The following is a 220,860-nucleotide window of genomic DNA, read 5'->3' as shown; positions in this document are numbered from 1 at the left end:
TCGTGGGCAGCACGATCACCGGGTAGCGGGCGGAGCCGTCGGCGCCGGCCGGGGTGACGACGTTGGCCTTGAGGACGGTGCCGCCCTCGCCCGCGATGTCGACGAACCGGACGGCGGGGGCGGGCTGTTCGGCGACCTCGGCCGCCCGGGCGGCGGGCGCGGGGCCGAGGGCCGCGCCGGCGACGAGGGAGGCCGAGACGGCGAGGGTCAGGGCGGCACGCACGGGCCACTCCTCACTGGTGTCACTGATGGGGGCAGTGAATGGGGGACAGTGAAAGTGACCCGACGGTAACCGTGAACCCTTACCCGAGGTAACTCATCGGTAAGTTACGCGTGGGTAACGATTGCCTCCCGGTAGTCGTCGAGCGCCTCGCCAAAGCGTCCGACGGCCACCAGGAACATGGCCCGGTCGGTCAGGGCCTGGGGGAGGGCCGCGGGTCGGGTGCCGGCGAGGCGGCGGGCGAGGGCGACGCCCTCGTCGAAGAGCGGCCGCAGGGGTTCTTCGATCCGATGGCCGTGCCACTCGGTCGCGAACGACCGGCGAAGCGTCAGCCTGCGGTGCACGGCGTACCGCTCCGGGAGCCGGTGGTCCCCGTCCCCCGCCCCGGCGAGCGCCGCCGCCTCCGCCTCCAGGGCGGGGATGCCGGCGACGTACGCCTCCCGCGTGTCGGGCGACCACTCGTGGCCGGCCGCGCCGAACGGCGGCATCGGCGCGGCCGGGGACGCGGCCGGTTCCGCGGCGCGGCCCGACAGGGTGAAGAGGGTGACCCACCAGTGGAGGATGTTGCTCCAGGACTTCGGCTCGCCGTCCGCCGCGAGCCGGACGAGCAGTTCGAGCGCCTCCCGTCGGGCCGCCCCGGCCTCACCCGGCCGCCCGGCCGCGTCGAGGAGACCGGCGTGGTGGACCAGCTCCCACACCAGGCCCGCAAGCGGGGTGTCGTCCTCCGCGGCCTTGCGCCGTCCCTTCGTCACCGCCAGGGCGAAGGCGTCGACGGCCTCCTCGTGGAGCCCGGCGGCGGACAGCTCCGCCGCCCACGGGTACACCGTCCAGTCCGAGACCTCCGCCGCCTCCGCGGCGACGGCCCCGAGCAGCGCGGCCGCCTCCCGGTGCCGTCCCTCCTCGGCCCGCACCTCGGACAGGCGTCCGCCGCGCCCGGTCTCCGCCAACTCCTCGCACACCGCGCGCCCTTCGGACCGCCGGCCCGCGCCGAACAGCGAGCGCTCGTACGCGCCCAGTGCCCGCTGCGTCAGCTCGGCCCGGGCCGGCACGCCGGCCGGCAGCCGGCGCGCCGCGTCCGCGGCTTCGGCGTGCAGGGCCACCTTCGTCTCCTCGGCCCGGGCCTCGTACCCGAGCAGGATCAGCGCTCCGGCCAGCTTCGGCAGATACGCCAGCGGACTCACCCGCGCCAGTACCCGGTACGCCTCGACCTCCTCCCGTCGAGTCGGCCGGTCGGACCCCAGCAGCAGGACCCGTGCCCGCAGCACCGCGTCCTCGTCGATCTTCCCCGCGTCCGTCATCTTCCCCCTGATCTCCGGATGATTCACGACGGAGATTCTGGGAGCCGGCGGGCAGCCCGGACAAGGTTCGCGAACTGTGCGTTCCGTCCTACGAAAACCGGCCCTGACCTGTCATGATGGTGACGTCTTCACTCCGACGGGAGGGCCGGTGGGCGGCAGCGGCACATCCGAAGTACCGGAAGTTCCCGACGTCCCCGACGTCTTCGATCCCCGCGTCTACGCCGCCGGGATCCCGCACGACCGATTCCGCGCCCTGCGCGACCGTCACCCCGTCGCCCGGCAGGAGGAGTACGAGGTCCTCGGCTGGCCCGCCGGGCCAGGCTTCTGGGCCGTGACGCGGCACGCCGACGTCGTGCGGGTGCTCAAGGACACGGCGGGCTTCTCCTCGCACCTCGGGGCGACCCAGATCCGCGACCCCGACCCGGCCGACCTGCCGTTCATCCGGCGCATGATGCTCAACCAGGACCCTCCGCACCACGGACGGCTGCGCCGGCTCGTCAGCCGCGCCTTCACTCCGGGCCGCATCGAGCGCTTCACCGGCACCGCGCGACTGCGGGCCCGTCAACTGCTCGCCGGCGCACGGGAGTCGGGCCCGGAGGGTGAGGTGGACCTGGTGCGGGCCGTCACCGACGACTACGCGCTGCTCAACCTCACCGACATCCTCGGCGTGCCCGCGGCCGACCGCGGACTGCTGCACGCCTGGACCGAGCGGGTGATCGCCTACCAGGACCCCGACGAACCGCCCGTGCTCGACGCCGATGGACGGCCCGTCAACCCCCGCTCACCGGCCATGCTGGCCGAGATGTTCGCCTACGCGCAGGACCTCGCCGCCCACAAGCGCGCCCACCCCGCCGACGACATCATGACCGTGCTCGCGAACTCCGAACTCCTCGATGCCGAGCTGGAGATGTTCTTCTTCCTGCTGACCGTCGCGGGCAACGACACCGTCCGCAGCGCCGCCCCCGGCGGACTGCTCGCCCTCGCCGGACACCCCGACGAACGGCGCAGGCTCCTGGACGGCGCGGCGGACACCGACACGGCCGTCGGCGAACTCCTGCGCGTCCACCCGCCCGTGCTGCACATCCGGCGCACCGCAGCCCGGGACACCGAACTGGCCGGGGTGCCGATCGCCGCCGGCGACAAGGTCGTCGTCTTCCACGCGTCCGCCAACTTCGACGAGCGCGCCTTCGCCGACCCCTGCCGTCTCGACCTCACCCGTACGCCGAATCCGCACGTCTCCTTCGGCGACGGCCCGCACGTGTGCCTCGGCGCCCACTTCGCCCGGCTCCAACTCCGGCTGCTGCACGAGGAGATGCGCGAGGCCTGCGCGGACCTGGAGACCGCCGGGCCGCCCCGGCGCCTGGTCTCCAACTTCATCAACGGGATCAAGTCGCTGCCGGCGCGGGTGGAGTGGCGGGACTGAGCGGCCGCGCCGTCGCCTGCCGCGTCACGTCGGCGACCAGCTCGACGACATCGGGGCCGTACGCCTGCGAGTTGACCACCTTGAGCAGCAGGACGAAGGTGCCGCCTCGGTAGCGGCGGGCGAGGCGGGCGTGGTGGCGGGCCAGATAGCGGGTGGCCGCCTGGTTGGTGATCGCCCGCTGGCCGCAGAAGAGGAAGACCGGGCGTCCGCCCTCGCCCGCGGTGACCCGCGCGAGCAGCACGTACTCGGTGACGCCCCGCTCCATCGGGTAGCGGTCCTCGCCGATCCTTATCTCGCCGCGCCGCTCCACCGGCTCGGTGGCCGTGCTCATCACAAGCCCCGGCAGCAGGCTGCCGAGATGGGCCGCCATCCGGCGGTTCGAACCGGGCCCGCCGACGCAGAACTCCGTGCGGTCACCGAAGCCGACCTGCGCCAGGTCGTGCTGGACGATCTGCGCGTGCGCCCCGCACTCCTTGACCAGCGCGGCGAGTTCGAGCAGCGCCGACACGTCGAAGCGGTGCACCGCGCCCTCGCTGCCCGCCTCCCGGTTCACCACGAGCAGGCACTCGGAGTGGTCGGGAAGCCCGAAGAACGCCTGCTTCCCGCGGAGTCTGCGGCGCCACAGATACGTACGGGTCAGCCAGCCGATCGAGCCGCTGACGCCGGTGGCCAGGACCCCGAGCACGACGTTGCGCAGGTCTTCGTTCATGGGCGCGCATGCTAGCGGGGAAGCGGCCGGTTGTTCGAGACGCGGTCCTGACGTGACGACGGGGCAGAAGTTACGCTGCGCGGACGGTCCTTGACTGGAGGTACGCATGCGTCGTTCCGCCGTACGGTTCGGGTCGCTCCTGGCCGCCGCCGCGACCTTCCTCTCCGTGGGCGCGGCCGCCCCGCCCACCGAGCGTGCCGCGCCCGCCAAGCAGCCGGTGGCCACCGGCTGGGGCGGCGCCGTCGCCAGCGTCGACGCGGACGCCTCCGCCGCCGGCATCGAGGTGCTCCGCAAGGGCGGCAACGCGGTCGACGCGGCCGTGGCCACGGCCGCCGCGCTCGGCGTCACCGAGCCCTACTCGGCCGGCATCGGCGGAGGCGGCTACTTCGTGTACTACGACGCCACGTCCCGTACGGTGCACACCATCGACGGCCGCGAGACCGCCCCCGCCTCCGCCGACGCGAACCTCTTCGTCGAGAACGGCACGCCCATCCCGTTCGAGGAGGGCCAGACCAGCGGCCGGAGCGTCGGCACGCCCGGCACCCCCGCCACCTGGCGGACCGCGCTCGACGCCTGGGGCAGCAGGCCGCTGCGCCGGCTCCTCGAACCCGCCGAGCGCCTCGCCCGCGACGGCTTCACCGTCGACGCCACCTTCCGCGCCCAGACCGCGGGCAACGAGGCCCGCTTCCGCGACTTCCCGGCCACGTCCGAACTCTTCCTGCCCGGCGGGCAGTTGCCGGCCGTCGGCTCGGTCTTCAAGAACCCCGACCTGGCCCGCACCTACGAGACCCTGGGCCGCGAGGGCGTCGGCGCGCTCTACGAGGGCCCGCTCGCCGACGACATCGTGCACACCGTCCAGCACCCGCCGGTCCGCGCCGGCGCCACCCGCGTGGTCCGCTCCGGCGACCTGACCGGGGCCGACCTCGCCGGATACGAGACGGTCCGGCGCCGGCCGACGAAGGTCTCGTACCGCGGGCTCGACGTCTACTCCATCGCGCCGTCCTCCTCCGGCGGCACCACCGTCGGCGAGGCCCTCAACATCCTGGAGGGCACCGACCTCGCCCACGCCTCCCAGACCCGCTATCTGCACCGCTTCATCGAGGCCAGCCGGATCGCCTTCGCCGACCGGGGCCGCTGGGTCGGCGACCCCGCCTTCGAGGACGTGCCCACCCGCGGCCTGCTCGCGCAGCGGTACGCCGACTCCCGGGCCTGCCTGATCCGCGACGACGCCGCCCTCACCAGCCCGCTCGCACCCGGCGACCCGCGCGAGCCGGCGGCCGGCTGCGCGACCCGCGGCACGGCCGCCCCGACCACGTACGAGGGCGAGAACACCACCCATCTGACGGTGGCCGACAAGTGGGGCAACGTCGTCGCCTACACCCTCACCATCGAGTCCACCGGCGGCAGCGGCATCACCGTCCCCGGCCGCGGCTTCCTGCTCAACAACGAGCTGACCGACTTCTCCTTCGCCCCGGCCAACCCGGCCGTGCACGACCCCAACCTGCCCGGCCCGGGCAAGCGGCCGCGCTCCTCGATCTCCCCGACGATCGTCCTCGACAAGACCGGCCGGCCGGTGCTCGCGCTCGGCTCGCCCGGCGGCGCCACCATCATCACCACCGTCCTGCAGACGCTCACCGGCGTCGTCGACCGCGGCCTGCCGCTCGTCGACGCCATCGCCGCGCCCCGCGCCAGCCAGCGCAACCAGGCCACCACGGAGCTCGAACCGGCGCTGTGGAACAGCCCGTTGAAGGCCGAGCTCGAAGCGCTCGGGCACGGCTTCCGGCAGAACCCGGAGATCGGCGCGGCGACCGGCGTCCAGCGACTGCCGGACGGACGCTGGCTGGCCGCCGCCGAGCCGGTGCGACGCGGCGGCGGCGCGGCGATGGTGGTGAGGCCGGCCTCCTAGAGGCACCCATGGGTGCCTCGGGTTGCCCAAGGGCGCCTCAGAGGTGCCTCGCGGGACCGGCACGGTCACCCAAAGGGTGCCCCAGGGGTCGCTACAGCGCGGTCAGGATGCGCGGGCCGTCGTCCGTGATCGCCACCGTGTGCTCGGCGTGCGCCGCGCGCGAGCCGTCGATCGTGCGGACCGTCCAGCCGTCCCGCGCCGTGTAGTGGTGGTCGCCACCGCCGCCGATCAGCATCGGCTCGATCGCGATCACCATCCCGTGCCGCAGCGGCATGCCCCGGCCCGGGCGTCCCTCGTTGGGGACGTCCGGGCCCTCGTGCATCGTGCGGCCCACGCCGTGCCCGCCGAAGCCGTCCGGGATGCCGTACCCGGCCTTGCGGCAGACCCGGCCGATCGCGTGCGCCACGTCCCCGATCCGCTTGCCGACCCGGGCCGCCGCGATGCCGGCCTCCAGCGCCTCGAACGCCGTGTCGACCAGCCGGGTGTCCTCGGCGCGGGCCCGGCCGACCGTGAAGCTCACGGCCGCGTCGCCGACCCAGCCGTCCAGCACCGCCCCGCAGTCCGCGCTCAGCAGATCGCCGTCGGCGAGCCGGGTGCCGTCCGGGACGCCGTGCACGATCGCGTCGTTCACCGACAGGCACACCACGGCGGGGAAGGGCACCGGCGCCCAGCCCGGGCGGTAGCCCAGGAACGGCGACCCGGCCCCGGCCGCCGCGAGCACCTCCCGCGCCACGCCGTCCAGTTCGGCGAGCGTCACCCCGGGCGCCGCCTTCTCCCGCACGGCCTCCAGGGCCCGGGCCACCACCCGGCCCGCCTCGCGCATCGCCAGCAGGTCCTCGTTCGTCTTGATCTCCACCATGCCAATTACTATACCGGTATAAGAATGGGGTTCCGGTGGACGGGGTCCGTAGAATGGGCCCCATGGTGCGCACCCCCCTGACCCCCGAAGAGCGCGAGCGCGGCGAACGCCTCGGCCTCCTGCTGCGCGAGGCCCGCGGCCCGCGCTCCATGGCCGAGATCGCCGCGGCGGCCGGCCTCTCCGCCGAGACCCTCCGCAAGATCGAGACCGGCCGCGCCCCGACCCCGGCCTTCTTCACCGTGGCGGCACTGGCGGGCGTCCTCGGACTCTCGCTCGACCGGCTGGTGGAGCACTGCGCCCCGGTGGAGACCGCCGCCGCGGCGTGACGGTCTCCGCGTCCCGGGGCGCCGCCTACGCCGACACCGCCAGCTGCACCCGGCTGTGCCGCGGCCGCACCGCCTCGTCGACGACCGCGCGGGCGAGGTCGGCGTGGGCGATCCGGCCCGGTCCGTCGAGCACCGTGCCGACCGCCGTGCGGTAGCCGCCGGTCACCGGCGCCTGCGCGTTCAGGTCGAGCGCCGGCACCACCATCAGCCAGTCCAGGTCCGGGCCCGCCCCGTCCGTGAGCAGCTCGAACTCCTCGACATGGCCCTGCGAGAAGGCCCGGTGCGGCTCGGGGAAGTCCGGCGCGTCCATCATCCGCACGCCCGGCGCGGTCTGAAGCGTCGTGGCGATGCCCACCACGACCAGCCGGCCGACGCCCCCGTCGACGAGCCCGGCCATCAGCGCCTTCGCGGCCGCCGGGAAGAACTCCACGGCCGGGACGTCGAGCCGGACCGAGGCGTTCACCGCCGCCGCGTGGCCCGCCGAGAGCGCCGCCACCGACGTCGGATCGGTGACGTCGCCCCGTACCACCGTGACCGAACCACCCTCCAGATCACGGTACTTGGCCGGATCGCGGACCACGGCCGTCACGCGCAGGCCGCGTGCCGCCGCCTCCGCCACGGTCGCCCGGCCGACCCGCCCGCCGGCGCCGAACACGATGAGGCCGTTCCGGTCGTCCCGCATGTCGTCGTCCCGCATGTCGTCGTCCCGCATGTCGTTGTCGCGCATGTCGTTGTCGGTCATGGGACGGACCGTAGGACGCGGCCACCCGGTTACTTCAACGGTACCGGCGGCCTCTGGGCTAGGTTCGACGCCATGGAGGACCCGACCGAGCCGAACCCGCTGCCGCGCGACCTGTTCCACCACCCCGACTGCTCCACGTCCGCCCGGCCCATCCGCTTCGGCGGCAAGTGGACCGCGCTGGTGCTGCGCTGCCTGGAGGACGGCCGGCCGCGCCGCTTCACCGAGCTGCGCGTCCCGCTCCACTGGATCACCCCGAAGGTGCTCACCGAGACCCTGCGCGCCATGGAACGCGACGGCTTCGTCTCCCGGACCGTGTACGACGAGAACCCGCCCCGCGTCGAGTACGCCCTCACCGGCCTCGGCCGCTCCCTGATCGACCCCCTGGACACCGCCTGCGCGTGGGCCCGCGACCACGCCCCCGAGATCACCGGCGCGCGCCGGTCCTACGACGCGACCGCCGACGAGGGCAGCCCTGTGGCCTAGCAGCGGATGCGGGGCCGGGCGCCCGGCCCCACGGTGGACGCGTGAACCGTCGTCAGAAGCCCGCCCGCCGTCCCGGTGCCTCCCGCACTCTCGCGCCCGCGAAGCCCGCCACCCGCCGCGGTGCCGCCAGCCGTGGTGCCGTCCGCCCGGCCGGGCTCCTCGCCGCCGTGCTCCTGCTCGCCGCCGGCGCGTCCGCGTGCGGCTCGGGATCCGGCGCGCCGAGCGCCGCCGCACCGCCCGCCGGCACCGCGCCCGAGCACTTCACGCACCCGGGCGTGCTCGTCGGCAAGGCCCAGCTGGCGGCCGTGCGCAAGCACGTCGCGGCCGGGCAGGAGCCGTGGAAGACCGCGTACGAGGACATGAGGGCGAGCAAGTACGCCGCGCCCGACTACACCCCGCACCCCGCGAAGACCGTCGCCTGCGCCTCGAACGCCGGCACCGACGCCTGTGTCGCCGAGCGCGAGGACGCCATCGCCGCCTACACCCAGGCCCTGATGTGGCAGATCTCCGGGGACACCGCCTACGCCGACAAGGCCGTCGAGATCATGGACGCCTGGTCGAAGACGGTGAAGCGGCACACCCGTGACGACGCCGACCTCCAGACCGCCTGGTCCGGCTCCTCCTGGGCGCGCGCCGCCGAGCTCGTGCACGCCGGCTACCCGGCCTGGAAGGGGCCGGAGGTGCAGCGCTTCAAGTGGATGCTGCGCAAGGCCTACCTGCCCGACGTCACCGCCAACGTGCCCGACTACAACGGCAACTGGGAGCTGGCGATGACGGACGCCGCCATGGGCATGGCGGTGTTCCTGGAGGACCGGGACCTCTACGCCGACGCGGTACGGCGCTACCGCGCCCGCGTGCCCGCCTACTTCTACCTCGCCTCCGACGGCGCGCTGCCCAAGCCGCCGCCCGGCGGCACCGTCAAGTCGGCCGACCAGCTCGCCACGTACTGGTTCGGCCAGCGCACCTACCGCGACGGCGTCGGCCAGGAGACCTGCCGCAACTTCATGCACATCGGCTACTCCCTCGCCGCCACCGCCCACATCGCCGAGACCGCCTGGCACCAGGGACTCGACCTCTACCGCGAGGAGGCCGACCGGCTCTCCGCCGCACTGGAGTTCCACTCCCGCTACCAGCTCGGCGAGGCCGCCCCGCGCTGGCTGTGCGGCGGGAAGATCACCCGCACCATGGGCCCCGACGTCGAGGTCGCCCTCAACCACCTCCAGGGCCGCATGGGCCGCGCCCTCCCGCAGACCGCCAAGCTCGCCGCGAGCCAGCGGCCCGGCGGCACCGACGACCTCTTCGTGGCCTGGGAGACCCTCACCCACGCCGGCAATCCGACCCCCGCTTAGGGCCTGTCCGGCGGATCAGGGTCGGACAGGCCCTGGACGGCACGGCTAAGCTCGGCGCCCGTGATACCCGAAGAACTGCGGCGCGGCCGCTACGTCAGCCTCACCACCTTCCGCAAGGACGGCACCGGCGTCGCCACTCCCGTCTGGTACGCGGTCGAGGGCGACGCGCTGTACGCCTGGACCCGCAGCGACTCCTGGAAGGTCAAGCGGCTGCGGCGCGACCCGCGCGTCGTGGCCGCCGTCTGCGACGTGCGCGGCAACGTGGCCGAGGGCGCCGTACGGGTCGAGGGCACGGCCCGGCTCGTGACCGGCGAGGAGCTGCGCCGGATCCGCGGGCTGCTCTCCCGCAAGTACACCTGGCAGTACTGGGCCGTCGACTGGCCCGCGACCCTCGCCCGCCTCGGCAAGCGCCCGCACACGGGCATCATCGTGAGCTTCCCGGGCGCCTGACGGAAAACTCTGCGTAGCCGTCCCGTAACACGACTGCGGTCCAATGCCGGTGCACAGGGACCGAGTGGCAGCGGCGCGGGACGGTACGCATGACGGCGCATCAACTACCGACGGAAGTGGTCGCGTTCGCCGGATGGCTGAACGAACTGGTGGGCCGGCTCAGGCCGGGCGAGGGCTGGTACGGGGTGTTCGCCGCCCGCGAGCCCGAGGGCCTGCGCGCCTGCTTCCAGGGCACGGACATCCTGCCCTGGGACATCGCCGAGTCCCTGCTCCGCGACCTCGGTGAGCGCGCCGACGGTCCCCGTGGCGTCCGCGGCAGACAGCTGTACGAGGCCGCCGCCACCGCCCACGACCGCGCACCGGGCGCGGCGGCGACGCTCACCGCCCGCCGCGGGCTGCTGACCCGTGAGGCCGCGCGGGCGGAGTCCCGGCTCCGCGTGCCGGACCTCGACGACACGGAACGCGCGTGGGTCCGCGACGACCTGATCCGGGCACGGGCGAGGATCGCGGACCTGGCGGCGCGCCTGGCGCGCCTCGCCGAGGAGACGAAGGGGCGGGAGACGGGGGCCGCTGCCGGGTCCTGGTTCGCGCCCGGGACCGGGTGGGAGCCCGGGCGCCGTGCTGCGCCCGCGCCCGAGCCCGAGTTCCAGCCCGAGTTCAGGCGCGTGGCTGCGCCCGCGCCGGCGCCGGGACCCGCACCGGGACCCCCACCGATGCCTGAGTCCGATGCCGCGCCCGCACCCGTCCCCGCCCCCGGCTCTCCGGTGGCCCCGCCCGTCCGGCGTCGGCCGCGCGGGGCGCGGTACGCCTGGCTGGAGGCCGAGGCGGAGCCCGTAACGGCACCCGCTCCCGCTTCCGTGCCCGGGCCGCCGGCCGGGGCCGTGGCTCCGCGCGGGGCCCGCTTCGGCGGAGCCGCCGCCCCGCCCGTACCTCAGGGCGCGCAACGCCCCGCGCCCGGCTCCGCCCCGGATTCGCTCCGCGCCGCGGGCAACGCCGTCTACGCCCTGCGGCGGCTGCGCGCCCAGGGGCGCAGCGGCGAGGCGCACGCGTTGCTGTGCGAGGCGCTCGGCGGGCCGGCCGGGTGGCTGCCGGTGCTCGCCGCCGAGCTGTGCGCCGCCGGGCTCGCCGCGGACTGGGGCACGCTGCTGTGGGAGGCGGCCGCGCTGCCGCCCGAGCGGCTCGCCGCCGTCGCCGGGGCGCTCGCCGACGCGGGGCGCGCGCAGGACTGCGAGCAGTTGCTGCGCCAGGGCGTGGCCCGCCCGGTGGAGGAGCTGGCCGGCGCGTGTGCCGCGCTGCGGGCGGCGGGGCGCGAGGCCGAGGCCGGCGCGCTGCTGACCGCGTTCGTCCGCTGCCGTACGCCCGAGGACGCCGCCCGGCTCGCCGCCGCCGGCCCCGCCACGCTCACGCCTGCCCTGCTCGAAGCGGCCCGTGCCGTGTCGCGGGACCGCGAGCGCGATCTGCGGCACGCGCTGCGGGTCGCCGGGCGTGCCTGAGATCTCGTCCGGGTTGGGGAAGAATCGCACTTGAAGCTGCCGCTGCGGCAGCTTCTACGGTGCTGAACAGGGCCGGAACGACCGGCCCGGTGAATCCGTGAGGGAGGCGGCCGATGGCCTGGCCGATCGCGGAGGTGGCCCGGATGTCGGGCGTGACGGCCCGCACCCTGCGCCACTACGACGAGGTGGGCCTGCTGCCGCCGGCCCGGGTCGGGCACAACGGGCGCCGCTGGTACGAGGAGCGGGACCTGCTGCGCCTCCAGCAGATCCTGGTGCTGCGCGCCCTCGGCCTCGGCATCCCGGAGATCGGCAGGGTCCTCGCCGAGCAGGTCGACGAGGTGGAGGCCCTGCGCGGCCACCACCGGCGCCTCGTCGAGGAGCGCGACCGGCTCGACGCGCTGGCCGCCACCGTCTCCCGCACGATCACCGATCTGGAGCAGTCCAGAAAGGACGGCACACCCATGACCGAGATCAACCGCCCGGAGAACCTCTTCGAAGGCGTCCGCCCCGCCGATGTCGCCGAGAGCCTGCGGGACTTCCCGGAGCACGCCGAGCGGGTCGCCGCCCACACGGCGACCCTGACCGCGTCGGACGTCGACGCGGCCCAGCGCGAGCGGACCGCGCAGCTGGTCCGCCTCGCCGAGCTGCTCGCCGCCGGGCACCCGGCCGGCGCGGCGCCCGTCCAGACCGAGATCGCCGCGCAGTACGCGGCCCTGACCGCCCTGCGCACGGTGACCACCGCCGAGTACCGGGCGATGGCCGCCGCCTGCACCGGCAACCCGGCGTGGCAGGCCGCCTACGAGTCCATCGCTCCGGGCCTCGCCGCCTACCAGCGCGCGGCGATGGAGACGTACGCCGACACCCGGCTGAGCTGACCGGAAGAATCCGCGCGGCGGGGCGCCCCGCCGCGCGGACCGGCCCGTACCCGGACGTGTCGTTACGTGTCCGACGTCGACCACTCGGGTATGAAACATGATCGACTCCGCTGCTTCACGGTGGTGGTCTTGCTCCGGGCTGTGACGGGGCTTACGTTCTCCTCCTACGCATCGCGTCTACGTGCGTAGAGGCTCTCTGACGCCGTGCCGAAGGAGCAGCTCATGACCGACGTCGTACGCGCCGCGCTCGTCCAGGCGACCTGGACCGGCGACACCGAATCCATGATCGCCAAGCATGAGGAACACGCCCGCGAGGCGGCCCGGCAAGGGGCGAAGGTCATCGGGTTCCAGGAGGTGTTCAACGCCCCGTACTTCTGCCAGGTGCAGGAGGCCGAGCACTACCGCTGGGCCGAGCCCGTGCCCGACGGGCCCACCGTGAGCAGGATGCGGGAGCTCGCCCGGGAGACCGGGATGGTGATCGTCGTCCCCGTCTTCGAGGTCGAGGGCGCCGGCTTCTACTACAACACCGCCGCCGTCATCGACGCCGACGGCACCTATCTCGGCAAGTACCGCAAGCACCACATCCCGCAGGTCAAGGGCTTCTGGGAGAAGTACTACTTCCGCCCCGGCAACCTCGGCTGGCCCGTCTTCGACACCGCCGTCGGCAAGGTCGGCGTCTACATCTGCTACGACCGCCACTTCCCCGAGGGCTGGCGCCAACTCGGCCTCAACGGAGCCCAGTTGGTCTACAACCCGTCGGCCACCCACCGCGGGCTCTCGTCCTACCTCTGGCAGCTCGAACAGCCCGCGGCGGCCGTCGCCAACGAGTACTTCGTCGCCGCCATCAACCGCGTCGGCATCGAGGAGTACGGCGACAACGACTTCTACGGCACCAGCTACTTCGTCGACCCGCGCGGCCAGTTCGTCGGCGACGTCGCCTCCGACAAGGAGGAGGAACTCGTCGTCCGCGACCTCGACTTCCGGGTCATCGAGGAGGTCCGGCAGCAGTGGGCGTTCTACCGAGACCGCCGACCCGACGCCTACGACGGGCTGGTGCAGCCGTGAGCAGCCTCTACGACCGCCACCGCGCCGTCATCCCCGACTGGGTCGCCCTCTACTACCGCCACCCCATCGAGCTCACCCACGGCGAGGGCCGCCACGTCTGGGACGCCGACGGCAACCGTTACCTCGACTTCTTCGGCGGCATCCTCACCACCATGACCGCCCACGCCCTGCCCGAGGTCACCAAGGCCGTCGCCGAGCAGGCCGGGCGGATCATCCACTCCTCCACCCTCTACCTCAACCGCCCCATGGTGGAGCTCGCCGAACGGATCGCCGCCCTCTCCGGCATCCCCGACGCCCGCGTCTTCTTCACCACCTCCGGCACCGAGGCCAACGACACCGCCCTGCTGCTCGCCACCGCCTACACCGGCTCCAACCAGATCCTGGCGATGCGCAACAGCTACCACGGCCGCTCGTTCTCGACCGTCGGCATCACCGGCAACCGCAGCTGGTCGCCGACGAGCCTCTCCCCGCTGCAGACCCTGTACGTGCACGGCGGCGTCCGCAGCCGCGGCCCGTACGCCGGGCTCAGCGACGAGCGGTTCACCGAGGCGTGCGTCGCCGACCTGGAGGACGTGCTCGGCCAGACCCGCGCGGGCGTCGCCGCGCTCATCGCCGAACCCATCCAGGGCGTCGGCGGCTTCACCTCCCCGCCCGACGGCCTCTACGCCGCCTTCCGCCGGGTCCTCGACCGGCACGGCATCCTGTGGATCGCCGACGAGGTGCAGACCGGCTGGGGCCGCACCGGCGAGCACTTCTGGGGCTGGCAGGCGCACGGCCAGGCCGGACCGCCCGACATCCTCACCTTCGCCAAGGGCATCGGCAACGGCATGTCCATCGGCGGCGTCGTCGCCCGCGCCGAGATCATGAACAGCCTCGACGCCAACTCCATCTCCACCTTCGGCGGTTCGCCCGTCACCATGGCCGCCGGGCTCGCCAACCTCACGTACCTCCTCGACCACGACCTCCAGGGCAACGCCCGCCGGGTCGGCGGCCTGCTCATCGAACGGCTCCGGGCCGCGACCGCCGGCGTCGACGCCGTACGCGAGGTGCGCGGCCGCGGACTGATGATCGGCATCGAGCTCACCGAACCCGGCACCGACCGGGCGAACCCGGACGCCGCGGCCGCCGTCCTGGAGGCCACCCGGCAGAACGGGCTGCTCATCGGCAAGGGCGGCGGCCACAACACCAGCGCCCTGCGCATCGCGCCGCCGCTCTCGCTGTCCATCGCCGAGGCCGAGGAAGGCGCCGCCATCCTCGAACAGGCCCTCAGGAACCTCTAGTCCGCGCTCCGGCGCAGGCCTGCGGCCCAAGCCCCAGGTGTCGAGCCTACGGCCCAAGCCCCAGGGGTCGAGCCTACGGCGCAAGCCCCAGGCCGAGCCCGCGGGCCCAAGCCCCAGGCCGAGCCCGCGGCCCGAGCCTCCAGCCCGGGCCACCGCTTCACGATCCCTCTACCTTCCGGGGAGTAGTCCCGTGAGCACCCGAACCCTCATCCGCGGCGGCCTCGTCATCACCGCCGCCGACGAGACCCACGCCGACGTGCTGATCGAGGACGGGCGGATCGTCGCCCTGGCCGCCCACGGCTCCGACATCGCCGCCGGCTGGACCGCCGACCGCACGATCGACGCCACCGACCGCTATGTCATCCCGGGCGGCGTCGACGCCCACACCCACATGGAACTCCCCTTCGGCGGCACCTTCGCCTCCGACACCTTCGAGACCGGCACCCGCGCCGCCGCCTGGGGCGGCACCACCACCATCGTCGACTTCGCCGTGCAGAGCGTCGGCCACTCCCTCAGGGAAGGACTCGACGCCTGGTACGCCAAGGCCGACGGCAACTGCGCCGTCGACTACGGCTTCCACATGATCCTCTCCGACGTCAACGAGGGCACCCTCAAGGAGATGGACCGGCTCGTCCAGGAGGGCATCTCCTCCTTCAAGCTGTTCATGGCCTATCCGGGGGTCTTCTACAGCGACGACGGGCAGATCCTGCGGGCCATGCAGCGCGGCGCCGCCAACGGCGGGCTGATCATGATGCACGCCGAGAACGGCATCGCCATCGACGTCCTGGTGGAGCAGGCCCTGGCCCGGGGCGAGACCGACCCGCGCTACCACGGCGAGGTCCGCAAGGCGCTCCTGGAGGCGGAGGCCACCCACCGGGCGATCCAGCTCGCGCGGGTGGCGGGCGCGCCGCTGTACGTGGTGCACGTGTCGGCCGAGGAGGCCGTCGACGAGCTCGCGGCCGCCCGCGACAAGGGGCTGCCGGTCTTCGGCGAGACCTGCCCGCAGTACCTGTTCCTGTCCACCGACAACCTCGCCGAACCGGAATTCGAGGGCGCCAAGTACGTCTGCTCCACGCCGCTGCGGCCGAAGGAGCACCAGGCCGCGCTCTGGCGGGGGCTGCGCACCAACGACCTCCAGGTGGTCTCCACCGACCACTGCCCCTTCTGCTTCGTCGGCCAGAAGGAGCTGGGGCGCGGCGACTTCTCGAAGATCCCCAACGGTCTGCCGGGCGTCGAGAACCGCATGGACCTGCTCCACCAGGCGGTCGTCGACGGGCACATCTCACGGCGCCGCTGGATCGAGATCGCCTGCGCCACGCCGGCGCGGATGTTCGGCCTGTACCCGCAGAAGGGCACGATCGCGCCGGGCGCCGACGCCGACGTCGTCATCTACGACCCGCACGCCACCCAGACCCTGTCCGCGGCCACCCACCACATGAACGTCGACTACTCGGCGTACGAGGGGAAGACGGTCACCGGCCAGGTCGAGACCGTGCTCTCGCGCGGCGAACCCGTCGTCGACCAGCGGAAGTTCACCGGCCGCGCCGGCCACGGCAGCTTCGTCCCCCGCTCCACCTGCCAGTACCTGAACTAGGAGAACGACGTTGGACTTCGGACTCGTCCTGCAGACCGACCCGCCCGCCTCGCAGGTCGTCGGCCTGATGCGCCGCGCGGAGCGCAACGGCTTCCGCTACGGCTGGACCTTCGACTCCGCCGTGCTCTGGCAGGAACCCTTCGTCATCTACAGCCAGATCCTCGAACACACGACGAAGCTGCACGTCGGACCCATGGTCACCAACCCGGGCACCCGCACCTGGGAGGTCACCGCCTCCACCTTCGCCACCCTCAACGACATGTTCGGCAACCGGACCGTCTGCGGCATCGGCCGCGGCGACTCCGCCATGCGCGTCGCCGGCCGCAGGCCCAACACCCTGGCCCGCCTCGGCGAGGCCATCGACGTCATCCGCGACCTCGCCGAGGGCCGCGAGGCGACCGTCGACGGCAACCCGATCCGCATCCCGTGGATCAAGGAGGGGAAGCTGCCGGTGTGGATGGCGGCGTACGGGCCCAAGGCGCTCGCGCTCGCCGGACAGAAGGCCGACGGCTTCATCCTCCAGCTCGCCGACCCCTTCCTCACCGAATGGATGGTCAAGGCCGTCCGCCAGGCCGCCACGGACGCCGGCCGCGACCCCGGCGCCCTCACCATCTGCGTCGCCGCCCCCGCGTACGTCACGGCCGACGACTCGCCCGAGGCCCTGGTGCACGCCCGCGACCAGTGCCGCTGGTTCGGCGGCATGGTCGGCAACCACGTCGCCGACCTCGTCGCCAAGTACGGCGAGCACTCCTCGATGATCCCGGACGAACTGACCGCGTACATCAAGGACCGGCAGGGCTACGACTACTCCCACCACGGCCGAGCCGGCAACCCCGACACCGCCTTCGTCCCGGACCAGATCGTCGACCGCTTCTGCCTCCTGGGCCCCGCCGAGGCCCACGTCGCCAAGCTCCGCCACCTGAAGGAGCTCGGCGTCGACCAGTTCGCCGTCTACAACATGCACGACAACCGCGAGGCCACCATCGACGCCTACGGCGCCGAGATCATCCCCGCGCTCACCGCCTGACCCCTCCGCACCTCCACGGGAAGGGCGGCGTCGCCTTCCCCCACGCGCCCGAGATGGCGGGCGCACGGGGAGCGACCGGGTGTGTCCTCACCGCATGACTCCTTCACTCCTGTCCAGGAAGGACTCCGCCGCCATGACCGCCACCACCCCCTCGGACAGACCCGCCGACCCCGCCATATCCGCCCCCGGCACCCCCGGCGCCCCCGGCCGCGTCGAGCTCGCGCCCGGCGCGGCCGGCGCCGACCCCCGCTTCGTCAACGACGACCTGCTCCCCCTCCCCCTCGCCCGGCGGCGCTGGACCACGTACAACTTCGCCGCCCTCTGGGTCGGCATGGCCCACAACATCCCGTCCTGGCTGCTCGCCTCCGGGCTCGTCGCCCTCGGCATGGACTGGCTCCAGGCCGTCCTCACCATCGCGCTCGCCAACGTCATCGTGCTCGTGCCGATGCTGCTCACCGGGCACGCCGGGCCCAAGTACGGCATCCCCTTCCCGGTCCTCGCCCGCGCCTCCTTCGGACTGCGCGGCGCCAACCTGCCGGCGCTCGTGCGGGCCGGGGTGGCCTGCGCCTGGTTCGGCATCCAGACGTGGATCGGCGGCCAGGGCATCTTCGTCCTGCTCGACAAGGTCTTCGGCGGCCACTGGGCCGGGGCCCGGGAGATCGCCGGGCAGCCGTGGACGCTCTGGCTCTGCTTCGGCCTCTTCTGGGTCCTGGAGCTCGCGATCATCCACCGGGGCATGGACGCGCTGCGCCGCTTCGAGAACTGGGCCGCGCCCTTCGTCATCGTCGGCGCCCTGGTGCTCCTCGCCTGGGTCGCGGTCAAGGCCGGCGGCCTCGGCCCCCTCCTCGATCAGCCGTCCAGACTGGGCTGGGGCGACGATTTCTGGCCGGTTTTCTTCCCCGCCCTCATGGGCATGATCGCCTTCTGGGCCACGCTCAGCCTCAACATCCCCGACTTCACCCGCTTCGGTGCCGGACAGCGCGCCCAGGTGTGGGGCCAGACCCTCGGCCTGCCCACCACCATGACGATGTTCGCGCTGCTCTCCGTCCTGGTCACCTCCGGCTCACAGGCCGTCTACGGCGCGCCCGTCTGGGACCCGGTGGCGCTCGCCGCCAGGACCGACAACGTCTTCGGACTGCTCTTCGCCCTGGTCACCGTGCTGGTCGCGACCCTCTCGGTGAACATCGCGGCGAACGTCGTCTCACCCGCGTACGACCTCGCGAACCTCGCTCCCCGGCGCGTCGACTTCCGCCGGGGCGCGCTGATCACCGGCGTCGCCGGAGTCCTCATCATGCCGTGGAAGCTGACCTCCACGCCCGAGCTGTACATCTTCACCTGGCTCGGACTGGTCGGCGGACTGCTCGGCACGGTGGCGGGCATCCTCATCGCCGACTACTGGCTGGTGCGGCGCACCGTCCTCGACCTCGGCGGGCTCTACCGGGCCGACGGGCCCTACTGGTACCGGGGCGGCTGGAACCCGGCCGCCGTGCTGGCCTTCGCGGTCGGCGGCGTCCTCGCCGTCGGCGGCTCCCACTCGGCGCCCGGCACCGGCCCCTTCCCGGCGGACGGGCTGATCCCCTTCCTCAAGCCGCTCGCCGACTACGGCTGGGCGGTCGGCCTCGCCGCCTCACTGCTGCTCTACACCGCCCTGATGGCGGGCCGGACCAGGGCCGCGCGCACGGGCGGGTGACAGCGGGCCGGATTCCCCTTGACTGATCTTTACCCGGTCCTCTCCATGACATAGCCTCGGCGACACGCAGCACAAGCACGCAGCAGCACGCAACAGCAGAAGGCGGTCGTCGATGTCCGGCACGGAATCCTCCGACTACACCCAGCGCCTGGCCCGGCTGGAGAACTCGGGGATCAAGCGACTGCTGCCCACCCAGGCCCCCTACCGCTGGAACCTCAAGCGGCTCGGCCTCGGGCGCGTGCTCGACATCGGCTGCGGCCTCGGCCGCAACCTGCTCAACTGCGGCCCCGACAGCGTCGGCGTCGACCACAACGCCAGCTCCGTCGCCGTCTGCCGCGAGCGCGGCCTCACCGCCTACACCCCCGACGAGCTCGCCGCCGCCCCCGACTGCGGCCCCGGCTCCTTCGACAGCCTGCTCTGCGCCCACGTCCTGGAGCACATGGACGAGTCGCTCGGCAACTCGATCCTGGAGCAGTACCTCCCGCTGGTGAAGCCCGGCGGGAACGTCGTGCTGATCTGCCCCCAGGAAGCCGGCTACAAGACCGACGCCACCCACGTCCGCTTCGTCGACTTCGACGGCCTGCGCGCCCACGCCGAGAAGGTCGGCCTCACCATCGAGCGCACCTACTCCTTCCCCTTCTCCCGCGCGGTCGGCAAGGCGTTCCCCTACAACGAGTTCATCCTCGTCGCCCGCACCCCGGCGGCCTGACCCGCGGGGCCGGTCAGGGCACCCGCGCCGTCCACTCCCGGGACGAGAACTTCCCCGCGGCGAGCTCCTTCGCCGCGGCCAGCTCCTCCTCCGTGACGCGGCCCGGCGTCAGGCCGTAGCGGTCGCGGAAGGAGGCGATCATGCGGGCGATGACGGCCTCGCGGGGGAGGCCGGTCTGGCGCCGCAGCGGGTCGACGCGCTTCTTGGCGCTCTTGGTGCCCTTGTCGGAGAGCTTCTCGCGGCCGATGCGCAGGACCTCGGTCATCTTGTCCGCGTCGATGTCGTAGGCCATCGTCACGTGGTGCAGCACCGCGCCCGCGCCCGCGACCATGCGCTTCTGGGCGGCGCCGGCGATCTTGCCGGCGTCCGTGGCGATGTCGTTGAGCGGCTGGTACCACGCCTTGACGCCCATGTCGCCGAGCGCGCCGAGGACCCAGTCGTCGAGGTAGGCGTAGCTGTCGGTGAAGGACAGGCCCTGGACCAGGGCGTCGGGGACCGACAGGGAGTACGTGATGGTGTTGCCCGGTTCGATGAACATGGCGCCGCCGCCGCTGATCCGGCGCACCACCTCGATGCCGTGCCGTTCGGCCGCCTCCGGGTCGACCTCGTTGCGCAGCGACTGGAAGCTGCCGATGACGACGGCGGGGGAGCCCCACTCCCAGACCCGCAGGGTCGGCGGGCGGCGGCCGGCCGCGACCTCGGCGGTCAGGACCTCGTCGAGGGCCATGTGCAGGGCCGGGGACTGCGGAGGCTCGTGGATCAGCTGCCAGTCGTAGTCGGTCCAGTCGGTGGCGTGCGCGAGCGCCCGGCGCACCGCGACCCCGATGCCCTCCGTGGTCAGGCCGAACATCTCCGTGCCCGGCGGCAGCGCCTGGTCGATCCGGGCCGCGAGACCCGCCGCGTCCGTGTCGGCGGGCGCGCCCTCCAGGGCCCCGTCGATCGCCAGGATCGCCTCGTCCGGTTCCAGGAAGAAGTCGCCCGCGACCCGCACCCGGCGCAGCACGCCGTCCGCCACGTCCAGGTCGACCACGACCAGCTTGCCGCCCGGGACCTTGTACTCGCCGTGCACCGGATCCGCCCTCCCAGCCTGTCAGGGGTGCCCCAGTAAGGGGTGAAGCCGCCCAAAGCGTACTCCGCGGCGGTGCGCCCTCAGGGGGCGAGGAGCGAGCGCGCGGTGTCCGCCACCTCGTCCGGCGGGCTGGGCGCCCGGGTCGTCGTGTGCCGGCCCAGGCCGTGCGGGCCGAGCACCCGCTCCCGGGTGCCCGGCACCGGTGTCACCCGGGCCAGCGTGGCGGCCCCGCCCGGGCCGGTCAGCGCGGTGGTGTGCAGGATCCCGGCGCCGAGGCGGTACACCGACCCGGCGGGCAGGAGCTCCTCGGTCCGCCGGGATATCCGTACCGTCCGGTCCGTGGGCGCGAGCCGGTCCTGGCCGCCCTCGCCCCGCACCTCGAAGAGCCGGAAGCCGTCCGGCTCGTCCTGCGCGCACGGGACCACCTCGACGGTCGTGTTCCGCACGGTGCCGCGGTGCACGTAGCTGACCAGGTCCCAGGCGTGCATGTGGTACGGGGAGGTGGTCAGCGTGCGCCAGTGCGGCCGGGCCGGCCACAGGTGGAGGCGCAGCACCGCCGCGGGCGTGCGGCGCAGCGGCGCGTACAGGAAGCCCAGCGGATGGCGCACCGCCGGCACCACGAGCCGGCCCTCCGCCAGGCCCCGCAGCACAGCCTCGACCAGCGAAGCGAGTGACCCGGGTGGCCCGTGCGGCTCGGGTGACCCGGGCGATCCGAGCGGCCCGAGTGGCCCGTGCGGCTCGGCCGTCTGCCGTGCGAGCAGCTCGTCCAGCTGTCCGGCGATGCGGTCCGGGTCGCCGGTCACGACCGCACTCCGTCGACGTGCCGCGCGTACAGGCCGTCGAGGAAGCCCACGAAGCCCGCCACGTACGCCTCGTGCCCCGCCCGCCACCGGGCCAGGTCCGCGTCGTCCACCGGAGCGCCGGTCACCCCCGCCAGATGCCGCTTCAGGACCTCCTCGTCGTCCGTCGCCGTGAACGTCACCGTCTGCGACGAGATGCCGAACCGGCGGGCCAGATCCAGCTGGAACACCCGGTACACGAACGCGTCCTTGCCGAACCGGATGGTCTCGGGCATCTCCTTCGCCTCGGAGGCGTCGCTGTGGTACCAGGAGATGTACACGGAGTCGTCGAACATCTCGTACCGGTACACCGACGGATCCTCGGTGTAGAGCAGGCTGACCGGGCAGTAGCGCCGGTAGTCGAAGAGCGAGACCACGCTCTGGATCAGCTCCAGGCGCAGCGCCTCCTCCAGCTGCTCCGCCGTCTGGCCGGCGGACGTCGCCCAGCGGCGCCTGTCCGCAGCCCGCCGGGTGATCGAACGGGCGTCGCCCGGGCTGAGCATCGCCACGGTCACCTGGTGCGGGAAGTGCCGCGCGCGGCGCAGCCGGGCGGCCACGTAGCGCGCGCTCGGGCCGCGGAACGCGTAGAAGCCGGTGCGCTCCAGACTGTGCGTCATGTCGATGTTGAAGCGGTCGCCGAAGCCGTCGCCCGGGGTCGGCTCCACCGCCGGATAGACGGCCATGGGCAGGAACTCCTCGCGCCCCTTGGAGAGTTCCGCCGTGACGCTCACGGAGAAGCGGTCGAGCCCCTCTTTGAGGGTCTGGTCCGTGGCCCGCTCCTGGATGCGCTGGCTCAGCAGCGAGAAGAGCACGGCGAAGATGACGCTCGCGACCAGGTTGAGCCCGATCGCGGACAGCACCGCGCGGGCAGTCAGCTGGTCGTCGAACCAGGCCATGCCGAAGCCGACGAGCAGCGCCGCCAGGCACGCCAGCCAGAAGGCGTACGTCACCAGGGACTGCCGCTCCCCGCCCCGCCGCCGGTCCTGTCCCTGCCCCTGTCCCCGAGCCGCCAACGCCGCCCCGCCTCCCCGTAAGGCCGCCGGGCCCTGTGCCCCCGCCCTTGCTGTCTCCCTGCCCCGGCGTGACGCGCGTGGAACCTCCGGCCGGGAGCGGGCGGGGAGCCGAGGGAGCGAGGAGGGGCGGCAGGGGGCGCACACGGCGCCCGGCCTATCCTGGAGGTACTGGTCGCCGGCCGACATGAGGAGTCCTCAGGTGACGTCGATGCTCGATGCCGTGGTCGTGGGGGCGGGACCCAACGGGCTGACCGCCGCCGTCGAACTCGCCCGCCGCGGCTTCTCCGTGGCCGTCTTCGAGGCGAAGGGCACCGTGGGCGGCGGCGCCCGTACCGAGGAGCTGACGCTCCCCGGCTTCCGGCACGACCCCTGCTCCGCCGTGCACCCGCTCGGCATCGGCTCGCCCGTCTTCGGCTCGATGCCCCTGGACCGCTACGGGCTCGAATGGCTGCACCCCGAGCTGCCGATGGCCCACCCCTGGGACGACGGCACCGCGGCCGTCCTCGCCCGCTCCGTCGCCGAGACCGCCGCCTCCTTCGGCCCGCGCGACGCCGGCGCCTACCGGCGGCTCGTCACTCCCTTCGTGCCCCGCTGGGAAAGCCTCGTCCGCGACTTCACGCAGCTGCCGCTCACCGCGCTGCCCCGCGACCCGGTCACCCTCGCCCGCTTCGGGCTGGCCGGACTGCCGCCCTCCACCTGGCTGTTGCGCCGCTTCCGCGACGAGAAGGCGCGCGCCCTGTTCTCCGGGCTCGTCGGTCATGTCATCGCCCCGCTCGACGGCCTCGCCACCGGCGCCGTCGGCCTGGTCTTCGCGCTCGCCGCGCACGCGGTGGGCTGGCCGATGCCCCGCGGCGGCTCGCAGTCGATCTCCGACGCCCTCGCCGCGTACCTGAAGGACCTCGGCGGCGCCGTGCACACCGACTTCGAGGTCAAGCGGCTCGACGACCTGCCGCCGGCCCGCGCCTACGTCTTCGACACCTCGCCCACCGCGCTCGCCCGGATCGCCGGGCTCGGCGCCTACTACGACCACTACCGCTACGGCGCCAGCGCGTTCAAGATCGACTACGCGCTGTCCGGGCCCGTGCCGTGGACCGCCGAGGAGGCCCGCCGGGCCGGCACCGTGCAGATCGGACCCACCATGGGCGACATCGGCACCGCACTGAACCAGGCGTCCTCCGGTATCGCCCCCGCCACCCCGTTCCTCATCACCTCCCAGCCCAGCCTCGTCGATCCCGGCCGCGCCCCCGACGGCAAGCACGTCTTCTGGGCCTACGGCCACGTCCCGAACGGCTGGCGCGGCGACCTCACCGACGCCATCGAGCGGCAGATCGAGCGCTTCGCGCCCGGCTTCCGCGACCTGGTCCTCGCCCGCGCCACCGCCGGCCCGCCCGAACTCGCCGAGCGCAACGCCAACTACGTCGGCGGCGACATCGCCTGCGGCGCCGCCCGCGGCCTCCAGCTGCTGCTGCGCCCCAAGCTCTCCCTGTTCCCCTACGGCACCCCGCACCCGGCCGTCTTCCTCTGCTCCTCCGCCACCCCGCCGGGACCGGGCGTGCACGGGATGTCCGGCCACAACGCGGCCAAGGCCGTCTGGCGGCGGCTGCGCACACCCGGGGCACGCTGACGTACGGGGGCCGGCGGGGGCGACCGCCCGTAAAGCCTGTGCGCGGCCGTGGCGGGCGCGCGAGGATGGAGACATGAGTCCGCAGCCCGCCACCGCTCCCGCCGTCGTCCTCGTCCGCGGCGACATCACCGACCAGGACACCGACGTCATCGTGAACGCCGCCAACTCCTCGCTCCTCGGCGGCGGGGGAGTGGACGGCGCCATCCACCGGCGCGGCGGGCCCGCCATCCTGGACGACTGCCGCAAGCTCCGCGCCGGCCACTACGGACGCGGGCTGCCCACCGGACAGGCCGTCGCCACCACCGCCGGGCGGCTCGCCGCCCGCTGGGTCGTCCACACCGTCGGCCCGGTGCACAGCCGGAACGAGGACCGCTCGGCGCTCCTCGTCTCCTGCTACCGCGAATCCCTGCGCGTCGCCGACGAGTTGGGCGCCGAGACGGTCGCCTTCCCGGCCGTCTCGACGGGCGTCTACGGCTGGCCGATGGACGACGGCGCCCGGATCGCCGTGGAGACGGTCAGGGCAGCGCGTACGTCCTCCGTGCGCGAGGTCCGCTTCGTGCTGTACGACGCGGCCGCGTTCGCCGCCTTCGAGACCGCCCTCGGCTAATAGTGGGCCGGCGTCGAAGCCCTGCGGCGCCCGCGCCCACGCGACTGGTCGGCCGCCGCGTACCGGGAGTGGCTGGGCGGGGCTGGTGGCCGAGCAGCTGCTCGGACACGACCCAGGACGACCTTGATGTCGTTTTCTCGCCAGCCCGGCCCCGGCCGACCGCTCATCCTTGAGACATGCACACCGACACCGAGCGCTGCGTCCGGGCCGTCCAGTCGAAGGACGCCCGCTTCGACGGCGTCTTCTTCACGGCCGTCCGCACCACCCGGATCTACTGCCGGCCCAGCTGCCCGGTCGTGCCGCCCAAGCCCGAGAACATGGAGTTCCACCCGACCGCCGCCTCCTGCCAGCGGGCCGGCTTCCGCGCCTGCAAGCGCTGCCGGCCCGACACCAGCCCCGGCTCGCCCGCCTGGGACGTCCGCGCCGACGCCGTCGCCCGCGCCATGCGGCTCATCCAGGACGGGGTCGTCGACCGCGAGGGCGTCCCCGGGCTCGCCACCCGGCTCGGCTACTCGACCCGGCAGATCGAGCGCCAGCTGCTCGCCGAACTCGGCGCCGGACCGCTCGCCCTCGCCCGCGCCCAGCGGGCCCAGACCGCGCGGCTGCTCATCGAGACCACCCCGCTGCCCATGGCCCGGATCGCCTTCGCCGCCGGTTTCGCCTCGATCCGCACCTTCAACGACACCGTCCGTGAGGTCTTCGCCCTCACCCCCGGCGACCTGCGCGCCCGCGCCGCCCGTACTTCCGCCGCCCCCGCCGCCCCCTCCGGGGCGATCACCCTGCGGTTGCCGTTCCGCGCGCCCCTCAACCCCTCCAACCTCTTCGGCCACCTCGCCGCCACCGCCGTCCCCGGCGTCGAGGAGTGGCGCGACGGCGCCTACAGGAGGACGCTCCGCCTCCCGCACGGTCACGGCATCGTCGCCCTCGCCCCGCGCGCCGACCACGTCCTGTGCCGGCTCTCGCTCACCGACCCGCGCGACCTCACGCTCGCCATCAACCGCTGCCGCCGACTGCTCGACCTCGACGCCGACCCCGTCGCCGTCGACGAACAGCTGCGCGCCGACCCGCTGCTCGCCCCGCTCGTCGACGCGGGCCCCGGCCGGCGGGTGCCGCGGACCGTGGACGCCGCCGAGTTCGCCGTACGGGCGGTGCTCGGCCAGCAGGTGTCCACGGCCGCCGCCCGCACCCACGCGGCCCGGCTCGTCACCGCGCACGGCGTGCCCGTCGAGGACCCGGAGGGCGGCCTCACCCACCTCTTCCCGACCTCCGAGGCGCTCGCCGGCCTCGACCCGGAGACCCTCGCGCTGCCGCGCAGCCGCCGCACCACCCTGCTCACCCTCGTCACGGCCCTCGCCGACGGCAGCCTCTCGCTGGGTCCGGAGAGCGACTGGGACGAGGCCCGCGCCCGGCTCGCCGCGCTGCCCGGATTCGGCCCCTGGACCACCGAGGTCATCGCCATGCGGGCGCTCGGCGACCCCGACGCCTTCCTCCCCGGCGACCTCGGCGTGCGCCGCGCCGCCCAGGGCCTCGGCCTGCCCGCCGCACCCGCGGCGCTCACCGCCCGCGCCGCCCGGTGGCGGCCCTGGCGGGCCTACGCCGTCCAGTACCTCTGGGCCACCGACGCCCACCCGATCAACCACCTCCCCTCGTAAGGAAGTTGCGGCCATGCCCCCCACCGTCCGGCACACGGTCATCGACAGCCCGTACGACGCGCTGACCCTGGTCGCCGTCGACGGCGTCCTCAGTCGCGTCCACATGACCGAGCAGCGCCACCGCCCGTCCGAGGACACCTTCGGCACCCGCGACCCGCGCCCCTTCGTCGAGGCCGTCCGCCAGCTCGACGCCTACTTCGCGGGCGAACTCACCGTGTTCGAGCTGCCGTTGAAGCTGATCGGCACCCCGTTCCAGCTCCGCGTCTGGGAACGGCTCCGGCTCATCCCGTACGGGGAGACCCGGACCTACGGCGAACTCGCCGACGCCCTCGGCAACCCCGCCGCCTCCCGCGCCGTCGGCCTCGCCAACGGCAAGAACCCGGTGAGCATCATCGTCCCCTGCCACCGCGTCATCGGCGCGAGCGGCGACCTCACCGGCTACGGCGGCGGCCTCACCCGCAAGAAGCGCCTGCTCGCCTTCGAATCGGGCGCGGCCGGCCCCGAGCCCCTGTTCTAGGAAATGCCTAGCGGAGCCCGTCGAGCAGCGCCGGCAGCGCCGTGCCGATCGGCTCGCGGACGATCTCGTCCGCGACCGGGTCGTACGGCGTCGGCTCGGCGTTCACGATGATCAGCCGGGCCCCGTGCTCGGCCGCGATCCCGGCCAGCGAGGCCGCCGGCTGCACCTGGAGGCTCGTACCGACCGCGATGAAGACCTCCGTGGCCTTCGCGATCGACATCGCCTGGCCGAGCACCTGAGGATCGAGCCGCTGGCCGAACATGACCGTGGCCGACTTCAGGATCCCGCCGCACTTCAGACACGCCGGGTCGGGCTCGCCGGCCCGCACCCGGTCGAGGGCCTCCTCCATCGGCGAGCGGGCGTGGCACGCCGTGCACACCACCGTCCGCGCGGAGCCGTGCAGTTCGAGCACCTTCCGCTCCGGCACGCCGGCCAGCTGGTGCAGCCCGTCCACGTTCTGCGTGATGACCCGCAGGGCGTTCCCGCTCTTCTCGTACGCGGCGACGGCCTCGTGCGCCGCGTTCGGCCGGGCCCGCAGCACCGGACCGTCCAGGCGCATCCGCCAGGAGCGGCGGCGGATCTCCGGGTCCGCCATGTACGGCCCGTAGGTGACGAGCCGCTCGGCCTCCGGGTCCTTCCGCCAGATCCCGTTCGGCCCCCGGTAGTCGGGGATGCCCGAATCGGTGGAGATGCCGGCACCACTGAGAATCGCGACCATGGTCATACCGCGAGCCTAGGTCGGCCCGCGCGCCTCCGGCGAGCGGATTACCCGCTCAGCGCACCGGCCGGCCGTTCTCCAGCTCCACCGGGCCCGGCCGGCCGCCAGCGCGTCCAGCGCCGCCGCCACCCGCCGGCCCAGACCGGCCAGGAGATAGCGCGGCAGCTCCGCCGGCTCGACCAGCTTCCAGGACAGCAGCTCCTCCTCCTGCAGCCGGATCGCGGTGAACCGCTCGTCGTCCAGCACCCCGCCGTCGAACAGGTACGCCACCAGCGGCGGGCGCCCCGGACCGTGCGACCAGTCCACCGCGAGCAGCGCGCCGAGCTCCACGTCCAGGCCGATCTCCTCGGCGGTCTCGCGGCGGGCGGCCTGGCGCGGGGTCTCGCCGCCGTCCGACTCGATCGTGCCGCCCGGCAGCGCCCAGCCCTCCCGGTAGTTCGGCTCGACCACGAGGACCCGGCCGGCCCCGTCCCGGAAGACGGCGGCGGCACCGGCCAGGACCCGGGGCAGGCTCGCGATGTACGTGGCGTAGTCAGAGGTCGTCATCCCGTCAGCGTAGCCAGCCGCACCGTCCGCTCGGCCAGCTCGCTGATCCTCGCCCGGTCGAAACCGGCTACCGCGCTGCGCACCCGGTCCGCCAGCGGCTCCGACCACTGCGGCGGGATCGCCGCCGCGCCGCACAGCACGCCCGCGACCGAACCGGCCGTCGCCCCGTTGGAGTCGGTGTCCAGGCCGCCGCGCACGGTGAACGCGATCGTGCTCGTGAAGTCCCCGTCCCCGTACAGCAGCCCGGCCGTCAGCACCGCCGCGTTCGGGACCGTGTGGATCCAGCCCAGCGCGCCCGTCTCCTTCGCCAGCTCGGCGAGCGCCTCCGACCACTCGACGCCCGCCTCGTGCAGCGCGATCGTGTGCCGCACGGTCCTGGCCAGCCGGCAGCCCGCCGGGATCCGCTCCAGGGCCGCTTCGAGCGCCGTGCGCGCGTCGGGCGCGGTGAAGGCCGCGGCCACCAGCGCGGCCGCCCACATCGCCCCGTACACCCCGTTGCCGGTGTGCGACAGCACCGCGTCCCGGCGGGCCAGCGACGCGGCCCGGCGCGGATCGCCCGGCGAGGTCCAGCCGTACACGTCCGCCCTGATCAGCGCGCCGATCCACTCCTGGTACGGATTGTCGAAGGTGGCGGTCAGCGGCGGCTTCAGCCCGTTGGCCAGATTGCGGTAGGCCGCCCGCTCCGCCGTGAACGTCTGCAGGTACGGCAGCCGCAGCAGCCACTGCTCACCGACCTGCTCGGTGGTGAAGGAGAAACCGCGGGTCTCCAGGAGGTGCAGGCCCAGGATCGTGTAGTCGATGTCGTCGTCCCGGCAGCTGCCGTGGATCCGCCCGCGCACGCACTGGGGCCACTCCGGCCGCAGCTCGAAGCCGTCCGCGCCGGCGCCCGGCGGCGCGGGCAGGTAGTCGGTGAGCGGCAGCGCGCCGGTCAGCCGCAGATAGGCGTCGATCCGCTCCCGCGTCCAGTGCTCGCCGCTCTCCACCGGCTTGCCGAGCATGTTCCCGGCGATCCGCCCGGTCCAGCCGCCGAGGATCCGGTCGGCGAGTTCGCTGTGCTTGAGCAGGCCCATGCCTGATGTGTACCGAATTCGGGCCCCGGCCGCGCGCCGACGCACCGCCGCCGGGACCGTCCGGCTCACCCCTCGTCGCGGCGGGCCCCCGTCCCCGTGCCCGCCCCGGTGTCCGCCCCCGCGGACGCCGGGCGTTCCCGCTCGCGCTCCTGCTCCCGCTCCGCGACCGCCTCGCCGACCATCGCCCGTACCGCGTCCCGCATCCCGTGCAGCGGATGGTGCCGGGCCGGGCCCGCGCCCGGGTCCGTGCGCAGCTCCTTCCACAGCGCCCAGCACAGGCCCAGCATGACGAGCACGAACGGCAGCGCCACCAGGATCGTCGCCGTCTGCAGGGACTTCAGCCCGCCCGCGACCAGCAGGACGGCGGCCACCGCGGCCATCAGCACGCCCCAGGTCACCACCAGCCAGGTCGGCGGGTGCAGCGCGCCCCGGCTGGTCAGCGAGCCCATCACCAGGGACGCCGAGTCGGCGCTGGTCACGAAGTACGTCATCACGAGCAGCATCGCCAGGTACGAGGTGAGCGTGCCCAGCGGCAGCGCGTCCAGCATCGCGAACAGCGACGCCTCCACCCCGTTGCGCACCGCGCCCGCCATGTCCGCCGCGCCGGTCGAGTCGAGCCGGATCGCGGTGCCGCCCATCACGCAGAACCAGAGCACCGTCGCCCCCGACGGCACCAGCAGCACCCCGATCAGGAACTCGCGGACGGTCCGGCCGCGCGAGATCCGGGCGATGAAGGTGCCCACGAACGGCGCCCAGGACAGCCACCACGCCCAGTAGAAGATCGTCCAGGCGCCCAGCCAGGTCCGGTCCGTGAAGGCGCCGGTGCGGCTCGCCATCGGCAGCAGCTGGTGCAGGTAGCCGCCGAGGGAGGCCGGGATCGTGTCGAGGATGTAGACCGTCGGCCCGAGCAGGAAGACGAACAGCATCATCGCGCCGGCCAGCACGATGTTCAGCGTGGACAGCCACTTCACGCCCTTGTGCAGGCCGGAGAAGGCGGAGAGCACGAAGGCCGCCGACAGCGACACGATGATGATCAGCTGGGTGGCGGTGGAGTTCGCGACGTCCATCGTGATGTTCAGGCCCTCGGCCACCTGCAGCGCGCCGAGACCGAGGCTGGTCGCGGTGCCGAAGACGGTCGCGAAGACGGCGAGCAGGTCGATCGCCTTGCCCGGCCAGGAGCGGGCCCGGCGCTCGCCGAGCAGCGGGACGAAGGCCGCGCTGAGCGTGTTGCCGCGGCCCTTGCGGAAGCCCGCGTAGGCGAGCGCGAGGCCGGCGATGCCGTAGATCGCCCACGGCGTGAGCGTCCAGTGGAAGAACGAGTACTCCAGCGCGGTGCGGGCCGAGGCGCCCGACCGCGGTGGGACACCGCTCGCCGGCGGCGGGGTCAGATAGTGCAGCAGCGGCTCTCCGACCCCGTAGAACATCAGGCCGATGCCCATGCCCGCGCTGAACATCATCGCGATCCACGCCAGGTTCGTGAACTCCGGCTCCGCGTCGTCGGCGCCCAGCCGGATCCGGCCGAACCGGCTCACCGCGATCACCACGCACAGCGCCAGGAAGACGTCGGCGGCCGTCACGAACAGCCAGGCGAAGTTGTCCAGGACCCAGCGCAGGGCCGAGGAGGAGGCGGTGTCGAAGGAGTGCTTGCCGAGCGCCGCCCAGGCCACCACGGCGACGACGGCCGCCATCCCGACGCCGATGACTTTTCCGTCCGGTCGGGGGGATTGTCCGGCGGTTTGTCCCGGGTTTTGATCGATCAATTCGGTGCTCATATCGCACCACTATCGTGCGGAATATCGCGCTATCAGAGGGTGGCACGCCGTCTTCCGGTACGGATAAGGTCGGCCTCGGCGCGACTGCCTGTTCGAAAGCAAGGGATGCAAGGTGACGGACGGAGCAGTAACTGAGGTCGCACGCGTGCTCGTCGCGGCCGACAAGTTCAAGGGCTCGCTCACGGCCGTACAGGTCGCGGAGCGGGTCACAGCAGGTCTGCGACGGGTCGTCCCGGACCTCGACGTGGAGACCCTGCCCGTCGCCGACGGCGGCGACGGCACCGTGGCCGCGGCCGTCGCGGCCGGGTTCGAGCGGCGCGAGGTCACCGTGACCGGGCCGCTCGGCGAGCCCGTCACGGCGGCGTACGCGCTGCGCGGGACCACGGCGGTGGTGGAGATGGCGGAGGCGTCCGGCCTCCAGCTGCTGCCGGCCGGGGTCTTCGCCCCGCTGACCGCCACCACCTACGGCTCCGGCGAGCTGCTGCGCGCGGCGCTCGACGCCGGCGCCACCTCGATCGTCTTCGGCGTGGGCGGCAGCGCCACCACCGACGGCGGCGCGGGCATGCTCGCCGCGCTCGGCGCGGTCTTCCTGGACGCGGCCGGCGAGCCCGTCGGTCCCGGCGGCGGCGCCCTCGCCCGGCTGGCCTCCGCCGACCTGTCCGGCGTCGACCCGCGCCTCGCCTCCGTCGACCTGGTCCTCGCCAGCGACGTGGACAACCCGCTGACCGGCCCCAAGGGCTGCGCGGCCGTCTACGGGCCGCAGAAGGGCGCCACGCAGCAGGACGTCGAGACCCTCGACGCGGCCCTCGCGCACTACGCGCAGGTCCTGGAGCGGTCCATCGGCGCCAAGGCCGCCGAGCTGGCCGCCTCGCCCGGCGCGGGCGGCGCGGGCGGCATCGGCTACGGCGCGCTGCTGGTCGGCGCGAGCTTCCGGCCCGGTATCGAGCTGATGCTGGAGGTCCTCGGCTTCGCCCCGGCCCTGGAGCGCGCCACCCTCGTCATCACCGGCGAGGGCTCGCTCGACGAGCAGACCCTGCACGGCAAGGCCCCGGCGGGCGTCGCCGCGGCGGCCCGCGCGGCCGGCAAGGACGTCGTCGCCGTCTGCGGGCGGCTCGCCCTGGCCCCGGAGAGCCTGGGCGCCGCGGGCATCCGGCGCGCCTACCCGCTCAGCGACCTGGAGCCCGACCCGGCGAAGTCGATCCCGAACGCGGGGCCGCTGCTGGAGCAGGTGGCGGCGAACATCGCACGGGACTTCCTGGCGTAACACAGGAATTCCCGGCGTAACAGGCGCGTGTGAGGCTCGGCCGCATGAACGAACGCAACGAAGCGTCCTCCATGCGCCCGGGCCGCCCGGGCCCGACGCGGATACGACGGCTCACCCCCGAGGAAGTCCGCGAGCGGGCCGCCGACGGGCTCGCCGCGCTCCTGGTGGACGCCGTCGACAGCGGGGCCTCCGTCGGCTTCCTGGCACCCCTGGAGCGCGAGCGGGCCGCCGCCTGGTGGTCGGGTGCGGCGGGGGCCCGGGACGTGTGGGCGGCCCTCGATCCGGCCGGGCGCGTCCTGGGCGCCGTCACGCTCGTCCGCGACGACAAGGCGAACGGGCGGCACCGAGGGGAGATCGCCCGGCTCGTCGTCCACCGTGACGCCCGGGGCCAGGGCCTGGGGCGCCGACTGCTGGCCGCGGCAGAGGCCCATGCCGCCGCCACCGGGCTGAGCCTGCTCGTCCTGGACACCCAGACCGACAGCCCTGCCGAACGGCTCTACCAGGGATGCGGCTGGACGGTCGCCGGCACCATACCGGACTACGCCGCCGATCCGGCCGGCACGCTGTGTGCGACGACCCTGTACTACAAACGGCTGGGCTGAGCCCCGTACACCCAGGTGCCGCACACTTCGGTCCCGGCGCCCTTCGGCCCCGCGCACCCGGGGTCCGTACACGAAAGGGCCCCGGACGCTTCTCGCGTCCGGGGCCCTTCTCGTATCTCGCAGCGCCTATCGCAGCTGTGCCGCCTGCGCCTCGCGCGCCTCGCGGCTCTCGCGGCGGTTGTCGCGGAAGGTGTTCACTCGCCGGGCCGTCGCGAAGAGGGGGATCACGGCGCCCAGGACCACCTGGAGGGCGCAGCCGGCCTGGAGCAGGAACTGCCCGCCCGGGGCGTCGAACGCCCACGCGACCAGCATCGCCATCGCCCCGACGATCCAGCTGAGCATCGCGGCCGCGAGGACACCCCGCGGCTTCGGGTACTCCACGCGGCTCACCATCAGCCACGCCGTGCCGATGATCGCGAGCAGGGTCGGGATGAACGGCAGCTCGAGCAGGATGATCGAGACGACCGTCAGCGCGCCGAAGGGGCTCGGCATGCCCTGGAACATGCCGTCCTTCATCGTCACGCACGAGAAGCGCGCCAGCCGCAGCACCACCGCGAGCAGCACCACGATCGCGGCCACCGCCGAGACCTTCTGGTGCGCGTCGTCCGCGACCATGCCGTAGACGAGCACGAAGTACGCCGGGGCCAGACCGAAGCTGATCAGGTCCGAGAGGTTGTCGAGCTCGGCGCCCATCGGCGAGCTGCGCAGCTTGCGGGCCACGATCCCGTCGAAGAGGTCGAAGATCGCCGCGCCCAGCATCAGGATCACGGCGGTCGCGGCGGAGTGCCGCGCCATGCCGGTCTCCATGCCGCTGCCGGTCAGGTGCGGGATGAGGATGCCGGTGGTGGTGAAGTACACCGCCATGAAGCCACAGGTGGCGTTACCGAGCGTGAGGGCGTCCGCTATGGACAGCCTCAGCGACAGCGGCATCTCCTCGGCCTCGTCGGCGGCCTCCGCCGCCTCGTCGGCGGCCCAGTCGGCCGCCCGTGTGTCGGGATCAATCACGGTCAATGCGAGTCACCCCCGCGGTCGTGGCCTGACCGACCTCGACGGCGACCTCGACACCTTCCGGAAGGTAGATGTCGACCCGCGAACCGAAGCGGATCAGGCCGATCCGGTCACCCTGCTCGACCTTCGTCCCCTGCGGGATGTACGGCACGATCCGCCGCGCCACGGCGCCCGCGATCTGCACCATCTCGATGTCGCCGAGCTCGGTGTCGAAGTGCCAGACAACGCGCTCGTTGTTCTCGCTCTCCTTGTTGAACGCCGGCACGAAGCCACCGGGGACGTGCTCCACGGACGTCACCGTGCCCGCCAGGGGCGCGCGGTTGACGTGGACGTTCAGCGGGCTCATGAAGATGGCGACCCGGGTGCGGCCGTCCTTCCACGGCATGATGCTCTGCACCACACCGTCGGCGGGCGAGATGACCCGGCCCTGAGCGATCTCGCGCTCGGGGTCGCGGAAGAACCACAGCATGCCGGCCGCGAGAGCGGTGGCCGGCACGGCGACGGCACGGGCGCGCTTGGACTTGCCCGCGCGCGCGAGGCTCAGCGCCGCGGTGGCGACGGTCGGCAGAAGCCACGGCGATGCTCCGCGTGCGATGCGTACGCCCTTGAGGCTGTCGCGGTGTGCAGAGGTTTGGCTGTGGGGCATGGATGACCTTCGTAGCGGATGATGCCGCACTGGCAACGGGGGACGGCGGCTTTCCGGCGATGCTATCGGTTGCGAGCCGCAACTGGGCAAGCCAGAAGCCGAGTCGGCGGCCGGAAGACGAACACAGGGTGTGATCTTCTTCGCGGCCAAACCGACTCAAAAGCGACAATCAACCCTGGAATCGGTACTCCTCGAGCAGCCGACGACCAATGATCATTTTCTGGATCTCGGCGGTACCTTCGCCGATCAGCAGCATCGGCGCCTCGCGGTAGAGGCGCTCGATCTCGTACTCCTTGGAGAAGCCGTAGCCGCCGTGAATGCGGAAGGCGTCCTCGACGACCTCCTTGCAGTACTCGGAGGCGAGGTACTTCGCCATCCCTGCTTCGAGGTCGTTTCGTTCCCCAGAGTCCTTTTTGCGTGCTGCGTTCACCATCATGGCATGAGCGGCCTCGACCTTGGTAGCCATTTCGGCCAGCTTGAACTGAATCGCCTGGTGCTGGGCGATCGGCTTGCCGAAAGTGTGACGCTGCTGGGCATACTGGACACCCAGCTCGAAAGCACGCTGCGCGACGCCGCAGCCACGGGCCGCCACGTTCACGCGGCCGACCTCGACACCGTCCATCATTTGGTAAAACCCTCGGCCGGTGACCCCGCCCAGAACCCGATTGGCCGGAATGCGCAGTCCGTCCATGATGAGCTCGGTCGTGTCGACGCCCTTGTAGCCCATCTTGTCGATCTTGCCGGGAATGGTGAGGCCCGGGCGGACCTCTCCGAAGCCGGGCTCCTTCTCGACGAGGAAGGTCGTCATCGACTTGTGCGGGGCGGTGCCCTCGGGGTGGCCTTCGTCACTTCGGACGAGGACCGCGACCAGCGTTGACGTGCCGCCGTTGGTCAGCCACATCTTCTGGCCGTTCAGGACGTACTCGTCGCCGTCCTTGACCGCCTTCGACGTGATCGCCGACACGTCCGAGCCGAGACCCGGCTCCGACATCGAGAACGCGCCGCGCGTCTCGCCGGCCGCCATCCGCGGAAGGAAGTACTCCTTCTGCTCCTGGGTGCCGTGCTGCTTCAGCATGTACGCGACGATGAAGTGCGTGTTGATGATGCCGGACACCGACATCCAGCCGCGCGCGATCTCCTCCACGCACAGCGCGTAGGTGAGCAGCGACTCACCGAGGCCCCCGTACTCCTCGGGGATCATCAGACCGAAGACGCCGAGCTCCTTGAGCCCGTCCACGATCTGCTGCGGGTACTCGTCACGGTGCTCCAGCTCCGTGGCGACCGGGATGATCTCCTTGTCGACGAAGTCGCGGACCGTGGCCAGGATCTCCTGCTGGACGTCGGTCAGACCGTGGGTCTGGGCGAGTCGCGCCATGACTACTTCCCCTGTTCCTTCAGCTCCGGGCGGCCGGGCTGCTCGCCGCCGCGCGCGTCGGTGTACTCGGCGGTCGGGACCATCACCTTGCGGCGGAAGACGCACACCAGCGTCCCGTCCTGCTTGTAGCCCTTGGTCTCGACGTAGACGATGCCGCGGTCGCTCTTCGACTTCGACGGCGTCTTGTCGAGGACCGTGGTCTCGCCGTAGATGGTGTCGCCGTGGAAGGTCGGCGCCACGTGCCGCAGCGACTCGATCTCCAGGTTGGCGATGGCCTTTCCGGAGACGTCCGGCACGGACATGCCGAGCAGCAGCGAGTAGATGTAGTTGCCGACGACGACGTTCTTCTTGAAGTCCGTCGTGTTCTCCGCGTAATTCACGTCCATGTGAAGCGGGTGGTGGTTCATCGTCAGCAGACAGAAAAGATGGTCGTCGTACTCGGTGACCGTCTTTCCGGGCCAGTGCTTGTAGACGGCGCCGATCTCGAACTCTTCGTAGGTGCGGCCGAACTGCATCGGGATCAAGCCTCCGGAATCTCGAACTTCGTGGTGCGCTGCATACCGGCGGCCCGGCCCTTGCCGGAGATGACCAGCGCCATCTTGCGGGAGGCCTCGTCGATCATCTCGTCGCCGAGCATCGCGGAGCCCTTCTTCCCGCCGGCCTCGGACGTGTAGTAGTCGTACGCGTCGAGGATCAGCTCGGCGTGGTCGAAGTCCTCCTGCGAGGGCGAGAAGATCTCGTTCGCGGCGGCGACCTGGTCCGGGTGCAGCACCCACTTGCCGTCGAAGCCGAGGGCGGCGGCGCGCTGCGCGACCGCGCGGTAGCCCTCCTGGTTGCGGATCTGGAGGTACGGGCCGTCGATCGCCTGCAGGTTGTTGGCGCGGGCGGCCATCAGGATGCTCATCAGGATGTGGTGGTAGGCGTCCGCCGGGTAGCCGGGCGGCTGCTCGCCGACGACCAGCGACTTCATGTTGATGGAGGCCATGAAGTCGGCCGGGCCGAAGATGATCGTCTCGACGCGCTGCGACGCCTGGGCGATCGCGTTGACCTGGGTGAGCCCCTGGGCGTTCTCGATCTGCGCCTCGATGCCGATCTTGCCGACCTCGAAGCCCATGGTCTTCTCGATCTGGGTGAGCAGCAGGTCGAGCGCGACGATCTGCTCGGCGTTCTGCACCTTCGGCAGCATGATGCAGTCGAGGTTCTGGCCGGCGCCCTCGACGACGGTGACGACGTCACGGTACGTCCAGTGGGTCGTCCAGTCGTTCACGCGGACCACGCGGGTCTTGCCGGTCCAGTCGCCCTCGTTGAGGAACTTCACGATGGTGTGCCGGGCCTCCGGCTTGGCCAGCGGCGCGCAGGCGTCCTCCAGGTCCAGGAAGACCTGGTCGGCGGCGAGGCCCTGGGCCTTCTCCAGGAAGCGCGGGTTGGAGCCGGGGACCGCCAGGCAGGAACGGCGGGGGCGCAGCCGGTTCACGGGGGAAGCGGGCGTGGTCATGCGGGGACCTCCAGGGGGTCGAGCTGGTTCGCTTTGCGGATCTCGTCGACGATACGGCCGATGATCCCGGTGATACCGAAGTCCTTCGGGGTGAAGACGGCGGCCACACCGGCCGCCCGGAGCTCCTCGGCGTCCGCGTTCGGGATGATCCCGCCGACGACGACCGGGATGTCGGCCGCGCCCGCGTCCTTGAGGCGGTCCAGGACGTCCGGCACGAGCTGGGCGTGCGAGCCGGACAGGATCGACAGGCCGACCGCGTGCACGTCCTCCTCCAGGGCCGCGTCGACGATCTGCTCGGGCGTCAGCCGGATGCCCTGGTAGACCACCTCGAACCCGGCGTCACGGGCGCGTACGGCGATCTGCTCGGCGCCGTTGGAGTGCCCGTCCAGGCCCGGCTTGCCGACCAGGAACCGCAGCTTGCCGACGCCCAGGTCCCGGGCGGTGAGCTCCACCTTGCGGCGCACCTCGGCCAGCGGGGAGCCCGCCTCGGCCGGCACGGCCACCGGAGCGGAGGACACGCCGGTCGGGGCGCGGAACTCGCCGAAGACCTCGCGCAGCGCGCCGGCCCACTCGCCGGTCGTGACGCCCGCGCGGGCGCACTCCAGGGTGGCCTCCATGAGGTTGCCGGTGCCCTTCGCGGCCTCCTTCAGCCGCTCCAGGGCCTTGCACGGCCGCGGGTGGTTGAACGGCGGCTGGTAGCGGGTGTCCCGCCAGGTGCCGAGGGCGCCGACGACCCGGGCCTCGACGGCCGGGTCGACCGTCTGGATCGCGGTGTCCAGGTCGGCGGTGAGCGGGTTCGGCTCGGTCGTCTCGAAGATGTTGACGCCGATGATCTTGTCCTCGCCGGACTCGATCCGGGCCCGCCGCTCGGCGTGCGAGGAGACCAGCTGCGCCTTGAGGTAGCCGGACTCGACGGCCGCCATCGCGCCGCCCATCTCCTGGATCCGGTCGATCTCCGTCATGCACTCGGCGACCAGGGCGTCCACCTTGGCCTCGATGACGTGCGAGCCGGCGAAGATGTCCTCGTACTCCAGCAGGTCGGACTCGTGGGCGAGCACCTGCTGGATGCGCAGCGACCACTGCTGGTCCCAGGGGCGCGGCAGGCCGAGCGCCTCGTTCCAGGCCGGGAGCTGCACGGCGCGGGCGCGGGCGTCCTTGGAGAGGGTGACGGCCAGCATCTCCAGGACGATGCGCTGGACGTTGTTCTCCGGCTGGGCCTCGGTCAGACCGAGCGAGTTGACCTGCACGCCGTAGCGGAATCGGCGCTGCTTGGCGTCCTCGATGCCGTACCGCTCGCGGGTGACGGTGTCCCAGATGCGGCCGAAGGCGCGCATCTTGCACATCTCCTCGATGAAGCGGACGCCGGCGTTCACGAAGAACGAGATGCGGGCGACGACCTCGCCGAACCGCTCCTCGGGGACCTGCCCCGAGTCGCGGACGGCGTCGAGGACGGCGATGGCCGTCGACATGGCGTACGCGATCTCCTGGACCGGCGTGGCCCCGGCCTCCTGCAGGTGGTAGCTGCAGATGTTGATCGGGTTCCACTTGGGCATGTGGTTGACCGTGTACGCGATCATGTCGGTCGTGAGGCGGAGCGACGGGCCGGGCGGGAAGACGTGCGTCCCGCGCGACAGGTACTCCTTCACGATGTCGTTCTGGGTGGTGCCCTGGAGCTTGGTGACGTCCGCACCCTGCTCCTCGGCGACCACCTGGTAGAGCGCCAGCAGCCACATGGCGGTGGCGTTGATGGTCATGGAGGTGTTCATCTGCTCCAGGGGGATGTCCTGGAACAGCCGCCGCATGTCACCGAGGTGCGAGACGGGCACGCCGACCCTGCCGACCTCGCCGCGGGCGAGGACGTGGTCGGGGTCGTAGCCGGTCTGCGTGGGCAGGTCGAACGCGACCGAGAGTCCGGTCTGGCCCTTGGCCAGGTTGCGCCGGTAGAGCTCGTTCGACGCCTCGGCGGTGGAGTGACCGGCGTAGGTCCGCATGAGCCACGGCCGGTCCTTCTGACGCTCTGTCATCTGTGGTCCCTGAGTCGGATGTTAGATGTTGCGGAAGCGGTTGATGCCGTCGATGTGCTTCGCGCGCAGCTCGTGGTCGCGGACGCCGAGGCCCTCCTCGGGCGCGAGGGCGAGCACGCCGACCTTGCCCTGGTGCAGGTTGCGGTGCACGTCGAAGGCGGCCTGGCCGGTCTCCTCCAGGGAGTAGACCTTGGAGAGCGTCGGGTGGATCTTGCCCTTGGCGATCAGGCGGTTGGCCTCCCACGCCTCGCGGTAGTTGGCGAAGTGCGAGCCGATGATCCGCTTCAGCGACATCCACAGGTAGCGGTTGTCGTACTGGTGCATGTAGCCCGAGGTCGAGGCGCAGGTGGTGATGGTGCCGCCCTTGCGGGTGACGTACACGGAGGCGCCGAAGGTCTCGCGGCCCGGGTGCTCGAAGACGATGTCGATGTCCTCGCCGCCGGTCAGCTCACGGATCTTGGAGCCGAAGCGCTTCCACTCGCGCGGGTCCTGGGTGTTCTCGTCCTTCCAGAACTTGTAGCCCTCGGCGTTGCGGTCGATGACCGCCTCGGCGCCCATGGACCGGCAGATGTCGGCCTTCTCGGGGGAGGAGACGACGCAGATCGGGTTGGCGCCGCCGGCCAGGGCGAACTGGGTGGCGTACGAGCCGAGGCCGCCGCTGGCGCCCCAGATCAGGACGTTGTCGCCCTGCTTCATGCCGGCGCCGTTGTTGGAGACCAGCTGGCGGTACGCGGTGGAGTTGACCAGGCCCGGGGCCGCGGCCTCCTCCCAGCTGAGGTGGCCGGGCTTCGGCATCAGCTGGTTGGACTTGACGAGCGCGATCTCGGCGAGGCCGCCGAAGTTGGTCTCGAAGCCCCAGATGCGCTGCTCGGGGTCGAGCATCGTGTCGTTGTGGCCGTCGGAGGACTCCAGCTCGACGCTCAGGCAGTGCGCGACGACCTCGTCGCCGGGCTTCCAGGAGTTGACGCCCGGGCCGGTGCGCAGCACGACGCCCGCGAGGTCGGAGCCGATGACGTGGTACGGCAGGTCGTGGCGCTTGCTGAGCTCCGACAGACGGCCGTAGCGCTCCAGGAAGCCGAAGGTCGAGACGGGCTCGAAGATCGAGGTCCAGACCGAGTTGTAGTTCACGGAGCTGGCCATCACGGCGACCAGGGCCTCGCCCGGGCCGAGCTCGGGCAGGGGCACGTCGTCCAGGTGGAGCGACTTGCGCGGGTCCTTGTCGCGGCTCTCGAGCCCGGCGAACATCTCCTGCTCGTCCTTGTGGACGGTCACGGCGCGGTACGACTCGGGGAGCTTGATGTTGGCGAAGTCGGCCGACGTGGAGTCGGGCGACTGGATCGCGTCCAGGATGTCCTTCACGGGATGCCTCCGGCGGTGCGGCGTCCGGCGAGGACGCGCTGAGGGATACGTCGGGGTTGCTGCTGTGGAGGTGTGCCGTCGGTTCGGCTCGGTGGTGCGGTGGCGGCGCCGGTGGTGTGGCGCGAGGGTGCCTGTGACGCAGGCGTCCGGGCGCACGAGCAGGATCGCTTGTGGGGACAGCCGGCGCACGAGGTGATCTCTGCGCGCCGGCCGCCCGGACACTCTCAACGTATGGCACGCCGTGTCACCTGACAAGGCACTCCGTGCCAACAATTTCACTCAGATGCAATCTGGTGGTCACGGATGAGCGATGATCGATCGAAAATGCCTCTGAACTGGGCATATGCAGCGAGGGCCGCTCCCGGAATCCGGGAGCGGCCCTCGCTGTGAGGCGGCTGTGAGGTCGTTCGGGGTGGTGCTCAGGCCTTCTTGAGCGCCTGCTGGATGGTGCGCATGACCTCGTCCAGGGGTGCGTCCGTCCGGGCGACGGCGACCACCACGTCGCCCCTCGTGGAGGCGGTCGCGGCGACCGGAGCCGGCTCCGGGGCCGCGTCGGCCTGGCCGGTGCCCGCGGGTACCGGCCGGGCGCCTATGCCCGAGCCGAAGGTGTCCCGGACGATCGCGAAGGCGTGGTCGAGCTGCGCCTCCACGTCGCCCTGCCCGCCGGCCCGCAGCCAGCGGCGCAGCACGTGGTTGTGCGCGGTGACCACCGCGGAGGCGGCCACCTCGGCGAGCAGCGGGTCGTCGTTGCCGTCGTGGTGGTCGCGCTCGTCGAAGTGCCCGAGCAGATAACGGGTGAACAGACGCTCGTAGCGGGCCACCGAGGCGATCTCGCGCTCGCGCAGCGTCGGCACCTCACGCGTCAGCCGGTAGCGGGCCACGGAGACCGCGGGCGAGCCCGCGTACATCTTCATGACCTCCTTGATGCCCCGGCACACCGTGTCGAGCGGGTGCTCGTGCGGCGGGGCGGCGTTGAGCACCGCCTCCGCGCGCACCAGGGTGTCGTCGTGGTCCGGGAAGATCGCCTCTTCCTTGGAGCGGAAGTGCCGGAAGAAGGTCCGGCGGGCCACCCCGGCCGCCGCCGCGATCTCGTCGACGGTGGTGGCTTCGTACCCCTTCGTGGCGAAGAGCTCCATGGCCGCGGTGGCCAGTTCCCGGCGCATTTTCAGCCGCTGCGCGGCGGCACGGGTCCCCGCCGCGCTCTCCGGGGCGTCGGACGTGGACGTGGCACGGGGTGTCTTCGCGGCCTTGGACATGTCCCGAACGTACTGCATCGCGCCGGGAGTGTGCCCAGGTGGGGGAGGGGAGCCCGGCCCGGCACCGGTGGTGCCCGACGGGCTGAGCAGCCCTCCCCACCCCCCGTACGGCTCCGGGTGGGGCTCAGCGGCGGGCATATTCGCGGAAGCCGCGGCCCGTCTTGCGGCCGAGGCAGCCCGCGGCCACCAGGTGCTCCAGGAGCGGCGCCGGGGCGAGACCCGGGTCGCGGAACTCGCGGTGCAGCACCTTCTCGATCGCCAGCGAGACGTCCAGGCCGACCACGTCGAGCAGCTCGAACGGGCCCATCGGGTAGCCGCCGCCCAGCTTCATCGCCGCGTCGATGTCGTCCAGCGTGGCGTAGTGCTCCTGGACCATCTTGATCGCGTTGTTGAGGTACGGGAAGAGCAGCGCGTTCACGATGAAGCCGGCCCGGTCGCCGCAGTCCACGCCGTGCTTGCGGATCTTCGCGGTGACCTCGCGGACGGTGGCGTGCACGTCGTCGGCGGTCAGCACCGTACGGACGATCTCCACCAGCTTCATGGCGGGCGCCGGGTTGAAGAAGTGCATGCCGATGACGTCCTGCGGGCGGTTCGTCGCCTTCGCGCAGGCGACGACCGGCAGCGAGGAGGTCGTGGTGGCGAGCACCGCGCCCGGCTTGCAGATCTTGTCCAGGCGGGCGAACAGCTCCTGCTTGACCGCCAGGTCCTCGGCCACCGCCTCGACCGCCAGGTCCACGTCCGCGAAGGCGTCGACCGAGCCGGCCGGGACGATCCGGGCCAGCGTCTCGTCGCGCGCCTCACCGGTCATCCGGCCCTTGTCGACCGAGCGGGCCAGGGACTTGGCGATCCGGGCCTTGGCGGTGTCCGCCTTCTCCTGCGAGCGGGCGGCGAGCACGACCTCGTAACCGGCCTTCGCGAAGACCTCGGCGATGCCGGAGGCCATGGTGCCGGAGCCGGCGACACCGACCGTGCGGACCTCGCGGGTCTCGCCGCCGGCCGCCGCGGCGAGCGGGGTCTGCGCGTCGCGGACCACGGTGGCCGAGCCCGGCGCCTCGTACGTGTAGAAGCCGCGGCCCGCCTTGCGGCCGGTCAGCCCCGCCTCGCTGAGCTGGCCCAGGATCGGCGCCGGGGCGTGCAGCCGGTCGTGCGAGGAGGCGTACATGGCGTCCAGGACGGTACGGGCGGTGTCGATGCCGATCAGGTCGAGCAGCGCCAGCGGGCCCATCGGCAGACCGCAGCCCAGCTGCATGGCCGCGTCGATGTCCTCGCGGGAGGCGTACTTGGCCTCGTACATCGCGGCGGCCTGGTTGAGGTAGCCGAAGAGCAGGCCGTCGGCGACGAAGCCGGGCCGGTCGCCGACCGCGACGGGCTCCTTGCCGAGCTCCTGCGCGAGCCGGGTGACGGCCTCGACGGCGCGCGGGTCGGTGAGGACGGAGGAGACGACCTCGACCAGCTTCATCGCCTGGACGGGCGTGAAGAAGTGCAGGCCGAGCACCCGCTCGGGGTGCGCGGAGTCGGCGGCGAGCCGGGTCACCGAGAGCGCGTTGGTGCCGGTGGCGATGATCGCGTCGGGCCGGACGATCGTGTCGAGGGCCCGGAAGACCTCCTGCTTCGTCTCGTACGACTCGGGCACGACCTCGATGACGAGGTCGGCGCCGGCGGCCGCCTGCAGGTCCGAGTAGGTGCGGAACCGGGCGAGCACGTCCTGTCGCTCCTCCTCGGTGATCCGCTCGCGGGCCACCGCGCGGGCCGTCGAGGCCTCCAGGGCGGAGACGGCCTGGGCGGCCGCGTTCTCGCTGATGTCGATGCCGATGACCTCGCGGCCGGCCCGGGCCAGGACGTCGGCGATGCCGGTGCCCATGGTGCCGAGACCGACGACGGCGATGGTGGAGAGAGGGGTGTCCATCAGGGGACTCCTGAGAGGAAGAGTGACGACTGAAGGCAGGTGCGCGAGCGGCGCGGGTGCGCGGACACGTGCGTGCACGGTGCACGGGTGCGCGAGTGCACGGACCGCGACTGCGCGAAAGAGCAGGCGCAAAGGGCACGCCATGAGGGAAGGCGCGGGAAAAGGGGGCGATGGACTCTGTCCCGGAGTCACATCGAAACTGCCGAACCGAAAGGCTTCACGACGGCTGCGTCACCAGGCCGACGTGATGGTGTGCGGGGGGTGGCCCGCTCACCTGAGATTAACTGCCCGGTAACGAGCGCGCCAGTCCTCGGAAGTTGGGGAATGTGTGATCTGGGTCGCGGATAGTCTTCGGAATATGAATTTCGCTGCGGACCCCGAATTCTGCTCGATGATCGATCGTTTGCGGGAAGAGATCGGGAATGGAGGTGAAGCGGTCCCGGCGGCATTCGAAGAACTCGCCGGGCCCGTCGGTACGGAGGAACTCCACCGGCTCCTCACCGCGCCGGGGCAGCCGCTGTGGGCCCGCGAGATCGCCGCGTTCCGGCTCGGCCTCGCCGGCGACTCCCGTGCCTTCGAGTCCCTGGTGCTCTTCCTCAACCACCGCGACCCCGAGCGCTGCGTCTCCGCCGCCCACGCCCTGACCCGGCTCGGCGACCCGCGCACCGCCCGCGCCGCCGCCGCGCTCGCCACCAACGAACTCCGCGCCGCCTACGCCCTGCTGCCGGTCCGTCTGCTGACCCGGCTCGGCGCCCCCGAGAGCGCCCCCGCCCTCGTCACCGTCCTGCGCCGCCGCCTCGCCGCGGGCGACCCGCACTGGCGCGTCGGCCTCGCTTGCGTCGAGGGCCTGGGCGAACTCGGCGACCCGGCCGCCCGCGAGGTCCTCCGGGCGGCGCTGCCGCACCCGATGTTCGGGGAAGCGGCGCGGGAGGCGCTGGCCGCGCTGGAGGGGCCGGACGCGGTGAGCCTGCGGGTGGTGGGGGCCGGCGACTGGGAGGTGTGGCGGGCGGCCCGGCTCGCGGCGCTCGGCGAGTCGCCGCGGGCCTTCAAGGCCCGGCTCGCGGACTGGGAGAACGGCGGCGAGGCGCGCTGGCGCGAGCGGCTCGCGATGCCGGACGCGTACAACGTCGTCGCGCTGATCGGGAGTGAGGTGGTGGGCGTCGCCGCGGGGATGCCCGGAACCGAGGCCGGCACGTGCGAACTGCGGTCGGTGTGGGTGAGTCCGCGGGTACGGGGCCGTGGCCTCGGCGAACGGCTGATCGCGGCGGTCGAGGAGTGGGCCAGGGCGGCGGGCGCGACGCGGCTGACGCTCGGGGTGCTTCCGGGCAACGCCCCGGCCGCCGCGCTGTACCGGCGGCACGGCTTCGCCGTGGTGGAGGAGGGCGGGGAGGAGGTGGTCATGGCCAAGTCCTTGTGACGGGTGGGGCCTTGCGGCGGGCAGGGCCCTGTGACGGGCGGGTCCTTGTGGCGGCTCGGGCGTGCGGTGGCTTGGGCGTGTGGCGGCCTGGGCGTGTAGCGGCTGGGGCGTGTGGGGCCGGGCCGTGCGGCGGCTCGGGCGTGCAGCGGCTCGGGCGTGTGGGAGCCCGGGCGTTGTGATGTGCGTCCCGTTGGCGACGGGGCGGGTTTCGTTATTGACACTTTTTATTACAGTGGCGCCACCGCTCACTCGTCCCTGTTTTCGCCAAGCGGAGGCGTGACATGCCCCCTGCTACCCCGCCCGCGCTGCCTGCCCTGTCGGTCAGTTCCCACCACGTACGCGCCGTCCTGCTCGCCGCCCGGCGTCACGGCGTCGACCCCGCGCCCCTGCTCGCCCGGTCCGGCCTGCCCGCCGAACTGCCCGCCCGGGTGCCGGCCCGCCGCTTCGGCCGGCTCGTCGGCACGCTCTGGCGCCGCCTCGACGACGAACTCATCGGCTTCGGCGAGGCGCCCAGCCGCTTCGGCACCTTCGCCACGATGGCCGAACTCGTCGTCCACGGCAGCCGCGACCTGCGCGAGGCCCTCCACCGCGCCCAGCGCTTCTACGGACTCCTCCCGGCCGGACCGCGCTTCCAGCTCGTCGAACCAGGCGCGCCCGTGGGCGAGTTCACGGACGAGGCGTGGATCGAGTTCGACGTCTCCGGCTACGACGACCCCCTGCGCTTCGGCGCCGAGACCACCGTCGTCGTCGCCCAGCGCTTCGCCGGCTGGCTCATCGGCCGCCGACTCGGGCTGCGCCGCGTCGAGTTCGGCTACCCCGAACCCCGGCACGCCCACGAGTACGCGCTGCTCTTCCGCGCCCCCTGCGTCTTCGGCGCGCCCCGCACCGCCGCCGTCTTCGACCGGGCCGACCTCGATGCCCCGGTCTGCCGGGACGCGGCGGCCCTGCACGCGCTGCTCCGCCGGATCACCACCGACGTCCTCGTCTGCCGCGACGACCGCGGCACCCGCACGGTCACCACCCGCGTACGACACCTGATCTTCGCCGCCCTCCCCGCCGGACCCGTGCCCCCGCCCGAGGAGATCGCCTACCGCCTGGCCATCAGCCCGCAGACGCTGCGCCGCAGGCTGGCCGCCGAGGGCACCTCGTACCAGCGACTGCGCGACCAGGTGCGACGCGACCACGCCATCGCCGCGCTCACCCGCGGCTCCCTCTCCATCGAAGGCCTCTCCCAGCGCCTCGGCTTCTCCGAACCGAGCGCCTTCCACCGGGCGTTCCGCCGCTGGACCGGGTCGACGCCGAGGGCGTACCAGCGGCAGGGCGATGTGCGGGAGCCGGAGGTAGGGGAGTGCGGGAACGAGGGGGCGGCAGGGGAGCCGGAGGCGGTGGGCGGCCTCACGGCGGCCGTCGGGCGGCCGGCCGCGGCCTCGGCAGGCGTGTCGTCCGGTGTTCCGGCCACCGTCTCGGCCGGTCTCTCGTGCGCCGTTCCGGCCGGCGGCTCGGCTCCCGCGGCGGTCTAGAGCCTGTCCGGCGGATCATGGCCGGGGCCGCGACGCCTGGCACGGCGCCTGGCCGCGTTGCCGACATGCCTGAACAGCTCCGCTATCAAGGCGCACTCCGGCGCCTTGCCATGCACCGCACCAGACGCCGCGACCTGTCCGACCCTGATCCGCCGGACAGGCCCTAGTCGCCGTCGTCGCCGCCCGATCCCTGCCGGCGGCCCGTCCGCAGCGCGCCGCGTGCCAGCTCGCCGGCCGCCAGCGTCGCCATGGACACCCCGCGCACCCAGCGCGGGCCGCCACGCGCGGCCCAGACCACGCAGGCGCAGCCGGCGGCGGCGAGCGCGATCAACCCGGCCAGCACAAAGACGATCACGTGCGTTCCCCTTTCACCCTTCAGTTTCCGGTCCCCGGCTTCCGTGGGCGCGGTCATCCTCTCCGTACCCCGCATGCTGAGCGGTACGGTCACAGCGGACCATGGCCGTCGGCCTTACCGTCCCCGCCATGGAAGCGAACTGCCCGCCCGCCGCCGGTGCCGTCCGGCCGCCGGGCCCCCGAAGATGAACGTCCGACGGGCGGTCCTCGCCGCCCTCGGCGGGCTCGTCCTCCTCTGCCTGCTCGTGGCCGTCGCGGTGACGGCGCTGAGCGTCAAGGTGGAGGGGTCGAGCATGGCACCCACCCTGCATGACGGCGACCGGCTGCTCGCCGTTCCCGGTTCGGCGGGCGAGGTGCACCGGTTCGACGTGGTGCTGCTGCGCTCGCGCCACCAGAACGCCCTGCTGGTGAAGCGGGTGATCGCACTGCCCGGCGACCGGATCGCCATCGTGTCCACCGCCCAGGACCCCTTCCAGGTCCTCCTCCAGGAGCGGGGCCGCGGCCCGGTCTACCGGGTGACGGCGGGCCAGTGGATCGCGCAGGCGCGGCGGACCGGGAACTGCTGCGCCGAGGACGGCACCCGCTCGGCCCGGGCCGCGCTGCGGACAGTCCCGGCCGGGTCCTTCTTCTATCTGGGCGACAATCCCGACCTCTCCGACGACTCCCGCGCCTTCGGCTGGGGCGAGATCGACCGGGTCGAGGGCCGGGTGGGCCTGCGCGGCGCCCTCGTACCGGCCTCGGCGCAACTGGGCGCCCGCCCGGTCCTGGAGGAGAGCCGGGGCACGGTGCCGGGAGCCGGACCCGGGTCCGGGGCGGGGCCCGGGCCCAAGTCCGAGGCGGGAGCTGGGCCCGGGGTGGGTCCGACGTCGGGGCCGGCACCCGGGCCCGGGCCCTGAGTCCTGAGTCCGGTTCAGGAGGTGAGCGTTTCCTTCCCCGTGCTGAGTGCGATGCGCAGGAAGACGTCCGCGATCCGGTCGGCCGACTCCCGTGGTGAGCCGGCCGCCTGGACGATGTGGCTGGCCGTCAGGCGTACGGCGGTGTCGACCGCGAGGCCGCGCGCGACCGGGTCGACGGCCGGCCACGCCTCGGCCACGTACCCGTCCGCCATCGCCGACGCGGTGGTGAAGGCCGTCTGGGAGCGGGTCGTCAGATAGGGGAGCAGTCCGTCGTCACGGGCGCTGGTGAGCATCGCCCTCACCAGCGGGTTGCGGGCGGCGAGGGTGAGGGTGAAGTCGACGGCTGCCGTGACCGCCTCGCGCAGGTCGTCACGGTGTCCGTCGAGCGAGGCCTGGATGCCGACCAGGCAGCGCTCCAACTCCCGCTGGAACAGCGCCTCGCCCACCGCTTCCCTGGACGGGAACTCGGAGTACAGCGTCTGCCGGCTCACGCCCACGGCACCGGCGATGTGTGCCATGCGGAGCTTGTCGAACCCGCGCTCCGCGACGAGTTCGTACGCGGCGTCCAACAGGCGTTCGCGCAGCAGCGTGCGCACCGTCTCCCTGAACCTGGCCATCGGCACAGGGTAGTGGAGAGCAATTTTCCGCTCTCTCTGTCCAGACTGTTGACACATCCTCTAATAGTGTCCAATTCTCGAACAAGTGGCCACGCAGTGTCACGGCCGTGACACACCCCCGTATCCCTCTCCGCGCACCGCGCGGGACGACGGTTGGAGAAGGCACATGTCCGAAGAGACCAGAGAGACCAGAGAGACCGGCGAGATCAGAGCGACCACGGAGACCAGAGGCGTCACCCGCTGGCGCAGATCCGTCTTCCTGGCGCTGCCGGCCACCGTGGCCGTCGCCGGGATGGCGACGGCGATGGTCCAGGGCGCCCTGGCCGCGAACCTGTCGCTGACCAGCGTCCCCTTCACCCTCACCTCGAAGACGATGGCGGCGCCGAGCGGTATCGGCGCGGTCATGCACACCGTCGACGCGGGTGGCGCGAAGGGCGCGGCCGAGGTCGGTATCGCCCAGGCCGGCCTGGACGGGCTTTGCGTCCACGCGACCCAGTCGGTCAACCTGCCGGTCGTCGGCACGCTCGGCACCTGGTCGCTGAACATCTCCTCGCCGGCCGCGGCGACGCCGCTCACCCCGGACCAGCTCGCCGCCGGCCAGGGCCTTCAGGCGCAGAAGCTGATCCTGGACGCCCAGTCCGTGAAGGCCGGCAAGGCCACGCTCAACGCCACCGCCACCACGCCCAACGTGATCGGCGCCGCCGCCGACGGCAACGGCATCAAGGGCACCGGTGTCACCGACGGTTCGGCGGGCCAGTTCGGTCTCGACGCCACCGGCGGCCGCACCACCATCGAGAGCCTGAAGGCCGATGCCAACGGCGCGACCATCGCCGGCGCGATCACCCTGCCGGACCTCGCCATCGACATCGCCTCGGGCAACACGAGCTGCTGAGCAGTTCCCTCCGCACCCCCCACGGGCACCACTCGCACCGCCTGAACCACCGCACCACGGCACGGCCGCACCACGGCACGGCATGGCACCACCGCACGGCACGGCACCACCGCACGACCGGCACGACGGGCCGGGGCGCCGCACGGGACGCGGCGCCCCGCGCCCACCTTGCTACCACACCACCGACCGCTGCGAGGCCCCTCATGACCCGCGATCTGACCCGTGATCCGGCATCCGAGTCCGCTCCCACCGAACCCGCCCCCGCCTCCGGGGCCGTACGGCGGGCCCGGCTCGCCTTCCGGCGCTGGCGGCGCAACCGCCCCTTCTGGGCGGCGGTGTGGACCGGTCTCGGCGGCTTCGTCATCTTCTTCCTGCCGATGGCCCCGCTCGGCAAGATCCTCTCGATCGGCGTCGGCGGCATCGCCGGCATGGCCGGCGGGGTCGTCCTCATGGCCATGGCGCTGCTGATCCTGCTGCTGCCCAGTCAGCGGCACACCGCCGGCGTCCTCGCCGTGATCGCCGGTGTCGCCTCCTTCCCGCTCTCCAACCTCGGCGGCCTGTTCATCGGCATGTTCCTCGCGGTGCTCGGCGGCTCGATGGCCTTCTCCTGGCTGCCGGAGAAGCCCGCGAAGCGCGCCCGGCGTCCGCGCCGCGCCCGCGGCACCGCCGGCCGGCGGGAAGGGAGCGCCGTCGCATGAGCGCGATCCCCAGCCCCCGCAAGGCCGGCCGGGCCCTCGCCCGGTCCGTCGGCGAGTGGAACGCGGCGATGCTCGCCGAGGCCGCCGACGGCACCCGGCGCGGCACCCGGTGGGGCCGCGGCGCCTTCGCCTTCGTCCCGTCCGTGCTCGCCGTCGGCGCGCTCGGCGCCGCCCTGGCACAGGGCGCCCTCGCCGCCAACTTCAGCGTCACCGGCCAGCCCTTCACTCTCACCTCCAACGGCGTCTCCGGCACCGGCTTCGGCGCCATCGTGAACACCCCGCCCGTCGGCCGGCCCGACGGCACCAGCACGGCCACCACCGGCATGGCCCGGGTCGGCTTCGCCCAGGCCGGGCTCGCCGGACTGTGCGGCATCGTCCACCAGTCCATCGCCGGCCTCCCCTACTCCCTTCTCCTGACGGCCGGCCAGCCGGTCACCGCGACCCCGCCCGCCACCTTCTCCACCGACATCGACGCCTCCAACCTCTTCATCCAGGCCACCGAACTGCAGTCCTACGGCCCGACCACGCTGCAGAACGCGGTCATCGGCCAGTCCGCCGAGCAGGTCCTCGTCGACGGCAAACCGCTCACCGGCGCCCAGGCCGGCGGCTTCGGACTCGGCTCCGCCGGCGGCCCCGGCGGCAGCTCCGTCAACCTGCACGGCCTCAACGCCACCGCCTACGACGCCGAGATCGCGGGTGCCCTGGTCCTGCCCCAGCTCGAGATCCGCATCGTCGGCGGAACGGCCACGGCATGCTGAGCGACAGCGTGCGCCGGGCGCGCTCCGGCGCCGTCGCGGCCCACCGGTGGTTCCGGGCGTTCCGGCGCACCCGGCCGTTCTGGGGCGGACTGTGGCTGGTCGTGGGCGGCTGGACCGTCCTCAAGTTCTCGCTCAGCTCGGTGCAGTTGGTCGTCAGCACCGGCTTCGGGGGAGTGGCTGGCTATCTCACCGGCGGCGGCATGATCCTCAGCGGCCTCATCCCGCTCGCCGCGCCCCGGCAGCGCTACACCTTCGGTCTCATCGGTGTCGTCCTCGCCGTCGTCTCGCTCGTCGTGTCCAACCTCGGCGGCTTCCTGGCCGGCATGGCGCTCGGCGTACTCGGCGGCTCGATGATGGTCGGCTGGGGCCCCAAGCGCCCCCGCCGCGCCGCCCGCCGCGCACCCCGCCCCGCCCAGGAGACGCCGTGACGCCCGCGAAGGCCGTGACGCCCGCGAAGGCCGTGACGCCCGTACGGGCCCGCCACCGCGTCCTCGCCGTCGCCGCGGTCCTCCTGGTCGCCGTCGCCACCGCCGTCGTGCCCGGGCGGGCGGGCCAGGCCGCGCCCAACGCCGCGGCGGTCACCCCGCTCGGCGTCCCCTTCCTCCCTTCCCCGTACCCCCTGGACGTACGGATCGACAGCCTGGTCGCCGTCTCCCTGTCCGTGCAGATGGGCGTCGTCATCCGGCTCTCCGACGGCAGCCAGGTGACGACGAACAAGTACACCTTCAGCAAGCTCAAGATCAGCAAGCACATGAGCGTGACCCAGCGCGCCGACGGCCACACCCTCACCATCGACGTGCCGAACGACGGCCAGCTCGGCGGCTACGACAGCGCGGGCAAGGCGGAGACCACCGTCATGTGGGGCACGATCGACAACATCTGCGTGCTCCTCATCGCCTGCCATGTGCAGGAACTGCTCAACTTCTTCGGCCAGATCATCCCCCTCACCTCCGGCGCCACGAACTTCCGCGGCACCATCTACGCGATCCGCACGACGGACGACCACGCCGCGCTCAACTCCACCGACAACCCCGTCCACCTGCCCGGCACGATCACGGTGACCAGCCCATGACCGCCGCACCGGCCCCCGGGGAGGGGCGCACCCACTGGCGCCGGTCGCTGGCCGTCGCCCTCCCCGCGCTGCTCGCGGCCGGCACCCTCGCGGGCGCCATGACGAGCGGCGCGCTCGCCGTCGACCTGCGCATCCAGGACCGCCCGGTCGACTTCACCACCAGCAGCCTCTACGGCACCCAGTACGGCGCCGCCGTCGTCGACCAGACCGTCGTCCACCCCGACGGCACCACCGGCTCGCTGCGGGTGCTCCGCATGGGCTTCGCCGACGGCGTCATCAACGGCCTGTGCCTGAGCCAGCAGCAGCAGATCGCCGGCGTCACCTACACGCTGCTGCTCACGCTCGGCGACTCCAACCCCGGCACCTGGGAGATCCGCACCAAGAACACCGTGCTCGACCTCAGGAGCGCGACCGGCGAGCTCGACATGGACGGCATCGTCGACCTCAACGTCAACGGCGCCGACGTGAAGACCGTCAAGGACGGCACGGGAGCCTATGTCGACAACCCGCTCGACAGCCCCCAGCACCGCTTCGGCATCCAGGCGCGCTACGCCAAGTTCGACTCGATCAACGGCACCGCCCAGGACATGCAGATCCCCGGACTGCTCACCAGCCCCAAGCTGAGCCTGACGGTGAAGCCCGGCACCGTCGCCTGCCCCAGGCCCGCCGCGCCCACCGGCACCCCCGGGACCCCTTAGGGGCGGGTGGAGCCGGCGGCGTCCCGGTCCTCGGGTATCAGCGCGAACGCCTCTATCTCCAGAAGGAGTTCGGGCCGCACCAGCGCGGTCACCTGGACCGCCGAGCTGGCCGGCAGCGGCAGCCCGCCGAACGCGGCGTCGCGGGCCGCGCGGATCGCGGGCAGGTGCGCCATGTCCGTGACGAAGTAGGTCAGCTTCACCACGTCCTCGAAACCCGCCCCGGCCGCGGCCAGGCAGCGACCGACGTTGCCGAAGACCTGCCGCGCCTGCGCCACGGGATCACCGGCGCCGACGACCGCGCCCCCGGCGTCCAGGGCGAGCTGGCCGGACACGGCCACGAACCGGCCGGTGCCCCACACGACATGGCTGTACTGCGGACTGGGCGCGAGCCCCTCGGGGGCGGGCACATGGGTCAGATGCGTACTCATGGCTCACATCCTGAACCACGCCACTGACAATCGGGCCCGCCCCCGGTCGATCTGTGGATAACTTCGCTGCGCCGCCCGGCTGCGGTCAGCGCACCTGGCCGAGGAGTCCGTGCAGCGTCGTTCCCGACACCGGGCCCGCCTCCCGCGCCCCCGCCGCCTTCGTCTTCGCGTTCCCCTTCTCCAGCCCCTTGTCGGACGCCTTCTCCGACCCCTTCTCCGTTCCCTTCGCCGTCGCCTCGGCCTTCGCCGGCACGGGCTCGGGGAGCGTCGCGCAGACCGCGTCCGCCTCCGACCCCTCCGCGCCGCGCGGCACCGTGCCGTCGGCGAGGTACGCGGCGAGGTGACCGTCCATGCAGTCGTTGCCGGCCAGCGTCACGCCGTGGTTGCCGCCGCCCTGCTCGACGACCAGGCTGGAGCCGCGCACCATCTGGTGCAGGGCGACCCCGCCCTCGTACGGTGTGGCGGCGTCGTCCGTCGCCTGGAGGATCAGCATCGGCGGCAGCTGGTCGTTGGTGACGTCCGGCGGGGTCAGCGAGTCGACCGGCCAGAACGCGCACGGCGCGTTGTACCAGGCGTTGTTCCAGGTGGAGAACGGCGCCTTGGCGTGCGCCTGCCAGCTGTCCTTGCGCCACACGCTCCAGTCGCGCGGCCAGCCCGCGTCCCGGCACTGCACGCTCGTGTAGACCGAGTAGCCGTTGTCGGTGGCGGCGTCCGCCTGGCCGTAGTCCTCGTACGCCTGCACCAGCGGCGCGCTGTCCCTGTCGACGACGTACGCGGAGAACGCCGCCGCGAGCCGCGGCCAGTAGCCGTCGTAGTAGCCGCCCGGCAGGAAGGTGTCCTCCAGCTCGCCGGGGCCGACCTTGCCGCCGGCCGGTTCGGTGCGCAGCGCGTCCCGCATCGCGTACCAGGACGCCTCGACCGCCTCCGGGGCCGTGCCGAGCCGGTAGGTGGCGTCGTTGCGGGCCACCCAGGCCATGAAGTCCTTGTGCCGGGCGTCGAAGGCGTAGTCCTGCGCGATGTTGTCCTCGTACCAGACGCCGTGCGGGTTGACGACGGAGTCCAGGGCCATGCGGCGCACCCGCTCGGGATAGAGCCGCGCGTACACGGCCCCGAGGTAGGTGCCGTACGAGTAGCCGAGGTAGCTGAGCTTCGGCGCACCGAGCGCGGCGCGGATGGAGTCCATGTCCCGCGCCGTGGAGACGGTGTCGATGTACGGCAGCACGCCGGCGTACTTGTCGCCGCACGCCTTCGCGAACGCCTGGGCGCGCTCGACGCCCGCCCGCTCGTCGTCGGCGCCGCGCGGCACCGAGTCCGGGCGCACCGGGTCGAAGTGACCGGGGCGGCAGTCCAGCGCGGGTTCGCTCTTGCCGACGCCCCGCGGGTCGAAGCCGATCACGTCGTACTGCGCGGCCACTTTCGCGGGCAGCGCCGCCGCCACGTACCCGGCCATCCCGCGGCCGCTGCCGCCGGGGCCGCCGGGGTTGACCAGGAGCGGGCCCTGGGAGGTCTTCGCGGTGTGCACGACGCGGGTCAGGGCGAGGGAGATGGTCCGCCCGGCCGGGTCGTCGTGGTTGAGCGGCACCCGCAGCGTGCCGCACTGGAGCTTCGGGTACGTCTTGCTGCCGCAGCCGCTCCAGGTGAGCGGCGCGACGGGGCGGGTGGTCGGCTCGGGACCGGTGGCCGCGGCGGCGGAGGCGCCGGGCAGGACGGTGACCGTCCCGGCGACCAGGGCCCCAGCGGCGATCAGCGTTCCTGCGCGTGGGTTCATACGGCGTCCGTGCCCCGCGCACGGCTCGGCGGGACCATTTCCGCGGAGAGTTGACCCGATCGGCGGACGCATTGATATGACGATCCGTCAATGCGGCTGAACGGGTGTGCTCACAGCAGGGTGAGCTGCTCGGCCTGCGCCACGCGCGTGTGGTGGTCCGGTACGGGGATCCGGCGCGGCGAGGCCGCCCGGCCGCCCGGTCCGATGCCGAACTCGGCCGCCAGTTCGTGCACCTGACGGGTGATCCGGCGCTGGTACCAGGTGGGCGCGTAGGCGCCGGCCGCGTACATCCGCTCGTAACGGCCCACGAGCCCGGGGTGATGGCGGTGCAGCCAGGTGAGGAACCACTCGCGGGCGCCGGGCCGCAGGTGCAGCACCAGCGGGGTCACCGAGGTCGCGCCCGCCTCCGCGATGGCCCGGACGGTGGCGCGCAGCTGCTCGGGACGGTCGCCGAGGAACGGGATGACCGGGGCCATCAGCACCCCGACACCGATGCCGTGCCCGGCGAAGGTCCGCACGACGTCCAGGCGCCGCTCGGGGGAGGGCGTGCCCGGCTCCACCGTGCGCCACAGCTCCCGGTCGGTGAAGCCGACGGAGACCGAGACGCCCACCTCCGTGACCTCGGCGGCCTGCCGGATCAGCTCCTGGTCGCGCAGGATCAGCGTGCCCTTGGTGAGGATCGAGAAGGGGTTGGCGTGGTCCCGCAGGGCCTCCAGGATTCCCGGCATCAGCCGGTATCGGCCCTCCGCCCGCTGGTAGCAGTCGACGTTGGTGCCCATCGCGAGGTGCGCGCCCTGCCAGCGGGGCGAGCCGAGCCGGCCGCGCAGCAGCTCCGGGGCGTTCACCTTGACCACGATCTGCGAGTCGAAGCCGATCCCGGTGTCCAGGTCCAGATAGCCGTGGGTCTTCCGCGCGAAGCAGTACACGCACGCGTGCGTGCAGCCGCGATACGGGTTGACCGTCCACTCGAACGGCATGCGGGAGGCGCCGGGCACCCGGTTGACGATCGACCGGGCCCGCACCTCGTGGAAGGTGATGCCGCGGAATTCGGGCGTGTCGAAGGTGCGCGTGACCACCTCGTCGGCGCCGAAGAGCGCGACCTCGGGATTGTCGGTCAGGCGGTCCCAGCGCATGGACGCCTCCTCGGGAGCAGGAACGGGAACGGGAGCGGGCACAGAATAGAACACCTGTTCCCTTGATCGTCGCAACCCGGATTTTGGGCCCCGGCGCCCAGGTGGTTGGCTTGGTCCGTATCCCCCGAGAGCACCACGAGAACAAGCTGGAGGAAGTGCCATGGCGCAGGTCGAGGCCACGACGGAGCGGGTCATCGCCGCCGACGCGGACACCGTGTTCGACGCACTCGCCGACTACAGCGGCACGCGCGCGAAGCTGCTGCCCGAGCACTTCAGCGAGTACGAGGTGCGCGAGGGCGGCGACGGTCAGGGCACCCTCGTCCACTGGAAGCTCCAGGCCACCAGCAAGCGCGTCCGCGACTGCCTCCTGGAGGTCACCGAGCCCACCGAAGGCCAGCTCGTCGAGAAGGACCGCAACTCCTCCATGGTCACCACCTGGACCGTCACCCCGGCCGGCGAGGGCAAGTCCAAGGCCGTCGTCACCACCGTCTGGAACGGCGCCGGCGGCATCGGCGGCTTCTTCGAGAAGACCTTCGCCCCCAAGGGTCTCGGCCGCATCTACGACGCGGTGCTCGCCAAGCTCGCCGCCGAGGTCGAGAAGTAACCCGAGAGGCAACCCCGAGAGGTAACCCCCGGGAAGTAGCCCCGGGAAACCGGACCCGGGAAGTAACGCCCGGTTCAGTCACCGATTCGAGTGGTTTCCCCGCGACCCCCACAAGAGCCCCCGGCGCCTGAGGGGGTCGCGCACCGTCAGGTAAACGCCCTGATGAGCGCCCCAAGTGCGCCGCCCCGCAGGGACGTTCAGCCTCCACCGCCCCACCCGTCCCCAGCCCCGCCCGACTTGCTCCCGCTTCGCGCGCAATGCGAAGAATGGCGCGCGCAGACGCCATGACGAGGGGAGCAGGCCGTGGGTGCGGTCACACTGGTGAAGGAAGGCGAGGGTGGGGCACCCGTCCTCGCGTACGGACCGCCCGGCGCGGAGGCGCCGCCCCCTGAGCCGTCCCGCGGCCCGGCCCCCGAGGCGGCTGCCGCCGCTGCCCTCGACCCGCGCCGCGTCCGGCTCGTCTTCTGCGGACTCATGCTCGCGCTGCTCCTCGCCGCGCTGGAGCAGATGATCGTCGCCACCGCCCTGCCGAAGATCGTCGGCGAACTCCAGGGCCTGGACCGGATGTCGTGGGCGATCACCGCCTATCTGCTCACCGCCACCGTCGGCCTGCCCGTCTACGGGAAGCTCGGCGACCTCCTCGGCCGCAAGGGCGTCTTCCTCTTCGCCATCGTCGTCTTCGTCGTCGGCTCCGGCCTGGCCGGCTGGTCGCACACCATGGACCAGCTCATCGCCTTCCGTGCCCTGCAGGGCGCCGGCGCCGGCGGACTGATGATCGGCGTCCAGGCGATCATCGCCGACATCGTGCCCGCCCGGGAACGCGGCCGCTACATGGGCCTCATCGGCGCCGCGTTCGGCCTCGCCTCCGTCGCAGGACCGCTGCTCGGCGGCTTCTTCACCGACCACGTCTCCTGGCGCTGGTGCTTCTACTTCAACGTGCCCTTCGGCCTCGTCACCCTCGCCGTCGTCGCCACCGTCCTCAAGCTGCCCAAGCCCGCCGCCCGGGCCCGCTTCGACGTCCTCGGCGCGCTGCTCCTCGCCGCCGCGTCCACCTGCCTCGTCCTGCTGACCAGCTGGGGCGGCAGCGAGTACGCGTGGGGCTCGCGGGTCATCGTCGGCCTCGGCTGCGGCGCCGCCGTGGCCGCCGTCCTCTTCCTCGTCGTCGAACGCCTCGCCCCCGAACCGCTCATCCCGCTGCGCCTGTTCCGCGACCCCGTCTTCACCGTCACCGGCCTCGTCGGCGCCGTCGTCGGCATCGCCCTCTTCGGCGCCGCCAGCTATCTGCCGACCTTCCTGCAGATGGTCGAGGGCGCCACCGCCACCGAGTCCGGCCTGATGATGCTCCCGCTGATGGGCGGCATCGTCGTCGCGTCCGTCGTCTCCGGGCAGCTCATCAGCCGCACCGGCCGCTACAAGGTCTACCCGGTCGTCGGCGGCGCCGTCTCGACCGCCGGCATGTGGCTGCTCTCCCGCCTGGACACCGACACCCCGCGCCTCACGCAGAGCCTCTGGCAGGCCGTCCTCGGTCTCGGCATCGGCCTCGTCATGCCGGTCCTGGTGCTCGCCGTGCAGAACTCGGTGCGCCCCGGCGACCTCGGCACCGCCACCAGCGCCCACAACTACTTCCGGCAGATCGGCGGCAGCGTCGGCGCCGCCGTCTTCGGCACCCTCTTCGCCGCCCGCCTCGACGACGCGCTCGCCGACCGGCTGCCCCGGGACGGCTCGGCCGCCGCGCTGCCGCCCGCCGACTCGATCACCCCGCAGGTCGTCCACGCGCTGCCGCCCGCGCTGCGCGACGCCTTCGTCCAGGCGTACGCCACCGCGATGCCCCGGATCTTCCTCTACCTCGTGCCGGTCCTCGCGCTCGGCCTCGTCCTCGCCTTCTTCCTCAAGGAGAAACCGCTGGTGTCCCACCACAGCCCCGCCACCGAGGCCCCCGGCGCGCCGGCGCCCGCCGGCGCCGTCCCGCACGCCCGGTACGACGCCGCCGGCACGGGCAGGACCGCCACCGTCCCGATGTCCGCCGGCGTCCCCGTCTGCGGCACCGTCCAGCACCACGACGGCAGCTGCGTGCCGCGCGCCGCGCTCACCCTCATCGACGTGCAGGGCCGTCAGATCGGGCGCGGCGCGAGCGGCGAGGACGGCCGGTACGCGCTGAGCGTTCCCGGCTCCGGCTCGTACGTCCTGATCGCCGCCGCCGGCGGCCACCAGCCGCAGGCGGTCTCCGTCACCGTGGGCGAGCGCCCGGTCGATCTCGACGTCGTCCTCGGCGGCGCTGGCCGGCTCGCCGGCAGCGTCCTGACCGCCGACGGCACCCCGGTCCGGGACGCGGCCGTCACACTCACCGACGTACGCGGTGAAGTCGTCGCCTCCACCCGCAGCGGCCGCGAGGGCGGTTACGTGATGGGCGAGCTGGTCGCCGGCGAGTACACCCTCGCCGCCAGCGCCCCCGCCTTCCGCCCCGCCGCCCTGCCGGTCAGCGTGCAGGCGTCCCGCGAGACCCGCCAGGACATCGAGCTCGCGGGCGGCGCGGTGCTGCGCGGTACGGTACGCGCGGGTGGCGGGCGGCCCGTCGAGGACGCCCGGGTGACCCTGCTCGACGCGGCCGGCAACGTCGTCGACACCCTCACCACCGGCCCCGACGGCACCTTCCGCTTCGTGGACCTGTCCTCCGGCGAGTACACGGTCATCGCCGCCGGATACCCGCCGGTGGCCACCGTCCTCCAGGTCGCGGGCGGCGGCCGCACGGAACGGGACCTCCAGCTCGGCCACGAGGACTAGACACCGTCCGGCGGATCCCACGGACCGATCAGTCCGTGGGATCCGCCTGCCGGTCTAGGAGGCGTCGGTCGCCTTGCGCAGCGCGCTGATGCAGGCGCCGATCGCCTCCTGGAGGGCTTCCAGGCGCTGGACCATGTCGTCCTCGACGACGTCCTCCTCCAGGACCTCGTCGAGGGTCAGCTCCTCGAACACCTTCGTCGCCTTCTGCAGGCTGTTGTAGAACTTCGCCCGGCGCTCCTGGACCCGCAGCGCCGGGTCCTCCTCGACGGCCTTCACGACCAGCGACTTCACCGTGTCGTACGCCTCGCCGGCCCACTCGCCGGCCTCCTCCGAGTCGTCCAGCTCGTCGATCAGCGACAGATGGCGCTCGGCCTCGGCGCGCAGCTCCGGCGGCGCCTCGACGGTCTGGCCCGCGGGCGTCCGGATCTGGCCGCCCTCGGCGATCTGCCGCACGAAGTCGATCCGGTCGGCCGCCTTCGCCTCCTGCGCCACCGCCTTCTTCAGGCCGCCGGTGCGGGCGATGGCCCGGGCCATCTCGGTCTGCAGGGCCGGGTCCTCCTTCATCCGGTCGAGCAGCGCGTTGCGGGCGGCCTCGGCGGTGCCCGGGTCGGCGAGGATCGCGGCGCGCAGCGCGGTCGGGTTCTCCGCCACCTCGAGCGCCTTCGTCGCCTTGATGCCCTCCGCCTCGGCCGCCGCCGTGATCGCGTGGCCGCGCACCGAGGTGGCGCTGGAGCGCGAGGAATAGTACGAGAGCCAGGCGTCGGCCTCGGGCAGCTCGATGTCCTCGCCGGGGACCAGAGCCTCGAACTGCGGGACCAGGCCGTCGTCCGCGGCCATGTCCCACGCCTTGTAGTAGCGCATGACCCGCTCGGGCGAGCAGCCGGCGAGCTCCGCGAACGCCTTCGCCGACACCTTGTCCGAGCCCTCGGCGGGCTGCCCGCCGGGCCGCACGCTGCGCGCCACCTTCAGCGCGAAGGTCCAGCCGCCGGTCCGCGCGTACACACCGAAGTCGCGGGCGTCGCGGGCTACGGCCTCGGCAACGTCCTGAGCTGCGGGTTCGACCCATTCGCCGGCGTCGAGCACGGGGTCGGCGGGCGTTTCGACGGGGGCGAGGGAGGTGGTCACCGAGAGGTCTCCTGCGAGTCGGGGGCACGGCTGCCGGGGCGGAAATCTGCGCCGGTCAGCCTATACGTACGAGATGAAAGGATTCGCCCCAATCCCCTGGCCGTGGCAGAGCGCCCGATGCGTGCCGGACACCCGCCACTGGTCCACGCCTCCGACACTTTTCCACAGGGGTGGTGGGGTCCGCCGCTCGGCGCGTACGGTGCCTGGCATGAAGATCCTGATCAGCGCCGACATGGAAGGCGCCACCGGTGTGACCTGGCCCGCCGACGTGCTGCCCGGGACCCCGCAGTGGGAGCGGTGCCGCTCGATGTTCACCTCGGACGTGAACGCGGCGGTGCTCGGCTTCTTCGACGGCGGCGCGGACGAGGTCCTGATCAACGAGGCGCACTGGTCCATGCGCAACCTCCTTCTCGAACGGCTCGACGAGCGGGCCGAGATGCTGACGGGCCGCCACAAGTCGCTCTCCATGGTCGAGGGCGTCCAGCACGGCGACGTGGACGGCATCGCCTTCGTCGGCTATCACACCGGGGCCGGCGCCGAGGGCGTCCTCGCGCACACCTACCTCGCCAACTCGATCACCGGCGTCTGGCTCAACGGGGAGCGGGCGAGCGAGGGCCTGCTCAACGCGCATGTCGTCGCCGAGTTCGGCGTCCCCGTCGTACTCGTCACCGGTGACGACCTCACCTGCGAGGACGCCCTCGGCTACGCGCCGGAGGCACTCAAGGTCGCGGTCAAGGACCACGTCTCGCGGTACGCGGCGGTCTGCCGCACCCCCGTCCGCACCGCCGCCGACATCCGCGCCGCGGCCAAGCAGGCGGCCGCGCTCGCGGTGCGGCACGAGCCGGTCCACGGCGGGCCGTTCACCGTGGAGCTGGAGTTCGACGCGGAGCACCTGGCCGCCGCCGCGACGGTGGTCCCCGGCGCCGAGCGGAGTGGCGAACGACGGGTCGCCTACACCAGCGAGACGATGTACGAGGCAATTCGCACGTTCAAGGCGGTCACCACGATCGTGTCCGCCGCCGTGGAGGAGCAGTATGGCTGACGAGAGGGACGGCACGGACCAGGGCCCGGACGCGACGGCACTCGACGAGGTCGTCACCTTCACCTCCGAACTGATCCGGATCGACACCACGAACCGGGGCGGCGGCGACTGCCGCGAGCGCCCCGCCGCCGAATACGCGGCCGAACGACTCGCCGGCGCGGGCCTCGAACCCGTGCTCCTGGAGCGCACCCCCGGCCGCACCAACGTCGTCGCCCGCGTCCCCGGCACCGACCCCACGGCCGACGCGCTGCTCGTCCACGGCCATCTGGACGTCGTCCCCGCCGAGGCCGCCGAGTGGACCGTGCACCCGTTCTCCGGCGAGGTGCGCGACGGGGTGGTGTGGGGGCGCGGCGCCGTCGACATGAAGAACATGGACGCGATGGTGCTCGCCGTCGTCCGCTCCTGGGCCCGCCAGGGCATCCGGCCGCGCCGGGACGTCGTCGTCGCCTACACGGCCGACGAGGAGGCCAGCGCCGAGGACGGCTCCGGTTTCCTCGCCGACCAGCACGCGCCGCTCTTCGAGGGCTGCACCGAGGGCATCAGCGAGTCCGGCGCCTTCAGTTTCCACCCGGACCCCCGCACCACGCTCTACCCGATCGCCGCGGGCGAGCGCGGCACCGCGTGGCTCAAGCTCACCGCCCACGGCAGGACCGGCCACGGCTCCAAGGTCAACACCGACAACGCGGTCACCCGGCTCGCCGAGGCCGTCGCCCGCATCGGCAGGCACGAATGGCCCGTCCGGCTCACCCCGACCGTGCGGGCCGCACTCACCGGCCTCGCCGCCGTGTACGGCATCGACGCCGACGTCAACGCCCGCGACTTCGACACCGAACAGCTCCTGGAGAAGCTGGGCCCGGCCGCCGCCCTGCTGCGGCCCGTCATCCGCAACAGCTCCAACCCGACCATGCTGGACGCCGGCTACAAGGTGAACGTGATCCCGGGCCAGGCCGTCGCCTACGTCGACGGGCGGATGCTGCCCGGCTGCGAGGACGAGTTCACCGAGACGATGGACCGGCTCACCGGACCCGACGTGACGTGGGAGTTCCACCACCGCGAGGTGCCCCTCGAAGCGCCGGTCGACTCACCGACCTTCGCCAAGCTGCGCGCCGCCGTCGAGTGCTTCGACCCCGCGGGGCACGTCGTCCCCTTCACCATGTCCGGCGGCACCGACGCCAAGCAGTTCTCCCGCCTCGGCATCACCGGCTACGGCTTCTCGCCGCTGAAGCTGCCCCCCGGTCTCGACTACGGGGCACTGTTCCACGGCGTCGACGAACGCGTCCCCGTCGACGCCCTGCACTTCGGCGTCCGCGTCCTCGACCACTACCTGAGAACCGCCTGACACCCGGACGGCCCGGCACCCGGACCGCCCGGGAACCCGGCCGCACACCGGCAAACGCACCGGCACGACCCACCACCCGGCCCACACCACGAACCGCACCAGGGGGGATTCCTGATGGCAACCACGGCCACCTACGGCAGCTGGCCGTCACCCATCGGCGCCGCGCTTGCCGCAGCGCACGACGGACGGCCCGACTACGTCGGGTTCGTCGGCGACGAGGTGTGGTGGACGGCCCCGCGTCCGACCGAGGACGGCCGGCGCGCTCTGATGCGCCGCCGCCCCGACGGCACCGAGGAATCGGTGCTGCCCGCCCCGTGGAACGTGCGCAGCCGCGTCATCGAGTACGGCGGTCAGCCCTGGGCCGGCACCGTGCGGGACGACGGCTCGCCGCTCGTCGTCTTCTGCCACCACCCCGACCAGAGGCTCTACGCGTACGAGCCGGACGCCCCGGACGGCGCCGCGCCCCGGCCGCTCACCCCGCTCTCGCCGGTCGGCGGCGGACTGCGCTGGGTGGACCCGGTGCTGCGGCCCGAGCGCGGCGAGGTCTGGTGCGTCCTGGAGGAGTTCACCGGGCCCGGACCGACCGACCTGCGCCGGGTGATCGCCGCCGTCCCGCTGGACGGCTCCGCCGCCGAGGACCGCTCCCGGGTGCGCGAACTCTCCGACGGACACCACCGCTTCGTCACCGGCCCCCGGATCTCGCCCGACGGCCGGCAGGCCGCCTGGATCGGCTGGGACCACCCCCGGATGCCCTGGGACGGCACCGAGGTGCTCCTCGCCGACATCACCGCCGACGGCACCTTCGACCGGCCCCGCACCGTCGCCGGCGGCCCCGAGGAGTCCGTGCCCCAGATCGGCTGGACCCCGGACGGACGGCTCCTCCACCTCAGCGACCGTACCGGCTGGTGGAACCTCTACCGCACAGCGACGGAGGGCGCCGAACCCGTCGCGCTCTGCCCGCGCCCCGAGGAGTTCGGCGGACCGCTGTGGACCGTCGGCCTCAGCTGGTTCCAGCCCCTGGACAGCGGACTGATCGCCGTCGTCCACGGCACGGGCGCCAACGCCCTCGGCATACTCGACCCCGAGAGCGGCGAACTCGTCGACGTGGCGGGCCCCTGGACCGCGTGGGCCGCGACCCTCGCCGTCCACGGCACCCGGGTCGTCGGAGTCGCCGCGAGCCCGCGCAGCTCCGCCGAGGTCGTCGAGCTGGACACCTGCACCGGCCGCGCCCGGGTGACCGGCGCCCCGCACAGCGACCCGGTCGACCCCGCCTACTACCCCGAGCCTCAGGTGCGCACCTTCACCGGCCCCGGAGGCCGGGAGATCCACGCCCACGTCTTCCCGCCGCACCACCCCGAACACGCCGGCCCCGACGACGAACTCCCGCCGTTCGTGATCTGGGCCCACGGCGGCCCCACCGGCCACTCCTCGCTCGTGCTCGACCTGGAGATCGCCTACTTCACCTCCCGGGGCATCGGCGTCGCCGAGGTCAACTACGGCGGCTCCACCGGCTACGGCCGGGAGTACCGCGAGCGGCTGCGCGAACAGTGGGGCGTGGTCGACGTCGAGGACTGCGCCGCCGTGGCCCGCGCCCTCGCCGACGAGGGCACCGCCGATCCGGCCCGGCTCGCCGTCCGCGGCGGCAGCGCGGGCGGCTGGACCACCGCCGCCTCCCTCGTCCACAGCGACGTCTACGCCTGCGGCACCATCGCCTACCCGATCCTGGACCCGGCCGGCTGGGCCACCGACGAGACCCATGACTTCGAGTCCCGCTACATGGACTCGCTGATCGGCCCGGTCGCCGAGGTCCCCGAGCGCTACCGCGAGCGCTCCCCGCTGGAGCACATCGACAAGATCACCGCGCCCTTCGTGCTGCTCCAGGGACTGGACGACCCGATCTGCCCGCCCGCGCAGGCCGACCGCTTCCTCGCCAGGATGGCCGGCCGGGGCGTCCCGCACGCCTACCTCGCCTTCGCGGGCGAGTCGCACGGCTTCCGCAAGGCCGACACCCTGATCCGCGCCCTGGAGGCCGAACTCTCCCTCTACGCCCAGACCTTCGGCGTCGACCGGTCCGACGTCCCCCGCCTGGAGCTGAGGAAATGAGCCCCCGGACGCACCGGACGCACCGGACGCCCCGGGCCGCCCTGGCGCCCAAGGCGCCGGAGCCGCTCGTCCGGCCACCCCGGCTTCGCCCCGGCGCCCGCGTGGCCGTCGTCGCACCCAGCGGCCCGATGCCCGACGACCGGCTCCAGGCCGGCCTCGACATCCTGCGCGGCTGGGACCTCGACCCCGTCGTCGCCCCCCACGTCCTCGACCGGCACCCCACCCACGGCTATCTCGCCGGGACCGACGAGGACCGCGCCCGCGACCTCACCGAGGCGTGGTGCGACCCCACCGTCTCCGCCGTGCTGTGCGCCCGCGGCGGTTACGGCGCCCAGCGCATGGTGGACCTGCTCGACTGGACCGCGATACGGGCCGCGGCCCCCAAGGTCCTCGTCGGCTACAGCGACGTCACCGCCCTCCACGAGGCGTTCGCCGTCCGCCTGGGCCTCGCCACCCTGCACGGCCCCATGGTCGCGGCGGCCGCCTTCCTCAAGGACGCCCGCACCCAGGAGTCGCTGCGCGCCACCCTCTTCGAGCCCGAGTCGGTGCGCGTCCTCCGCCCGGAGAGCGCCACCGCCCTCGTGCCGGGCCGCGCCCACGGTGTCACCCTCGGCGGCTGCGTCAGCCTGCTCGCGGCCGACCTCGGCACTCCGCACGCCCGGCCCTCCGCGAGCGGCGGGCTGCTGCTCCTGGAGGACGTGGGGGAGGAGCCGTACCGTCTGGACCGGATCCTCACCCAGCTCCTCCGCTCCGGCTGGCTGGACGGCGTCGCCGGGATCGGGCTCGGTTCCTGGGAGGAGTGCGGCCCGTACGAGGAGGTGCGTGCCGTGCTCGCCGACCGGCTCGGCGGCCTCGGCGTGCCCGTCCTGGAGCGGATGGGCTTCGGGCACCACGAGAGCGCGCCGACCGTGCCGTTCGGGACACCCGGCGTCCTGGACGCGGAGGCGGGGACGCTGACCCTGGACGTGCCGGCGCTGAGCTGAGGCCTTCCCTCGTGCAGGAGCCGGGAGCGCGACGGGGGCCTTCACTGAATCTCCGTCAACAACCTTTGTCCGGCGCGTTGACGGCTCTTTGACACGTGTCACACCATGGGCGCGCCCTTCTGCCTACCGGTAGGTAGGTGTCTCGTGCGCCCTCGGTGTGGAGGTTCCCGTGTCTCGTACCCGTGCTCGTGCCCGCGTCCGTGCCGGTGCCCGTGTCCGTGCTGGTCTCCTTCCGGGATCGCGCAAGGCTCTCGCGCTCACGGCCGGGGCGATGCTGGCCGCGCCGCTCGCCCTCGCCTCGCCCGCCCCCGCGCAGGGCGCCGAGCCCGGCACGTACAGCTACACCGTCACTCCGCTGCGGTTCACCGTCCAGGCGGGCGGCCGCAGTTGTGTGGTCGACGCCGATCTCTACCGGCCCGAGGGTGTCGACGCGGAGCACCGCGCGCCCGCCGTCGTCGCCACCAACGGCTTCGGCGGCAGCAAGAGCGACGGCACCACCGACGCCATCGGCAAGGCCGTCGCCGCCCGCGGTTACGTCGGACTCGTCTACTCCGGCCTCGGCTTCGGCAGGAGCGGCTGTCTCGTCTCCCTCGACGATCCGCGCATCGACGGCCAGGCCGCCGCCCGGCTCGTCGACTTCCTCGCCGGCACCCGCGCCGCCGACGACGGCACCCGCGCCGACTTCGTCACCCAGGACGGTCCGGGCGACCCGCGCGTCGGCATGATCGGCGGCTCCTACGGCGGCGCCATCCAGCTCGCCACCGCCGCCACCGACCCCCGTCTCGACGCGCTCGTCCCCCTCATCACCTGGAACGACCTCGCCTACTCCCTCGCCCCCAACAACGCCGACCGGGCCACCCCCGGCGTCTTCAAATGGCAGTGGGCGAACGGCTTCTACCTGATGGGCGAGGGCCAGCCGCTGCTCGTGCCCTCCCTCGACCCCAGCCGGATCAACTCCCTCGGCTGTCTGCACTTCGTCACCGACGCCTGCGACACCGTCCGGCTGCTCAACTCCGGCAGCTACCCCCGCGCCGCCACCGACCGGATGCTCGCCTTCGCGCGGAGCGTGTCCCCCGTCTCGTACCTCGACAAGGTCAAGGCGCCGACCCTCATCGTCCAGGGCCAGTCCGACAGCCTCTTCAACCTCAACGAGGCCCGGGACACCTACGAGCAGCTCCGCCGCCAGGGTGTCGAGACCCGGATGATCTGGCAGTCCTGGGGGCACAGCGGCGGACAGCGGCCCGGTGAACTGGACCTCGGCCAGGGGAATCTGGAGGCAAGTTACACCGGCCGGCGCGTGCTCGCCTGGTTCGACCGCCATCTGCGCGGCGACCGCGCCGCCGACGCCGGCCCCGCCCTCGCCTACTACCGCGACTGGCAGACCGGATACGGCACCGCGGCCCGCGTCCCCGCGCTCAGCCAGAAGCTCTACCTCTCCGGCGACGGCAAGCTCGTCGACAACCGCGCCAAGGTCGCCCGCGGCTCGCGCGAGTACGCCAACTGGCTCGTGCCGACCAGCCACTCCGAGTCCTCGCTCGCCGGCCTGATCGGACTGCCCGACCCGCAGCCGTACGACATCGCCGGCACCTACCTCGGCTGGCGCAGCGACCCGCTCACCGCCCCCGCCGACCTCGTCGGCTCCCCGCGCGCCACCCTGAAGGTGATCTCACCGCGCACCGAACGCGTCCAGGACTCAGGCGACGCCGCCGACAAGCTGGTCCTCTTCGCCAAGCTCTACGACGTCGCCCCGGACGGCACGAAGACCCTGGTCAACCGCCTCGTGGCGCCGGTCCGCGTGCCCGACGTCACCCGCCCCTTCACCGTCGAGCTCCCCGGCATCGTCCACCGCTACGAGACGGGCCACCGGCTGGAGTTCGTGATCGCCGGCGGCGACACCGCCTACTCCGGCAACCGGGGCATCAAGCCGGTGACCGTCACCAGCGCTCCCGAGGACACGGGCACGCTGGAACTGCCGCTGGTGAACGGCCGGGTGGACTGACGACGGCGGCGTACGGGGAAGGGGGTCCCGTACGCCGCCGTTGCCTGTCCTGGCGCCTGTCCGGGTGGCTGCCGTCGAATGCCGCCGCCCGCCGGTGCACGCCGGTCGGGCGGGCGGGCGGTCAGGTGGGTCGGGCAGGGGGCCGTCAGGCGGTCGGTCAGGCGGTCGGTCAGGCGGTCGCGAGGGCCGCGTAGCCCGGGCGGATCAGCTCGTCGATCAGGCGCCGGCGCTCCGGGAGCGGGAGGAAGGCAGATTCCAGGGCGGCGATCGTGAACTCCTCGAAGACCTCCGGGCCGTAGCCGAACGTGTCGGCCATGTGCTGGAACTCCTCGCTCATGGTGGTGCCGGAGACCAGGCGGTTGTCCGTGTTGAGCGTGATCCGGAAGCCGAGGCGGCGCAGCTCGTCGATCGGGTGCGAGGCGTAGTCCTTGGCCGCGCCCGTCTGGAGGTTGGAGGTCGGGCAGACCTCCAGGGCGATGCGGTTGTCGCGGACGTACGAGGCCAGGTGGCCCAGGGTGCCGTCCTCGGCGATGTCGTCGGTGATCCGCACGCCGTGGCCGATCCGCTCGGTGCCGCAGACCTGCACGGCCTCGTGGATCGACTCGGCGCCGACGGCCTCGCCCGCGTGGATCGTGAAGTGGCAGTTCTCCCGCTTCAGGTGCTGGAAGGCGGGCAGGTGGCGGGCCGGCGGGTTGCCGATCTCGCCGCCGGCGATGTCGAAGCCCGCCACGCCGTTGTCCCGGTGCGCGACCGTGAGCCGCGCGATCTCCAGCGAGCGGTCGGTGTGGCGCATGCCGGTGAGCAGGGCGCGGACGGTGATCCGGCCGTCGGCGCGGCGCTCGCCCTCGCGGAAGCCGCGGTTCACGGCCTCGACGACCTCGTCGAGGGTCAGCCCGGCCTCCAGGTGCTGCTCGGGGGCGTAGCGGATCTCGGCGTAGACGACCCCGTCGGCGGCCAGGTCCTCGGCGCACTCGGCCGCGACGCGCTCGAGCGCCTCGCGGGTCTGCATCACCGCGCAGGTGTGGGCGAAGGTCTCCAGGTAGCGCTCCAGGGAGCCGGAGTCGGCGGCGTCCCGGAACCAGACCGCCAGCTGGGCCGGGTCCTCGGTGGGCAGCGCGGTGTATCCGCAGGCCCGGGCCAGCTCGATGATCGTGGCGGGGCGCAGGCCGCCGTCGAGGTGGTCGTGGAGGACGGCCTTCGGGGCCCGCCGGATCCAGTCGGCGACGGCGGGGGAGGCAGCGGCGGTGAGGTTGTCAGACAAGTGCATGGCCGGGAAGTGTACGCCACCCGGGGAGGGTGGCGATGTGACGGTGGCGACAGCGGGGGGGTGGAGCGGTGTCCGCCGGGCCGCCGGCGGCCCCGGAAGGGCGCGACCCGCTCAGTTCGACTGGAGCAGCGGCAGCGCGGGCGCGCCCGTCGGCAGCATGTGCTTCGCGGCCAGGACCGGCGTGCCGTCGACCCGGACGACCTGCGTGACGAGCACCGCCGGGGTGTCGGCCGAGCGGCCCAGTTGTTCGCCCCTGCGGCGGCCGAGCAGCGTCGCCGTCACGGCGCTGTGGCCCGCGAGCGGCACGCCCCGCGAGGCTCCGGCGAGTACCGAGAGCATGGAGGCGCGCTCCGGCGCGGCCGTCGTGCGCAGGGCCTCGGCGAAGGCCGGATGGGTCTGCTCGAGTACGCCGTCGGCCGCGGCCCACTCATGGCTCAGTGCCGCCGGGCCGGCCTCGCCGACCAGCAGGGACTCCCAGAACCGCAGCTCGGCGGCGGCCGGGGCGAGCAGGTGCTGGGTGGTGAAGTCGGTGGGCTCCTCGACCGTGCGCAGCAGTGCCCGGACGCGCAGCGGCGCGGCCGCCCCGAGCAGCTCCTCCAGGGCCTGTACGTGCTCGAAGCCGCGCCGCGGCGGGTGCGCGTTGACCGTGCGCCCCACCCCGCGCCGCACCGTGAGCAGCCCGTCCTCCTGGAGCAGCAGCAGGGCCTCGCGCAGGGCCGGGCGGCTCACGCCCAGTTCACCCGCGAGCTTCGGCTCGGAGGGGAGGGTGGAGCCCGGTGGGTAGGTGCCCTCGTGGATGGCGTCAGCGATCCGCTCGTAGAGCGCGACGACCGGGCGTCGTTGCTGTCCGCGCTGTCCGCCGGCTGCCACGGATCCTCCTCGGGCTCGTTCCTGCTGGTACCCGCTCGCATCTGCTGGTACCTGCTCGTACCTGCCTCGTACCTGCTCTTGCGGTGGCTGTACCTTCCTCCGGCCTACCGTAGTCGGCTCACGTTGTCTGACAAGTCACTCGTTCGGTCCCCTCCGCAGGCGCCGGGTGGTGGGAAACGGCCCATCCTGGTGGGACTGACGACCGACGGGACGACGGAGGAGAGGGCCGGCCATGAGTCCCAAGGAGACATCGAGCACCGGCGGCGCCGGGGCCGGTGGAGTCTTCACCCCGGCCCGGATCGCGATGGCGGCCGTCGCGATCCTGACGCTCGTCCTGATCTTCGAGAACACCCGGCAGGTGCGGATCAGGCTGCTGATCCCCGAAGTGTCCATGCCGCTCTACCTCGCGCTGCTCGCCACCACGCTGCTCGGCGGGCTCTGCGGGTACTACCTGGCCGCCCGGAGGCGCAAGTGAGGCAAGTGAGGCAAGCGAGGCAAGTGAGACGTGCGACCGTCCTCGGGGCCGGCGCCCTCCTCGCGCTCGCGGCCGTCGCCGTCAGCTCGGCGGAATCGCTCGTGGAGGAGGACGCCCCCGAGGAGCAGGCGACGCCGGACCTCCTCGGCCAGGGCCTGTGGCGCGTCTTCACCGGCCTGGACCCGCGCACCCGCCTCGACGTCCACGACGTGGCCGGCGGCGACCGGCGCGTGCTGTGGCCCCCGAACTGGCGCGTCTGCACCCAGTACCCGGCACCGGGCACGCCACGGCACGCGCGCGGCCGGGTGGTGGTGGGCGTGGTGAAGAAGGGCGAGACGTGCCCGGAGCGGGTGACGTCGGCGCGACGCTGAGCCGGGAGCCGGGAGCCGGGAGCCGGGAGCCGGGAGCCGGGAGCCGGGAGCCGGATGCCCGATGCCCGGAGCCGGGCTCCTGGAGCTCGCAGCCCGCAGCCCGCAGCCCCGAGCCCCAGACGCGGAGCGGCACGGCGGCCGATCTCATCCGGCCGGGCGGCAGCGCCCTCGCGTCGGTAGGCTGGCGGCATGTCCGGTGATCTTGGAGAGTACGTCGCCGTCGGGGCCCGCGTCGGGCTGCGGCCGTTCACGCCTGGGGACGCGGACGAGTTCATCGCGCGGGCGTGGCAGAGCCGCGAGCTGCACGAGCCGTGGCTGTTCCCGCCGCTGACGGCGGAGACGTACGCGGCGTACGCCGCGCAACTCATCGGCAACCCCGAGCGGGTCGGCCTGCTCGTCTGCGACACCGCCGACGGGTCGATCGCGGGATTCATCAACATCAACAACATCGTCCGCGGCGGCTTCCTCTCCGGAGCACTCGGCTACGGCGCCTTCGCGCACGCAGCCGGGCGCGGGCTGCTCACCGAAGGGCTCGGGCTCGTCCTCGCGCATGCCTTCGGGCCGCTCGGACTGCACCGTCTGGAGGCGAACATCCAACCCGGCAACACCGCCTCCCGCGCGCTCGTGCGGCGGGCCGGCTTCCGGCTCGAAGGGTTCTCGCCCGCGATGCTGTTCATCGACGGCGCTTGGAGGGACCACGAGCGCTGGGCGATCACGTCGGACACCGACCCAAAGCGCTGAGCGTCCCACCAGCCCCCGGCCCCCCCGCAACCTCATCGCCCCGCTCCGTCGCCGACTGCGGCCGCGGCTCAGCGCTTGCGGTTGATCTTCATCGTGTCCAGGTCGGTGACCGAGGACCGCAGGCCCTTGAAGCCGTGCCCCAGCTCCTTCAGGGCCGTCTCCACCCGGTCCTCCGCGATCGCGGCCGCCATCTCCTCGCCGTCCGCCGCGTCCGAGACGACGACCAGGCGGTACGAGAAGTGCTTCAGCGCCCGGTCGTAGGTGAGCGAGCCCTCCTCGGTGAACGTCATCGCCGACATGCCGTGCTCGTCGACCTCGGCGAGCAGCCGCGTGCGGCTCTCCTCCGACAGTCCGTCGAACGTGCCCCGGACGATCACCCGGTAGGTGTGCTGCTCGCTCATTCCCCGCGCCTCTCTCGGTAACGGACCAAGCCTAGGTCGGCGCCCGCGCACCGCAACGGAATTTCTCGGTCAAGCCCTCCGGAGGAGGTTGTCCACCCCCTGGCCAGCGGTGGTTCCGGCGTGTTCCATGGTCGACATGACGACCGTACGACGTGCCGTACTCACTCTGCCCGCGGCGCCGTTGGGCCCGGACAACCCGCTGCCCGCCCTCCGTCTGCTCGCGCGGGCCGGAATCCCCGCGGTCGACGCGCGCGACCGGGCCGCACTGCCCTGCGACATGGCCCGGCAGCTCGGACACGCCCCGCTGCGCACCGTGCTCCCCACCCGGGTGCGCGACGGGTACGGGCGCGAGCGCACCCCCACCGAGCTCGACACGATCGTGATCGAGAACGACCGGCTCCGCGTCACCGTGCTGCCGGGCCTCGGCGGCCGGGTCCACTCGCTCCTCCACAAGCCGACCGGCCGGGAACTCCTCTACCGCAACCCGGTGTTGCAGCCCGCCGCGTTCGCGCTCAACGGCGCCTGGTTCTCCGGCGGCATCGAGTGGAACATCGGCGCCCGCGGCCACGGCACCCTCTCCTGCGCGCCGCTGCACGCGGCGGTCGTCACCGCGCCCGACGGCGGCGAGATGCTCAGGCTCTGGGAGTGGGAGCGGCTGCGCGACCTGCCGTTCCAGGTCGACCTGTGGCTGCCGGACGGCGCAGAGCACCTGCGGGTCGCCGTCCGGATCCGCAACCCGCACGAGCGGACCGTGCCCTGCTCCTGGTGGTCCAACACCGCGGTCCCCGAGGCCGGAAGGATCCTCGCCCCGGCCGAGACGGCCTGGCACCACGGCTACGAACGCGCCCTGCGCCGGGTCCCGGTGCCGCGCACGACGGACGGCGCCGACCGTACGTACCCGCTCGACGCCCCGCACGCGGCCGACTACTTCTACGCGCTGCCGGACGGGCAGCGGCGCTGGATCGCCGCGCTCGGCGAGGACGGCGCCGGGCTCGTGCAGACCTCCACGGACGGGCTGCTCGGCCGCAAGCTGTTCGTGTGGGGGACCGGGCCGGGCGGCCGGCGCTGGCAGGAGTGGCTGACCGAGCCCGGCACGCCCGGCTACGCCGAGATCCAGGCCGGGCTCACCCGCACCCAGTTGGAGCACCTGCCGCTCGAGCCGGGGGAGGAGGTCTCCTGGCTGGAGGTGTACGGGCCGCTGAGCGCCGACCCGGCCGCGGTGCACGGCCCCGACTGGGCGGCGGCGCGCGCGGGCGTCGAGCACGCCCTCGCGGAGGCGCTGCCGCGCGCCGGGGTCGACGCGGCGTACGAGGAGTGGCGGGCGGTCGCCGCCGACGCCGAACCGGGACCGCTGCTCGCGACCGGATCGGGCTGGGGCGCGCTCGAAGTCCTCCGCGGCGGGTACGAGTTGCCGGGCACGCCCTTCCCCGACTCGCTCCTCGGCGAGGAACAGCGGCCCTGGGCCTGCCTGTTGCGTACGGGCGCCCTCCCCGACCCCGAGCCGGGCGCCGCGCTCGGGTCGACCCCGGTCGCCGACCCGTGGCGCGACATGCTGGAGACCGCACCCGCCGACCCCGTCACCGAGTACCACCTCGGCGTCGCGCAGTGGGCGGCGGGCGATCTGGCCCAGGCGGTACGGAGCTGGGAGCGCGGCCTGAAGAACGCGGCCGAGCGCTGGCCCCTCCTCTACTGCCTGGCCGTCGCCGACCGCGAGGACGGGCACAGGGAACGGGCCGCCGAGCGGTACGCGGAGGCGCTCGACGAGCAGTACGGCGGTGACCCGGTCGTCACCGCCGCCCTCGCCCGCGAGGTGATCCCGGCCCTGCTCGACGCCTCCCGCACGGCCGACGCCCGCGCCGTCCTGGACCGCCTCCCGGAAGAGCTCCGCGCCCGCGGCGCCTTCCGTTACCTGGAGGCCCGCGTACTCGTCGCCGAGGGAAGGCCGGACGGGGCCCGCGCCGTCTTCGACGCGGGCTTCGAGGTGGCCGACCTGCGGGAGGGCGCGGAGGAACTGGGCGAGCTGTGGTCGCGCGTCACGGACGAACCACTGCCCGCCGCCTACGAGTTCAGGATGCGCCCGGCCGACGGGTGAGACGAGTGATGCTTGGCGGGCGATCGGGAGTGCCGGTAATCAGGCCCGGCACAGGATCTCGCCGTGCGGGACCATGAACCAGCCGTCGTCCTCCGTGCCCCAGGCGCGCCACGCGTCCGCGATCGAGGCCAGCTCCTCGTGGGTCGCGTGGCCGCCGCCGACGGCCAGTTCCGCGTAGACCGACTGGGTGACGCGGTCGGCCCACAGGCCGCTCCACCAGGCGCGCTCGTCGGGCGAGGCGAAGCACCAGACGCCGGCGGACGAGGTGACGTCGGTGAACCCGGCCTCGTGCGCCCAGGCGCGCAGCCGCCGCCCGGCGTCCGGCTCGCCTCCGTTCGCGCCGGCCACCCGCCGGTACAGGGCCTTCCAGCGGTCCAGGCCGGGGGACTGCGGGAACCAGGTGAACGCGTCGTAGTCGCTGTCCCGCGCGGCCACCACGCCACCCGGGCGGCACACCCGCCGCATCTCGCGCAGCGCCCGCACCGGGTCGCCGACGTGCTGCAGCACCTGATGGGCGTGCACGATGTCGAAGGAGTCGTCGGGGAAGTCCAGCGCGTGGACGTCGGCGACCGCGAACTCCACGTTGTCCAGGCCACGTTCGACTGCGACGGCCCGCGCCTTCTCCAGCACGTCCTTCGCCGAGTCCACCGCCGTCACCCGCCCCGGCGCGACCCGCGCGGCCAGATCGGCCGTGATCGTCCCCGGCCCGCAGCCGACGTCCAGGACGTCCAGGCCGGCGCGCAGTTCCGGGATCAGATAGGCGGCGGAGTTCTCGACCGTGCGCCAGGCGTGGGAGCGCAGGACGGACTCGTGGTGGCCATGGGTGTAGACGGCGGTCTCGTGCGGAGTGGACGACGCTTGGTCGGCGTGCGGCATGGCGGGGCTCCCAAGGACGAGTGGGTGCGGTGCGGTGTGGTGCGGTGTGGTGCGTGCTGATCACGGTACGCCGATCATTCGCATGATGAGACCCCGTTCTCATCATGTGGACGAGTCAGCTGAACGGGCCGCATGTGTAACGGAGTTCGCGCAGCGGCAGGCCGCCCGTCTCCTCGACGGCGGACACGCCGTCAGGGAGCCATCCGGCCGCCTCGTAGAACGCCCGCGCCCGCCCGTTCCCCTCCAGCACCCACAGCGCGGCCTCCCGGAACCCGGCCGCTCCCATCGCCGCGACCGTCGCCCCGAGCAGCGCGCGCCCCACGCCGCGCCCCCACACCTCCGGCGCGGCGTACAGCGCGGAAAGCTCCGCCGTGACCGCCGGGTCCAACTCCCCACCGGGCCACGCCCGGAAGGAGGCGAACGCCCGTACCGTCCCGGCCTCGCTCGTCGCCACGAGCACCGTCGGCGCGTCGGCCGACGACAGGCGGTCGCGCCACACCGCCGCCCGTTCGGCGACGTCGAGGCCGTCGAGATACGCGGCGGGGACCAGGCCGCGGTAGGCGGCCTGCCAGGAGCGGACATGGACGGTCGCGAGGGCGGTGGCGTCGGACGCGCCGGCGATGCGGATCGGCACGGGTGTCATCGATGGCACGGGTGGCACCGCTGGCATGGATGTCATGGGCGGCATAGGTGGCACAGGCGGCACGGGCGGCACGGGTGTCATGTCGCATTGTCGGTGGTGCCGGGGCGTGCGGGCCACGGGTTTCCCGGCGCCGGCGCCCCGGCTACCCGTCGGCCCCGCGCCGCCACTCCCACCTCCGCTCACCGTCCTCGAACGCCTCCGTCGGAGCGAGCCCCGCCGCCCGCGCCACCGCCGCCGACGCGTGGTGCTCGGGATGGACGTGCGCCACCAGGCGCGGCACGCCCTGTGCGCGCAGCCAGTCGGCGAGGGCCACCGCGGCCTCGCGGGCCAGGCCGCGGCCCTGCCACGGGGTGGCGAGGACCCAGGCGATCTCGGCGGCGCCGTCCGTCACCGTGGCCTGGACCGTGCCGACCGCCGCGCCGGTCTCGCGGAGCCGGAGCACCCAGTTGCACCAGGCGGCGGTGCGGGGCTCCGGCGGGCCGGCGAGGAGGCGGGCGTAGCGGGCGCGCAGGGCGGGTTCGGGGAGTGGCGCGCCGCCGATGAAGGCGTGGAGGGCGGGGTCGGCGAGGGCCTCGGCCATCTCGGGGGCGTGGTCGAGCCGCAGCGGCTCCAGATCGAGGCGGGGGCCGCGCAGCGGGGCGGCGGTGAGAAGGTGCGGTTCGGGTGCGGTCATCCGTACAGGCTGCCTCATCGTGCCGACGGTGCCCCGACGCGCCCCGACAGGCCCAGACACGACCTGATGTACCCCGTCATACCGTGATGTGCCTCGACGTGCCTCGATGTGCCCCGACACGGTCCCGGCAGCGATCGCGGAATTCGGACCGAGTCGCGACGACTTGACGGATCTTCACGTGACAGGGGCGTGAACGGCCCGCCGCCGCTCCCGTCCCGCGCCTACCCTGGCCCCCATGACCGCGCCCGCTCGTCGCACCCTGCTCAAGGCGCTCGCCGCCGCGCCCGCCCTCTCCGCGCTCGCAGTGCCCCAGGCCGCAGCCGCCACCGGCATCGTCAAGCCGCTGCCGCCCGAGTACTTCACGCTCCGCGGCACCAACGCCGAAGCGCGTTACGAGTCGTTCGCCGACACCGGCTCGCTCACGCCCAACGCGCGCTTCTTCGTCCGCAACCACACCTCCACCCCCGTCCTCGACGCCACCGGCTGGCGGCTCACCGTCTGGGGCGACGGGCTGCACGGCGGCGGTCCCGTGCACTTCACCCACGGGCAGCTGCGCGACCTGCCCGCCGTCACCCGCACGGCCCTCATCGAGTGCGCCGGCAACGGCCGCAGTCTCTACGCCACCCAGCAGGGCGAGACCGTCACCGGCACGCCCTGGACGCTCGGTGCGGTCGGCGCCGCGCGCTGGCGCGGGGCCAGGCTGTCGGACGTGCTGCGGCTCGCCGGGATCGCCGGCGACGCCGTCGACGTGATGCCGCGCGGCCTCGACGACGAGTACGTCACGGGCGGCGTCAGCCTCGGCCGGGTGCGCCGCCCGCTGCCCGTCGCCAAGGCGCTGGACGACGTGATCCTCGCGTACGAGATGAACGGCGAGCCGCTGCCGTACGACCACGGGCACCCGGTCCGGCTCGTCGTGCCGTCCTGGGTCGGCATCGCGTCCATCAAGTGGCTCGGCGACATCGAGGTGTCCCGCGCCCCGCTCGCCTCGCCGTGGAACACCGAGTACTACCGGATGTTCGGCGAGGCCTACCCGCCCGGCGGCAGCGCCCCGCTCACCCGCCAGACCCTCAAGAGCGCCTACGAGCTGCCGTTCGGCGCCACCCTGGAGACCGGCCGCACGCACCGGCTCACCGGCCGCGCCTGGTCCGCGCTCGCGCCCGTCCGCGAGGTCGACGTGTCCGTCGACGGCGGCGCCCACTGGCGGCCCGCCCGGCTCCTCGACGCTCCGCGCCGGAACGGCTGGGTCCGCTGGACCGCGCCCTGGCACCCGCACCGCCCCGGACCGGCCACCCTGCTCGCACGCGTCACCGACGCGGACGGGAACACCCAGCCCGAGCGGGCCGTGCCCAACACCCAGGGCTACCTCTTCAACGCCGTCGTCCGTCACCCCGTCACCCTCGTCTGACCCCTGCCCGACGCCTCCGGGGCCCGTCCGACGTCCGTCCGGGGCCCGTCCGACGCCCGGTCCGGGTCCCGCCCGGCGCGCGTCCGGGGGCCCGGCCAGGCCGATGCAATGCAGTTGTCTTGGCTGCCGAACCCCGACCGTGGGCCCGGTCACCCGCTGACCAGCGGGAGTGATCCGGACCGGGAGGACGCATCGGTACGGTTCTGAGCATGGTGATCGACAGAGGCCTCCACGAGGTTTCCGGCGCGGACATTCCCGGCGTACTCGACGAGGCCGCCCGCCAGGGCGTTCCTGTGTTCACGCTCTCCACCGCCGGGCGGACCGACCAGGAAGCATTCTTCGGGGCGGTGCGGGAGTCACTTCCCCTGGACCCGCCGCTCGGGCCCCGCATGGTCTGGGACGCCCTCTCGGATTCCCTCTGGGGCGGGCTCCACGAGCTGAAGTCTCCCCGTGCGGTCATCGTCTGGCCCGACGCCCGGCCCGTCGCGGGTGCCGAGGGTGACTTCTGGATCGCGCTGGACGTCCTCCGAGACGTGGCCGAGTCCCTCGCCGAAGACCGATACACCAGCGGAAGGCCGACGCGGGTCTCGGTTTACATCGCCCCGGCCCCGAGCGCTGGAGAAGCGGCGTCGGCGGAGGGCTGAGCGACTGGCTCGCGCGCCCCGTCACTCCGTGAGGCGGTCGCCGCCTGGCCTTCGGGGCCGACTCCGTACGATCCCGGGCGAACAGACACGGGGCCAAGGCCGAAGTGCACGACCAGCCTCGCCGGCAGGAGGCGGCGGCGCCGCTCGGCCCGGTCGTGCTCGGCTATCGCCGCGTCGACCGGTTCAGCGGTGAACACCTTCGTCAGGATCCCGGTCCGCACCCGCTGGCCCGCGCCCCACCCCGTCACACGCGGCGCAACGATCTCCCCGGCTCAAAGGCAACTGCGTCGGCCCGGCCAGGCCCCCGTCCGATCCTCCGAACCTCGCCCGAGGGGCGAATCACCCCGAACCTCCGTATAAAGGCTCTGTGGACCGAAGGGCCCTGACGGCGCTCGGGGCCGGTACGGAGGTTCGGGAGTTCGGGAGGCTCGGGAGGTTCGGGACATGCGGCAGACCGCCCCGGAGGGACGCGGCCCGGTACGGTACGGGCCGCCCGCGCCGGAGCCGGGACTGCCCGTGCTGCCCCGCCTCGCCGCCGTGCTCGCCGCCGCCGCGGACCGCACCGCGCCCGAACCGCCCGGTGGCGGGCCCGTGCTCCGCGAGGCCGCCGCCGGCTACTGGTGGCGGCGCGGCCTGCGCACCCACGCCGAGGACGTCGTCGCCGCGCCCGGCGCCCCGCCCCTGCTGCTCGCCCTGATCGCCGCCCACGGCGGCGACCTGCTGCTGCCCCGGCCGTGCCCGGCCTGGTGGACCCCGCAGGCCCGGCTGCTCGGCCGCCCCGCCTACCACGTGCCCACTCCCGCCGAATGCGGCGGCGTGCCCGACCCGTACGCCCTCCTGGAGACCATCCGCCGGGTCCGCGCCGAGGGCGGCCACCCGCGGCTGCTCCTGCTCTCCGTCGCCGACGACCCGACCGCGACCGTCGCCCCGCCCGAGATCCTCCGCGAGGCGTGCGAGGCCGCCGTCGCCGAGGGCCTGCACATCATCAGCGACGAGACCTGGCGCGACACCCTGCACCGGCCCCAGGACACCGTGCTGCTCAGCCCCGCGGAGATGTGCCCCGACGACGTCACCGTCCTCACCGACCTCGCCGGCGCCCTCACCCCCGCCGCCTGGCCCTGCGCCGTCGCCCGCTTCCCGCCGGCCGCCGCCGCCCGCGCCGACGGCTACGGCGACCCCCGCGCCCGTACGCTCGACATCCTCACCGCGCTCGGCGCCCTCGTGCCCGGCCCGTTCGCACCCGCCGCCGCGCACGCGCTCGACGAACCCGAGGACGTCACCGTACGGGCCCGGCTCACCGCCCACCTGCACGGCCGCGTGGCCGCCGCCGCCCACCGGGCCGTGCTCGCCGCCGGCGCCCTCGCCAGGCCCCCGCAGGCCGGCCGGCACCTCTACGCCGACCTCGGGCCGCTGCGTCCCGGACTCGCCGCCCGTGGCGTCACCGACTCCCTCGAACTCGAGAACCACCTCACCGCGCGGCTCGGCACCCCCGTGCCCGGCGGTCACCGCTTCGGCGACGAACTCGGCGCGCTGCGCGTCAGGTTCGACACCGCGGCCTTCCTGGGAACCACCGTGGAAGAACGGACGGAAGCCCTCACCTTCCCGCGGCCCGAGGAACTGCCGCACGTGGCGGCGGCGTTGGGCCGGTTCGGTGCGTCCCTTGACGAACTCGCCCCCCAGCAGGGCCGGTAGACGGCCGGTCGACGGAACAGACGCGGCAGCGCACGAGACGGAGGCAGCAGAGATGACGGAACAGACGGCCCGGCCGCCCCAGACCCCGCACTCCGCCGGCGCCCCGCACTCCGCCGGTACTCCGCACTCCGCCGGCACCTCGCACCCGACCGCTCCCGCGCCGCCGCCCTCCACGCCCTCCACGCCTTCCACGCCCTCCACGCCCTCCGCGCCTTCCACGCCCTCCCCTTCCCCGCCCTCCGTGCTTCAGCCCCTCGGCCGGCTCCGCCACGACTGGCCCCGCAGCTTCGCCGACCGGCTCACCGCGCCGCTGCCCGGCGTCCGCGCCATGGCCCGGCTCGCCCGTGAGGGCGCCCTCCGCCCCGCGCCGGACGGACTCCGGGACGTCCCGCTGCTCCCCTTCGAGCCCGGCCCGCTGCCCGAGGCCGGCCCGGACACGGTCGCCGTCACCTGGGCCGGACACGCCAGCTGGGTGGTGCGGATCGGCGGCCTCACCGTGCTCACCGACCCCGTCTGGTCCCGCCGCATCCTCGGCACCCCGGCCCGGCTCACCCCGGTCGGCGTCCGCTGGGAGGACCTGCCGCCGGTCGACGCGGTCGTCATCAGCCACAACCACTTCGACCACCTCGACGCGCCCACCCTCAAGCGGCTGCCGCGCCGCACCCCGGTCTTCGTCCCCGCCGGACTCGGCCGCTGGTTCACCCGGCGCCGGTTCAGCCGGGTCACCGAGCTCGACTGGTGGGAGGCGGCCGAACTCGGCGGCGTGCGCTTCGACTTCGTGCCCGCGCACCACTGGTCCAAGCGCACCCTGCTCGACACGTGCCGTTCGCTGTGGGGCGGCTGGGTGCTCGGCGACCGGGCGGGCCGCCGGGTCTACTTCGCGGGCGACACCGGCTACGGCCACTGGTTCGGCGAGATCGGCCGCCGCCACCCCGGCATCGACCTCGCCCTCCTCCCCATCGGCGCCTACGACCCGCGCTGGTGGCTCGGCGACGTCCACGCCGATCCCGAGGAGGCCGTCCGCGCCTGCCAGGACCTCGGGGCTCGCCGGATGGCCCCCATGCACTGGGCGACCTTCGTCCTCTCCGCCGAGCCCGTGCTCGAACCCCTCACCCGCGTCCGCACCGCCTGGGAGAAGGCCGGGCTGGCCCGCGAGGACCTGTGGGACCTGGGCGTCGGCGCGTCACGCGTGCTCGCCGCCTGATCACCTCGGAGAGCCGGCAGGTCCCGAAGAGCCAGTGGATCCAGAGGAGCCAGTGGATCCAGAGGAGCCGGCGGGTCCCGAGGGTCCCGAAGAGTCCGAGGGCCCCGGGTGCTCGTTCCCGGCGGGCGTCTCCTGGTGATCCCGGTGCTCCTGGTGATCCCGGTGCTGTCCGCGCAGCCGCCGCCACACCCCCGGCGCCGCGCTGATCAGCACCGTCAGGCCCACCGCCGCCACCACGCCCTCCCAGGGCTCGGGGAAGAGCGAACCGCCGAGGATGCCGATGAGCTGGTACGTCGCCGCCCACGCCAGACACGCCGGCAGATCACCCCGGGCGAAGCGCCGCAGCGGCATCCCGGCGAGCAGACACGCCAGCATCACCGGGATCCGACCGGCGGGCATCAGCCGGGAGAGGACGAGCACCGGCACCTGGTGGCTCTCCAGGCGCTCCTGCGCATGGGCCAGCCGCTCCGGCGTCACCCGGCCGCGCAGCGACGCCAGCCACCGGGATCCGCCCCGGGACCGCACCCCGCGCTGCCCGAGCCAGTACAGCGCCAGGTCGCCGAGGAAGGCGGCGGAGGAGGCGACCAGGAACACATAGAGCAGGGACAGCGGGTTCGACTGGTGGAAGGCCACCACCGCGGCCGAACTGACGATCGCGCCGGTCGGCACGACCGGCACCAGGGCTCCCAGCGCCACCAGCAGGAAGAGCGACGGATAGCCGACGGCCTGCTGCGTGGACTCCGGCGGCAGCTCGCGCACCGCCGCCACCAGACGGCCGATCACCGTCCGCCACCCGCCCGCGCGGCTCTTCGAACCCTCACCGCGCCACCTCCGGCCGGACCCGCTCGCCGTGCTCCAGCAGGTGCACCGCGACCTTCGGCGCGAGCCGGGCCGCGTGGCGGACGAACTCGTCGCCGGGGGAGTGGAACTCGTGCGGCCGGACCGCGTCCATGCCGATCGGCCAGTACGTGCCGAAGTGCACCGGCACCGCGGCCGCCGGGGACAGCGCGGCGAGTGCCTCGGCGGCGCGGCCCGCGTCCAGGTGGCCGTGGCCGAGGTACGGGCCCCAGCCGCCGACCGGGAGCAGGGCCACGTCCACCGGGCCGACCGCCTCCGCCATGCCGTCGAAGAGCCCGGTGTCGCCGGCGAAGTAGGTGCGGGCCTCGCCCTCCACCACGTACCCGAGCGCGGGCGAGCAGTGCGGGCCGACCGGGAGCCGGCGTCCGTCGTGCCGCGCGGGCACGGCCCGTACCGTCACGCCCTCGACGGTCACCTCCTCGCCCGGCACGATCTCGGTCAGGTTCAGGCCCCGCTCGGCGGGCAGCCGGCGCAGCGCCGGTACGGCGCGCGGGGCGCCGCTCGGCACGATCAGCCGGGTGCCGGGGGCGAGCCGGGCGAGCGAGGGCAGATGCAGGTGGTCGGCGTGCAGATGGGAGACGAGCACGGCCTCGGCGCGGGCGGCCTCGGGCGGTGGCGGCGCGCCGCGGCGGCGGCGCAGATGGGCGAGCCGGGGCGCGAAGAGCGGGTCGGTGAGGAAGCGGACCCCGGAGTCCTCGACCGTGCACGTGGCATGACCCCACCAGGTGACCTCCACCGGCACGCCGCCTTCTCCCCTCGCCGCTGGTCCCGGCCCCGGTTCCCTGCCGGGAAGCCGTGGCCCTTCCGTAACGAGGGTAAATGTCCGGAGCCGCCGGTGTGGCCGGTCTTCACCGGACCGACCCCAGTTGGTATACCGGACCCCTCCTCGGGGCCCGGGGAACGCAGTAGGGTCGGTCCATGGACGACGTTCGGGTGGCGGCGATCGCCAGCCTCACCCCGCTCGAAGAGCTCGACGACGACCCCTTCCTGGTCGACACCCGCACCCAGCACGCCATGTGCGTCCGCTGGGCCTGCGACCAGGGCTACACGGTGACGAGGAAGCTGTTCTGCTACGGCATCAGGCCCGACCACGAGGCCCTCTGGTCGGACGTCGACGAGGGCGCGGTGAACCTCTTCGTCGCACCGAACGAGCGAGTTCTCGCCCGCGCGTTGACGGACGTGCCGCGCTTCTTCGACGAGTGCGCGCGGCGCGGGGTGCGACTGGAGACCGCGGGCTTCATCGAACCCGCGTACGACGCGCCGATGAAGGCCGGGGTGCACCGCAGGCTGTCGATGCCCACCGCCGGTTACGACGGCTCCTGAGCGCCCCGCTCGCCCGCGCGCCCGTCCGTGCGCCCGCCCGCGCGCCCGTCCGTGCCCCCGCCCGCCCGGCTCCTCGGCTGCTCGACTCCGCCCGGCCGCTGCCCTCGCCACCCCGCCACCCGGGCATCTCGCCATCTAGCCATCTCGCTGCCCCGCCGCGCCGTCGGGCGCCCGTTTCCCCTCGTCCATCGCGTCGGAAGTCCCGGACCGTTGTGCCACGCTTGAGGCAGGAAACGGGTGAAAGGCGAACCAGGCGTGGGTGAGAGGCGCGGGGGTCCCGACCGCTGGCGGAGTGCCGGCGGCGCCCTGCTGCGGGTCGTCACGGTGTGGGCGGTGTCCACGCTCACGATGCTCGTCCTGGCCGGCGTGCTGCCCGACTTCCGGCTGCAGTCCGCCTCCGGGGACAGCGTCACCCAGGTCGCTCTCACCGCCGTCTGGGCCGCGGGTGCCTTCGGTGTGCTCTCCGCGCTCGTCTGGCCGCTGATCGTGCGCGCCCTGCTGCTCGTACCGGCCCTGCTGCTGGGCCTGTTGGTGTTCTTCCTCAACGGTTCGCTGCTGCTCCTCGCGCTCCGTCTGATCCCCGAGGGCGGCGGCGCCGCCACGCCCGAGACCGCCGTCGTGGTCGCCGCCGTGATGTCCGCCGTCGCCTCGGCCACCTCCACCGCGCTCGCCGTCCGCGACGACGAGGCGTACCGGCGCCGGCTCTACCGGCTCACCGACCGCAAACGGCCCCGGCTCGCGCGCGCGGGCGCCGAGCCCGCGCCCGGCACGGTCTTCCTCCAACTCGACGGCGTCGGCCACCGGGTGCTCGGCGACGCCGTCGCCGCCGGCCGGATGCCCACGGTCGCCGACTGGCTCGCCGACGGCCACACCCTCACCGCGTGGCGCACCGACTGGTCCAGCCAGACCGGCGCCAGCCAGCTCGGCATCCTGCACGGGTCCAACGAGGACGTGCCCGCCTTCCGCTGGTACGAGAAGGACACCGGCCGGCTCATGGTCTCCAACCGGCCCGCGAGCGCCGCCGAACTCCAGCGCCGCGCCGTGGAGCGGACCGGCGACGGCGGGCTGCTCACCTTCGACGGCGCCTCCCGCGGCAACCTCTTCAGCGGCGGCGCCGACCAGCTCGCGCTCGTCCTGTCGATGGCCGCCCGCCGGGGCCGCCGCAACCGTTCGCGGGCCGGCTACTTCGCGTACTTCTCCGATGCCGCCAACGCCGTCCGCACCGCCGGCTCCTTCGTCGCCGAGGCCGTCCGCGAGGTGGGGCAGGCGCTGCGGGCCCGGCTGCGCCGCGAGTCGCCGCGGGTCTCGCGCGGCGGGCTCTACCCCTTCGTCCGGGCCTTCGCCACGGTCGTCGAGCGGGACGTGGTGGTCGCCGCCGTCATGGGCGACATGCTCGCCGGGCGCAGCGTCGTCTACGCCGACCTGGTCGCCTACGACGAGGTCGCCCACCACTCGGGGCCGCGCGGCCGCGACACCGACCAGGTCCTCGGCCGCCTCGACCGGGCCCTCGCGCTGATCGCCAAGGTCGCCGAGCACGCGCCCCGCCCGTACCGGATCGTCCTCCTGTCCGACCACGGGCAGAGCCCGGGGGAGACCTTCGCTTCGGCGTACGGGCTGACGCTCGGGGAACTCGTCCGGGCCGGCTGCGGTCTGCCCGTGCCGCGCCGGGTGCGCCGCACCCGCCGGGGGCACCCGCGCACGGAGTCCGGCGGCGGCTCGGAGGCCCGGGACGCGGCCCGCGACGCGCTGCGCAGCGCCCTGCACCGGCCACCGGTCGACGAGGCGGGCGAGGCCGGCGCGGAAGGGCAGGAGGCGGCGGCGGTGGCCGCGGCCCGGGCGCCCGAACCGGTCGTCCTCGCCTCCGGCAACCTCGGCCTGGTCTCCTTTCCCGGGGTGCCGCACCGGATGAACCGCGAGGAGATCGACCGGCTCCACCCGGGGCTGCTCCGGACCCTCGCCCTGCACCCGGGGATCGGCTTCCTGCTGGTGGCGAGCGAGGCACACGGCTCGGTGGTGCTCGCCCGCGACGGCGCGCACGACAGCACACCCGAAGGCGGACCCGAGAGCGCGCACGAGAACGACAGCGCGCACGGCGGCGCCGACCTCGTGGAGGTGCCGCTCGCGCGCCTGGCCGACGACGAGGGGCCGCTCGCCGGCTTCGGACCGGGCGCGGCGGACGCGGTGCGGCGCACCGACGGTTTCCCGCACGTCGCCGACATCATGATCAACTCGAGGTACGACCCCGAGGCCGGCACCGTGCACGCCTTCGAGGAGCAGATCGGTTCGCACGGCGGCCTCGGCGGCGAGCAGGGGCGTCCCTTCCTGCTCTGGCCGCGCGGCCTGACGCCGCCGCCGGCGGATCTGGTGGGCGCGGAGCAGGTGCACCAGGTGCTGCGGGGCTGGCTGCGGGAGAGTCAGGGCGGCCCGCAGGTGCCGCTGGAGATTTCCCCGTCGAGCGAGGGTCCGGAAGCATTTCTTCCGGTCGAAGGGCCCGTCACGCGGGACAAAAACAGCTGATTTGGAGCGCCGTCCCGCCATCCGGACGATGGGGGCGTTTGTACGACGAGAGGCGCGCACCACCCCATGAGCACGGCCACCACCGGGACCACCCCCACCCCGACGACCTCCACCCCGGCCCCCGGCGGGGAAGCGCGGGAACCCGAGCGGCCGAAGGCCGGCAAGCACGACCGCCGCTTCGGACTTCCCGTCGCGACCGCCCTGGTCATGGGCAACATCATCGGTGGCGGCATCTTCCTGCTCCCCGCCTCCGTCGCCCCCTTCGGCACCATCAGCCTGGTCGCCTTCGGCGTGCTCACCCTCGGCGCGATCGCCCTCGCGCTCGTCTTCGGTCGGCTCGCCCGCCGTCTCCCGCAGACCGGCGGCCCGTACGTCTACACCCGCGCCGCCTTCGGCGACTTCGCCGGCTTCCTGGCGGCCTGGAGCTACTGGATCACCGCCTGGGTCTCCAACGCGGCCCTCGCCGTCGCGGCCGTCGGCTACCTCGACGTGCTCGTCCCCGTCCACGAGTCGAAGCTCGCCACCATCGCCGCCGCGCTGGCCTTCCAGTGGCTGCCCGGCCTCGCCAACCTGGCCGGCACCCGCTACGTCGGCGCGGTGCAGGTCGTCGCGACCGTGCTGAAGTTCGTGCCGCTGATCCTGGTCGCCGTCGGCGGGCTCTTCTTCTTCGACCCGGCCAACCTCGGACCCTTCCAGGCGAGCGGCGGCAGCCCGTTCGGCGCCGTCTCCGCCTCCGCGGCGATCCTGCTCTTCAGCTACCTGGGCGTCGAGTCCGCCGCCGTCAGCGCCGGCGAGGTCCGCGACCCGCGCCGCAACGTCGGCCGCGCCACCGTCCTCGGCACCCTCGGCGCCGCCGCCGTCTACCTGCTCGGCACCCTGTCCGTCTTCGGCACCGTCCCCCACGACAAGCTCGTCCACTCCGCCGCGCCGTTCTCCGACGCCACGAACATCATGTTCGGCGGCTCCTGGGGCGGCGCCGCCGTCGCCTGCATGGCGATGGTCAGCATCCTCGGCGCGCTCAACGGCTGGACCCTGCTCAGCGCCCAGGCGCCCTACGCGGCCGCCCGCGACGGCCTGTTCCCGAAGGTCTTCACGGTCAAGCGGCGGGGCGTACCCACTGTCGGCGTGATCGTCACCGTCGTCCTCGCCTCCCTCCTGACGGTCTACAACTACACGGCCGGCACCCAGGGCGTCTTCGAGATCCTGGTCCTCGTCACCACCTTCACCGCCACCGTGCCCTACCTGCTCTCCACAGCCGCGCAGATATTCTTCCTGCTCTCCGGGCAGCGCGAGAAGGTCTCCCGCGCCCGCCTCGCCCGCGACGGCTTCCTCGCCCTCGCCGCCTTCGGCTTCTCGCTGTGGCTGGTCGCCGGAGCCGGCTACGCGGCCGTCTACCAGGGCGTGCTCTTCCTCTTCGCCGGCGTCCTCGTGTACGCGGTGATGGCCGCCCGCAAGGGCCGCGCGGCCGAGACCGCCCCCGTCACGGAGGGGTGACCCCGGACGGGGTGACCCCGGATGGAGTGAAATCCGGGCCCGCGAGGTAGGCCCGGCCGTCCGGCTGGGCAGTACGGATCACCGTGAGGCCCCCCGTCCGGTGCGCGCTCGCGGTGCTGCTCGTGCTCGCCGCGCTGCTCGGCGCGGGCGCGGGCGCCGGAGCGGCGGCGGTCGCCGAGGCGGGCCCGCGCGGTGTCAGCGCGGCCGCCGACCCCGGCGCGGAGACCCACGACGCCGCCGAACAGCACCAGGCGACCGCTCCCGTACGCGAGGCGCGGCGTCCCGCTTCCGCCCGGCGGCCCGGTCGCCAGGCGCCGACGACGTCCGCCGCGCCCCGTCCCGTACCGCCCCCGCACCCTGCGCGCACCGACGCTCCCCGGTCGACGGTGATGCGGTGCTGAGAGGCCCCAGGCCTCCGCACCTCATCACCCCTCCACCGCAAGGAGCTTCGCCATGCCCGCAGACCCCTTCGCCGTGCTCAACGCACTGCTGCGCGCGGAGGCCGCGCGCCAGGACCGCCGTAAGGACGCCCGTACCGAGCAGGACCGCGCGACGGAGCCGCCCGTCACACCCGTCAGGTCCGAGGAACGGAAGGGCCGCACGGACTGACCCGCATCTCGACCGGCCGGCCGCCCCGCGCCCCCGGCCGGTCGAGACCTCCGCGGCCCTCAGGCGCCGTCCGCGCCGTCCGCCCCGTCCGCACCGTCCGCGCCGTCCGCGCCGGCCGTGTGCGTCCCGCGGCCGTGCACCGCCACCAGCCCCAGCACCGCCAGCGCGAGGAGCGCGAGCGCGAGGAGCGCGGGGACGCGGGCGACCAGCGGACCGGCGAACAGGCAGAGCACACCGGCCACGAGCAGCGCGGTCGGCCGCGGCCGCGAGGAACGCAGCACGATCGCCGCCGCGCCCAGCAGGAACACCCCGACGCCGCCCGTCAGCGACCAGGCCACCGTGCCGTGCAGCGGCTCGGCGAGCCCGTAGTCGGCGGTGTCCGCGACCTGCTTGAGCACCTTCTTCATGCCGAGCGCGCACAGCACCACGCCCGCGACCAGCGGCAGATGGAGGAAGGTGTACACGTCCCGGCCGAACCGGGTCCGCTCGTCGCCGTCGAGCGCCGCGAGCCGGTGCTCGGCCGGCTCCCCGAACCGCCGGAAGTACAGCGCCCACAGCCCGGCCGCGAGCAGCAGCCCCGCCGCGCACGCCACGAGGACGGCCGGGGTCAGCGGATATCCGGCCATGCCGACGCCCATCGCCACGATCGACTCGCCGAGCGCGATGATCACGATGAGGCCGTAGCGCTCGGAGAAGTGCCCGGGGGAGTTGATCCGCCAGCCGGTCGAGCCGGTCACGTAGATCCCGCCGTAGTCGATGACGACCGCGCCCAGCCACAGCAGCAGCCGCGGCACCCCGTGGGACGCGCAGCCCACGAGCAGCAGCACGAACGGCGGCGCCACGGACAGCAGCGCCGTCCGCCGCAGCGTGCGCCGCAGGGCCGTGTCGCCCGGGCTGGAGATCCAGTACGAGACGAGGTGCAGCACCCGTACGGCGCCGTAGCTGAGCACGAACACCAGCGGCGCCGGCAGCCCGCCCGCCGCGTCCGCGAACACCTGCGGCACCGCGAGCGACACCACGAAGACCACGGCCATCACCGTGACGAGCACCCCGAGCAGCCCGCCCGAGTCGGCCCGCACCACGTTGCCCAGCCACGAGAAGCAGCACCAGCACCACCACAGCAGCGCGAGCACCGTCATCCCGCCGACCACGCGCACCGGCGACGGCGCGCCCGCCATCAGCGACGTGACCTGCGTGATCGCGTACACGAAGACCAGATCGAAGAACAGCTCCGCCGGAGTGACCCGGTGTTCCTGCCCGGTCGCGACCATGTGCGACCGCCCCTTGCCCGCCACGGTGTTTCCCCCTGAGTCCGCTGCTGTGCCGAGGCCGCTGTCATCCGGCCAACCCGGCGCGAACCCTACCGTCGAAGGAACCCCCTCAGGGCCTCATTACCTCTGACGTAATCGACCCGAGTTCCGGCCACCGGCATCCTCGTGAGCACCGGGTCCCGGGCGGCGCACTCCGCCCGGGGCCCGGGCCCCAAGCCGTCAGATACGCCTCCCAGGAGGGTGATCCGCCATGTCCCAGGCCCTGCTCGCCGGTCTCTCCCGCACCACCCAGCCGCAGTCCATGCTGCGCCGCTTCCTCGCCCTCGACGCCGTCGTCACCGGCGGCAACGGCCTCGCCTACCTGGCCGCCGCCGGACCGCTCGGCGAACTCCTCGGCGTCGACCGCGGACTCCTGCTCGAACTGGGCGTCTTCCTCACCGCGTACGCGGCCGGCGTGGCCTGGCTCGCCAGCCGCCCGCAGCCGCCGGTCCTCGGCGTCAGGCTCGTCGTCGACGCCAACCTGCTGTGGGCGGTGCTGAGCGTCGTCGCGCTCGTCGACTGGCTCGCGCCCACCACGGCCGGCGCCGTGTGGACGCTCTTCCAGGCGGTCACCGTCGCCGGCTTCGCCGGGCTCCAGTGGTCCGCGCTGCGGGCCGTCGCCGCCGCTACTCGTTGAGGGACCGCGCGAGGGACTGGAGGTAGGCGACCGTCGCCGGGTCGGCCGGGAGCATCGTCTCGATGGCCAGCTCGGCGACGGTCACGTCCATCGGCGTGTTGAACGTCGAGATCGACGACACGAACGACAGCACGTGCCCGTCGTGCTCGATCCGCAGCGGCAGCGCGAAGTACGGGTACGGCTCCGGGTCCTCCCGGTCGTCCGGGTCCGTGGTCCCCTCCGGCAGCGTGTACGCCGACACCTCCGCGTACAGCGCGCGCAGCGCCTCCGAACGGGCGAGCCCGATCTGACGCTCCATCTGGGCGAGCAGATGCCCGCGCCACTCGCGCAGGTTGCGGATGCGCGGCGCCAGGCCCTCGGGGTGCAGGGTGATCCGCATGGCGTTCAGCGGCGGCGTCAGCAGATGCTCCGGCAGCCCCGCGAGCAGCAGCTGAATGCCCCGGTTGGCCGCCACCACCGTGTACGAGCCGTCCACGACGAGCGCCGGATACGGTTCGTAACCCTGCAGCAGCTGCTCGATGCCCTCGCGCAGCGTCTCCAGCCGCGGATCGTCGAGCGCCGACTCGGCGTAGCGCGGAGCGTAACCGGCCGCGAGGAGAAGGGCGTTGCGGTCCCGCACCGGCACGTCGAGGTGCTCGGCCAGCTTGAGGATCATCTCCTCGCTCGGTCGCGAGCGGCCCGTCTCGATGAAGGAGATGTGCCGCGCGGACGAGTCCGCGCGCAGCGCCAGCTCCAGCTGGCTGAGCCGCCGCTGCTCCCGCCATCCGCGCAGCAGAGGGCCCACACCCGTGTCGGTCGCGACAGTCGTCATGGGCAGACGGTATCCCAGAGGGGGACCCGGGTACGTTCTCCCCGGGACCGCTCCGACACCACCCCGCACGCCCCGCAACGCCCAGCGCGCCTGCCGGCGCACCTCATCGGAGGGAGCACACGTGCCCACTCAGCCCCTGTCGCAGAAGGAGATCGAGGACCGCCTGCGGGAGCTTCCCGGCTGGTCACTCGACGGCGACCGCATCACCCGCCGCTACGAGCTCGCCGACCACTTCGCCGCGACCGCGCTCGTCGTGCACGTCGCCCAGATCCAGCAGGAGCTGAACCACCACAGCGATCTGACGCTCGGTTACAACACGGTCGCCGTGTCCGTGAACACCCACTCGGCCGGCGGGATCACCGAGAAGGACTTCGAACTCGCCGAGCGCGTCGAGGCGGTGGCGCCCGGCCACGGCGCACGCTGAGGCCGAACTACGATTCCCCCATGGGGGAGACCACGATTCTCGACTACGAGGCCGAGGCCGCGCACTACGACGAGACCCGCGGCGGGGTGCCGCGCGCCGCCGCCGCGGCCGAGGCCGTGCTGCGGCTGCTGCCGCCCGGCACCCGCACCCTGCTCGACCTCGCGTGCGGCACCGGCCTCGTCACCGAGCGCCTCACCCGGCCGGGACTCACCGTGTACGGCGCCGACGCCGCCCACGCGATGCTGCGGACCGCCGCGGGACGCCTGCCCGGCAAGGCGGTGCGCGCCGACGCCCGCCGGCTGCCGCTGCCGGACGCGAGCCTCGACGCCGTCAGCGCCGTGTGGCTGCTCCATCTGGTGCCGTTCGCGGCGGAGATCGTCGCCGAGGCGGCCCGGGTGCTGCGCCCCGGCGGCGTCTTCGTCACCACCGTCGACAAGGACGCCGCCCACGACGTCGGCAGCGACATCGACGCCGCGCTCCGCCCGCACCGGGCGTCCGGCGCGGGCTCCGACCGCGCCGACCGCGTCACCGCGTACGCCGCGGCACACGGCCTCGCCCCCGTGCCCGGCACCACCTTCACAGGGTACGGCCAGGGCACCAGCCCGCGCGGCACGGCCGAGAAGCTGCGCGCCGGCCACTACGCCTCCTGGTTCCACGGCACCCCCGCGACCGTGGCGGACCTGGCCGCCTCCCTCGCCGCCCTGCCGGACCAGGACCGGCCCCGCGCCGACCCCGCGTACCGGCTCGCCTGCTACGTCAAGGGCGCGCCGGGGGCGACGGACACCGCGGGCCCCGTGACGTCCGACGGGAACGCGTCCCCGAGGTAGCCCGCCAGGTCCGGGGTCCCGGGGGCGAGCATGTGCCTGATCCAGGCGTCGCGTTCGTGTCCGAACGGCCCCAACTCCCACACGCAGCCTATCCAGTTGCGGACGCCCGGGTCGCTCTTCACGAAGTGCGTCGGGTCCAGGTCCGGGCAGTCCAGGGCCGGTTGGCCGGCCGCGGCGCCCGCGAAGTGCAGCACGCTGTCCCACGTCCAGTTGTACGCGTTCAGGTACGCTCCGGTGTCGCCGCCCCGGTGCAGCACCACGAAGCTCGCGGGCGGCGTGCCGTCCGGCTCCGGGAACAGCTCGGGCAGGACGGCGTAGGCCGCCTTCTCGACCTCGGGCTCGATGCCCGCCGAGCCGAGGGCGGGGACGTGGTAGCGCTTGACGTACCGGCCGGCGATCTCGACGGGCGGCAGGACGATCAGGTTCTTCTCGCGGAAAGCCATGCCTGGACTGTAGGAACACTTCACTGACATCTTGTGTCAGTGAAGTCCAGCCGCCTTCTGACGATCCTGCTGCTGCTCCAGACCCGCGGCCGGATGACCGCCGCCCGGCTCGCCGCGGAACTCGAGGTCTCCGTCCGCACCGTCTACCGGGACGTCGAGGCGCTGCACGCCGCCGGAGTGCCGCTGTACGGGGACGCCGGGCACCGCGGCGGCTACCAGCTGCTCTCCGGCAACCGCTCCCGGCTCACCGACCTGTGCGAGCGCGAGGCCGAGGCGCTGGTCCTCGCCGGACTCCCGGCCGCCGCGGCCGGGCTCGGGCTCGGCGGCCACTTCGCCGACGCCCAGCTGAAGCTGCGGGCCGCCCTGCCGGTGCCGCTGCGCGAGCACGTGGACCGGCTGCGGGCCCGCTTCCACATCGACGCACCCGGCTGGTACGCCGAGGAGGACGCCGGGTCCCCGTTCCTGGAGGCGGTCGCCGACGCCGTCCGCGCCGGGCGGATGCTCGCCGTGCGCTACCGGCGCTGGAAGGAGCCGACCGACGTCGACCGGCGGCTCGCCCCGTACGGCCTGGTGCTCAAGGCCGGCCGTTGGTACCTGGTGGCGGGGACCGAGCGGGACAGCGGGTCCGGGGGCGGGGCCGGGACCGAGTCCGGGGGCGGGTCCGGGAGCGGCGCCGGGCCGCGCACGTACCGGGTCGACCAGATCCTCGGCCTCTCCGTCCTCGACGAAGAGGCCGTCGTCCCCGAGGACTTCGACCTGGCCGCCCACTGGCGGGCGAGCCAGGCCGACTTCCACGCCCGGCTCCACCAGGGCGAGGCCGTCGTCCGGATCTCCCCGCGCGGCGCGGCCCGGCTCACCGGCGCCGCCGCCCGCGCGCTCGCCGAGAACGGCGTCCCCGGGCCCGACGGCTGGACCCGCTGCACCCTGCCCGTCGAGAGCCCCGAGCACGCCCATGACACCCTGCTCGCGCTCGGCGCGGAGGTGGAGGTCCTCGCGCCCGAGGACCTGCGTGAACGGATCGCCGTCACCGTGCGGACCCTGGCCACCCGCTACGCCTGACCCGCGCCCGGCCTACTCCCTGCCGAACGCCCGGGCCGCGTAGAGCGAGAAGTCGCGCGGCTCGCGGCCGAGCACCCGCTTCACGCCGTCGGTGACCGGAGCGTTGTGCCCGTCGAGCAGCGTCGCGAACAGGCCCGCCAGCCAGGCCGCTTCGCCCTCGGGCATCCCGAACTGCGCCAGCATGCCCGCGTATTCCGCCTCGCTCATCGGCACGTAAGCGACCGGACGCCCCGAGACCCGACCGATCTCCGCCGCCACCTCCGCGAAGGTCAGCGCCCGCGGCCCGGTCAGCTCGTGCACCAGACCCGCGTGCCCGTCCTCGACCAGCGTCGCCACGAGCACCTCCGCCAGGTCGTCGGCGTCGATGAACGGCTCCGCCGTGTCGCCCCCGGGAATCGCGATCGTCCCGGCCGCGACGCCCTCCGCGAGCAGACCCTCGTCGAAGTTCTGCGAGAAGAACGAGGCCCGCACGACGGTGAGTTCCGTGCCGGCGGCGGCCTCCCGCAGCGCCTCCTCGGCCGCCACCGCCTCCGGCTCGCCACGGCCCGACAGCAGCGTGAGCCGCCGCACCCCGTGCGCCGCCGCCAGCTCGCCGAAGGTCCGCATCGCCGCCACCGCGCCCGGCGCGGCGAGATCCGGGTAGTAGTTCACACAGGCGGCGTCCGCGCCGGCCAGCGCCGCGGCCCAACTGCCCGCGTCCTCCCAGTCGAAGCGCGTCGCGCCGGACCGCGACCCGGCCCGCACCCGCACGCCCCGCTCCTCCAGAAGCCGCGCCACCCGGCGCCCGGTCTTCCCGGTCGCGCTCGTCACCAGAACCGTCGGCGTGCTGTCCGTCCGGGCGTTGTCCGTCCGGGCGTTGTCCGTCCGCGCGCCGTCCGTCCGGGCGTTGTCCGTCTGCGTGTCGTTCGTGTTCGTCGTCATGGTTCAAGACTCGTGGCGGCGGCGCCCGCATCCCATGCTCCACCGGCTCACCCGCATACGCGTGCGTCTACGCTGGCCGTCATGGACGCACTCGCCGGTCTGCTCGACGGTCCCCGGGCCAGGGGCGCCGCCATCCTGCGCATGGTGATGGCCCCGCCGTGGTCCGTACGGATCGAGGACGGCGCCCCGCTCTGCCTCATGTGCGTGACCGACGGCGAGGCGTGGATCGTGCCCGACAGCGGGCCGCCCGTGCTGCTGCGCCCCGGCGACATCGCCATCGCCCGCGGCCCCGAGCCCTACACCGTCGCCCACACCGCCGACGCCCCGCCCACCGCCGTCATCGGCGCCGGCGGCGTCTGCGCCACCCTCAGCGGCGACCCGCTGGAGGAGTCGATGTGCCTGGGCGTGCGGAGCTGGGGCAACGCCGCAGACGGCGGCACCACCGTCCTCGTCGGCACCTACACACTGGCCGGCGAGGTCGGCCGGCGGCTGCTGGACGCCCTGCCGGGCCTGCTCCATCTGCCCGGCGACGTGTGGAACTGCCCGCTCATGCCCTTCCTCGACGAGGAGATCTCCCGCGAGGACCCCGGCCAGAGCGTCGTCCTCGACCGGGTGCTCGACCTGCTGCTCATCGCCGCCGTCCGCACCTGGTTCTCCCGGCCCGGGGCCGCCGCGCCCGCCTGGTACCGGGCCATGGGCGACCCCGTCGTGGGCCGGACGCTGCGGCTCCTGGAGAACGACCTCGCCCGCCCCTGGACCGTCGCCGGCCTCGCCGACGAGGCGGGCGTCTCCCGGGCCGCGCTCGCCCGCCGCTTCGCCGACCTCGTGGGGGAGCCGCCGATGGCGTACCTCACCGGCCGGCGCATCGCCCGCGCCGCCGAGCTGCTGCGGCGGACGGAATCCACCGTGGAGTCGATCGCCCGCCAGGTCGGCTACAGCAGCGCCTTCGCGCTGAGCGCGGCCTTCAAACGGGTGCACGGGGTCAGCCCGCAGGAGCACCGCGGACGCTGAGCCCCCGCGGGCGCCGGGCACCGATCGCTTGCCGGTTCGGCAAGTTTTCTCGCGCGTACGGCAGCGGCGGCGCAGTCTGTCCCCATGAGCGCACACCACGGGACCCACCAGGGGCACAAGCACGGCCAGGACCAGCAGCCCGGCGACGGGCACGCCAACGGGCACGCCAACGGGCACTCGCACGGCCAAGGTCACGGCCACGGCCACGGGCACTCGCACGGGCAGGGTCACGGCCACGACCACACCGACCTCGACTGGGCCGAGCTGGCCCCGCTGCTCACCCGGCAGGCCGAGACCCAGAGCCCCCTCTACACGGAGGCGGCCGCCTGGCTCGCCACCCTCGCCCCGGCCGGCGGGGTCCGCCGGGTGCTCGACGTCGGCAGCGGCCCCGGCGTCGTCACCGCGCTGCTCGCCGAGGCGTTCCCCGAGGCCGAGGTCGTCGCCGTCGACGCCACCCCGGAACTCCTCACGCTCGCCCGCGAGCGCGCCGACGCCCGCGGCCTCGGCGACCGGGTCGCCACCCTGCGCGCCGAACTCCCCGAGGACTTCGGCACGCTCGGCACCGCCGACCTGATCTGGGCCAGCCAGTCCCTGCACCACATCGGCGACCAGCGGGCCGCCCTCGTCTCCTTCGCCGAACTGCTGAACCCCGGCGGCGTCATCGCCCTCGCCGAGGGCGGCCTGCCCGCCCGCCACCTGCCGTGGAACGCGGGCGTCGGCCGCCCCGGCCTGGAGGCCAGGATCGACGCCGCCCACGCCGACTGGTTCGGCGAGATGCGGGCCGCGCTGCCCGACAGCAAGGAGGAGATCGACGACTGGGCCGCCCTGCTCACCGCCGCCGGCCTGACGCCCAGCGGCACCCGCAGCTTCCTCGTCGACGTCCCGGCGCCGCTGCCGGACGCCGTGCGCGCCCAGATCGTCGCCCACTACACGCGGCTGCGGGAGGGCCTGGCCGAGCGCGTCGCGGACGACGACCGCGCCGCGATCGACCGGCTGCTCGACCCGGCCGACGCGCTCTCCCTGCACCGCCGCCCGGACCTCTTCCTGCTCATGGCCCGTACGGTCCACACGGCGCGGCGGTCCGGCTGAGGACCGCGCGGGCGCTCAGGCGCCCATGTTGAACGCGGCCGGGTCCGGGCCGAGACGGCGGCCCTCGTCCAGCGCGGCGATGCCCTTCAGGTCCTCGGCGTCGAGCTCGAAGTCGAAGACGTCGATGTTCTCCCGGATCCGGGACGGCGTCACCGACTTCGGGATGACGACGTTGCCGATCTGGAGGTGCCAGCGCAGCACCACCTGGGCCGGGGTGCGGCCGTGCTTCTGCGCGATCGCCACGATCGCCGGCACCTCGAGCAGGCCCCGGCCCGAGCCGAGCGGCGACCATGCCTCGGTCTTGATGCCGAGCCGGTCGTGCACCGCGCGGGACTCGGTCTGCTGGAGCTGCGGGTGCAGCTCGATCTGGTTGACGGCCGGCACGACGGAGGTCTCGCCGGTCAGCCGCTCCAGGTGCTCGGGCAGGAAGTTCGACACGCCGATCGCCTTCGCCCGGCCCTCGCCGAGGATCTTCTCGAACGCCTTGTAGGTGTCGACGTACGCGTCCTTCGCCGGCACCGGCCAGTGGATCAGGTACAGGTCCACGTAGTCGAGGCCGAGGCGGGCGAGGGAGGCGTCGAAGGAGCGCAGGGTCGAGTCGTACCCCTGCTCGCTGTTCCACAGCTTGGTGGTGACGAACAGCTCCTCGCGGCGCAGCCCCGAGGAGGCGAGGGCCTTGCCGGTGCCCGTCTCGTTCTCGTACGCGGCGGCCGTGTCGATGGAGCGGTAGCCGGCCTCCAGGGCCGTGCTGACGGCCCGCTCGGCCTCGTCGTCCGCGACCTGCCAGACGCCGAAGCCGAGCTGCGGCATCTGCACGCCGTTGTTGAGGGTGAGGAAAGGCACCTTGTTGTCCGTGCTCACGAGAGGCGGATCCTTACGTCTTCGAGGGTCGTCGGGTACTCCTGTCAGCGTCAACGATCACCGCGGTGATCGCATTCCGCCGGGCAGCGAAGAGACCCGGACGGACCGCCCGCCGTCCCCGTACCCGCGGCCCGTACCGGGACCGGTGCCGGGGCTCGCGGCCCGCAGTCGTGGCCGTCAGCCGTGGCCCGCGCCCGCGGCCTGCACCTGGGGCCCGTGCCCGCAGATCAGCGGCCCGCGGCCGCGCCCGCGGATCAGCGGTACAGCGCCGCGACCTCGTCCGCGTACGCCTGCTCGATCGCCTTCCGCTTCAGTTTCAGGGAGGGGGTCAGCAGCCCGTGCTCCTCGCTGAACGGATGGGCGAGGATCCGGAAGGTGCGGATCGACTCCGCCTGCGACACCCGGGTGTTCGCCGCCACCACCGCGCGCCGGACCTCCGTCTCCAGAGCCGTGTCGTGCACCAGCTCGGCCGGCGGCAGCGGCGGCCGGTTCTGCATCGACAGCCAGTGCTCCACGGCCTCCTGATCGAGCGTCACCAGGGCGGCGACGTACGGCCGGTCGTTGCCGACGACGATGCACTGCGCCACCAGCGGATGCGCCCGCACCCGCTCCTCCAGGCCGGCCGGCGCGACGCTCTTGCCGCCCGAGGTCACCAGGATCTCCTTCTTCCGCCCGGTGATCGTCAGATAGCCGTCCTCGTCGAGCACGCCCAGGTCGCCGGTCGCCAGCCAGCCGTCGTTCAGGACGGCCTGGGTGGCCTGCGCGTTGTTCAGGTAGTTGGAGAAGACGTGGCCGCCGTGCAGCCACACCTCGCCGTCCTCCGCGATGTGCACCGTCGTGCCCGGCACGGGCTGGCCGACCGTGCCGTACTTGGTGCGCTCCGGCGGGTTCGCCGTCGCCGCCGCGGACGACTCCGTCAGGCCGTAGCCCTCGTAGATCGTGACGCCCGCGCCCTCGAAGAACAGGCCGAGCCGCCGGTCCATCCCCGAGCCGCCCGACATCGCGTGCCGCACCCGGCCGCCGAGCGCCTCGCGCACCTTCACGTACACCGTCTTCTCGAAGAACTGGTGCTGCATGCGCAGTCCGGCCGACGGCCCGGGGCCGATCCCGAAGGCCTTGTGCTCCATCGCCTCCGCGTAGCGCACCGCCACCTCCACGGCCTTGTCGAACGGGCCCCGCTTCCCCTGGCCCTCGGCCTTGCGGCGGGCGGCGTCGAAGACCTTCTCGAAGATGTACGGCACGGCGAGCACGAAGCTCGGCCGGAACGCCTGCAGGTCCGGCAGCAGCGCGGCCGCGGCGAGCACCGGCTGGTGCCCGAGCTTCACGCCGCCGCGGATCGCCGCCACCTCCACCATCCGCCCGAAGACGTGCGCCAGCGGCAGGAAGAGCAGCGTGGACGCCTCGTCACCGGGCTTGGAGCGGAAGACCGGCTCCCAGCGGCCGATCACCATGTCCGACTCGAACATCAGGTTCGCGTGCGTGATCACACAGCCCTTCGGGCGGCCCGTGGTCCCCGAGGTGTAGATGATCGTCGCCACCGACTCGGGCGTCACCGCCCGCCGGTGCCGGTGCACCACGTCCTCGTCGATCTCCGCGCCCGCCGCGACCAGCTCGGCCACCGCGCCCTCGCCCGAGTCCAGCTGCCAGAGCCGCTGGAGCCGCGGCAGCCGGTCGATCACCGAACCGATGGTCATCGCGTGGTCCTCGTGCTCCACCACGCACGCCGTCACCTCGGCGTCGAACAGCATCCACAGCACCTGCTCGGCGGACGACGTCGGATAGACCGGCACCGGCTGGGCGCCCAGCGTCCACAGCGCGAAATCGAACAGGGTCCACTCGTAGCGGGTGCGCGACATGATCGCGACCCGGTCGCCGAACCGCACGCCCTGGGCGATCAGCCCCTTCGCCAGCGCCAGGACCTCGTCGCGGAACTGCGCCGACGTGACGTCCTGCCACTGTCCCCCGGCGTCCTTGCGCCCGAGCGCGACGTGCTGCGGCTCCAGCTCGGCCCGGTCGAACACCACGTCCGCAAGACCGCCGACCTGGGGCGCCGCCTCGACGGGCGGCACGGTGAACTCGCGCACTGGCCTGCTCCTTCGCCCGCTCGATCTCGCACTCCGTACGGCGCGGGTGAACCTACCCCACGCCGCAGCCGGGCGGGAGGGCCTTCACCAAGCCGCGACATTGCGCGTCTCGGCAGGTCAGGGACGGGGGAGCGGGCAAGTGAGGGGCCTTGGGGCGCCGTTGCGTGACCGCCGGTAAGCCCTGGTGGGAGTGAATCTCCACGGAATCTGTACGCGCTGATCACGGGGGCGACGCGGGGTCGCCGCAGGTGGACGGGCGTGGCGGGTGAGACGGGAGTGAACAGGAGAGGACGCCGGTCCCGCGCGCCCGCGCCCTAGGTCGCGCCCGCGCCCTATGCCGCGCCCGCGCCCTAGGTCTCGTGCCGCTGTCCGCCGCGCGGGCGCTGGAGGCGGTCGCCGCCCGCCAGGATCGCCGCGGCCAGGGCGTCCGCCGCGTCCTGGGTCGCACCGCGCCGGCGGCCCTTGCGGAGCACGAAGTCGACGGCGCCGAGGTCCGGGAGCCCGGTCCGGGCCGGCAGCTCGACCAGGCCGGGCGGCATCAGGCCGCGGGTGTGGGCCATCACGCCGAGTCCCGCCCGGGCGGCCGCCACGTTGGCGCTCAGGCTCGTGCTCGTGCACGCGATCCGCCACGGCCGGCCCTGCGCCTCCAACGCCTCGAAGGCGCGGGCCCGGCTGATGCCGGGTGGTGGGAAGACGATCAGCGGCACCGGACGGTCCGGGTCGAGCCGCAGCCGGGGCGCGCCGATCCAGACGAGCACGTCCTGCCAGACCAGCTCCTCACCGCCCAGCTCCGGCTGGTCGCCGCGCCGCTTGGCCAGGATGAGGTCGAGCCGGCCCGCCTCCAGCCGGGCCTGGAGCGTGCCCGACAGCTCGACCGTCAGCTCCAGGTCGACCTCGGGGTGCTCGCGCCGGAAGCTCTCCAGGATCTCCGGCAGCCGGGTCGCCACGAAGTCCTCCGATGCGCCGAACCGCAGCCGGCCGCGCAGCCGCGTCCCGGTGAAGAAGGCCGCCGCCCGCTCGTGCGCTTCCAGGATCGAGCGGGCGAAGCCGAGCATGGCCTCGCCGTCCTCGGTCAGCTCCACTCCGTGCGTGTCGCGGACGAAGAGGGGACGGCCGGTCGCCTCCTCCAGGCGCCGCACGTGCTGGCTGACGGTCGACTGGCGCAGCCCCAGCCGCCGGGCGGCCTGCGTGAAGCTCAGGGTCTGCGCGACCGCGAGGAAGGTGCGCAGCTGGGTCGGCTCGTACACACTCCGACGATAGCGCCGTGGGAAAGGGCCGCTGGAGAGGCCCGTTGGAGAGCACCGTTATCGCGGAACGTGATGACAGTCAGTGCGCTGTACGGGATTCCCGATCGCCGGGCGCTCCACGACGATGGACGGATGAGCTCCCGTACGCCGGCCGGCCCGCGCCGGTCCCCGCTGCCGTCCTGGCTGCCGATCGACCCGTACATCCTGGCGCTGCTCGCCACGGTCGGTGTCGCCGCGCTCCTGCCCGCCTCCGGGACGGCGGCGACGGTCGCGAACCACGCCTCGACGGCGGCGGTCGCGCTGCTCTTCTTCCTCTACGGGGTCCGGCTCTCGACCCGCGAGGCGATGGACGGCCTGCGCCACTGGCGCCTCCACGTCACCGTGCTGGCCTGCACCTTCCTGCTCTTCCCGGTGCTCGGTCTGGCGGCGCGGGGGCTGGTGCCGACGGTCCTGACGCCCGACCTCTACAACGGGTTCCTCTTCCTCTGCCTGGTGCCGTCGACGATCCAGTCGTCGATCGCGTTCACCTCGATCGCCCGCGGCAACGTGCCCGCCGCGATCTGCGCCGGCTCCTTCTCCTCCCTCGCCGGCATCGTCCTCACGCCGCTGCTCGCCGCGCTGCTCCTCGGGCACGGCGCGGGCGGCTTCTCGGCCGACTCGATGCTGAAGATCGTGCTCCAGCTGCTCGCGCCGTTCCTGGCCGGGCAGTTCCTGCGCCGCTGGATCGGCGGTTTCGTCGCCCGGCACAAGAAGGTCCTCGGCCAGGTGGACCGGGGCTCGATCCTGCTCGTCGTCTACACCGCGTTCAGCGAGGGCATGACCCGCGGCGTCTGGCACCTGGTGACCCCGGCCCGGCTCGGTCTGCTGCTCGCCGCCGAGGCGGTGCTGCTCGCCGTGATGCTGGCCCTGACCTGGTACGGCGCCCGGCGCCTCGGCTTCGGCCGGGCGGACCGGATCGCCATCCAGTTCGCCGGCTCCAAGAAGAGCCTGGGCGCCGGACTTCCCATGGCCAGCATCCTCTTCGGCCCGCAGGCCTCGCTCGCCGTGCTCCCGCTGATGCTCTTCCACCAGATGCAGCTGATGGTCTGCGCGGTGATCGCACGGCGCCGTGCCCGGGACCCGGAGCCGACGGAGGCGACGGAGGCGACGGAGGCGACGGAGGCGACGGAGGCGACGGGTGCGACTGAGGCGACGGGTGCGACTGAGGTGACGGGCGTGACGGTGGCGACGGGTGTGTCGGTGGCGGCAGGAGGGTCGGACGTGGTGACGGCGTCCGCGGAGCCGATCGCGGCCGATCGGCCGACGGGCGCGGCCTCGGCTGCGTAGGCTCGGCCGGTGGACAAGATCATCGACAAGCGCACCGTGTTCCTGGAGACGGCCGCCCTGCCGTCGGCCCCCGCCCTCCGCCTGCGCCCCTGGGAGGAGGCGGACGCCCCGGGCCTGGTCGAGCCGGGCCGGGACGCCGCCCTGCGCCGCTGGACGAGCATGGCCGTCGACGACGAGGCGGGAGCGGTCGACTGGGTCCGCACGCAGCGGCGCGGCTGGGAGGCGGGCGACCGCTTCGCCTTCGCCGTCCTCGAACCGCCCGAGCAGGGCGGCGCGGCGCGGCTGGTGGGGCACGTCGTCCTCAACGGCGTCGCCCCGGGCGCCTCGTCCGCCTCGGTCGGCTACTGGACCACCGCGCCCGCGCGCGGCCGGGGCGTGGCGCCCCGGGCCCTGCGGGCCCTGACGGCCTGGGCCTTCGCGACCTTCGCCGGGGACGGGCTGACGCGTCTGGAACTCCTGCACCAGGTGGACAACACGGCGTCCTGCCGGGTCGCGGAGAAGTGCGGGTACGAGCTGGGCGCGGTGCTGCCGGCGAGCCCGCCCGCGTACCCCCTTGAGGGGCATGTGCACGTACGGACGCACGGGGCCTGAGCCCGGGCCCTCGGGCCCTTTGCGGGTGCCGGTACGGCGCTCACGGCTTCCGGCGGCCGTTGCGCTCACGGCACGAGGACGACCTTGCCCAGGTTCTCGCGGCGTTCGATGATCGCGTGTGCCTCGGCCGCCCGCTCCAGCGGCACCGTCGCGTGGACGGCCGGCGTGAGGCGCCCGGCGGCGTGCAGCGCCCACAGTTCGTCGCGCCAGGCCGCGTAGTCGGCCGGGCGGGTGCGGAGCAGATGGGCCATCTGGAAGCCGATGACCGACTTGGCGCCGGCGAGCAGGTCGTACGCCTGGACCGTGCCGCCGCCCGAGCTGTACGCGACCAGCCGGCCGCCGGGCGCCAGTGCGGCGACGGCGCGGGGGAGGAGCTCGCCGCCGACCGCGTCGAGGACGACGTCGACCGGCTCGCCCCAGGACTCCTGGTCGTAGCCGACGACCTCGTCCGCGCCGAGTCCGCGCAGGAACGCGGCCTTCTGGGGCGAGCCGGCCGCCGCGACGACCCGGGCCGCGCCGAGCAGCCGGGCGAGGGGGACGGCGAGCTGGCCGACGCCGCTGGCCGCGGCGGTGACCAGGACGGACTCACCGGGCCGCAGCCCTGCCGCGTCCAGGGCGCCGCGGGCGACGAGGCCGCTGCGGACGAGCGAGACGGCGTCGACGGCGCTCGCTCCGTCCGGGACGCGGGAGGCCGTCGCGGTGTGGACCAGGGCGAGGTCGGCGTAGCCGTGGCCGAAGCAGATGCCGGTGATCCGGTCGCCGACGGCGAAGCCGGAGCCGGCGGTGTCCGGGCCGAGCGCCTCGATGGTGCCGGCGACCTCGCCACCGAGCGGCTGGGGCTCGCCGCCGCGGACCCGGCGCACCCCGGGCAGGCTCACGCCGATCGCCTCGACCCGGATGAGGAGTTCGCCGGTGCCGGGCCGCGGGGCGGAGGCCTCCTCGACGAAGAGGACCTCGGGACCACCGCTGACGGTATGGACGACACGACGCACGGGCGACACCTCCGGTGAGCGGGACCGGCACGACTCGTGGGGATTGCTTGCCGACCCATGGGGGATTCGTTGGGGTTCCCAACGATCGAAATTCTAAGGCATCGATCGTTGGGGAGTCCAATGGTTTCTCGTGATCCGGCGTAGACTTCCGGCCATGGCCGCCGACACCCCTCCCGCCCCGCGCGCGATCGCCGACCTCCCGAGCTGGCTCCTCGGCCGCGCCGCCACCCGGGGCCGCGGCCTGGTCGCCGCCGCGCTCGCCGACGAGGGCCTGCGCATGTGGCACCACGCCGTCCTCGCCGCCGTCGCCGAACGCGGCCCCGTCGCCCAGGCCGCCCTCGGCCGCAGCCTCGCCATCGACCCCAAGGACATGGTCGGCATCCTCAACGACCTCCAGGCGGACGCGCTGGTCAGCCGGGCCCCCGACCCCACCGACCGGCGCAAGAACGCCATCACCGTCACCCCCGACGGTCTCGTCCTCCTCGACCGCTGCCGGCGCCTGGCCGCCCGCGCCAACGAGGAACTCCTCGCCCCGCTCGACGCCGACGAGCGCACCCTGTTCCTCGCGCTGCTCCGCCGCATCGCCTTCGACCCGGCGGACCCGGGCGCCGACCCCGGCGCGGATCCCGGCGCCGGCCCGGCCCCCGGCCCGGCCCGCGGCCCCGTTGGCGGGATCACATCCCCGCCCCACCCGGGATGATCATCCGGGCCGATACGGTGCTCCCATGCCCGCACTCGATCCCGGCCGCACCGCGCTCGTCCTCGTCGACCTGATGGAACGCATCGTCGCGCTGCCCCTCGCCCCCCGCCCCGGCACCGACGTCCTCGCCACCGCAGGCCGCCTCGCCGACACGTTCCGCGCCGCCGGCGCGCCCGTCGTCCACATCCGGGTCGAGCGGCCGGGCATCGACAAGCAGCCGCCCGGCAGCGAACTCGTCGCCTCGCTCGTCCACGACGGCGACGACATCGTCGTCAAGCGCACCATCGGCGGCTTCCAGGGCACCGGGCTCCACGAGCTGCTCCGCGAGCACGGCGCCACGACCGTCGTGTTCGGCGGCATCGCCACCAACCTCGGCGTCGAGTCCACCGCCCGCGCCGCCGCCGACCACGGCTACGACCTCGTCTTCGCCGAGGACGCCATGACCGCGCTCACCGCCGACGAGCACCGGGCGTCCGTCCAGTTCGACTTCCCGCGCCTCGGCACCGTCGCCACCGCCGGCGCGATCACCCTCGACGGCGCCCGGGACGGCATGCGGGACGGCGCCGCGTGACCCGGGTGCCGATACGGTACGGGGCCCGCCCCTGCTCCCTGGTCGTCTGCCGCGGCTGCTGCTGCGGCGACGCCCGCAAGAACCCCGGCCAGGACCACGACGGCCAGCTCGCCCGGCTGCGCGCGGCCGCCGCGGCCTCCGGGGGCCGGCTGCTCGTCCGTACCAGCGACTGCCTCGGACCCTGCGCCCAGGCCAACGTCCTGGTCGTGCAGCCGTCCACCGAAGGACGGCGCCGCGGCGGCCGGGCCGCCTGGATCGGCTGGAGCGCCGACGCCGACTGCCTCGACGACGTCCTCGCCTGGACCGAGGCCGGCGGCCCGGGCCTCGCCCCGCCCCCGGCCACCCTCGAACTCCAGATGATCGACCCGCCGAAGAACTAGGCGAAGAACCGCCGACGACCTGGGCGAAGAACCCGCCGAGAGCCGGCCGAATAGCCGAGGTCCCGAGCCGGATCCCTAGCCGGGGACCTGGCCGGCGCTCTCGGCCATGGCGTCCAGATCGATCCGGTGCTCGCCCGCGTACACGTTCATGTCGTGCCCGCGCAGGAAACCGACCAGCGTCAGACCCGTCTCCGCCGCCAGGTCCACCGCCAGCGAGGACGGCGCCGACACCGCCGCGAGCACCGGAACGCCCGCCATCACCGCCTTCTGCGCCAGCTCGAACGAGGCCCGCCCCGACACCAGCAGCACCGCCCGCTCCAGCGGCAGCAGCCCCTCCCGCAGCGCCCGCCCGACCAGCTTGTCCACGGCGTTGTGCCGGCCCACGTCCTCGCGCACGTCGAGCAGCTCGCCGTCCTCCGAGAACAGCGCCGCCGCGTGCAGCCCGCCGGTCCGGTCGAACACCCGCTGCGCCGCCCGCAGCCGCTCCGGCAGCTCCGCGAGCAGCCCCGGCGTCAGTCGCAGCGGCGGGGTGTCGGCGATCGGGAAGCGGGCCGTGGTGCGCACCGCGTCCAGGCTCGCCTTGCCGCACAGGCCGCAGGAGGAGGTCGTGTAGACGTTCCGTTCCAGAGTGATGTCGGGGACGACGACCTCCGGCGCCAGCTTGACGTCCACGACGTTGTACGTGTTCGTGCCGTCGTCCTTGGCGCCCGCGCAGTACACGATGCCGCGCACGTCCGAGGCCGCCGCGAGCACGCCCTCGCTCACCAGGAACCCGGCCGCGAGCGCGAAGTCGTCACCGGGCGTGCGCATGGTGATCGCGATCGGCTTGCCGTTCAGCCGGATCTCCAGCGGCTCCTCCGCCACCAGCGTGTCCGGCCGGGAGTTCACCGCCCCGCCGCGGATGCGCACGACACGCCGTCGCTCGGTGACCCGTCCCATGTGACCGCACTCGATTCTTTCGTGGCGGAACGCCTTCGTTACGCCTTCGATGGTCTGACCGGCCCATTCTCCTCTTGTTCTTCTCCCCTGCCCCTCTTGTCACGGTCGGACAGCCACTCCGGGCGAATATTGGTGGTTTACGTCACCTGTTACCCATCAGTCGCTGGCAAGACTGGGTGGTCCTGCCGCAGGAACGAAACGGCAGCGAACCAACCAGCAAGGGGGCCCCGAGCATGACGGGCACACGAATCGCCGCGCTCGGGCACTACCAGCCCGCGAAGGTGCTCACCAACGCCGACCTGGCCGCCCTCGTCGAGACCAGCGACGAGTGGATCAGCACCCGGGTCGGCATCCGCACCCGGCACGTCGCCGGACCCGAGGAGCCCGTCGACGAACTCGCCGCGCACGCCGCCGGCAAGGCCCTCGCCGCCGCCGGGCTCGGCCCCGGCGACATCGACCTGGTGCTCGTCGCCACGTCCACCGCGATCGACCGTTCGCCGAACACCGCCGCCCGGGTCGCGGCCCGCCTCGGCATGGGCTCGCCCGCGACCATGGACCTCAACGTGGTCTGCGCCGGCTTCACCCACGCCCTGGCCACCGCCGACCACGCGATCCGCGCCGGCGCCGCCCGCCGCGCCCTCGTCATCGGCGCGGACAAGATGACCGACGTCGCCGACTGGACCGACCGCACCACCTGCGTGCTCGTCGGCGACGGCGCGGGCGCCGCGATCGTGGAGGCGACCGAGACCGACACCGGCGCGATCGGCCCCGTCCTGTGGGGCTCGGTCCCCGAGATGGGCCACGCCGTCCGCATCGAGGGCACCCCGCCGCGCTTCGCCCAGGAGGGCCAGGCCGTCTACCGCTGGGCCACCCACAAGCTGCCCGCGCTCGCCCGGCAGGTCTGCGAGCGCTCCGGCATCGCCCCCGAGGAACTGGCCGGGGTCGTCCTCCACCAGGCCAACCTGCGGATCGTCGAGCCGCTCGCCGCGAAGATCGGCGCGGTCAACGCGGTCGTCGCGCGCGACGTCGTCGACTCAGGCAACACCTCCGCCGCCTCCGTCCCGCTCGCCCTGGCCAAGCTCGTCGAACGCGGCGAACTCCCCTCCGGCGCCCCGGTCCTCCTCTTCGGCTTCGGCGGCAACCTCTCCTACGCGGGCCAGGTCGTCCGCGTCCCGTAGCTCCCGGCGCGCCACAGGCCGGCCGTGCCCCGTTCGGCGGAGACCGGTGGCGGGGCGCCCCGGGCGGGCCTAGCTTCGATCGCGGCGAGGGTCGTGTCCCGGCCCCCTGCGGAAACGCTCCGCGCCCGCCCTCGCGTGATCGGGAGGACCACCATGCGCGCGATACGTGCCGCCGCTTCCGCAGCCCTGCTCGCCCCCATGGCCCTCGTCGTGCTCGCCGCGCCCGCCGCCCTCGCGGAGGGGGACGACGGGCCCGGCCTCGGCCCGGTCGGCGGCCTGCCGGAGAACGGCGGCTTCCCGGAGAACAGCGGCTTCCCGAAGAACGACGGCGGCTCCGGGCACGGCATCACCTCCTTCGGCTTCTCCGTCACCCCCCGGACGGTCGCCCCCGGCGGCACCGTCACCCTCAAGTCGGACGGCTGCGAGGTGCCCACGGTCACCGTCACCTCCGGGATCTTCGACACCGTCACCCTGAACGAGGGTCACGAGGGCACCGCCACCGTCGACTTCGACGCCAAGGCCGGCACCCAGTACGAGATCACCTTCGACTGCAAGGGCGAGCGCGGCACCACCACCCTCACCATCGCCGCCGACGGCCACCAGGACGGCGGCCACCAAGACGGCGGCCACCAAGACGGCGGCCACCAGGACGGCGGTCACCAGGACGGCGGAGCCACCGGCGCCCACAAGGGCGTGAAGGCCGGCTTCGGATCGGCCGGGGTCGGCACCACCGAGATGGTCACCGGCGGAGTGCTCATCGCCGGCGCGCTCGGCGCCGCCGTGGTCCTGGCGCGCCGCCGCGAGAACACCGGGTCCTAGGCGACGTCTCGCCGACCAGACAGCTCCTCCGCCCGGGTGTGACGAGGACCGGGGCGGAGGAGCGCCGTTCACGAGGACGTCCACGAGGCCGTTCACGACGTCGACGAGGAGAGGGCGGGACACGCGTGCAGGGGTCGAACGGGCCGGGGCGGCGCGGCGCCTGGGGCGTCGTCGCCGTCGTCCTCCTGGTGGGCGTGCACCTCGTCCGCGGCGGCGCGGGGGAGTGGCGCGCGGACGGGCCGCCGCAGCCGCTGGCCGCCGCCGCGCCGGGGCGGGTCCCGGCGGGTGCCACGGCCGCCCCCGGCCCGCTGCCCGCCTCCCCGCCCGTACGGGTCCGGGTGCCGGCCGTCCGGGTCGACGCGCCCGTGGTCCGGGTGGGCCTGGACGCCGACGGCTGGATCGAGGCGCCGTCCCCGTACGACCGCGAGCTCGCCGGCTGGTTCACCGGCTCCGTCACCCCCGGCGAACGCGGCACCGCGGTCGTCGTCGGCCACGTCGACACCCCCGACGGCCGGGCCGTCTTCTACGACCTCGGCGCGCTCGCCCGCGGACAGCGCGTCGAGATCGCGCGCGCCGACGGGCGCACGGCGGTCTTCACCGTGTACGGCATCGAGGTCGTCCCCAAGGAGGGCTTCCCCGCCCGGCGCGTCTACGGCTCCACCGGCAGCCCGGAACTGCGCCTGATCACCTGCGGCGGCCCGTACTCGCAGGACGGCGGCTACGCGGGCAACGTCGTCGTCTCCGCCCGCCTGACCTCCGTGCTCCCGCGGAGCCCGTCCGCCCCCTAGGGGGCGCCCCCGGCCCGTGCGCCCGGAGTCGTACGCGGAACGGCACCACCGGCGTACGGAACCCGCCGGAAGCGGACTCGACGATGGAACACATGAAGCGCAGCACCCTCACCGCCCTGACCGCCGGCGGCGCCCTCGCCGCCCTCGCCTTCACCGGGCTCGTCGCCGCCCCCGCCGTCTCCGACTGGTGGGACGGCCGCCACGACGAGTACGGCTCGTACGCCACCGGCGCCGCCGCCAAGGCCGACCGGGCCTCCGTCCCGCGCTGGCTGCCCGACGAGGCCGGCTCCGTCGAGTACGCGATGAGGACCACCGGCGGCGACCGCGCCCTGAAGGCCGCCCTGCCGGCCGCCGCCCTCCCCGCGGGCTGCACCGTCCTGACGCCCGACACCCCCCGCCCCGCGCCCGCCCTCACCCCGGACTGGCTCCCGAAGGACGCCCGCGCCAAGGCCACCGCACGCTGCGGCCTCTACTACGCGTACGCGGACGGCCACACCCTGTACGGCTGGCAGGACGACCGGGACTGGATCAAGGACAACAAGGCGGCCTCACCCCACTGACCACGGAAAACGCTGGTGAAAGCCGCCTCGAACCCCTGGTAGAGTTATCCATGTCGCCGCGGGGAACACACCCCGGGACGGCACACCCGGTCCGGGTGGCGGAATGGCAGACGCGCTAGCTTGAGGTGCTAGTGCCCTTTATCGGGCGTGGGGGTTCAAGTCCCCCCTCGGACACCAGCCGGAAGGCCCCTGACGAAAGTCAGGGGCCTTCCGCGTTTCCTCCTACGGGTGGTGCTTGCGCGCCACCACCAGCCGGCACCGCGGGCTCCCGTCCTCCCGCAGGCCCAGCGGCCCGACCGGCAGCAGCTCCACCGCGAAACCCGCGTCCGCGAGCCGCGCGCGCACGTCGGCGAGGCGGAAGGTGCGGTAGTACATGACGAACGGCGGCCGCCACACGGCGTTGCGCAGCCGCATGGCCGCGTCGAAGCCCAGCAGCGTCCAGTAGGGCGCCGAGCCCACGCGCGGCGGGGCCGGGAGCGGGAAGGCGAAGGTGCCGCCGGGGCGCAGGGCGGCGTGGACCTGGGCGAAGAGCGCGCGCTGCTCGGCGGGGCGGAAGTGGCCGAAGGCGCCGAAGCTGACGGCGAGGTCGAAGGCCGGCGCGAAGGGCAGGGCCAGGGCGTCGGCGCGGACCAGGGTGGCGTCCGGGTGGGCGCGGCGGGCCTCGGCGAGCATGCCGGCGCTGAAGTCGACGCCGGTGATCCGGCCCGCGCACACCGAGCGCAGCACGCCGAACCCGGCGCCCGTGCCGCAGCAGACGTCGAGGCCCGAGTCGAAGGGCCCGAGCGGCTCCAGGGTCTCGGCGACCGCCGTGAGCAGCCGGTCCGGGGTGCGGAACGGGGTGGCGTCGAACGTGGCCGCGAGCAGGTCGTAGCCGTGCTCGACCGAGGACAGCGCCTGACGGGTCAGCTCGCGGAGCGTGGGTCCCTCGGGGGAGAACATGTCCCCGACCCTACGGCCCCGGGAGCACGCCGTGTCTCAGAGCGCGCTGCGCACCTGCGGCGGCGGCACGCTCCACGAAGGGGCGGTCCCGGTCAGCTGGCAGATCAGCAGGTAGAGCGGGATCGGCGGGGTGTACGGGGAGCCGCCGTCGGGGTGGTGGATGAGCCGGGGCCCGCGGTCGGGGATCGCGGCGCCGGCGGCGTAGCAGGCGGGCAGCGGCCAGGTCAGGTCCGCGTCGGAGCCGGCCGGGACCAGCCACCACCACCAGTGGCTGTCCGCGTACACACAGCCCTTGGCGGGCAGCCGGGACAGGATGCGGAAGCCGTAGCGGGCGGGCACGCCGACGGCGTCGCAGCCCAGGGTGGCCGGCAGGTCGACGGGGACCCGCAGCCGGGTCTGGCCGACGGGCGCGGGCAGCAGCCGCCTTCCGGCGCCGGCGGAGGATCCGGAGCCGTTCCCGGGGCTCCGGCGGGCGCGCGGGACCAGCAGTGCCGCCATGGACCTCAGCACGGCTCTCCCATGCCGTGCGCGAGTTCCGCCCAGACGACCTGTGCCGTGCCGTGGCCGGTGCGGTCCGCGCCCCACGCGCTGCACAGGGCGTCGACCAGGATGAGCCCGCGGCCGCGCTCCTCCTCGCCGCACTCGCGCATCCGCGGCCCGGCCGGGCCGCCCTCGTCGCGCACGGCTATCCGCAACCGGTCCTGGCCCTCGCGCAGTTCGCACACGACGCGCCCGCTGGCGGTGTGCACGACGGCGTTGGTGACGAGTTCGGAGACGACGAGCGCGACGGTGTCACGTATGTCCGGGCCGCAGCCCCACAGGATGAGCCGTTCCTCGGCGAGCCGGCGGGCGCGGGCCACCGACTCGGTGCGCGCGGGCAGCTCGAAGGCGAAGCGGCGTTCGTCGACGTGAGGGGTGTGGGGCCGTGGGCGCTGGCTCATGACGCGAGGGCTCATGAGACCTGAAGCGTGCGCGTTACCAGAAGCCACGACCGGATCCTCACAACTGTGGGCAGGAGTGCCGTACACATACCGCTATACGCATGCCGGCGTGGCGAATCGCCGGTCGGCATGCGTACTGGTTCACCGGAATACTGTGCTCCCGACTCGGACACTTGGCAAGTGGCACTCTGAAAATTGCAGAGTGCGGTGTTCTCTCTGGCCGGGTTCGTGGCACACTCTCCTCGAAATCAGCGCGTCGGGGAGGTCTTCAGAGTGAGCGAGCCGCGGTCCGCCCCCACGGTGGGACAGGTAGTCCTCGGCAAGCGGCTGCAGGATCTGCGCGAGCGCGCCGGCCTCAAGCGGGAAGAGGCCGCCAAGATCCTGCGGGTGGCTCCGGCCACGATCCGCCGCATGGAGATGGCCGAGGTCGCGCTGAAGATCCCGTACGTACAGCTGCTGCTGAAGGCGTACGGCATCCCGGACTCCGAGACCGAGGGCTTCGTCGCCCTCGCGGAGGAGGCCAACCTCCCCGGCTGGTGGCAGCGGTTCCACGACGTGCTGCCCGGCTGGTTCTCGATGTACGTCAGCCTGGAAGGGGCCGCGAGCCTCATCCGGGCCTACGAACCGCAGTTCGTCCCCGGTCTGCTGCAGACCGCGGACTACGCCCGTGCCATTCTGCTCAGCGGGGCCGTCGGCGGCAGTGATGCCGAGGAGATCGAACGGCATGTAGCCCTCCGCATGGAGCGCCAGTCCCTGCTCACCAGGGAGGACGCGCCCAAGTTCTGGGTGATCATGGACGAGACGGTCTTCCGCCGACCGGTCGGCGACGGGCCCGAAGTGATGCGCGCCCAGCTCGACCGGCTGCTCGAAGCGTCGGAGCTGCCGAACGTCACCCTGCAGATCGCGGATTTCGCGTCCGGACACCACCCCGGCACCTACGGGCCGTTCGTCCTCTTCCGGTTCGCCATGCCCGAACTCCCGGACATGGTCTACAGCGAGTACCTGACCGGCGCCGTCTACCTCGACGCGCGCCCCGAGGTGGCCTCCCACCTCGAGGTCATGGACCGGATGGCGGCCCAGGCCGCGACTGCACAACGCACGAAGGAGATCCTCCGGGACCTCCGCAAGGAGCTGTGAATGGATCGCATATACAACGGCATGCCCGCCGCTGAGCTCGGTGCCGAAGGCTGGCACAAGCCGTGGAGCGGCGGGAACGGGGGCAACTGCGTCGAGGCCATGAAGCTGGCCGACGGCAGAGTCGCCGTGCGACAGTCCGCAGACCCTGAAGGACCCGCGCTCATCTACACCCACGGAGAGATCGCCGCGTTCATCCAGGGGGCGAAATCCGGTCAGGCTGACTTCCTGCTCACCTGACCTCTTCCGTCCCGCCTCTCACATCGCGTAACACTTGCTGTAAGCGCCACCGTTCGACCCGCCGAGGAGAGCCGATGACCCCCCAGGACCCCGTGCACATCGACACCAGCAAGCCGCATCCCGCGCGGATGTACGACTGGTTCCTGGGCGGCAAGGACAACTACCCCGTCGACGAGGAGATGGCCCGCCAGCTCCTCACCGTCGACGCCCGCGGCCGCGACATGGCCCGGGTCAACCGCGCCTTCATGCACCGCGCCATCCGCTGGCTCAGCGCCCACGGCGTCCGCCAGTACCTCGACATCGGCACCGGCATCCCGACCGAGCCCAACCTGCACCAGATCGCGCAGCAGGCCGCGCCGGAGGCCCGCATCGTCTACTGCGACAACGACCCGATCGTGCTCGCGCACGCCGCCGCGCTGCTGCGCTCGACCCCGGACGGGGCCACCGAGTACATCCAGGCGGACGCCCGCGACCCGGAGCTCATCCTCGAAAGGGCCGGGAAGGTCCTTGACTTCGACCAGCCCATCGCCCTGTCGATGCTCGCGCTGCTGCACTTCCTCGGCGACGAGGACGGGGCGCAGGACCTGGTCGCCAAGCTCGTCGACAAGCTCGCCCCGGGCAGCTACCTGGTCCTCTCGCACGTCACCGGGGACTTCGACCCCGAGGGCGCGGCGAAGGCGGCCGCCATGTACAAGGCGCGCGGCCTGACCCTGCGGCCCCGCTCGCGCGACGAGCTGGCCGCGTTCTTCGACGGCCTCGACCTGGTCGAGCCGGGCGTCTCGCTCACCGCCGAGTGGCACCCGGAGCTGGGCGAGCCCGTCGCGGTCCAGGGCGACGACCCGATCCCGGGCTGGGCGGCGGTCGGCCGCAAGCGCTGACCCCGTTCCGTACGGCTTCCGTACCGCCGCAAGGCGAAGGGGCCCCACCGTTCCGACGGCGGGGCCCCTTCGCCGTACCTGCCGCCACGCCCTCACGACATCACGGCCTTACGGCCTTACGGCTTGCGGAGTGTCACCAGGAAGCGCCGCGCCGGGCCGGTGTTCCCCGCCGCGTCCACCGTGCGGTACTCGACCGTGTGGGTGCCGTAGTCGGGCGTCGCGTCGTCCCACGGCACCGCCCTGCTGCGGCCCAGCTTGCCGTAGACGAGGCCGTCGATCACCGTGCCCGACGGCGAGAAGCGGAACGGCGCCGACGCGTCGGCCGGCCAGCCGTAGTACGTGTACCAGCCGTCGCCGTCCACCCGGAACTGGCTCACCACGGCGCCCTCCTGGTCGTCCCGCGCGGTCAGCCGCATCGTGAACTCGCCGTCGTAGACGTACTCGACGTCCCGGCCCGGCCGGCTGACCGTCTCCAGCGGCTTCGACAGCTCGTACGCGGCGGTGGCGGCGGTCGCGTCCACCGTCCACCTCAACTCCCGCCCCGTGCCGGGGATCCGGGCGGTCAGGGCGTGCGAGCCGGGGGAGAGGCCCAGCGAACCCAGATCCAGATCACGGTCGTTGCCCGGGTTCGGCACCGTCCGGCCGTCGAGCGTCCAGCGCACGGCGAGGGTCCGGCGCACCGGGTGCGTGGTGTCGGCGTGGACCACGGACCGCGCGCCGACCGGGGCGGTGGTCGCCGTGTGGCCGGTGAACTCCGGCCGGAGACCGGTGTCCTCGGGCGTGGTCAGCGAGGGGTCCACGGTCCAGGTCACCGTACGGGTCAGGGCGGCCGAGGCGCGCACCGCGGGGTCGCGGACGAACGGCGTCGGGTCGGTGACGGTCGCCGTCAGCGTGTGCGTACGCCCCCCGGCCGGGCCCGGGTCCGCGAGGTCCAGGGCGCGCAGGTCGACCGTACGGGCGCCACGCGTCGTCAGCGGTCGGCCGTCCAGCCGCCATGACACGGCGAGTTCACCGCCCACCGGGTGCAGGGTGTCCACCCACACCGTGCGGTCGGCACCGATCGGCGCCGCGTTCGGGGTGTGCGCCTGGACCAGGTCCACCTTGGCCGAGATCGCCTGCACCATGACCTCGCGCTCCACCTGGTCGAAGGCGTAGCCCAGGGTCTTCATCATGGAGTGCCGGCTCGGCCGCCAGACGCCGCGGGTGCTGTAGAGGCCGCCCTCGTGGCGGCCGATGACCCCGCCCGACTCGCTCGGCTCGCCCAGCCAGCGCCACCACTTGGCCCGCCGCTCCCGCATCTGCTCCTCCGTCAGCAGCGTGTGATGGACGGAGGACGGCTCACCGCCCTCGTACGTGCCGCCCGGGACTCCGCGGCCGTAGTAGTCGTACTCGTCCTGGAGGCCGCCCAGCGAATGGCCGATCTCGTGCGGGGTGATGAGCGCCGACAGCGCGTTGCCGCCCGACGCGGTGGCGTAACTCCCGCCCGCGCCACCGTAGGTGGAGCTGTTGGCGAGCGCCACGATCTGCCGGTTGGCGCGGCCGGTGCCCGGCACCAGGTCCGCGTACCCGGCCGCCTTGCCGCTGTCGACGGTGAGCAGCCGCTGCACGCTGCCCGGATTGCAGCCGCCCCAGAAGCCCATGTCGAGCGCGGTGTCCCGGGCCGGCGCGCCGAGCCCCGGATCGCAGTCCACGCCCGAGTCCTTCGACGGCACCTCCACCGCCCACACGTTGATGTACGAGCGGTAGGACGCGAACGGTTCGACGCTCCACAGCATGCCCAGATGCCGCTCCACGTCCGCCCGGAACTTCGGCAGCTCCGCCGACGTGTACCCGTCGCCCAGCACCACCAGGTTGAACCGCCGCTCCGCCGGCCCCGTGGTCTGGACGGCCACGACGGTGGCACCGCCGGACTCCGCGAGGGCCGGGCTGCCGACGGCCGCGGTGCCCGTGGTCACGAGTCCCGCGGCCAGCAGACAGCCCGCGGCCAGCCGGGCCACCCCGCTGCGGAAGCGCTTGCGTCGCCGGTGAGTCATGGGGCGCGAGCCTAGGCCGCGCCCCCGGCATCGTAAAGATGTTCGTCAGTCGTCCATCTCGGCGAAGTGTCTCAGTGGCGCAAATAGGCAAGGCCCGCGTGCTCGGCCGTGTAGCCGTCGACCAGCCTGCGGGCCACCGCCACCGAGTCGACCAGCGGATGCACGGCGAACGCCTTCACCGCCGTCGCCCGCGAACCGCTCTCCGCCGCCGCCAGCACCTCGCGCTCCACCGCCTTCACCGCCGTCACCAGACCCACCGCGTGATACGGCAGCGGATCCACCGACACCGGATGGGCGCCGGCCGCGTCGACGAAGCACGGCACCTCGATCACGGCGTCCGCGTCGAGCACCGAAAGCGTGTGCCGATTGCGGACGTTGAGGATGAGCGTGGCCCGCTCGTTGCGCGCGATGGCCCGCATCAGGGCGAGCGCCACCTTCTCGTAGCCGCCCGACTCCAGGTCCTCCTCGGCCCGGTCGCCGACCCCGGCCGCCTCCCGGTTGTGCGCCATGTAGGTCGCCTCCCGGTCGGCGAGCGTGCGCTGCCAGGCGGACAGGGCCGGGGAGTCCGGCTTCTCCATCTCCTCGTAGAAACCGGCCTGTTGGTCCAGGAGATAGGCGCCGCGGGTCTTCTCCGCCTCCTGGTAGGCGCGGACCGCCTCACGGTTGAAGTAGTAGTAGTGCAGGTACTCGTTCGGGATCGCGCCGATCGAGCGCAGCCACTCCGTCCCGAAGAGCTTCCCCTCCTCGAACGAGCCGAGCAGCCGCTCGTCCTCGAAGAGCCGCGGCAGTATGTCATGTCCGCCGACCTTCAACCCCCGCAGCCAGCCGAGGTGGTTGAGGCCCACGTAGTCGATCCACGCCTCCCGCGGATCCGCGCCGAGGACCCGCGCCACCCGGCGGCCGAGGCCCACCGGCGAGTCGCAGATGCCGACCACCCGGTCGCCGAGGATCCGCGACATCGCCTCCGTGACCATGCCGGCGGGGTTGGTGAAGTTGATGACCCAGGCGTCCGGGGCGAGTTCGGCGATCCGCCGCGCGATGTGCGTCACGACGGGGAGCGTCCGCAGCCCGTACGCGATACCGCCCGCGCCCACCGTCTCCTGCCCCAGCACCCCCTCGGCCAGCGCGATCCGCTCGTCCGCGGCCCGGCCCGCGAGCCCGCCCACCCGAATGGCCGAGAACACGAAGTCCGCGCCGCGCAGCGCCTCGTCGAGATCCGTCGTCGCGCTCACCACCGGGGCGTCGGCCACCCCCACCGCCTGCTCCGCCAGCACCCGGGCGATCGCCGACAGGCGCCCGGAGTCCAGGTCGAACAGCGTGACATGAGTGACCCGCCCCTCGGCATGGTCGCCGAGCAGGGCGCCGTACACGAGCGGCACCCGGAATCCGCCGCCTCCGAGAATCGTCAGTTTCATGGTCGTACGCTACCGGGATGCACGTACTGAGCAGCAGGATTCTGCTCCGCCCGGCCGACCCCGAACGGTCCCGCCGCTTCTACGGCGAGGCGCTCGGCCTCGCGGTCTACCGCGAGTTCGGCACCGGACCGGAGCGCGGCACCGTCTACTTCCTCGGCGGCGGCTTCCTCGAACTCTCCGGCCGCGCCGCCGCCCCGCCCCCGGTGCCCGAGCTCCGGCTCTGGCTCCAGGTGGCGGACGTGCGCGCGGTGTACGAGGAGCTGCGCGGGAAGGAGGACGTGCGGGTGCTGCGCGAACCGGTCACCGAGCCGTGGGGACTGATCGAGATGTGGCTGGCGGATCCGGACGGCGTGCGGATCGCGGTGGTGGAGGTGCCGGAGGGGCATCCGCTGCGTTACCGGCCGTAGGGACCCCCGGTCGGGCGTTCAAGATCGTTTGTGGGCAGAATGCCGCGTATGGCGATAACGAACATGCCCGAAACGGCCGTGCTCGACGATGCCCCGGCGATCAGCGGCGCGCTGGCCCGGGCCTTCGACGACGACCCGATGATGCGCTGGTTCTTCCCCGAGGACGCCACCCGCGAGGCGACCCTGGGGCGTTACTTCTCCACGATCTTCACCCGGCAGTACGCCCTCAACGGCGTCTGCGAGCGCACGGCGGACGCGGCCGCCTTCTGGGTGCCGGCGGACGCCCAGGACAAGGCCGTGCCCGACGACGCGACCATACGAGAGCTGATCGGCATCCTGGGCGACCGCGCCGGCCTGTTCCGCGAGGCCGTCGAGACCGCCGCCCGGCACACGCCGCAGGAACCGCACTGGTCGCTGGCGCTCATCGGCGCCGACCCCGCCGCCCAGGGCACCGGCCAGGGCGCCGCGCTGCTGCGCTCGGGGCTCGCCAAGGCCGACGCGGCGGGCCTGCCGGTCTACCTGGAGTCCTCGAAGGCCGCCAACCTCCCGGTCTACGAGCACTTCGGCTTCACCGTCCGCGAGGAGTTCGCGCTCCCCGGCGGCGGCCCGGTCCTCTGGTCGATGTGGCGCGACCCGCGCTGACCGGTTGAACCGCACCTCGGCGGGGCGGGTGACCGTCGGCGCGCGACAATGAGCGCATGTCCCGACGCAAGACCCGCCCCGCCCGTACGGCCCGCCCCGCCGCCGCGCCCGCCGTGACCGCCGAGTCGCCCTGTCCCTGCGGACTCGACGCCGCCTACGGCGCGTGCTGCGGCCGCTTCCACACCGGCCCCGCCACCGCCCCGACGGCCGAGCTGCTGATGCGCTCGCGCTACAGCGCCTTCGTCGTCCGCGACGAGGCGTATCTGCTGCGCACGTGGGCGCCCGAGACCCGGCCCGCGGACGTCGACTTCGACCCGGCGATGCGGTGGACCGGTCTGACGATCGAGGAGACCGGCGACGGCACGGCCTTCCACCAGCACGGGACCGTGACCTTCCGGGCCGGCTACACGCACGGCGGCGCGGCGGGCGAACTGTACGAGCGGAGCCGGTTCGCGCGGCACGAGGGGGCGTGGGTGTACGTGGACGGCGAGTTCCTGGACTGAGGCCGGGGCGGGCTGGATCCAGGATTCGATGTCCGGCATCGTGGATCTCGGATCCTGGATCCAACCTCCTGCCGCCTGGATCCGCGATGCCGGATCCTGGATCCCGGACGTCGGATCCCGGACGTCGGATCCTGGATCCCGGACGTCGGATCCCGGATCCTGGATCCCGGACATTGGATCCAGGTCACCGCGCCGCGGTGCCCACCGTCTCCTCCTCCCGTGGCAGCCCCTGTGCCAGGTCCTCCGCGATCAGCTTCTTCGCGATGGCGTCCGTCGCCGCCCGCAGTTCCGGACCGCTGGGGCGGCCGCGTTCCTGCTCGATGCGGTCGGACAGCCAGTCGCCCCAGGCCTTGGTGATGACATCGGCCTCCCGCTTGCCCGCTCCGGTGTGGGACAGCAGATTGCCGTCCCGGGTCAGGAAGCCCTCGTCGACCATCCGGTCGAAGACCGGAAGCAGCACCTCTGGCGGCACCCGGCGGCCGGCCGAGATCAGGCCGAGGCTGGCGTGGCCGACGGTGCGCGTGAAGAGTTCCACCTGCATGACCGCCCACGCGCCCGCCATGTCGAGCCGGGTGTCGGAGGCGTCGACGATCCGCCGTGCGGTGTCGAGGTCGGTGCGCCGGATGATCCGGCCGACGGACAGTTCGAGCAGCTTGGCCGAGTCGCCGGTGGTGGTGGGGGAGGCGAAGCCCTCGCCCATGTCGGTGGACGAGGAGCGGACGGTGTCGCGGAGCGCGACCTGCTTCAGGAAGAGCGCCACCACGAAGCCGACGCCGGCCACCGGCACGGTCCACAGGAAGACGGTGTGCAGGGTGTCCGAGTAGGCCTGCACGATCGGTGCCGCCACCGGGTCGGGCAGCTTGTGCAGGCCGGCCGGGCTCTGCGCGGCCCGGGCCACGCCCGCCGGCGGCAGCCCGAGGCGGGCGCCGATCGCCGAGGCGCGGGCGACGCCCTCGGTGAGGTTGGGCTTGAGGGAGTTGGTGTAGATGGTGCCGAAGACGGCGGTGCCGAAGGAGCTGCCGAGCGTGCGGAAGAAGGTGACGCCCGAGGTGGCGGTGCCGAGGTCGGCGTAGTCGACGGTGTTCTGCACGGCGATGGTGAGGACCTGCATGCACAGGCCGATGCCGGTGCCGAGCACGAACATGTAGAGCGACGCCAGCCAGGTGCTGGTGCTCGGTTCCAGCAGGGACAGCAGATAGAGCCCGAGTCCCATCACCAGACAGCCGACGATCGGGAAGATCCGGTACTGGCCGGTCTTGCTGACCACGTTGCCGCTGAAGATGGAGGCGATGAGCAGGCCGACGACCATCGGCAGGGTGCGGATGCCGGAGATGGTGGCCGAGTCGCCGTCGACGTACTGGAGGTAGGTCGGCAGGAAGGTCATCGCGCCGAGCATGGCGAAGCCGACGACGAAGCTGAGCACCGAGCAGACGGTGAAGACCGGGTTGCGGAACAGCCTCATGGGCAGCATCGGTTCGGCCGCCCGGGTCTCCACCCAGCAGAACAGCCCGAGCGCGACGAACCCGCCGGCGAAGAGGCCGATGATGACGGCCGAGCCCCACGCGTACTGGTTGCCGCCCCAACTCGTCGCCAGGATCAGGGCGCTGGAGCCGATCGCGACGAGCGCGATGCCCAGGTAGTCGATGACGGGGCGGCTCGCGGAGCGCACGGAGGGGATGGAGCGGGCGGCGGCGATGACGACGAGGACGGCGATGGGCACGTTCACGTAGAACGCCCAGCGCCAGCTCAGGTGGTCGGTGAACAGGCCGCCGAGCAGCGGTCCGATGACCGTCGAGACGCCGAACACCGCGCCGATCGCGCCCTGGTACTTGCCGCGTTCGCGCAGCGGGATGACGTCGGCGATCAGCGCCATCGAGGTGACCATGAGGCCGCCGGCGCCGATGCCCTGGAGGCCGCGCCAGACGATCAGCAGCGTCATGTTGGTGGCGAGACCGCACAGGAACGAGCCGGTGATGAAGACGATCGCCGAGATCTGGAAGATCACCTTGCGGCCGAACAGGTCGCCGAACTTGCCGACGAGGACGGTCGCCACGGTCTCCGCGAGCAGGTACGCGGTGACCACCCATGACATGTGCGCGGCACCGCCCAGGTCCGAGACGATCGTCGGCAGGGCGGTGCCGACGATGGTCTGGTCGAGCGCGGCCAGGAGGACGCCGAGCATGATCGTGCCGAAGACGATGTTGCGCTGGCGCCTGTCGAGCACCGGGGGCTCGGCGGCCGGGGGAGCGGGCGCTGCTTCGCTGGTGGTCGTCACTCTCGCAGAGTCACACCGGCGGCGGTGTCCCGCATCCGGAGTACACCCGAACCGGTAAGGGACCCGGACGAGGTCCTCGCCGGATCGTTTTCAGGTCCTCGCGGGGTCCTCGCCGGACCGGTCCCGGATCCTCGCGGGGTCACCGCCCGATCCTGGTCCGGTCCTGGCCGGAAACGGCCGCCAACTCCCCTCCGGAGTCACATTCCCGGGCGCACCGGCAGCTTCGGGTGGTGCTTGGCGAGGATCTTGTTGGCGCGGGCGAGGGCGGCGAGCGCGTGCTCGCGGTCGGCCCGGTCCTCCGCGCACAGCGGCCCGCGGAAGCGGTACACCTCACGCGCCGCGCAGTCGGCGTCGACCTCGGCCTGGAGCACGTGCAGCGGCAGGCAGGACCCGATGAGCGCGGCGACGCTGTCGGGGATCGGCACGGGGACGAGGGGCGAGGGCGAGGCGATCACGGTCGGTCCTTGTGGGGGTCGTGGGGCGGCGAGAGGGTTTCTCTCGTCCATGCTCCTTCCATACGTACCGGATCCCGGTGCCGGTTCGACGACGTCTCCGTCACCGCCGGGCAACAGCCGCGCGGCGGCTTCGGCGAGCCGTGCGGACCGGTTCGTGGGCGCTCCGCGCGTTCCCGCAGGTGCGCGCCGGTACGCCCGTCGGATCGCTCGTCAGTTCACCGAACAAGAAGGCGGGAAAAGGGCGTTGCGGCCCCGGCCGGTGTGGGGCATCTCACGCCCGCCGCCAACTCCCGTTCTCCTGCGCGAGGATCTCGCCGAGGTCGTACGAGACGGGCTCCTCCAACTGGCCGTAGCCGCACGACTCCGGCGCGCGGTCCGGACGCCAGCGCTTGAACTGGGCGGTGTGCCGGAAGCGGTCGCCCTCCATGTGGTCGTAGCCGACCTCGCAGACCCGCTCCGGACGCAGCGCCACCCACGACAGGTCCTTCTTCCCCGACCAGCGGCTCGGCGCGCCCGGCAGCCGGGACGACGCGTGCGCCGACTCGTCGGACCAGGCCGCCCACGGGTGCCCGTCGGGCGGATCCATGCGCAGCGGTTCCAGCTCCTCGATCAGTTGGGCGCGCCGCGCGGCGGTGAAGGCCGCGCACACGCCGACGTGCTGGAGCGTGCCCCGGTCGTCGTACAGGCCGAGCAGCAGCGAGCCGACGACCGGACCGTTCTTGTGGAAGCGATATCCGGCCACGACGACATCGGCCGTGCGCTCGTGCTTGATCTTGTACATCAGGCGTTCGTCCGGCCGGTACGGCAGGTCGAGCGGCTTGGCGATCACGCCGTCCAGGCCCGCGCCCTCGTACTGCTCGAACCAGCGCGCGGCGAGCGCCGCGTCGGTGGTGGCCGGCGCGAGGTGGACGGGGGCGTCGACCCCGTCGAGCGCGCTCTCCAGGGCGGCCCGCCGCTCGGCGAGCGGAGTGTCGAGGAGGGCGTCGTCGCCGAGGGCGAGCAGGTCGAAGGCGATGAAGCGGGCCGGGGTCGTCTCCGCCAGCATCCGCACCCGTGAGTCGGCCGGGTGGATCCGTTCGGTGAGCCGGTCGAAGTCGAGCCGGCCGCCGTGCTCGATGACGATCTCGCCGTCGACGACGCAGCGCTCGGGCAGCCGGGCGAGGAGCGCCTCGACGAGTTCGGGGAAGTAGCGGGTCAGCGGCTTGCCGGTGCGGCTGCCGATGAAGAGCTCCGGGCCGTCGCGGTGCACGATCGCGCGGAAGCCGTCCCACTTGGCCTCGTACTGCATCCCCGGCGGGATCCTCTTGACGGCCTTCGCGAGCATCGGCTTGACGGGCGGCATCACCGGCAGGTCCATGCGGCGATTCTAGGGAGGATTCACTCCATGTGCCCCGATATGCGAGGTGGAGGTGGCCGCCCTAGGCTGACCGCCATGGCAGGCAAGGCGGCAGCGGTGGAGCTCGAGGTCGGCGACCGGACCGTGCGCGTGTCCCACCCGGACAAGGTGTACTTCCCGGAGCCCGGCTACACCAAGCTCGACATGGTCACGTACTACCTGGCCGTCGGCGACGGCATCACCCGCGCCCTGCGCGACCGGCCCACCACCCTGGAGCGCTACCCCGACGGGGTGACCGGCGAGTCGTTCTTCCAGAAGCGCGCCCCCAAGTACCTGCCGGACTGGATCCCGACGGCCCACATCACCTTCCCCAGCGGCCGCTCCGCCGACGAGATGTGCCCCACCGAGCCGGCCGCCGTGCTCTGGGCGGCCAATCTGGGCGCGGTCACCTTCCATCCCTGGCCGGTGCGGCGGGAGGACACCGACCACCCCGACGAGCTGCGCCTCGACCTCGACCCCCAGCCCGGCACCGACTACGGCGACGCCGTCCGCGCCGCCCACGAGCTGCGCGCGGTGCTCGACGAGCACGGGCTGCGCGGCTGGCCGAAGACCTCCGGCGGGCGCGGCCTCCACGTCTTCGTACCGATCCTGCCCAAGTGGACGTTCACGCAGGTCAGACGGGCCGCCATCGCCTGCGGCCGGGAGCTGGAGCGGCGGATGCCGGACCGGGTCACCATCAAGTGGTGGAAGGAGGAGCGCGGCGAGCGGATCTTCGTCGACTACAACCAGACCGCCCGCGACCGCACCATCGCCTCCGCCTACTCCGTGCGCCCCCGCCCGCACGCCCCCGTCTCCGCGCCGCTGCGCTGGGAGGAGATCGACGACGCCGTCCCGCGCGACTTCGACATCCGCACGATGCCGCAGCGGTACGCCGAACTCGGCGACGTGCACGCCGACATGGACGACGAGCGGTTCAGCCTGGAACCGCTCCTCGAACTGGCCCGGCGGGACGAGGCCGAGCACGGCTTGGGCGACCTGCCGTATCCGCCGGAGTACCCGAAGATGCCGGGCGAGCCGAAGCGGGTGCAGCCGAGCCGGGCGAAGAAGGAGTAGCCCGGAGCGGGCCGGCGGCGGTCACGCCTCCGGGGCGCGCCGCTCGCCGGGCGGGAGCAGCAGCACCTCCAGGGCCCGCGCACAGCCCCGCGCCTGGCTCAGGAACCAGTCGAGCCGGGCGTCGGTGAGCACCGCCGGCGCCGCCCGCAGCGCGAGCGCGAACCGGGCGTGTCCGGCCCGGTCGAGGACCGGCACCGCGACCGTGCGCACACCGAGCCCCGTCGCGCCGTCGTCCAGGACGTGGCCCCGCTCCCGTACCCGTCCCCACTCCTCGTCCGGTGCGCCGGCGCGCGGCCAGGCGAGCAGCACCCTGCCCGGGGCCGTCGAGCGCAGCGGCAGCCGCAGCCCCGCCTTCGGGGTGACCGGACCGCCGGCCACGATCACCGCGTACGGGCCGCTGCGCAGCGCGAGGTCGACGGTGGCGCCGGTGCGCGCGGCCAGCTCGCCGAGTTCGGGCGCGGCCAGATGCAGTCCGCGCTGGTGGTACGAGAGCCGGCCGAGCTCCGTCACGGCCGGGCCCAGGCGGTAGCGGGCGGTGCGCGCGTCCTGCTCCAGGAAGCCGGCCGAGAGCAGCGTCCGGGCCAGCCGGTGCGCGGTCGACGTGGGCAGGCCGAGCCGGCGGGCGAGGTCGGAGGCGCTCAGGTCGGGCCCGTTGTCGTGGAAGCAGTGCAGGACGTCCAGGGCCCGGCGGACGGCCTGGGACCCCGCCGGCGCGGTCGCGGTCCCCGCCCCGGGTCCGGCGTCGACGCCGGCCTCGGCTTCGGTGGTCATGTGCGTGGCTCCCCCTCGCTGATCGGCGCGGTCTCGGCGATCGGCCACCACGCTCCCATATGACGGGAGCCGGACAAGCGCGGAAGCGGGACCGGCAACACGGCGTTCACGCGTTCCCGGGGAGGGGCGAGGAGGCGCGGAAAGGGCCCGAGCGGGTACCGTGGGTGGCGGAAACGATACCGCGTGTGCTCGGCGCGCCGCGTTGATCGGACGTTGATGGCGCGTTTAGGGCGGCGGGTCAGGCTGCTGCCATGCAGATCGACACGATGCCCTCCGCCCCGGCCGCCCTCGTCGCTCCCGACCTCTCCTGGCAGGAGAACGCGCTGTGCGCCCAGGCGGGACCGGAGTTCTTCTTCCCGGCGCCCGGCTCCTCGACCCGCGAGGCGAAGATGCTCTGCGGGGCCTGCGAGGGCCGGGTGGCGTGCCTGGAGTACGCGCTCACGCACGACGAGCGGTTCGGGGTGTGGGGCGGGCTCTCCGAGAAGGAGCGGATCCGGCTCAAGCGCCGCCGCGGCTGACGGGGCCGACCCCGTGGAGGCCGTCCCCGTCAGGCCGGAAGTGGACCTTCACACTGGAAGCGGACCGTCACACCGGAGGTGGACCGTCGCACCGGAACCGGACCGTCACGCCGGACCGTCAGCCCGGAAGCGGGCCGTCGCACCGGAAACGGACCGTCAGCCCGCCGCGCGGGACGCCATCCGCGCCTTGCGCGCCGCGAGCCGCTCGTCGAACTTGCTCGCCTCGCTGTCCAGGCCGTTCATGTACAGCCCCAGCTCCTCCTGGGCCTGCAGACCCTCCGGGCCGAGACCGTCGATCTGGAGGACCTTGAGGAAGCGCAGCACCGGCTGGAGCACGTCGTCGTGGTGGATGCGCAGGTTGTAGATCTCGCCGATGGCCATCTGGGCGGCCGCGCGCTCGAAGCCGGGCATGCCGTGACCGGGCATCCGGAAGTTGACGACCACGTCCCGCACGGCCTGCATCGTCAGGTCGGGGGCGAGCTCGAAGGCCGCGCCCAGCAGGTTGCGGTAGAAGACCATGTGCAGGTTCTCGTCGAGCGCGATGCGCGCGAGCATGCGGTCGCAGACCGGGTCGCCGGACTGGTGGCCGGTGTTGCGGTGCGAGATGCGGGTTGCGAGCTCCTGGAAGGCGACGTACGCGACCGAGTGAAGCATCGAGTGCCGGTTGTCCGACTCGAACCCCTCGCTCATGTGTGCCATGCGGAAACGTTCCAGCTCGTCCGGGTCGACCGCGCGCGAGGCCAGCAGGTAGTCGCGCATCACGATCCCGTGCCGGCCCTCCTCGGCGGTCCAGCGGTGCACCCAGGTGCCCCAGGCGCCGTCGCGGCCGAAGAGGCTGGCGATCTCGTGGTGGTAGCTCGGCAGGTTGTCCTCGGTGAGCAGGTTCACCACGAGCGCGATGCGGCCGATGTCGGTGACCTTGGACTGGGAGCGGTCCCAGGCCTCGCCGTCCTCGAAGAACCCGGGGAAGTTCCGGGCGTCCGACCACGGCACGTACTCGTGCGGCATCCAGTCCTTGGTGATTTTCAGGTGCCGGTTGAGCTCCTTCTCGACGACCTCTTCGAGGGCGTAGAGGAGTCGTGCGTCGGTCCACCCGGCGGAACTGGAGAGGTGGGGGGAGGTGAGCGTCACGGGAACTCCTGGGGACGGAGAAGGGCATACGGAACTACCTACGTCTACGTAGGTTACGAGACCGTAGGTTAAGGGCCGGATAAGGGGGTGGCCAAGCCCGTCCCGCCGGGAGAGACCCGGGTCACGCCCCGTCGCGCCCCGTTTGACCTGCTGTGACGGCTCCGGGAGGAGAGGGGCGCGGCCCCCGCCTTGACGGCGGGGACCGCGCAGACGCGCCGCTCTTCACCCCGGATGGCGGTACCGAGAGGCCGGGCGTCGGGCCGCCGTCACTCCACCGTCGGCGCCTCCACGGTCTCCGGGGCCACCTCTGCCTCCGCGTCCTTCCCGGTCTCCGCCGCCTTCCCGGTCCGCTCCGCCGTCCCGGTCTCCTCCCGAGTGGCGAAGTTCCCGGTGCGCGCCGCCTCGGCCGTCGTCGGCCGCAGCTCCCCGTCGAGACGCATCCACCGGGTGATCCCGAGCGATTCCAGGAACGGCACGTCGTGGCTCGCCACGACCAGCGCACCCTCGTACGCTTCGAGCGCCGCCGTCAGGCTCCGCACCGACGCCATGTCCAGGTTGTTGGTCGGCTCGTCGAGCATCAGCAGCTGCGGAGCCGGTTCGGCGAGCAGCAGCGCGGCCAGCGTCGCGCGGAAGCGCTCGCCGCCCGACAGCGTCCCGGCGGCCCGGTCGGCCCGGGCGCCCCGGAACAGGAACCGGGCGAGGCGTGCCCGGATCTCGTTGGCCGTCGCCGCCGGCGCGAACCGCGCCACGTTCTGCACGACGCTCAGCTCGTCGTCGAGCACGTCGAGCCGCTGCGGCAGGAAGCGCAGCGGAACCCGCACCGCCGCCTCGCCCGCCACCGGGGCCAGCTCGCCCGCGATCGTCCGCAGCAGCGTCGTCTTCCCGGCCCCGTTCCGGCCGATCAGCGCCACCCGCTCCGGGCCCCGCAGCTCGAACTCCCCGTCGACCCTCGCCCCGTACGGCAGCTCGAGATCGCGCAGGAGCAGCACGCCACGCCCGGGATGGACGACCGTGCGCGGCAGCTCGATGCGGATCTCGTCGTCGTCCCGCACGGCCTCCACCGCCGCGTCGAGCCGCGAGCGCGCCTCGGCGAGCCGTTCCGTGTGCAGTGCACGGTGCTTGCCCGACGACACCTCGGCGGCGGCCCTGCGGTTGTTGGCGACGATCTTCGGTACGACCTTGTTCTCGTAGCTCTTCTGCCCGAAGCGCTTGCGCCGGGCCAACTTGACCTGGGCGTCGACGAGTTCGCGCTTCTGGCGCTGTACGTCGGCCTCCGCGACCCGCACCATCCGTTCGGCCGCCTCCTGTTCGGCCGCGAGCGCGTCCTGGTAGTCCGACCAGGCGCCGCCGTACCAGGCGACCTCGCCGTCGCGCAGATCGGCGATCTGGTCGACCCGCTCCAGGAGTTCACGGTCGTGGCTCACCACGACGAGCACTCCGGACCAGGCGTCCACCGCCTCGTACAGCCGCCGCCGGGCGACCAGGTCGAGGTTGTTCGTCGGCTCGTCGAGCAGCAGCACGTCGGGCCGGGCGAGCAGCAGCGCTGCGAGCCGGAGCAGCACGGACTCGCCGCCGGAGATCTCGCCGATCGTGCGGTCCAGGCCGATGTGCCCGAGCCCGAGCTGGTCGAGCACGGCGAGCGCCCGCTCCTCCACGTCCCAGTCGTCGCCGACGGCCGTGAAGTGCTCCTCCGCCGTGTCGCCGGACTCGATGGCGTGCAGCGCCGCCCGGGTCGCCTCGATGCCGAGGGCCCGGTCGACCGGCAGCCCGGTGCGCAGCACCAGGTTCTGCGGGAGGTAACCGAGCTCACCGGCGACGCGGACCGAGCCGGCGCCCGGCGTGAGCTCGCCGGCGATCAGCTTGAGCAGGGTCGACTTCCCGGAGCCGTTCAGGCCGACCAGACCGGTGCGGCCGGGGCCGACGGCCAGCCGGAAGTCGTCGAGGACGGGAGTGCCGTCGGGCCAGGAGAAGGACAGATTGGTGCAGGTGATGAAGGTGGGGCGATTCGCCATGGTGGTCTCCCGGTTGCGAAGCGTGGAACAGGGCATCGCGTGAGACACCGGGACGCGGGCGGCAATCCGGAAGCGGAGCGGCCGAGGGGATCAACCCTGGGCGGCTGCGGATCGGAGCGGCGCTCGTACGCCGAGGTCGAGGACGGCACACGCGGCGGCTGGGCGGCACGCGCGGCACGGTGTCTCGAACCTCAGACGAGCAACGGCCTTCTCCGATCGGGTGACAACAGGGCCACCGAGAACGTTACGGAGCGGGGGAGGGGGCCGCAAACGATTTACGGCGGGGGCGTCCGGGAGGGGCGCGGGGAGGCTTCGGGTGCTCCGCGGGGAGGCTACGGGTGCTCTTCGAGGAGCTGGGCCAGGTTCCCGTCCCAGTCGAGGTAGCGGTGCTCACGGCCGCGCGGCACCAGACGCTGCGAGCGCTCCAGGAAACCGCGCAGCTCGGAGGTCCGCACGTGCACCATGGCCACGCCCTCGGGCGCGTGGAACTCGACCACCGTGCGGTCGTAGCCGTACGGCCGCAGCCGCACGTCCCCGACGCCCGCCGGGCCCTCGACGCCCTCCGCCAGCAGCTCGCGCGCGAAGGCCCACGACACCTCGACCCCTTCCAGGGTCGCCGGCGGCGGGAAGGCGATGCTCACGGCGTACGGGTCCTCGCGGTCGTACCGGAGCGTGGCGGCGACCGACTCCATGCGGGGCGCGGACGCGACCAGGCGGGCCTGCACGGACTGCTCGATGACGGTGGACATGGCCCAGCCTCCTGTCGCGCGGCTACGTTCTCGTGGCATCTCCCTGACACAAGGAGAGACGAACCGCGGGGCCGGTTCGTGCACCGCAGGGGTACGTGAGCTGTGTCACCGCGCGCCGGCGCCGGCCGTCCGCGCCGGTCAGCGGGTCTCCGCCCGGTCGAAGTCGCCGCCCGCGCAGGGGCCCGAGTGGTCGCAGTACGGCTGGTTGCCGGAGGATCCGCAGCCGCACAGCACCGCCCGCGTCTCGTGCCGCCCGTCCGCGCCCGGTCCGGCGGACACGAGGAGGTCCCCGCGCATCACGAGCCGTCCGTCGGGCATCCGGCGCACGGTGGCGGGCACGTCCCCGGTCTCGGGAGGCTCGGCGGAGGCGCCCGCCGGGCGGTACTGCAGCGCGCCGGACGGGCAGCGGCGGATCACCTCGGCGACCAGCGCGGGATCGGCCTGGTCCGGCTGCACCCAGGGACGCTGCTCGACGTCGAAGACACCGGGCAGGCCGCGGACGCATTCGGCGGCGTGCAGACAGCGGCGCGGCTCGAAGGTGACGGTGATGCCCTCGCCGTCGTACTCCTTGAGCTTCGGCCTGTCGCCCGGGACGGGGTCGGTCGTGCGGTCCGTCATGCGCACCAGCCTAGGAAGGGCGGGGCCGGAACGCACTCTGGACGGGATCATCGCGGTGGGCTAGCTTCCGGCGCCATGACGTCCATGGGGAAGACGAGACGAATGATGGCGGCGGGACTGGCGGGGGCGGCGCTGGCCACGGCGCTGGCGGTCCCTGCCACGGCGACGGCAGCCACGGCAGCTACGGCAGCGACTGCCGGCGCGGCGGCCACGGCAGCGACGGCCGCCACGACGGCGCACGAGCGGACGCCGGGGGAGTGGCGGCTCACTCAGAGCGGCACGGACGCGCGCTTCCGGGGGCTGGCCGCGGTGAGCCGGTCGGTCGCCTGGGCCGCCGGTTCCAAGGGGACGGTGCTGCGCACCACCGACGGCGGGAAGAGCTGGCGAAACGTCTCTCCGGCCGGGGCCGGGGAGCTGGAGTTCCGTGACGTGGAGGCGTTCGACGCCCGGCGGGCCGTGGTGCTGGCGATCGGCGAGGGCGAGGCGTCCCGGGTCTTTCGCACCGACGACGGCGGCGCGACCTGGACGGAGTCCTTCCGCAACACCGATCCGCGGGCCTTCTACGACTGCATGACCTTCTTCGACCAGCGGCACGGGCTCGCGATGAGCGACCCGGTCGACGGCCGGTACCGCCTCCTGTCCACCCGCGACGGCGGCCGCTCCTGGCAGGTCCTGCCGAGCGACGGCATGCCGCCCGCGCAGCCCGGCGAGGCCGGCTTCGCGGCGAGCGGCCAGTGCCTGGTGTCGGCCGGGCCGCGCGACGTGTGGCTGGCGACCGGCGGCGGCGCGACCGGGCGCGTGCTGCACTCGGCCGACCGCGGCCTGACCTGGACCGCCACCGAGACCACCGTCCCGGCGGGCGAGGGCGCCAAGGGCGTCTTCGGGCTCGCCTTCCGCGACCGCCGGCACGGCATCGCCGTCGGCGGCGACTACCGCGAGGACCAGCCCTCGCCGCGGGCCGCCGCCGTCACCGGCGACGCCGGCCGCACCTGGACCACGTCCGCCACCCCGCCGCCCGCCTACCGCTCCGGCGTCGCCTGGCTCCCGCACACCACGTCCGCCGCCCTCGCCGTCGGCCCCACCGGCACCGACCTCACCACCGACGGCGGCCGCACCTGGCGCACGGTCGACTCCGGCTCGTACGACACGGTCACCTGCACCGACGACGGCGCCTGCTGGGCCTCCGGCGAGAAGGGCCGCATCGCGCGCATGACGTCGCGGTGACCGGCCGGGCGCACGGCGAGGGCCTGTCCGGCGGATCAGGGGCGGACAGGCCCTAGGCGGGCAGCCCGTCCCGGAACGGGGCGAGCCCGTCCGCGGTCTTCGTCGCGTAGAACTGCACGATCCGGTACGCGCACACCCCGGCCACGCTGAACGGGTCGGTCGCCACGAGCCTCTCGATCTCCGCGCGATCGACCCCGCCGGCCAGGATCACCCCGCCCTCCCGCGGCTCCTTCCGGCCGGACGCCAGGAACACGCCGGCGGCGTACTGCGCCTCCAGCCACTCGCGGTGTGCGGGAAGCAGGGCGTCGACCTGCTCGATGGGCGCGTGATAGCTCAACTCAAGTACGAACATGAGCGCCAGGCTAGGCGACGGGTCTCCGCCGCCTTCGGCATAAGGTCCCGATCATGACGATCATCGAGATTCCCGACGGGTGGCCGGCCGACGAGGACGCGGCGCTCGCCGCGCAGGCGGAGCTGCGGCAGCGGCTCGTCCTCGACGAGGAGGGACCCCGGGCCGGGGAGGGGCACGTGACCGGCGTCGACGTCGCCTACGACGACGAGCGGGATCTCGTCGCCGCCGCGGCCGTCGTCCTCGACGCCGGAACCCTGGAGGTGGTGGAGGAGGCGACGGCCGTGGGCCGGGTCTCGTTCCCTTATGTGCCGGGCCTGTTGGCGTTCCGGGAGGTGCCGACCGTACTCGCCGCGCTCGGACGGCTGAGCGCCGGTCCGGGGCTGCTCGTCTGCGACGGGTACGGGATCGCGCATCCGCGCCGCTTCGGCCTCGCGAGCCATCTCGGAGTGCTCACCGGCCTGCCGTCGATCGGCGTCGCCAAGAACCCGTTCACCTTCACGTACGGTCAACCCGGGCCGGAGCGCGGCGCGTTCAGCGAACTCGTCGCCGATGGCGAGAGTGTCGGGCGGGCCCTGCGCACCCGGGCCGGCGTGAAGCCGGTCTTCGTGTCCGTCGGGCACCGGGTGTCCCTCGACCGGGCCTGCGCGCACACCCTGCGGCTGACCCCGCGCTACCGCCTGCCCGAGACCACCCGGCACGCGGACGCGCTGTGCCGGCGGGCGCTCGCCGACGCGCTCGCGGAGAAATGAGCACGCGGGCGCAGTGACGGCTGGGACGGCTGAGTACCCGTACGGATACCGGACCGTTACCAAGGGACGGCAAAGTGGGGGTCATGACATCCCCCGGTACCACGGGTGCCACCCCGATCGGCACCCTGCAGTGCGTCGTCCTGGACTGCCCCGACGTCCTCGAACTGGCGAACTTCTACCAGCACTTGCTCGGCGGCGAGATCAACCAGCCCGACCCCCAGTGGGCCGTCGGCGACGCCTGGGCCACCCTGCACTGCGCCTCGGGAGCCGCCCCGGTCCTCGCCTTCCAGGGCGTGGCCGACCACCGGCCGCCGGTGTGGGGCGCGCCCGAGCAGCAGTTCCACATCGACGTACGGGTCGACGACCTGGAGGCCGCCCACGAGGCGGTGACGGCGCTCGGTGCCTGGCGGCTCGACGAGACGGCGGGGGACGACCGGCCCTGGCGGATCTACGCCGACCCGGCCGGCCACCCGTTCTGTCTCGTACGGCACTGAGCCCGTACGGCACCGAGTTCGTACGACACCGAATCCGTACGGCACCGAATCCGTACGGCACTGAGCCCGTACGGCACCGAGGCGCCCGGAAGGCGCCCGGGCCGCGCTCAGCCCGAGTGCGCCACCCGGAAGCGCAGGCCCGCCGCCCGCAGCCGTTCGAGGAGCGCGTCGCCCATCGCGACCGCCGTCGTGACCTGCCCGGCGGTGGGCGGCAGCGCGTCGAAGGCGAGGCACAGCGCCGACTCGGCGAGCATCTTCGCCGTCTCGTCGTATCCCGGGTCGCCGCCCGAGACCTCCGTGAAGACCCGCCGTCCGCCGCCCTCCCCGACGAACCGGACGGAGAACCAGCTGCGCGCCCGCCGCTCCGCGTCCGGGCCGCGGCCCGGCTCGTAACGCTCCATCAGCCAGCGCCGCACGAAAGGCAGTTGGGCGGCGAGGACGCCCGTGCCGACCACCGCCGAGCCGCCGAGCGCCATCGGCAGGGTCTTCACGGAGGCGTAGTGGCGGTAGCGGAAGTCCGGGCCGTAGCGCGGCAGCGCCCGCGCCGAGCGTGCCACCACCTGCGGGTCGAGCGTCGGCAGCGGCAGCGCCCAGGTGCCCGTCTCGCGGCTGAAGCGCGGCCCGCCGAGCGGGGCGCGGGCCCGCCGGGTCACCAGACGCGGCTCGTGCAGCCGCCGTTCGTGCGCGGCGCGCAGGATCTCCCGGCCGCGCCCGAAGGCCGTGACGGCCGAGGCGAAGGTGCCGCCCGAGAAGACCGCGCCGGCCCGGACGAAGCCGTCGACGCGCAGCGGCACCCCCTCGGGCAGCTGCCGCACCGTGAAGTACACGCCCAGGTCGTGCGGGACCGAGTCGAAGCCGCAGGCGTGCACGAGCCGGGCGCCGGTCTCGCGGGCGCGGGCGTCGTGGCGCACGTACATGCGGTCGACGAACTCCGCCTCGCCGGTCAGATCCAGGTAGTCGGTGCCGGCCTCCGCGCACGCGGCGACCAGCTCCTCCCCGTACCAGACGTAGGGGCCGACCGTGCTGGCCACCACCCGCGCGGATCCTGCGAGTTCGCGCAGCGCGGCCGGGTCGGTGGAGTCCGCGACGACCAGCGGCAGTTCGGCGCAGCGCGGCCAGCGCCTGGCGAGGCGCTCGCGCAGAGCGGTGAGCTTGCCGCGGCTGCGGCCGGCGAGGGCCCAGCGGCAGTGTGCCGGGGCATGCTCGGCCAGATACTCCGCGGTGAGCTCGCCCACGAATCCGGTCGCCCCGAAGAGCACCACGTCGTACGGCCTCACTGCCGCCCCTGTCTCCATCCCGCCCAGCCCCTCCGCATTCGCCCGCGCCGTCCCCCGGCGCGGATGCCGTCGGCGGACTCCAGGGCCTGTCCGGCGGATCACGGCCGGGTCCGCGGGGCCTTGTCCGGCCCGCAGCCGCCGGACAGACCCTAGCGGACGCCCCGGCGCGGGCGACCCGGACGTACCCCCGGGTAATTTCCAAGCGCTTGCTCGGCCCGGGGGCTTGTGCCGAGTGGAACACGTTCCTAGCATCTTCGGTGTTACATCATCACTGTCACACTCACCGCGAACCCCCTGGGGGCCCGATGACGACACCAGGCCGGTCCCGCACCGGACCGCTTTCCGGCGTTCGCGTGGTCGAGCTCGCCGGCATCGGCCCCGGCCCCTTCGCCGCCATGCTCCTCGCCGACCTCGGCGCCGACGTGGTGCGCGTCGACCGCCCAGGCGGCCCGGGCCTCGGCATCGACCCGGCGTTCGACCTCACCAACCGCAACAAGCGCTCCGTCCTCGTCGACCTCAAGGCCGACGGCGGCCCGGACACCGTGCTCGACCTCGTCGCCCGCGCCGACGTCCTCATCGAGGGCTACCGCCCCGGCGTCGCCGAACGCCTCGGCGTCGGCCCCGACGCCTGCCTCGCCCGCAACCCCCGGCTCGTCTACGGCCGGATGACCGGCTGGGGCCAGGACGGACCGCTCGCCCCCACCGCCGGCCACGACATCGGCTACATCGCGATCACCGGCACCCTCGGCATGATCGGCCCCGACCCCGAAGGCCCGCCCAGCATCCCCGCCAACCTGGTCGGCGACTACGCGGGCGGCTCCCTCTACCTCGTCATCGGCGTCCTCGCCGCCCTCCAGCACGCCCGTGCGCACGGCGAGGGCCAGGTCGTCGACGCCGCCATCGTCGACGGCACCGCCCACCTCGCCACCATGATCCACGGCATGCTCGCGGCCGGCGGCTGGCAGGACCGGCGCGGGGTCAACCTGCTCGACGGCGGCTGCCCCTTCTACGGGACGTACGCGACCTCCGACGGCGGCCACATGGCCGTCGGCGCGCTGGAGCAGCAGTTCTACGACGAGTTCGTCCGCCTCCTCGGCATCGAGGACCTCGCCCCCGCGCGCCACGACCTCGCCCGCTGGGGCGAGCTGCGCGCGGCCGTCGCCGACCGCTTCCGCACCCGTACGAGAGACGAGTGGACGGCCGTCTTCGAGGGCACCGACGCCTGTGTGGCCCCCGTGCTCTCGCTGCGCGAGGCGCCCGCCCATCCGCACCTGGCCGCCCGCGGAACCTTCGTCGAGCACGCCGGACTCGTCCAGCCCGCGCCCGCGCCCCGCTTCTCCGCCACCCCCGGCACGGTCCGCACCGGCCCCGCGCTGCCGGGCGCCGACACCGACGAGGTCGCCCGCGACTGGGCCGTACCCGCACTCCACCCTGACGCCCGACACCCCGACGCCCAGCACCCCGATGACGCCAAGGAGCAGCAGGCATGAAGCGCCGGCTCTACACCGCCGACCACGAGGCGTTCCGCGAGACCGTCCGCACCTTCCTCGCCAAGGAGGTGCTGCCGCACTACGAGCAGTGGGAGAAGGACGGCATCGTCTCCCGCGAGGTCTGGCGCGCCGCCGGCCGGCAGGGGCTGCTCGGCCTCGCCGTCGACGAGGAGTACGGCGGCGGCGGCAACCCCGACTTCCGCTACAGCGTCGTGCTCGCCGAGGAGTTCACCCGCGCCGGCACCCCCGGCCTCGCCATCGGCCTGCACAACGACATCATCGGCCCGTACCTCACCTCGCTCGCCACCGAGGAACAGAAGCGGCGCTGGCTGCCCGGATTCTGCAGCGGCGAGATCATCACGGCCATCGCCATGACCGAGCCGGGCGCCGGCTCCGACCTCCAGGGCATCCGCACCACCGCCGAGGACCACGGCGACCACTGGATCCTCAACGGCTCCAAGACCTTCATCTCCAACGGCATCCTCGCCGACCTCGTGGTCGTCGTCGCGAAGACCACCCCCGAGGGCGGCGCCCACGGCCTCTCCCTGCTCGTCGTCGAGCGCGGCGCCGAGGGCTTCGAGCGCGGCCGCAACCTCGACAAGATCGGTCAGAAGTCCCAGGACACCGCCGAACTGTTCTTCAACGACGTCCGCGTCCCCAAGGAGAACCTGCTCGGCGAGCTCGACGGCGCCTTCGTCCACCTGATGACCAACCTCGCGCAGGAGCGGCTCGCCATCGCCGTCGCCGCGATCGCGGGCGCCGAACACCTTCTGGAGCTGACGACCGCCTACGTCAAGGAGCGCGAGGCGTTCGGCCGGCCGCTCGCCCGGCTCCAGCACATCCGCTTCGAGATCGCCGAGATGGCCACCGAGTGCGCCGTCACCCGCAGCTTCCTCGACCGCTGCGTCGAGGAGCACGCCGACCCCGACGGGCCGGGCCTCGACGCCGTCCACGCCTCCATGGCCAAGTGGTGGTCCACCGAACTGCAGAAGCGGGTCGCCGACCGCTGTCTGCAACTGCACGGGGGATACGGCTACATGAGCGAATTCCCGGTCGCCAGGGCCTTCACCGACGGCCGGATCCAGACCATTTACGGCGGGACGACCGAGATCATGAAGGAGATCATCGGCCGCTCCCTGCTCGGCTGACCGCCGGCCCGCCCCTCACCCCGAACAGACTCGCCCGAAAGGCAACACCGTGACCACCGAAGCGTACGTCTACGACGCGATCCGCACCCCGCGCGGCCGCGGCAAGGCCAACGGGGCCCTGCACGGCACCAAGCCGATCGACCTCGTCGTCGGCCTCATCCACGAGATCCAGGCCCGCCAGCCCGGCCTCGACCCGGCCGCCATCGACGACATCGTGCTCGGCGTCGTCGGCCCCGTCGGCGACCAGGGCTCCGTCATCGCCCGGATCGCCGCCATCGCCGCCGGCCTGCCCGACACCGTCGCCGGCGTCCAGGAGAACCGCTTCTGCGCCTCCGGTCTCGAAGCCGTCAACCTCGCCGCCATGAAGGTCCGCTCCGGCTGGGAGGACCTCGTCCTCGCCGGCGGCGTCGAGTCCATGTCCCGGGTGCCGATGGCCTCCGACGGCGGCGCCTGGTTCGCCGACCCGATGACCAACATCGCCACCAACTTCGTGCCCCAGGGCATCGGCGCCGACCTCATCGCCACCATCGAGGGCTTCACCCGCCGCGACGTCGACGAGTACGCCGCCCTCTCCCAGGAGCGCGCCGCCGCGGCCTGGAAGGACGGCCGCTTCGACCGCTCCGTCGTGCCCGTCAAGGACCGCGCCGGGCTCACCGTCCTCGACCACGACGAGCACATGCGCCCCGGCACCACCGCCGACTCGCTGGCCCGCCTCAAGCCCTCCTTCGCCGACATCGGCGAGCTCGGCGGCTTCGACGCGGTGGCGCTGCAGAAGTACCACTGGGTCGAGGAGATCGACCACGTCCACCACGCCGGCAACTCCTCCGGAATCGTCGACGGCGCCTCGCTCGTCGCCATCGGCTCCAAGGAGGTCGGCGAGCGCTACGGGCTCACGCCCCGCGCCCGCATCGTCTCCGCCGCGGTCTCCGGCTCCGAGCCCACCATCATGCTCACCGGCCCCGCCCCCGCCACCCGCAAGGCGCTCGCCAAGGCCGGCCTGACCATCGACGACATCGACCTGGTCGAGATCAACGAGGCGTTCGCCGCCGTCGTGCTCCGCTTCGTCAGGGACATGGGCATCTCCCTCGACAAGGTCAACGTCAACGGCGGCGCCATCGCGCTCGGCCACCCGCTCGGCGCCACCGGCGCGATGATCCTCGGCACCCTCGTCGACGAGCTGGAGCGCCAGGACAAGCGCTACGGCCTCGCCACCCTCTGCGTCGGCGGCGGCATGGGCATCGCCACCATCGTCGAGCGCGTCTGACGTCCCGTCCGAATCCCTCTTACGGAGAAGCAGCAGTCATGAGCGAGAGCACCACCATCCGCTGGGAGCAGGACGAGACCGGCGTCGTCACCCTCGTCCTCGACGACCCCAACCAGTCCGCCAACACCATGAACCAGGCGTTCCGCGCCTCCATCAAGGCGATCGCCGACCGCGCCGTGGCCGAGAAGGACTCCATCCGCGGCATCATCTACACCTCCGCGAAGAAGACCTTCTTCGCCGGCGGCGACCTCAAGGACATGATCAAGGCCGGCCCCGAGGACGCCCGGGCGATCTTCGACACCGCCATCGAGATCAAGGACGCGCTGCGCCGCATCGAGACCCTCGGCAAGCCCGTCGTCGCCGCCGTCAACGGCGCCGCGCTCGGCGGCGGCTACGAGATCGCCCTCGCCTCCCACCACCGCGTCGCCCTCGACGCGCCCGGCTCCAAGATCGGCCTGCCCGAGGTCACCCTCGGCCTGCTGCCCGGTGGCGGCGGCGTCGCCCGCACCGTTCGCCTCATGGGCATCACCGACGCGCTGCTCAAGGTGCTGCTCCAGGGCACCCAGTACAACCCGAAGCGCGCCCTCGACAACGGGCTCGTGCACGAGCTGGCCGCCACCCCGGAGGAGATGCTCGCGAAGGCCCGCGCCTTCATCGACGCCCACCCCGAGTCGGCGCAGCCCTGGGACGTGCCCGGCTACCGGATCCCCGGCGGCACCCCGGCGAACCCGAAGTTCGCCGCCAACCTGCCGGCCTTCCCCGCCAACCTGCGCAAGCAGCTGAACGGCGCCCCCTACCCGGCCCCGCGCAACATCATGGCGGCGGCCGTCGAGGGCTCCCAGGTCGACTTCGAGACCGCGCTCACCATCGAGAGCCGCTACTTCACCGAGCTGGTCGTCGGCCAGACCGCGAAGAACATGATCCAGGCGTTCTTCTTCGACCTCCAGGCCGTCAACTCCGGCGCCAGCCGCCCCAAGGGCGTCGAGCGGCGCGAGGTCACCAAGGTCGCCGTGCTCGGCGCCGGCATGATGGGCGCCGGCATCGCGTACTCCTGCGCCCGCGCCGGCATCCGGGTCGTCCTCAAGGACGTCTCCACCGAGGCCGCCGCCAAGGGCAAGGCGTACTCCGAGAAGCTCTGCGCCAAGGCCGTCGCCAAGGGACGCACCACCCAGGAGAAGGCCGACGCGCTGCTCGCCCTCATCACGCCGACCGGCGACGTGGCCGACCTCGCCGGCTGCGACGCCGTCATCGAGGCGGTCTTCGAGGACACCTCGCTCAAGCACAAGGTGTTCCAGGAGATCCAGCACGTCGTCGAGCCCGACGCGCTGCTCTGCTCCAACACCTCCACGCTCCCCATCACCGTCCTCGCCGAGGGCGTCGAGCGCCAGGCCGACTTCATCGGCCTGCACTTCTTCTCGCCCGTCGACAAGATGCCGCTCGTCGAGATCATCAAGGGCGAGCGGACCGGCGACGAGGCCCTGGCCCGCGCGTTCGACCTGGTGCGCCAGATCAACAAGACGCCGATCGTCGTCAACGACTCGCGCGGCTTCTTCACCTCCCGGGTGATCGGCCACTTCATCAACGAGGGCGTCGCCATGGTCGGCGAGGGCATCGAGCCCGCCTCCGTCGAGCAGGCCGCCGCCCAGGCCGGCTACCCGGCGAAGGTGCTCTCCCTGATGGACGAGCTGACCCTCACCCTGCCGCGCAAGATCCGCAACGAGACGCGCAAGGCGATCGAGGAGGCCGGCGGCACCTGGGTCAGCCACCCGGGCGAGCTCGTCATCGACCGCATGGTCGACGAGTTCGGCCGCCCCGGCCGCAGCGGCGGCGCCGGCTTCTACGAGTACGGCGAGGACGGCAGGCGCGGCAAGCTCTGGCCCGGACTGCGCGAGCACTTCACCAAGCCCGAGGTCGAGGTCCCGTTCCGCGACATGCAGGAGCGGATGCTCTTCGCCGAGGCCCTCGACACCGTCCGGCTGATCGAGGAGGGCGTGCTGACGTCGGTCGCCGACGCCAACATCGGCTCCATCCTCGGCATCGGCTTCCCGGCCTGGACCGGTGGTGTGCTCCAGTACATCAACGGTTACGAGGGCGGCGTCGCCGGCTTCGTGGAGCGGGCCCGCGAGCTGGCGGCGACGTACGGCGAGCGCTTCACCCCGCCGGCGCTCCTGGTGGAGAAGGCGGAGCGCGGCGAGGTCTTCACGGACGCCTGAGGCAGACGCCTGAGGCCAGACTCCTGAGTCAGACGCTTGAGGCGGACACCTGAGTCAGACGCCTGAGGCAGACACCTGAGTCAGACGCCTGGGTCAGCGGCTCCGAAAGGCCGTCCGGAGTTCCTCGCTGAGGGATCGCTGGAAGGCCGTCACGAGGGCCTGGATCACCATCGGCTGCATGTGCGCCGACAGCGACTTCATCGCGGTCAGGTGATCCGGGTCCGCGCCGCTCTCCCGGTACGGGCTCCACACCTGCTCCTGGAACAGCCGGGCCAGCTCCTGCGCGGCGGCCCGGGCGTGCTCCAGGAGCACGGTGCGGGAGGCGAGGATCGTCTCGTGCTCGATCGGCACGTCGAGCAGCTCGACGCCGAGCCGCAGCAGGGAGCCGTCGAGCCGGAAGGCGTCGGGGTCGGCGGTGCGGTCGAGCACGCCCATCGCCGCCAGCCGGTCCACGTCCCGGTCCGCGAGCGGGCGCCCGGCCCGGCGCTCCAGCTCCTGCCGGGTGATCTCCTCGGCGGACTCGGGCGCCCAGGAGGCGACGAGGGCCCGGTGGATCGCCAGGTCCTGCGCGCTGAGGTCCGGCGGCAGCTGCTCCAGATAGCGCTCGATCGCCGCGAGCGTCATCCCCTGCCGCTGCAGCTCCTCGATCAGCGCGAGCCGCGACAGGTGCTCGGGCCCGTACCGCCCGACCCGCCGCGGCCCGATCACGGGCGGCGGCAACAGCCCCCGCGTGCCGTAGAACCGCACGGTCCGCACGGTGACGCCGGCCCGCGCGGCCAGCTCGTCCACGGTGTACACGGGCGCGGTGGCGGCCCACTGCTCGCTTTCCTGCTCCATGGTTCAACAGTATTGCTGTCTCACCAGGTGTGTAAAAGACCGCTGCGCAGCTTGGGCGGGGCGACGACGCCGCTGACAGAATGAAGGCGTGGGCCTGACGTTCTTCGACGACGAGCGGCTGGCACGGGACGTGTACGCGGCGGTGAGCTTCAGCGCCGGCGGTGAGGAAGCCGCTTCGGGCATCTCCCGGCAGCTCGCCCCGATCGTCGCGCACGACGGGCTCTGCCTCCGGGGCACCGATCCCGTCCTGGGCACCGAGCTCTGCTGGTTCAGTTTCTGGCACGGCTACGAGCCCGCCCTCGCCTCGCCCTCCTCACCCACCGCATCGCCGGTCCGGGCCCGCGCGGGCCGGCCGGCACGGCCCGGACGGACAGCGCCGTCGCCGTCGTCGGCGGGCGGTCGCACGACCGCGAGGCGGACCGGATCCTCGCCGCTCACGGGGCCGGATCGGAGCTCTGGCTGAGGCTCGCCGACGCGCGCGGGGCCTGGGGAGAGCTACGGCTGCTGCGTGCCTCGGGCGGGCGTCCGTTCGGCGAGGACGACACCCGACGGGCGTTGCGGCTCGCGCCGGCCCTGCTCGCCGTCCTCCGGCGCTACGGGACGTCCGGCCCGCTCAGTCCGGGCCCGGACGCTCCGGTCCTGCCCGCCGGCGTGGTCGTCATGGGCGCCGACCACAGTGTCAAGGCGGTCAGCCCGCAGGCGAGGGCCTGGGTCGAACAGGCGGTGGCGGGGGCCGAGCCCGCTGTCCCGGCGGGGGTCTCCGACGCCTTCTTCCACGCCCTGTCGCTCGCCGCCCGCGCCCGGGGCGATACCCGGGGTCCCTTGCTCTGCATGCCGCCTGCGCGCTGCGGCCGATGGTTCACCGCCCAGGCCGAGCCGCTCGGCGAGGACGCCGCCGCCGATCTCGCCATCATCCTGCAAGGGGCGGCCGGAGACACGGTCACGCCGTCGTTCTGCGCCTGGTACGGGCTCACGCCCAGGGAACGCGAGGTCGTCGCCGAGCTCCGTGGCGGCGCGCCCGTCAAGCGGATCGCGCGGCGCCTCGGCGTGTCCCCGTACACGGTCAACGACCACCTCAAGGCGGTGTTCCGCAAGACGGGCGCCGAGGGCCGCGACGAACTGGTCGCGGCACTGACCCGCTGAACTGCCCGAACGCCCATGTCCATCCCCAATTTCAGGGATCCTCCGCGGCCCGGCCGCCAGCCACGATGGAGGTCGAGTCGCAGAGGAGTGATCGTATGGGTACGTGGAACGCCGAGTGGTTCACGGTGCCGGGCGCGGCCGTGTTCGACACAGGCAGGCCGATCACGTCGGTGTCTCGCTCCGAGGAGAACGTCGACCTGTTCGTGGTGGGCAACGACAACCGGGTGTGGTCGCAGTTCTGGAGTGCGCAGGCCGGTTGGCACGGGGACTGGTTCCCGGTGCCGGGGCAGGCGGTCTTCGACGGGCAGCCGGTGGCTGCGGTGGCCCGGGACGCGGAGCATCTGGACCTGTTCGTGGTGGGCTACGACAACCGGGTGTGGTCGCAGTTCTGGAGTGCGCAGACCGGTTGGCACGGGGACTGGATGCCGGTGCCGGGGCAGGCGGTCTTCGACGGGCAGCCGGTGGCTGCGGTGGCCCGGGACAAGGACCATCTGGACCTGTTCCTGGTGGGCCACGACAACCGGGTCTGGTCGCAGTACTGGAGCGCCGAGCGGGGCTGGGCCGCCGACTGGGCGCCCGTACCGGGTGCGGCGGTGTTCGACGGGCAGCCGGTGGCTGCGGTGGCCCGGGACGGGGAGCATCTCGATCTGTTCGTGGTGGGCCACGACAACCGGGTCTGGTCGCAGTTCTGGAGTGCGCAGGCCGGGTGGCACGCCGACTGGATGCCGGTGCCGGGCGCGGCCGTGTTCGACCAGCAGCCGGTGGCGGCCCTCAGCCGCGACAGGGATCGCCTCGATCTGTTCCTGTTGGGCAAGGACAACCACGTCTGGACGCAGTTCTGGAGCGCCGACGGGGGCTGGAACACCGACTGGTTCGCGGTGCCCGGTGCGGCCGTCTTCGAGCAGGGCCGGCACATCACCACGGCGTCCCGGGTCCCCGGGCACATCGACCTCTACGTCATGGGGAACGACAGCCACGTCTGGACGACCAACTGGAGCGCGGAGCAGGGCTGGGCCGCCGACTGGTTCCCAGTGCCCGGACAGGCCGTCTTCGACCGGCACCAGCCGGTGACGGCCGTGTCCCGCCGCGGCAACCACCTCGACCTCTTCGTCCTCGGGCTCGACAACCACGTGTGGTCGACGTACTGGCACCACCGCACCCTGCAGTTCCGGCTGCGTTATTTCGTCGAGAAGGAGTCGACCGACGCCGTCCTCCAGGGCGGCGACGACGAGGTGTACGTCTCCGCGCTCGGCGTGGACTCGGCATCGGTCGTGGCACGGCCGGACGGCACGTACGGTGCCGAGGTCGTCAAGGGCGGCGAGATCGGGGACGTGTCCGAGGACGACGTGCGCGACCCCTGGCGCGACCGGCCGCACGTGCTCATGGAGTTCGACATCGACCGGCCCGGACCCTGGCCCCGGTCGTACACGACCACCCTGCTGGTGATCGAGCACGACGACGGCGACCTGAGGAGCGGGTTCGACACCCTGTACGGCGCCTTCGGCGGCCAGATCAGGGACGCCGTCGTCAAGGCCGCGACCACGGCCGGCGCGGTGATCACCGGGGCCGCCGTCGCCGGCGCGATCGGCGCGCTGGCCGGCGCCGCCTTCGACGCGGTGAACGAGAAGATCAGGTCCGGACTGGCGGACGAGTCCTTCACGCCGATCCCGATCACGGTCGGCGTCGACGGCCCGGAGCGCTTCGCGGGGCACCCCGCCATGGAGCGCCCGCTCACTCAGAAGGTGGAGCAGTTCGGCGGGTCCTACGAGATCCTCTACGACTGGCACGTCGCCTGACAGCGCGAGGCCCTGGCACACGAGAAGCCCCGCCGGAACGGCTCCGGCGGGGCTTGCGCCGTATCGTGGGCATGGCAGTCGGCCCGACAGCCGCCGCAGGGGAGAGCCGCCATGACGGAACCGATCAAGCACCCGCTCTTCGCCCGCTGCTACGCGCGCTACGCCGGCCCGGCGCTGCGGAAGGCGGGCATCGACGAACACCGCAGACGGCTCCTGGCCGGGCTGAGCGGCGAGGTCGTCGAGGTGGGCGCGGGCAACGGGCTGAACTTCCCGCAATACCCGCCCGAGGTCACCCGCCTCGTCGCCGTCGAGCCGGAACCGACGCTGCGCGCCCTGGCCGGGCAGCGGGCCGCCCGGGCCCCGGTCCCGGTGGAGACCGTCGCCGCCCGCGCCGAGCGCCTCCCCTTCCCCGACGCGAGCTTCGACGCCGCCGTCGTCTGTCTCGTCCTCTGCTCGGTCGCCGACCCCGGCGCGGCCCTCGCCGAACTCCGCCGCGTCCTGCGCCCCGGCGGACAGCTCCGCTTCCTCGAACACGTCCGCGCCCCCTCGCCCGCACTCCGCCGAGTCCAGCGGGTCCTCGACGCGACCCTCTGGCCCCGCCTGGCGGGCGGCTGCCACACCTCCCGCGACACCGAGTCCGCGATCACCGCCGCCGGCTTCGCCGTCACCGCCGTCGACCGCTTCGACTTCCCGGAGTCCCGCGTCTCCCTGCCGGCGACGCCACACGTCCTCGGCACCGCCGTACGGAGCGGGGAGCGGGGGGCGTTGTCAGTGGCGGCTCCTACGGTGGACCCATGAGCGCGATCGAGTACGTGCAGGGGGACGCCACCGCGCCGCGGGGGAAGGGCGTCAGGATCATCGGCCATGTCTGCAACGACCTGGGCGGGTGGGGAAAGGGCTTCGTGCTCGCCGTCTCGAGGCGGTGGGCGGAGCCGGAGGCGGCCTACCGGCGCTGGCACCGGGAGCGGGCGCGGAACGACTTCGGGCTGGGAGCGGCGCAGTTCGTCCAGGTCGAGCGGTATCTGTGGGTGGCCAACATGGTGGGGCAGCGGGGGATACGGACCGGGCGGAGCAGTGGCGTCCCGGTGCGGTACGAGGCGATCGACGCGGCGCTCGGGCGGCTCGCCGACAAGGCGGTGGAACTCGGGGCGTCCGTGCACCTGCCGCGGATCGGGTGCGGGCTCGCGGGCGGCACGTGGGAGCGGGTCGAGCCGCTGATAGCGGAACGGCTGGTGGCGCGGGGGATTGCGGTGACCGTGTACGACGGCGGGGACGCGGCGGCACGCGGTGGGCGGGCCGGGCGCTAGAGTCGGCCGCCTGTTCGGATCAGGGGCATGACAGGGGGAGGGTTATGCAGACGCAGCTCAGGGAGACGGCCACCGAGCTGGCCGCGGTGCTGTGGCGGGAGCACACCGTGTACCGCGAGCGCGGGGGCGGGGTGGTCATCCGGGGCGAGCACGTGCGGCGCTGGATCAGTCTGGCGCCGACCGGCGGCAGGGACCAGGCGCTCGTCCGGGCCGGCCGCATACTCGACGGCGGGACGACCGCGCCCGCCCGTCTTGAGGCCGTCGTGGACCTGACGGCCGGGACGGCCGAGCTCGCCGCGGTGTGCCGCCGGCTGCTCGCCGAGGCCGCCGCCGACGCGACGCCCTCCGCCGCCGGTCCCCGGCCGCGGTCCGCGCGCCCGCGCGGACGGCGGCACACCGGGTTCGGCTCGTGGGTGGCGCTGGTGTGCGTCGCGGCGGTCGTCGCCCTCTGGGCGTACACCGCCTTCGGCGGCGCCCGCTAGCCCGCGGCCTGGCGTGCGCGGGCCTCGCGCGCGGCCTTACGCGCACGGGCCGTGCGCGCGCGGGTCTTGGCGGCACGGCATTACGCGCGCGAGCCTAGGCGTGCGGCGGCGCCGGAGCCCTCGCGGGCCCCTGCGCCGCCGCCTGCCCGCCGGTCCGCCGGCCGGGCCGGTTTGGCCGGGTCAGTTCGCCGCGTACGCCGTCACCGGGAAGTGGTCGGACAGGTTGGTGTACGTGTAGTCCTTGCCCCAGCTGGAGACCGTCCAGGGCGCGGTCGTCTCGGGCACCACGTTGTTCGTCCAGCCCGCCGGGCGCGGGTGGCCGGCCCGGTAGAGGACGTAGTCGAGGTCCTCGCGCGGGTCGGTCGGGTAGCGGTAGCTCGCGATCGAGTTCGTCTGCGTGTCGAAGGAGTACGGGTGGCCGGTGCGGGCGTCCGCGCCGACCAGGTCCGCGTCGGCCAGCATCGTGCCGTACTCGGCGGACCGCGAGTCCACGTTCATGTCGCCCGCGACGATGATCTCCTCGTTCGCCGGGATGTTCTTGGCGTCGAGGAAGGCGTCGATCGTCTTGAACTGCCGGCTGCGCATCTGCGCCGCCTCGCCCGCCGAGCAGCCCGGGTCGGTGGACTGGGCGTGCGTGCCGACGACGTGCACCTTGGTGCCGTTGACGTCGAGGACCGCGTAGACGAAGCCCTTGTTCGAGTACCAGTCGGCGCCGCAGGCGTCCTTGTAGACGTACTGCTCCTTGCGGACGACCGGCCACTTGCTCAGCAGCGTGACGCCGCCGTCCTCCGGCGTCGTCGAGGAGTACGAGCCGCCCGTGGCGTCCCAGCCCGTCTTCGACCGGCCGACGACCGGCGTCTGGTACGGGTACTCGGCGGCCGCCTTCGCCTTCAGGGCGTCGGACGCGGTGTTGTCGAAGGCCTCCTGGAGCACGACGACGTCGTTGCCCTTGAAGAAGGACGTCGTGGGGATGGTCGCGGCCCGGTAGCCCTGTCCCCAGTTCGGGTACAGGTTCGTCGACATCAGGAAGGTGTTGTAGGTGAGCACCTTCAGGCTCGGCACGGCGGCGGCCGCGTCGGCGCCGGTGGCGGCCGAGGCGGTGGTCGCGGTCGCGGTCAGGGTGGCGGCGGCGAGCGCGACGGAGATGGCTGCACCGGTGGTACGGCGGAGCGCGGCGAGCGACACTGATAACTCCCGTGGGATGGTGGGGGGTTGATCCGGCGCCGCACATCAAATCAGCCGTGGTTACCTTCCGGTAGCCATTGGATGCCGCGAATCTGGCGCGGTTCGCACAAACGCGCCAACTCTCTGGCGACTGCCTGAATTGTGATGTTTGCGATTAGGTAAGATGCGCGCATGACCCTCGCGCAGAACAAGCAGATCTTCCCGACCGACCTGGGCCCCCTGAACCCGGTCTGGGCCGAGCTCATCCTCGGTGCCATCCTCTTCGCCCTCACCTTCCTGATCCTGGCGAAGGCGGTCCTCCCGAAGATCAACCGCACGCTTGCCCAGCGTGAGGACGCCATCGACGGCGGCACCGAGCGCGCCGACGACCTGCGCGCCGAGGCCGTCGCCATCCGCGAGCAGTACGAGGCCGAGCTGGCCGAGGCGCGCCACGACGCCGCCCGCATCCGCTCGCAGGCCACCGAGGAGGGCTCGGCCGCCATCGCCGCCTCCCGCGCCGAGGGCATCGCCGAGCGCGACCGCATCCTGGCCGCCGGCCACGAGCAGATCGCCGCCGAGCGCGAGGCCGCCGAGCGCGAGCTCTCCGCCGACGTCGACGCCTGGGCCCGCTCCCTGGCCGGCCGCATCGTCGGCGAGCCGGTCGGCGCCGAGCGCGCCTGACGCATCCCGCGTACCCGTACGGGGCCGCGCCCCGGGCACTCCTGCCCGGGTCGCGGCCCCGCGTCATGTCCGGCCCCGGGTCCGCCTTGCCCGCCGGACCCGGCCCGGGCAGCCTGAAGGCAAGCAAGCGCACGAGGGGGAGAGCACGTGACGGAGAACGAGCGGACTACCGGCGGACGGGACCCGCGCCCGGGACCGAAGGGCCCCGCCGGCACGGCGCGGGTCGCCGACGGACCGAAGGCCGCCGCGCCCGCCGGCGACCCCTCGCACGGCCCCGTGCCCGGTGACGCCCGGTCTGCGCCCGGTGACGCCCGGCCCGTGCCCGGTGACGCGCGCTCCGCGCCCAGTGACGCCCGGCCCGCGTCCGGTGATGCCCGTCTCGCGTCCGGTGACTCCCGGCCCGCGCCCCGCGACTCCCGCCCTGCGTCCGGTGACGCCCGGCCTGCGCCCGGTGATGTCCGTCTCGCGTCCGGTGACGCCCGACCCGCCCCCGTCGCCGCGTCCGGCCGTCGTCCCGAGCCCGTGCCGCCGCCCGTCGGTGGCGTGCTGTGGAGCGTCGCAGGGGACGTCCGCGCGCTGTTCATGCTGCCCGCCGCGCTCACCATGCAGGTCGCCCACCCCGCCATCGGCGCCGGTGTCGACGACCACTCCGTCTTCCGCACCGACCCGTGGGGGCGGGGCGAGCGGTCGCTGCGGTCGGTCCAGCTGTGGATCTACGGCGGCGAGCGGGCCGCCGAGGAGGGGCGCCGGCTGCGGGCGCTGCACAAGGAGATCCAGGGCAGCGACGCCCACGGCCGCCGCTATCACGCGCTGAACCCCGCCTACTACGCCTGGGTGCACGCCACCGGCTACCCCGTCTACCGCCACGGCCTGCGCTATCTCGCCCGCCCGCTCACCGAGGCGCAGGAGCGGCAGCTGTACGCCGAGTGGCTGCGGGTGGGCCGGGTGCTCGGCATCCACGACCGGGACATGCCGCAGACGATCGAGGAGTTCTGGCCGTACTACCGCCGGGTCCTCGACGAGGAGCTGGAGGCCACCGTCGTCGTGCGCGAGCTGCTCGACGCCGACGCCCCGGTGCCCGCTCCCGACCGCGGCCCGCTGCCCGTGCGCCTCGCCCTGCGGCTGCTCTGGCCGCTGCTGCGCGGGCCGTTCCAGCGCGCCCGCGCGTTCCTCACCGTCGGCCTCATGCCGCCGGACGCCCGCGCCGCCATCGGCCTGGACTGGACCCCGGCCCAGGAGCGCCGGCTGCGCCGCCTCGGCCTGGCCGCACGAGCCGTGGTCCCCCTCCTGCCCGAGCGCCTGCGCTATCTCCCGCTGGCACGGGAGGCCCGCGCCGAGGCCCGTCGGCAGGCCCGCCGGGGCTAGGGGCAGGGCGGGTGGTCCGTCGAGCGGGCTCCACCGTCGCGCCGGCCCGCGAGGCGCGCTGCCCGCCCGCGCCGAGGCACGCGCGCAGGCCCGCCGGGGCTAACCGCGGCCCGGTGACGCCGCCAGCGCCGCCAGGTAGTCGTCGAGCAGCTCCACCTGGCGTTCCGCCGGGAACGCCGCCGGGTCGAGCAGGGACTGGACGACCAGGCCCAGGACGAAGGACTGCGCGCCGGTCGCCAGGCGCGAGGGGTCGCCCGGCGGCAGTTCGCCCAGCTCCTGCGCCGTGGCGACCAGCTCGGCGAGCCGCGCCCGGCTGCGCCCGTACTTCCCCGCGTAGTCGGCGCTCAGCGCCGGGTCGGCGAGCGCCGTGTCCCAGGAGGAGACCCAGATCCGGTTGCTGGCCGTGGCCTCGTCGGTGAGCGGCAGGATGTCGAGCAGTGCGACGCGCACGGCCGCGAGGCCCGGTGTGTCCGAGCGCCGCCTGGGGCGAGCCATGGTGCGCTCGTCGAGCAGGTCCAGGGCGTGCGCGACCAGATCGCGCTTCGCCGGGAAGTAGTGGGTCAGCAGACCGGTGGTGGCGCCGAGCTCGGCCGCGACGGCGCGCAGCGTCAGGCCGCCGAAGCCGTGCGCGGCGAGGACGCGCCAGACCGCCTCGGAGACGTCACGGCGCCGGGCCTCGTGGTCCCCCTTGGTGCGTGGCATGCTGCTACGGTAATAGTCATAACGCTTGTTGTGTGAATGGGGTCCCTGATGTTCTCCCTCCCGCTGCGGGACGACGCCGTCCTCCGGCCGCTCGAAAGCTGGCACGCCGAGGAGTTCGCCGCCCATCTGGACCGGGCGCGCGACCACATCCGGCCGTGGGTCGGCCCGGCCTTCGTCACCACCGACGTCGAGGGCGCCCGGGCCACCCTGGTCCGCTACGGCGAGCGGCAGGCCGCCGACGGCGGACGCCTCTACGGCATCTGGCTCGACGGCACGCTGGTCGGCGGCGTGATGTTCACCGTCTTCGACGCCGACTGGGGAACCTGCGAGGTCGGCTGCTGGCTCGAACCGGCCGGCGAGGGCCACGGCCTGGTCAGTGCCGCCTCCACCGCCCTCCTCGACTGGGCCCTCGTCGAGCGCGGCCTGCACCGTGCCGAATGGCACTGCCGGGCCGACAACGAGCGCAGCGTCGCCGTCGCCCGCCGGCTCGGGATGAGCCTCGAAGGAACGCGTCGCGAGGCGTGGCCGTACGCCGGCGCCCGGTATGACAAGCAGATCTGGGGCATCCTCGCCTCCGAGTGGCGGGCCCGCCGCGCCTGACGCCGCACACGCCGCACTCGGAGCACACGGCCCGCACGCCGCACTCGGAGCACGGACAGGACGGAGCCGCCGTCCCGCCTGGCCAGGGGGACGACGGCTCCGTCGCTCATGGGATGCGCCCGCGCCTCAACGCCTGATCGCAGCGGTGCGCCAGCGCGTCAGCGCTCGTGGATCGTGTTCGTCTCCGCGATCTGCTTCCACGACTTCGGCTGCACCGGCTTCACGGCCTTCAGCCCCTTCGCCGCCGAGGCCGGAGCCGAAGCCGCCAGGCCCGCCTTGGTCGCCGCCGCGGTCCCGGGCTTGACCGGCTGGTACAGCCAGGTGTCGAAGAGGCCCGCGAGCGGCTTGCCGGACACCTTCTCCGCGTACTTCACGAAGTCCGCGACGTGCGCGTTGCCGTACGCGTGCTCCTGCGGCCAGCCCTTGAGGATGGCGAAGAAGGTCGGGTCGCCGACCTCGTCGCGCAGCGCCTGGAGCGCCAGCGCGCCCCGGTCGTAGACGGCGATGTCGAACTGGTTGTCCGCGCCCGGGTCACCCGGCTTGACCGTCCAGAACGGGTCGTCGGCCGCCCGCGTCGCGTACACGTAGTCCGCGAGCTCCTTCGCCGTGCCCTCGCCCTCCTTCTCCGACCACAGCCACTGGCTGTAGCGGGCGAAGCCCTCGTTGATCCAGATGTCCTTCCAGTCGCCGACCGACACGCTGTCGCCGTACCACTGGTGCGCGAGCTCGTGCACGACCACGGACACGTTGGCGCCGTTCGCGAACTGCCGCGGGCTGTAGTACGGGCGGGTCTGCGTCTCCAGGGCGAAGCCGGTGGTCACGTTCGGCACGTAGCCGCCGACCGCGTTGAACGGGTACGGGCCGTAGAGCGACTCCAGCCACTCGGCGACCTCGGTGGTCCGCTCGACCGAGGCGCGCGCCGCGCCGTCGTTGTCGCCGAGCTCCGTGCTGTACGCGTTGAGGACCGGCAGCCCGCTGGCCGTCTTGTCCGTCGTGATGTCGAACTTGCCGACGGCGAGCGTGGCGAGATACGTCGCCTGGGGCTTGTTGGAGCGCCAGTTGAAGCGGGTCCAGCCCAGCTTCGAGGACTGCGACTGCAGCACGCCGTTGCTGATCGCCTGCGTGCCGTCCGGCACCAGCACCGAGACGTCGAAGGTCGCCTTGTCGAGCGGGTGGTCGTTCGACGGGAACCACCAGACGGCCGAGTCCGGCTCGTCCGCCGCGACACCGCCGTCGGGCGTACGGTGCCAGGCCGACCAGCCGCCGATCTTCAGCTCGGACGGCTTGCCCGCGTAACGGACCACGACGGATATGGACTTGTTCTTCTCCAGCGGGACCGCCGGGGTGACCTCCAGCTCGTGGTCGCCGGAGGTGGCGAACTTCGCGACGCGGCCGTTCACGCGGACCTCGCTGACCCGCAGGCCCAGGTCGAGGTTGAAGCGGGACAGGTTCTGCTTGGTGGTGGCGAGGATCGTCGCCGTGCCCTCCAACAGGTCCGTCGCCGGCTGGTACTTCAGACGCAGGTCGTAGTGGGACACGTCGTAGCCGCCGTTGCCGCTGGCGGGGTAGTACGAGTCGCCGATGCCCGGCGCGCCCGGCTGGAAGTCGGCCGCCGATGCCGGGATCGCCAGCAGGAGGGAGGCCGCGAGAGCGCTCGGAACGATGATTCTGCGGTGCACAGGTGCTCCTCAGGTCGTGAAGTCGCAAGAAACGTAAGACGCTTGGTGGGCCGTCGGTCCTCAGCGACCCTATTCAGCCCCGCGACGGGCCGTCACGTCCAGAGCACCTCCTGTCACATGATCGCCATTCGGCCGACATGTACCACCCGTGGCGGTTGTCGCAGCGGGCACTCTTTTGCGGCGGAGCCGCCCGGGGTACCTTCCGCCCCATGCCGATACGTGTGCCGGTACGTGTGCCGTTACCCGCGCTGACGCGTGCGCCGGTGCGTGCGCGGAGCCGCCCCGGGACGTGACCTCCCGGACGGTCCGCCCGTTCAGCACCGTGTCGCCCCGACCGGCGCCCCGCGCCCCCGCGCACCGGCGCCCCGATCCCCGGTGAGGCCCGATGACCCGCATCCCCCGTCACCGCCGGCGCGCGCTCACCGTCGCGGCCGCTGTCGCCGCCCTCGGACTGCCGCTCCTCGCCGCCCCCACCGAGGCCGCGGGCAGCGCGCCCGGGCCGGCTCTCCCGCGCACCGGCTTCGAGACCAGCGACGGCGCCCGCTGGACCAGTGAGGCGGAGGAGACCGCCTTCCTCGCCGCCGTCGGCCGCGCCAGCGCCCGGCTGTCCGTCCGCACCGTCGGCACCACCGCGCAGGGCCGCCCGCTGCGGCTCGCCACCATCGGCACGGGCGCCACGACCGTGCTGCTGATCTGCTCCCAGCACGGCGACGAGCCAGCCGGCCGCGAGACCTGTCTGAGCACCCTGCGCGACCTCGCCTACGCCCAGGACGGCGCGACCCGGCGCTTCCTCGCCCGCACCACGCTCCTCGTCGTGCCCACCGCCAACCCCGACGGCCGCGAGGCGAACACCCGGGGCAACGCCGCCGGCGTCGACATCAACCGCGACCACCTCGCCCTGCGCACCAACGAGACGCGCACCGTCGCCGCCGTCATCCGCGACCGGCGCCCCGAGCTGATCTACGACCTCCACGAGTACGGCGCCACGCCGCCCTACTACGACAAGGACCTGCTCGCCCTCTGGCCGCGCAACCTCAACACCGACCCCCGTGTCCACGCCGAGGCGCGCACCCTGTCCGAGTCGTACGTGCGGCCCGCCGCGGCGCGCGCCGGATACAGCAGCGGCATCTACGGCATCTGGACCGACCCGGTCACCGGCGAGCCGGTCAAGCAGGTCGCCGGCGACGGCCAGGAGCGCATCCTGCGCAACACCGCGGGCGTCAAGCACGCCGTCGGCCTGCTCGTCGAGACCCGCGAGAACGCCCTCGACCCGGCCGAGCAGAACGACCCGGCCCGCAACCACCGCCGCCGCGTCGCCACCCAAATGGCCGCCCTCAAGGGCGCGTTCGGCTATCTCGGCGAACGGGGCGGACCGCTCGCGGCCGCCACCGCGGCGGCCCGCCTGACCGGCTTCGCCGACCGCGGCCCGGTCCTCCTCGGCGGCGCGGACAACGACCCGGCCGAGCCCGCCGAGATCCTCCAGGACCCGCCCTGCGGCTACCGCCTGACTGAGGCTCAGTACGCGGACGTCCGCGACGAGTTGGAGCTGCACGGCGTCGTCGTGCGCAAGGAGGGCGATGGCGTGCTCGTACCGCTGCGGCAGTCGCTGCGGGCGCTCGTGCCGCTGCTGCTCGATCCGCGCGCGGCCTACGGGCTCACCGGCGGAGAGCCTGTGGAGAGGTGTTGAGGACCTGGTGACCACGGCCCGGCCTGGCGGATCCCATGATCGTTCCGGGCTACGGTTACCCATCGGTATTGACCATACCGAACGGGAAACGGGCCGTGACGGCCCGGAACTTGGAGTGACACCATGACGAACGCGACGCCGCTGCGCCGCACCCTGTCGGCTCTCGCCGCCACGACGCTGCTGGCCGGGGGCCTGCTGCTCGGGCAGACCGCGACCGCCCCGACGGCCCAGGCCGCCGGATCCACGGTCACCTGCAACGTCCCGAAGATGCGCCAGGACTCCCACGCCCTGCGCGTCAAGGCCGCCAAGCTGAAGCAGCTCGGCTCCCGCGAGGAGGCCCGCCGCGTCAACGCCCAGGCCGACGCGCTGGACCGCCGGATCAAGGCGTGCGTCGACGCCGACGACAACGCCCAGAAGCCCTTCCCGGGCTGACCGGCACGGCACCCTCGGACGCCCGCCCGGCGGACCTCCCCGGTCCGCGGGGCGGGCGTCCGTCTCGTACGGCGCCTACTGCGGCCCGGGCCCCGGCCGCAGCCCCGGCCGCAGCCCTTAGCCCCCCCGGAAGCCCCCAGCCCCCCCCGGAAGCCCCCAGCCCCCCGGAAGCCCTCAGCCCTCAGCCCTCCAGAATCCCTCAGCCCCCGCAGACCAGCTCCGCCACCCGGTCCGCGCAGCCCCACGCCACCGTGACACCCGCGCCGCCGTGACCGTAGTCGTGGACGAGGAGCCCGCCGCCCGGCAGCGCCTCGGCCTCCAGCCGGACGCCACCGGCCCGCGCCGGGCGGAGCCCGACGCGGTGGCCGAGCACCCGCGCGCCCGCGATCTCCGGGCGGACCCGGGCGCAGCGCGCCACGATCGCGGCCGCCGCCTCGGGGGCCGGGACCAGGCTCTCGTCGGATTCGCGTGCCGTGCCGCCCAGGATCAGCCGGCCCGGCTGCGGGAAGAAGTACGTGGTGTCCGCCGAGCCCCCGTCGGCCGCCGTGAACCAGCTGTCCACTCCCGGGTTCTCCACCAGTACCAGCTGCCCCCGCACCGCCCGCATCCCCGGATCCGGCACCAGCTCCCGCGCGCCGAGCCCGGTGCAGTTCACCACCACCCGCGCGCAGGCCGCGGCCTCCCCGAGGGTGCTCGCCACGCGCCGCTCGACGGCCCCGCCCAGCGACGCCAACCGCCCCTGGAGCCAGGCCAGATGGACCGGCATGTCGACCAGCGGCAGCCGGGCCGCCAGACCCACCTCGTACGGCCCCGGCACCTCCGCCGGCGCCAGCTGCCGCAGCCCCGGCACCCGCTTCGCCCACGCGCCGAGCCCATCGGGCCCCTCCAGCAGCGTGTCGGCGTGCACGCCCGGCACGAGCCGCACGCCCGTCGCGTCCGGATCGCCGGCCAGCTCCTCGTACACCCGCAGCGAGGCGATCGACCAGTCGCCGACCTCCGCCGCCGGCTCGATCCGGTACGGCCACCACAGGGCACCGGCCACCGCCGACGTGGTCTGCGCCACGGCTTCCCGCGACCACACCCGGACCCGCAGCCCCCGCTCCGCGAGCCGGACCGCCGCCGTCAGGCCGATGACCCCGCCGCCCACCACGATCACATCGCTGTCCATGCCCGGGACCGTACCCGCGGGCCGCGCGGCCCGACACGTAGGATTCATCACCTGATGACTGCCACCCTCGTCGCCAAGAACCTCGCCGCCGGCCACGGCGAGCGCTCCCTCTTCTCCGGGCTCGACCTCGTCGTCGCCCCCGGGGACGTCATCGGCCTCGTCGGCGTCAACGGAGCCGGCAAGTCCACGCTCCTGCGCCTGCTCGCCGGCCTCGACACCCCCGAGGACGGCGAACTGCGGCTCTCCCCGCCCACCGCCACCGTCGGCCACCTCCCGCAGGAGCCCGAGCGGCGCGAGGGTGAGACCGTACGGCAGTTCCTGGCCCGGCGCACCGGCGTCGCCGCCGCCCAGGCCGCCATGGACGAGGCCACCCAGGGCCTCGTCGACGGCACGCCCGGCGCCGGCGACGCGTACTCCGTCAGCCTGGAGCGCTGGCTCGACCTCGGCGGCGCCGACCTCGACGAGCGCGCCGAGGAAACCGCCGGCACGCTCGGCCTCACCATCGGCCTCGACCAGCCGATGACTTCGCTCTCCGGCGGCCAGGCAGCCCGCGCCGGCCTCGCCTCCCTCCTCCTCTCCCGCTACGACGTCTTCCTCCTCGACGAGCCCACCAACGACCTCGACCTCGACGGTCTGGAGCGCCTGGAGGCCTTCGTCGCCGGCCTGCGCGCCGGCACCGTCGTCATCAGCCACGACCGCGAGTTCCTCACCCGGACCGTGACCAAGGTCCTCGAACTCGACCTCGCCCAGCAGCAGATCACCCTGTACGGCGGCGGCTACGAGGCCTACCTGGAGGAGCGGGATACCGCCCGCCGGCACGCCCGCGAGGAGTACGAGGAGTACGCCGACAAGAAGGCGGGCCTCGAATCGCGCGCCCTCATGCAGCGCAACTGGATGGACAAGGGCGTCCGCAACGCCCGCCGCAAGGCCACCGACAACGACAAGATCGGCCGCAAGCTGCGCGGCGAGGCCAGCGAGAAGCAGGCCGCCAAGGCCCGCCAGACCCAGCGCATGATCGAACGCCTCGACGTCGTCGACGAGCCCCGCAAGGAGTGGGAGCTGCGCATGGAGATCGCCGCCGCGCCCCGTGCCGGCGCGGTCGTCGCCACCCTGCGCGAGGCCGAGGTCCGCCGCGGTGACTTCTCCTTCGGGCCGGTCACCCTCCAGGTCGACTGGGCCGACCGGGTCGCCATCACCGGCGCCAACGGAGCCGGCAAGTCCACCCTCCTCGCCGCCCTCCTCGGCCGCCTCGCACTCGACTCCGGCGACGCGGCCCTCGGCCCCGGCGTCGTCGTCGGCGAGGTCGACCAGGCCCGCAAGCTCTTCCACGGCACCGAGACGCTCCTCGAGGCCTTCTGCGCGGCCGTTCCCGACACCGAGCCGGCCGACGTCCGCACCCTGCTCGCCAAGTTCGGCCTCAAGGCCGACCACGTGCTGCGCCCCGCCACCACCCTCTCGCCCGGCGAACGCACCCGCGCCGCGCTCGCCCTGCTCCAGGGCCGCGGCGTGAACCTGCTCGTCCTCGACGAGCCGACCAACCACCTCGACCTGCCCGCCATCGAGCAGCTGGAGTCGGCGCTCGAGTCGTACACCGGCACGCTGCTGCTCGTCACCCACGACCGGCGGATGCTCGACGCCGTCCGCGTCACCCGGCGCATCGAGGTCGCCGACGGCAAGGTGACCGAACTCTGATGACCGCCGCACCCGGTGCCGGCGTCTCGTTCGGGTGGGGGCCGGCCGACGCCCGGCGCCTGGGCGCCCGCGCCGAGTGCGTGGTCGTCGTGGACGTCCTCTCGTTCACCACCGCCGTCGCCCGCCGGCTCGCCGCCGGCCCGCCGGCCGGCATCGCCGTCGTCGCCGCCGGCGAACGATGGCCCGACGGCTCCCTGCGGCCCGCCCTGGAGGACCTCCTCGCCGCCGGCGCCGTCCTCGCCGCACTCCGGGCCCTCGTCCCGGGCGGCGCCACCCTGACGCCCGAGGCGACCGCGGCGGCCACGCTGTGGACCGCCACGGAGGACCCGGTCGCCGCCTTGCACGGCTGTGACTCGGGCCGTGAACTGTACGAGTACGGCTATCCGCAGGACGTGGAGGTGGCCGCCGAGATCGACTCGTCCGCCGCCGTCCCCGTCCTCGTGGACGGCGCATTCCAGGAGGCACCATGACCGACGACGCCCGCGTGACCCGGCTGATCGCGATGCTCGACGACCTCGACGCCGACATCGACGAGACCATCGACCTCGCCGACGAGATCGCGGCGACGGGAGACCGGGGCCACCTCCCGCGCCTCACCGCCGAACTCGACCGCGCGGTCTCCGACCGCAACTCCTACGCGCGCGAACTCCTCGGCGGCCTCATCGCCGGCCTCGGCGGTACGGAGCAGCTGCCGGTCCTCGTCCGCGCCTCCGCCGTCGACCTCGGCGACGACCAGGACGGCCTCGCCACGGAGATCGTCGACCTCGTCCAGGCCGACCCGAAGACCGCGCAGCGGCTCCTCGGGCCGCTGACGGGGGACGACGACCTGTCGGTGGCGAACCGGGCCGAATGGGCGCTGCGCTTCGTGCCGTAACGCACGCCCCTGCGGCCGGTGCGCGCGATACGGTGGGACCTCGCCGAGAGGGCCGAGGGGGAGACGGAATGTCGGGCGTGCGGGCAGTGGGCTCCACCTCGCGGCACGGTGGCCATGGCTGACCTGTTCGGCAGGAAGCGGGCGCGGCCGGGCGTCGAGGCGGGAGCCCACGGCGTCGCCGTGGGCGGCGACTCCTCCATGAGCGCCATCGGCGACAACAGCGTCGTGAACATCCACCTGCCCGCACAGGACCGCGGCGCCGTCGGCTGGCCCGTCCGGGTCGGCGCCGTGCCCGTCCTCGCCTCGGCCTTCCAGGTCCGCCCCGAGCTGCGCAGCCGGATCGAGACGGCGCGCGCCGACGGCCACAGCGCCGTCCTCACCCAGGTCCTCTCGGGCGGCGGCGGTGTCGGCAAGTCACAGCTGGCCGCCGCCTACGCCGCCGAGGCGGCCGGCGACGGCGTGGACCTCATCGTCTGGGTGCCCGCGGCGGAGCCGGACCAGGTGATCGCGCGGTACGCGCAGGCCGCCGGCATGGTCCACGCCGCCGGCGCCTTCGGCCACGACGCCTACGCCGACGCCCAGGCGTTCCTCGCCTGGTGCGCCACGACGGAACGCAGCTGGCTCGTGGTCCTGGACGACATCACCGACCCCGGCACCATGGTCTCGTGGTGGCCCGTCGGCACCTCCGGCTGGACCCTGGCCACCACCCGACTGCGCGACTCCCGCCTCTCGGGCGGCGGCCGCACCCTCGTCGACGTCGGCGCCTTCACCGGCGACGAGGCCATGGCCTACATCGAGGGCCGCCTCACCACGGCCGGCTCGCCTCACCTCCTGGACGAGCGCGCCGCGGACCTCGCCGAAGCGCTGGGCTGCCTCCCGCTCGCCCTCGGCCACGCCACCGCGTACATGCTCAACGAGCAGCTCACCTGCCGCGCCTACCTGGAGATGTTCACCAGCCGGCGGCTCCACCTCGCCGACCTGCTCCCGGACACCGCGGACGCCGACGGCTACGGCCGCGCCGTCACCACGACCCTGCTGCTCGCCCTCGACGCGGCCGACGCCCCGCTCGCCGCCGCCGTCCTGCGCCTGGCCGCCTTCCTGGACCCCGACGGACACCCGATCGGCCTGTGGGAGACCGGCCCCGCCCTGGACTACCTCACCCGGCACCGGCAGGCCATCGACGCCGCGGCGCCACGGCGGCGCGGCGTCTGGGGCATGGGGCGGCGCCGTGCCGCGGCTTCCTCGATCACCCCCGAGGAGATCCAGCGGACCCTGCACACGCTCAACCGCTACAGCCTGCTCAGCGTCGACCGCCGGCACCGGTTCCGCGAAGTGCGCATCCACGCCCTCACCGCCCGCGCGGCCCGCGAGACCTCCCCGCCGGACGACCAGGTCGAGACCGCGCGCGCCGCGTTCTCCGCACTCCTCACCAGCCGCTTCGACGCCCTGGACGCCAGCGGACTGCCGGCCGAACTGCCCGCCGTCCTGTACGCCAACCTGGACACCCTGTACGGCGTCAGCCCGCGGGCGACGTGGTCCGAGACGTACGAACGCCGACGCATCGCCCTGAAGGCGGACCTCGACGCCGACACACGGCCGCGCGGACGCGACGAGCACCGCCGGGCGGCGGCGGAGCCGCGCCGGGCCCCCTGGGCCCCGGCCGAGGACCGCGAGCGGGAACGGGAGCTGCGCAGCAGGCTCGAACGGGCCGCCGAGCTGCTCGCCGAGAGCGGTGTCCTCGGGGACGTCGACAGGAGCGCGGTGATCGCCGGCCTCTCCGACGCGCTGTCCCAGGGGGACCGTCAGCCGCGGCCGCGCGAGGCGGACATCGACTGGATGGGTGAGGAGCAGGCCCGTACGCGCTGGGTGGAGCCGGCGGCCGCGCAGGTGCCCGCCCCGGCCGCCCCGCCGGCGCCGACCCCGGCGGAGGATCCCGGCCCGGAGCGGCTGGAGAGCGTCATTCGGCTGCGGCTGCGGGACGTGGCAGAGCGCGAGCGTGTTCTCGGAGAGGACCACCTGCACACGCTCAACGCGCGCGCGGACCTAGCGGCTGCCTACCGTGACGCCGGCCAGTACGCGGAGGCGGTGTTCCTGAGCAAGCAGCTTCTCGCCGACCGCGAGCGCGTTCTCGGTCCCGATCATCCCGACACGATCGCCGCCCGCGCCAGGCTCGCCTTCGCCTACCGAAGCGTCGGCCGGTACGAGGAGGCGATCGAGCTGAGCGAGCGGGTCCTCGCCGATCGTCAGCGCCTCCTCGGCCACAACCACCCCGACACCCTCATGGCCCGCGCGGACCTCGCCGTGGCCTACGGTGACGACGGTCGGCTCGCGGAGGCGCTGGCCCTGGGCGAGCGGGTCCTCGCCGACCGTCAGCACGTCCTCGGCCACAACCACCCCGACACGCTCACGAGCCTCAACAACCTCACCCTCACCTACAGCGAGACCGGACAGTACGACGCGGCGCTGTACGGGCAGCAGCAGGCCGTCGCGGGATTCGAGCGGGTGCTCGGTCCCGACCACCCGGACACGCTCCACGCCCGGGCGAACCTGGCCGCACTCCACCGGAAAGTCGGGAACCACGACGAAGCCGACCGCCTGTGCGAGCAGGTCATCGCCGACTTCGAGCGCGTGCTCGGCCCCGACGATCCCCGCACGCGCAGGGCCCGGGCGAACATGTACTCGCTCTAGGGACAGCTCGGCGGCCGGACCGGCCCGACCCGAGAAGAGCGGCGCACGCGACGAACCGTCGGCGTGAGACGGCCCCCGCCGACCGGACCTCGGTCCGGCCGACAGGCGCCGTTCACCACATGCCTCAGCGCTTCCCGCGCCGGTCCCGGCCGCCAGAGCCGCCCTCGTTCAGCAGGCCCGCCTTGCGCAGCGCGTCGGCCATCGCGCTGTTGGCGGGCGCCGCGGCCTGGCCACGGTCGCGGCTGCCGCCACCGCCACCGGCACCGGCACCGCCGCCGCCACGCCGCTGCTGCGGCGGACGGCCGCCCCGGTCGCCGCGGTCACCGCGCTCGCCCCGGTCACCGCGCTCCCGCTTCGGCGCGCCCGGCTCCGCGGCCGAGGAGGCCGCCTCGTCGTCGAGGCGGAGCGTCAGCGAGATGCGCTTGCGGGGGATGTCGACGTCCAGGACCTTCACCTTGACCACGTCGCCCGGCTTCACCACGTCCCGCGGGTCCTTGACGAAGTTCCTGGACATGGCGGAGACGTGCACCAGACCGTCCTGGTGGACGCCGATGTCGACGAAGGCGCCGAACGCGGCGACATTGGTGACGACACCCTCCAGGACCATCCCGGAGGCGAGGTCGGAGATCTTCTCCACGCCCTCCATGAAGGTGGCCGTCTTGAAGGCGGGCCGCGGGTCGCGTCCCGGCTTCTCCAGTTCCTTCAGGATGTCGCCGACGGTCGGCAGACCGAAGGTGTCGTCGACGAAGTCGTCCGCGCGCAGCGAGCGCAGCACCGCGGTGTTGCCGATGAGCGCGGCGACCTCGCCGCCCGCCGTCTTGACCATGCGGCGCACGACCGGGTACGCCTCGGGGTGCACGGCCGAGGCGTCGAGCGGGTCGTCGCCGCCGCGGATGCGGAGGAAGCCCGCGCACTGCTCGTACGCCTTGGGGCCGAGCCGCGACACGTCCTTCAGGGCGCGCCGGGACCGGAAGGGGCCGTTGGCGTCGCGGTGGGCGACGATGTTCTCGGCGAGGCCGGCGCCGATGCCGGAGACGCGCGAAAGGAGCGGCGCGGAGGCGGTGTTGACGTCGACGCCGACGCCGTTCACGCAGTCCTCGACCACCGCGTCCAGGGAGCGGGAGAGCTTCACCTCGGACAGGTCGTGCTGGTACTGCCCGACACCGATCGACTTCGGATCGATCTTCACCAGCTCGGCCAGCGGGTCCTGGAGCCGCCGGGCGATGGACACCGCGCCGCGCAACGACACGTCCAGGCCCGGGAGTTCCTGCGAGGCGAACGCGGAGGCCGAGTAGACGGAGGCGCCGGCCTCCGAGACCATCACCTTGGTCAGCTTCAACTCGGGGTGCTTCGCGATGAGTTCACCGGCGAGCTTGTCGGTCTCGCGGGACGCGGTGCCGTTGCCGATGGCGACCAGCTCGACCGCGTGCTCCTTGGCGAGCCGTGCCAGCTTGGCGAGCGACTCGTCCCACTTGTTGGCGGGGACGTGCGGGTAGATCGTGTCGGTGGCGACGACCTTGCCGGTCGCGTCGACGACGGCGACCTTCACACCCGTACGGAAACCGGGGTCGAGGCCGAGCGTGGCGCGGGTGCCGGCGGGCGCCGCGAGCAGCAGGTCGCGCAGGTTCGCCGCGAAGACCCGCACCGCCTCGTCCTCGGCGGCCGTGCGCAGCCGCAGCCGCAGGTCGATGCCGAGGTGGACCAGGATCCGGGTGCGCCAGGCCCAGCGGACGGTGTCCTGGAGCCACTTGTCACCGGGGCGGCCGCGGTCGGCCACGCCGAAGCGGGACGCGACGATCGGCTCGTACGAGGACATGGCCGCCGGGCTGTCGGCGGGCTCCTCGGGCTCCAGGTCCAGGGTGAGGACGTCCTCCTTCTCGCCGCGCAGCATCGCGAGGATCCGGTGCGAGGGCAGCGCGGTGAACGGCTCGGCGAAGTCGAAGTAGTCGGCGAACTTCGCGCCCGCCTCCTCCTTGCCCTCCCGCACCTTCGCGACCAGCCGGCCCCGGCCCCACATCCGCTCGCGCAGCTCGCCGATCAGGTCGGCGTCCTCCGAGAACTTCTCGGTGAGGATGGCCCGCGCCCCCTCCAGCGCCGCCGCCGCGTCCGCGACGCCCTTGTCGGCGTCCACGAACGCCGCCGCGGCGGCGTGCGGCTCCACCGACGGGTCGGCGAGCAGCCCCTCGGCCAGCGGCGTCAGACCGGCCTCGCGGGCGATCTGCGCCTTGGTCCGCCGCTTCGGCTTGAAGGGAAGATAGATGTCCTCCAGACGCGCCTTGGTGTCGGCGGCCAGGATCTGCGCCTCCAACTCGGGCGTCAGCTTGCCCTGTTCCCGTACGGAGTCGAGGACCGCCGCGCGCCGGTCCTCCAGCTCGCGCAGATACCGCAGCCGCTCCTCCAGGGTGCGCAGCTGCGCGTCGTCGAGCATCTCGGTCGCTTCCTTGCGGTAGCGCGCGATGAACGGCACGGTCGAACCGCCGTCCAGCAGTTCGACGGCCGCCTTCACCTGTCGCTCGCGTACGCCGAGCTCCTCGGCGATCCTTGCCTCGATGGACGTCGTCACGATGTCCCGACCCGCCTTCTCGTGCCTCAAGCTTGCGGTTGCATTCTGCCGGGTCGCTCACCCGTACGCGGCAACCGACCCGGCCCCGCGCGCCGCGCGGGGCCCGTGCAGCTCGGCCCGCGGAGCTCAGGGCCGCATGGCCCGGCTCCCCGCGTGCTCAGTTCTTGCCGCTGAGGTTGGCCGGGAACGCGCCCGCGCCGACCGCCGCCGTCAGGAAGCCCTTGGTGAGCTCGGTGAGCCGGGCCACGCCGTCCGCGCCCAGGTGCTCGTACGGGGCGGAGTCCAGGCGGTCCGTCTCGTCCTCCAGGTCCGCGCGCAGCGCCACGCCCGCCTCGGTGAGCTCGCCGCCGGCGTCGAGCAGTCCGCGCCCGCGCAGCCGCTCCGCGGCCGCGTCCCAGTCGTCGCGGCTCCAGCCGCGGGTGCCGAGGACCCAGCGCGGGGACATGCCCTTGCCGGAGGCGGTGTGGCTGAGCAGCGCCTCCACCGGGTCGAGCCCGGCGGCGACCAGGGCGACCAGATGGCCGTCGCCGCGGTGCTCGCGCAGCAGGGTGGTGGCGTGCCACAGCCGCAGGTGCGGGGCGTCCGCGTCCGGCACCGGCAGATCGGCGTTGCCGGCGTACAGCGGGCGGGCGTGCCGGGTGCACGCCCCGGCCGCGCGCAGCGCGAGCTCGGCGGCCTCCGTCATCTCCGCCGAGGCGATCGCCTCGGCGCCGAGCAGCCGGCGGAGGGTCGTGTCCACGGCCCGCAGGCGGGCGTCGAGCACGGCGGCGGGCGAGGCGGTCTCCCAGACGGCGGGCAGGTGCCGGGAGAGCAGTTCGTGGTTGTAGTTGTAGAAGGTCGCGGCCACCGTGCCGGCGCCGACCGCGCCGAGCGGCGCGCTGCGCGCGGCGAGGCGCATCGTGCTCGGGTCCGTGATGCCGAGCTTCTCGAACTCGGCGTCGAGGTCGGGCGAGAAGAACAGCGTCGCGTGCAGCAGATTGACCGGGTGGGCGCAGCGGCGGACGGCGTGCGGCGGCAGATTCGTCATGGTCCCGCACCTTACCTACCGGCCGGTACGGCCGGAACGCCCGGGGGCGGAGGGATGGCAGAAAAGGTGGGGTGCTCGTCATTGCGGCCGTCCCCGGGCCCGCGAAGGATGGAGCCATGACGCAGCGAACCGCTTGGTCCGACCGGTCCGTCAGGTCCGTTCTTGTCGTCCTCTTCGAGGGCGTGCAGAGCCTCGACGTGACCGGACCCGTGGAGGTCTTCGCCGGTGGCGCCCGCGCCGCCGGCCGGCCCGGCGCGTACGAGATCCGCACCGCCTCCCTGGACGGCGGTCCGGTCCGCACCCACAGCGGCCTGCGGATCCTGCCGGACACCTCGCTCGCCGAAGCCGTCGCCGGCGGCCCGCCGCACACCCTGCTGGTGCCAGGCGGCGAAGGTACCCGCGCGCCCGATCCGGCGCTCGTCGACTGGCTGCGGACCCACGCACCGGCCGCGCGGCGCCTCGTCTCGGTCTGCACGGGCGCGCTGCTGCTCGCCGAGGCCGGTCAGCTCGACGGACACCGGGTCACCACGCACTGGATCGCCTGCGACCAGCTGGCCCGCCGCCACCCCGAGGTGACGGTCGATCCGGAACCCATCTTCGTCCGCGACGGCCGGCTCGCCACCTCCGCCGGGGTCACCGCTGGCATCGACCTCGCGCTCGCCCTCGTCGAGGAGGACCTGGGCCGCGACGCCGCCCTCGGCGTCGCCCGCCACCTCGTCGTCTTCCTGCGCCGCCCGGGCAACCAGGCCCAGTTCAGCACCCAGCTGGCCGCCCAGACCGCCCGCCGCGAACCGCTCCGCGACGTCCAGCACTGGATCGCCGAACACCCCGAGGACGACCTGTCCGTCCCGGCCCTCGCCGCCCGCGCCCGGCTCTCGCCCCGCCACTTCGCCCGCGCCTTCCAGGCCGAGACCGGCACCACGCCCGGCCGCTACGTCGACCGCGTCCGCCTGGAACACGCCCGCCGGCTCCTGGAGGAGTCCCCGCAGGGCGTCCAGGAGGTCGCCCGCGCCACCGGCTACGGCACGCCGGAGGCGATGCGCCGCGCGTTCGTGAAGGCGCTGGGTACGACGCCGGCCGATTACCGGAGCCGCTTCCACACGCCGGTGGGCTGACCGGCCGCCGGGCCTGGAGGGGATCCAACATCCGGGATCCAGCATTCGGGATCCGATATCCGGGGTCCAGAATCCCGGATCCCGGATCCAACACCCCGGATATCCGATATCCAAAACCCACTATCCAAAATCCGAAGTCCGAAGTCCGAGATTCGATATCCGTCAACCCGCGAAAGGACCCGGCATGCAGATCGCCGTTCTCCTCTACGACGGCTTCACCACCCTCGACGCCGTCGGCCCCTACGAACTCCTCGCCCGCCTCCCCGGCGCCGAGACCGTCTTCGTCGCCAAGGAGGCCCGACCCGTCCGCAACGACCAGGGCAGTCTGGCCCTGCTCGCCGACAAGGCCCTCGCGGACGTGCCGCGTCCCGACATCGTGCTGGTGCCGGGCGGGCCCGACGCGCGGACGGCGAAGGACGACCCGGAGATCCGGGAGTGGCTCCGGACCGCCGACGCGACCAGCACCTGGACCACGTCCGTGTGCACCGGCTCGCTCCTGCTCGGTGCCGCCGGTCTGCTGACCGGCCGGCGGGCCACCACGCACTGGCTCGCGTACGAGGAGCTGCGGGCGCTCGGCGCCGAACCGACCGGCGAGCGGGTGGTGTTCGACGGGAAGTACGTGACGGCCGCCGGCGTGTCCTCCGGCATCGACATGGCGCTGCACCTGCTCGGCCGGATCGCGGGTGACGCGACCGCGCAGACGATCCAGCTGCTCACCGAGTACGACCCGCAGCCCCCGTACGACGCGGGCTCCCCGGAGAAGGCCCCGGCCGAGATCGTCGCGCAGTGGCGCGGCCGGTCCACGGCCGAGGCCGCCGCGCAGTCGTAGGGCCGGACCCGGCGGCTCAGCGCCCGTACGTGAAGAGCGGCGGGCGGCGTTCCAGGAAGGCGGCGACACCCTCGGCGGTGTCGCCGCTGCCGCGCGCCTGCTGCGTCCAGTGGGCGTCCCGGTCGGTGCGCCCGTTCGCGAACTCCTTCGCCGCGGCCTGGGTGAGCAGCGAGCGGGAGACGAGGGTGCGGGTGAACTCGGCGACGCGCTTGTCGAGTGCGCCGGCCGGCAGCACCTCGTCGACCAGGCCGGTGCGCAGGGCCCGTTCGGTGTCGATCAGCTCGCCGCTGAAGAGCAGGTACTTGGCGGCCGAGGGGCCGACGAGGGCGGCGAGCCGGCGGGTGGAGGAGGACGGGTAGACGATGCCGAGCTTCGCCGGCGTCACGCCGAAGCGGGCGCCGTCCTCGGCGAAGCGCAGGTCGCAGGCGGCGGCGAGCTGGCTGCCGCCGCCGACGCAGTAGCCGCGGACGGCGGCGAGCGTCGGCTTCGGGAAGGCGGCGAGGGCCTCCTCGGCCCGTACCGCGAGCGACTGCTGCTCGTCGCCCGGCTCGCGCAGGGTGGAGATGTCGGCTCCGGCGCAGAAGGTCTCGCCCGCGCCGGTCAGCACCAGCGCCCGCACGGCCGGGTCGGCGGCGAGCGGGGCGAGCAGTTCGGGCAGGGACCGCCACATGCCGGCGGTCATGGCGTTGCGCTTGGCGGGGTTGGCGATGACGACGGTGGCGACCTCGTCGACGACGCTGACGGTCAGCTGCGGCTCCATGCGCCGGATGCTATCCGGGCACCCTCTCCGTACGATCAAGAAGGGGGTGCGAGGAGGAGACGCCCATGGCCGGCCAGGACCCGCCCCCGCCCGGCGACCACCCGGCACCGCCCCCGCCCGGCGACCCGGCACCGCACCCGACCGGCACTCCGTCCGATCCCGTGGACGAGCTGGTCCGCCGGGGCAGGAGGCTCCGGCGCCGGTTCGGCTGGCTCGCCGCGCTCGGCGGCCTGCTGGTGGTCGGCGGGATCGTGGGCCTGATCTACACCTGGGCCGCCACCCTCACCTCCATGCTGCTCTTCGGCTGGCTGCTGCTGGTCGGCGGTCTCGTCGGCCTGCTGCAGGCCGTCCAGTCGCGCGGCACCCCCTACTTCTGGCTCGCGGTCGTGGTCGCGGCCCTGAACATCGCGGCCGGCGTGGTCGTCATCCGGCATCCGGAGGCCTCGGCGGAGGCGCTGACCATGTTCGCGGCGCTGCTGTTCCTCACCGGCGGGCTGTTCCGGCTGGTCGGCAGCGTGGTGGTGCGCGGGCCGCAGTTCGGCTGGACGCTGCTCCAGGGCGCGTTCGGGCTGCTGCTCGGCATCCTGGTGCTGTTCGACTGGCCGCACAGCAGCCGCTACGTTCTCGGGGTGTTCTTCTCGCTCGCGCTGCTCTTCGACGGGCTCGGGCTGATCGCGACGGGCGTCGGCGGCCGACGTATCGTCAGTATGGTCACACCGACGCCACATCCATCGAAATCGTCAACGGGGGATCAGGAACAGTCGAACAACTGACGTTGGCATACCCACCCGATCAGAAGTCGGTCGATACATGTCGACTTTTGGTCAGTAGCCGGAGGGGCCCCGGCGGATTCCCAAGACTCGACCCGTGGCGACAATCGAGCACGAGGGCGGGAGCCGGACTATGGGAAGCCGCGGGAGCGTCCCCGCCCGGCCACCGTCCTACGAAGGGGTCTGGCGCTTCACCGCTCCCGCGGTCGACGTGTCCGTGCCGCAGGCCCGGCACGCCGTGCGCGACCTTCTCATCAGGCAGAGCGTCCCGGTCCACGACGACACCGTGCAGGGACTGCTTCTCATCGTCTCCGAACTGGTCACCAACGCGGTGAAGCACGCCGCGCTGCTCTCCCCGGAGATAGCGGTCGAGGTGGCCATCGGGGCGGAGTGGATCCGGGTGTCCGTCGAGGACAACCATCCGTACCGCCCCAAGGCCCTGGAGGCCGACTGGGGTCAGACCGGCGGCCGGGGCCTGCTCCTGGTGCGCGAGATCGCCCGGGAGGCCGGCGGCGCCTGCGACGTCGAGCACACCGCGAGCGGCGGAAAGATCATCTGGGCTGCGCTGCCCCTGAACCCGTTCGTCCCGGGGCAGCCGCCGGCCGGGCCGGTGGTCCCGGCCCCGGTCCCGGCCCCCGAGGTCACCAGCCCCCGGACTGGCCCGTCAGTTCCTTGATCGCCGGGCGTGCCGCGTCGAGCACCGTCATGAACCAGGCGGAGAACGGCGCGGCCGCGTGGCGCTCGGCGAGCTCCGCCGCGGTCACGAAGGCGGTGTCCTCGATCTCCTCCGGGTCCGGCCGCACGGCGCCCTGCACCAGGCCGACGAAGAGGTGGTTGAACTCCTGCTCCACCAGGCCCGATGCCGGGTCCGGGTGGTTGTAGCGGACCGTACCGGCCTCCGCGAGCAGCGAGGGCGAGACGCCCAGCTCCTCGAAGGTGCGCCGGGCGGCCGCTGCGAACGGCGCCTCGCCCGGGTACGGGTGGCCGCAGCAGGTGTTGGACCAGACGCCGGGGGAGTGGTACTTGCCGAGCGCGCGGCGCTGCAGCAGCAGCCGGCCGGCCTCGTCGAAGAGGAAGACCGAGAAGGCCCGGTGCAGCTGCCCCGGCGCCTGGTGCGCGGCGAGCTTCTCCGCCGTGCCGATCGTGACACCGTCCTCGTCGACGAGTTCGAGCATGATCGGCGCCCCGGCCGTGTCCGGCCGGACGCCGTTCGACGAGCCGGGAGCCACGGTGGCTGATGTGGTCGGCATACCCATCCTTCGCTTCGGTCCTCTCCCTCACGGGCAAGCCCAGTCTGCCGTACAAAAGCGGCTTGTCCGTACTTCGACGGCCGGACATGGCCGGTCCCACCGCACGGAGTACAACCCTCGTGCGGCGGGACCGGCCGGTCGCTCAGACCCCGAAAGCCGCCGGATACGTGATCGTGCCCCCGTCGACGGCGCCGGAACCGTCCAGGTCGAGCGCCATCATCGCTTCGTCCGGAACGGCGAAGGCTGGCTTGATCCCATACGCGGACGCCCGTGCGAATCCGAACCGCGGGTAGTACCCCGGATGGCCCAGCACCAGGACGAGCCGCTCCCCGCGCAGCCGCGCCGCGTCGAGCACCGCCCGGACGACCGCCTGCCCGGCGCCCGAGCGCTGGTGCGCCGGGGTCACCGCGACGGGCCCGAGCGCCGCCGCCGGGACGCCGTCCACATGGCAGCGGGTGATCAGGGCGTACGCGGCGACCGAGCCGTCCGGCGCCTCCGCCACGTACGAGAGCCCCGGCAGCCAGGCGTCCCGGTCGGCGCGCAGGGCGTCGACGAGACCGGCCTCCTCGGGCGTCGGGAAGGCGGCCGCGTTGATCTCCCGTACGGCGGGGATGTCGGCGGCCGTCTCCTCGCGGGTCGTCCAGCGCGGATCGGCGGGCCGCAGGACGAAGCCCGCGTAGCCGTAGTCGGCGCCGTGCGCGCGGCGCAGCGCGATCTCGGCGCGCGCCCCGGCCACCGCCTCGGCCATGCCGGGGACGGCGGTGTCCGCCGTCTCGGCGTGCTCGGCCAGCGGCTCGTAGTACTCGTCCCAGTCGCTCTCCGGCTGCGCGACGGTGCCGAGCACGTGATAGCCGGCCGCGACGGCCGCCGCCGCGTTCGCGGTGACCGTGCGGAGCGGGTAGTGCTCCTCCCAGAAGGCGCGGGCCTCGGGGCCGGGCGCGTCGGTGGTCCAGACGCACTCGGTGAGCACGAGCCGGCCTCCGGGCGCGAGGAGCCGGCGCCACTCGGTCAGCGCCCGGTCGAAACCGAGGACGAAGACCGAGCTCTCGGCCCAGACGAGGTCGAAGGAGCCGTCGCGAAGAGTGCCGAGCGCGCCCATGTCGGCGCGGAGGGCGCGGACCCGGCCGGCGAGCCCGCGGGCGGCGGCGGTCTCCCGCAGCTCGTCCAGGAACGGCTCGTGCGTGTCGACGGCCGTCACCTCGGCGCCCGCCTCGGCGGCGAGCAGCAGCGCGGAGCGGCCGGGACCGCAGCCGAGGTCGAGCACGCGCGGCCGGTCCGGCAGCGGCCCGGCGAGGGCGAGCAGCCGGCGGGTGGTGGTGTCGGAGCCCGGGCCCTGCCGCGGCAGTCCGTGGTGCAGGGCGAAGAAGGCGTCGTGGAGCGCCTGGGCGTGGGCGGAGGTGTCGCTGATGTGGTCGGACAAGGTGGGAACCCTTGGGTGAGGGGGCCCGGCCGACGTCATGACGTACCGGTGGGAACCGGGATCAGGTCAGCCGGAGACCCGGGAGCTGAGGCTGGACCGGGTGCCGCCGCCGTGGGCGGCCCGCATCGCGACGGTCATCAACCTCAGCTCCTCTCCACCTCACGTCTGTCCCGACGAGGCTAGCAGCCCCGCCCGCTCACAGACAGAGCTTGGCCTCGTGCTCGGCGTGACCCAGCGGCTCCAGCTGGAAGGTGCAGTGCTCCACGTCGAAGTGCGAGCCCAGGCAGCCCTGGAGGTCGTGCAGCATCTTCTCGTGGCCCACCGAGTCCAGCGCGTCCTGCGTGACCACCACGTGCGCGGAGAGCACCGGCATGCCCGAGGTGATCGTCCAGGCGTGCAGGTCGTGCACGTCCTCGACGCCCGGCAGGGCCAGGATGTGCGCCCGGACCTCCGCCATGTCGACGCCCTTGGGGGCGGCCTCCAGGAGCACGTCCAGGGTCTCGCGCAGCAGCTTGAAGGTGCGCGGCACGATCATCAGGCCGATCAGGATCGAGGCGATCGGGTCCGCGTACTGCCAGCCGGTGAGCAGGATGATGCCGGAGGCGATGATCACGGTCACCGAGCCGAGCGCGTCGGCGAGCACCTCCAGATAGGCGCCCCGCACGTTCAGGCTCTCCTTCTGGCCGCGCATCAGCAGCGACAGGGAGACGATGTTGGCGACCAGGCCGATCACGGCGAAGGCGATGGCGAGGCCGCCGCGGGTCTCGGCCGGTTCGAGGAACCGCTGGATCGCCTCGTAGAGGACGTAGCCGCCGACGCCGAGCAGCAGCAGACAGTTGGCGAGCGCGGCGAGGATCTCGGCGCGCGCGAAGCCGAAAGTACGGTTGCCGGCGGGCGGCCGGTTGGCGAAGTGGATGGCGAGCAGCGCCATCGCGAGGCCGACGGCGTCGGTCGCCATGTGCGCCGCGTCCGCGATGAGTGCGAGCGAGTCGGCGACGAGGCCGCCGACGATCTCCACCACCATCACGGAGAGCGTGATGCCGAGTGCGATGCGCAGTCGGTTCCTGTGTGCCAGCCCCGCGGTGCCCGTCGGCGGCGGGCCGCCGTGGCTGTGTCCGTGGTCGTGTCCAGCCCCCATGACATGGCCTCCCGGTCGTGTCGTCTCCAGTGCCGCTTCGGTGCCCCGAGTGGCCAGTGAACTACGGGTGGGGGGTATGTGCAACACGGTACTGAACACCGTTGTCATATGCTCTGACCTGCGGATTTACTGAACGGGTCGATGTGCTGCCGGGAAGCGTTTGTCGCCCGGGCCGCCGATCGCCCATGATGATCTCCGCGTGACGCGGCTCACCCGAACGGACGCGGGGCGGCCGACGGGAGTCGGTACCGCGAAACCTCGGTGAACTCGCGCTTCCGTCATCCGATAGCCTCAGCCGACGTGCCGCCGCCCGGTGCCGGGCCGCATCAAGGCGCCCGGGGCCGTGCCGCGGGTCCCGCCGGCCCGTCCGCCAGCTCCAAGGAGTGAGTTCGTCCTGTCGACCGCCATCCTCACCGGCCCGCCGGTACCCGGATCGTCGCTCGACGCCGATCTGCGGTCCCTCGGCTTCCACGTCGAGGTCGCCCCCGGGCCCCACGAGACCGGCGCCCTGCTCGCCCGCGTCCCCGCCGCCGAGCGGGTCGCCCTGGTGGACCCGCGCTTCGTCGGCCACCCGCACGCGCTGCGGCTCGCGCTGACCGACCCCCGCTTCCCGGCCGCCGCCGCCCCCGGCGCGCTCACCGCGCAGCCCGAGGCCCGCCCGGCCCTGGCCCGCGCGCTGGCCGCCGCCGAGCGCGCCGCCGCCCCGACCGCGCCCCCCGCGCCGTACGAGACCGGCGCTCCCGCCCCGTACGACGCCGCGGACAGCCTCCCGGACAGCGTCGCCGACGCGCTCGGCGCCGACGGCGTCGCCGTGCACCGGCCGCAGCTCGGCACGCTCGTCGCCGCCGTGCCCACCGACCCCGAGGCCCGCCACCAGGCCCGCGCGGCCGTCGAGGCGGTCGACGACGAGGCCGTGCGGCTGCGGTCCGCCGTGAAGGCGCACGACGGCTTCTTCACGACCTTCTTCATCAGCCCCTACTCGCGCTACATCGCCCGCTGGTGCGCGCGCCGCGGCCTGACCCCGAACCAGGTCACCACCGCCTCGCTGCTCACCGCGCTGATCGCGGCCGGCTGCGCGGCCACCGGCGAGCGCGGCGGCTACGTCGCGGCCGGTGTGCTGCTGCTCGTGTCCTTCGTCCTCGACTGCACCGACGGGCAGCTCGCCCGCTACTCGCTGCAGTACTCGACGATGGGCGCCTGGCTCGACGCCACCTTCGACCGCGCCAAGGAGTACGCCTTCTACGCGGGCCTCGCCCTCGGCGCCGCCCGCAACGGCGACGACGTGTGGGCGCTCGCGCTCGGCGCCATGGTCCTGATGACCTGCCGGCACGTCGTGGACTTCGCCTTCAACGAGTCGAACGCTACCGACGACCCGGCCGGCGCCGCGAGCCCCGGAGCCACCGCCAAGACCGGCCTGGCGCTCTCCAGCAAGCTCGACAGCGTCGGCTGGACCGTCTGGGCCCGGCGCATGATCATCCTGCCGATCGGCGAGCGCTGGGCGATGATCGCCGTCCTCACCGCCGTCACCACCCCCCGGATCGTCTTCTGGGCGCTGATCGCCGGCTGCGCCTTCGGCGCCTGCTACACCACCGCCGGACGCGTGCTGCGCTCGGTCACCCGCAGGACGCCCCGCTCCGACCGTGCCGCCCGCGCGCTCGCCGACCTCACCGACTCGGGGCCGCTCGCCGAGCTCCAGGCCCGCCTGCTGCGCGGCCGCGCCGGCGTCGTCAGCCCGGTCTTCGTCGCCGCGCTCGGCGCCGCCGTGATGGTGGCCGGCGCGCTGTACCTGCCCTTCGGCGACGCCCGGCTCGTCGCCGTCGCGGTGATCTACGTCTTGGCCGCCGGCCTCGCCGCCGCCCGTCCCCTCAAGGGCGCGCTCGACTGGCTGGTGCCGCCGTTCTTCCGGGCCGCCGAGTACGGCACGGTGCTCGCGCTCGCCGCGAAGGCCGGCGCCGCCCACGCGCTCCCCGCCGCATTCGGGCTGGTCGCGGCGGTCGCCTACCATCACTACGACACGGTGTACCGCATCCGCGGCAACGCCGGCGCGCCGCCCGCCTGGCTGGTGCGCACCATCGGCGGCCACGAGGGACGCACCCTCCTGGTGGCCGTCCTCGCCGCCCTCCTCGCGAACCGCGGCGACGACTTCACCCTGGCGCTCACCGCCCTCGCGGCGGCCGTGGGTCTCGTGGTGCTCGTGGAGTCCATCCGTTTCTGGGTCTCCGCCGGAGCACCCGCCGTACACGACGAAGGAGAGACAGCATGATTGGCCTCGTACTGGCAGCCGGTGCCGGACGGCGTCTGCGCCCCTACACCGACACCCTTCCGAAGGCCCTCGTGCCCGTGGACAAGGCGGGCGACGGCTCGCTGACGGTCCTCGACCTCACGCTGAAGAACTTCGCCGAGGTCGGCCTCACCGAGGTCGCGATCGTCGTCGGCTACCGCAAGGAGGCCGTGTACGCGCGCAAGGAGGCCCTGGAGGCGAAGTACGGCCTGTCGCTGACCCTCATCGACAACGACAAGGCCGAGGAGTGGAACAACGCCTACTCCCTGTGGTGCGCGCGTGAGGTCCTGGGGCGCGGTGTGATCCTCGCCAACGGCGACACCGTCCACCCGGTCTCCGTCGAGAAGACCCTGCTCGCCGCCCGCGGCGACGGCAAGAAGATCATCCTCGCCCTCGACACGGTGAAGAGCCTCGCCGACGAGGAGATGAAGGTCGTCACCGCCGACGGCAAGGGCGTCTCGAAGATCACCAAGCTGATGGACCCGGCCGACGCGACCGGCGAGTACATCGGCGTCACGCTCATCGAGGCCGAGGCCGCCGAGGAGCTCGCCGACGCCCTGAAGACCACCTTCGAGCGCGACCCCGACCTCTACTACGAGGACGGCTACCAGGAGCTGGTCAACCGCGGCTTCACCGTCGACGTGGCGCCCATCGGCGACGTGAAGTGGGTGGAGATCGACAACCACGACGACCTGGCGAAGGGCCGTGACATCGCGTGCCAGTACTGACCCGGCTCATCCCGTCGCCGGTCGTCGTCGACATCCGCGGGGGAGCGCTGGACGACCTGTCCGCGCTCCTCGCGGACCGTCGGATCTCCAGCAACGGCCGGATCGCCGTCGCCATCAGCGGCGGCTCCGGCCTGAAGCTGCGTGACCGCTTCGCTCCCGAGCTGCCGGACGCCGACTGGTACCCGGTCGCCGGCGGCACCATCGACGAGGCCGTCAAGCTCGCCGACGCCATGCGCGGCAAGCGTTACGACGCCGTCGTGGCGCTCGGCGGCGGCAAGATCATCGACGTGACCAAGTACGCGGCGGCCCGGGTCGGCCTGCCGCTGGTGGCCATCGCCACCAACCTGTCGCACGACGGGATCTGCTCGCCGATCTCCACCCTGGACAACGACAACGGGCGCGGCTCCTACGGCGTGCCGACCCCGATCGCGCTGGTCATCGACCTCGACGTGATCCGGGACGCGCCGATCCGCTACGTCCGCTCCGGCATCGGCGACGCCATCTCCAACCTCTCCGCCATCGCCGACTGGGAGCTGTCCCACCGCGAGACCGGCGAGAAGGTCGACGGCCTGGCCGCCGCCATGGCCCGCAGCGCGGGCGAGGCGGTGCTCCGGCACCCCGGCGGCGTCGGCGAGGACGACTTCCTGGTCACCCTCTCCGAGGGCCTGGTGATGTCCGGCATCGCCATGTCGATCAGCGGTGACAGCCGCCCCTCCTCGGGCGCCTGCCACGAGATCAGCCACGCCTTCGACCTGCTCTTCCCGACCCGCGCCGCCAGCCACGGCGAGCAGTGCGGCCTCGGCGCCGCCTTCGCCATGCACCTGCGCGGGGCCCGCGAGGAGTCCGCGCAGATGGTCGCCACGCTGCGGCGGCACGGCCTGCCCGTGCTCCCGGAGGAGATGGGCTTCACCGTGGGCGAGTTCGTGCAGGCGGTGGAGTTCGCCCCGCAGACGCGGCCCGGCCGCTACACCATCCTCGAACACCTCGACCTGTCCACCGACGAGATCAGGGACGCATACGCCGACTATGCAGAAACCATCGGTAGCTGAGCTCCGCCCGGTCGTGCACCCCCCGGGTGTCAAGGACCGGCGGAGCGGCGAACACTGGGGCGGCCGCCTCTACATGCGGGAGATCTCGCTGCGGATCACCCGCCAGCTGGCGAACACCCGCGTCACGCCGAACCAGCTGACGTACCTGATGACCCTGGCCGGCGTGCTCGCCGCGCCCGCCCTGCTCGTCCCCGGCATCCCCGGGGCCGTGCTCGGCGTGCTCGCGGTCCAGATGTACCTGCTGCTCGACTGCGTCGACGGCGAGCTGGCCCGCTGGAAGAAGCAGTACTCGCTGGCCGGCGTCTACCTGGACCGGGTCGGCGCCTACCTGTGCGACGCGGCCGTCCTCGTCGGCTTCGGGCTGCGCGCCTCCGACCTGTGGGGCGGCGGCCGGATCGACTGGCTGTGGGCCTTCCTCGGCACCCTCGCCGCGCTCGGCGCCATCCTCATCAAGGCCGAGACCGACCTCGTCGGCGTCGCCCGCCACCAGGCCGGCATGGAGCCGGTCAAGGAGTCGGCCGCCGAGCCGCGCTCCTCCGGCATGGCGCTCGCCCGCCGGGCCGCCGCCGCGCTCAAGTTCCACCGGCTCATCCTCGGCATCGAGGCGTCCCTGCTGATCCTGGTCCTCGCGATCGTCGACCAGATCCGCGGCGACCTGTTCTTCACCCGGCTCGGCGTCGCCGTGCTCGCCGGCATCGCGCTGCTGCAGACCCTGCTGCACCTGGTGTCGGTCCTCGCCTCCAGCAGGCTCAAGTGAGGGCCGCCACCATGACCGGAACGCTGAAGCTGGGCGCGGTCGTCATCACCATGGGCAACCGGCCGGACGACCTGCGGGCGCTGCTCGACTCGGTCGCCCGGCAGGACGGCGACCCGATCGAGGTCGTCGTCGTCGGCCAGGGCGTCGAGATCCCCGACCTGCCCGAGGGCGTCCGCTCGATCACCCTGCCGGAGAACCTCGGCATCCCCGGCGGCCGCAACATCGGCATCGAGGCCTTCGGTCCCGGCGGCAGCGACGCCGACGTGCTGCTCTTCCTCGACGACGACGGACTGCTCGCCAACACCGACACCGGCGAGCTGGTCCGGCAGGCGTTCACCGCCGACCCGAAGCTCGGCATCATCAGCTTCCGGATCGCGGACCCGGAGACCGGCCTCACCCAGCGCCGGCACGTGCCGCGGCTGCGCGCCTCGGACCCGCTGCGCTCCTCGCGCGTGACCACCTTCCTCGGCGGCGCCAACGCCGTGCGCACCAAGGTGTTCGCGGAGGTCGGCGGTCTTCCCGACGCGTTCTTCTACGCGCACGAGGAGACCGACCTCGCCTGGCGGGCGCTCGACGCCGACTGGATGATCGACTACCGTTCCGACATGGTGCTGCTGCACCCCACCACCCCACCGTCCCGGCACGCGACGTACCACTTCAACGTGGCACGCAACCGCGTGTGGCTGGCGCGCCGCAATCTTCCCGCACCCCTGGTGCCGGTCTATCTCGGCGTGTGGCTGCTGCTCACCCTGGCCCGGCGGCCCTCGGCCGAGGCGCTCAAGGCGTGGTTCGGCGGTTTCCGGGCGGGATGGAAGGTGCCCTGCGGGCCTCGCCGCCCCATGAGGTGGCGTACGGTATGGCGGCTGACCCGGCTGGGACGCCCGCCGGTCGTCTGACATCGTGGTACCCGACTTGCCGCGCATCTTGAACACGAAAGTTTCGACTTGTGAGTGACACAACGCAGGACGGTGGGGTCATGACCAGCACCCGACCGTTCGCCGACGACGGCCTGAGCCCGGCCGAGCTGGCCGCGAAGCACGGTCTCGCGGTCAGCGGTGCCCGGCCGGGGCTCGGTGAGTACATCCGTCAGCTGTGGGGCCGCCGCCACTTCATCCTGGCGTTCTCCTCGGCGAAGCTCACCGCCCAGTACAGCCAGGCGAAGCTCGGCCAGCTCTGGCAGGTGGTGACCCCGCTCCTCAACGCCGGCGTCTACTACCTGATCTTCGGCGTGATCATCGGCGCGGACCGGGGCATGCCGCACTCGGTGTACATCCCGTTCCTCGTGACCGGTGTGTTCGTGTTCACCTTCACGCAGAACTCGGTGATGGCCGGCGTCCGGGCGATCTCCGGCAACCTCGGCCTGGTCCGGGCGCTGCACTTCCCGCGCGCCACGCTGCCGATCTCCTTCGCGCTCCAGCAGCTCCAGCAGCTGCTGTTCTCGATGATCGTGCTCGCCGGTGTCGCCATCGCCTTCGGCAGCTACCCGTCGCTGAGCTGGCTGCTGCTCGTCCCGGCGCTGGCCCTGCAGTTCGTGTTCAACGCGGGCCTGTCCATGATCGTGGCCCGGATGGGCGCCAAGACGCCCGACCTCGCGCAGCTGATGCCGTTCATCATGCGCACCTGGATGTACGCGTCCGGCGTGATGTTCTCCATCCCCGTGATGCTCGCGGACAAGCCGGCCTGGATCGCCGACCTGCTCCAGTACAACCCGGCCGCGCTGCACATGGACCTGATCCGGTTCGCCCTGATCGACGGCTACGGGGCCCACAACCTCCCGCCGCACGTCTGGTTCGTCACCATCGCCTGGTCCGTGGTGATCGGCGTGGGCGGCTTCGTCTACTTCTGGAAGGCCGAGGAGAAGTACGGCCGTGGCTGATCACTCCCAGGGCCGTGTGCCCACCGTCATCGCGGACAACGTCCACATCGTCTACCGGGTCAACGGCGCCGCCGGCGGCAAGGGCAGCGCCACCGCCGCCCTCAGCCGGATCATCCGCGGCCGCAAGGGCGAGAGCGAGCGCGGCGTGCGCAAGGTGCACGCCGTCCGCGGCGTCTCCTTCACCGCGTACCGCGGCGAGGCCATCGGCCTGATCGGCACCAACGGCTCCGGCAAGTCGACCCTGCTGCGCGCCATCGCCGGCCTGCTGCCGACCGAGAGCGGCAAGGTCTACACCGACGGCCAGCCCTCGCTGCTCGGCGTCAACGCGGCCCTGATGAGCGACCTGACCGGTGAGCGCAACGTGATCCTCGGCGGCCTCGCCATGGGCATGAGCCGCGAGGAGATCAAGGGCCGTTATCAGGACATCGTCGACTTCTCCGGAATCAACGAGAAGGGCGACTTCATCTCGCTGCCGATGCGGACCTACTCGTCCGGCATGGGCGCCCGGCTCCGCTTCGCCATCGCCGCCGCCAAGCAGCACGACGTCCTCATGATCGACGAGGCGCTCGCGACCGGTGACCGCAAGTTCCAGATCCGCTCCGAGGAGCGCATCCGCGAGCTGCGCAAGGAGGCCGGCACGGTCTTCCTGGTCAGCCACAGCAACAAGTCGATCCGGGACACCTGCGACCGGGTGCTCTGGCTGGAGAAGGGCGAGCTGCTCATGGACGGCCCGACCGACGAGGTCATCGCCGCCTACGAGCGCGAGACCGGCAAGTAGTCCCCGCACGGTTTCCACCGCCCCCGCCGATCCGATCGGCGGGGGCGGTTTCGTGTCGGGGCGCGTCCGGTTTTCGCGCGTCGCGGACCCGCCCGGAATGTTCATGCGGTCAACATCGGGCAGGATGAGCCCATGGCAGCGATCTCGGGAGGAAAGACCTACCATCACGGCGACCTGCGCAACGCCCTCATCTGCGCGGCCGTCGGCCTCGCCACCGAAGGGGGCCCCGAACGTGTCGTGCTGCGCGAGGCCGCCCGCCGCGTCGGCGTCTCGCCCACCGCCGCCTACCGGCACTTCGAAGGCCGCGGCGAGCTCCTCGCCGCCGTCCGCGAGCACGCCCGGCACGCCCTCGCCGACGCCATGGAGCGCACCGCCGTCCGCGCCCCCGGGGCCGACGACCCCGCCCTCGCCGCCGAGGCCAGGCTCGCCGCCCTGTGTCGCGGCTACGTCGCCTTCGCCGTCGCCCAGCCGGGCCTCTACCGGTCCGCCTTCTCCGCTCCCCGTGCCGATGCCGGGGCCGCCGGGACCGCCGCCGAGGGCCCGGGCGCGGCAGGGGTACGGGCGTTCGCGCTGCTCACCGACGCCCTCGGCGCCGTCGCCGCGGCCGCCCGGCCGCCCCGCGCCGCCCGGCCCGCCGCCGAGGCCGCCGCGTGGTCGGCCGTGCACGGCCTGTCGCTGCTGCTCCTGGAGGACCCGCTGCGACGGCTGCCCGCCCAGCGCCGGGACGACGTCGTCGAGTCCACGCTGGCGATGGTCGTCTCCGGGACCCGCGCCTGCTGAGAACCGGTGGAGAACGTCAAGGTTCCGTGAACTTCCCCTCGGTACGGGAAGGTTGACCGGCCCCGCCGCGTTGTCGCGGTGCGCCGACCCCCGGACGCGATACAGCGCCTCGTACAACGTAAGCTGGACCGGTCTGATTCGCGGCAAGTGGGGCGATACCCCACGGCATCCGGCCGCCGGGCGTCCGGCCCTGGGCAAGGGTCGGCGGCGTGTCCGAAATAGGATGGATTGGATCCGCGGTGTAGAACGGGAGATGTGACGGCCATGACGCAGAATCTCCAGCTCCACGAGGGTGGAGCCGTCCTCGCGTCGGGCAGCGGCCGGTGACGGGAACCGGGCAGGCGCGCCCCGACACCGCCTCGCGCACCACACTCGGCAAGGCCGCGGACGAGAACTTCCCCGTGGCCCCCTTCTTCCTGCCCCGCGCCTGGCGCGACGACCTCATGGCCGTCTACGGCTTCGCCCGCCTCGTCGACGACATCGGCGACGGCGACCTCGCGCCCGGCGGCGCCGACGCCCGCCACCTCGGCGTCGGCCCCGAGCACGCCGGCGACCGGCTCGCGATGCTCGACGCCTTCGAGACCGACCTCCTGCGCGTCTTCGACCCCGCGGACGGCCCGCCCCGGCACCCGCTGCTGCGTGCCCTCGGCCCCACCGTCGAGCGCCGCGGCCTCCCCCCGGAGCCGTTCCTCGGCCTCGTCGCCGCCAACCGCCAGGACCAGCTGGTCCGCCGCTACGAGACGTACGACGACCTCCTGGCGTACTGCGAGCTGTCCGCCAACACCGTCGGCCGGCTCGTCCTCGGCATCACCGGTACCGCGACGCCCGAGCGGATCCGCCGCTCCGACGAGATCTGCACCGCGCTCCAGATCGTCGAGCACCTCCAGGACGTCGCCGAGGACCTCGGCCGCGACCGGATCTATCTGCCCGCCGAGGACCTGAAGCGCTTCCACGTCACCGAGGAGGACCTCGCCCGGCCCACCGCCGGCGCCTCCGTGCGCGCCCTGATCGCCTTCGAGGCGGACCGGGCCCGCGGCCTGCTCGACGCCGGCCTCCCGCTGGTCGGCAGCGTCCACGGCCGCCTCCGGCTGCTGCTGGCCGGCTTCGCCGGCGGAGGGTACGCGGCGCTCGACGCGATCGGCGCCGCCGGCTTCGACGTGCTGTCCGGGCCGCCCAAGGCCGCCAAACCGAGTCTGATGCGCCGCGCGGGCACCGTCCTGCTCGCGGCGCGGAGAGAGGGGTGAGCCGGACAGTGGAGGGACAGTCCCAGCCGTCGGCGCAGGTCCAGGCCGCGTACAGCTACTGCGAGGCCGTGACCGGCACGCAGGCGCGCAACTTCGCGTACGGCATCCGGCTGCTGCCGACCGAGAAGCGGCAGGCCATGTCGGCCCTGTACGCCTTCTCCCGGCGCGTCGACGACATCGGCGACGGGCCGCTCGCGCCCGGCGACAAGAAGGACCGCCTGGAGGCCACCCGCACGCTCCTCGGCCGGGTCCGCGCCGGCGAGGTCGAGGAGGACGACACCGACCCGGTCGCCGTCGCCCTCAGCGACGCCGCCCGCCGCTTCCCGATCCCGCTCGGCGGGCTCGACGAGCTCATCGACGGCGTGCTCATGGACGTGCGCGGCGAGACCTACGAGACCTGGGACGACCTCAAGGTCTACTGCCGCTGCGTGGCCGGCGCCATCGGCCGGCTCTCGCTCGGCGTCTTCGGCACCCAGCCCGGCGCCGTGGGCGCCGAGCGCGCCGCCGAGTACGCCGACACCCTCGGCCTCGCGCTGCAGCTCACCAACATCCTGCGCGACGTCCGCGAGGACGCCGGCAACGGCCGCACCTACCTGCCGGCCGACGACCTCGCCAAGTTCGGCTGCGCCGACGGCTTCGGCACCGACGCCCTGCCGCCGGGCGCCGACTTCGCGGGCCTCGTCCACTTCGAGGTCCGCCGCGCCCGAGCCCTGTTCGCCGAGGGCTACCGGCTGCTCCCGATGCTCGACCGCCGCAGCGGCGCCTGCGTCGCCGCCATGGCCGGCATCTACCGCCGCCTCCTCGACCGCATCGAACGCGACCCCGGCGCCGTGTTGCGCGGCCGCGTCTCCCTCCCCGGCCGGGAGAAGGCGTACGTGGCCGTCCGCGGCCTCTCGGGCCTCGACGCCCGCCACATCTCGCGCCGCACGCTCAGGAGGCCCGCGTGAGGTACGCCCCCCTGGCGCGCGCCGCCGCCCGCCCCGCTTACGCCGCCTCCGGCGCGCCCCGGACAACCCGCCGGGCCCGTACCGCGTCCCTGACCACGACGTTCCGAGGGGAGGCCGCATGACCGCCGACGAGATCCGGGTCACCGGGGGAGCGGCCGGCGCGCGCGGACACGGCGAGCGGCGGCCCGCGGCCGTCGTCGTCGGCGGCGGGCTCGCCGGCCTGACGAGCGCGCTCCAGCTGGCCGACGCCGGGGTGCGGGTGACGCTCCTCGAGGGCCGGCCCCGGCTCGGCGGACTCGCGAGCTCCTTCAAGCGGGGCGACCTCACGGTCGACAACGGACAGCACGTGTACCTGCGCTGCTGCACCGCGTACAGCTGGTTCCTCGACCGGGTCGACGGCGCCCACCTCGCGCCCGTGCAGCCGCGCCTCGACGTGCCCGTGCTCGACGTCGGGCACCCGCGCGGTCCCCGGCTCGGGCGGCTGCGGCGCGACGCCCTGCCCGTACCGCTGCACCTGGCCCGCAGCCTGGCGACCTATCCGCACCTGTCGGCCGGCGAGCGGGCGAGCGTCGCGCGCGCCGCGCTCGCGCTGAAGAAGCTGGACCCGGCCGACCCGGCGCTCGACGGCATCGACTTCGGCACCTGGCTGGGCCGGCACGGCCAGTCCGCGCGCACCGTCGAGGCCCTGTGGGACCTGGTCGGCGTGGCGACGCTCAACGCGCTCGCCCCGCACGCCTCCATGGGTCTCGCGGCCAAGGTCTTCAAGACCGGACTGCTCTCCGAGAACGGCGCCGCCGACATCGGCTGGGCCCACGTCCCGCTCGGCCACCTCCACGACACCCTCGCCCGCAAGGCCCTCGACGACCTGGGCGTGCGGATCGAGACGCGCACCAAGGCCGAGGCGGTCACCCGCACCGACGACGGCCGCTGGGCGGTCAGGGCGGCGGGCGAGATCCTGGAGGCAGACGCCGTCGTCCTCGCCGTACCGCAGCGCGAGACCCGCGAGCTGCTGCCGGACGGCGCCCTCGACGACCCCGACCGGCTGCTCGACATCGGCACCGCGCCGATCCTCAACGTGCACGTGATCTACGACCGCAAGGTGCTGCGCCGGCCGTTCTTCGCCGCGCTCGGCACGCCCGTCCAGTGGGTCTTCGACCGCACCGACTCCTCCGGGCTCACCGGCCCCGGCCAGTACCTCGCCCTCTCCCAGTCCGCCGCGCACGACGAGATCGACGAGCCCGTCGCCGCCCTGCGCGAGCGCTACCTGCCCGAGCTGGAGCGGCTGCTGCCCGCCGCCCGCGGCGCCGGCGTGCGGGACTTCTTCGTCACCCGCGAGCGGACCGCCACGTTCGCCGCGACCCCTGGCGTCGGCCGGCTCCGGCCCGGCGCCCGCACCCACGCCCCCGGCCTCTACCTGGCCGGCGCCTGGACCGCCACCGGCTGGCCCGCGACCATGGAGGGTGCGGTCCGCAGCGGCTTCAGCGCCGCGGGCGCCGCACTCTCCACCCTCGGCCGCCACTACGACCATCCGCTGCAGGAGGCGGCATGAGTGTGAGTACCGGAACTAGAGGAGAGACCGTGCCGACTGTGCCCCCGGGGAATCCGGGCGTCGACACCGCGGACGTCGCCGCACTGCTGGAACGGGGCCGCGCCCTGTCCACGCCCGTCATGCGGGCGGCCGTCGACCGCCTCGCGCCGCCCATGGACACCGTGGCCGCCTACCACTTCGGCTGGATCGACGCCGAGGGCAACCCGACCGAGGGCGACAGCGGCAAGGCCGTCCGCCCCGCCCTCGCGCTGATCTCCGCCGAGGCCGCCGGAGCCGCCCCCGAGGTCGGCATCCCCGGCGCCGTCGCCGTCGAGCTGGTGCACAACTTCTCGCTGCTCCATGACGACCTCATGGACGGCGACGAGCAGCGCCGGCACCGCGACACCGTGTGGAAGGTGCACGGCCCCGCCCAGGCCATCCTGGTCGGCGACGCGCTCTCCGCCCTCGCCAACGAGGTGCTGCTCGAACTCGGCACCGTCGAGGCCGGCCGCGCCACCCGCCGCCTCACCACCGCCAACCGCAAGCTCATCGACGGTCAGGCGCAGGACATCTCCTACGAGCACCGCGAGCGGGTCACCGTCGAGGAGTGCCTGGAGATGGAGGGCAACAAGACCGGCGCCCTGCTCGCCTGCGCCGCCTCCATCGGCGCCGTCCTCGCGGGCTGCGACGACCGGACCGCCGACAAGCTGGAGGAGTACGGCTACCACCTCGGCCTCGCCTTCCAGGCCGTCGACGACCTGCTCGGCATCTGGGGCGACCCGGACGCCACCGGCAAGCAGACCTGGTCCGACCTGCGCCAGCGCAAGAAGTCCCTGCCGGTCGTCGCCGCCCTCGCGGCCGGCGGCCCGGCCTCCGAGCGGCTCGGCGAGCTGCTCGCGGCCGATGCCAAGAGCACCGACTTCGACTCCTTCTCCGAGGAGGAGTTCGCCACCCGCGCCGCCCTCATCGAGGAGGCCGGCGGCCGGGAGTGGACCTCCCAGGAGGCCCGCCGCCAGCACGCCATCGCCGTCCGCGCCCTGCACGAGGTCGACATGCCGGCCAGGGTCCGGGAGCAGCTCACGGCACTGGCCGATTTCGTCGTCGTGCGGAAGAGATGATCGCCATCGCTCTGATATAGGTGCGCAGTCGCCGGCCGGTGCCCCGCGCACCGGCCGACGGCAGACCCGGGAAAGCAGAAGTACGCGTCACTCACTGACCGACTGCATGAAGGGGAAGCCATGACAGCGACGACCGACGGAAGCGCCGGGGCCGTGGGACCCCGGGCGGCAGCCTCGGCCAGCGACACGACCACCGGCACGCTCACCGGCGGGCCCGCGCCCGGAGCGCTCGACGAGGCCGCCGCCAAGGCCGCCGAACGCTCCGTCGACCACCTCCTCGGCCGGCAGGACGCCGAGGGCTGGTGGAAGGGCGACCTGGAGACCAACGTCACCATGGACGCCGAGGACCTGCTGCTCCGCCAGTTCCTGGGGATCCTCGACCCGGACACCACCCGCGCCGCCGCCCTCTTCATCCGCGGCGAGCAGCGGGACGACGGCACCTGGGCCACCTTCTACGGCGGGCCCGGCGACCTCTCCGCCACCGTCGAGGCGTACGTCGCGCTCCGGCTCGCCGGCGACCTCCCCGACGCCCCGCACATGGCCCGCGCCGCCGCCTGGATCCGCGAGCAGGGCGGCATCGCCGCGGCCCGCGTCTTCACCCGGATCTGGCTCGCGCTCTTCGGCTGGTGGCGCTGGGACGACCTGCCCGAGCTGCCGCCCGAGCTGGTCTTCCTGCCGAGCTGGTTCCCGCTCAACATCTACGACTTCGGCTGCTGGGCCCGGCAGACCATCGTGCCGCTCACCGTCGTCTCCGCCAAGCGTCCGGTGCGGCCCGCGCCCTTCCCGCTCGACGAGCTGCACACCGACCCGGCCCGCCCGAACCCGGTGAAGCGGCTCGCTCCGGCCCTCAGCTGGGACGGCTTCTTCCAGCGCGTCGACAAGGGCCTGCACCTCTACCGCAAGGTCGCCCCGCGCCTGCTGCGCAAGACCGCCATGGACGCCGCCGCCCGCTGGATCGTCGAACGCCAGGAGAACGACGGCTGCTGGGGCGGGATCCAGCCGCCCGCCGTCTACTCGGTCATCGCCCTGCACCTGCTCGGCTACGACCTGGAACACCCCGTGATGCGCGCCGGCCTCGCCTCGCTCGACCGCTTCGCGGTCACCCGCGAGGACGGCGCCCGCATGATCGAGGCGTGCCAGTCCCCGGTCTGGGACACCTGCCTCGCCACCATCGCGCTCGCCGACGCGGGCGTGCGCCCGGACCACCCGGCGCTCGTGAAGGCCGCCGACTGGATGCTCGGCGAGGAGATCACCCGCAAGGGCGACTGGGCCGTGCGGCGACCGCAACTCCCGCCGGGCGGCTGGGCGTTCGAGTTCCACAACGACAACTACCCGGACATCGACGACACCGCCGAGGTCATCCTCGCGCTGCGCCGGGTCAGGCACCCCGACCCGGCGAAGGTGGAGGCGGCGGTCCGCCGCGGCGCGCGCTGGACCGCCGGGATGCAGTCGAGGAACGGCGCCTGGGGCGCCTTCGACGCCGACAACACCAGCTCCTTCCCCAACCGGCTGCCGTTCTGCGACTTCGGCGAGGTCATCGACCCGCCGTCCGCCGACGTCACCGCCCACGTGGTCGAGATGCTCGCCCACGAGGGCAAGGCCGGCCACCCGCGCACCCGGCGGGGCGTCGAGTGGCTGCTCGCCGAACAGGAGCCGAACGGCGCCTGGTTCGGCCGCTGGGGCGTCAACTACGTATACGGCACCGGCTCGGTGGTCCCGGCCCTCGTCGCCGCCGGACTGCCCCGCACCCACCCCGCGATCCGCCGCGCGGCCGGCTGGCTGGCGTCCGTGCAGAACGAGGACGGCGGCTGGGGCGAGGACCTCCGCTCGTACCGGATGCGGCAGTGGATCGGCCGCGGCACCTCCACCGCCTCCCAGACCGCCTGGGCGCTGATCGCCCTGCTCGCGGCCGGCGAGCGGGACTCCGAAGCGGTCCGCCGCGGCATCGCCTGGCTGGTCGAGCGGCAGCGCGCGGACGGGTCCTGGGACGAGCCGCAGTTCACCGGCACCGGCTTCCCCTGGGACTTCTCCATCAACTACCACCTCTACCGCCAGGTCTTCCCGCTCACCGCGCTCGGCCGCTATGTGCACGGCGAGCCGGTGCCGCACGGCCGGGAGGACACCTGATGGCCCGGGAGCCGGCCGCAGAGGGCCCCAGAGGCGCCGAGGGCGCCGAGGGTGCCGCAGGGCCGGCCGAGGCCGCCGTAGGGGCCGGGGCCGGCGGTCCGGTACGGGCCGGGGCCGGCGGTCCGGTACGGGCCTCGGATCCCGTACGGGCCGGGGCCGGGCATCCCGTACGGGCCCGGGCCGCGGCCGGTGCCGGACTCGCCGTGCCGCCGCTGATCGTCGCCTGCGCGCTCGGCATCGAGAAGCTGGCGCTGCGCAGCGGCGACCGGGCCGGGGCGCCCGCGCCGCTCGCGGTCGTACGGACCGGGATGGGCCCGGCGCACGCCCGCCGGGGCGTGGCCCGGGCGCTGGCCCGTGAGCCCTGGCGGGACGCGGCCGTCATCGCCTCCGGCTTCTGCGCGGGCCTCGCGCCCGGTATGCACCCCGGCGACATCGTCGTCGCCGAGGAGACCCGCGACGCCGACGGCGTCACGCCCTGCGCCGGCACCGAGCTGCTCGTCAAGGCGCTCGCCCGCGCCCTGCCCGGGCACACCGTCCACACCGGCCCGCTGACCGGCTCCGACCACGTGGTGCGCGGCCCGGAGCGGGCCGCGCTCGCGGCCGGCGGGGCCATCGCCGTCGACATGGAGTCCGCCGCCACCCTGCGCACCGCGACCGCAGTCGGACCCCGCCCGGTTGCGGCCGTCCGGGTGGTCGTGGACGCTCCAGAACATGAACTGGTCCGGATCGGCACCGTACGCGGGGGAATATCGGCGTTCCGCGTTCTCCGTGCCGTCCTTCCCGCTTTCTTCGAATGGCACCGTTCTTTGCTGCTCCCCAGGAGGTGAGCCGAGTCATGGCCATGCCGCTCCGTCAGTCCATCCGGGTCGGGACCTATCTCTTCGAACAGAAGCTCCGCAAGCGTGACAAGTTCCCGCTGATCGTCGAGCTCGAGCCGCTGTTCGCCTGCAACCTCAAGTGCGAGGGCTGCGGCAAGATCCAGCACCCGGCGGGCGTCCTCAAGCAGCGCATGCCGGTCGCCCAGGCGGTCGGCGCCGTCCTGGAGTCCGGCGCTCCGATGGTGTCCATCGCCGGCGGCGAACCCCTGATGCACCCTCAGATCGACGAGATCGTGCGCCAGTTGGTGGCCAAGAGGAAGTACGTCTTCCTGTGCACCAACGCGATGCTGCTGCGCAAGAAGCTCGACGAGTTCACCCCCTCCCCGTACTTCGCCTTCGCCGTGCACATCGACGGGCTGCGCGAGCGGCACGACGAATCCGTCGCCAAGGAGGGCGTGTTCGACGAGGCGGTCGCGGCCATCAAGGAGGCCAAGCGGCGCGGATTCCGGGTCACCACCAATTCGACCTTCTTCAACACCGACACCCCGCAGACCGTCATCGAGGTGCTCAACTTCCTCAATGACGACCTCCAGGTGGACGAGATGATGATCTCGCCCGCCTACGCCTACGAAAAGGCCCCCGACCAGGAGCACTTCCTCGGCGTCGAACAGACCAGGGAACTCTTCCGGAAGGCGTTCGCGGGCGGAAACCGGCGCCGCTGGCGGCTGAACCACTCGCCGCTCTTCCTGGACTTCCTGGAAGGCAAGGCCGACTTCCCCTGCACCGCGTGGGCGATCCCCAACTACTCCCTCTTCGGGTGGCAGCGCCCCTGCTACCTGATGAGCGACGGCTACGTCCCCACGTACCGCGAACTCATCGAGGAGACCGACTGGGACAAGTACGGCCGCGGCCGGGACCCGCGCTGCGCCAACTGCATGGCGCACTGCGGTTACGAGCCCACCGCCGTCCTCGCCACCATGGGCTCCCTCAAGGAGTCGCTGCGCGCGGTCCGCGAGACCGTCAACGGGAACTCCACGTCATGACCGGCGAGTTCGACCTGCGGGCGCTGCTGGCCGAGCGCGGCGGCGAGCGCTACGAGCTGCACGCCCGCCACCTCAACCACCAGCTCCCGCGCATGCTCCACACCATCGGATTCGACCGGACCTACGTACGGGCCGAGGGCGCGCACTTCTGGGACGCCGAGGGCAACGACTACCTCGACATGCTCGCCGGCTTCGGGGTCATGGGGCTCGGCCGGCACCACCCGGTCGTCCGCAAGGCGCTGCACGACGTCCTCGACGCCGAGCTCGCCGACCTCACCCGCTTCGACTGCCCGCCGCTGCCCGGGCTCCTCGCCGAGCGGCTGCTCGCCCACAGCCCGCACCTCGACCGGGTCTTCTTCGGCAACAGCGGCACCGAGGCCGTCGAGACCGCCCTGAAGTTCGCCCGGTACGCCACCGGGCGGCCCAGGATCGTCTACTGCGCGCACGCCTTCCACGGCCTCACCACCGGCTCCCTCTCCGTCAACGGGGAGAAGGGCTTCCGGGACGGCTTCGCGCCGCTGCTGCCCGACACGGAGATCGGGCTCGGCGACCTCGACGCCCTGGAGCGGGAGCTGCGCAAGGGCGACGTGGCCGGCTTCGTCGTCGAGCCCGTCCAGGGCAAGGGCGTCCACCAGAGCCCGCCAGGCTTCCTGCGGGCCGCCCAGGAGCTGCTCCACCGGCACGGCGCGCTCCTGATCGCCGACGAGGTGCAGACCGGCCTCGGCCGGACCGGCGACTTCTATGCCTACCAGCACGAGGACGGTGTCGAGCCCGACCTGGTCTGCGTCGCCAAGGCGCTCTCCGGCGGCTATGTGCCGGTCGGCGCCACCCTCGGCAAGGACTGGATCTTCAAGAAGGTCTACTCCTCGATGGACCGGGTCCTGGTCCACTCGGCCAGCTTCGGCTCCAACGCGCAGGCCATGGCCGCCGGCCTCGCCGTGCTCTCGGTCATGGAGAGCGAGGACACCGTCGCCCGCGCGCGCCGGACGGGCGAGCTGCTCGCCTCCCGGCTGCGCGCGCTCGTACCGCGCTACGAGCTGCTCAAGGAGGTCCGCGGCCGCGGCCTGATGATCGGCATCGAGTTCGGCCGGCCGTCGTCGCTGGGCCTTCGCAGCCGCTGGACCATGCTCCAGGCGGCCCGCAAGGGCCTCTTCGCCCAGATGGTCGTGGTGCCGCTGCTCCAGCGCCACCACATCCTGACCCAGGTGTCCGGAGACCACCTGGAGGTCATCAAGCTCATCCCGCCGCTGATCATCGACGAGGCGGACGTCGACCGCTTCGTGACCGCCTTCACCGCGGTGATGGACGACGCCCACGGCGGCGGCGGACTCCTGTGGGACTTCGGAAAGACGCTGGTCAAGCAGGCCGTCGCGCAGCGCTGACGCGTTCTTCCGGCGGCTTCGGTGCGCGGGTTTTGCCTCTGAGGCAAGAAAGTTGCCTCAGAGGCACAAGCCTGGCGCAATGGACGCATGGACCACGTCACCGACGTCGTACCCGACGTCGCCCCACGGCTGCGCGACCTGCGCCGCAGGCGCGGGCTCACCCTGGAGGCGGCCGCCCAGCGCGCCGGGCTCTCGCCGGCCCATCTGTCGCGGCTCGAGACGGGCAACCGGCAGCCCTCGCTGCCGATGCTGCTCGCGCTCGCACGTATCTACGGTACGACGGTCTCCGAGCTGCTCGGCGAGGCGCCGCCGGAGCGTGACCCGGTGGTCCGGGCCGGACGCTCCGATCCGGTCGAGGCCGACGGCTGGATCTACCGCCAGGCCGGGGGCGCCGGACGCGCCCTGCAGTGCCTGCGGGTCCACGTCCCCTACGCCACCCGCGCCGACATCGTGCGGGTCCACCCGGGCGAGGAGTGGATCCACGTCCTGGAGGGCCGGGTGCGGCTCGCGCTCGGCGAGACGGTGCACGTCCTCGATCCCGGGGACAGCGCCCATTTCGACTCGCTCACCCCGCACCGGATCGGTGCCGCCACCCAGGCCGGGGCCGAGCTGCTCTTCGTCCACACCCTGATGCAGAGCCCCGCCGCCGAGCTGTGCCTCGGCGACGGGACCCCGCACCGCCGCTGAGGTCCAGAAAGGAAAGACATGTCCGAGAAGTCCGTACCGGTCACCGGCGAGGAGCGCGGTGAGGGCAAGTTCCCCAAGGGCCTGGTGCTCCGGCTCTTCGCCTATCTGGTCGCCGGTCACCTCTTCGCCGCCTTCCTCTACCTGCTCTTCGCGATGGGCGCGAAGTAGCGGCGGCCCGCGCCGGGGCTACGCCTCCGTGAGCATCCGCTCGCGCAGCCGCTCCCGGGTCTCGGGGGCCAGCTTCAGGCCCTCGGCGAGATAGGCGTCGACCGAGCCCCAGGTCGTCTCGATCGCCTCGAAGGCGGCCCGCAGATACTCCGCCCGCGCGTCGAACAGCGGCGCGAGCAGCTCCATCACCTCCGGCGACATCGCGTCCGGGGCGGTGGAGCTGCGCTGCACCTTGTAGCGGCGGTGCGGGGCGTTGGACTTCAGGTAGTCCTCCTCGATCGCCCCGCGCTCGACCCCGAGCGCCAGCAGCGATATCGCGATCGCCAGGCCGGCCCGGTCCTTCCCGGCGGCGCAGTGCATCAGGACCGGGACGCTGTCCTCGGCCATCGCGTGCAGGACCCGGCTGTGCTCGGCCGTCTTCTCCACGATCATCTTCCGGTACGAACCGGACATCCGGGCCGCCGCCTTGCCGTCGGCCAGGAGCCCGCGCAGCTGCTCCACGTCGCCGGTGCGCACCAGGTTCCAGAACTCCTTGCCGTCGGCCGGGTCGCTGAGGGGGATGTTCACGTTCCGTGTCCCCGGAAGGTCCACGTCCGGTCCCTCGATCCGCCGGTCCGCGTCGTTGCGGAAGTCGAAGACCGTGTGCAGCGACAGGGTGGCGAGGAACGCGGCGTCCTCCTCGGTGGCGTGTGCCAGGTGGCCGCTGCGGAACAGCTGTCCGGGGCGCACCGCCCGGCCGTCCGTGGTCGGCAGGCCGCCCAGGTCACGGAAGTTGCGTACGCCGGCGAGCTCGGGCTCGGTGGTCGCTTGCGTCACGGTTGCTCCTGGTCTCTCGAGATCGGTTCCTCGGGCAATCATCCAGGGTCGGATGCCAGTGGCACACCCCCTCGGGGTGGGAATGGTCGATCTGTCCGTATTGTGGGTTTGGTGATAACGCGCCCTGGTTGCAGGGGAGATGGGAATCGGGGCGTGAGCAGCGTCATAAACGTGACGGACCGTGGCTGATCGTCTTTTTCGAATTCCTTTGGGGAAAGGGAAATCGAAGGCCCGTCATCGACGCAGGGTGACCGGAATTCCGGCCGGATTTCACGTGATCAAGAGTGGCCGGAAATCCATGGCTTGTTCGCGTCGACCCGGCTCGTCTAGCGTCGCGCTCAATCCGGACGGACCGCCGAATCCTGCCGCCGCCCGGAATCCGCACCCACCCGTGTCAGGCAGGAGCGGGGGACCCAGGTACTTTGCCGATCCCTCGACGCATCACGCTCGAAGGACGGCTCGGGGTGAAGCCGCGCGAAGGCGCGGCCGGACATCTCCAGTCCGAACCCGACAGCTCACCTCGCAGGCGACGGAGAGGAATTCGCCATGCCCGCGAAGGGTAAGCACCGCCGTACCAAGGCCAACCCGATCACCCGCGGGTTCGTCGCCGCCGGCACGGGTGGCGCCGTCGTCGCGCTCCCGCTGATCGGCGCGACCGGCGCCCACGCCGCCGAGCAGGCCGCCCCGGCCGCGGCCCCCCAGCGGGCCGTCGCCGCCGCGGCCCCCGCCGCCGTCACCCCCGCCCAGGCCCCGGCCGCCGCGTCCGCCGCCCCCGCGTCGTACACCGTGGTGCGCGGCGACTACCTGTCGAAGATCGCCTCCGAGCACCACCTGGCCGGCGGCTGGCACCAGCTCTACCGCGACAACCGCCAGGTCGTCGGCGAGAACCCCTCGCTGATCCTGCCCGGCATGAAGCTGGTCCTCGGCGGCAGGAACCACGCCAAGGCCCACCCGGCGACGACCGCCGCCCCGCAGTCCTCCGCCGACGGGCAGCGCGCCTCGCGCAGTGCCGAGCGCACGGCGAAGCCGGCCGCGGCCCCCGCCTCCTCCTCGTCCGCCGCTTCCTCCTCCTCGGCCTCGTCGTCCTCCGCGTCGACCGGCACGACCTCCTCCACCGGCTGGGTCGTCCCCGTCAGCGGTGGCATCTCCACCGCGTACAAGACGCCGGGCGCGATGTGGTCCTCCGGCTACCACACCGGCGTCGACTTCATCGCCGACACCGGCACGGCCGTCCACGCGGTCGGCCCCGGCACCGTCTACTCCGCCGGCTGGGGCGGCGCCTACGGCAACCAGATCGTCATCCAGCACGCCGACGGCACCTTCTCGCAGTACGGCCACCTCTCCTCGATCTCCGTCAGCGCCGGCCAGACCGTCACCGCCGGCCAGGTGATCGGCCTCTCCGGCGCCACCGGCAACGTCACCGGCCCGCACCTGCACTTCGAGATGCGCACCGGGCCGGACTACGGCTCCGACATCGACCCGCTGGCCGCCCTTCGCCAGCACGGCGTCGCGATCTGACGCGTCTGCCGCTTCGGACGCTTCTGGAGCGTCTGACGGACCATAAGCGGGGCCATCACCGATGGCCCCGCTTATTCCTGCTTGACGTGATCTTTACCTCGTGGCATATGTCACCCGCCGTCAACCCCTCCTTACGGTCGCGTAGGTCACACGCGTAAGGGAAAGATGTGGTCCCGTGGCAGACGATTCGAGATCACGAGACAAGAACGCATTCGGGTCGTACGCGGCGATCGGTGACAGCTTCACCGAGGGCGTGGGAGACCCCGGGCCCGACGGGAATTTCGTCGGCTGGGCGGACCGATTCGCGGTCCTGCTCGCCGACCAGCTGCCTGAGCACGACGCCTTCCGCTACGCCAATCTGGCCGTACGGGGGCGCCTTCTCGACCAGATCGTCACGGAACAGGTGCCGCGGGCGAAGGAACTCGCCCCGGACCTGGTGACCTTCTGCGCCGGGGGCAACGACATCATCCGCCCCGGGACCGACCCCGACGACGTCGCCGAGCGTTTCGAGCGCGCCGTCGCCGACCTGACCTCCGCCGTCGGCACCGTCATGGTGACGACCGGCTTCGACACCAAGGAAGTGGCGCTCCTCAAGCACCTGCGCGGCAAGATCGCCACGTACAACGGGCACGTGCGGGCGATCGCCGACCGCTACGGCTGCCCGGTGCTCGACCTGTGGTCGCTGAAGTCCGTCCAGGACCGCCGTGCCTGGGACGGCGACCGGCTGCACCTCTCGCCCGAGGGCCACACCCGGGTCGCGCTGCGCGCCGCCCAGGTCCTCGGCCTGCCGGTGCCGGCCGACCCGGAGCAGCCGTGGCCGCCGCAGCCGCCGCGCGGTGCCCTGGAGGTCACCAAGGACGACATCCACTGGGCCAAGGAGCACCTGGTCCCGTGGATCGGGCGCCGGCTGCGCGGCGAGAGCTCCGGCGACCACGTCGAGGCCAAGCGCCCCGACCTGATGCCGCTCTGACGTCTCTGACGTCTCTTCAGGAGACCGGCCGCGGTGTGTCCGCCGGGACGCGTTCCAGGACGCCCCCGGCGAACACGTCGTACAGCGGCAGCGTCTCCAGGTGCACGTAGCCGATGTGGCAGTCGCACTGCGCCAGCGGGCAGGCCCGGGGGCGCAGCGCGGCGCGGTACGAACCGTCGTAGAGGTTGCCGAGCTCGGCGCGCACGAAGTGGCAGCGGCGCACCGTCCCGTCGCCGTCCACCGAGACCACCGACTCGCCCGTGCGGCAGGGCAGCCCGGCCGAGCGGTGCGGATGGCGGCTGTACGGGAAGAGCGGGTCGAGCGCCGTCCAGCCGGCGGCCTCCGCGTCGGTGTAGGTGTGGCCCTCGGCCGCGTTCACCCACAGATAGACCTCGGCCGGTAGCTCGGCGCGCAGCCGGCGGGCGTGTCCGAGGTGCTCGGGCAGCCCGACGACGCCGACGCTGAAGCGGATGCCGCGCGCGGCGAGCTCCCGGCACTTGCCGAGGAAGCGCTCGTACGGCGTCTGCCCGGGGTGGTAGGTGCACCACAGGGCCACGGTCCGCGGGTCGGCCTCGGCCAGCCACTCGGTGCGGCAGCTCAGATTGGTCTGGATCGCCACCCGCTCCACGTGCGGCAGCCGGGACAGCTCGACGATCGTCCGCCGGTACCAGGACCGCACCAGGCCCTCGCCCCACGGGGTGAACAGGATCCGCAGCCGGTCCCCGGTCTGCCCGGCGGCCCAGCCGGCGAAGCGCTCCAGGGCCGCCCGGTCGGCCCGCAGCCGCTCCGGGCTGTCGCGCCGCTTGGCGAACGGGCAGTACGGGCAGTCGTAGTCGCAGGAGGCGAGCGGTCCCCGGTAGAGCAGGGTCAGATCCATGGCGTCGGGCATCCGGGCCTCCGCTACTTCGTCTCGTACGCGGCCATCGCCGCGCTGACCGCCGGCGAGAACAGCTCGGGTCCGAGCCCGTCCGAGTGCGCCAGGCCCTCGGGCGAGAGCCGCAGCAGCCCGGCCGGGGCGTCGGTGTCCAGCCAGCCGCGCTGCTCGAAGCGGGCCAGCTCCCCGGCGAAGTCCGTCAGCGCCGAGCCGCCGAACCGGGCCGTGTAGCCGTCGAGCGGCATGCCCTCGGCCTGGAGCAGCGACTGGAGCAGATGGCGGCGGCGCGCCTCGCCCCCGTCGACCCGGCGGCCCACCTCGGCCCGGGAGAAGTCGTCGGTGCCCGCGTAGGCGTCGATGATGCGACGGATCTCGGGCATGCCGACCGCGTAGTCGAAGGAGTAGTGCAGCGCCGAGGTGTACGAGCGGGCGCCGCAGCCCAGGCCGATCATGCCGTCCGTCTGGCAGGCGTAGTCGTCGGGGCCGAGCGGGGCCGCGTCGGCGCGCCGGAACATGCGCATCGACACCTGCTCGTAGCCGTGGGCGAGGAGGTGGTCCCGGCCGTGCCGGTAGAGCCGCAGCCGCTGCTCGTCCCACTCCCGGTCGGCCGCGTCCACGGCCTCGGCGGTGGCGGCCTTGCGGCCCAGACCGGTGAGCGGGCGCACGTACAGCGGGTACAGGTACAGCTCCTCCGGCCGCCAGGCGAGGGCGGCGTCGAGCGAGCGGCGCCAGGACGCCACGGTCTGGCCGTCGATCCCGTAGATCAGGTCGATGTTGAGGACCGGCACGCCGGTGTCGCGGATCCGGCCGAGGGCCGCCTCGACGTCGGCCCGGCGCTGCGGGCGCACGGCGGCCCTGGCCTCGGCCTCGACGAAGCTCTGCACGCCGATGCTCAGCCGGGTCGCGCCGCGCTCGGCGAGCACGGCGAGCCGGTCGGCGGTCGCGGTGGCCGGCGAGGTCTCCACGGACAGCGGCACCGCGCGCAGGTCGGCGCCCATGCGCCGCTCGGCGATGTCGCAGAGCCGCTCCAGCTCGCCGGCGGTGAGGAAGGTCGGCGTGCCGCCGCCGAACGCGGCCGTCGCGAAGCGCACCGGGGCCGTGTCGCCGAGGGCCTCCCGCACCGCGCTCGCCTGCCGGTCGAGGGCGTCCAGATAGCGGGTGGTCAGCTCGTCCGGGGCGCCGATCCGGGTGAAGAGGTTGCAGAAGCCGCAGCGGACCTCGCAGAACGGTATGTGCGCGTAGAGCGAGAGCGCGTCCTTGGGCTCGCCGGCCCACAGCGCGGCGAGCGACGGCCGGTCGGGCAGCGGGCGGTAGGCGGTCTTGTGCGGATAGGCGTAGACGTAACTGCGGTACGGGCGCGGGGCGTCGGTCGGGGTGCTCACGCGGCCTCCTCCTGGGCCGGGGCGGAGTCACCGGCCGCCGGTCCGGGCAGCGTGAACTGCGCGTACGGCACGGTCCACACCGACTCGTGGCCGAGGCGGTGACCGGTGAAGCCGTCGTCCCCGTAGGCCGTGCCGTGGTCCGAGCAGACGATCGCGAAGCAGGAGCGGCGGCTGCTCATCGCGGCGAAGAGCCGTCCGATGTGCCGGTCCACGTACTCCAGGGCGGCGGCGTGGGTGGCCCGGGAGTCGCCGGCCTCTCGGGTCGCGCCCGGCAGATGGAACCAGTTGGGCTGGTGCAGCGCCGCGACGTTCACGAACAGGAAGAGCCGCCGCTCGCGCGGGAGACGGGCCACGACCTCCTCGGCGCGCGCCACCTGTGACTCGAAGGAGGTCGGCGAGGCGACCCCGAACGAGGGCTCCCAGTGGCTCTCCTGGAACAGGCCGGGCAGCACCGTGCCGAGCGGCGGCTGCCCGTTGAAGAAGCCGACCCCGCCGACGCACACCGTCCGGTACCCCTCGTGGGCCAGTGCCGACACCAGGTCGGGCGTGTCGTGGAAGACGTAGGTGCCGTCCGCCGTGGTCTCGCTGCCCGCGAACCGGGCCGCGAAGAGCCGCGGATGCGGGCCGGGCGTCGCCGGGGTCGGCAGGAAGCCCGCGAACATGGCCTGGTGGGAGGCGTAGGTGAAGCTGCCGGGCGCGTGCCGCCGCTCCCAGGTGCCGCCGGGCAGATGCCGGGCCAGGTTCGGGATGCGGCCCCGGGCGGCGAGCTCGGCGGCCACGTCGTACCGCAGGGTGTCGAGGGTGACCAGGAGCAGATCGTGGCTGCCCACGATCCCGTTCATGTCGGGGGTGTGCGCGTCGGGCGCGTGGGAGGAGTTCACGGCGTGCTGGTTTCTGTGGATCGGGTGTGTCGGGGACGCGGGCCGCGGAGCAGGGCGGCGACCTGGGCCGCGTAGGTGTCCAGGCCCTCGGCGCCGCTGCCCGGCAGGCCCGTGAGCCCGGGGAGCAGGTCGCCGAAGGCGTTGACCTCGCCGACGGCGAAGCGGCGCCAGCCGGTGCCGGGCAGCAGGTCGACGCCCACGCAGCGGGTGCCGGGGAAGGCGGCGGCCGCCGCCTCGCAGACGGCGAGCGCGTCCTGGAAGCGGCCGCCGGCCGCGGTGATCGCGTCCCGCGCGGCGGCCAGGTCGCCCCGGGCGCCGCCGAGGTGGAGGTTGGTCATGGGGGAGCGGCTGGTGCGGACGACGGCGTGGGTGGCCCGGCCGTCGACCACGACCACCCGCAGGTCGGCCGCGCGTCCGTGCTGTGCGGCCTTGGGCAGCCAGCGCTCGAGGTGCAGGCCGTCGGGCGCGAGGGCGTCCACGATCGCGGCGACCTCCCGCTCGGTGCGGTAGCGCCGGACCCGCAGCGAGTTGAACAGGCGGCCGTCCGCGGCGCGTTCCACCGAGGTGGTGGCCTGGACCCGGCCGCCGCCGGCCGTCTCGACCGCGAGGACGCCGGATGCCGAGGAGCCGTGCGCGAGCTTCACGAACACCCGGGGCAGCCCGGCCTGCGCCATCAGTGCCCGCGCGTCCGTCCAGCCGCGTACCGCCGGAGCCGCCGGGCCCGAGGTGGGGGAGTCCGGCACCGGGATCCCGGCGGCGCGCAGCCGCCCGTGGGTCAGCCGCTTGTCGAAGAGGACGGCCGTCTCGGCCGGGTCGTCGACCAGCGTCGCCCCGGCCTCGCCCGCCCGGACCGCGAGCCCTGCCAGGGCGTCGGTGAACCGCTCGTACCAGCGCCGCGAGCCCTCCACCCGGGCCGGGTCGTCCGCGCCGCGCAGCAGCCGGTCGACCGCCGCGTCCTCGCCGGGCGTGTCGACCCGGACGGTCTCCCCGGCCAGGAACCGCGCGCGGCCGTGCAGCACGTCCCGCCACGGCACCACCCTGACGTCGGGCAGGCCGGCGGCGCGCGCCGCGTCCTGGAAGAGGCGGACCCGGCGGTCGGCGGGGTTGCCGACGACGGCGGGGCGGAGGCTCGCGGCGGGGCTCATTCGCCGACCGCGGTGTACCGGTAGACCGTGCCGTCGTACTCGTCGGGGGCCTGGGCGTCGCTGACGTCCACGTCGACGCCGTGCGGCGCGAGCGCCTTCACGACCCGCTCGCGGACCGCGTCCGACAGGTAGTGGTGCGACAGGTCGAGGCGCTTCAGATGGGTCAGCGACTGCCCGGCGAGCAGCGCTTCGACGCCCTTGTCGGTGAGCACGCCCATGGACAGGTCGAGTTCGGTCAGGCGGGCCACGACCGGGGCGCTCGCGACGGCGGCCACCACGTCGTCCTGGGTGTCGCTGTTGCGCAGCCCCAGATACTTCAGGGCGGGCAGCCGGGTGCCCTCCAGGATCGGCTCCAGGTCGTCGGTCGTGGTGTCGTTGCCGTAGTCGTCCCGGCCGAGCCAGAGCTCCAGGTGCTCCAGGGCGGGCAGGGCGCACGCGGCGATGTTCCGCACCAGGCGCCCCGGCAGCCCGCCGGTCTGCACGACCAGGCGGCGCAGCGCCTCGTGGCGCACGGGCGGGAACTCCAGGCCGGTGGCGCCGCGGACGCCGAGCGTGCGCAGCCCGGGGTAGGCGAGGAGCAGCGGGGTGATGTCGGACTGGACGATCCAGGAGATCTCGCAGTCCTCGGAGAGCATATCGCCGAGGAACACGGCCTCCAGCGCGGGCAGTCGGTCCTTGGCGCCCGTCAGGGCCTCGACGATGTCGGCCGACGAGTTCTCGAAGGCCTCGTCCCAGCCGCCGACGACCAGCGCCCGCACCCGCGTGGTGTCGACGTCGGCGAGGAAGCGCTCGAACAGCGGCTGCCACTGCTCGTCGTCGTCCTCCGCGTACGTCGAGGCCGACAGCCGCCAGGCGACCGACGCGGGGTCGGGCAGCTCGGCCGGCGTCTCGTCGGGGCGCGCGGGGAAGTCGGCCACGGGCAGGCCGTGGAACTCGTGCAGGTAATCCCCAAGGGTCATGGCTGCTCCAGACACCGGACGTGAGGCCGGACGGCGTTGATCGGCTGATGCGAGAAGTTGTACCAAGCGGCACTGACAACGCCCGCCGGAGGGCCCGCGGGAGCGGGTCGGCGCCCGGCGACACGCGCGTCCCGAACGGAATCTGATGATTTGTCTGATAATCATCACTCGTGCATGCCCGTCGCGCCCGTGGCGCCCTCCTCAGCCTGCTGCTCGCCGCGGCCGCGCTCCTCGGCGCGCTCCCGGCCGCCGCCCAGGCCGCCCCGCCCCCCGGAGACGACCCGAGCCTCGTGGCCAGACCGACCTCCCCGGCCCCCGGAGACGACCCGAGTCCCGTGGCCCCGGCCCCCGGAGGCGACCGGACCCTCGCCGCCCCGGCCGCCTTCACCATCTCCGGGCTCGACCTCCACGACGGCCAGCTCGCCAAGTTCGGCGACACGTACTACATGTACGGCACCATGTACGGGTGCGGCTTCCAGTGGTACGTGGCGCACACGCCCTGGTGCGGCTTCGGCGTCTCCACCGCGCCCGCGCCGCAGGGCCCCTGGAGCACTCCGAAGCCGCTCTTCGATCCCGGCACCGCCGATCCCTGGACCGACGGATCGTGGCAGGAGACCTGCGGCGGCACCGGACAGGGCTGCTTCAACCCGAGGATGATCCGCCGCACCGGCTGGGGCAGGAACGACGGGGTCTTCATCCTCTGGTTCAACAGTCCCCGGCACTATTCGGCCGACCACACGAACGCCTACAACGTGATGGGCTGCGCCTCCGCCGCCGGCCCCTGCGGGCCCGGCGTCACCCCGAACGGCTCGTACCACAAGCCCTCGCTCTCCTTCTGCACCGGCAACGGGGACTTCGGCTTCATCGCCTCCGGCGCCCCCGGCGGCCGCCCCGCCCTCGTCTGCACGCTCGCGGGCAGCGCACAGATCAACATCGAGGAACTCGACACCTGGGGCAGCGGCGGCCACGGCATCGGGGTGCGCAAGGTCGCCGGGCTCGGCACGGTCGAGGGGCCGGGCGGCTACTGGGACCCCGTACAGGCCCGCTACGTCCTCACCTACGCCGATCCCGCCTGCGGCTACTGCGCCGGCACCCCGATCGGCTACGCCACCGCGCCCTCGCTCTACTCCGGCTGGAGCGCGCCCGGCAACGTCGGCTGGAGCGCGCCCGCGAACGGCCGCCGCGTCTTCAACGGCAACAGCTGCGGCGGCCAGCCCAGGACGGTCGCCGTGCTCGACGGACGGCCCTGGCAGATCATCGACCTGTGGCGCGGCACCCGCAACGAGGCCACGGCCGCCACCCACGTCGTCCCGCTGTCGTACGCACCCACCCCGGGCACCGCGGGCGACGGCCGGGTCTGGCGCCCGCCGCTCAGCCTCGTCTGCTGAAGCCAGGCCGTCCGCCGAGGTCAGGCCGGGGCCGCCGGCAGCCCCAGCTCGCGGTCGAGCGCCGCGTCCGCCCACCGCAGCATCGTGGCGCGGGAGAGCGAACCGGCGTACGAGGTCATCTGCACGGCCAGGCCGTCGAGGAACGCGGTGAGCCGCCAGGCCGCGGCGACCGGGTCCGGGCAGCGGAACTCCCCGGCCGCCGCGCCCTCGGCGAGCACCGCCGCCAGCTCCCGCTTCCACGCCTGGTCCAGCGCACCGGCGACCTCGCGCAGCGCCGGCTCGCGCAGCGCCGCCGCCCAGCTCTCGATCCACAGCCGCCAGCCCTTGGCCCGGCCGGTCGGGGCGTACCAGCGGACCGCCGCCCGCAGCCGCCGCACGGCCGTGGTGCGCCGCCCGAGCAGGGCGCGCAGCCGGGCCAGGTCCTCCTCGGCCGCGTGCGCGAAGGCGGCCGCGACCAGCTGTTCCTTGGTCGCGAAGTGGTAGAGCACCAGTGCGTTGCTCACCCCGAGCTCCGCGGCCACGTCGGCGATCCGGACCGCCGCGACGCCCCGGGCCTCGATCTGCACGACGGCCGCCCGCAGCAGCGCCTCCCGCCGCTCCGCCACGCTCCACCGCACTCTCGCCACCTGCGGCACCCTACACAGCCCGTGACCGGGGCGGATCCCGGCCGAGGGCCCGGCCCGGCGCGCTTCGGCGCGAGCCGCCCATAATGGGGGGACCCTCGACTCCAGGTTCAGGAGGTCTCGTGACCGGCACTGGCTCCGACCACACGCTGCGGGCCCGGCTGCGCGCGCTGCGCCCCGCGGCCTTCGGCGCGGACCCGGCGGGGGAGCGCCTGGAGCGCATCCGCCGGTCCCCGAACTTCGCCGACGGGGTCTTCGTGAACCCCGAGTCCACCCGGCACCGGCCGTCCGGCGGCGCCGTCGAGTTCGCCAAGATCTACTTCGAGAAGGAGGCCCGGGTGCGCCGCGCCCCGGCCGGCCGGATCCCCGTGCACCCCACCACGGTGGCCGACCTGGCCCGGCCGCCGGCCACCGGCCTCCGCCTCACCTGGATGGGCCACTCCAGCGTCCTCACCGAGATCGACGGGCACCGGGTGCTCTTCGACCCGGTCTGGGGCGACCGCTGCTCGCCCTTCGCCTTCGCGGGCCCCAAGCGGCTGCACCCGGTCCCCGTGCCGCTGGCCGCCCTCGGCCCGGTCGACGTCGTGGTGATCAGCCACGACCACTACGACCACCTCGACCTGCCCACGATCAAGGCGCTGGCCGGCACCGGCACCGTCTTCGCGGTCCCGCTCGGCGTCGGCGCCCACCTGGAGCGCTGGGGCGTGTCCGCCGCCCGGATCCGCGAGCTCGACTGGACCGAGTCCACCACCGTCCGCGACCTGCGCCTCACCGCGACCCCCGCCCGCCACTTCTGCGGCCGCGGGCTGCGCAACCAGCAGCACACCCTGTGGGCCTCCTGGGCCGTCGAGGGCCCCGAGCACCGCGTCTACCACAGCGGCGACACCGGCTACTTCTCCGGCTTCGAGGAGATCGGCGCGGCCCACGGCCCCTTCGACGCCACCATGATCCAGATCGGCGCCTACTCCGAGTACTGGCCCGACATCCACATGACCCCGGCCGAGGGCCTGCGCGCCCATCTCGACCTGCAGGGCGGCAGCCCGCACGGCGTGCTGCTGCCGATCCACTGGGGCACCTTCAACCTGGCGCCGCACGCGTGGGCCGAGCCGGGGGAGTGGACCAAGGACGCGGCCGACGAGGCCGGGCAGGCCGTCGCGCTGCCGCGGCCCGGCGAGCCCTTCGAGCCGGCGGGCAAGATCCCGGCCGAGGCCTGGTGGTCCGGTGTCACCCACCCGATCGCGCGCCCCTGGCGGCGGCCGCGGCCGGTGGTGACGGCGGCCGCCGAGGACCGGAGCGGCGATCTGGACTTCGCGGGAGACGTCTGACCCGGGCCCGGCCGGCCCCGCGGCGCATGCTCAGGCCGCTCCCCTTCCGCGCAGTTGCCCGTCCTCCCGCGGCCCGGTGTCCGGGAGCAGGGGGCGCGGCGGCGGAGCGGGCGCGTGCACGAGGCGGATCAGGTCGTTGCGCGAGCGGACCGACAGCGCCTGGAAGATCTTGCGCAGGTGGTAGTTGACCGTGTGGGGTGACAGGTAGAGGCGCTCGGCCATCTCCTTGTTCGTCAGTCCGTCCGCCGTGAGCCCGGCGATGACGACCTGCTTCTCCGACAGCTCGTCCCAGCCCGGGATCGTGGTCCTGTCCCGCGCGGCGGAAGGCAGCGCGCCGCCGGACGGACCCGCGTGCCGGTCGCTCATGCGCGTCACCGCGTTCGAGGCGCGGGGCGGGCCGGAGGGGCCGGCGTCCGCACCCGACTGGCACACCGTCATGAACCCCCGTACCGGCTTGACGGCGGCGGGGGAGGCGGGGTGACGGTGGGGCGCGTCGGACATCCGGGGCGCCGCCGCGAAGCGCGTCGCCCGGTACTGGTCCATCTGCTCGCGCACCGCGGCCCGAGCCGTGGCGGGAATCGAGTTCAGCACGACGCACCGGAACAGCTCGTTCGCGAAACGTACGCCGTCCTCGTGCTCGGTCAGGAGACCGGAGACCATGGCCTCCTGCAGGTCCGGCAGCAGACGGGAGGGCTTCACCCCGAGGATCTCGGCGAGTTCCGCGAACGTCACGCGGCTGCCCGCGACCGAGGCGACGGAGAGCATGTGGGCGGACGAGGGCGAGCAGTCCTGCAGATAGCGCCGCACCAGTGAGGTGAAGCGCTCGGGCAGGGCGGGACGGGCGAGGTGCGCGACCGCGCCGGCTTCCAGCTTCCCCTCGTCCAGCAGTCCCCCGACGAGCACGTCGAGGGCCTGGGGGTGGCCGGACACCGCGGCCACCATGCGGGTGAGCTCGGCGTCCAGCCGCAGGCCGAGGAGGTCGTGCGCCATCTCCTGGGCCGCCCGGTCGTCCAGGGCGCCGAGCCGGAACAGCCGCTGATGCCCGGCGGCGGAGGCCAGGGCGATGTCGACCGGGCTGTTGGGCCGGCCCCACCGTCGGCTGGTGCACCACACGACCGGCACGTTCGCGGCCCTCATGCGCAGGTCCGCGAGCCGTCTCACATCGGAGGCGTCGGAGCAGTGGACGTCGTCCAGGAGGACGACGAGGGGACCGTCGAACCCCTCGTGGTCCTCGTGCAGACCGCGGATCACCGTGGCACCGGATGCCACCGCCAGGGCTCCGGCCTCGGCGAGCAGACGGGATCTGCCCATGCCGGGCGTCCCTTCGAACGAGATGTGCACGCTTCTCGCGTGGTCCGGGCCGTGGATCGCGTGACGAAGCGCCGAGATCTCGGCCGGTCGGCCACGCAAGGGGCGGGACCCGGCCTCCAGCACTGCTTTCACGTGTCGGTCACCTTCTGTCGAGGGGGGCTGGGCGACGGATGGGGAAGGACTGGGGCACGGGACCGGTGTTCCGACCGGCCGAAGGGCGGCACCAGCACGATCGTCGCCAGTGACGAGGGTGGCGGCCGCCCGAGCGGTCGTGCGGCGGCGGCGTCGCCGAATAAAATCTCACCCGCGGCGCGAGGCGGCGCAAGTTCGGCGATGCACGCGGTGCCTACTAGGTCAAGTCGCCTGCCTGCCCGGCTGGTTGGGCGCCATCGCGCCGTGCAGCAACAGGTCCCAGGTCCGCGCGGCACAGTGGACGGCCGTCGTGTCGCGGTCCGCACGGGGGCTGGTGCAGCGGGCGCACTCCTCGATGCCGGTGATGAGGAACTGCACCGACTCGGCGAGCGCCGCCGGGACGACCCCGCCGCGCAGCCGCCCCTGCTCGTGCGCCGTGGTGAGCAGCTCGGTCAGGCTGGCGAGCCAGGCGTCGGTCCAGGCGCCGTGGATCGAGCGCTCCCGGGTCAGCCGCGCGGCCGCGCGCACCATGGTGCTCTCCTCCAGGAGCCGGGCGATCGACAGGGTCAGCGACCGCGCCTTGCTCAGGGGCGGGGCCGCGAGTTCGCCGATGCGCCCCGTGACGAGCCGGGTCAGCTGGATGCCCGAGGACTCCACGGCGTCCGCCAGGTCCAGTTTGGTGGGGAAGTGGAAGGTCAGCGCGCCCATGGAGATGTCGGCGGACTTGGTGACGCACGTCAGCGGAGTGCCGGCGTATCCCTTGCGGTCGAACTGGTCGGCCGCGGCCTCCAGGATCAGACGTCGTGTCCGTACCGCTCGTACCTGCTTCACTCCGGCCTTCTCCTGTGACGGACACGATTCCGAATACTGAGACATGGCTTTCCAACTCCTCGTCATCCAACGTACGGCCGACCAGCCCCGTCGGGAGGTCAACGGCCGAAACTGATCTCAAAAAAGAGAGAACGCTTGCTATGTTTCTTGGGTCGCGGGTCTCATCAAAGCCGCTAGGGGGACGGAAGCATCATGCTCAACCAGCGCATCACGGGTTCAGCGTCGACGTGCGGAACGCCGTTGGCCGAGTTCGTCGAGACGGTCTTCGGCAGCCTGCCTCGTGTCGATCAGCGCCGCTGGGCCGATGTGTACCTGCGCGGCCTGCTGAACGCACCGGGCCGCAAGACGATGAAGCGGCTCGCCCGGCAGCTTCCGTGCGAGAGGAGTGCCGCTCAGGCGCTGCAGCAGTTCATCACCTCGAGTCCGTGGGGCTGGAGCGAACCGCGGACCGTGCTCGCCCGCATGGCGGCCCGCGAGCTGCCGGAGTACGCGTGGGTCACCCGGACGGTCGTGTCCGAGAAGCGCGGTCACCGGTCGGTCGGCGTCCACCGGCGCTTCGTGCCCGAACTGGGCGCCACGGTCAACTGCCAGATCGGCGTGGGTCTGTTCCTCGCCTCGGAGTCCGAGGCGATCCCCGTGGACTGGCGGCTCGTCCTGGACCCGGTGTGGAGCGGCGACGCCGAGCTGCGGCGACTGGCGCGCATCCCCGACGAGGCCGGGTCCGGCTCGGCGTGGGAACAGGCCCTGGAGATGGCGGAGACCGCCGATCTGCTGAGGCGCTCGGAGCGGGCGCCGCTCGTGGCCGACCTGACGGCCACCGGCGATCCGGCCCTGCTCACCGGTGCCCTGGCCCGCGACAGGAGGGAGTTCCTCGTCCGGGTACGGCCCGACCAGCCGGTCCTGGAGGCCGCCCGCGCGATGGCGCCCTCGCGGGGCATCGCGCCGCCTTCCCCGGTCACGACGGCCGAGCGCCTCTTCGAGGAGGGCACGACGGGGCAACGGCAGGTGTTCCCGGCCCGGTTCGCCGACGGGGCGGGGCCGGCGCGACTGAGCTCCGCGCTCGTCCGGCTGCCCGGTGCCGCCGGCACCGCTCCCGGTGGCGGGGGACCCTTCCACCGGCTGCTCGTCCTGAGCTCCGCCGACGGGCGAACCCCGCCCCAGTACTGGATCAGCGCCCTGCGCCGCCGAGGCGTACGGGAGGTGCTGTCCCTGATGCGGCGACAGCAGGTGGTGCAGTCCACCGTGCGCGTCCTCGGCGAGGACTTCGGGCTGACGGACTTCGAGGGGCGGTCCTTCCCGGGGTGGCACCACCACATGACGATGGTGTCCGCCGCGTACGCCTACGACGTGCTGTCGCGGCGCGCGGTGCGCCTGACCGCGTGACGCGACGCCCGGAGTCAGGCGGCGGTCCAGCCGCCGTCCACCGCCATGGCGGTGCCGGTGACGAACGAGGCCCGTTCGCTGCACAGCCAGGCCGCGGCCTCGGCGACCTCCTGAGGCACCGCCATCCGCTTCTGGACCGAACGGTTCACGAAGCGGTGCTCCAACTCCGGTGCCTTGTCGAGGACTTCGTCCATGAGCTCGGTCCTGACGCTGCCCACGACCAGGGCGTTCACCCGGATGCCCCGCTCCCCGTACTCGGCCGCCGCGGCGCGGGTCAGCCCGAGCACCGCGTGCTTGGCCGCGACGTACGGGGCACCGGAGCCGGGCGCCTGAACGCCCGCCACGCTGGAGGTGTTCACGATCGAGCCGCCGAGTCCGTCGGCCAGCATCGCCGGTATCTGGCTGCGCAGACAGTTCCAGACGCCCCGGACGTTCACGTCCATGACCCGGTCGAAATCGGCCGGGTCCGTCTCGTGCAGCAGCCGCCCGACCGACGCCCACCCGGCGTTGTTGAAGGCCCCGTCCAGCCGTCCGAACCGCTCCACCGCCGTGGCCACGGCGCGCGCGACGTCCTCCTCGCGCACCACGTCACCGGCCGCGGCCACCGCCGTGCCCCCGCTCTCGGCGATCTCCTCCGCCAGGTCCCGCAGGCGGTCCTCCCGCCGGGCCATGAGCACCACGTTGGCGCCCTCGGCGGCGAAGAGCCGGGCCGCGGCGGCGCCGATGCCGCTCGAACAGCCCGTGATCATGATGGTCTTGCCGTGCAGAATCACGCGTCCTTCATCCTTCTCTCGGTGTGCCCCGGCCCTGCCGCTCGTGCCGTGCCGCGCCGTCAGCCGAACGCGGCGCGATTCCGGCGGGCCCAGGCCGCGAACTCGGCCGGCGGTCGGCCGGTCACGCGTGCCACGTCGTGCGTCACGGACGCCTTGGCGCCGGCGGCCTGGCGGCGTGCGCTCTCCAGCAGCGCCTCGGCGACGGGGCGCGGATAGCGGGCGAGCCAGCGTGCCATCGCCTGATCCTCGGTCAGTTCCAGGTGTCTCAGGGGCTGGTGGAGGCAGGCCGCGAGTTGCTCGACCTGCTCCCGCGCCGACAGGGCGGCCGGCCCGGTCAGTGCGTAGGCCCGGCCGGCGTGCTCGGCACCGGTGAGGGCGCGGGCGGCGACCTCGGCCACGTCCGCGGGGTCGACGCAGGCGTTCGGCGCGTCGCCGTACAGCGTCGCCACCGGCTCGCCGGCGCGCACGGAGCCGGCCCACGCCAGGCAGTTGGACATGAAGGCACGGGGGCGCAGGAGCGTCCACGTCATGCCCGACGCCTGCCAGAGCCGTTCGCATTCCCGCTGCCAGCGGGTGACGAGGTCCTGCGCGTCCGGATCGGTGACCGCCAGGGCGGACAGCTTCACCACATGGCGCACGCCGGCCGTCGTCGCCGCGTGCAGGAGGTGCGCGTCATGGCGCGGGCTCGCGGGGTCGAAGGTGACGACGAAGAGGGCGTCCGCCCCCTCCATGGCCCGGTCCAGTCCGCCCGGCACGTCGAAGTCCGCGCGGACGAGGCGGCCGTGCACGCCGAGCCGGGCGGCCCGCTCGGGGGACCTGGTCAGCGACAGGACGTCATGGTCGGCGGCGAGCAGGGCGGTGAGCCGGCGGCCGACCGTTCCGCCGGCGCCGGCGACCGCGATGCGCAGGCTCATCCCGTCTCACCCCGGCGCGGATCCAGGTCGATCCGTGCGATCACCTCGGGCGGTGCGAACCCCGGCAGCAGCATGCGCCACATGCGGACGGTGCGCTCCGGCAAGTCGCGCCGGCTGCTCACCAGTTGGGAGTACAGCTGGATTCCGGTGCATGCCCCGACCAGGAACTCGGCGATGTCCTCGGAACGGGCGTCTCCCGTCAACTCGCCCTGTTTCTCGGCGTCTTCCAGGCACTGGACCATTATTTCCCGCCAGCCGAGGTAGGAGGAGGGGTCCTGGACGCCGAAGCTTCCCTGTTCCACCGAGAGGCGCACACCTGCTCGCAGGAGGGGGTTCACCTGGAGTTCGCACGCCCACACGAGCGTGATGTCGACCAGGCGCTGCAGCCCGTCGGAGGCCAGCTTCGGCTGGATCTGCTGGGGTTGCGCCTCCATGACGGCGAGGGCCAGGCCCTCCTTGGACTTGAAGTGGAAGTACATGGCACCGGCGGTGACGCCGGCCCGCTCCAGGATGCGGGCGATGCTGGCGCCCGCGTAGCCGTACTCGTCGAACGCCTCGGCTCCCGCGCGCAGCAGTATCTCGCGGGTGCGCAGGGCGCGTTCCTGTGGCAGGCGCGTCATCAGCCCGCTCCTCTACATCGCGTCATCGTTGCTCCCGACGCCTCCTCGACAGAAAAAAGAACGTCCCTTACGTTTACATGCAACTGATCACATCGTCCAGCCGCAGTCGCTGCGCCTTGTGGCGCGGCCGCCGGCGGGACGCGTCGAACGGGAGTGATGTTGTCCACGTCCTGTGCCCTCGTTTCCGCTGCCCAGGCCCCGACCACGGTGGCCCAGCGGTCGGTTCACAAACGGAACGCCGCCGAAGTGCTTCTGACGGGATGGCGGCGGATCGCCGACGACCGGTTCGTCGTCACCGCCCGGTGGCCGCCCGGCCACGCCTTCTACGCCGTGCGCGACCACCGGCACGACCCGCTGTTACTCACGGAGACCATCCGCCAGTCCTTCCCGTTGCTCGCCCACGAGGCGTACGGCGTGCCGTTCGGCCACCATCTGGTGTGGGACAGCTTCACCTGGTGCCTCAACCCCGACCTGCTGCGCGCCGACGGCTCGGCCGCGGAACTCGAACTCCGCGTCACGGCACGGGAGGTGGTGCGCCGCAGGGAGAACGTCGTGGCGCTCTCGCTCGCCTACGACGTCGTCCGTCACGGAAGGCCGCTGGCCACGGCCGTCAGCCGCTTCACGATCCAGGCGCCGGCCGTCTACCGGCGGTTGCGCGGCGACCACGGGGACCTGGCCGCCGTACGGCCGATACCCGTGCCACCCGCCGTCGACGCCCGGCACGTGGGCAGAACGGACGCCGGAGACGTCGTCCTTTCGCCCGCCGACGCCCCGCACCGCTGGCAGCTGAGGGTCGACACGGACCACCCGACGCTCTTCGACCACCCCGTCGACCACGCCCCGGGCATGCTGCTGCTCGAAGCGGTGCGCCAGGCGGCGCACGCCGTGTCGGAACGGACCCCGGTGAGCGTGATCGCGATGGACGTCCGGTTCCACCGGTACGCGGAACTGGACGCCCCCAGCTGGGTGGAGGCACGGCGGACCGGGAGCGACGTCGTGGGGCGTCCCCGGCTGGCCGTCACCTGCAGCCAGGCGGACGGCGAGCTGTTCTCCTGCACGGTCACGCTGGACGAGGAGCCGCGCGGGGCCGCGTAGCCGGCGTCGTACCCGGTGCGCGGGGCCTCGCGGCGCGCCGTACACGAAACGGGCGGCCGGCAGGATGTCGGCCGCCCGTCTCGTGCGCGCTCAGACCTGTTCGGCCTGCTTGGCGGAGGCGCTGCCGCTCGGTACGGCGGCGGCCGCGGCCGGCTCCGGCGCGGCCGCGGCCGCGGGGGCCGAGCGGCGACCGAGGTCGGGGAGCACGGTCGCCAGACCGAGCACGGCCATGATCGCGCCCAGCCACAGCGGGGCCCGCAGTCCCCAGGCGTCGATCACGACGGCGCCGATGGCGGAGCCCAGGATGATGCCGAGGGTGATGAAGGAGGAGTGGACGGTGTTGACCAGCGGGCCGGCGTTCCCGGTGCGCTGGACCCGGGTCGCCATGGCCGGGTTCATGGTGACGCCGACCAGGCCGATGCCCATCATGCAGATCACGACCGGTACGGGCAGGTCGGCGAGGAGCGCGAAGCCGGTCAGGAACACCGTGTTGAGCACGAGGCCGACGGCGAGGACGGGGACGGTGTGGCGGTCGGCGAAGCGGCCGACGATGTTGTTGCCGACGACCGTCGCGGCACCGTAGGCGATCAGCAGGACGGGGACGGTGCCGGCGGAGAAGCCGGCGAGGTCGGTGAGGATCGGGTTGAAGTAGCTGAAGGCCGAGAACGTGGCGCCGATGATGAGCGTGCTGGTGCACAGCACCAGCCACAGCTTGGGCTTGCGGAAGACGCCGATCTCCTGGCGGAGGCCGCCGCCGCCCTCGGCGCGCTCGATGCGGGGCACGCCGAACAGGGTGGCCACGGCGGCGAGCAGGGTGATGCCGGTGATGGTCCAGAACGCCGCGCGCCAGCCGAACCGCTCGCCGACCAGCGTGGAGATGGGCAGTCCGAGCAGGGTGCCGAGCATGAGGCCGTTCATCGCGACCGCGATCGCGCGGCCGCGGATCTCGGGCCGGGTGATCTGGGCGATCATCGAGATGCCCACGCCGAAGAAGGCCTGGGAGGCGATGCCGGTGATGATCCGCGCGGCCATCATCGTGGCGTAGCCGGTCGCGGTGGCCGCGAGGACGTTGCCCGCCAGGAAGATGACGAACAGCACCATCAGCGCCGTGCGCGGGGGGAGCTTCATGACCGCCATGGTGAGGAACGGCCCGCCGGCCGCCATGGCCACCGCGAACGCGGTGATGAGGTATCCGATCTGCGGGATGGTGGCGTTCAGGCCGTCGGCCATCTGCGGCATCAGTCCGGCGACCACGAACTCGCTGGTCACCATGGCGAAGATGCCGAGTGCCAGGACGTATACGGCGCGAGGCACGTTCGGTCTCCTTGAATTATGGATTGATCAGTTCAAAACCAGGGCAGGGGCAGCCGGAGCCCGGGACGGGGCCGGGGCGCCGGCGTGGGTGACGGACCGGTGGGGCGATCCGCCTGTGTGCGTCAGTGCGTCAGTGCGTCAGTGCGTCAAGGGTGACCTCGGCGATCGACTCCAGTGCGGCGCGGTCGGCACCGCCCTGGCTGGAGATGCGCATGCCGCCGATCGCCGCGTTGATGAAGCGGGCCAGCGCTCCGGCGTCCCGCCGCGAGGTGATGCTGCCGTCCCGGCGGCCCTCCTCGACCACCGCGCGCAGCACCGCGAGCCTGCGTGCGGTGTCGCGCTCCAGCATCTCCGCCGCCCGGCTGTCGCGGGCTGCCAGTTCGACCGTGGTGTTCACGGTCAGGCAGCCCAGGCTGCGACCGCCGGACCGGTGCTCGGTCTCGCCGTCGACGACCATGGCGAACAGGGTGCGGATGCGGTCGGCGGCGCTGCGCCGCGTGTCCTCCAGGACGCCCAGCTGGGTGGTCGTCATGGTCTCGATGTAGTGGGCCAGTGCGCGCTCGAAGAGGTCGTGCTTGCTCTTGAACGTGTTGTAGATGCTGCTGCGCCCCAGGCCGGTGGCTTCGCACAGGTCCTGGGTGGAAGTGGCCTCGTAGCCCTTCTCCCAGAACGTGCGCATCGCCGCGTCCAGGGCCCGTTCCTCGTCGAACATCCTCGGTCGGGCCATGGAATGACCGTAGCACGTTTTGAATCGCTCGGTCCAATAGTCGGGGGCGGTCCGGAAGCCGGCGGTCGTCACGGCGCTCCCGCCTGGTAGCGCGCTCCCCGGACGGCGCGCGGTGACCACGGACGGCGTCCGGTGCGGAACATCGCGTCCGCGCGCGCGAGCGCACCCGGCCGCAGCTCCTCGGTTCTGCCGAGCACCGACAGGCGGGTGGCCGACTCGTCCCCCAGATACAGGGAGCTGAGGTCCCGGACGTCGATCCTGAGGTCCGCGGCGCGGGTGGTCCGGGCGCAGGAGGCTCCGTCCCGTGCGCCGTCGAGCAGCCACCGGCCGGCCGCGTACCCGGCGGCATCGGTCACCTCGAGCACCAGACCCGCCTCGATGCCGTAGGTGCGGGCGGCCAGTGTGCGGGGCGTGTCGAGGACGCGCAGCCACATGTAGTCGCTGAGCGCGCTGATCCGGGCCGCCCGCGGGTCGCCGAGCCACAGCGGGAGCAGCGTGTCGGGGGCGCGGTAGGGCAGGTGGACCGTGGTCACCCAGTCGACCGTCACGGCGTAGCGCAGCAGCGCCGCCTCCGCCCGCGCGGACACGGCGACCAGGTCGCGGATCCACAGCGGCGACTGGGGCAGCATGGCGCCCCAGGTCTCCTCGGCGCTGAAGCTGAGCAGACCGTCCGCCTCGCCCGAGTCCGGATCGAAGTGCAGGGCGAAGAAGGGCTCGGAACGGCCGCCCCCCGACCCCTGCCCGGCGGCCTCCTGCCACCACGGCTCGTCGCGGCGCAGCGCTCCGGGCTGCTCGGCGCGCAGCCGCTCGTACACCCGCGGCGCGGCCTTGAGGTACTCGCGGGCGTCGACGAGCAGCACACCGGAGGTGTCGGCGGTCCGCGCGGGATCCAGGCGGGCCCGGTGCACGTCGATCTCGAACCAGGCCATCGCCGTGGCGGGCCCGAATCCGTAGCGGCCGTAGAGCGGGTACTGCGCGGCGTCGAGGACGGCGACGGGCTCTCCGCGCTCGAAGGCGCCTTCGAGGTCCATCGCCACCATCCTGTTCAGCAGTCCCCGGCGGCGGTGCGTGCCGGCGACGCTGACCTTCGAGATGGCCGAGGCGGGCAGGAAGGCGCCGCCCGGCACGGTGAGTTCCTGGGCGGAGCTCCGGTAGGTACCGACACACCGGTCCATGTCGAAGGCCCCGATGAGCCGGTCCCGCGCCGTCGTCGACCGCAGGGCCTCGACGCTGCTCTCGGTGTACGGGTGCAGATACCCGTTGCCCCAGGTGCGGGTCCAGGCGGGAAGGTCGTCCTCGGTGACGGAGCGTATGTCGATCACCGCTGTATCGGTCATTGCTGCTCAACCTCCGGTCGGCCCGGGGCGGCGGCGCGGCTGCCGGAGCCCGCGCCGCCGCACCGGGCCCGCGTCAACGGCTTGCCTTGATGGACAGCGAGTGGCGGAAGTAGTCGGTCGGGTCCCAGCGGCGCTTGATCTTCTGCAGCCTGCGGTAGTTGTCCTTGTAGAACAGCGCGTGCCAGGGCAGACGGGACCGGTTGTAGCGGGGATCCGCCATGTCCGTGTCCGGGTAGTTGATGTACGTGCCGTCGGTCACGCCGTCGATCGCCGGCACGCCTCCGGTCTCGGCGAAGACGTCCTGGTACCAGTCCCTGATCCACCGCATGTACCGCTCGTCGCGCCGCTCGTCGGACCAGATGTTCTGGAAGATCACCTTGAAGGCCGAGTCGCGCTGGGCGCTGGCGGTCGCGTGCGGTGCGACGCCGTTGATCCGGCCGCCGAAGGACAGCAGGACCAGCGTGGTGTCCCGGTTGTCCGGCGCCGGGTCGGACAGGGCGCGGTAGAGGGCGGCCACCTGGTGGTCCGTGAAGTTCTTGCGGAAGTAGGCCGCCTTCAGGCCCACGCGCGCGATCGGGTTGGCACCCACCGGGTCGGGGGCGCCCAGCATCCGGGCCGCCGCGAGCCACGGCAGCTCGGCCGGGCGGAAGTAGTTCGGCATGGACGCGAGTTCACCGCTGGGCCGGTCCATCGGCACCGCTTCGAGGCCCGTCCCGTCGAGCAGCTCCGCCAGATACGCGTCGAGGAGCGCACGTGAGCGGGGAATGGTCGCGTCGATCTGGGTGTAGAGGCTGAGCCGGCCGAAGGCCCTGGCGTTGACGTTGAACAGGCTGCTCAGGTGACGGTACTCGTCGTCCGGACCGCTGTGCCGCTCGTGCCAGGAGCCGAAGTTCTTCAGCAGACGGCTGAACGAGGCCTCGTCGAGCTGGTCCCAGAGGAAGTCGACGGCGCTGACCCACACCCGGGACGGCGGGTTGACCAGCTGGTCCTCCGGCCGGCTGCCGGTGGCCTCCGGCGAGCGGAACCAGTAGCGGGTGGCCAGGCCGAAGTTGCCGCCGCCACCGCCGGTGTGCGCCCACCACAGGTCGCGGTTCGGGTCGTCCTCCTCCCGCGTGGCGACGACCGTGCGCACCTTGCCGGCCGCGTCCACGGTGACGACCTCCACCGCGTAGAGGTGGTCGACCACCAGGCCGTACGCCCGGGAGAGCATGCCGTAGCCGCCGCCCGACACATGCCCGCCGGCCCCGACGCTGTGGCAGACCCCGCCGGGGATGGTGACGCCCCAGCCCTTGTAGAGGGCCTCGTAGACGTTGTAGAGCCGGGCGCCCGCCTCCACGTAGAACGCGCGGAAGCGCGGGTCGTAGCCGACGCCGGTCATCTCCGAGAAGTCCAGGATGACCTCCACCTCGGGATTGCAGGTGAAGTCCGCGACGCAGTGTCCGCCGCTGCGCACCGACACGCGCTTGCCCAGGCGGAACGCGTCGCGCAGCGCTCCCTCCGCGTCCGCCGCGGAGCGGATCATCTTGATGTACTCGGGGCGCGCGACGTGCCGCTTGTTGATGCCGGTGGTCAGCAGCTCGTAGCGGGGATCACGCGCGGACACCTTCGCGCCGACGGCGGTGGGGGCACCGTGGGCGGCGCGGGCACCGGAGGCGGCCGCCGCTGCGGCCGGCGGCGCGGCCGTCAGCGCCGCGGCACCGACCGCTGCCGCGCCGCCCGCCAGGACGGACCTGCGGCCGAGACGTGCTGATGACATGGGTTCCACCTCTTGGGCTGTGACGAGGGCGAGCGGATCGGCATTCCCGGCCCGTTTGCGCTTTCGTCGGCAGGCGACCGGATTCCTCTCACGCCGGGCAATGGAAAAGAGGCTAGGACGCGTCCGGCCGGACCTCCACTAGTGGCGTGGGTAGTCGCCGGCCTACTCGCTTCTACCGGACCGAGTAGAAAAGCGTCGGAGCAGCCGATTCCCCTTGATGGGCGTTCTTCGCCGACCCTAAAGTCCGGTCCCATGGACAACGTCAGGAATCTCGCCGGAAAAATAGCCCTGGTCACCGGAGGGAATCGGGGCATCGGCGCCGCGATCTCGCGCCGGCTCGCCGCGCACGGGGCCGATGTCGCTCTCACGTTCGCCCGGAACAAGGACCAGGCCGAGACCGTCGCCGAGGAGATCCGCGCGGCGGGAGGCCGCAGCCTGGCGATCGCCGCCGACGCCAGTGACCCGGAGGCCGTGCGGACGGCCGTGGACGCGGTGGCCCGCGAGTTCGGGCGCATCGACATCCTGGTCAACAACGCCGGCTACATGGACATGTCGATGCCGTCCCTGGAGGAGCTGTCGCTCGACATCCTGGACCGCACGCTCGACGTGAACACGCGCGGCGCCTTCCTCACGGCCCAGGCCGCCGCCCGGCACATGGGCAGCGGCGGACGGATCGTCAACATCAGCAGCTGCCTCGCCACCCATGTGCCCGGACCCGGCATGACCGCCTACGCCATGAGCAAGGCCGCGATCTCGGGCCTCACCCTCGGCCTGGCGCGCGACCTGGGACCGCGCGGGATCACCGTCAACCAGGTGGCACCGGGCTCCATCGACACCGACATGAACCCGGCGGACGGTCCTTCGGCCGACTACCAGCGCTCGCAGAACGTCTTCGGCCGGTACGGGAACGCCGACGAGATCGCTCACACGGTGGCGTACCTCGCGTCCCCCGAGGCGGCGTTCGTCACCGGGGCTTCGGTGGCGGTGGACGGGGGATCCAACCTCTGACCGGACGCCGCGCCCGGTCGATACCGCCATCGGGCGTCCGTCCGATGCACCACCGCACAGAAGTGGGTTGAGCCATGCGAGCACTTGTCATCGATCACTCCGCACCCGGCGGGCTGCGTCTCGCCGACGTACCCGATCCGGTGCCGGGCCCGGACGAGGTCCTGGTCAGGATCGCCGCGACCTCCCTCAACTACGGGGAGCTGCCCGCGACCGGCAACGCCGCCGCCCCGGAGGGCGAGGTCCCGGGCTGGGACGCCGCGGGCACGGTGGAGCGGGCCGCCGCCTCGGGCGCCGGGCCCGCGGCCGGTGCCCGGGTCGTCACCTGGGGACTGGGCGGCGGCTGGGCGGAGCTGCGTGCGGTGCACGTCGGCGAACTCGCCGTGCTGCCGGACGAGGTCGACTTCGTGAGGGCGGCGGCGCTGCCCGTGGCGGGGCTGACCGCCCTCCGCGCGCTGCGCCGGGCCGGTGTCAGGCCCGGTCACCGGGTCGCCGTCACCGGCGCGTCGGGCGGCGTCGGGCACTTCGCCGTGCAACTCGCCCGGCTGCAGGGCGCCGAGGTGGTCGCGGTCGTGGGCGCCCCGGCCCGCGGGGAGGGACTCGCGGAGCTGGGCGTGAAGAGCGTGGTGACGAAGCCGGCCGAGATCGACGAGCCGGTCGACGTCCTGCTGGACAACGTCGGCGGCCCGCAGCTCGGCGCGCTCCTCGGCTCCATGGCCGACGGCGGCACCGTGATCTCCGTCGGAGCGGCGTCCGGGCAGGACACCCCGCTGGCGCCCTACCAGCTGGTCGGCAAGCGGCTCACGCTCGTCGGCCACCAGGACGGCGGAGGCAGCGCCGCCGACCTGGCGCACCTGGCCGGTCTGGTCGCCGACGGCCGGCTGACGGTGAGCGTGGGCCGGGTGGCCGACTGGCAGGCGGCCGCCGAGGTGGCGGACGACATCGTCGGCCGCCGGGTGCGGGGCAAGGCGGTGCTGACCCTGGCCTGACTCCGCCCCCGTTCCCCGCGCACGCACGTGACCGAAGCGCGTCGCCGTTTCCCCCCGGCGACGCGCTTCTTCGCGTTCGGGACCACGCCGGCCCGACGCTTTCTACTCGGATGAGTAGGGCAAGTAGCCCGAGAATTACCTGAATTACCAGTGGTCAATTCTCCGGTGAATTGAATAGCGTATTTCCCGGAGCGTCGAGACGATGAATCGAGGGGCTGTGTCCACGACGGCTTACAGCAATCCGCACCGCGTAGAACTCCGTGATCCGGTGCCCGAGGCGGCGGACCTGCGCTCGGCCATGCGCCTGTTCCCCACGGGCGTCGCCCTGCTGTGCACCGGCACGGGCGAGACGGCCGTGGCCATGACCATCAACGCCCTCATGTCCGTGTCCCTGACGCCGCCGCGCATCCTCGTCAGCGTGGCGCACACGGCACGCGCCCTGCCCGTCCTGTCCGCCAGCCGGACCTTCTCGGTCCACCTCCTCGGTGCCCGGCAGGAAGCGACCGCCGCACGGTTCGCCTCCCGGGAGAAGCCGGCGGGCACCGCCCTGGAGGGTGTGGTGGAACGGGACGTCCTGCCGGGCGCCCTGGCCACGCTGCGGTGCTCCGTGGAACAGGTCTTCCAGGGCGGGGACCACAGCCTGTTCCTCAGCCGGGTCGACTCGATCGGACACGGCGCGGAAGACGACGAACCTCTCATATTCCACCGCGGAACTCTCGGATCCAAGCAACGGTGAGGTGTCCCTTGTCTGTTCTCCCTGCAGGAATCCCGGCCGGCGCGGTACAGGCCGCCGGTGAGAAGTCGAAGCCCCTGCCGCCGGGCGCCAACGTCAGCATGTTCGACCCCCGCGACATCTACGGCATCGTCCGGCCGCGCACCGTCGACGAAGTGCGCGACATCGTGCGGGCCTTCGCCCGGACCGAGGGAGGTCCCCGGCTGCAGGCCCTGAGCACCGGCCGCAACTGGGGCCTGGGCTCCCGGGAACCGGCCCGCGACGAGGTGGTGACCCTGGAACTGCGGGCACTCGACGCGGTCCGCGACCTCGACGTCGAAGGCGGCTGGGCCGTCGTGGAGCCGGGCGTCACCCAGCTGCGCCTGGCCGAGCTGCTCGCCGGCACCGGCCGGATGCTGAACGTGACCGCCTCCTCCGGCCACACCAGCGTGCTCGGCAACATCGTCGACCGGGGCGTGGGCCTGCGCCGGCAGCGCACCCTGGACCTCGCCGGCCTCGAAGTCGTCCTGCCGGACGGCGAGCTGATACGCGTCGGCTGGTGGCCGGACGGCGAGCGGCCGGGAGCGGTCAACCCGCAGGGCCTCGGTCCCTCGCCGCTCGCCCTGTTCACCCAGTCCGACCTCGGCATCGTCACCGCGGGTGTCGTACGGCTGCTGCCCCGCCCGGAGGACCAGCGCGTCCTGCGCCTCGGATTCGCGGGCGACAAGCTGACGCAGGCCATCGACGAACTGCGGCGCTGGACGGCGCAGGGACTCGTGTCGGGGGTCCTGAAGGTCTACGACAGCGTCTCCAACGAGTCCTACGGCGGCGCCGCGGAGGCCTACCTGGCCCATCTGTGCGTGAGCGGCACCGAGCGGTCCGTGGCCGCGGTCACCCGGGTCATCCAGGAAGAGGCCGAGCACAGCGGCCTGTTCACCCGGGTCCTGCGCTCGGACGAGCACCCTCCCGCGGAGGACGACCTCGTCGCCCGGGCGGTGGAGCGGCTCTACGCCGGAGACCCCTCGCGGAGCGAGGCGATGCTGAGGAACGCCGTCGGCCAGGACGCGGACCGGGTCGACGCCGAGGGCGGCGGCTGGCTCTTCTTCCTCCCGCTCGTCCCCTTCACCGGCCGCGCGATCGCCCGCGCCCAGGAACTCCTCGCCCAGGTCCACGCGGAGACCGGCGTCCGGGCGGGCTCCACCATCAACGCCCTGGACCCGGACGTGGTCGACCTGGTCGTCAACTTCCGCTTCCCGCGCACCGAGCGCGACGCCGAGCGGGCGCACCGGGCGCTCGACCGCACCTACGAACTGTTCGCCGAGGCCGGCTTCCACCCCTACCGCCTCGACTCCGACCACCACGCGTGGGTGGACCGGCTTTCGCCCGACCCCGCCGCGCGGGACCTCGTCCGCCGGCTGAAGCAGACCCTCGACCCCCGCCAGGTGATCGCACCCGGCCGCTACGCCTGACCGTCCCACACCACCGGAGGACACCGTGACCATCGCACCGCCGCAGATCCCCGACACCGCGGAGGACATCCTCCGCCACGCCCGTGAGGCCGTGCCGTTCCTGCGCGAGCGGGCCGCCGCCATCGAGGCGGCCCGTCACCTCCCCGAGGACGTCGTCGACCTGCTCCGGCGGGGCGGCGTGTTCCGCGCCGCCGCGCCCAAGGACCGCGGCGGACCGGAGCTGACGTCCATGGAACAGACCCGGCTCATCGAGACGCTGGCCACCGGAGACGTCTCCACCGCCTGGTGCGCCATGATCGGCATGGACTCGGGCATCTACGCGGGCTACCTCACCGAGGAGGCGGCCCAGGAGTTCTACGGCGAGCTCGACACCCCCAACTCCGGCTGGATCCACCCGCAGGGGCGGGCCGAGCGCGTGCCCGGCGGCTACCGGGTGTCCGGCAACTGGCGCTTCGGCAGCGGCTCCACGCACTGCGACGTCCTCGTCGCGGGATGCCAGGTGTTCAAGGACGGCCTGCCCGAGACCGACCCGGTCACCGGCGACCCGGTGGAGTGGCGCGTCATGGTGGCCCGCCCCGATCAGTACGAGATCGTGGACACCTGGTTCACGACGGGGCTGGCCGGCAGCGGCAGCCGCGACTACAAGGTGACCGACCTCTTCGTGCCGGAGGAGCACTCCTTCTCGTTCCATGTGCCGCGGCGCACGGGCCCGCTGCACGCCACGCCCGACGCGATCCTGCGCAAGATGTCCGGGGTCCCCCTGGGCCTCGCCCGCGCCGCCATCGACCATGTGCGGGAGCTCGCCCTCGCCCGGGTGGACCGGGAGACCGGGACGCCGTGGACGCAGAGCCCGCGCGTGCAGTCGGCCCTCGCCCGGGCGGAGATGGAGCTGGCCGCGGCGCGCGCCGGCGTCTACTCCAGCCTGGAGGAGCAGTGGGCCGCCCTGGAGCGCGGCGACGAGACCACCGCACAGCTGCGCACCGCGACCGCGCTGGCCCGCTATCACGCCTTCCGTACGGCGCGGGAGATCGTCTCGGCCCTCTTCGACCTGGTGGGAGGCTCGTCCATCTACCGCGAGAAGTCCCCGCTGGACCGCTGGCTGCGCGACGCCCACACGATGTGCCAGCACGCCGTGGCCCAGGAGTCGATCCTCGAACTCACCGGGCGCGTCCTCCTGGGCGGCGAGTCCCGCAGCCCCTTCATCTGACCGTCGCCCGACTCCCCGGCACGGGCAAGGGTGCCGAGAAACGTAAGGAACAGAACCGTGTCGCAGAGCACCACCCCCCAGCCGAAGAGCCACGACGCACACGACCACCACGACCACCACGAGCACGCGCGGCAGCCCGCCCGGGACATCGTCCACGTCCCGGCGGGCGAGGGCCGGTCCGTGTGGCTGAGCGGCGACGTCTACACCGTGAAGCTGACCCACGAGGAGTCCGGCGGCTCCCTGACGTTCCTGGAGGCCAGCGTCCCGCCCGGCGGAGGACCGCCGCTGCACATCCACGCCGACGCGGACGAGGCGTTCTACCTGCTCTCCGGCGAACTCGACATCACGGCCGGGAAGCGCACCTACGCCGTGCGGCCCGGAGACTTCGTGTTCATCCCCAAGGGCACCGCCCACCGCTTCCGCAACAACGGCATCCACACCGCACGCCAGCTGCTGCTGTTCAGCCCCTCGGGAGTCGACCGCTTCTTCCTGGAAGCGGGCTCGGCCCCGGTCCCGGGCACTCCGCCCCCGCCCCCGGAGACCGAGGACCTGCCGCGGGTCATCGCGATAGGGGAGCGCCACCACCTCTTCCAGGCCGAGGAGGAACCCCGATGACCACCCCGACGCTCTCCCGCGCGAAAACACCCGGGACACCCGGGACACCCGGGACACCCGGGACACCCGAGGCGACCTGGCGGGACCTGCCCGCGGCGCAGCAGCCTGAGTACCCCGATGCCGAGGCTCTGCGCGACGTCGTCGCGGAGCTCGAGTCCTATCCTCCGCTCGTCTTCGC

Annotated in this window: 214 protein-coding genes, 1 tRNA gene, 3 pseudogenes and 1 riboswitch (1 of these 219 only partly in view); of the genes and pseudogenes, 131 read left to right on the top strand and 87 right to left on the bottom strand. The window is 73.3% G+C overall.

All coding sequences use genetic code 11. The features are described 5' to 3' along the window. A protein-coding gene (locus tag ACFYU9_RS18750) for an alpha/beta fold hydrolase (RefSeq protein ID WP_389345424.1) crosses the window boundary here: on the bottom strand, positions 1 to 223 show its 5' portion. Its footprint begins 1,343 nt before the window's first position; 223 of the gene's 1,566 nt are visible here — the first part of the coding sequence; it begins with the start codon at positions 221 to 223; its stop codon lies off the left edge, out of view. 104 nt (positions 224 to 327) lie between these two features. Continuing rightward, positions 328 to 1,545 (bottom strand): hypothetical protein, encoded by a 1,218-nt coding sequence (locus ACFYU9_RS18745; RefSeq protein ID WP_389345423.1) that lies wholly within the window; start codon positions 1,543 to 1,545, stop codon positions 328 to 330. 121 nt (positions 1,546 to 1,666) lie between these two features. Here ACFYU9_RS18745 and ACFYU9_RS18740 point away from each other — a divergent pair, with 121 nt between their 5' ends. Next, positions 1,667 to 2,941: a cytochrome P450 gene (locus ACFYU9_RS18740; protein ID WP_389345422.1), complete on the top strand. Its 1,275-nt coding sequence runs from the start codon at positions 1,667 to 1,669 to the stop codon at positions 2,939 to 2,941. Here the strand turns inward: ACFYU9_RS18740 and ACFYU9_RS18735 are convergent. Continuing rightward, positions 2,904 to 3,650 (bottom strand): hypothetical protein, encoded by a 747-nt coding sequence (locus tag ACFYU9_RS18735; RefSeq protein ID WP_389345421.1) that lies wholly within the window; start codon positions 3,648 to 3,650, stop codon positions 2,904 to 2,906. The two genes, ACFYU9_RS18740 and ACFYU9_RS18735, sit on opposite strands and share 38 nt — an antisense overlap. A gap of 106 nt (positions 3,651 to 3,756) precedes the next feature. On the opposite strand from ACFYU9_RS18735, the gene ggt reads away from it, so the two are divergent. Continuing rightward, positions 3,757 to 5,556, top strand: coding sequence for a gamma-glutamyltransferase (ggt, locus tag ACFYU9_RS18730; protein WP_389345420.1), 1,800 nt, complete (start codon positions 3,757 to 3,759; stop codon positions 5,554 to 5,556). A 91-nt stretch (positions 5,557 to 5,647) separates the two neighbouring features. Here the strand turns inward: ggt and map are convergent, their stop codons facing one another. After that, complete coding sequence (map, locus tag ACFYU9_RS18725) at positions 5,648 to 6,415, bottom strand: type I methionyl aminopeptidase (RefSeq protein ID WP_389345419.1); 768 nt, start codon at positions 6,413 to 6,415, stop codon at positions 5,648 to 5,650. A 62-nt stretch (positions 6,416 to 6,477) separates the two neighbouring features. Here map and ACFYU9_RS18720 point away from each other — a divergent pair, with 62 nt between their 5' ends. Further along, entirely contained in the window at positions 6,478 to 6,741 is a 264-nt protein-coding gene (locus tag ACFYU9_RS18720; protein ID WP_389207148.1) for a helix-turn-helix domain-containing protein, read from the top strand. Between the two features lie 25 nt (positions 6,742 to 6,766). On the opposite strand, the gene ACFYU9_RS18715 is transcribed toward ACFYU9_RS18720, so the two are convergent. Then, a complete protein-coding gene (locus ACFYU9_RS18715; protein ID WP_389345418.1) occupies positions 6,767 to 7,483 on the bottom strand; it encodes an NAD(P)-dependent oxidoreductase in 717 nt (238 codons plus the stop codon). A 72-nt stretch (positions 7,484 to 7,555) separates the two neighbouring features. Between ACFYU9_RS18715 and ACFYU9_RS18710 the strand changes: the two genes are divergently transcribed. From ACFYU9_RS18710 to ACFYU9_RS18660, 11 genes are all read left to right on the top strand, one after another. Continuing rightward, positions 7,556 to 7,966, top strand: coding sequence for a winged helix-turn-helix transcriptional regulator (locus ACFYU9_RS18710; protein WP_389345417.1), 411 nt, complete (start codon positions 7,556 to 7,558; stop codon positions 7,964 to 7,966). Between the two features lie 167 nt (positions 7,967 to 8,133). Then, positions 8,134 to 9,315, top strand: coding sequence for an alginate lyase family protein (locus ACFYU9_RS18705; protein ID WP_389345659.1), 1,182 nt, complete (start codon positions 8,134 to 8,136; stop codon positions 9,313 to 9,315). Positions 9,316 to 9,375: 60 nt separating this feature from the next. Next, positions 9,376 to 9,765 (top strand): PPOX class F420-dependent oxidoreductase, encoded by a 390-nt coding sequence (locus ACFYU9_RS18700; RefSeq protein ID WP_389345416.1) that lies wholly within the window; start codon positions 9,376 to 9,378, stop codon positions 9,763 to 9,765. Between the two features lie 89 nt (positions 9,766 to 9,854). Then, positions 9,855 to 11,258, top strand: a complete 1,404-nt coding sequence (locus ACFYU9_RS18695; RefSeq protein WP_389345415.1) for a UL36 very large tegument protein — start codon at positions 9,855 to 9,857, stop codon at positions 11,256 to 11,258. Between the two features lie 113 nt (positions 11,259 to 11,371). Next, positions 11,372 to 12,133 carry a MerR family transcriptional regulator gene (locus tag ACFYU9_RS18690; protein ID WP_389207138.1) on the top strand — a complete coding sequence of 254 codons (762 nt, stop codon included), beginning with the start codon at positions 11,372 to 11,374 and terminating at the stop codon, positions 12,131 to 12,133. A 222-nt stretch (positions 12,134 to 12,355) separates the two neighbouring features. Further along, positions 12,356 to 13,198, top strand: coding sequence for a nitrilase-related carbon-nitrogen hydrolase (locus ACFYU9_RS18685; protein ID WP_389345414.1), 843 nt, complete (start codon positions 12,356 to 12,358; stop codon positions 13,196 to 13,198). Next, positions 13,195 to 14,478 (top strand): aspartate aminotransferase family protein, encoded by a 1,284-nt coding sequence (locus ACFYU9_RS18680; RefSeq protein ID WP_389345413.1) that lies wholly within the window; start codon positions 13,195 to 13,197, stop codon positions 14,476 to 14,478. Before ACFYU9_RS18685 ends, ACFYU9_RS18680 begins: the two co-directional genes overlap by 4 nt. 190 nt (positions 14,479 to 14,668) lie before the next feature. After that, complete coding sequence (gene hydA / locus ACFYU9_RS18675; RefSeq protein ID WP_389345412.1) at positions 14,669 to 16,072, top strand: dihydropyrimidinase; 1,404 nt, start codon at positions 14,669 to 14,671, stop codon at positions 16,070 to 16,072. 10 nt (positions 16,073 to 16,082) lie between these two features. Beyond that, positions 16,083 to 17,099, top strand: coding sequence for a TIGR03842 family LLM class F420-dependent oxidoreductase (locus ACFYU9_RS18670; RefSeq protein WP_389345411.1), 1,017 nt, complete (start codon positions 16,083 to 16,085; stop codon positions 17,097 to 17,099). 133 nt (positions 17,100 to 17,232) lie between these two features. Further along, positions 17,233 to 18,789 (top strand): NCS1 family nucleobase:cation symporter-1, encoded by a 1,557-nt coding sequence (locus ACFYU9_RS18665; RefSeq protein WP_389345658.1) that lies wholly within the window; start codon positions 17,233 to 17,235, stop codon positions 18,787 to 18,789. A 112-nt stretch (positions 18,790 to 18,901) separates the two neighbouring features. Then, positions 18,902 to 19,498, top strand: coding sequence for a class I SAM-dependent methyltransferase (locus ACFYU9_RS18660; protein WP_389345410.1), 597 nt, complete (start codon positions 18,902 to 18,904; stop codon positions 19,496 to 19,498). A 13-nt stretch (positions 19,499 to 19,511) separates the two neighbouring features. Here the strand turns inward: ACFYU9_RS18660 and ACFYU9_RS18655 are convergent, their stop codons facing one another. From ACFYU9_RS18655 to ACFYU9_RS18645, 3 genes are all read right to left on the bottom strand, one after another. After that, positions 19,512 to 20,567 (bottom strand): biotin/lipoate A/B protein ligase family protein, encoded by a 1,056-nt coding sequence (locus ACFYU9_RS18655; protein WP_389207126.1) that lies wholly within the window; start codon positions 20,565 to 20,567, stop codon positions 19,512 to 19,514. An 80-nt stretch (positions 20,568 to 20,647) separates the two neighbouring features. Next, positions 20,648 to 21,370, bottom strand: coding sequence for a hypothetical protein (locus ACFYU9_RS18650; protein WP_389345409.1), 723 nt, complete (start codon positions 21,368 to 21,370; stop codon positions 20,648 to 20,650). Continuing rightward, the gene (locus ACFYU9_RS18645; RefSeq protein ID WP_389207122.1) at positions 21,367 to 22,356 is read right to left on the bottom strand and encodes a hypothetical protein; all 990 of its coding nucleotides are present in this window, start codon (positions 22,354 to 22,356) and stop codon (positions 21,367 to 21,369) included. The genes ACFYU9_RS18650 and ACFYU9_RS18645 overlap by 4 nt, the downstream gene beginning before the upstream one ends. 262 nt (positions 22,357 to 22,618) lie before the next feature. Here ACFYU9_RS18645 and ACFYU9_RS18640 point away from each other — a divergent pair, with 262 nt between their 5' ends. The 4 genes from ACFYU9_RS18640 to ACFYU9_RS18625 all read left to right on the top strand — a co-directional run bounded on the left by ACFYU9_RS18640 (position 22,619) and on the right by ACFYU9_RS18625 (position 26,819). Further along, positions 22,619 to 24,043, top strand: a complete 1,425-nt coding sequence (locus ACFYU9_RS18640) for a phytoene desaturase family protein (RefSeq protein WP_389345408.1) — start codon at positions 22,619 to 22,621, stop codon at positions 24,041 to 24,043. Between the two features lie 73 nt (positions 24,044 to 24,116). Next, positions 24,117 to 24,650 (top strand): O-acetyl-ADP-ribose deacetylase, encoded by a 534-nt coding sequence (locus ACFYU9_RS18635; protein WP_389207119.1) that lies wholly within the window; start codon positions 24,117 to 24,119, stop codon positions 24,648 to 24,650. 176 nt (positions 24,651 to 24,826) lie between these two features. Beyond that, a complete protein-coding gene (locus tag ACFYU9_RS18630; protein ID WP_389345407.1) occupies positions 24,827 to 26,302 on the top strand; it encodes an AlkA N-terminal domain-containing protein in 1,476 nt (491 codons plus the stop codon). A 13-nt stretch (positions 26,303 to 26,315) separates the two neighbouring features. Then, positions 26,316 to 26,819 carry a methylated-DNA--[protein]-cysteine S-methyltransferase gene (locus ACFYU9_RS18625; RefSeq protein ID WP_389207115.1) on the top strand — a complete coding sequence of 168 codons (504 nt, stop codon included), beginning with the start codon at positions 26,316 to 26,318 and terminating at the stop codon, positions 26,817 to 26,819. A 7-nt stretch (positions 26,820 to 26,826) separates the two neighbouring features. Here the strand turns inward: ACFYU9_RS18625 and ACFYU9_RS18620 are convergent, their stop codons facing one another. The 4 genes and pseudogenes from ACFYU9_RS18620 to ACFYU9_RS18605 all read right to left on the bottom strand — a co-directional run bounded on the left by ACFYU9_RS18620 (position 26,827) and on the right by ACFYU9_RS18605 (position 30,925). Beyond that, a complete protein-coding gene (locus tag ACFYU9_RS18620) occupies positions 26,827 to 27,543 on the bottom strand; it encodes an NAD-dependent deacetylase (protein ID WP_389207113.1) in 717 nt (238 codons plus the stop codon). A gap of 49 nt (positions 27,544 to 27,592) precedes the next feature. Next, positions 27,593 to 28,083 (bottom strand): annotated as a pseudogene (locus ACFYU9_RS18615) (NUDIX domain-containing protein). Beyond that, positions 28,080 to 29,153: an ADP-ribosylglycohydrolase family protein gene (locus tag ACFYU9_RS18610; RefSeq protein ID WP_389207109.1), complete on the bottom strand. Its 1,074-nt coding sequence runs from the start codon at positions 29,151 to 29,153 to the stop codon at positions 28,080 to 28,082. Before ACFYU9_RS18610 ends, ACFYU9_RS18615 begins: the two are co-directional and overlap by 4 nt. A 65-nt stretch (positions 29,154 to 29,218) precedes the next feature. Then, complete coding sequence (locus ACFYU9_RS18605; protein WP_389345406.1) at positions 29,219 to 30,925, bottom strand: BCCT family transporter; 1,707 nt, start codon at positions 30,923 to 30,925, stop codon at positions 29,219 to 29,221. Between the two features lie 112 nt (positions 30,926 to 31,037). Between ACFYU9_RS18605 and ACFYU9_RS18600 the strand changes: the two genes are divergently transcribed. Both ACFYU9_RS18600 and ACFYU9_RS18595 read left to right on the top strand, forming a co-directional pair. Next, positions 31,038 to 32,189 (top strand): glycerate kinase, encoded by a 1,152-nt coding sequence (locus tag ACFYU9_RS18600; protein ID WP_389345405.1) that lies wholly within the window; start codon positions 31,038 to 31,040, stop codon positions 32,187 to 32,189. A 44-nt stretch (positions 32,190 to 32,233) separates the two neighbouring features. Then, positions 32,234 to 32,791 carry a GNAT family N-acetyltransferase gene (locus ACFYU9_RS18595; protein ID WP_389345404.1) on the top strand — a complete coding sequence of 186 codons (558 nt, stop codon included), beginning with the start codon at positions 32,234 to 32,236 and terminating at the stop codon, positions 32,789 to 32,791. Positions 32,792 to 32,917: 126 nt separating this feature from the next. On the opposite strand, the gene pssA is transcribed toward ACFYU9_RS18595, so the two are convergent. The 9 genes from pssA to ACFYU9_RS18550 all read right to left on the bottom strand — a co-directional run bounded on the left by pssA (position 32,918) and on the right by ACFYU9_RS18550 (position 43,860). Further along, on the bottom strand, positions 32,918 to 33,796 hold the full coding sequence (pssA, locus tag ACFYU9_RS18590) for a CDP-diacylglycerol--serine O-phosphatidyltransferase (protein ID WP_389208037.1): 879 nt from the start codon (positions 33,794 to 33,796) through the stop codon (positions 32,918 to 32,920). Then, complete coding sequence (locus tag ACFYU9_RS18585) at positions 33,789 to 34,445, bottom strand: phosphatidylserine decarboxylase (protein ID WP_389207101.1); 657 nt, start codon at positions 34,443 to 34,445, stop codon at positions 33,789 to 33,791. Before ACFYU9_RS18585 ends, pssA begins: the two co-directional genes overlap by 8 nt. Before the next feature lie 169 nt (positions 34,446 to 34,614). Beyond that, on the bottom strand, positions 34,615 to 35,820 hold the full coding sequence (locus ACFYU9_RS18580) for an acyl-CoA dehydrogenase family protein (protein ID WP_031004478.1): 1,206 nt from the start codon (positions 35,818 to 35,820) through the stop codon (positions 34,615 to 34,617). Positions 35,821 to 35,822: 2 nt separating this feature from the next. Beyond that, complete coding sequence (locus ACFYU9_RS18575; protein WP_389208035.1) at positions 35,823 to 36,335, bottom strand: MaoC family dehydratase; 513 nt, start codon at positions 36,333 to 36,335, stop codon at positions 35,823 to 35,825. 5 nt (positions 36,336 to 36,340) lie between these two features. Then, positions 36,341 to 37,315, bottom strand: a complete 975-nt coding sequence (locus ACFYU9_RS18570) for an HpcH/HpaI aldolase/citrate lyase family protein (protein ID WP_389207097.1) — start codon at positions 37,313 to 37,315, stop codon at positions 36,341 to 36,343. Further along, positions 37,312 to 39,339, bottom strand: coding sequence for a protein meaA (locus tag ACFYU9_RS18565; RefSeq protein ID WP_389207095.1), 2,028 nt, complete (start codon positions 39,337 to 39,339; stop codon positions 37,312 to 37,314). The genes ACFYU9_RS18570 and ACFYU9_RS18565 overlap by 4 nt, the downstream gene beginning before the upstream one ends. A gap of 21 nt (positions 39,340 to 39,360) precedes the next feature. Further along, on the bottom strand, positions 39,361 to 40,698 hold the full coding sequence (ccrA, locus tag ACFYU9_RS18560; RefSeq protein WP_389207092.1) for a crotonyl-CoA carboxylase/reductase: 1,338 nt from the start codon (positions 40,696 to 40,698) through the stop codon (positions 39,361 to 39,363). Between the two features lie 419 nt (positions 40,699 to 41,117). Next, positions 41,118 to 41,954, bottom strand: coding sequence for a TetR family transcriptional regulator (locus ACFYU9_RS18555; RefSeq protein ID WP_389207091.1), 837 nt, complete (start codon positions 41,952 to 41,954; stop codon positions 41,118 to 41,120). 124 nt (positions 41,955 to 42,078) lie between these two features. Further along, positions 42,079 to 43,860 (bottom strand): 3-hydroxyacyl-CoA dehydrogenase family protein, encoded by a 1,782-nt coding sequence (locus ACFYU9_RS18550; RefSeq protein ID WP_389207089.1) that lies wholly within the window; start codon positions 43,858 to 43,860, stop codon positions 42,079 to 42,081. A gap of 358 nt (positions 43,861 to 44,218) precedes the next feature. Between ACFYU9_RS18550 and ACFYU9_RS18545 the strand changes: the two are divergent. From ACFYU9_RS18545 to ACFYU9_RS18535, 3 genes and pseudogenes are all read left to right on the top strand, one after another. After that, positions 44,219 to 44,812: pseudogene (locus tag ACFYU9_RS18545) on the top strand (HEAT repeat domain-containing protein); the annotation flags it as partial. A gap of 9 nt (positions 44,813 to 44,821) precedes the next feature. Continuing rightward, positions 44,822 to 45,277, top strand: coding sequence for a GNAT family N-acetyltransferase (locus ACFYU9_RS18540; protein WP_389208033.1), 456 nt, complete (start codon positions 44,822 to 44,824; stop codon positions 45,275 to 45,277). A 281-nt stretch (positions 45,278 to 45,558) separates the two neighbouring features. Then, positions 45,559 to 46,797: an AraC family transcriptional regulator gene (locus tag ACFYU9_RS18535; RefSeq protein WP_389345403.1), complete on the top strand. Its 1,239-nt coding sequence runs from the start codon at positions 45,559 to 45,561 to the stop codon at positions 46,795 to 46,797. A 163-nt stretch (positions 46,798 to 46,960) separates the two neighbouring features. On the opposite strand, the gene ACFYU9_RS18530 is transcribed toward ACFYU9_RS18535, so the two are convergent. Beyond that, a complete protein-coding gene (locus ACFYU9_RS18530) occupies positions 46,961 to 47,152 on the bottom strand; it encodes a hypothetical protein (RefSeq protein WP_389345402.1) in 192 nt (63 codons plus the stop codon). Between the two features lie 184 nt (positions 47,153 to 47,336). Here ACFYU9_RS18530 and lepB point away from each other — a divergent pair, with 184 nt between their 5' ends. Further along, positions 47,337 to 48,047 (top strand): signal peptidase I, encoded by a 711-nt coding sequence (gene lepB, locus ACFYU9_RS18525; protein WP_389345401.1) that lies wholly within the window; start codon positions 47,337 to 47,339, stop codon positions 48,045 to 48,047. Between the two features lie 14 nt (positions 48,048 to 48,061). Here the strand turns inward: lepB and ACFYU9_RS18520 are convergent, their stop codons facing one another. Next, complete coding sequence (locus ACFYU9_RS18520) at positions 48,062 to 48,664, bottom strand: TetR/AcrR family transcriptional regulator (protein WP_389345400.1); 603 nt, start codon at positions 48,662 to 48,664, stop codon at positions 48,062 to 48,064. 166 nt (positions 48,665 to 48,830) lie between these two features. On the opposite strand from ACFYU9_RS18520, the gene ACFYU9_RS18515 reads away from it, so the two are divergent. From ACFYU9_RS18515 to ACFYU9_RS18490, 6 genes are all read left to right on the top strand, one after another. Beyond that, positions 48,831 to 49,556, top strand: a complete 726-nt coding sequence (locus ACFYU9_RS18515) for a cholesterol esterase (RefSeq protein WP_389207078.1) — start codon at positions 48,831 to 48,833, stop codon at positions 49,554 to 49,556. Between the two features lie 203 nt (positions 49,557 to 49,759). After that, entirely contained in the window at positions 49,760 to 50,254 is a 495-nt protein-coding gene (locus ACFYU9_RS18510) for a DUF6114 domain-containing protein (protein WP_389207076.1), read from the top strand. After that, a complete protein-coding gene (locus ACFYU9_RS18505; RefSeq protein WP_389345399.1) occupies positions 50,251 to 51,012 on the top strand; it encodes a DUF6230 family protein in 762 nt (253 codons plus the stop codon). Before ACFYU9_RS18510 ends, ACFYU9_RS18505 begins: the two co-directional genes overlap by 4 nt. Next, positions 51,006 to 51,440: a DUF6114 domain-containing protein gene (locus ACFYU9_RS18500; RefSeq protein ID WP_389345398.1), complete on the top strand. Its 435-nt coding sequence runs from the start codon at positions 51,006 to 51,008 to the stop codon at positions 51,438 to 51,440. Before ACFYU9_RS18505 ends, ACFYU9_RS18500 begins: the two co-directional genes overlap by 7 nt. Further along, on the top strand, positions 51,437 to 52,084 hold the full coding sequence (locus ACFYU9_RS18495; protein WP_389345397.1) for a hypothetical protein: 648 nt from the start codon (positions 51,437 to 51,439) through the stop codon (positions 52,082 to 52,084). The genes ACFYU9_RS18500 and ACFYU9_RS18495 overlap by 4 nt, the downstream gene beginning before the upstream one ends. Then, positions 52,081 to 52,782 (top strand): DUF6230 family protein, encoded by a 702-nt coding sequence (locus ACFYU9_RS18490; protein WP_389207066.1) that lies wholly within the window; start codon positions 52,081 to 52,083, stop codon positions 52,780 to 52,782. The genes ACFYU9_RS18495 and ACFYU9_RS18490 overlap by 4 nt, the downstream gene beginning before the upstream one ends. Here the strand turns inward: ACFYU9_RS18490 and ACFYU9_RS18485 are convergent. The 3 genes from ACFYU9_RS18485 to ACFYU9_RS18475 form a co-directional block, all read right to left on the bottom strand. Next, positions 52,779 to 53,210, bottom strand: coding sequence for a RidA family protein (locus tag ACFYU9_RS18485; RefSeq protein ID WP_389207064.1), 432 nt, complete (start codon positions 53,208 to 53,210; stop codon positions 52,779 to 52,781). The two genes, ACFYU9_RS18490 and ACFYU9_RS18485, sit on opposite strands and share 4 nt — an antisense overlap. An 85-nt stretch (positions 53,211 to 53,295) precedes the next feature. Continuing rightward, complete coding sequence (locus tag ACFYU9_RS18480; RefSeq protein WP_389345396.1) at positions 53,296 to 54,978, bottom strand: alpha/beta hydrolase; 1,683 nt, start codon at positions 54,976 to 54,978, stop codon at positions 53,296 to 53,298. Between the two features lie 110 nt (positions 54,979 to 55,088). Continuing rightward, positions 55,089 to 56,111, bottom strand: a complete 1,023-nt coding sequence (locus ACFYU9_RS18475; protein ID WP_389207060.1) for an Rv2578c family radical SAM protein — start codon at positions 56,109 to 56,111, stop codon at positions 55,089 to 55,091. 160 nt (positions 56,112 to 56,271) lie between these two features. On the opposite strand from ACFYU9_RS18475, the gene ACFYU9_RS18470 reads away from it, so the two are divergent. Both ACFYU9_RS18470 and ACFYU9_RS18465 read left to right on the top strand, forming a co-directional pair. Then, entirely contained in the window at positions 56,272 to 56,715 is a 444-nt protein-coding gene (locus tag ACFYU9_RS18470) for an SRPBCC family protein (protein ID WP_389345395.1), read from the top strand. 303 nt (positions 56,716 to 57,018) lie between these two features. Further along, positions 57,019 to 59,496 (top strand): MFS transporter, encoded by a 2,478-nt coding sequence (locus ACFYU9_RS18465; protein ID WP_389345394.1) that lies wholly within the window; start codon positions 57,019 to 57,021, stop codon positions 59,494 to 59,496. 54 nt (positions 59,497 to 59,550) lie between these two features. On the opposite strand, the gene ACFYU9_RS18460 is transcribed toward ACFYU9_RS18465, so the two are convergent. Beyond that, a complete protein-coding gene (locus tag ACFYU9_RS18460) occupies positions 59,551 to 60,621 on the bottom strand; it encodes a hypothetical protein (RefSeq protein ID WP_389345393.1) in 1,071 nt (356 codons plus the stop codon). 208 nt (positions 60,622 to 60,829) lie between these two features. Between ACFYU9_RS18460 and ACFYU9_RS18455 the strand changes: the two genes are divergently transcribed. The 5 genes from ACFYU9_RS18455 (at position 60,830) to ACFYU9_RS18435 (ending at position 68,087) form a co-directional block, all read left to right on the top strand. Next, positions 60,830 to 61,663, top strand: coding sequence for a M55 family metallopeptidase (locus tag ACFYU9_RS18455; RefSeq protein WP_389345392.1), 834 nt, complete (start codon positions 60,830 to 60,832; stop codon positions 61,661 to 61,663). Further along, complete coding sequence (locus ACFYU9_RS18450) at positions 61,656 to 63,002, top strand: M20/M25/M40 family metallo-hydrolase (RefSeq protein ID WP_389345391.1); 1,347 nt, start codon at positions 61,656 to 61,658, stop codon at positions 63,000 to 63,002. Before ACFYU9_RS18455 ends, ACFYU9_RS18450 begins: the two co-directional genes overlap by 8 nt. Positions 63,003 to 63,116: 114 nt before the next feature. Continuing rightward, positions 63,117 to 65,105, top strand: a complete 1,989-nt coding sequence (locus tag ACFYU9_RS18445) for a prolyl oligopeptidase family serine peptidase (protein WP_389345390.1) — start codon at positions 63,117 to 63,119, stop codon at positions 65,103 to 65,105. Continuing rightward, on the top strand, positions 65,102 to 66,088 hold the full coding sequence (locus ACFYU9_RS18440) for an LD-carboxypeptidase (protein WP_389345389.1): 987 nt from the start codon (positions 65,102 to 65,104) through the stop codon (positions 66,086 to 66,088). Before ACFYU9_RS18445 ends, ACFYU9_RS18440 begins: the two co-directional genes overlap by 4 nt. A 271-nt stretch (positions 66,089 to 66,359) precedes the next feature. Beyond that, complete coding sequence (locus tag ACFYU9_RS18435) at positions 66,360 to 68,087, top strand: CocE/NonD family hydrolase (RefSeq protein ID WP_389345388.1); 1,728 nt, start codon at positions 66,360 to 66,362, stop codon at positions 68,085 to 68,087. Positions 68,088 to 68,256: 169 nt separating this feature from the next. On the opposite strand, the gene ACFYU9_RS18430 is transcribed toward ACFYU9_RS18435, so the two are convergent. Together ACFYU9_RS18430 and ACFYU9_RS18425 are read right to left on the bottom strand one after the other, a co-directional pair. After that, positions 68,257 to 69,354 carry an adenosine deaminase gene (locus ACFYU9_RS18430; protein ID WP_389345387.1) on the bottom strand — a complete coding sequence of 366 codons (1,098 nt, stop codon included), beginning with the start codon at positions 69,352 to 69,354 and terminating at the stop codon, positions 68,257 to 68,259. Between the two features lie 111 nt (positions 69,355 to 69,465). Next, positions 69,466 to 70,224: a GntR family transcriptional regulator gene (locus ACFYU9_RS18425; RefSeq protein ID WP_389207040.1), complete on the bottom strand. Its 759-nt coding sequence runs from the start codon at positions 70,222 to 70,224 to the stop codon at positions 69,466 to 69,468. A 232-nt stretch (positions 70,225 to 70,456) separates the two neighbouring features. Here ACFYU9_RS18425 and ACFYU9_RS18420 point away from each other — a divergent pair, with 232 nt between their 5' ends. The 3 genes from ACFYU9_RS18420 (at position 70,457) to ACFYU9_RS18410 (ending at position 71,811) form a co-directional block, all read left to right on the top strand. Then, entirely contained in the window at positions 70,457 to 70,699 is a 243-nt protein-coding gene (locus ACFYU9_RS18420) for a DUF1049 domain-containing protein (RefSeq protein WP_389207038.1), read from the top strand. Between the two features lie 23 nt (positions 70,700 to 70,722). Beyond that, on the top strand, positions 70,723 to 71,070 hold the full coding sequence (locus ACFYU9_RS18415; protein ID WP_389345386.1) for a hypothetical protein: 348 nt from the start codon (positions 70,723 to 70,725) through the stop codon (positions 71,068 to 71,070). A gap of 189 nt (positions 71,071 to 71,259) precedes the next feature. Then, a complete protein-coding gene (locus ACFYU9_RS18410; protein WP_389345385.1) occupies positions 71,260 to 71,811 on the top strand; it encodes a GNAT family N-acetyltransferase in 552 nt (183 codons plus the stop codon). Between the two features lie 68 nt (positions 71,812 to 71,879). Here the strand turns inward: ACFYU9_RS18410 and ACFYU9_RS18405 are convergent, their stop codons facing one another. Next, positions 71,880 to 72,212: a DUF6204 family protein gene (locus ACFYU9_RS18405; RefSeq protein WP_389345384.1), complete on the bottom strand. Its 333-nt coding sequence runs from the start codon at positions 72,210 to 72,212 to the stop codon at positions 71,880 to 71,882. Between the two features lie 136 nt (positions 72,213 to 72,348). Here ACFYU9_RS18405 and ACFYU9_RS18400 point away from each other — a divergent pair, with 136 nt between their 5' ends. Beyond that, on the top strand, positions 72,349 to 74,304 hold the full coding sequence (locus ACFYU9_RS18400) for a DUF5107 domain-containing protein (RefSeq protein WP_389345383.1): 1,956 nt from the start codon (positions 72,349 to 72,351) through the stop codon (positions 74,302 to 74,304). 39 nt (positions 74,305 to 74,343) lie between these two features. On the opposite strand, the gene ACFYU9_RS18395 is transcribed toward ACFYU9_RS18400, so the two are convergent. The 3 genes from ACFYU9_RS18395 to ACFYU9_RS18385 form a co-directional block, all read right to left on the bottom strand. Next, positions 74,344 to 75,180, bottom strand: coding sequence for a methyltransferase domain-containing protein (locus ACFYU9_RS18395; RefSeq protein WP_389207027.1), 837 nt, complete (start codon positions 75,178 to 75,180; stop codon positions 74,344 to 74,346). A 115-nt stretch (positions 75,181 to 75,295) separates the two neighbouring features. Further along, positions 75,296 to 75,823 carry a GNAT family N-acetyltransferase gene (locus ACFYU9_RS18390; protein ID WP_389345657.1) on the bottom strand — a complete coding sequence of 176 codons (528 nt, stop codon included), beginning with the start codon at positions 75,821 to 75,823 and terminating at the stop codon, positions 75,296 to 75,298. Positions 75,824 to 75,965: 142 nt separating this feature from the next. Beyond that, positions 75,966 to 76,496: a GNAT family N-acetyltransferase gene (locus ACFYU9_RS18385; RefSeq protein WP_389345382.1), complete on the bottom strand. Its 531-nt coding sequence runs from the start codon at positions 76,494 to 76,496 to the stop codon at positions 75,966 to 75,968. A 235-nt stretch (positions 76,497 to 76,731) separates the two neighbouring features. On the opposite strand from ACFYU9_RS18385, the gene ACFYU9_RS18380 reads away from it, so the two are divergent. Together ACFYU9_RS18380 and ACFYU9_RS18375 are read left to right on the top strand one after the other, a co-directional pair. Further along, the gene (locus tag ACFYU9_RS18380) at positions 76,732 to 77,901 is read left to right on the top strand and encodes a sulfite oxidase (protein WP_389345381.1); all 1,170 of its coding nucleotides are present in this window, start codon (positions 76,732 to 76,734) and stop codon (positions 77,899 to 77,901) included. 209 nt (positions 77,902 to 78,110) lie between these two features. Then, positions 78,111 to 78,545 (top strand): barstar family protein, encoded by a 435-nt coding sequence (locus ACFYU9_RS18375; RefSeq protein WP_389345380.1) that lies wholly within the window; start codon positions 78,111 to 78,113, stop codon positions 78,543 to 78,545. Here the strand turns inward: ACFYU9_RS18375 and ACFYU9_RS18370 are convergent. After that, positions 78,494 to 78,766, bottom strand: coding sequence for a transposase domain-containing protein (locus tag ACFYU9_RS18370; protein WP_389345379.1), 273 nt, complete (start codon positions 78,764 to 78,766; stop codon positions 78,494 to 78,496). The genes ACFYU9_RS18375 and ACFYU9_RS18370 overlap by 52 nt on opposite strands. Positions 78,767 to 78,989: 223 nt before the next feature. Between ACFYU9_RS18370 and ACFYU9_RS18365 the strand changes: the two genes are divergently transcribed. Continuing rightward, on the top strand, positions 78,990 to 80,237 hold the full coding sequence (locus tag ACFYU9_RS18365; protein WP_389345378.1) for an aminotransferase class I/II-fold pyridoxal phosphate-dependent enzyme: 1,248 nt from the start codon (positions 78,990 to 78,992) through the stop codon (positions 80,235 to 80,237). 52 nt (positions 80,238 to 80,289) lie between these two features. Then, complete coding sequence (locus tag ACFYU9_RS18360) at positions 80,290 to 81,441, top strand: MBL fold metallo-hydrolase (RefSeq protein ID WP_389345377.1); 1,152 nt, start codon at positions 80,290 to 80,292, stop codon at positions 81,439 to 81,441. Here the strand turns inward: ACFYU9_RS18360 and ACFYU9_RS18355 are convergent, their stop codons facing one another. Together ACFYU9_RS18355 and ACFYU9_RS18350 are read right to left on the bottom strand one after the other, a co-directional pair. After that, positions 81,442 to 82,221, bottom strand: a complete 780-nt coding sequence (locus tag ACFYU9_RS18355) for a DedA family protein (protein ID WP_389345656.1) — start codon at positions 82,219 to 82,221, stop codon at positions 81,442 to 81,444. It lies immediately after the preceding gene. A 37-nt stretch (positions 82,222 to 82,258) separates the two neighbouring features. Further along, positions 82,259 to 83,041, bottom strand: coding sequence for an MBL fold metallo-hydrolase (locus ACFYU9_RS18350; RefSeq protein ID WP_389345376.1), 783 nt, complete (start codon positions 83,039 to 83,041; stop codon positions 82,259 to 82,261). 176 nt (positions 83,042 to 83,217) lie between these two features. On the opposite strand from ACFYU9_RS18350, the gene ACFYU9_RS18345 reads away from it, so the two are divergent. The 5 genes from ACFYU9_RS18345 to ACFYU9_RS18325 all read left to right on the top strand — a co-directional run bounded on the left by ACFYU9_RS18345 (position 83,218) and on the right by ACFYU9_RS18325 (position 88,242). Beyond that, positions 83,218 to 83,622, top strand: a complete 405-nt coding sequence (locus tag ACFYU9_RS18345) for a hypothetical protein (RefSeq protein WP_389207009.1) — start codon at positions 83,218 to 83,220, stop codon at positions 83,620 to 83,622. Between the two features lie 255 nt (positions 83,623 to 83,877). After that, a complete protein-coding gene (locus tag ACFYU9_RS18340) occupies positions 83,878 to 86,139 on the top strand; it encodes a phage holin family protein (protein ID WP_389345375.1) in 2,262 nt (753 codons plus the stop codon). Positions 86,140 to 86,205: 66 nt separating this feature from the next. Then, on the top strand, positions 86,206 to 87,633 hold the full coding sequence (locus ACFYU9_RS18335) for an amino acid permease (RefSeq protein WP_389207006.1): 1,428 nt from the start codon (positions 86,206 to 86,208) through the stop codon (positions 87,631 to 87,633). An 83-nt stretch (positions 87,634 to 87,716) separates the two neighbouring features. Beyond that, entirely contained in the window at positions 87,717 to 88,034 is a 318-nt protein-coding gene (locus ACFYU9_RS18330) for a hypothetical protein (RefSeq protein ID WP_389207004.1), read from the top strand. Positions 88,035 to 88,086: 52 nt separating this feature from the next. Continuing rightward, entirely contained in the window at positions 88,087 to 88,242 is a 156-nt protein-coding gene (locus tag ACFYU9_RS18325; RefSeq protein ID WP_389207002.1) for a hypothetical protein, read from the top strand. A 59-nt stretch (positions 88,243 to 88,301) separates the two neighbouring features. On the opposite strand, the gene ACFYU9_RS18320 is transcribed toward ACFYU9_RS18325, so the two are convergent. Then, positions 88,302 to 89,513, bottom strand: a complete 1,212-nt coding sequence (locus tag ACFYU9_RS18320; protein WP_389345374.1) for a low temperature requirement protein A — start codon at positions 89,511 to 89,513, stop codon at positions 88,302 to 88,304. Positions 89,514 to 89,763: 250 nt separating this feature from the next. Here ACFYU9_RS18320 and ACFYU9_RS18315 point away from each other — a divergent pair, with 250 nt between their 5' ends. Next, positions 89,764 to 90,189, top strand: a complete 426-nt coding sequence (locus ACFYU9_RS18315) for a hypothetical protein (protein WP_389206998.1) — start codon at positions 89,764 to 89,766, stop codon at positions 90,187 to 90,189. Here ACFYU9_RS18315 and ACFYU9_RS18310 read toward each other — a convergent pair. Further along, a complete protein-coding gene (locus tag ACFYU9_RS18310) occupies positions 90,179 to 91,000 on the bottom strand; it encodes a helix-turn-helix domain-containing protein (RefSeq protein ID WP_389345373.1) in 822 nt (273 codons plus the stop codon). The genes ACFYU9_RS18315 and ACFYU9_RS18310 overlap by 11 nt on opposite strands. Positions 91,001 to 91,121: 121 nt before the next feature. Between ACFYU9_RS18310 and ACFYU9_RS18305 the strand changes: the two genes are divergently transcribed. Continuing rightward, positions 91,122 to 91,424, top strand: coding sequence for a 4a-hydroxytetrahydrobiopterin dehydratase (locus ACFYU9_RS18305; RefSeq protein ID WP_389345372.1), 303 nt, complete (start codon positions 91,122 to 91,124; stop codon positions 91,422 to 91,424). A gap of 35 nt (positions 91,425 to 91,459) precedes the next feature. After that, complete coding sequence (locus ACFYU9_RS18300; RefSeq protein WP_389345655.1) at positions 91,460 to 92,251, top strand: class I SAM-dependent methyltransferase; 792 nt, start codon at positions 91,460 to 91,462, stop codon at positions 92,249 to 92,251. Here ACFYU9_RS18300 and ACFYU9_RS18295 read toward each other — a convergent pair. Beyond that, entirely contained in the window at positions 92,176 to 92,694 is a 519-nt protein-coding gene (locus ACFYU9_RS18295; RefSeq protein WP_389345371.1) for a hypothetical protein, read from the bottom strand. The genes ACFYU9_RS18300 and ACFYU9_RS18295 overlap by 76 nt on opposite strands. Positions 92,695 to 92,733: 39 nt before the next feature. Between ACFYU9_RS18295 and ACFYU9_RS18290 the strand changes: the two genes are divergently transcribed. After that, positions 92,734 to 93,753, top strand: a complete 1,020-nt coding sequence (locus ACFYU9_RS18290) for a helix-turn-helix transcriptional regulator (protein ID WP_389345370.1) — start codon at positions 92,734 to 92,736, stop codon at positions 93,751 to 93,753. Positions 93,754 to 93,765: 12 nt separating this feature from the next. On the opposite strand, the gene ACFYU9_RS18285 is transcribed toward ACFYU9_RS18290, so the two are convergent. Beyond that, positions 93,766 to 94,674, bottom strand: a complete 909-nt coding sequence (locus ACFYU9_RS18285) for an NmrA family transcriptional regulator (RefSeq protein ID WP_389345369.1) — start codon at positions 94,672 to 94,674, stop codon at positions 93,766 to 93,768. A gap of 81 nt (positions 94,675 to 94,755) precedes the next feature. Between ACFYU9_RS18285 and ACFYU9_RS18280 the strand changes: the two genes are divergently transcribed. Both ACFYU9_RS18280 and ACFYU9_RS18275 read left to right on the top strand, forming a co-directional pair. After that, positions 94,756 to 95,685, top strand: coding sequence for an AraC family transcriptional regulator (locus tag ACFYU9_RS18280; RefSeq protein WP_389206985.1), 930 nt, complete (start codon positions 94,756 to 94,758; stop codon positions 95,683 to 95,685). Positions 95,686 to 95,769: 84 nt separating this feature from the next. After that, positions 95,770 to 96,774 (top strand): class I SAM-dependent methyltransferase, encoded by a 1,005-nt coding sequence (locus tag ACFYU9_RS18275; protein WP_389345368.1) that lies wholly within the window; start codon positions 95,770 to 95,772, stop codon positions 96,772 to 96,774. A 15-nt stretch (positions 96,775 to 96,789) separates the two neighbouring features. Here ACFYU9_RS18275 and ACFYU9_RS18270 read toward each other — a convergent pair whose 3' ends face one another. The 3 genes from ACFYU9_RS18270 to ACFYU9_RS18260 all read right to left on the bottom strand — a co-directional run bounded on the left by ACFYU9_RS18270 (position 96,790) and on the right by ACFYU9_RS18260 (position 100,966). Continuing rightward, positions 96,790 to 97,584 (bottom strand): aldo/keto reductase, encoded by a 795-nt coding sequence (locus tag ACFYU9_RS18270; RefSeq protein ID WP_389345654.1) that lies wholly within the window; start codon positions 97,582 to 97,584, stop codon positions 96,790 to 96,792. A 305-nt stretch (positions 97,585 to 97,889) separates the two neighbouring features. Next, positions 97,890 to 99,719, bottom strand: a complete 1,830-nt coding sequence (locus ACFYU9_RS18265; protein ID WP_389206981.1) for an AMP-dependent synthetase/ligase — start codon at positions 99,717 to 99,719, stop codon at positions 97,890 to 97,892. 350 nt (positions 99,720 to 100,069) lie between these two features. Further along, entirely contained in the window at positions 100,070 to 100,966 is an 897-nt protein-coding gene (locus ACFYU9_RS18260; RefSeq protein ID WP_389206979.1) for a LysR substrate-binding domain-containing protein, read from the bottom strand. Positions 100,967 to 101,098: 132 nt separating this feature from the next. On the opposite strand from ACFYU9_RS18260, the gene ACFYU9_RS18255 reads away from it, so the two are divergent. Both ACFYU9_RS18255 and ACFYU9_RS18250 read left to right on the top strand, forming a co-directional pair. Beyond that, on the top strand, positions 101,099 to 102,292 hold the full coding sequence (locus tag ACFYU9_RS18255; RefSeq protein WP_389345367.1) for a bile acid:sodium symporter family protein: 1,194 nt from the start codon (positions 101,099 to 101,101) through the stop codon (positions 102,290 to 102,292). A 9-nt stretch (positions 102,293 to 102,301) separates the two neighbouring features. Continuing rightward, on the top strand, positions 102,302 to 102,883 hold the full coding sequence (locus ACFYU9_RS18250) for a GNAT family N-acetyltransferase (protein ID WP_389345366.1): 582 nt from the start codon (positions 102,302 to 102,304) through the stop codon (positions 102,881 to 102,883). 65 nt (positions 102,884 to 102,948) lie between these two features. Here the strand turns inward: ACFYU9_RS18250 and ACFYU9_RS18245 are convergent, their stop codons facing one another. Next, on the bottom strand, positions 102,949 to 103,875 hold the full coding sequence (locus ACFYU9_RS18245) for a zinc-binding alcohol dehydrogenase family protein (RefSeq protein ID WP_389345365.1): 927 nt from the start codon (positions 103,873 to 103,875) through the stop codon (positions 102,949 to 102,951). A gap of 154 nt (positions 103,876 to 104,029) precedes the next feature. Here ACFYU9_RS18245 and ACFYU9_RS18240 point away from each other — a divergent pair. The 3 genes and pseudogenes from ACFYU9_RS18240 to ACFYU9_RS18230 all read left to right on the top strand — a co-directional run. Further along, positions 104,030 to 104,461: pseudogene (locus ACFYU9_RS18240) on the top strand (MarR family winged helix-turn-helix transcriptional regulator); the annotation flags it as partial. A 139-nt stretch (positions 104,462 to 104,600) separates the two neighbouring features. Beyond that, positions 104,601 to 105,146: an isochorismatase family protein gene (locus tag ACFYU9_RS18235; protein WP_389206971.1), complete on the top strand. Its 546-nt coding sequence runs from the start codon at positions 104,601 to 104,603 to the stop codon at positions 105,144 to 105,146. After that, positions 105,143 to 105,526 (top strand): (2Fe-2S) ferredoxin domain-containing protein, encoded by a 384-nt coding sequence (locus tag ACFYU9_RS18230; protein ID WP_389206969.1) that lies wholly within the window; start codon positions 105,143 to 105,145, stop codon positions 105,524 to 105,526. The genes ACFYU9_RS18235 and ACFYU9_RS18230 overlap by 4 nt, the downstream gene beginning before the upstream one ends. A 75-nt stretch (positions 105,527 to 105,601) precedes the next feature. Here the strand turns inward: ACFYU9_RS18230 and fdhD are convergent, their stop codons facing one another. Then, positions 105,602 to 106,465: a formate dehydrogenase accessory sulfurtransferase FdhD gene (gene fdhD, locus ACFYU9_RS18225; RefSeq protein WP_389206967.1), complete on the bottom strand. Its 864-nt coding sequence runs from the start codon at positions 106,463 to 106,465 to the stop codon at positions 105,602 to 105,604. Between the two features lie 233 nt (positions 106,466 to 106,698). On the opposite strand from fdhD, the gene ACFYU9_RS18220 reads away from it, so the two are divergent. The 5 genes from ACFYU9_RS18220 to ACFYU9_RS18200 all read left to right on the top strand — a co-directional run bounded on the left by ACFYU9_RS18220 (position 106,699) and on the right by ACFYU9_RS18200 (position 109,987). Continuing rightward, on the top strand, positions 106,699 to 107,643 hold the full coding sequence (locus tag ACFYU9_RS18220) for a beta-ketoacyl-ACP synthase III (protein ID WP_389206965.1): 945 nt from the start codon (positions 106,699 to 106,701) through the stop codon (positions 107,641 to 107,643). 153 nt (positions 107,644 to 107,796) lie between these two features. Continuing rightward, the gene (locus ACFYU9_RS18215) at positions 107,797 to 108,462 is read left to right on the top strand and encodes a hypothetical protein (RefSeq protein WP_389345364.1); all 666 of its coding nucleotides are present in this window, start codon (positions 107,797 to 107,799) and stop codon (positions 108,460 to 108,462) included. Between the two features lie 125 nt (positions 108,463 to 108,587). Then, positions 108,588 to 109,250 carry a class F sortase gene (locus ACFYU9_RS18210; RefSeq protein ID WP_389345363.1) on the top strand — a complete coding sequence of 221 codons (663 nt, stop codon included), beginning with the start codon at positions 108,588 to 108,590 and terminating at the stop codon, positions 109,248 to 109,250. Between the two features lie 92 nt (positions 109,251 to 109,342). Then, the gene (locus ACFYU9_RS18205; protein ID WP_389206959.1) at positions 109,343 to 109,810 is read left to right on the top strand and encodes a hypothetical protein; all 468 of its coding nucleotides are present in this window, start codon (positions 109,343 to 109,345) and stop codon (positions 109,808 to 109,810) included. 89 nt (positions 109,811 to 109,899) lie between these two features. Further along, positions 109,900 to 109,987, top strand: a tRNA-Leu gene (locus ACFYU9_RS18200). A gap of 45 nt (positions 109,988 to 110,032) precedes the next feature. On the opposite strand, the gene ACFYU9_RS18195 is transcribed toward ACFYU9_RS18200, so the two are convergent. The 3 genes from ACFYU9_RS18195 to ACFYU9_RS18185 are packed head-to-tail and all read right to left on the bottom strand — an operon-like array spanning position 110,033 to position 111,690. Then, positions 110,033 to 110,749, bottom strand: a complete 717-nt coding sequence (locus ACFYU9_RS18195; protein WP_389345362.1) for a class I SAM-dependent methyltransferase — start codon at positions 110,747 to 110,749, stop codon at positions 110,033 to 110,035. 36 nt (positions 110,750 to 110,785) lie between these two features. Continuing rightward, positions 110,786 to 111,247: a hypothetical protein gene (locus ACFYU9_RS18190; protein WP_389206955.1), complete on the bottom strand. Its 462-nt coding sequence runs from the start codon at positions 111,245 to 111,247 to the stop codon at positions 110,786 to 110,788. Between the two features lie 5 nt (positions 111,248 to 111,252). Continuing rightward, positions 111,253 to 111,690: an ATP-binding protein gene (locus ACFYU9_RS18185; RefSeq protein WP_389206954.1), complete on the bottom strand. Its 438-nt coding sequence runs from the start codon at positions 111,688 to 111,690 to the stop codon at positions 111,253 to 111,255. Between the two features lie 273 nt (positions 111,691 to 111,963). Here ACFYU9_RS18185 and ACFYU9_RS18180 point away from each other — a divergent pair, with 273 nt between their 5' ends. From ACFYU9_RS18180 to ACFYU9_RS18170, 3 genes are all read left to right on the top strand, one after another. After that, complete coding sequence (locus ACFYU9_RS18180) at positions 111,964 to 112,827, top strand: helix-turn-helix transcriptional regulator (RefSeq protein ID WP_389206952.1); 864 nt, start codon at positions 111,964 to 111,966, stop codon at positions 112,825 to 112,827. Beyond that, the gene (locus ACFYU9_RS18175; RefSeq protein ID WP_015037566.1) at positions 112,828 to 113,064 is read left to right on the top strand and encodes a DUF397 domain-containing protein; all 237 of its coding nucleotides are present in this window, start codon (positions 112,828 to 112,830) and stop codon (positions 113,062 to 113,064) included. A gap of 74 nt (positions 113,065 to 113,138) precedes the next feature. Further along, on the top strand, positions 113,139 to 113,942 hold the full coding sequence (locus ACFYU9_RS18170; protein ID WP_389206950.1) for an SAM-dependent methyltransferase: 804 nt from the start codon (positions 113,139 to 113,141) through the stop codon (positions 113,940 to 113,942). A gap of 116 nt (positions 113,943 to 114,058) precedes the next feature. Here ACFYU9_RS18170 and ACFYU9_RS18165 read toward each other — a convergent pair whose 3' ends face one another. Further along, positions 114,059 to 115,975 carry a M64 family metallopeptidase gene (locus tag ACFYU9_RS18165; RefSeq protein ID WP_389345361.1) on the bottom strand — a complete coding sequence of 639 codons (1,917 nt, stop codon included), beginning with the start codon at positions 115,973 to 115,975 and terminating at the stop codon, positions 114,059 to 114,061. Between the two features lie 71 nt (positions 115,976 to 116,046). Beyond that, entirely contained in the window at positions 116,047 to 117,390 is a 1,344-nt protein-coding gene (locus ACFYU9_RS18160; protein ID WP_389345360.1) for a 6-phospho-beta-glucosidase, read from the bottom strand. Between the two features lie 17 nt (positions 117,391 to 117,407). Between ACFYU9_RS18160 and ACFYU9_RS18155 the strand changes: the two genes are divergently transcribed. The 3 genes from ACFYU9_RS18155 to ACFYU9_RS18145 are packed head-to-tail and all read left to right on the top strand — an operon-like array spanning position 117,408 to position 118,942. Then, on the top strand, positions 117,408 to 117,797 hold the full coding sequence (locus ACFYU9_RS18155; RefSeq protein WP_389206944.1) for a VOC family protein: 390 nt from the start codon (positions 117,408 to 117,410) through the stop codon (positions 117,795 to 117,797). Positions 117,798 to 117,845: 48 nt separating this feature from the next. Continuing rightward, positions 117,846 to 118,439, top strand: a complete 594-nt coding sequence (locus tag ACFYU9_RS18150; protein WP_389206942.1) for a GNAT family N-acetyltransferase — start codon at positions 117,846 to 117,848, stop codon at positions 118,437 to 118,439. 56 nt (positions 118,440 to 118,495) lie between these two features. Further along, positions 118,496 to 118,942 (top strand): YchJ family protein, encoded by a 447-nt coding sequence (locus ACFYU9_RS18145; RefSeq protein WP_389206940.1) that lies wholly within the window; start codon positions 118,496 to 118,498, stop codon positions 118,940 to 118,942. Positions 118,943 to 119,126: 184 nt separating this feature from the next. Here ACFYU9_RS18145 and ACFYU9_RS18140 read toward each other — a convergent pair whose 3' ends face one another. The 3 genes from ACFYU9_RS18140 to ACFYU9_RS18130 form a co-directional block, all read right to left on the bottom strand. Further along, a complete protein-coding gene (locus ACFYU9_RS18140; RefSeq protein ID WP_389206938.1) occupies positions 119,127 to 121,217 on the bottom strand; it encodes an MDR family MFS transporter in 2,091 nt (696 codons plus the stop codon). Between the two features lie 197 nt (positions 121,218 to 121,414). After that, positions 121,415 to 121,672, bottom strand: coding sequence for a hypothetical protein (locus ACFYU9_RS18135; protein WP_389206937.1), 258 nt, complete (start codon positions 121,670 to 121,672; stop codon positions 121,415 to 121,417). Between the two features lie 271 nt (positions 121,673 to 121,943). Then, a complete protein-coding gene (locus tag ACFYU9_RS18130) occupies positions 121,944 to 123,029 on the bottom strand; it encodes an ATP-dependent DNA ligase (protein WP_389206934.1) in 1,086 nt (361 codons plus the stop codon). A 75-nt stretch (positions 123,030 to 123,104) separates the two neighbouring features. On the opposite strand from ACFYU9_RS18130, the gene ligD reads away from it, so the two are divergent. After that, positions 123,105 to 124,121, top strand: a complete 1,017-nt coding sequence (gene ligD, locus ACFYU9_RS18125; RefSeq protein WP_389345359.1) for a non-homologous end-joining DNA ligase — start codon at positions 123,105 to 123,107, stop codon at positions 124,119 to 124,121. A gap of 21 nt (positions 124,122 to 124,142) precedes the next feature. On the opposite strand, the gene ACFYU9_RS18120 is transcribed toward ligD, so the two are convergent. Further along, positions 124,143 to 124,892, bottom strand: a complete 750-nt coding sequence (locus ACFYU9_RS18120) for an IclR family transcriptional regulator (protein WP_389345358.1) — start codon at positions 124,890 to 124,892, stop codon at positions 124,143 to 124,145. 251 nt (positions 124,893 to 125,143) lie between these two features. Between ACFYU9_RS18120 and ACFYU9_RS18115 the strand changes: the two genes are divergently transcribed. After that, positions 125,144 to 125,410 (top strand): WhiB family transcriptional regulator, encoded by a 267-nt coding sequence (locus ACFYU9_RS18115; RefSeq protein ID WP_389206928.1) that lies wholly within the window; start codon positions 125,144 to 125,146, stop codon positions 125,408 to 125,410. A 156-nt stretch (positions 125,411 to 125,566) separates the two neighbouring features. Here the strand turns inward: ACFYU9_RS18115 and ACFYU9_RS18110 are convergent, their stop codons facing one another. From ACFYU9_RS18110 to ACFYU9_RS18095, 4 genes are all read right to left on the bottom strand, one after another. Then, complete coding sequence (locus ACFYU9_RS18110) at positions 125,567 to 126,541, bottom strand: acyl-ACP desaturase (RefSeq protein ID WP_389206926.1); 975 nt, start codon at positions 126,539 to 126,541, stop codon at positions 125,567 to 125,569. Positions 126,542 to 126,807: 266 nt separating this feature from the next. Beyond that, positions 126,808 to 128,553: an ABC-F family ATP-binding cassette domain-containing protein gene (locus ACFYU9_RS18105; protein ID WP_389345357.1), complete on the bottom strand. Its 1,746-nt coding sequence runs from the start codon at positions 128,551 to 128,553 to the stop codon at positions 126,808 to 126,810. Between the two features lie 332 nt (positions 128,554 to 128,885). After that, the gene (locus ACFYU9_RS18100) at positions 128,886 to 129,302 is read right to left on the bottom strand and encodes an SsgA family sporulation/cell division regulator (RefSeq protein ID WP_389206923.1); all 417 of its coding nucleotides are present in this window, start codon (positions 129,300 to 129,302) and stop codon (positions 128,886 to 128,888) included. Between the two features lie 138 nt (positions 129,303 to 129,440). Further along, entirely contained in the window at positions 129,441 to 129,920 is a 480-nt protein-coding gene (locus tag ACFYU9_RS18095; protein ID WP_389206921.1) for a (4Fe-4S)-binding protein, read from the bottom strand. Between the two features lie 75 nt (positions 129,921 to 129,995). Between ACFYU9_RS18095 and ACFYU9_RS18090 the strand changes: the two genes are divergently transcribed. Then, complete coding sequence (locus tag ACFYU9_RS18090; RefSeq protein WP_389345356.1) at positions 129,996 to 131,144, top strand: WD40/YVTN/BNR-like repeat-containing protein; 1,149 nt, start codon at positions 129,996 to 129,998, stop codon at positions 131,142 to 131,144. A gap of 52 nt (positions 131,145 to 131,196) precedes the next feature. Here the strand turns inward: ACFYU9_RS18090 and ACFYU9_RS18085 are convergent, their stop codons facing one another. Then, positions 131,197 to 131,496, bottom strand: a complete 300-nt coding sequence (locus tag ACFYU9_RS18085) for a YciI family protein (protein WP_389345355.1) — start codon at positions 131,494 to 131,496, stop codon at positions 131,197 to 131,199. 53 nt (positions 131,497 to 131,549) lie between these two features. Between ACFYU9_RS18085 and ACFYU9_RS18080 the strand changes: the two genes are divergently transcribed. After that, a complete protein-coding gene (locus tag ACFYU9_RS18080) occupies positions 131,550 to 132,245 on the top strand; it encodes an endonuclease V (protein WP_389206914.1) in 696 nt (231 codons plus the stop codon). Positions 132,246 to 132,328: 83 nt separating this feature from the next. Continuing rightward, entirely contained in the window at positions 132,329 to 132,739 is a 411-nt protein-coding gene (locus ACFYU9_RS18075; protein ID WP_389345354.1) for a VOC family protein, read from the top strand. Positions 132,740 to 132,846: 107 nt separating this feature from the next. Here the strand turns inward: ACFYU9_RS18075 and ACFYU9_RS18070 are convergent, their stop codons facing one another. Continuing rightward, positions 132,847 to 134,034, bottom strand: coding sequence for a saccharopine dehydrogenase family protein (locus tag ACFYU9_RS18070; RefSeq protein ID WP_389206910.1), 1,188 nt, complete (start codon positions 134,032 to 134,034; stop codon positions 132,847 to 132,849). Positions 134,035 to 134,321: 287 nt separating this feature from the next. Here ACFYU9_RS18070 and ACFYU9_RS18065 point away from each other — a divergent pair, with 287 nt between their 5' ends. Genes ACFYU9_RS18065 through ACFYU9_RS18050 form a run of 4 tightly spaced genes read left to right on the top strand, consistent with a single transcriptional unit; the run spans position 134,322 to position 140,131 of the window. After that, complete coding sequence (locus ACFYU9_RS18065; RefSeq protein ID WP_389345353.1) at positions 134,322 to 135,506, top strand: CaiB/BaiF CoA transferase family protein; 1,185 nt, start codon at positions 134,322 to 134,324, stop codon at positions 135,504 to 135,506. Then, positions 135,503 to 136,654 carry an acyl-CoA dehydrogenase family protein gene (locus ACFYU9_RS18060; protein WP_389206907.1) on the top strand — a complete coding sequence of 384 codons (1,152 nt, stop codon included), beginning with the start codon at positions 135,503 to 135,505 and terminating at the stop codon, positions 136,652 to 136,654. Before ACFYU9_RS18065 ends, ACFYU9_RS18060 begins: the two co-directional genes overlap by 4 nt. A 49-nt stretch (positions 136,655 to 136,703) precedes the next feature. Then, entirely contained in the window at positions 136,704 to 137,918 is a 1,215-nt protein-coding gene (locus tag ACFYU9_RS18055) for an acetyl-CoA C-acetyltransferase (protein ID WP_389345352.1), read from the top strand. Between the two features lie 38 nt (positions 137,919 to 137,956). Continuing rightward, positions 137,957 to 140,131, top strand: coding sequence for a 3-hydroxyacyl-CoA dehydrogenase NAD-binding domain-containing protein (locus ACFYU9_RS18050; RefSeq protein WP_389206903.1), 2,175 nt, complete (start codon positions 137,957 to 137,959; stop codon positions 140,129 to 140,131). Between the two features lie 93 nt (positions 140,132 to 140,224). Here the strand turns inward: ACFYU9_RS18050 and ACFYU9_RS18045 are convergent, their stop codons facing one another. Beyond that, a complete protein-coding gene (locus ACFYU9_RS18045; RefSeq protein WP_389206901.1) occupies positions 140,225 to 140,968 on the bottom strand; it encodes a MerR family transcriptional regulator in 744 nt (247 codons plus the stop codon). A gap of 88 nt (positions 140,969 to 141,056) precedes the next feature. Between ACFYU9_RS18045 and ACFYU9_RS18040 the strand changes: the two genes are divergently transcribed. The 6 genes from ACFYU9_RS18040 (at position 141,057) to ACFYU9_RS18015 (ending at position 145,696) form a co-directional block, all read left to right on the top strand. Then, positions 141,057 to 141,431 (top strand): hypothetical protein, encoded by a 375-nt coding sequence (locus ACFYU9_RS18040; protein WP_389345351.1) that lies wholly within the window; start codon positions 141,057 to 141,059, stop codon positions 141,429 to 141,431. Between the two features lie 92 nt (positions 141,432 to 141,523). After that, complete coding sequence (locus ACFYU9_RS18035; RefSeq protein ID WP_389345350.1) at positions 141,524 to 142,111, top strand: helix-turn-helix transcriptional regulator; 588 nt, start codon at positions 141,524 to 141,526, stop codon at positions 142,109 to 142,111. A gap of 95 nt (positions 142,112 to 142,206) precedes the next feature. Next, positions 142,207 to 143,907 (top strand): hypothetical protein, encoded by a 1,701-nt coding sequence (locus tag ACFYU9_RS18030; protein ID WP_389345349.1) that lies wholly within the window; start codon positions 142,207 to 142,209, stop codon positions 143,905 to 143,907. Between the two features lie 111 nt (positions 143,908 to 144,018). After that, positions 144,019 to 144,705 (top strand): class I SAM-dependent methyltransferase, encoded by a 687-nt coding sequence (locus ACFYU9_RS18025; RefSeq protein WP_389345348.1) that lies wholly within the window; start codon positions 144,019 to 144,021, stop codon positions 144,703 to 144,705. Then, positions 144,702 to 145,214: a macro domain-containing protein gene (locus tag ACFYU9_RS18020; protein WP_389206893.1), complete on the top strand. Its 513-nt coding sequence runs from the start codon at positions 144,702 to 144,704 to the stop codon at positions 145,212 to 145,214. Before ACFYU9_RS18025 ends, ACFYU9_RS18020 begins: the two co-directional genes overlap by 4 nt. Positions 145,215 to 145,258: 44 nt before the next feature. Continuing rightward, the gene (locus tag ACFYU9_RS18015; protein WP_389206891.1) at positions 145,259 to 145,696 is read left to right on the top strand and encodes a hypothetical protein; all 438 of its coding nucleotides are present in this window, start codon (positions 145,259 to 145,261) and stop codon (positions 145,694 to 145,696) included. A 180-nt stretch (positions 145,697 to 145,876) separates the two neighbouring features. Here the strand turns inward: ACFYU9_RS18015 and sph are convergent, their stop codons facing one another. Next, positions 145,877 to 146,881 (bottom strand): sphingomyelin phosphodiesterase, encoded by a 1,005-nt coding sequence (gene sph, locus ACFYU9_RS18010; protein ID WP_389206888.1) that lies wholly within the window; start codon positions 146,879 to 146,881, stop codon positions 145,877 to 145,879. 171 nt (positions 146,882 to 147,052) lie between these two features. Between sph and ACFYU9_RS18005 the strand changes: the two genes are divergently transcribed. Further along, the gene (locus tag ACFYU9_RS18005) at positions 147,053 to 147,541 is read left to right on the top strand and encodes a hypothetical protein (protein WP_389206886.1); all 489 of its coding nucleotides are present in this window, start codon (positions 147,053 to 147,055) and stop codon (positions 147,539 to 147,541) included. Between the two features lie 522 nt (positions 147,542 to 148,063). Beyond that, the gene (locus ACFYU9_RS18000) at positions 148,064 to 148,906 is read left to right on the top strand and encodes an oxygenase MpaB family protein (protein WP_389345653.1); all 843 of its coding nucleotides are present in this window, start codon (positions 148,064 to 148,066) and stop codon (positions 148,904 to 148,906) included. 99 nt (positions 148,907 to 149,005) lie between these two features. Here the strand turns inward: ACFYU9_RS18000 and ACFYU9_RS17995 are convergent, their stop codons facing one another. Next, entirely contained in the window at positions 149,006 to 149,608 is a 603-nt protein-coding gene (locus ACFYU9_RS17995) for a TetR/AcrR family transcriptional regulator (RefSeq protein ID WP_389206882.1), read from the bottom strand. Positions 149,609 to 149,656: 48 nt separating this feature from the next. Between ACFYU9_RS17995 and ACFYU9_RS17990 the strand changes: the two genes are divergently transcribed. Continuing rightward, positions 149,657 to 150,208: a GNAT family N-acetyltransferase gene (locus ACFYU9_RS17990; RefSeq protein WP_389206880.1), complete on the top strand. Its 552-nt coding sequence runs from the start codon at positions 149,657 to 149,659 to the stop codon at positions 150,206 to 150,208. A gap of 158 nt (positions 150,209 to 150,366) precedes the next feature. Here ACFYU9_RS17990 and ACFYU9_RS17985 read toward each other — a convergent pair whose 3' ends face one another. Next, on the bottom strand, positions 150,367 to 151,887 hold the full coding sequence (locus ACFYU9_RS17985; RefSeq protein WP_389206878.1) for a M1 family metallopeptidase: 1,521 nt from the start codon (positions 151,885 to 151,887) through the stop codon (positions 150,367 to 150,369). A 385-nt stretch (positions 151,888 to 152,272) separates the two neighbouring features. Here ACFYU9_RS17985 and ACFYU9_RS17980 point away from each other — a divergent pair, with 385 nt between their 5' ends. Together ACFYU9_RS17980 and ACFYU9_RS17975 are read left to right on the top strand one after the other, a co-directional pair. Then, positions 152,273 to 153,574: a M14 family metallocarboxypeptidase gene (locus ACFYU9_RS17980; RefSeq protein WP_389345347.1), complete on the top strand. Its 1,302-nt coding sequence runs from the start codon at positions 152,273 to 152,275 to the stop codon at positions 153,572 to 153,574. A 123-nt stretch (positions 153,575 to 153,697) separates the two neighbouring features. Next, positions 153,698 to 154,006 carry a hypothetical protein gene (locus ACFYU9_RS17975; protein WP_389345346.1) on the top strand — a complete coding sequence of 103 codons (309 nt, stop codon included), beginning with the start codon at positions 153,698 to 153,700 and terminating at the stop codon, positions 154,004 to 154,006. Positions 154,007 to 154,205: 199 nt separating this feature from the next. On the opposite strand, the gene ACFYU9_RS17970 is transcribed toward ACFYU9_RS17975, so the two are convergent. Continuing rightward, positions 154,206 to 155,174, bottom strand: coding sequence for an NAD(P)/FAD-dependent oxidoreductase (locus tag ACFYU9_RS17970; RefSeq protein ID WP_389206872.1), 969 nt, complete (start codon positions 155,172 to 155,174; stop codon positions 154,206 to 154,208). 54 nt (positions 155,175 to 155,228) lie between these two features. On the opposite strand from ACFYU9_RS17970, the gene ACFYU9_RS17965 reads away from it, so the two are divergent. The 4 genes from ACFYU9_RS17965 to ACFYU9_RS17950 all read left to right on the top strand — a co-directional run bounded on the left by ACFYU9_RS17965 (position 155,229) and on the right by ACFYU9_RS17950 (position 160,428). After that, complete coding sequence (locus ACFYU9_RS17965; protein WP_389345345.1) at positions 155,229 to 156,866, top strand: ABC-F family ATP-binding cassette domain-containing protein; 1,638 nt, start codon at positions 155,229 to 155,231, stop codon at positions 156,864 to 156,866. After that, positions 156,866 to 157,336, top strand: coding sequence for a 2-phosphosulfolactate phosphatase (locus ACFYU9_RS17960; protein WP_389345344.1), 471 nt, complete (start codon positions 156,866 to 156,868; stop codon positions 157,334 to 157,336). Before ACFYU9_RS17965 ends, ACFYU9_RS17960 begins: the two co-directional genes overlap by 1 nt. Further along, complete coding sequence (locus ACFYU9_RS17955) at positions 157,333 to 157,740, top strand: hypothetical protein (protein WP_389345343.1); 408 nt, start codon at positions 157,333 to 157,335, stop codon at positions 157,738 to 157,740. Before ACFYU9_RS17960 ends, ACFYU9_RS17955 begins: the two co-directional genes overlap by 4 nt. A gap of 114 nt (positions 157,741 to 157,854) precedes the next feature. Then, the gene (locus ACFYU9_RS17950; protein ID WP_389345342.1) at positions 157,855 to 160,428 is read left to right on the top strand and encodes a tetratricopeptide repeat protein; all 2,574 of its coding nucleotides are present in this window, start codon (positions 157,855 to 157,857) and stop codon (positions 160,426 to 160,428) included. A 124-nt stretch (positions 160,429 to 160,552) separates the two neighbouring features. Here ACFYU9_RS17950 and ACFYU9_RS17945 read toward each other — a convergent pair whose 3' ends face one another. Then, positions 160,553 to 162,991 (bottom strand): Tex family protein, encoded by a 2,439-nt coding sequence (locus tag ACFYU9_RS17945; RefSeq protein WP_389345341.1) that lies wholly within the window; start codon positions 162,989 to 162,991, stop codon positions 160,553 to 160,555. Between the two features lie 157 nt (positions 162,992 to 163,148). Further along, positions 163,149 to 164,018 carry a hypothetical protein gene (locus tag ACFYU9_RS17940; protein WP_389345340.1) on the bottom strand — a complete coding sequence of 290 codons (870 nt, stop codon included), beginning with the start codon at positions 164,016 to 164,018 and terminating at the stop codon, positions 163,149 to 163,151. Positions 164,019 to 164,134: 116 nt separating this feature from the next. Between ACFYU9_RS17940 and ACFYU9_RS17935 the strand changes: the two genes are divergently transcribed. Next, positions 164,135 to 165,133 carry a GlxA family transcriptional regulator gene (locus ACFYU9_RS17935; protein ID WP_389206860.1) on the top strand — a complete coding sequence of 333 codons (999 nt, stop codon included), beginning with the start codon at positions 164,135 to 164,137 and terminating at the stop codon, positions 165,131 to 165,133. Positions 165,134 to 165,317: 184 nt separating this feature from the next. Beyond that, positions 165,318 to 165,962 (top strand): DJ-1/PfpI family protein, encoded by a 645-nt coding sequence (locus ACFYU9_RS17930; protein WP_389345339.1) that lies wholly within the window; start codon positions 165,318 to 165,320, stop codon positions 165,960 to 165,962. 16 nt (positions 165,963 to 165,978) lie between these two features. On the opposite strand, the gene ACFYU9_RS17925 is transcribed toward ACFYU9_RS17930, so the two are convergent. Then, positions 165,979 to 166,722, bottom strand: a complete 744-nt coding sequence (locus tag ACFYU9_RS17925) for an enoyl-CoA hydratase/isomerase family protein (protein ID WP_389345338.1) — start codon at positions 166,720 to 166,722, stop codon at positions 165,979 to 165,981. A 65-nt stretch (positions 166,723 to 166,787) separates the two neighbouring features. On the opposite strand from ACFYU9_RS17925, the gene ACFYU9_RS17920 reads away from it, so the two are divergent. Beyond that, positions 166,788 to 167,495 carry an HdeD family acid-resistance protein gene (locus ACFYU9_RS17920; protein ID WP_389345337.1) on the top strand — a complete coding sequence of 236 codons (708 nt, stop codon included), beginning with the start codon at positions 166,788 to 166,790 and terminating at the stop codon, positions 167,493 to 167,495. 130 nt (positions 167,496 to 167,625) lie between these two features. Beyond that, positions 167,626 to 168,168: an ATP-binding protein gene (locus tag ACFYU9_RS17915; RefSeq protein WP_389206852.1), complete on the top strand. Its 543-nt coding sequence runs from the start codon at positions 167,626 to 167,628 to the stop codon at positions 168,166 to 168,168. Here the strand turns inward: ACFYU9_RS17915 and idi are convergent. From idi to ACFYU9_RS17900, 3 genes are all read right to left on the bottom strand, one after another. After that, on the bottom strand, positions 168,134 to 168,742 hold the full coding sequence (gene idi, locus ACFYU9_RS17910; protein WP_389345336.1) for an isopentenyl-diphosphate Delta-isomerase: 609 nt from the start codon (positions 168,740 to 168,742) through the stop codon (positions 168,134 to 168,136). The genes ACFYU9_RS17915 and idi overlap by 35 nt on opposite strands. A 142-nt stretch (positions 168,743 to 168,884) precedes the next feature. Next, positions 168,885 to 170,162, bottom strand: a complete 1,278-nt coding sequence (locus ACFYU9_RS17905) for a GNAT family N-acetyltransferase (RefSeq protein WP_389345335.1) — start codon at positions 170,160 to 170,162, stop codon at positions 168,885 to 168,887. Between the two features lie 196 nt (positions 170,163 to 170,358). Continuing rightward, positions 170,359 to 171,300: a cation diffusion facilitator family transporter gene (locus ACFYU9_RS17900; protein WP_389206847.1), complete on the bottom strand. Its 942-nt coding sequence runs from the start codon at positions 171,298 to 171,300 to the stop codon at positions 170,359 to 170,361. Positions 171,301 to 171,694: 394 nt separating this feature from the next. Here ACFYU9_RS17900 and ACFYU9_RS17895 point away from each other — a divergent pair, with 394 nt between their 5' ends. From ACFYU9_RS17895 to ACFYU9_RS17810, 18 genes are all read left to right on the top strand, one after another. Further along, positions 171,695 to 173,563: a DUF5941 domain-containing protein gene (locus tag ACFYU9_RS17895; protein ID WP_389208029.1), complete on the top strand. Its 1,869-nt coding sequence runs from the start codon at positions 171,695 to 171,697 to the stop codon at positions 173,561 to 173,563. Next, the gene (locus ACFYU9_RS17890; RefSeq protein WP_389206844.1) at positions 173,560 to 174,309 is read left to right on the top strand and encodes a sugar phosphate nucleotidyltransferase; all 750 of its coding nucleotides are present in this window, start codon (positions 173,560 to 173,562) and stop codon (positions 174,307 to 174,309) included. Before ACFYU9_RS17895 ends, ACFYU9_RS17890 begins: the two co-directional genes overlap by 4 nt. Further along, a complete protein-coding gene (locus ACFYU9_RS17885; RefSeq protein ID WP_389345334.1) occupies positions 174,297 to 175,358 on the top strand; it encodes an iron-containing alcohol dehydrogenase family protein in 1,062 nt (353 codons plus the stop codon). The genes ACFYU9_RS17890 and ACFYU9_RS17885 overlap by 13 nt, the downstream gene beginning before the upstream one ends. Further along, complete coding sequence (locus ACFYU9_RS17880; protein ID WP_389206841.1) at positions 175,336 to 176,115, top strand: CDP-alcohol phosphatidyltransferase family protein; 780 nt, start codon at positions 175,336 to 175,338, stop codon at positions 176,113 to 176,115. The genes ACFYU9_RS17885 and ACFYU9_RS17880 overlap by 23 nt, the downstream gene beginning before the upstream one ends. Before the next feature lie 11 nt (positions 176,116 to 176,126). After that, positions 176,127 to 177,011 (top strand): glycosyltransferase family 2 protein, encoded by an 885-nt coding sequence (locus ACFYU9_RS17875; RefSeq protein WP_389206839.1) that lies wholly within the window; start codon positions 176,127 to 176,129, stop codon positions 177,009 to 177,011. A gap of 50 nt (positions 177,012 to 177,061) precedes the next feature. Continuing rightward, positions 177,062 to 177,991: an ABC transporter permease gene (locus tag ACFYU9_RS17870; RefSeq protein ID WP_389206837.1), complete on the top strand. Its 930-nt coding sequence runs from the start codon at positions 177,062 to 177,064 to the stop codon at positions 177,989 to 177,991. Beyond that, the gene (locus tag ACFYU9_RS17865) at positions 177,984 to 178,769 is read left to right on the top strand and encodes an ABC transporter ATP-binding protein (RefSeq protein WP_389206836.1); all 786 of its coding nucleotides are present in this window, start codon (positions 177,984 to 177,986) and stop codon (positions 178,767 to 178,769) included. The genes ACFYU9_RS17870 and ACFYU9_RS17865 overlap by 8 nt, the downstream gene beginning before the upstream one ends. A 132-nt stretch (positions 178,770 to 178,901) precedes the next feature. Continuing rightward, positions 178,902 to 179,549 (top strand): TetR/AcrR family transcriptional regulator, encoded by a 648-nt coding sequence (locus ACFYU9_RS17860; protein ID WP_389345333.1) that lies wholly within the window; start codon positions 178,902 to 178,904, stop codon positions 179,547 to 179,549. A 323-nt stretch (positions 179,550 to 179,872) separates the two neighbouring features. Then, positions 179,873 to 180,793 (top strand): squalene synthase HpnC, encoded by a 921-nt coding sequence (gene hpnC / locus ACFYU9_RS17855; protein ID WP_389345332.1) that lies wholly within the window; start codon positions 179,873 to 179,875, stop codon positions 180,791 to 180,793. Continuing rightward, complete coding sequence (hpnD, locus tag ACFYU9_RS17850; RefSeq protein ID WP_389206831.1) at positions 180,790 to 181,740, top strand: presqualene diphosphate synthase HpnD; 951 nt, start codon at positions 180,790 to 180,792, stop codon at positions 181,738 to 181,740. Before hpnC ends, hpnD begins: the two co-directional genes overlap by 4 nt. Before the next feature lie 118 nt (positions 181,741 to 181,858). Continuing rightward, entirely contained in the window at positions 181,859 to 183,289 is a 1,431-nt protein-coding gene (gene hpnE, locus ACFYU9_RS17845; RefSeq protein WP_389206830.1) for a hydroxysqualene dehydroxylase HpnE, read from the top strand. Next, positions 183,286 to 184,386: a polyprenyl synthetase family protein gene (locus tag ACFYU9_RS17840; RefSeq protein ID WP_389206829.1), complete on the top strand. Its 1,101-nt coding sequence runs from the start codon at positions 183,286 to 183,288 to the stop codon at positions 184,384 to 184,386. The genes hpnE and ACFYU9_RS17840 overlap by 4 nt, the downstream gene beginning before the upstream one ends. 120 nt (positions 184,387 to 184,506) lie before the next feature. Next, the gene (gene shc, locus ACFYU9_RS17835; RefSeq protein WP_389206828.1) at positions 184,507 to 186,513 is read left to right on the top strand and encodes a squalene--hopene cyclase; all 2,007 of its coding nucleotides are present in this window, start codon (positions 184,507 to 184,509) and stop codon (positions 186,511 to 186,513) included. Positions 186,514 to 186,716: 203 nt separating this feature from the next. Then, positions 186,717 to 187,340 (top strand): 1-hydroxy-2-methyl-2-butenyl 4-diphosphate reductase, encoded by a 624-nt coding sequence (locus ACFYU9_RS17830; protein ID WP_389208027.1) that lies wholly within the window; start codon positions 186,717 to 186,719, stop codon positions 187,338 to 187,340. 8 nt (positions 187,341 to 187,348) lie between these two features. Further along, positions 187,349 to 188,374, top strand: a complete 1,026-nt coding sequence (gene hpnH / locus ACFYU9_RS17825) for an adenosyl-hopene transferase HpnH (RefSeq protein WP_389206827.1) — start codon at positions 187,349 to 187,351, stop codon at positions 188,372 to 188,374. Beyond that, positions 188,371 to 189,756 carry an aspartate aminotransferase family protein gene (locus ACFYU9_RS17820; protein ID WP_389206826.1) on the top strand — a complete coding sequence of 462 codons (1,386 nt, stop codon included), beginning with the start codon at positions 188,371 to 188,373 and terminating at the stop codon, positions 189,754 to 189,756. Before hpnH ends, ACFYU9_RS17820 begins: the two co-directional genes overlap by 4 nt. An 87-nt stretch (positions 189,757 to 189,843) precedes the next feature. After that, positions 189,844 to 190,443 (top strand): helix-turn-helix domain-containing protein, encoded by a 600-nt coding sequence (locus tag ACFYU9_RS17815; RefSeq protein WP_389206825.1) that lies wholly within the window; start codon positions 189,844 to 189,846, stop codon positions 190,441 to 190,443. A gap of 18 nt (positions 190,444 to 190,461) precedes the next feature. Then, entirely contained in the window at positions 190,462 to 190,611 is a 150-nt protein-coding gene (locus ACFYU9_RS17810; protein ID WP_389206824.1) for a DUF6126 family protein, read from the top strand. 18 nt (positions 190,612 to 190,629) lie between these two features. Here ACFYU9_RS17810 and ACFYU9_RS17805 read toward each other — a convergent pair whose 3' ends face one another. Continuing rightward, on the bottom strand, positions 190,630 to 191,427 hold the full coding sequence (locus ACFYU9_RS17805; RefSeq protein ID WP_389206823.1) for a tyrosine-protein phosphatase: 798 nt from the start codon (positions 191,425 to 191,427) through the stop codon (positions 190,630 to 190,632). A 376-nt stretch (positions 191,428 to 191,803) separates the two neighbouring features. Then, positions 191,804 to 191,969: riboswitch (cyclic di-AMP (ydaO/yuaA leader) on the top strand. A gap of 4 nt (positions 191,970 to 191,973) precedes the next feature. On the opposite strand from ACFYU9_RS17805, the gene ACFYU9_RS17800 reads away from it, so the two are divergent. Both ACFYU9_RS17800 and ACFYU9_RS17795 read left to right on the top strand, forming a co-directional pair. Continuing rightward, the gene (locus tag ACFYU9_RS17800; RefSeq protein WP_389206822.1) at positions 191,974 to 192,945 is read left to right on the top strand and encodes a peptidoglycan DD-metalloendopeptidase family protein; all 972 of its coding nucleotides are present in this window, start codon (positions 191,974 to 191,976) and stop codon (positions 192,943 to 192,945) included. Between the two features lie 175 nt (positions 192,946 to 193,120). Beyond that, on the top strand, positions 193,121 to 193,915 hold the full coding sequence (locus ACFYU9_RS17795; RefSeq protein WP_389206821.1) for an SGNH/GDSL hydrolase family protein: 795 nt from the start codon (positions 193,121 to 193,123) through the stop codon (positions 193,913 to 193,915). A 16-nt stretch (positions 193,916 to 193,931) separates the two neighbouring features. Here the strand turns inward: ACFYU9_RS17795 and ACFYU9_RS17790 are convergent, their stop codons facing one another. From ACFYU9_RS17790 to ACFYU9_RS17770, 5 genes are read right to left on the bottom strand one after another with little or no spacing between them, the layout of a single operon-like run. Further along, entirely contained in the window at positions 193,932 to 194,792 is an 861-nt protein-coding gene (locus tag ACFYU9_RS17790) for an STM4011 family radical SAM protein (protein ID WP_389208025.1), read from the bottom strand. A gap of 23 nt (positions 194,793 to 194,815) precedes the next feature. Then, positions 194,816 to 196,171, bottom strand: a complete 1,356-nt coding sequence (locus tag ACFYU9_RS17785; RefSeq protein ID WP_389345331.1) for an STM4012 family radical SAM protein — start codon at positions 196,169 to 196,171, stop codon at positions 194,816 to 194,818. Continuing rightward, positions 196,168 to 197,013: an STM4013/SEN3800 family hydrolase gene (locus ACFYU9_RS17780; RefSeq protein WP_389208023.1), complete on the bottom strand. Its 846-nt coding sequence runs from the start codon at positions 197,011 to 197,013 to the stop codon at positions 196,168 to 196,170. Before ACFYU9_RS17780 ends, ACFYU9_RS17785 begins: the two co-directional genes overlap by 4 nt. A 35-nt stretch (positions 197,014 to 197,048) precedes the next feature. Next, a complete protein-coding gene (locus ACFYU9_RS17775; RefSeq protein ID WP_389345330.1) occupies positions 197,049 to 198,197 on the bottom strand; it encodes an STM4014 family protein in 1,149 nt (382 codons plus the stop codon). Next, complete coding sequence (locus ACFYU9_RS17770; RefSeq protein ID WP_389345329.1) at positions 198,194 to 199,156, bottom strand: STM4015 family protein; 963 nt, start codon at positions 199,154 to 199,156, stop codon at positions 198,194 to 198,196. The genes ACFYU9_RS17775 and ACFYU9_RS17770 overlap by 4 nt, the downstream gene beginning before the upstream one ends. A gap of 170 nt (positions 199,157 to 199,326) precedes the next feature. Here ACFYU9_RS17770 and ACFYU9_RS17765 point away from each other — a divergent pair, with 170 nt between their 5' ends. Continuing rightward, positions 199,327 to 200,544: a hypothetical protein gene (locus tag ACFYU9_RS17765; RefSeq protein ID WP_389206814.1), complete on the top strand. Its 1,218-nt coding sequence runs from the start codon at positions 199,327 to 199,329 to the stop codon at positions 200,542 to 200,544. 20 nt (positions 200,545 to 200,564) lie between these two features. Here ACFYU9_RS17765 and ACFYU9_RS17760 read toward each other — a convergent pair whose 3' ends face one another. Further along, positions 200,565 to 201,170, bottom strand: coding sequence for a TetR/AcrR family transcriptional regulator (locus tag ACFYU9_RS17760; protein WP_389345328.1), 606 nt, complete (start codon positions 201,168 to 201,170; stop codon positions 200,565 to 200,567). 119 nt (positions 201,171 to 201,289) lie between these two features. Here ACFYU9_RS17760 and ACFYU9_RS17755 point away from each other — a divergent pair, with 119 nt between their 5' ends. Further along, complete coding sequence (locus tag ACFYU9_RS17755) at positions 201,290 to 202,492, top strand: MBL fold metallo-hydrolase (protein WP_389345327.1); 1,203 nt, start codon at positions 201,290 to 201,292, stop codon at positions 202,490 to 202,492. Positions 202,493 to 202,522: 30 nt separating this feature from the next. Here the strand turns inward: ACFYU9_RS17755 and ACFYU9_RS17750 are convergent, their stop codons facing one another. Both ACFYU9_RS17750 and ACFYU9_RS17745 read right to left on the bottom strand, forming a co-directional pair. Further along, a complete protein-coding gene (locus ACFYU9_RS17750) occupies positions 202,523 to 203,803 on the bottom strand; it encodes a LuxR C-terminal-related transcriptional regulator (protein ID WP_389206808.1) in 1,281 nt (426 codons plus the stop codon). A gap of 354 nt (positions 203,804 to 204,157) precedes the next feature. Next, positions 204,158 to 204,766, bottom strand: coding sequence for a TetR family transcriptional regulator (locus tag ACFYU9_RS17745; protein WP_389206806.1), 609 nt, complete (start codon positions 204,764 to 204,766; stop codon positions 204,158 to 204,160). A 240-nt stretch (positions 204,767 to 205,006) separates the two neighbouring features. Between ACFYU9_RS17745 and ACFYU9_RS17740 the strand changes: the two genes are divergently transcribed. Further along, on the top strand, positions 205,007 to 206,149 hold the full coding sequence (locus ACFYU9_RS17740; protein WP_389206804.1) for an IS701 family transposase: 1,143 nt from the start codon (positions 205,007 to 205,009) through the stop codon (positions 206,147 to 206,149). 14 nt (positions 206,150 to 206,163) lie between these two features. Here the strand turns inward: ACFYU9_RS17740 and ACFYU9_RS17735 are convergent, their stop codons facing one another. From ACFYU9_RS17735 to ACFYU9_RS17725, 3 genes are read right to left on the bottom strand one after another with little or no spacing between them, the layout of a single operon-like run. Then, positions 206,164 to 206,922 carry an SDR family NAD(P)-dependent oxidoreductase gene (locus ACFYU9_RS17735; protein ID WP_389206802.1) on the bottom strand — a complete coding sequence of 253 codons (759 nt, stop codon included), beginning with the start codon at positions 206,920 to 206,922 and terminating at the stop codon, positions 206,164 to 206,166. A gap of 59 nt (positions 206,923 to 206,981) precedes the next feature. After that, entirely contained in the window at positions 206,982 to 207,836 is an 855-nt protein-coding gene (locus ACFYU9_RS17730) for an NAD(P)H-binding protein (protein ID WP_389206800.1), read from the bottom strand. Then, complete coding sequence (locus ACFYU9_RS17725) at positions 207,833 to 208,456, bottom strand: ScbR family autoregulator-binding transcription factor (protein WP_389345326.1); 624 nt, start codon at positions 208,454 to 208,456, stop codon at positions 207,833 to 207,835. Before ACFYU9_RS17725 ends, ACFYU9_RS17730 begins: the two co-directional genes overlap by 4 nt. A 156-nt stretch (positions 208,457 to 208,612) precedes the next feature. On the opposite strand from ACFYU9_RS17725, the gene ACFYU9_RS17720 reads away from it, so the two are divergent. Further along, the gene (locus ACFYU9_RS17720; RefSeq protein WP_389345325.1) at positions 208,613 to 209,551 is read left to right on the top strand and encodes a ScbA/BarX family gamma-butyrolactone biosynthesis protein; all 939 of its coding nucleotides are present in this window, start codon (positions 208,613 to 208,615) and stop codon (positions 209,549 to 209,551) included. Positions 209,552 to 209,641: 90 nt separating this feature from the next. Here the strand turns inward: ACFYU9_RS17720 and ACFYU9_RS17715 are convergent, their stop codons facing one another. The 4 genes from ACFYU9_RS17715 to ACFYU9_RS17700 form a co-directional block, all read right to left on the bottom strand. Continuing rightward, positions 209,642 to 210,865 (bottom strand): MFS transporter, encoded by a 1,224-nt coding sequence (locus ACFYU9_RS17715; RefSeq protein ID WP_389206795.1) that lies wholly within the window; start codon positions 210,863 to 210,865, stop codon positions 209,642 to 209,644. A gap of 130 nt (positions 210,866 to 210,995) precedes the next feature. After that, on the bottom strand, positions 210,996 to 211,592 hold the full coding sequence (locus ACFYU9_RS17710; protein ID WP_389206793.1) for a TetR/AcrR family transcriptional regulator: 597 nt from the start codon (positions 211,590 to 211,592) through the stop codon (positions 210,996 to 210,998). Between the two features lie 68 nt (positions 211,593 to 211,660). Beyond that, complete coding sequence (locus ACFYU9_RS17705) at positions 211,661 to 212,929, bottom strand: GNAT family N-acetyltransferase (protein ID WP_389206791.1); 1,269 nt, start codon at positions 212,927 to 212,929, stop codon at positions 211,661 to 211,663. A gap of 73 nt (positions 212,930 to 213,002) precedes the next feature. After that, entirely contained in the window at positions 213,003 to 214,685 is a 1,683-nt protein-coding gene (locus ACFYU9_RS17700; protein ID WP_389345324.1) for an FAD-binding oxidoreductase, read from the bottom strand. Positions 214,686 to 214,937: 252 nt separating this feature from the next. Here ACFYU9_RS17700 and ACFYU9_RS17695 point away from each other — a divergent pair, with 252 nt between their 5' ends. The 7 genes from ACFYU9_RS17695 to ACFYU9_RS17665 all read left to right on the top strand — a co-directional run. Further along, entirely contained in the window at positions 214,938 to 215,693 is a 756-nt protein-coding gene (locus ACFYU9_RS17695; RefSeq protein WP_389206787.1) for an SDR family NAD(P)-dependent oxidoreductase, read from the top strand. 74 nt (positions 215,694 to 215,767) lie between these two features. Next, positions 215,768 to 216,679 carry a zinc-binding dehydrogenase gene (locus tag ACFYU9_RS17690; RefSeq protein ID WP_389206785.1) on the top strand — a complete coding sequence of 304 codons (912 nt, stop codon included), beginning with the start codon at positions 215,768 to 215,770 and terminating at the stop codon, positions 216,677 to 216,679. A 217-nt stretch (positions 216,680 to 216,896) separates the two neighbouring features. Continuing rightward, complete coding sequence (locus tag ACFYU9_RS17685; protein ID WP_389206783.1) at positions 216,897 to 217,415, top strand: flavin reductase family protein; 519 nt, start codon at positions 216,897 to 216,899, stop codon at positions 217,413 to 217,415. An 8-nt stretch (positions 217,416 to 217,423) separates the two neighbouring features. After that, a complete protein-coding gene (locus tag ACFYU9_RS17680; protein ID WP_389206781.1) occupies positions 217,424 to 218,860 on the top strand; it encodes an FAD-binding oxidoreductase in 1,437 nt (478 codons plus the stop codon). Between the two features lie 25 nt (positions 218,861 to 218,885). Beyond that, on the top strand, positions 218,886 to 220,067 hold the full coding sequence (locus ACFYU9_RS17675) for an acyl-CoA dehydrogenase family protein (RefSeq protein ID WP_389345323.1): 1,182 nt from the start codon (positions 218,886 to 218,888) through the stop codon (positions 220,065 to 220,067). 57 nt (positions 220,068 to 220,124) lie between these two features. Next, positions 220,125 to 220,682 (top strand): cupin domain-containing protein, encoded by a 558-nt coding sequence (locus tag ACFYU9_RS17670; protein ID WP_389206777.1) that lies wholly within the window; start codon positions 220,125 to 220,127, stop codon positions 220,680 to 220,682. Further along, positions 220,679 to 220,860: 3-deoxy-7-phosphoheptulonate synthase (locus ACFYU9_RS17665; RefSeq protein ID WP_389345322.1), on the top strand; the 182-nt coding region annotated here is incomplete at its 3' end. The genes ACFYU9_RS17670 and ACFYU9_RS17665, both read left to right, overlap by 4 nt.

The sequence above is a fragment of the Streptomyces sp. NPDC004327 genome, assembly GCF_042873935.1.
Taxonomy (GTDB): Bacteria; Actinomycetota; Actinomycetes; order Streptomycetales; family Streptomycetaceae; genus Streptomyces.
The sequence above is the reverse complement of the archived record's forward strand: the minus strand, read 5'-3'. Positions and strand labels throughout refer to the sequence as shown.

What these genes read in the sequence shown, in the direction of transcription:
- ACFYU9_RS18145 (WP_389206940.1), top strand. Translation starts at nt 118,496, where the DNA reads ATGTCCCGACGCAAGACCCGCCCCGCCCGTACGGCCCGCCCCGCCGCC.
- ACFYU9_RS18440 (WP_389345389.1), top strand. Translation starts at nt 65,102, where the DNA reads ATGAGCCCCCGGACGCACCGGACGCACCGGACGCCCCGGGCCGCCCTG.
- ACFYU9_RS18215 (WP_389345364.1), top strand. Translation starts at nt 107,797, where the DNA reads ATGCGCGCGATACGTGCCGCCGCTTCCGCAGCCCTGCTCGCCCCCATG.
- ACFYU9_RS18335 (WP_389207006.1), top strand. Translation starts at nt 86,206, where the DNA reads ATGAGCACGGCCACCACCGGGACCACCCCCACCCCGACGACCTCCACC.
- ACFYU9_RS18595 (WP_389345404.1), top strand. Translation starts at nt 32,234, where the DNA reads ATGAACGAACGCAACGAAGCGTCCTCCATGCGCCCGGGCCGCCCGGGC.
- ACFYU9_RS18375 (WP_389345380.1), top strand. Translation starts at nt 78,111, where the DNA reads ATGGTGATCGACAGAGGCCTCCACGAGGTTTCCGGCGCGGACATTCCC.
- ACFYU9_RS18555 (WP_389207091.1), bottom strand. Translation starts at nt 41,954, where the DNA reads ATGTCCAAGGCCGCGAAGACACCCCGTGCCACGTCCACGTCCGACGCC.
- ACFYU9_RS17900 (WP_389206847.1), bottom strand. Translation starts at nt 171,300, where the DNA reads ATGGGGGCTGGACACGACCACGGACACAGCCACGGCGGCCCGCCGCCG.
- map (WP_389345419.1), bottom strand. Translation starts at nt 6,415, where the DNA reads ATGGTGGAGATCAAGACGAACGAGGACCTGCTGGCGATGCGCGAGGCG.
- ACFYU9_RS17750 (WP_389206808.1), bottom strand. Translation starts at nt 203,803, where the DNA reads ATGGGCAGATCCCGTCTGCTCGCCGAGGCCGGAGCCCTGGCGGTGGCA.
- ACFYU9_RS18115 (WP_389206928.1), top strand. Translation starts at nt 125,144, where the DNA reads ATGCAGATCGACACGATGCCCTCCGCCCCGGCCGCCCTCGTCGCTCCC.
- ACFYU9_RS18285 (WP_389345369.1), bottom strand. Translation starts at nt 94,674, where the DNA reads ATGACGACGAACACGAACGACACGCAGACGGACAACGCCCGGACGGAC.
- ACFYU9_RS18400 (WP_389345383.1), top strand. Translation starts at nt 72,349, where the DNA reads ATGACGACCGTACGACGTGCCGTACTCACTCTGCCCGCGGCGCCGTTG.
- ACFYU9_RS18395 (WP_389207027.1), bottom strand. Translation starts at nt 75,180, where the DNA reads ATGCCGCACGCCGACCAAGCGTCGTCCACTCCGCACGAGACCGCCGTC.
- ACFYU9_RS17700 (WP_389345324.1), bottom strand. Translation starts at nt 214,685, where the DNA reads ATGTCATCAGCACGTCTCGGCCGCAGGTCCGTCCTGGCGGGCGGCGCG.
- ACFYU9_RS18130 (WP_389206934.1), bottom strand. Translation starts at nt 123,029, where the DNA reads ATGGACCTGCCGGTGATGCCGCCCGTCAAGCCGATGCTCGCGAAGGCC.
- ggt (WP_389345420.1), top strand. Translation starts at nt 3,757, where the DNA reads ATGCGTCGTTCCGCCGTACGGTTCGGGTCGCTCCTGGCCGCCGCCGCG.
- ACFYU9_RS17960 (WP_389345344.1), top strand. Translation starts at nt 156,866, where the DNA reads ATGACCGCCGCACCCGGTGCCGGCGTCTCGTTCGGGTGGGGGCCGGCC.
- ACFYU9_RS18695 (WP_389345415.1), top strand. Translation starts at nt 9,855, where the DNA reads ATGACGGCGCATCAACTACCGACGGAAGTGGTCGCGTTCGCCGGATGG.
- ACFYU9_RS17920 (WP_389345337.1), top strand. Translation starts at nt 166,788, where the DNA reads ATGGCCGGCCAGGACCCGCCCCCGCCCGGCGACCACCCGGCACCGCCC.
- ACFYU9_RS18080 (WP_389206914.1), top strand. Translation starts at nt 131,550, where the DNA reads ATGACGATCATCGAGATTCCCGACGGGTGGCCGGCCGACGAGGACGCG.
- ACFYU9_RS18720 (WP_389207148.1), top strand. Translation starts at nt 6,478, where the DNA reads ATGGTGCGCACCCCCCTGACCCCCGAAGAGCGCGAGCGCGGCGAACGC.
- ACFYU9_RS18410 (WP_389345385.1), top strand. Translation starts at nt 71,260, where the DNA reads ATGTCCGGTGATCTTGGAGAGTACGTCGCCGTCGGGGCCCGCGTCGGG.
- ACFYU9_RS17690 (WP_389206785.1), top strand. Translation starts at nt 215,768, where the DNA reads ATGCGAGCACTTGTCATCGATCACTCCGCACCCGGCGGGCTGCGTCTC.
- ACFYU9_RS18665 (WP_389345658.1), top strand. Translation starts at nt 17,233, where the DNA reads ATGACCGCCACCACCCCCTCGGACAGACCCGCCGACCCCGCCATATCC.
- ACFYU9_RS18710 (WP_389345417.1), top strand. Translation starts at nt 7,556, where the DNA reads ATGGAGGACCCGACCGAGCCGAACCCGCTGCCGCGCGACCTGTTCCAC.
- ACFYU9_RS18435 (WP_389345388.1), top strand. Translation starts at nt 66,360, where the DNA reads ATGCTGGCCGCGCCGCTCGCCCTCGCCTCGCCCGCCCCCGCGCAGGGC.
- ACFYU9_RS18345 (WP_389207009.1), top strand. Translation starts at nt 83,218, where the DNA reads ATGGACGACGTTCGGGTGGCGGCGATCGCCAGCCTCACCCCGCTCGAA.
- ACFYU9_RS17815 (WP_389206825.1), top strand. Translation starts at nt 189,844, where the DNA reads ATGGACCACGTCACCGACGTCGTACCCGACGTCGCCCCACGGCTGCGC.
- ACFYU9_RS17800 (WP_389206822.1), top strand. Translation starts at nt 191,974, where the DNA reads ATGCCCGCGAAGGGTAAGCACCGCCGTACCAAGGCCAACCCGATCACC.
- ACFYU9_RS18095 (WP_389206921.1), bottom strand. Translation starts at nt 129,920, where the DNA reads ATGACGGACCGCACGACCGACCCCGTCCCGGGCGACAGGCCGAAGCTC.
- ACFYU9_RS18170 (WP_389206950.1), top strand. Translation starts at nt 113,139, where the DNA reads ATGACCCCCCAGGACCCCGTGCACATCGACACCAGCAAGCCGCATCCC.
- ACFYU9_RS17915 (WP_389206852.1), top strand. Translation starts at nt 167,626, where the DNA reads ATGGGAAGCCGCGGGAGCGTCCCCGCCCGGCCACCGTCCTACGAAGGG.
- ACFYU9_RS18065 (WP_389345353.1), top strand. Translation starts at nt 134,322, where the DNA reads ATGACGACACCAGGCCGGTCCCGCACCGGACCGCTTTCCGGCGTTCGC.
- ACFYU9_RS18490 (WP_389207066.1), top strand. Translation starts at nt 52,081, where the DNA reads ATGACCGCCGCACCGGCCCCCGGGGAGGGGCGCACCCACTGGCGCCGG.
- ACFYU9_RS18020 (WP_389206893.1), top strand. Translation starts at nt 144,702, where the DNA reads ATGAGCGCGATCGAGTACGTGCAGGGGGACGCCACCGCGCCGCGGGGG.
- ACFYU9_RS18580 (WP_031004478.1), bottom strand. Translation starts at nt 35,820, where the DNA reads ATGGCGCGACTCGCCCAGACCCACGGTCTGACCGACGTCCAGCAGGAG.
- ACFYU9_RS18295 (WP_389345371.1), bottom strand. Translation starts at nt 92,694, where the DNA reads ATGGCTTTCCGCGAGAAGAACCTGATCGTCCTGCCGCCCGTCGAGATC.
- ACFYU9_RS17955 (WP_389345343.1), top strand. Translation starts at nt 157,333, where the DNA reads ATGACCGACGACGCCCGCGTGACCCGGCTGATCGCGATGCTCGACGAC.
- ACFYU9_RS18505 (WP_389345399.1), top strand. Translation starts at nt 50,251, where the DNA reads ATGAGCGCGATCCCCAGCCCCCGCAAGGCCGGCCGGGCCCTCGCCCGG.
- ACFYU9_RS18690 (WP_389207138.1), top strand. Translation starts at nt 11,372, where the DNA reads ATGGCCTGGCCGATCGCGGAGGTGGCCCGGATGTCGGGCGTGACGGCC.
- ACFYU9_RS17990 (WP_389206880.1), top strand. Translation starts at nt 149,657, where the DNA reads ATGTTCTCCCTCCCGCTGCGGGACGACGCCGTCCTCCGGCCGCTCGAA.
- shc (WP_389206828.1), top strand. Translation starts at nt 184,507, where the DNA reads ATGACAGCGACGACCGACGGAAGCGCCGGGGCCGTGGGACCCCGGGCG.
- ACFYU9_RS18190 (WP_389206955.1), bottom strand. Translation starts at nt 111,247, where the DNA reads ATGGCGGCACTGCTGGTCCCGCGCGCCCGCCGGAGCCCCGGGAACGGC.
- ACFYU9_RS17820 (WP_389206826.1), top strand. Translation starts at nt 188,371, where the DNA reads ATGACCGGCGAGTTCGACCTGCGGGCGCTGCTGGCCGAGCGCGGCGGC.
- ACFYU9_RS18165 (WP_389345361.1), bottom strand. Translation starts at nt 115,975, where the DNA reads ATGACTCACCGGCGACGCAAGCGCTTCCGCAGCGGGGTGGCCCGGCTG.
- ACFYU9_RS18275 (WP_389345368.1), top strand. Translation starts at nt 95,770, where the DNA reads ATGAGCGCACACCACGGGACCCACCAGGGGCACAAGCACGGCCAGGAC.
- ACFYU9_RS18060 (WP_389206907.1), top strand. Translation starts at nt 135,503, where the DNA reads ATGAAGCGCCGGCTCTACACCGCCGACCACGAGGCGTTCCGCGAGACC.
- ACFYU9_RS17695 (WP_389206787.1), top strand. Translation starts at nt 214,938, where the DNA reads ATGGACAACGTCAGGAATCTCGCCGGAAAAATAGCCCTGGTCACCGGA.
- ACFYU9_RS18585 (WP_389207101.1), bottom strand. Translation starts at nt 34,445, where the DNA reads ATGCCCCACAGCCAAACCTCTGCACACCGCGACAGCCTCAAGGGCGTA.
- ACFYU9_RS18475 (WP_389207060.1), bottom strand. Translation starts at nt 56,111, where the DNA reads ATGCGCTGGGACCGCCTGACCGACAATCCCGAGGTCGCGCTCTTCGGC.
- ACFYU9_RS17770 (WP_389345329.1), bottom strand. Translation starts at nt 199,156, where the DNA reads ATGACCCTTGGGGATTACCTGCACGAGTTCCACGGCCTGCCCGTGGCC.
- ACFYU9_RS18625 (WP_389207115.1), top strand. Translation starts at nt 26,316, where the DNA reads ATGCCCCCCACCGTCCGGCACACGGTCATCGACAGCCCGTACGACGCG.
- ACFYU9_RS18270 (WP_389345654.1), bottom strand. Translation starts at nt 97,584, where the DNA reads ATGCCGCAGCTCGGCTTCGGCGTCTGGCAGGTCGCGGACGACGAGGCC.
- ACFYU9_RS17860 (WP_389345333.1), top strand. Translation starts at nt 178,902, where the DNA reads ATGGCAGCGATCTCGGGAGGAAAGACCTACCATCACGGCGACCTGCGC.
- ACFYU9_RS18100 (WP_389206923.1), bottom strand. Translation starts at nt 129,302, where the DNA reads ATGTCCACCGTCATCGAGCAGTCCGTGCAGGCCCGCCTGGTCGCGTCC.
- ACFYU9_RS17875 (WP_389206839.1), top strand. Translation starts at nt 176,127, where the DNA reads ATGACCGGAACGCTGAAGCTGGGCGCGGTCGTCATCACCATGGGCAAC.
- ACFYU9_RS18620 (WP_389207113.1), bottom strand. Translation starts at nt 27,543, where the DNA reads ATGACCATGGTCGCGATTCTCAGTGGTGCCGGCATCTCCACCGATTCG.
- ACFYU9_RS18280 (WP_389206985.1), top strand. Translation starts at nt 94,756, where the DNA reads ATGGACGCACTCGCCGGTCTGCTCGACGGTCCCCGGGCCAGGGGCGCC.
- ACFYU9_RS18120 (WP_389345358.1), bottom strand. Translation starts at nt 124,892, where the DNA reads ATGACCACCGAAGCCGAGGCCGGCGTCGACGCCGGACCCGGGGCGGGG.
- ACFYU9_RS18605 (WP_389345406.1), bottom strand. Translation starts at nt 30,925, where the DNA reads ATGAGCACCGAATTGATCGATCAAAACCCGGGACAAACCGCCGGACAA.
- ACFYU9_RS18050 (WP_389206903.1), top strand. Translation starts at nt 137,957, where the DNA reads ATGAGCGAGAGCACCACCATCCGCTGGGAGCAGGACGAGACCGGCGTC.
- ACFYU9_RS18610 (WP_389207109.1), bottom strand. Translation starts at nt 29,153, where the DNA reads ATGGGCCTGCTCAAGCACAGCGAACTCGCCGACCGGATCCTCGGCGGC.
- ACFYU9_RS18360 (WP_389345377.1), top strand. Translation starts at nt 80,290, where the DNA reads ATGACGGAACAGACGGCCCGGCCGCCCCAGACCCCGCACTCCGCCGGC.
- ACFYU9_RS18155 (WP_389206944.1), top strand. Translation starts at nt 117,408, where the DNA reads ATGCACGTACTGAGCAGCAGGATTCTGCTCCGCCCGGCCGACCCCGAA.
- ACFYU9_RS18455 (WP_389345392.1), top strand. Translation starts at nt 60,830, where the DNA reads ATGAAGATCCTGATCAGCGCCGACATGGAAGGCGCCACCGGTGTGACC.
- ACFYU9_RS18535 (WP_389345403.1), top strand. Translation starts at nt 45,559, where the DNA reads ATGCCCCCTGCTACCCCGCCCGCGCTGCCTGCCCTGTCGGTCAGTTCC.
- ACFYU9_RS17780 (WP_389208023.1), bottom strand. Translation starts at nt 197,013, where the DNA reads ATGAACGGGATCGTGGGCAGCCACGATCTGCTCCTGGTCACCCTCGAC.
- ACFYU9_RS18220 (WP_389206965.1), top strand. Translation starts at nt 106,699, where the DNA reads ATGACGGGCACACGAATCGCCGCGCTCGGGCACTACCAGCCCGCGAAG.
- ACFYU9_RS18045 (WP_389206901.1), bottom strand. Translation starts at nt 140,968, where the DNA reads ATGGAGCAGGAAAGCGAGCAGTGGGCCGCCACCGCGCCCGTGTACACC.
- ACFYU9_RS18185 (WP_389206954.1), bottom strand. Translation starts at nt 111,690, where the DNA reads ATGAGCCAGCGCCCACGGCCCCACACCCCTCACGTCGACGAACGCCGC.
- ACFYU9_RS18195 (WP_389345362.1), bottom strand. Translation starts at nt 110,749, where the DNA reads ATGTTCTCCCCCGAGGGACCCACGCTCCGCGAGCTGACCCGTCAGGCG.
- ACFYU9_RS18515 (WP_389207078.1), top strand. Translation starts at nt 48,831, where the DNA reads ATGTCCGAAGAGACCAGAGAGACCAGAGAGACCGGCGAGATCAGAGCG.
- ACFYU9_RS18575 (WP_389208035.1), bottom strand. Translation starts at nt 36,335, where the DNA reads ATGCAGTTCGGCCGCACCTACGAAGAGTTCGAGATCGGCGCCGTCTAC.
- lepB (WP_389345401.1), top strand. Translation starts at nt 47,337, where the DNA reads ATGAACGTCCGACGGGCGGTCCTCGCCGCCCTCGGCGGGCTCGTCCTC.
- ACFYU9_RS18570 (WP_389207097.1), bottom strand. Translation starts at nt 37,315, where the DNA reads ATGACCACGCCCGCTTCCCCCGTGAACCGGCTGCGCCCCCGCCGTTCC.
- ACFYU9_RS18175 (WP_015037566.1), top strand. Translation starts at nt 112,828, where the DNA reads ATGGATCGCATATACAACGGCATGCCCGCCGCTGAGCTCGGTGCCGAA.
- ACFYU9_RS17775 (WP_389345330.1), bottom strand. Translation starts at nt 198,197, where the DNA reads ATGAGCCCCGCCGCGAGCCTCCGCCCCGCCGTCGTCGGCAACCCCGCC.
- ACFYU9_RS17940 (WP_389345340.1), bottom strand. Translation starts at nt 164,018, where the DNA reads ATGACGAATCTGCCGCCGCACGCCGTCCGCCGCTGCGCCCACCCGGTC.
- ACFYU9_RS17995 (WP_389206882.1), bottom strand. Translation starts at nt 149,608, where the DNA reads ATGCCACGCACCAAGGGGGACCACGAGGCCCGGCGCCGTGACGTCTCC.
- ACFYU9_RS18420 (WP_389207038.1), top strand. Translation starts at nt 70,457, where the DNA reads ATGAGTCCCAAGGAGACATCGAGCACCGGCGGCGCCGGGGCCGGTGGA.
- ACFYU9_RS18005 (WP_389206886.1), top strand. Translation starts at nt 147,053, where the DNA reads ATGACCCTCGCGCAGAACAAGCAGATCTTCCCGACCGACCTGGGCCCC.
- fdhD (WP_389206967.1), bottom strand. Translation starts at nt 106,465, where the DNA reads ATGGGACGGGTCACCGAGCGACGGCGTGTCGTGCGCATCCGCGGCGGG.
- ACFYU9_RS17935 (WP_389206860.1), top strand. Translation starts at nt 164,135, where the DNA reads ATGACGCAGCGAACCGCTTGGTCCGACCGGTCCGTCAGGTCCGTTCTT.
- ACFYU9_RS18510 (WP_389207076.1), top strand. Translation starts at nt 49,760, where the DNA reads ATGACCCGCGATCTGACCCGTGATCCGGCATCCGAGTCCGCTCCCACC.
- ACFYU9_RS18160 (WP_389345360.1), bottom strand. Translation starts at nt 117,390, where the DNA reads ATGAAACTGACGATTCTCGGAGGCGGCGGATTCCGGGTGCCGCTCGTG.
- ACFYU9_RS17810 (WP_389206824.1), top strand. Translation starts at nt 190,462, where the DNA reads ATGTCCGAGAAGTCCGTACCGGTCACCGGCGAGGAGCGCGGTGAGGGC.
- ACFYU9_RS17790 (WP_389208025.1), bottom strand. Translation starts at nt 194,792, where the DNA reads ATGGATCTGACCCTGCTCTACCGGGGACCGCTCGCCTCCTGCGACTAC.
- ACFYU9_RS17730 (WP_389206800.1), bottom strand. Translation starts at nt 207,836, where the DNA reads ATGAGCCTGCGCATCGCGGTCGCCGGCGCCGGCGGAACGGTCGGCCGC.
- ACFYU9_RS17710 (WP_389206793.1), bottom strand. Translation starts at nt 211,592, where the DNA reads ATGGCCCGACCGAGGATGTTCGACGAGGAACGGGCCCTGGACGCGGCG.
- ACFYU9_RS18565 (WP_389207095.1), bottom strand. Translation starts at nt 39,339, where the DNA reads ATGACAGAGCGTCAGAAGGACCGGCCGTGGCTCATGCGGACCTACGCC.
- ACFYU9_RS18430 (WP_389345387.1), bottom strand. Translation starts at nt 69,354, where the DNA reads ATGCACTTGTCTGACAACCTCACCGCCGCTGCCTCCCCCGCCGTCGCC.
- ACFYU9_RS18085 (WP_389345355.1), bottom strand. Translation starts at nt 131,496, where the DNA reads ATGTTCGTACTTGAGTTGAGCTATCACGCGCCCATCGAGCAGGTCGAC.
- ACFYU9_RS18635 (WP_389207119.1), top strand. Translation starts at nt 24,117, where the DNA reads ATGAGTCCGCAGCCCGCCACCGCTCCCGCCGTCGTCCTCGTCCGCGGC.
- ACFYU9_RS18385 (WP_389345382.1), bottom strand. Translation starts at nt 76,496, where the DNA reads ATGACCGCACCCGAACCGCACCTTCTCACCGCCGCCCCGCTGCGCGGC.
- ACFYU9_RS18320 (WP_389345374.1), bottom strand. Translation starts at nt 89,513, where the DNA reads ATGGTCGCGACCGGGCAGGAACACCGGGTCACTCCGGCGGAGCTGTTC.
- ACFYU9_RS18550 (WP_389207089.1), bottom strand. Translation starts at nt 43,860, where the DNA reads ATGGACACCCCTCTCTCCACCATCGCCGTCGTCGGTCTCGGCACCATG.
- ACFYU9_RS18405 (WP_389345384.1), bottom strand. Translation starts at nt 72,212, where the DNA reads ATGAGCGAGCAGCACACCTACCGGGTGATCGTCCGGGGCACGTTCGAC.
- ACFYU9_RS17930 (WP_389345339.1), top strand. Translation starts at nt 165,318, where the DNA reads ATGCAGATCGCCGTTCTCCTCTACGACGGCTTCACCACCCTCGACGCC.
- ACFYU9_RS18685 (WP_389345414.1), top strand. Translation starts at nt 12,356, where the DNA reads ATGACCGACGTCGTACGCGCCGCGCTCGTCCAGGCGACCTGGACCGGC.
- ACFYU9_RS17980 (WP_389345347.1), top strand. Translation starts at nt 152,273, where the DNA reads ATGACCCGCATCCCCCGTCACCGCCGGCGCGCGCTCACCGTCGCGGCC.
- ACFYU9_RS18090 (WP_389345356.1), top strand. Translation starts at nt 129,996, where the DNA reads ATGACGTCCATGGGGAAGACGAGACGAATGATGGCGGCGGGACTGGCG.
- ACFYU9_RS18450 (WP_389345391.1), top strand. Translation starts at nt 61,656, where the DNA reads ATGGCTGACGAGAGGGACGGCACGGACCAGGGCCCGGACGCGACGGCA.
- hpnH (WP_389206827.1), top strand. Translation starts at nt 187,349, where the DNA reads ATGGCCATGCCGCTCCGTCAGTCCATCCGGGTCGGGACCTATCTCTTC.
- ACFYU9_RS17975 (WP_389345346.1), top strand. Translation starts at nt 153,698, where the DNA reads ATGACGAACGCGACGCCGCTGCGCCGCACCCTGTCGGCTCTCGCCGCC.
- ACFYU9_RS18075 (WP_389345354.1), top strand. Translation starts at nt 132,329, where the DNA reads ATGACATCCCCCGGTACCACGGGTGCCACCCCGATCGGCACCCTGCAG.
- ACFYU9_RS18660 (WP_389345410.1), top strand. Translation starts at nt 18,902, where the DNA reads ATGTCCGGCACGGAATCCTCCGACTACACCCAGCGCCTGGCCCGGCTG.
- ACFYU9_RS18025 (WP_389345348.1), top strand. Translation starts at nt 144,019, where the DNA reads ATGACGGAACCGATCAAGCACCCGCTCTTCGCCCGCTGCTACGCGCGC.
- ACFYU9_RS18380 (WP_389345381.1), top strand. Translation starts at nt 76,732, where the DNA reads ATGACCGCGCCCGCTCGTCGCACCCTGCTCAAGGCGCTCGCCGCCGCG.
- ACFYU9_RS18030 (WP_389345349.1), top strand. Translation starts at nt 142,207, where the DNA reads ATGGGTACGTGGAACGCCGAGTGGTTCACGGTGCCGGGCGCGGCCGTG.
- ACFYU9_RS17705 (WP_389206791.1), bottom strand. Translation starts at nt 212,929, where the DNA reads ATGACCGATACAGCGGTGATCGACATACGCTCCGTCACCGAGGACGAC.
- ACFYU9_RS18205 (WP_389206959.1), top strand. Translation starts at nt 109,343, where the DNA reads ATGAAGCGCAGCACCCTCACCGCCCTGACCGCCGGCGGCGCCCTCGCC.
- ACFYU9_RS18500 (WP_389345398.1), top strand. Translation starts at nt 51,006, where the DNA reads ATGCTGAGCGACAGCGTGCGCCGGGCGCGCTCCGGCGCCGTCGCGGCC.
- ACFYU9_RS18255 (WP_389345367.1), top strand. Translation starts at nt 101,099, where the DNA reads ATGAGCTCCCGTACGCCGGCCGGCCCGCGCCGGTCCCCGCTGCCGTCC.
- ligD (WP_389345359.1), top strand. Translation starts at nt 123,105, where the DNA reads ATGGCAGGCAAGGCGGCAGCGGTGGAGCTCGAGGTCGGCGACCGGACC.
- ACFYU9_RS17890 (WP_389206844.1), top strand. Translation starts at nt 173,560, where the DNA reads ATGATTGGCCTCGTACTGGCAGCCGGTGCCGGACGGCGTCTGCGCCCC.
- ACFYU9_RS18480 (WP_389345396.1), bottom strand. Translation starts at nt 54,978, where the DNA reads ATGAACCCACGCGCAGGAACGCTGATCGCCGCTGGGGCCCTGGTCGCC.
- ACFYU9_RS17725 (WP_389345326.1), bottom strand. Translation starts at nt 208,456, where the DNA reads ATGACGCGCCTGCCACAGGAACGCGCCCTGCGCACCCGCGAGATACTG.
- ACFYU9_RS18315 (WP_389206998.1), top strand. Translation starts at nt 89,764, where the DNA reads ATGTCCCAGGCCCTGCTCGCCGGTCTCTCCCGCACCACCCAGCCGCAG.
- ACFYU9_RS17880 (WP_389206841.1), top strand. Translation starts at nt 175,336, where the DNA reads ATGCAGAAACCATCGGTAGCTGAGCTCCGCCCGGTCGTGCACCCCCCG.
- ACFYU9_RS18390 (WP_389345657.1), bottom strand. Translation starts at nt 75,823, where the DNA reads ATGACACCCGTGCCGATCCGCATCGCCGGCGCGTCCGACGCCACCGCC.
- ACFYU9_RS18310 (WP_389345373.1), bottom strand. Translation starts at nt 91,000, where the DNA reads ATGACGACTGTCGCGACCGACACGGGTGTGGGCCCTCTGCTGCGCGGA.
- ACFYU9_RS17925 (WP_389345338.1), bottom strand. Translation starts at nt 166,722, where the DNA reads ATGGAGCCGCAGCTGACCGTCAGCGTCGTCGACGAGGTCGCCACCGTC.
- ACFYU9_RS18715 (WP_389345418.1), bottom strand. Translation starts at nt 7,483, where the DNA reads ATGACCGACAACGACATGCGCGACAACGACATGCGGGACGACGACATG.
- ACFYU9_RS18325 (WP_389207002.1), top strand. Translation starts at nt 88,087, where the DNA reads ATGCCCGCAGACCCCTTCGCCGTGCTCAACGCACTGCTGCGCGCGGAG.
- ACFYU9_RS18735 (WP_389345421.1), bottom strand. Translation starts at nt 3,650, where the DNA reads ATGAACGAAGACCTGCGCAACGTCGTGCTCGGGGTCCTGGCCACCGGC.
- ACFYU9_RS18015 (WP_389206891.1), top strand. Translation starts at nt 145,259, where the DNA reads ATGCAGACGCAGCTCAGGGAGACGGCCACCGAGCTGGCCGCGGTGCTG.
- ACFYU9_RS17720 (WP_389345325.1), top strand. Translation starts at nt 208,613, where the DNA reads ATGTTGTCCACGTCCTGTGCCCTCGTTTCCGCTGCCCAGGCCCCGACC.
- ACFYU9_RS18070 (WP_389206910.1), bottom strand. Translation starts at nt 134,034, where the DNA reads ATGGAGACAGGGGCGGCAGTGAGGCCGTACGACGTGGTGCTCTTCGGG.
- ACFYU9_RS18150 (WP_389206942.1), top strand. Translation starts at nt 117,846, where the DNA reads ATGGCGATAACGAACATGCCCGAAACGGCCGTGCTCGACGATGCCCCG.
- idi (WP_389345336.1), bottom strand. Translation starts at nt 168,742, where the DNA reads ATGCCGACCACATCAGCCACCGTGGCTCCCGGCTCGTCGAACGGCGTC.
- ACFYU9_RS17950 (WP_389345342.1), top strand. Translation starts at nt 157,855, where the DNA reads ATGGCTGACCTGTTCGGCAGGAAGCGGGCGCGGCCGGGCGTCGAGGCG.
- ACFYU9_RS18630 (WP_389345407.1), top strand. Translation starts at nt 24,827, where the DNA reads ATGCACACCGACACCGAGCGCTGCGTCCGGGCCGTCCAGTCGAAGGAC.
- ACFYU9_RS17840 (WP_389206829.1), top strand. Translation starts at nt 183,286, where the DNA reads ATGAGTGTGAGTACCGGAACTAGAGGAGAGACCGTGCCGACTGTGCCC.
- ACFYU9_RS18520 (WP_389345400.1), bottom strand. Translation starts at nt 48,664, where the DNA reads ATGGCCAGGTTCAGGGAGACGGTGCGCACGCTGCTGCGCGAACGCCTG.
- ACFYU9_RS18470 (WP_389345395.1), top strand. Translation starts at nt 56,272, where the DNA reads ATGGCGCAGGTCGAGGCCACGACGGAGCGGGTCATCGCCGCCGACGCG.
- ACFYU9_RS18445 (WP_389345390.1), top strand. Translation starts at nt 63,117, where the DNA reads ATGGCAACCACGGCCACCTACGGCAGCTGGCCGTCACCCATCGGCGCC.
- ACFYU9_RS18105 (WP_389345357.1), bottom strand. Translation starts at nt 128,553, where the DNA reads ATGGCGAATCGCCCCACCTTCATCACCTGCACCAATCTGTCCTTCTCC.
- ACFYU9_RS18235 (WP_389206971.1), top strand. Translation starts at nt 104,601, where the DNA reads ATGCCCGCACTCGATCCCGGCCGCACCGCGCTCGTCCTCGTCGACCTG.
- ACFYU9_RS18365 (WP_389345378.1), top strand. Translation starts at nt 78,990, where the DNA reads ATGCGGCAGACCGCCCCGGAGGGACGCGGCCCGGTACGGTACGGGCCG.
- ACFYU9_RS17970 (WP_389206872.1), bottom strand. Translation starts at nt 155,174, where the DNA reads ATGGACAGCGATGTGATCGTGGTGGGCGGCGGGGTCATCGGCCTGACG.
- ACFYU9_RS17965 (WP_389345345.1), top strand. Translation starts at nt 155,229, where the DNA reads ATGACTGCCACCCTCGTCGCCAAGAACCTCGCCGCCGGCCACGGCGAG.
- ACFYU9_RS18485 (WP_389207064.1), bottom strand. Translation starts at nt 53,210, where the DNA reads ATGAGTACGCATCTGACCCATGTGCCCGCCCCCGAGGGGCTCGCGCCC.
- hpnE (WP_389206830.1), top strand. Translation starts at nt 181,859, where the DNA reads ATGACCGCCGACGAGATCCGGGTCACCGGGGGAGCGGCCGGCGCGCGC.